The organism is Lysinibacillus sp. BF-4, from assembly GCF_000743635.1.
Classification (GTDB): domain Bacteria; phylum Bacillota; class Bacilli; order Bacillales_A; family Planococcaceae; genus Metalysinibacillus; species Metalysinibacillus saudimassiliensis.
This window is the reverse complement of sequence record NZ_JPUW01000001.1, coordinates 57672-288357: the sequence shown is the minus strand read 5'-3', so window position 1 is coordinate 288357 and position 230686 is coordinate 57672. Positions and strand designations below refer to the sequence as shown.

At 40.2% G+C, this 230686-nt stretch carries 235 protein-coding genes, 3 pseudogenes, 1 riboswitch and 3 other annotated features (2 of these 242 only partly in view); of the genes and pseudogenes, 32 read left to right on the top strand and 206 right to left on the bottom strand.

Translation table 11 applies throughout. The annotated features are described in order from the left end of the window. From ndk to CH76_RS01355, 22 genes are all read right to left on the bottom strand, one after another. Positions 1-63 carry the beginning of a nucleoside-diphosphate kinase gene (gene ndk / locus CH76_RS01455; RefSeq protein WP_036141833.1) on the bottom strand. The gene continues 354 nt to the left of window position 1, outside the view, so 63 of the gene's 417 nt are visible here — the first part of the coding sequence; its start codon is at positions 61-63; its stop codon lies beyond the left edge, outside the window. 88 nt (positions 64-151) lie between these two features. Next, positions 152-1129, bottom strand: a complete 978-nt coding sequence (gene hepT, locus CH76_RS01450; protein ID WP_036141830.1) for a heptaprenyl diphosphate synthase component II — start codon at positions 1127-1129, stop codon at positions 152-154. A gap of 19 nt (positions 1130-1148) precedes the next feature. Beyond that, complete coding sequence (locus CH76_RS01445) at positions 1149-1853, bottom strand: demethylmenaquinone methyltransferase (RefSeq protein WP_036141827.1); 705 nt, start codon at positions 1851-1853, stop codon at positions 1149-1151. Between the two features lie 5 nt (positions 1854-1858). After that, the gene (locus CH76_RS01440; protein ID WP_036141824.1) at positions 1859-2584 is read right to left on the bottom strand and encodes a heptaprenyl diphosphate synthase component 1; all 726 of its coding nucleotides are present in this window, start codon (positions 2582-2584) and stop codon (positions 1859-1861) included. A 33-nt stretch (positions 2585-2617) separates the two neighbouring features. Then, on the bottom strand, positions 2618-2839 hold the full coding sequence (gene mtrB / locus CH76_RS01435; RefSeq protein WP_036141821.1) for a trp RNA-binding attenuation protein MtrB: 222 nt from the start codon (positions 2837-2839) through the stop codon (positions 2618-2620). Positions 2840-2913: 74 nt separating this feature from the next. Continuing rightward, positions 2914-3483: a GTP cyclohydrolase I FolE gene (gene folE, locus CH76_RS01430; protein WP_036141819.1), complete on the bottom strand. Its 570-nt coding sequence runs from the start codon at positions 3481-3483 to the stop codon at positions 2914-2916. A gap of 212 nt (positions 3484-3695) precedes the next feature. Continuing rightward, the gene (locus CH76_RS01425) at positions 3696-3968 is read right to left on the bottom strand and encodes an HU family DNA-binding protein (RefSeq protein ID WP_036141816.1); all 273 of its coding nucleotides are present in this window, start codon (positions 3966-3968) and stop codon (positions 3696-3698) included. Positions 3969-4110: 142 nt separating this feature from the next. Then, positions 4111-4710, bottom strand: coding sequence for a hypothetical protein (locus CH76_RS01420; protein ID WP_369792344.1), 600 nt, complete (start codon positions 4708-4710; stop codon positions 4111-4113). Then, a complete protein-coding gene (locus tag CH76_RS14230) occupies positions 4710-4877 on the bottom strand; it encodes a hypothetical protein (RefSeq protein ID WP_369792343.1) in 168 nt (55 codons plus the stop codon). The genes CH76_RS01420 and CH76_RS14230 overlap by 1 nt, the downstream gene beginning before the upstream one ends. A 20-nt stretch (positions 4878-4897) precedes the next feature. Continuing rightward, positions 4898-5110: a DUF2768 domain-containing protein gene (locus CH76_RS01415; protein ID WP_081892589.1), complete on the bottom strand. Its 213-nt coding sequence runs from the start codon at positions 5108-5110 to the stop codon at positions 4898-4900. 102 nt (positions 5111-5212) lie between these two features. Beyond that, positions 5213-6232 carry an NAD(P)H-dependent glycerol-3-phosphate dehydrogenase gene (locus CH76_RS01410; protein WP_036141813.1) on the bottom strand — a complete coding sequence of 340 codons (1020 nt, stop codon included), beginning with the start codon at positions 6230-6232 and terminating at the stop codon, positions 5213-5215. Between the two features lie 19 nt (positions 6233-6251). Beyond that, positions 6252-7562 (bottom strand): ribosome biogenesis GTPase Der, encoded by a 1311-nt coding sequence (gene der / locus CH76_RS01405; protein ID WP_036141810.1) that lies wholly within the window; start codon positions 7560-7562, stop codon positions 6252-6254. Positions 7563-7730: 168 nt separating this feature from the next. Further along, complete coding sequence (rpsA, locus tag CH76_RS01400; RefSeq protein WP_036141807.1) at positions 7731-8870, bottom strand: 30S ribosomal protein S1; 1140 nt, start codon at positions 8868-8870, stop codon at positions 7731-7733. A gap of 94 nt (positions 8871-8964) precedes the next feature. After that, the gene (cmk, locus tag CH76_RS01395; RefSeq protein ID WP_036141804.1) at positions 8965-9636 is read right to left on the bottom strand and encodes a (d)CMP kinase; all 672 of its coding nucleotides are present in this window, start codon (positions 9634-9636) and stop codon (positions 8965-8967) included. A 72-nt stretch (positions 9637-9708) separates the two neighbouring features. Next, the gene (locus CH76_RS01390; protein ID WP_235190333.1) at positions 9709-10365 is read right to left on the bottom strand and encodes a flagellar brake protein; all 657 of its coding nucleotides are present in this window, start codon (positions 10363-10365) and stop codon (positions 9709-9711) included. Between the two features lie 54 nt (positions 10366-10419). Next, complete coding sequence (prsW, locus tag CH76_RS01385) at positions 10420-11094, bottom strand: glutamic-type intramembrane protease PrsW (RefSeq protein WP_036141800.1); 675 nt, start codon at positions 11092-11094, stop codon at positions 10420-10422. Positions 11095-11163: 69 nt separating this feature from the next. Further along, entirely contained in the window at positions 11164-12129 is a 966-nt protein-coding gene (locus CH76_RS01380; protein ID WP_036141796.1) for an asparaginase, read from the bottom strand. Between the two features lie 18 nt (positions 12130-12147). Next, positions 12148-13107 (bottom strand): YpdA family putative bacillithiol disulfide reductase, encoded by a 960-nt coding sequence (locus tag CH76_RS01375; RefSeq protein ID WP_036141793.1) that lies wholly within the window; start codon positions 13105-13107, stop codon positions 12148-12150. 32 nt (positions 13108-13139) lie between these two features. Next, on the bottom strand, positions 13140-13877 hold the full coding sequence (locus CH76_RS01370; RefSeq protein ID WP_036141790.1) for a metallophosphoesterase: 738 nt from the start codon (positions 13875-13877) through the stop codon (positions 13140-13142). Between the two features lie 69 nt (positions 13878-13946). Continuing rightward, a complete protein-coding gene (locus CH76_RS01365; protein ID WP_036141788.1) occupies positions 13947-14747 on the bottom strand; it encodes a LysM peptidoglycan-binding domain-containing protein in 801 nt (266 codons plus the stop codon). Between the two features lie 81 nt (positions 14748-14828). Then, complete coding sequence (locus tag CH76_RS01360; RefSeq protein WP_036141784.1) at positions 14829-16226, bottom strand: ATP-dependent DNA helicase RecQ; 1398 nt, start codon at positions 16224-16226, stop codon at positions 14829-14831. 2 nt (positions 16227-16228) lie between these two features. After that, positions 16229-17224, bottom strand: coding sequence for a helix-turn-helix domain-containing protein (locus CH76_RS01355; protein ID WP_036141781.1), 996 nt, complete (start codon positions 17222-17224; stop codon positions 16229-16231). A 100-nt stretch (positions 17225-17324) separates the two neighbouring features. Here CH76_RS01355 and CH76_RS01350 point away from each other — a divergent pair, with 100 nt between their 5' ends. Further along, on the top strand, positions 17325-17573 hold the full coding sequence (locus tag CH76_RS01350; RefSeq protein ID WP_036141778.1) for a ferredoxin: 249 nt from the start codon (positions 17325-17327) through the stop codon (positions 17571-17573). A 119-nt stretch (positions 17574-17692) separates the two neighbouring features. Continuing rightward, complete coding sequence (fabI, locus tag CH76_RS01345; RefSeq protein WP_036141776.1) at positions 17693-18463, top strand: enoyl-ACP reductase FabI; 771 nt, start codon at positions 17693-17695, stop codon at positions 18461-18463. 29 nt (positions 18464-18492) lie between these two features. Here the strand turns inward: fabI and CH76_RS01340 are convergent, their stop codons facing one another. From CH76_RS01340 to infC, 5 genes are all read right to left on the bottom strand, one after another. Beyond that, positions 18493-19842, bottom strand: coding sequence for a sodium-dependent transporter (locus tag CH76_RS01340; RefSeq protein ID WP_036141773.1), 1350 nt, complete (start codon positions 19840-19842; stop codon positions 18493-18495). A 44-nt stretch (positions 19843-19886) separates the two neighbouring features. Continuing rightward, positions 19887-20150 carry a DUF1294 domain-containing protein gene (locus CH76_RS01335; RefSeq protein ID WP_036141770.1) on the bottom strand — a complete coding sequence of 88 codons (264 nt, stop codon included), beginning with the start codon at positions 20148-20150 and terminating at the stop codon, positions 19887-19889. Positions 20151-20216: 66 nt separating this feature from the next. Beyond that, positions 20217-20576 carry a 50S ribosomal protein L20 gene (rplT, locus tag CH76_RS01330; protein ID WP_036141768.1) on the bottom strand — a complete coding sequence of 120 codons (360 nt, stop codon included), beginning with the start codon at positions 20574-20576 and terminating at the stop codon, positions 20217-20219. Positions 20577-20628: 52 nt separating this feature from the next. Next, the gene (gene rpmI / locus CH76_RS01325; RefSeq protein ID WP_036141765.1) at positions 20629-20829 is read right to left on the bottom strand and encodes a 50S ribosomal protein L35; all 201 of its coding nucleotides are present in this window, start codon (positions 20827-20829) and stop codon (positions 20629-20631) included. A gap of 29 nt (positions 20830-20858) precedes the next feature. Continuing rightward, positions 20859-21362 (bottom strand): translation initiation factor IF-3, encoded by a 504-nt coding sequence (gene infC / locus CH76_RS01320; protein WP_036141761.1) that lies wholly within the window; start codon positions 21360-21362, stop codon positions 20859-20861. Positions 21363-21450: 88 nt separating this feature from the next. Next, positions 21451-21601: a sequence feature (ribosomal protein L20 leader region), on the bottom strand. Between the two features lie 146 nt (positions 21602-21747). Here infC and CH76_RS01315 point away from each other — a divergent pair. Beyond that, positions 21748-23430 carry a methyl-accepting chemotaxis protein gene (locus tag CH76_RS01315; RefSeq protein ID WP_051910123.1) on the top strand — a complete coding sequence of 561 codons (1683 nt, stop codon included), beginning with the start codon at positions 21748-21750 and terminating at the stop codon, positions 23428-23430. 52 nt (positions 23431-23482) lie between these two features. On the opposite strand, the gene thrS is transcribed toward CH76_RS01315, so the two are convergent. The 13 genes from thrS to CH76_RS01250 all read right to left on the bottom strand — a co-directional run bounded on the left by thrS (position 23483) and on the right by CH76_RS01250 (position 39010). Next, a complete protein-coding gene (gene thrS / locus CH76_RS01310) occupies positions 23483-25417 on the bottom strand; it encodes a threonine--tRNA ligase (protein ID WP_036141757.1) in 1935 nt (644 codons plus the stop codon). Between the two features lie 312 nt (positions 25418-25729). Continuing rightward, positions 25730-26668, bottom strand: a complete 939-nt coding sequence (dnaI, locus tag CH76_RS01305) for a primosomal protein DnaI (protein WP_036141755.1) — start codon at positions 26666-26668, stop codon at positions 25730-25732. 14 nt (positions 26669-26682) lie between these two features. Further along, a complete protein-coding gene (locus CH76_RS13400) occupies positions 26683-29271 on the bottom strand; it encodes a DnaD domain protein (RefSeq protein WP_051910122.1) in 2589 nt (862 codons plus the stop codon). A gap of 14 nt (positions 29272-29285) precedes the next feature. Continuing rightward, entirely contained in the window at positions 29286-29756 is a 471-nt protein-coding gene (gene nrdR, locus CH76_RS01295; protein WP_036141752.1) for a transcriptional regulator NrdR, read from the bottom strand. Positions 29757-29884: 128 nt separating this feature from the next. Next, positions 29885-30475, bottom strand: coding sequence for an ECF transporter S component (locus tag CH76_RS01290; protein WP_036141750.1), 591 nt, complete (start codon positions 30473-30475; stop codon positions 29885-29887). 88 nt (positions 30476-30563) lie between these two features. Further along, positions 30564-30728: riboswitch (FMN riboswitch) on the bottom strand. A gap of 70 nt (positions 30729-30798) precedes the next feature. Further along, positions 30799-32574, bottom strand: a complete 1776-nt coding sequence (locus CH76_RS01285) for an ATP-binding protein (protein WP_036141747.1) — start codon at positions 32572-32574, stop codon at positions 30799-30801. Continuing rightward, positions 32567-33283, bottom strand: coding sequence for a response regulator transcription factor (locus tag CH76_RS01280; RefSeq protein WP_036141744.1), 717 nt, complete (start codon positions 33281-33283; stop codon positions 32567-32569). The genes CH76_RS01285 and CH76_RS01280 overlap by 8 nt, the downstream gene beginning before the upstream one ends. Positions 33284-33380: 97 nt before the next feature. Next, a complete protein-coding gene (gene ccsA, locus CH76_RS01275) occupies positions 33381-34574 on the bottom strand; it encodes a cytochrome c biogenesis protein CcsA (RefSeq protein ID WP_036141741.1) in 1194 nt (397 codons plus the stop codon). Further along, complete coding sequence (locus tag CH76_RS01270; RefSeq protein ID WP_036141740.1) at positions 34574-36235, bottom strand: cytochrome c biogenesis protein ResB; 1662 nt, start codon at positions 36233-36235, stop codon at positions 34574-34576. The genes ccsA and CH76_RS01270 overlap by 1 nt, the downstream gene beginning before the upstream one ends. 17 nt (positions 36236-36252) lie before the next feature. Continuing rightward, a complete protein-coding gene (resA, locus tag CH76_RS01265; protein ID WP_036141737.1) occupies positions 36253-36786 on the bottom strand; it encodes a thiol-disulfide oxidoreductase ResA in 534 nt (177 codons plus the stop codon). 101 nt (positions 36787-36887) lie between these two features. Beyond that, positions 36888-37619, bottom strand: a complete 732-nt coding sequence (locus CH76_RS01260) for a pseudouridine synthase (RefSeq protein ID WP_036141735.1) — start codon at positions 37617-37619, stop codon at positions 36888-36890. A gap of 64 nt (positions 37620-37683) precedes the next feature. Further along, positions 37684-38268, bottom strand: a complete 585-nt coding sequence (scpB, locus tag CH76_RS01255; RefSeq protein ID WP_036141732.1) for an SMC-Scp complex subunit ScpB — start codon at positions 38266-38268, stop codon at positions 37684-37686. Then, positions 38234-39010: a segregation/condensation protein A gene (locus tag CH76_RS01250; RefSeq protein ID WP_036141730.1), complete on the bottom strand. Its 777-nt coding sequence runs from the start codon at positions 39008-39010 to the stop codon at positions 38234-38236. Before CH76_RS01250 ends, scpB begins: the two co-directional genes overlap by 35 nt. A 68-nt stretch (positions 39011-39078) precedes the next feature. Between CH76_RS01250 and CH76_RS01245 the strand changes: the two genes are divergently transcribed. Further along, entirely contained in the window at positions 39079-39522 is a 444-nt protein-coding gene (locus CH76_RS01245) for a DUF309 domain-containing protein (RefSeq protein ID WP_036141728.1), read from the top strand. A gap of 23 nt (positions 39523-39545) precedes the next feature. Here the strand turns inward: CH76_RS01245 and CH76_RS01240 are convergent, their stop codons facing one another. From CH76_RS01240 to CH76_RS01210, 7 genes are all read right to left on the bottom strand, one after another. Further along, positions 39546-39908 carry a GNAT family N-acetyltransferase gene (locus CH76_RS01240; protein WP_036141726.1) on the bottom strand — a complete coding sequence of 121 codons (363 nt, stop codon included), beginning with the start codon at positions 39906-39908 and terminating at the stop codon, positions 39546-39548. A 154-nt stretch (positions 39909-40062) separates the two neighbouring features. Beyond that, positions 40063-41382 carry a diaminopimelate decarboxylase gene (gene lysA / locus CH76_RS01235; protein WP_036141723.1) on the bottom strand — a complete coding sequence of 440 codons (1320 nt, stop codon included), beginning with the start codon at positions 41380-41382 and terminating at the stop codon, positions 40063-40065. 124 nt (positions 41383-41506) lie between these two features. Next, positions 41507-42811, bottom strand: coding sequence for a pyrimidine-nucleoside phosphorylase (locus CH76_RS01230; protein WP_036141721.1), 1305 nt, complete (start codon positions 42809-42811; stop codon positions 41507-41509). Continuing rightward, complete coding sequence (deoB, locus tag CH76_RS01225) at positions 42808-43995, bottom strand: phosphopentomutase (protein WP_036141717.1); 1188 nt, start codon at positions 43993-43995, stop codon at positions 42808-42810. The genes CH76_RS01230 and deoB overlap by 4 nt, the downstream gene beginning before the upstream one ends. A gap of 79 nt (positions 43996-44074) precedes the next feature. Then, entirely contained in the window at positions 44075-44965 is an 891-nt protein-coding gene (gene xerD, locus CH76_RS01220; RefSeq protein WP_036141715.1) for a site-specific tyrosine recombinase XerD, read from the bottom strand. A gap of 79 nt (positions 44966-45044) precedes the next feature. After that, positions 45045-45497, bottom strand: coding sequence for a Fur family transcriptional regulator (locus CH76_RS01215; RefSeq protein ID WP_036141713.1), 453 nt, complete (start codon positions 45495-45497; stop codon positions 45045-45047). Positions 45498-45561: 64 nt separating this feature from the next. Beyond that, entirely contained in the window at positions 45562-46110 is a 549-nt protein-coding gene (locus tag CH76_RS01210) for an NUDIX domain-containing protein (RefSeq protein ID WP_036141711.1), read from the bottom strand. 82 nt (positions 46111-46192) lie between these two features. Here CH76_RS01210 and CH76_RS01205 point away from each other — a divergent pair, with 82 nt between their 5' ends. After that, positions 46193-47083 carry an aldo/keto reductase gene (locus tag CH76_RS01205; RefSeq protein WP_036141709.1) on the top strand — a complete coding sequence of 297 codons (891 nt, stop codon included), beginning with the start codon at positions 46193-46195 and terminating at the stop codon, positions 47081-47083. Further along, a complete protein-coding gene (locus tag CH76_RS01200; protein ID WP_036141706.1) occupies positions 47080-47541 on the top strand; it encodes a VanZ family protein in 462 nt (153 codons plus the stop codon). The genes CH76_RS01205 and CH76_RS01200 overlap by 4 nt, the downstream gene beginning before the upstream one ends. Positions 47542-47559: 18 nt before the next feature. Here the strand turns inward: CH76_RS01200 and CH76_RS01195 are convergent, their stop codons facing one another. Both CH76_RS01195 and CH76_RS01190 read right to left on the bottom strand, forming a co-directional pair. After that, positions 47560-47811 (bottom strand): YqkE family protein, encoded by a 252-nt coding sequence (locus CH76_RS01195; RefSeq protein ID WP_036141704.1) that lies wholly within the window; start codon positions 47809-47811, stop codon positions 47560-47562. A gap of 16 nt (positions 47812-47827) precedes the next feature. Next, positions 47828-49006 carry an acetyl-CoA C-acetyltransferase gene (locus CH76_RS01190; protein ID WP_036141702.1) on the bottom strand — a complete coding sequence of 393 codons (1179 nt, stop codon included), beginning with the start codon at positions 49004-49006 and terminating at the stop codon, positions 47828-47830. A 185-nt stretch (positions 49007-49191) separates the two neighbouring features. On the opposite strand from CH76_RS01190, the gene CH76_RS01185 reads away from it, so the two are divergent. Further along, positions 49192-50136 carry an alpha/beta hydrolase gene (locus CH76_RS01185; protein WP_036141700.1) on the top strand — a complete coding sequence of 315 codons (945 nt, stop codon included), beginning with the start codon at positions 49192-49194 and terminating at the stop codon, positions 50134-50136. 43 nt (positions 50137-50179) lie between these two features. Here CH76_RS01185 and CH76_RS01180 read toward each other — a convergent pair whose 3' ends face one another. Beyond that, positions 50180-50395, bottom strand: a complete 216-nt coding sequence (locus CH76_RS01180; protein WP_036141698.1) for a YneF family protein — start codon at positions 50393-50395, stop codon at positions 50180-50182. A gap of 236 nt (positions 50396-50631) precedes the next feature. Between CH76_RS01180 and CH76_RS01175 the strand changes: the two genes are divergently transcribed. The 6 genes from CH76_RS01175 (at position 50632) to CH76_RS01150 (ending at position 54380) form a co-directional block, all read left to right on the top strand. After that, positions 50632-50976 (top strand): hypothetical protein, encoded by a 345-nt coding sequence (locus CH76_RS01175; RefSeq protein WP_036141695.1) that lies wholly within the window; start codon positions 50632-50634, stop codon positions 50974-50976. Positions 50977-50991: 15 nt separating this feature from the next. Beyond that, on the top strand, positions 50992-51618 hold the full coding sequence (locus tag CH76_RS01170) for a PspA/IM30 family protein (protein WP_036141693.1): 627 nt from the start codon (positions 50992-50994) through the stop codon (positions 51616-51618). A 58-nt stretch (positions 51619-51676) separates the two neighbouring features. Further along, on the top strand, positions 51677-52342 hold the full coding sequence (liaF, locus tag CH76_RS01165) for a cell wall-active antibiotics response protein LiaF (protein WP_036141691.1): 666 nt from the start codon (positions 51677-51679) through the stop codon (positions 52340-52342). Next, the gene (locus CH76_RS01160; RefSeq protein WP_036141689.1) at positions 52339-53349 is read left to right on the top strand and encodes a sensor histidine kinase; all 1011 of its coding nucleotides are present in this window, start codon (positions 52339-52341) and stop codon (positions 53347-53349) included. Before liaF ends, CH76_RS01160 begins: the two co-directional genes overlap by 4 nt. Next, positions 53346-53972, top strand: coding sequence for a LuxR C-terminal-related transcriptional regulator (locus CH76_RS01155; RefSeq protein ID WP_036141687.1), 627 nt, complete (start codon positions 53346-53348; stop codon positions 53970-53972). Before CH76_RS01160 ends, CH76_RS01155 begins: the two co-directional genes overlap by 4 nt. A 105-nt stretch (positions 53973-54077) precedes the next feature. Next, a complete protein-coding gene (locus tag CH76_RS01150) occupies positions 54078-54380 on the top strand; it encodes a hypothetical protein (protein WP_036141686.1) in 303 nt (100 codons plus the stop codon). Here the strand turns inward: CH76_RS01150 and CH76_RS01145 are convergent. The 5 genes from CH76_RS01145 to CH76_RS01125 form a co-directional block, all read right to left on the bottom strand. Further along, on the bottom strand, positions 54373-54708 hold the full coding sequence (locus tag CH76_RS01145) for a helix-turn-helix domain-containing protein (RefSeq protein WP_036141684.1): 336 nt from the start codon (positions 54706-54708) through the stop codon (positions 54373-54375). The genes CH76_RS01150 and CH76_RS01145 overlap by 8 nt on opposite strands. A gap of 125 nt (positions 54709-54833) precedes the next feature. Then, positions 54834-56828 (bottom strand): transketolase, encoded by a 1995-nt coding sequence (gene tkt / locus CH76_RS01140; protein WP_036141682.1) that lies wholly within the window; start codon positions 56826-56828, stop codon positions 54834-54836. Between the two features lie 117 nt (positions 56829-56945). Continuing rightward, positions 56946-57179: a DUF896 domain-containing protein gene (locus CH76_RS01135; RefSeq protein WP_036141680.1), complete on the bottom strand. Its 234-nt coding sequence runs from the start codon at positions 57177-57179 to the stop codon at positions 56946-56948. 87 nt (positions 57180-57266) lie between these two features. Further along, positions 57267-57920, bottom strand: coding sequence for a recombinase family protein (locus CH76_RS01130; protein WP_036141677.1), 654 nt, complete (start codon positions 57918-57920; stop codon positions 57267-57269). Further along, positions 57920-58210, bottom strand: a complete 291-nt coding sequence (locus CH76_RS01125; RefSeq protein ID WP_036141675.1) for a hypothetical protein — start codon at positions 58208-58210, stop codon at positions 57920-57922. Before CH76_RS01125 ends, CH76_RS01130 begins: the two co-directional genes overlap by 1 nt. Positions 58211-58359: 149 nt before the next feature. Here CH76_RS01125 and lexA point away from each other — a divergent pair, with 149 nt between their 5' ends. Continuing rightward, positions 58360-58977 carry a transcriptional repressor LexA gene (gene lexA / locus CH76_RS01120; protein ID WP_036141673.1) on the top strand — a complete coding sequence of 206 codons (618 nt, stop codon included), beginning with the start codon at positions 58360-58362 and terminating at the stop codon, positions 58975-58977. Between the two features lie 33 nt (positions 58978-59010). On the opposite strand, the gene CH76_RS01115 is transcribed toward lexA, so the two are convergent. Further along, positions 59011-60264 (bottom strand): MFS transporter, encoded by a 1254-nt coding sequence (locus CH76_RS01115; RefSeq protein WP_036141671.1) that lies wholly within the window; start codon positions 60262-60264, stop codon positions 59011-59013. Positions 60265-60416: 152 nt separating this feature from the next. Between CH76_RS01115 and CH76_RS01110 the strand changes: the two genes are divergently transcribed. From CH76_RS01110 to trpA, 8 genes are all read left to right on the top strand, one after another. Next, entirely contained in the window at positions 60417-61388 is a 972-nt protein-coding gene (locus CH76_RS01110) for a ring-cleaving dioxygenase (protein WP_036141667.1), read from the top strand. An 85-nt stretch (positions 61389-61473) separates the two neighbouring features. Further along, positions 61474-61711: a binding site (T-box leader), on the top strand. 27 nt (positions 61712-61738) lie between these two features. Next, positions 61739-61951 (top strand) — a binding site (T-box leader). Between the two features lie 36 nt (positions 61952-61987). After that, positions 61988-63355: an anthranilate synthase component I gene (gene trpE / locus CH76_RS01105; RefSeq protein ID WP_036141664.1), complete on the top strand. Its 1368-nt coding sequence runs from the start codon at positions 61988-61990 to the stop codon at positions 63353-63355. Continuing rightward, the gene (trpD, locus tag CH76_RS14225) at positions 63352-64956 is read left to right on the top strand and encodes an anthranilate phosphoribosyltransferase (protein ID WP_036141661.1); all 1605 of its coding nucleotides are present in this window, start codon (positions 63352-63354) and stop codon (positions 64954-64956) included. Before trpE ends, trpD begins: the two co-directional genes overlap by 4 nt. After that, the gene (locus CH76_RS01095; protein WP_369792342.1) at positions 64953-65564 is read left to right on the top strand and encodes an indole-3-glycerol-phosphate synthase; all 612 of its coding nucleotides are present in this window, start codon (positions 64953-64955) and stop codon (positions 65562-65564) included. The genes trpD and CH76_RS01095 overlap by 4 nt, the downstream gene beginning before the upstream one ends. Next, positions 65552-65716: a hypothetical protein gene (locus CH76_RS14220; protein ID WP_369792341.1), complete on the top strand. Its 165-nt coding sequence runs from the start codon at positions 65552-65554 to the stop codon at positions 65714-65716. The genes CH76_RS01095 and CH76_RS14220 overlap by 13 nt, the downstream gene beginning before the upstream one ends. Beyond that, positions 65706-66272, top strand: coding sequence for a phosphoribosylanthranilate isomerase (locus CH76_RS01090; RefSeq protein ID WP_036141657.1), 567 nt, complete (start codon positions 65706-65708; stop codon positions 66270-66272). The genes CH76_RS14220 and CH76_RS01090 overlap by 11 nt, the downstream gene beginning before the upstream one ends. Beyond that, positions 66265-67458, top strand: coding sequence for a tryptophan synthase subunit beta (trpB, locus tag CH76_RS01085; protein ID WP_036141654.1), 1194 nt, complete (start codon positions 66265-66267; stop codon positions 67456-67458). The genes CH76_RS01090 and trpB overlap by 8 nt, the downstream gene beginning before the upstream one ends. Beyond that, the gene (trpA, locus tag CH76_RS01080; protein WP_051910121.1) at positions 67455-68162 is read left to right on the top strand and encodes a tryptophan synthase subunit alpha; all 708 of its coding nucleotides are present in this window, start codon (positions 67455-67457) and stop codon (positions 68160-68162) included. Before trpB ends, trpA begins: the two co-directional genes overlap by 4 nt. A gap of 42 nt (positions 68163-68204) precedes the next feature. On the opposite strand, the gene CH76_RS01075 is transcribed toward trpA, so the two are convergent. The 10 genes and pseudogenes from CH76_RS01075 to CH76_RS01030 form a co-directional block, all read right to left on the bottom strand. After that, on the bottom strand, positions 68205-68948 hold the full coding sequence (locus CH76_RS01075) for an A24 family peptidase (RefSeq protein WP_036141651.1): 744 nt from the start codon (positions 68946-68948) through the stop codon (positions 68205-68207). 39 nt (positions 68949-68987) lie between these two features. Beyond that, positions 68988-69656, bottom strand: a complete 669-nt coding sequence (locus CH76_RS01070) for a hypothetical protein (RefSeq protein ID WP_036141648.1) — start codon at positions 69654-69656, stop codon at positions 68988-68990. Continuing rightward, on the bottom strand, positions 69656-70246 hold the full coding sequence (locus CH76_RS01065) for a PilN domain-containing protein (protein ID WP_036141646.1): 591 nt from the start codon (positions 70244-70246) through the stop codon (positions 69656-69658). Before CH76_RS01065 ends, CH76_RS01070 begins: the two co-directional genes overlap by 1 nt. Beyond that, a complete protein-coding gene (gene pilM, locus CH76_RS01060) occupies positions 70243-71223 on the bottom strand; it encodes a type IV pilus biogenesis protein PilM (protein WP_036141641.1) in 981 nt (326 codons plus the stop codon). Before pilM ends, CH76_RS01065 begins: the two co-directional genes overlap by 4 nt. A 146-nt stretch (positions 71224-71369) precedes the next feature. Then, positions 71370-71861 carry a prepilin-type N-terminal cleavage/methylation domain-containing protein gene (locus tag CH76_RS01055; protein WP_036141638.1) on the bottom strand — a complete coding sequence of 164 codons (492 nt, stop codon included), beginning with the start codon at positions 71859-71861 and terminating at the stop codon, positions 71370-71372. Positions 71862-71898: 37 nt separating this feature from the next. Further along, positions 71899-72384 carry a prepilin-type N-terminal cleavage/methylation domain-containing protein gene (locus CH76_RS01050; RefSeq protein ID WP_081892587.1) on the bottom strand — a complete coding sequence of 162 codons (486 nt, stop codon included), beginning with the start codon at positions 72382-72384 and terminating at the stop codon, positions 71899-71901. Between the two features lie 53 nt (positions 72385-72437). Then, positions 72438-73641: pseudogene (locus CH76_RS01045) on the bottom strand (type II secretion system F family protein). Next, the gene (locus CH76_RS01040; protein ID WP_036141635.1) at positions 73638-74678 is read right to left on the bottom strand and encodes a type IV pilus twitching motility protein PilT; all 1041 of its coding nucleotides are present in this window, start codon (positions 74676-74678) and stop codon (positions 73638-73640) included. Before CH76_RS01040 ends, CH76_RS01045 begins: the two are co-directional and overlap by 4 nt. Positions 74679-74691: 13 nt before the next feature. Further along, positions 74692-76362 carry a GspE/PulE family protein gene (locus CH76_RS01035; protein WP_036141632.1) on the bottom strand — a complete coding sequence of 557 codons (1671 nt, stop codon included), beginning with the start codon at positions 76360-76362 and terminating at the stop codon, positions 74692-74694. Positions 76363-76374: 12 nt separating this feature from the next. Continuing rightward, the gene (locus CH76_RS01030) at positions 76375-77682 is read right to left on the bottom strand and encodes a G5 domain-containing protein (RefSeq protein ID WP_036141629.1); all 1308 of its coding nucleotides are present in this window, start codon (positions 77680-77682) and stop codon (positions 76375-76377) included. A 232-nt stretch (positions 77683-77914) separates the two neighbouring features. Here CH76_RS01030 and CH76_RS13390 point away from each other — a divergent pair, with 232 nt between their 5' ends. The 3 genes from CH76_RS13390 to CH76_RS01015 are packed head-to-tail and all read left to right on the top strand — an operon-like array spanning position 77915 to position 80632. Then, on the top strand, positions 77915-78346 hold the full coding sequence (locus CH76_RS13390; protein WP_081892586.1) for a prepilin-type N-terminal cleavage/methylation domain-containing protein: 432 nt from the start codon (positions 77915-77917) through the stop codon (positions 78344-78346). Next, positions 78336-78713 (top strand): prepilin-type N-terminal cleavage/methylation domain-containing protein, encoded by a 378-nt coding sequence (locus tag CH76_RS01020; protein WP_036141626.1) that lies wholly within the window; start codon positions 78336-78338, stop codon positions 78711-78713. Before CH76_RS13390 ends, CH76_RS01020 begins: the two co-directional genes overlap by 11 nt. Continuing rightward, complete coding sequence (locus tag CH76_RS01015; protein WP_036141623.1) at positions 78710-80632, top strand: PilX N-terminal domain-containing pilus assembly protein; 1923 nt, start codon at positions 78710-78712, stop codon at positions 80630-80632. The genes CH76_RS01020 and CH76_RS01015 overlap by 4 nt, the downstream gene beginning before the upstream one ends. 1 nt (position 80633) lies before the next feature. Here the strand turns inward: CH76_RS01015 and CH76_RS01010 are convergent, their stop codons facing one another. From CH76_RS01010 to CH76_RS00835, 36 genes and pseudogenes are all read right to left on the bottom strand, one after another. Next, complete coding sequence (locus CH76_RS01010) at positions 80634-81968, bottom strand: YdiU family protein (RefSeq protein WP_051910119.1); 1335 nt, start codon at positions 81966-81968, stop codon at positions 80634-80636. A gap of 47 nt (positions 81969-82015) precedes the next feature. After that, entirely contained in the window at positions 82016-83350 is a 1335-nt protein-coding gene (gene glnA, locus CH76_RS01005) for a type I glutamate--ammonia ligase (protein ID WP_036141620.1), read from the bottom strand. Positions 83351-83364: 14 nt separating this feature from the next. Further along, positions 83365-83731 (bottom strand): annotated as a pseudogene (locus CH76_RS01000) (MerR family transcriptional regulator). Positions 83732-83888: 157 nt separating this feature from the next. After that, the gene (locus tag CH76_RS00995) at positions 83889-85142 is read right to left on the bottom strand and encodes a methionine gamma-lyase family protein (RefSeq protein ID WP_036141616.1); all 1254 of its coding nucleotides are present in this window, start codon (positions 85140-85142) and stop codon (positions 83889-83891) included. Between the two features lie 79 nt (positions 85143-85221). Continuing rightward, positions 85222-85440: an RNA chaperone Hfq gene (gene hfq / locus CH76_RS00990; RefSeq protein ID WP_036141613.1), complete on the bottom strand. Its 219-nt coding sequence runs from the start codon at positions 85438-85440 to the stop codon at positions 85222-85224. 66 nt (positions 85441-85506) lie between these two features. Next, the gene (gene miaA / locus CH76_RS00985; RefSeq protein WP_036141610.1) at positions 85507-86406 is read right to left on the bottom strand and encodes a tRNA (adenosine(37)-N6)-dimethylallyltransferase MiaA; all 900 of its coding nucleotides are present in this window, start codon (positions 86404-86406) and stop codon (positions 85507-85509) included. Then, a complete protein-coding gene (locus CH76_RS00980) occupies positions 86399-87292 on the bottom strand; it encodes an alpha/beta fold hydrolase (RefSeq protein WP_369792340.1) in 894 nt (297 codons plus the stop codon). The genes miaA and CH76_RS00980 overlap by 8 nt, the downstream gene beginning before the upstream one ends. A gap of 12 nt (positions 87293-87304) precedes the next feature. Further along, entirely contained in the window at positions 87305-88939 is a 1635-nt protein-coding gene (locus CH76_RS00975) for a glycerol-3-phosphate dehydrogenase/oxidase (protein ID WP_369792348.1), read from the bottom strand. Between the two features lie 11 nt (positions 88940-88950). Further along, positions 88951-90441 (bottom strand): glycerol kinase GlpK, encoded by a 1491-nt coding sequence (glpK, locus tag CH76_RS00970; protein ID WP_036141601.1) that lies wholly within the window; start codon positions 90439-90441, stop codon positions 88951-88953. Between the two features lie 11 nt (positions 90442-90452). Next, positions 90453-92213 (bottom strand): DNA mismatch repair endonuclease MutL, encoded by a 1761-nt coding sequence (gene mutL, locus CH76_RS00965; RefSeq protein ID WP_036141598.1) that lies wholly within the window; start codon positions 92211-92213, stop codon positions 90453-90455. 10 nt (positions 92214-92223) lie between these two features. Continuing rightward, positions 92224-94761 (bottom strand): DNA mismatch repair protein MutS, encoded by a 2538-nt coding sequence (mutS, locus tag CH76_RS00960; protein ID WP_369792339.1) that lies wholly within the window; start codon positions 94759-94761, stop codon positions 92224-92226. A gap of 89 nt (positions 94762-94850) precedes the next feature. After that, positions 94851-95282, bottom strand: coding sequence for a RicAFT regulatory complex protein RicA family protein (locus CH76_RS00955; RefSeq protein WP_036141591.1), 432 nt, complete (start codon positions 95280-95282; stop codon positions 94851-94853). Positions 95283-95298: 16 nt separating this feature from the next. Beyond that, the gene (gene miaB / locus CH76_RS00950; protein ID WP_036141588.1) at positions 95299-96807 is read right to left on the bottom strand and encodes a tRNA (N6-isopentenyl adenosine(37)-C2)-methylthiotransferase MiaB; all 1509 of its coding nucleotides are present in this window, start codon (positions 96805-96807) and stop codon (positions 95299-95301) included. Between the two features lie 108 nt (positions 96808-96915). Further along, positions 96916-97260, bottom strand: a complete 345-nt coding sequence (locus tag CH76_RS00945) for a 2-oxoglutarate ferredoxin oxidoreductase subunit beta (protein WP_152553265.1) — start codon at positions 97258-97260, stop codon at positions 96916-96918. A 69-nt stretch (positions 97261-97329) separates the two neighbouring features. Beyond that, positions 97330-98196, bottom strand: coding sequence for a 2-oxoacid:ferredoxin oxidoreductase subunit beta (locus CH76_RS00940; protein ID WP_036141582.1), 867 nt, complete (start codon positions 98194-98196; stop codon positions 97330-97332). Continuing rightward, positions 98196-99935: a 2-oxoacid:acceptor oxidoreductase subunit alpha gene (locus tag CH76_RS00935; RefSeq protein ID WP_036141579.1), complete on the bottom strand. Its 1740-nt coding sequence runs from the start codon at positions 99933-99935 to the stop codon at positions 98196-98198. The genes CH76_RS00940 and CH76_RS00935 overlap by 1 nt, the downstream gene beginning before the upstream one ends. 205 nt (positions 99936-100140) lie before the next feature. After that, a complete protein-coding gene (locus tag CH76_RS00930; RefSeq protein WP_036141576.1) occupies positions 100141-100365 on the bottom strand; it encodes a hypothetical protein in 225 nt (74 codons plus the stop codon). A gap of 133 nt (positions 100366-100498) precedes the next feature. Beyond that, positions 100499-101296 carry a TIGR00282 family metallophosphoesterase gene (locus CH76_RS00925; RefSeq protein ID WP_036141573.1) on the bottom strand — a complete coding sequence of 266 codons (798 nt, stop codon included), beginning with the start codon at positions 101294-101296 and terminating at the stop codon, positions 100499-100501. A gap of 57 nt (positions 101297-101353) precedes the next feature. Continuing rightward, positions 101354-102922 carry a ribonuclease Y gene (gene rny, locus CH76_RS00920; protein ID WP_036141570.1) on the bottom strand — a complete coding sequence of 523 codons (1569 nt, stop codon included), beginning with the start codon at positions 102920-102922 and terminating at the stop codon, positions 101354-101356. A gap of 232 nt (positions 102923-103154) precedes the next feature. Beyond that, positions 103155-104201 (bottom strand): recombinase RecA, encoded by a 1047-nt coding sequence (gene recA, locus CH76_RS00915; RefSeq protein WP_036141568.1) that lies wholly within the window; start codon positions 104199-104201, stop codon positions 103155-103157. A 147-nt stretch (positions 104202-104348) separates the two neighbouring features. Further along, positions 104349-105605, bottom strand: coding sequence for a competence/damage-inducible protein A (locus tag CH76_RS00910; protein ID WP_036141566.1), 1257 nt, complete (start codon positions 105603-105605; stop codon positions 104349-104351). Positions 105606-105617: 12 nt separating this feature from the next. Continuing rightward, the gene (pgsA, locus tag CH76_RS00905) at positions 105618-106196 is read right to left on the bottom strand and encodes a CDP-diacylglycerol--glycerol-3-phosphate 3-phosphatidyltransferase (RefSeq protein WP_036141563.1); all 579 of its coding nucleotides are present in this window, start codon (positions 106194-106196) and stop codon (positions 105618-105620) included. A gap of 172 nt (positions 106197-106368) precedes the next feature. Further along, complete coding sequence (locus CH76_RS13385; protein ID WP_081892585.1) at positions 106369-107463, bottom strand: RodZ domain-containing protein; 1095 nt, start codon at positions 107461-107463, stop codon at positions 106369-106371. An 11-nt stretch (positions 107464-107474) separates the two neighbouring features. Next, positions 107475-108260: a YmfK family protein gene (locus tag CH76_RS00895; protein WP_036141560.1), complete on the bottom strand. Its 786-nt coding sequence runs from the start codon at positions 108258-108260 to the stop codon at positions 107475-107477. A gap of 89 nt (positions 108261-108349) precedes the next feature. Beyond that, the gene (gene ymfI, locus CH76_RS00890; RefSeq protein WP_036141558.1) at positions 108350-109078 is read right to left on the bottom strand and encodes an elongation factor P 5-aminopentanone reductase; all 729 of its coding nucleotides are present in this window, start codon (positions 109076-109078) and stop codon (positions 108350-108352) included. Further along, positions 109075-110373 (bottom strand): EF-P 5-aminopentanol modification-associated protein YfmH, encoded by a 1299-nt coding sequence (gene yfmH, locus CH76_RS00885; protein ID WP_036141555.1) that lies wholly within the window; start codon positions 110371-110373, stop codon positions 109075-109077. The genes ymfI and yfmH overlap by 4 nt, the downstream gene beginning before the upstream one ends. Continuing rightward, on the bottom strand, positions 110373-111638 hold the full coding sequence (gene yfmF, locus CH76_RS00880) for an EF-P 5-aminopentanol modification-associated protein YfmF (RefSeq protein ID WP_036141553.1): 1266 nt from the start codon (positions 111636-111638) through the stop codon (positions 110373-110375). The genes yfmH and yfmF overlap by 1 nt, the downstream gene beginning before the upstream one ends. 103 nt (positions 111639-111741) lie before the next feature. Further along, the gene (locus tag CH76_RS00875) at positions 111742-112704 is read right to left on the bottom strand and encodes an ABC transporter permease (protein ID WP_036141551.1); all 963 of its coding nucleotides are present in this window, start codon (positions 112702-112704) and stop codon (positions 111742-111744) included. A 1-nt stretch (position 112705) separates the two neighbouring features. After that, positions 112706-113752, bottom strand: a complete 1047-nt coding sequence (locus CH76_RS00870) for an ABC transporter permease (protein WP_036141550.1) — start codon at positions 113750-113752, stop codon at positions 112706-112708. After that, a complete protein-coding gene (locus tag CH76_RS00865) occupies positions 113752-115278 on the bottom strand; it encodes an ABC transporter ATP-binding protein (RefSeq protein WP_036141548.1) in 1527 nt (508 codons plus the stop codon). Before CH76_RS00865 ends, CH76_RS00870 begins: the two co-directional genes overlap by 1 nt. A 268-nt stretch (positions 115279-115546) precedes the next feature. Beyond that, positions 115547-116653 carry a BMP family protein gene (locus CH76_RS00860; RefSeq protein ID WP_036141546.1) on the bottom strand — a complete coding sequence of 369 codons (1107 nt, stop codon included), beginning with the start codon at positions 116651-116653 and terminating at the stop codon, positions 115547-115549. A gap of 39 nt (positions 116654-116692) precedes the next feature. Further along, positions 116693-117421 (bottom strand): GntR family transcriptional regulator, encoded by a 729-nt coding sequence (locus CH76_RS00855; protein ID WP_036141544.1) that lies wholly within the window; start codon positions 117419-117421, stop codon positions 116693-116695. Between the two features lie 497 nt (positions 117422-117918). Beyond that, positions 117919-120192, bottom strand: coding sequence for a DNA translocase FtsK (locus tag CH76_RS00850; protein WP_036141542.1), 2274 nt, complete (start codon positions 120190-120192; stop codon positions 117919-117921). A gap of 65 nt (positions 120193-120257) precedes the next feature. Beyond that, positions 120258-121925 (bottom strand): ribonuclease J, encoded by a 1668-nt coding sequence (locus tag CH76_RS00845; RefSeq protein ID WP_036141540.1) that lies wholly within the window; start codon positions 121923-121925, stop codon positions 120258-120260. 168 nt (positions 121926-122093) lie between these two features. Continuing rightward, the gene (gene dapA, locus CH76_RS00840; protein WP_036141537.1) at positions 122094-122987 is read right to left on the bottom strand and encodes a 4-hydroxy-tetrahydrodipicolinate synthase; all 894 of its coding nucleotides are present in this window, start codon (positions 122985-122987) and stop codon (positions 122094-122096) included. Positions 122988-123007: 20 nt separating this feature from the next. Continuing rightward, the gene (locus tag CH76_RS00835; protein ID WP_036141534.1) at positions 123008-124045 is read right to left on the bottom strand and encodes an aspartate-semialdehyde dehydrogenase; all 1038 of its coding nucleotides are present in this window, start codon (positions 124043-124045) and stop codon (positions 123008-123010) included. A 225-nt stretch (positions 124046-124270) separates the two neighbouring features. On the opposite strand from CH76_RS00835, the gene CH76_RS00830 reads away from it, so the two are divergent. The 4 genes from CH76_RS00830 to CH76_RS00815 are packed head-to-tail and all read left to right on the top strand — an operon-like array spanning position 124271 to position 126687. Further along, entirely contained in the window at positions 124271-124651 is a 381-nt protein-coding gene (locus tag CH76_RS00830) for a GntR family transcriptional regulator (RefSeq protein ID WP_036141532.1), read from the top strand. Beyond that, positions 124648-125493 (top strand): ATP-binding cassette domain-containing protein, encoded by an 846-nt coding sequence (locus tag CH76_RS00825; RefSeq protein WP_036141530.1) that lies wholly within the window; start codon positions 124648-124650, stop codon positions 125491-125493. Before CH76_RS00830 ends, CH76_RS00825 begins: the two co-directional genes overlap by 4 nt. Beyond that, entirely contained in the window at positions 125490-126107 is a 618-nt protein-coding gene (locus tag CH76_RS00820) for an ABC-2 transporter permease (RefSeq protein WP_036141528.1), read from the top strand. Before CH76_RS00825 ends, CH76_RS00820 begins: the two co-directional genes overlap by 4 nt. A 4-nt stretch (positions 126108-126111) precedes the next feature. After that, the gene (locus CH76_RS00815; RefSeq protein ID WP_036141525.1) at positions 126112-126687 is read left to right on the top strand and encodes a hypothetical protein; all 576 of its coding nucleotides are present in this window, start codon (positions 126112-126114) and stop codon (positions 126685-126687) included. Between the two features lie 35 nt (positions 126688-126722). Here the strand turns inward: CH76_RS00815 and CH76_RS00810 are convergent, their stop codons facing one another. The 70 genes and pseudogenes from CH76_RS00810 to CH76_RS00465 form a co-directional block, all read right to left on the bottom strand. Further along, positions 126723-128111, bottom strand: coding sequence for a methyl-accepting chemotaxis protein (locus CH76_RS00810; protein ID WP_152553264.1), 1389 nt, complete (start codon positions 128109-128111; stop codon positions 126723-126725). Positions 128112-128238: 127 nt separating this feature from the next. Next, entirely contained in the window at positions 128239-129459 is a 1221-nt protein-coding gene (locus CH76_RS00805) for a pitrilysin family protein (protein ID WP_036141519.1), read from the bottom strand. 60 nt (positions 129460-129519) lie between these two features. Further along, on the bottom strand, positions 129520-131631 hold the full coding sequence (gene pnp / locus CH76_RS00800; RefSeq protein WP_036141517.1) for a polyribonucleotide nucleotidyltransferase: 2112 nt from the start codon (positions 131629-131631) through the stop codon (positions 129520-129522). A 137-nt stretch (positions 131632-131768) separates the two neighbouring features. Then, positions 131769-132038, bottom strand: a complete 270-nt coding sequence (gene rpsO / locus CH76_RS00795; RefSeq protein WP_036141513.1) for a 30S ribosomal protein S15 — start codon at positions 132036-132038, stop codon at positions 131769-131771. Between the two features lie 136 nt (positions 132039-132174). Then, positions 132175-133112 (bottom strand): annotated as a pseudogene (locus tag CH76_RS00790) (bifunctional riboflavin kinase/FAD synthetase). Positions 133113-133131: 19 nt separating this feature from the next. Continuing rightward, the gene (truB, locus tag CH76_RS00785) at positions 133132-134040 is read right to left on the bottom strand and encodes a tRNA pseudouridine(55) synthase TruB (RefSeq protein WP_036141511.1); all 909 of its coding nucleotides are present in this window, start codon (positions 134038-134040) and stop codon (positions 133132-133134) included. A gap of 48 nt (positions 134041-134088) precedes the next feature. After that, positions 134089-134433 (bottom strand): 30S ribosome-binding factor RbfA, encoded by a 345-nt coding sequence (gene rbfA / locus CH76_RS00780; RefSeq protein WP_036141508.1) that lies wholly within the window; start codon positions 134431-134433, stop codon positions 134089-134091. 15 nt (positions 134434-134448) lie between these two features. After that, positions 134449-134727: a DUF503 domain-containing protein gene (locus CH76_RS00775; protein ID WP_036141505.1), complete on the bottom strand. Its 279-nt coding sequence runs from the start codon at positions 134725-134727 to the stop codon at positions 134449-134451. Then, a complete protein-coding gene (infB, locus tag CH76_RS00770) occupies positions 134727-137114 on the bottom strand; it encodes a translation initiation factor IF-2 (RefSeq protein ID WP_036141500.1) in 2388 nt (795 codons plus the stop codon). Before infB ends, CH76_RS00775 begins: the two co-directional genes overlap by 1 nt. A 14-nt stretch (positions 137115-137128) precedes the next feature. Further along, entirely contained in the window at positions 137129-137437 is a 309-nt protein-coding gene (locus tag CH76_RS00765; RefSeq protein WP_036141497.1) for a YlxQ family RNA-binding protein, read from the bottom strand. Further along, positions 137434-137718: an RNase P modulator RnpM gene (rnpM, locus tag CH76_RS00760; RefSeq protein WP_036141494.1), complete on the bottom strand. Its 285-nt coding sequence runs from the start codon at positions 137716-137718 to the stop codon at positions 137434-137436. Before rnpM ends, CH76_RS00765 begins: the two co-directional genes overlap by 4 nt. A gap of 26 nt (positions 137719-137744) precedes the next feature. Beyond that, positions 137745-138860, bottom strand: coding sequence for a transcription termination factor NusA (nusA, locus tag CH76_RS00755; RefSeq protein WP_036141491.1), 1116 nt, complete (start codon positions 138858-138860; stop codon positions 137745-137747). 25 nt (positions 138861-138885) lie between these two features. Further along, on the bottom strand, positions 138886-139362 hold the full coding sequence (rimP, locus tag CH76_RS00750; protein ID WP_036141489.1) for a ribosome maturation factor RimP: 477 nt from the start codon (positions 139360-139362) through the stop codon (positions 138886-138888). A 147-nt stretch (positions 139363-139509) separates the two neighbouring features. Further along, positions 139510-143823, bottom strand: coding sequence for a PolC-type DNA polymerase III (locus CH76_RS00745; protein ID WP_036141486.1), 4314 nt, complete (start codon positions 143821-143823; stop codon positions 139510-139512). A 53-nt stretch (positions 143824-143876) separates the two neighbouring features. Further along, positions 143877-145583, bottom strand: a complete 1707-nt coding sequence (locus tag CH76_RS00740; RefSeq protein WP_036141483.1) for a proline--tRNA ligase — start codon at positions 145581-145583, stop codon at positions 143877-143879. 25 nt (positions 145584-145608) lie between these two features. Next, entirely contained in the window at positions 145609-146883 is a 1275-nt protein-coding gene (gene rseP, locus CH76_RS00735; RefSeq protein WP_036141480.1) for an RIP metalloprotease RseP, read from the bottom strand. Between the two features lie 31 nt (positions 146884-146914). Continuing rightward, positions 146915-148060 carry a 1-deoxy-D-xylulose-5-phosphate reductoisomerase gene (dxr, locus tag CH76_RS00730; RefSeq protein WP_036141478.1) on the bottom strand — a complete coding sequence of 382 codons (1146 nt, stop codon included), beginning with the start codon at positions 148058-148060 and terminating at the stop codon, positions 146915-146917. A 16-nt stretch (positions 148061-148076) separates the two neighbouring features. Continuing rightward, positions 148077-148871 (bottom strand): phosphatidate cytidylyltransferase, encoded by a 795-nt coding sequence (locus tag CH76_RS00725; RefSeq protein WP_036141475.1) that lies wholly within the window; start codon positions 148869-148871, stop codon positions 148077-148079. After that, positions 148868-149659 carry an isoprenyl transferase gene (locus tag CH76_RS00720; RefSeq protein ID WP_036141472.1) on the bottom strand — a complete coding sequence of 264 codons (792 nt, stop codon included), beginning with the start codon at positions 149657-149659 and terminating at the stop codon, positions 148868-148870. The genes CH76_RS00725 and CH76_RS00720 overlap by 4 nt, the downstream gene beginning before the upstream one ends. A 132-nt stretch (positions 149660-149791) precedes the next feature. Further along, positions 149792-150349, bottom strand: coding sequence for a ribosome recycling factor (frr, locus tag CH76_RS00715; RefSeq protein WP_036141469.1), 558 nt, complete (start codon positions 150347-150349; stop codon positions 149792-149794). Beyond that, positions 150349-151074 carry a UMP kinase gene (pyrH, locus tag CH76_RS00710; RefSeq protein WP_036141466.1) on the bottom strand — a complete coding sequence of 242 codons (726 nt, stop codon included), beginning with the start codon at positions 151072-151074 and terminating at the stop codon, positions 150349-150351. The genes frr and pyrH overlap by 1 nt, the downstream gene beginning before the upstream one ends. A 163-nt stretch (positions 151075-151237) precedes the next feature. Next, entirely contained in the window at positions 151238-152122 is an 885-nt protein-coding gene (tsf, locus tag CH76_RS00705) for a translation elongation factor Ts (protein ID WP_036141463.1), read from the bottom strand. 97 nt (positions 152123-152219) lie between these two features. After that, the gene (gene rpsB, locus CH76_RS00700) at positions 152220-152936 is read right to left on the bottom strand and encodes a 30S ribosomal protein S2 (protein ID WP_036141460.1); all 717 of its coding nucleotides are present in this window, start codon (positions 152934-152936) and stop codon (positions 152220-152222) included. A gap of 155 nt (positions 152937-153091) precedes the next feature. Then, entirely contained in the window at positions 153092-153598 is a 507-nt protein-coding gene (locus CH76_RS00695) for a hypothetical protein (protein ID WP_036141457.1), read from the bottom strand. A gap of 9 nt (positions 153599-153607) precedes the next feature. Further along, positions 153608-153913 (bottom strand): hypothetical protein, encoded by a 306-nt coding sequence (locus CH76_RS00690; protein ID WP_036141455.1) that lies wholly within the window; start codon positions 153911-153913, stop codon positions 153608-153610. A 12-nt stretch (positions 153914-153925) separates the two neighbouring features. Further along, positions 153926-154693, bottom strand: a complete 768-nt coding sequence (locus tag CH76_RS00685; protein ID WP_036141452.1) for a FliA/WhiG family RNA polymerase sigma factor — start codon at positions 154691-154693, stop codon at positions 153926-153928. Between the two features lie 137 nt (positions 154694-154830). Next, on the bottom strand, positions 154831-155166 hold the full coding sequence (locus CH76_RS00680) for a hypothetical protein (protein WP_051910117.1): 336 nt from the start codon (positions 155164-155166) through the stop codon (positions 154831-154833). Next, positions 155163-155618 carry a chemotaxis protein CheD gene (locus CH76_RS00675; protein ID WP_051910148.1) on the bottom strand — a complete coding sequence of 152 codons (456 nt, stop codon included), beginning with the start codon at positions 155616-155618 and terminating at the stop codon, positions 155163-155165. Before CH76_RS00675 ends, CH76_RS00680 begins: the two co-directional genes overlap by 4 nt. Positions 155619-155662: 44 nt before the next feature. Beyond that, the gene (locus CH76_RS00670; protein ID WP_036141444.1) at positions 155663-156289 is read right to left on the bottom strand and encodes a chemotaxis protein CheC; all 627 of its coding nucleotides are present in this window, start codon (positions 156287-156289) and stop codon (positions 155663-155665) included. Positions 156290-156307: 18 nt separating this feature from the next. Next, positions 156308-156757, bottom strand: coding sequence for a chemotaxis protein CheW (locus CH76_RS00665; protein ID WP_036141441.1), 450 nt, complete (start codon positions 156755-156757; stop codon positions 156308-156310). A gap of 21 nt (positions 156758-156778) precedes the next feature. Further along, positions 156779-158803: a chemotaxis protein CheA gene (locus CH76_RS00660; RefSeq protein ID WP_036141438.1), complete on the bottom strand. Its 2025-nt coding sequence runs from the start codon at positions 158801-158803 to the stop codon at positions 156779-156781. Between the two features lie 15 nt (positions 158804-158818). Further along, a complete protein-coding gene (locus CH76_RS00655; protein ID WP_235190332.1) occupies positions 158819-159862 on the bottom strand; it encodes a chemotaxis response regulator protein-glutamate methylesterase in 1044 nt (347 codons plus the stop codon). A gap of 53 nt (positions 159863-159915) precedes the next feature. Then, the gene (locus CH76_RS00650; RefSeq protein WP_036141433.1) at positions 159916-160782 is read right to left on the bottom strand and encodes a MinD/ParA family protein; all 867 of its coding nucleotides are present in this window, start codon (positions 160780-160782) and stop codon (positions 159916-159918) included. Then, complete coding sequence (gene flhF / locus CH76_RS00645) at positions 160779-161888, bottom strand: flagellar biosynthesis protein FlhF (protein WP_036141430.1); 1110 nt, start codon at positions 161886-161888, stop codon at positions 160779-160781. Before flhF ends, CH76_RS00650 begins: the two co-directional genes overlap by 4 nt. After that, positions 161885-163918: a flagellar biosynthesis protein FlhA gene (gene flhA, locus CH76_RS00640; RefSeq protein WP_036141427.1), complete on the bottom strand. Its 2034-nt coding sequence runs from the start codon at positions 163916-163918 to the stop codon at positions 161885-161887. The genes flhF and flhA overlap by 4 nt, the downstream gene beginning before the upstream one ends. A 24-nt stretch (positions 163919-163942) precedes the next feature. Then, positions 163943-165025, bottom strand: a complete 1083-nt coding sequence (gene flhB / locus CH76_RS00635; protein WP_036141424.1) for a flagellar biosynthesis protein FlhB — start codon at positions 165023-165025, stop codon at positions 163943-163945. 1 nt (position 165026) lies between these two features. Continuing rightward, positions 165027-165806, bottom strand: a complete 780-nt coding sequence (gene fliR / locus CH76_RS00630; RefSeq protein ID WP_036141421.1) for a flagellar biosynthetic protein FliR — start codon at positions 165804-165806, stop codon at positions 165027-165029. 4 nt (positions 165807-165810) lie between these two features. Then, complete coding sequence (gene fliQ, locus CH76_RS00625; protein WP_036141418.1) at positions 165811-166080, bottom strand: flagellar biosynthesis protein FliQ; 270 nt, start codon at positions 166078-166080, stop codon at positions 165811-165813. 13 nt (positions 166081-166093) lie between these two features. Then, positions 166094-166765, bottom strand: coding sequence for a flagellar type III secretion system pore protein FliP (gene fliP, locus CH76_RS00620; RefSeq protein WP_051910116.1), 672 nt, complete (start codon positions 166763-166765; stop codon positions 166094-166096). Further along, positions 166762-167430 (bottom strand): flagellar biosynthetic protein FliO, encoded by a 669-nt coding sequence (locus tag CH76_RS00615; RefSeq protein WP_036141416.1) that lies wholly within the window; start codon positions 167428-167430, stop codon positions 166762-166764. Before CH76_RS00615 ends, fliP begins: the two co-directional genes overlap by 4 nt. Before the next feature lie 4 nt (positions 167431-167434). Then, on the bottom strand, positions 167435-167797 hold the full coding sequence (locus tag CH76_RS00610; RefSeq protein WP_036141413.1) for a response regulator: 363 nt from the start codon (positions 167795-167797) through the stop codon (positions 167435-167437). Between the two features lie 20 nt (positions 167798-167817). Next, complete coding sequence (fliY, locus tag CH76_RS00605) at positions 167818-169083, bottom strand: flagellar motor switch phosphatase FliY (protein WP_036141411.1); 1266 nt, start codon at positions 169081-169083, stop codon at positions 167818-167820. Next, complete coding sequence (gene fliM / locus CH76_RS00600; protein ID WP_036141408.1) at positions 169076-170071, bottom strand: flagellar motor switch protein FliM; 996 nt, start codon at positions 170069-170071, stop codon at positions 169076-169078. Before fliM ends, fliY begins: the two co-directional genes overlap by 8 nt. A 31-nt stretch (positions 170072-170102) precedes the next feature. Continuing rightward, a complete protein-coding gene (locus CH76_RS00595) occupies positions 170103-170546 on the bottom strand; it encodes a flagellar basal body-associated FliL family protein (protein WP_036141407.1) in 444 nt (147 codons plus the stop codon). Then, complete coding sequence (locus CH76_RS00590; protein WP_036141404.1) at positions 170533-170757, bottom strand: flagellar FlbD family protein; 225 nt, start codon at positions 170755-170757, stop codon at positions 170533-170535. Before CH76_RS00590 ends, CH76_RS00595 begins: the two co-directional genes overlap by 14 nt. Positions 170758-170834: 77 nt before the next feature. Beyond that, positions 170835-171797, bottom strand: a complete 963-nt coding sequence (gene flgG, locus CH76_RS00585; RefSeq protein WP_036141402.1) for a flagellar basal body rod protein FlgG — start codon at positions 171795-171797, stop codon at positions 170835-170837. A gap of 88 nt (positions 171798-171885) precedes the next feature. After that, complete coding sequence (locus CH76_RS00580) at positions 171886-172248, bottom strand: TIGR02530 family flagellar biosynthesis protein (RefSeq protein ID WP_036141399.1); 363 nt, start codon at positions 172246-172248, stop codon at positions 171886-171888. Between the two features lie 23 nt (positions 172249-172271). Further along, positions 172272-172976, bottom strand: a complete 705-nt coding sequence (gene flgD, locus CH76_RS00575; protein ID WP_081892584.1) for a flagellar hook assembly protein FlgD — start codon at positions 172974-172976, stop codon at positions 172272-172274. Between the two features lie 3 nt (positions 172977-172979). Beyond that, on the bottom strand, positions 172980-174167 hold the full coding sequence (locus tag CH76_RS00570) for a flagellar hook-length control protein FliK (protein WP_051910115.1): 1188 nt from the start codon (positions 174165-174167) through the stop codon (positions 172980-172982). Between the two features lie 18 nt (positions 174168-174185). Next, positions 174186-174773 (bottom strand): MotE family protein, encoded by a 588-nt coding sequence (locus CH76_RS00565; protein WP_036141397.1) that lies wholly within the window; start codon positions 174771-174773, stop codon positions 174186-174188. A gap of 4 nt (positions 174774-174777) precedes the next feature. Next, positions 174778-175221, bottom strand: a complete 444-nt coding sequence (fliJ, locus tag CH76_RS00560; protein WP_036141393.1) for a flagellar export protein FliJ — start codon at positions 175219-175221, stop codon at positions 174778-174780. Next, on the bottom strand, positions 175221-176546 hold the full coding sequence (fliI, locus tag CH76_RS00555; RefSeq protein ID WP_036141390.1) for a flagellar protein export ATPase FliI: 1326 nt from the start codon (positions 176544-176546) through the stop codon (positions 175221-175223). Before fliI ends, fliJ begins: the two co-directional genes overlap by 1 nt. A 5-nt stretch (positions 176547-176551) precedes the next feature. Then, the gene (gene fliH / locus CH76_RS00550) at positions 176552-177340 is read right to left on the bottom strand and encodes a flagellar assembly protein FliH (RefSeq protein WP_200877321.1); all 789 of its coding nucleotides are present in this window, start codon (positions 177338-177340) and stop codon (positions 176552-176554) included. Beyond that, the gene (gene fliG, locus CH76_RS00545) at positions 177324-178340 is read right to left on the bottom strand and encodes a flagellar motor switch protein FliG (protein WP_036141383.1); all 1017 of its coding nucleotides are present in this window, start codon (positions 178338-178340) and stop codon (positions 177324-177326) included. Before fliG ends, fliH begins: the two co-directional genes overlap by 17 nt. Before the next feature lie 16 nt (positions 178341-178356). Next, complete coding sequence (fliF, locus tag CH76_RS00540) at positions 178357-179946, bottom strand: flagellar basal-body MS-ring/collar protein FliF (RefSeq protein ID WP_036141380.1); 1590 nt, start codon at positions 179944-179946, stop codon at positions 178357-178359. Positions 179947-180006: 60 nt separating this feature from the next. Beyond that, a complete protein-coding gene (gene fliE, locus CH76_RS00535; protein WP_036141376.1) occupies positions 180007-180315 on the bottom strand; it encodes a flagellar hook-basal body complex protein FliE in 309 nt (102 codons plus the stop codon). A 17-nt stretch (positions 180316-180332) separates the two neighbouring features. Further along, positions 180333-180794 carry a flagellar basal body rod protein FlgC gene (gene flgC / locus CH76_RS00530; RefSeq protein ID WP_036141372.1) on the bottom strand — a complete coding sequence of 154 codons (462 nt, stop codon included), beginning with the start codon at positions 180792-180794 and terminating at the stop codon, positions 180333-180335. 2 nt (positions 180795-180796) lie between these two features. Then, positions 180797-181189 (bottom strand): flagellar basal body rod protein FlgB, encoded by a 393-nt coding sequence (gene flgB / locus CH76_RS00525; RefSeq protein ID WP_036141369.1) that lies wholly within the window; start codon positions 181187-181189, stop codon positions 180797-180799. Between the two features lie 387 nt (positions 181190-181576). After that, positions 181577-182356 carry a GTP-sensing pleiotropic transcriptional regulator CodY gene (codY, locus tag CH76_RS00520; protein ID WP_036141366.1) on the bottom strand — a complete coding sequence of 260 codons (780 nt, stop codon included), beginning with the start codon at positions 182354-182356 and terminating at the stop codon, positions 181577-181579. Between the two features lie 88 nt (positions 182357-182444). Next, a complete protein-coding gene (hslU, locus tag CH76_RS00515) occupies positions 182445-183839 on the bottom strand; it encodes an ATP-dependent protease ATPase subunit HslU (RefSeq protein ID WP_036141364.1) in 1395 nt (464 codons plus the stop codon). Between the two features lies 1 nt (position 183840). Next, the gene (hslV, locus tag CH76_RS00510) at positions 183841-184383 is read right to left on the bottom strand and encodes an ATP-dependent protease subunit HslV (protein ID WP_036141360.1); all 543 of its coding nucleotides are present in this window, start codon (positions 184381-184383) and stop codon (positions 183841-183843) included. 15 nt (positions 184384-184398) lie between these two features. Continuing rightward, positions 184399-185298, bottom strand: coding sequence for a tyrosine recombinase XerC (gene xerC / locus CH76_RS00505; RefSeq protein WP_200877315.1), 900 nt, complete (start codon positions 185296-185298; stop codon positions 184399-184401). A gap of 207 nt (positions 185299-185505) precedes the next feature. Then, complete coding sequence (gene trmFO, locus CH76_RS00500) at positions 185506-186816, bottom strand: FADH(2)-oxidizing methylenetetrahydrofolate--tRNA-(uracil(54)-C(5))-methyltransferase TrmFO (protein ID WP_036142196.1); 1311 nt, start codon at positions 186814-186816, stop codon at positions 185506-185508. Positions 186817-186835: 19 nt separating this feature from the next. Then, positions 186836-188920 carry a type I DNA topoisomerase gene (gene topA, locus CH76_RS00495; RefSeq protein WP_036141355.1) on the bottom strand — a complete coding sequence of 695 codons (2085 nt, stop codon included), beginning with the start codon at positions 188918-188920 and terminating at the stop codon, positions 186836-186838. Between the two features lie 81 nt (positions 188921-189001). Further along, the gene (dprA, locus tag CH76_RS00490) at positions 189002-189892 is read right to left on the bottom strand and encodes a DNA-processing protein DprA (RefSeq protein ID WP_036141353.1); all 891 of its coding nucleotides are present in this window, start codon (positions 189890-189892) and stop codon (positions 189002-189004) included. Positions 189893-189961: 69 nt separating this feature from the next. After that, positions 189962-190864 carry a succinate--CoA ligase subunit alpha gene (gene sucD, locus CH76_RS00485; RefSeq protein ID WP_036141350.1) on the bottom strand — a complete coding sequence of 301 codons (903 nt, stop codon included), beginning with the start codon at positions 190862-190864 and terminating at the stop codon, positions 189962-189964. Between the two features lie 18 nt (positions 190865-190882). After that, positions 190883-192043 (bottom strand): ADP-forming succinate--CoA ligase subunit beta, encoded by a 1161-nt coding sequence (gene sucC, locus CH76_RS00480; RefSeq protein WP_036141348.1) that lies wholly within the window; start codon positions 192041-192043, stop codon positions 190883-190885. Between the two features lie 200 nt (positions 192044-192243). Beyond that, positions 192244-192534 carry an EscU/YscU/HrcU family type III secretion system export apparatus switch protein gene (locus CH76_RS00475; RefSeq protein ID WP_036141346.1) on the bottom strand — a complete coding sequence of 97 codons (291 nt, stop codon included), beginning with the start codon at positions 192532-192534 and terminating at the stop codon, positions 192244-192246. After that, positions 192531-194378 carry a hypothetical protein gene (locus CH76_RS00470; protein ID WP_036141344.1) on the bottom strand — a complete coding sequence of 616 codons (1848 nt, stop codon included), beginning with the start codon at positions 194376-194378 and terminating at the stop codon, positions 192531-192533. Before CH76_RS00470 ends, CH76_RS00475 begins: the two co-directional genes overlap by 4 nt. Next, positions 194375-195154, bottom strand: a complete 780-nt coding sequence (locus tag CH76_RS00465) for a ribonuclease HII (RefSeq protein ID WP_036141342.1) — start codon at positions 195152-195154, stop codon at positions 194375-194377. The genes CH76_RS00470 and CH76_RS00465 overlap by 4 nt, the downstream gene beginning before the upstream one ends. Positions 195155-195257: 103 nt before the next feature. Here CH76_RS00465 and CH76_RS00460 point away from each other — a divergent pair, with 103 nt between their 5' ends. Further along, a complete protein-coding gene (locus tag CH76_RS00460) occupies positions 195258-195599 on the top strand; it encodes a hypothetical protein (protein WP_036141340.1) in 342 nt (113 codons plus the stop codon). Positions 195600-195622: 23 nt separating this feature from the next. On the opposite strand, the gene ylqF is transcribed toward CH76_RS00460, so the two are convergent. The 20 genes from ylqF to sdaAB form a co-directional block, all read right to left on the bottom strand. Continuing rightward, complete coding sequence (ylqF, locus tag CH76_RS00455) at positions 195623-196483, bottom strand: ribosome biogenesis GTPase YlqF (protein ID WP_036141338.1); 861 nt, start codon at positions 196481-196483, stop codon at positions 195623-195625. A gap of 51 nt (positions 196484-196534) precedes the next feature. After that, positions 196535-197080: a signal peptidase I gene (gene lepB / locus CH76_RS00450; protein WP_036141335.1), complete on the bottom strand. Its 546-nt coding sequence runs from the start codon at positions 197078-197080 to the stop codon at positions 196535-196537. Between the two features lie 100 nt (positions 197081-197180). Continuing rightward, the gene (gene rplS / locus CH76_RS00445) at positions 197181-197525 is read right to left on the bottom strand and encodes a 50S ribosomal protein L19 (protein WP_036141333.1); all 345 of its coding nucleotides are present in this window, start codon (positions 197523-197525) and stop codon (positions 197181-197183) included. Positions 197526-197652: 127 nt separating this feature from the next. Further along, the gene (gene trmD, locus CH76_RS00440) at positions 197653-198375 is read right to left on the bottom strand and encodes a tRNA (guanosine(37)-N1)-methyltransferase TrmD (protein ID WP_036141331.1); all 723 of its coding nucleotides are present in this window, start codon (positions 198373-198375) and stop codon (positions 197653-197655) included. Next, the gene (rimM, locus tag CH76_RS00435) at positions 198376-198891 is read right to left on the bottom strand and encodes a ribosome maturation factor RimM (protein WP_036141329.1); all 516 of its coding nucleotides are present in this window, start codon (positions 198889-198891) and stop codon (positions 198376-198378) included. Positions 198892-198948: 57 nt separating this feature from the next. Continuing rightward, positions 198949-199179, bottom strand: a complete 231-nt coding sequence (locus CH76_RS00430) for a KH domain-containing protein (RefSeq protein WP_036141327.1) — start codon at positions 199177-199179, stop codon at positions 198949-198951. Positions 199180-199194: 15 nt separating this feature from the next. Continuing rightward, positions 199195-199467 carry a 30S ribosomal protein S16 gene (gene rpsP / locus CH76_RS00425; protein WP_036141325.1) on the bottom strand — a complete coding sequence of 91 codons (273 nt, stop codon included), beginning with the start codon at positions 199465-199467 and terminating at the stop codon, positions 199195-199197. 94 nt (positions 199468-199561) lie between these two features. Beyond that, the gene (gene ffh, locus CH76_RS00420; protein ID WP_036141323.1) at positions 199562-200920 is read right to left on the bottom strand and encodes a signal recognition particle protein; all 1359 of its coding nucleotides are present in this window, start codon (positions 200918-200920) and stop codon (positions 199562-199564) included. A gap of 12 nt (positions 200921-200932) precedes the next feature. Further along, entirely contained in the window at positions 200933-201265 is a 333-nt protein-coding gene (locus CH76_RS00415) for a putative DNA-binding protein (RefSeq protein WP_036141321.1), read from the bottom strand. 74 nt (positions 201266-201339) lie between these two features. Further along, positions 201340-202578, bottom strand: a complete 1239-nt coding sequence (ftsY, locus tag CH76_RS00410) for a signal recognition particle-docking protein FtsY (protein WP_036141319.1) — start codon at positions 202576-202578, stop codon at positions 201340-201342. After that, positions 202578-206138, bottom strand: coding sequence for a chromosome segregation protein SMC (smc, locus tag CH76_RS00405; protein ID WP_036141317.1), 3561 nt, complete (start codon positions 206136-206138; stop codon positions 202578-202580). Before smc ends, ftsY begins: the two co-directional genes overlap by 1 nt. Further along, positions 206139-206897 (bottom strand): ribonuclease III, encoded by a 759-nt coding sequence (gene rnc, locus CH76_RS00400; RefSeq protein ID WP_036141315.1) that lies wholly within the window; start codon positions 206895-206897, stop codon positions 206139-206141. 166 nt (positions 206898-207063) lie between these two features. Then, positions 207064-207300 (bottom strand): acyl carrier protein, encoded by a 237-nt coding sequence (acpP, locus tag CH76_RS00395; RefSeq protein WP_036141313.1) that lies wholly within the window; start codon positions 207298-207300, stop codon positions 207064-207066. 58 nt (positions 207301-207358) lie between these two features. Then, positions 207359-208093, bottom strand: coding sequence for a 3-oxoacyl-[acyl-carrier-protein] reductase (gene fabG, locus CH76_RS00390; RefSeq protein WP_036141310.1), 735 nt, complete (start codon positions 208091-208093; stop codon positions 207359-207361). Beyond that, complete coding sequence (fabD, locus tag CH76_RS00385; RefSeq protein ID WP_036141308.1) at positions 208093-209034, bottom strand: ACP S-malonyltransferase; 942 nt, start codon at positions 209032-209034, stop codon at positions 208093-208095. Before fabD ends, fabG begins: the two co-directional genes overlap by 1 nt. 14 nt (positions 209035-209048) lie before the next feature. Then, positions 209049-210035 (bottom strand): phosphate acyltransferase PlsX, encoded by a 987-nt coding sequence (gene plsX, locus CH76_RS00380; RefSeq protein ID WP_036141306.1) that lies wholly within the window; start codon positions 210033-210035, stop codon positions 209049-209051. Beyond that, the gene (gene fapR / locus CH76_RS00375) at positions 210032-210604 is read right to left on the bottom strand and encodes a transcription factor FapR (protein ID WP_036141303.1); all 573 of its coding nucleotides are present in this window, start codon (positions 210602-210604) and stop codon (positions 210032-210034) included. Before fapR ends, plsX begins: the two co-directional genes overlap by 4 nt. 86 nt (positions 210605-210690) lie before the next feature. Then, positions 210691-212736 (bottom strand): ATP-dependent DNA helicase RecG, encoded by a 2046-nt coding sequence (gene recG, locus CH76_RS00370; RefSeq protein WP_081892583.1) that lies wholly within the window; start codon positions 212734-212736, stop codon positions 210691-210693. Then, positions 212729-213625: an L-serine ammonia-lyase, iron-sulfur-dependent, subunit alpha gene (sdaAA, locus tag CH76_RS00365; RefSeq protein WP_036141301.1), complete on the bottom strand. Its 897-nt coding sequence runs from the start codon at positions 213623-213625 to the stop codon at positions 212729-212731. The genes recG and sdaAA overlap by 8 nt, the downstream gene beginning before the upstream one ends. A gap of 12 nt (positions 213626-213637) precedes the next feature. Beyond that, entirely contained in the window at positions 213638-214300 is a 663-nt protein-coding gene (sdaAB, locus tag CH76_RS00360) for an L-serine ammonia-lyase, iron-sulfur-dependent subunit beta (protein ID WP_036141298.1), read from the bottom strand. Between the two features lie 130 nt (positions 214301-214430). On the opposite strand from sdaAB, the gene CH76_RS00355 reads away from it, so the two are divergent. Continuing rightward, positions 214431-214745: a DUF5713 family protein gene (locus CH76_RS00355; protein WP_036141284.1), complete on the top strand. Its 315-nt coding sequence runs from the start codon at positions 214431-214433 to the stop codon at positions 214743-214745. 38 nt (positions 214746-214783) lie between these two features. On the opposite strand, the gene CH76_RS00350 is transcribed toward CH76_RS00355, so the two are convergent. Both CH76_RS00350 and CH76_RS00345 read right to left on the bottom strand, forming a co-directional pair. Next, on the bottom strand, positions 214784-216421 hold the full coding sequence (locus tag CH76_RS00350; RefSeq protein ID WP_036141267.1) for a DAK2 domain-containing protein: 1638 nt from the start codon (positions 216419-216421) through the stop codon (positions 214784-214786). Between the two features lie 16 nt (positions 216422-216437). Next, positions 216438-216800, bottom strand: a complete 363-nt coding sequence (locus CH76_RS00345) for an Asp23/Gls24 family envelope stress response protein (protein ID WP_036141264.1) — start codon at positions 216798-216800, stop codon at positions 216438-216440. A gap of 248 nt (positions 216801-217048) precedes the next feature. Here CH76_RS00345 and rpmB point away from each other — a divergent pair, with 248 nt between their 5' ends. After that, a complete protein-coding gene (rpmB, locus tag CH76_RS00340; RefSeq protein ID WP_036141262.1) occupies positions 217049-217237 on the top strand; it encodes a 50S ribosomal protein L28 in 189 nt (62 codons plus the stop codon). A gap of 90 nt (positions 217238-217327) precedes the next feature. Here rpmB and CH76_RS00335 read toward each other — a convergent pair whose 3' ends face one another. The 12 genes from CH76_RS00335 to priA form a co-directional block, all read right to left on the bottom strand. Next, complete coding sequence (locus CH76_RS00335) at positions 217328-218863, bottom strand: AbgT family transporter (RefSeq protein ID WP_036141259.1); 1536 nt, start codon at positions 218861-218863, stop codon at positions 217328-217330. Between the two features lie 240 nt (positions 218864-219103). Then, the gene (locus CH76_RS00330; protein WP_036141255.1) at positions 219104-220243 is read right to left on the bottom strand and encodes an MFS transporter; all 1140 of its coding nucleotides are present in this window, start codon (positions 220241-220243) and stop codon (positions 219104-219106) included. 3 nt (positions 220244-220246) lie between these two features. Further along, positions 220247-220894, bottom strand: a complete 648-nt coding sequence (locus CH76_RS00325; RefSeq protein WP_036141252.1) for a thiamine diphosphokinase — start codon at positions 220892-220894, stop codon at positions 220247-220249. Further along, on the bottom strand, positions 220891-221556 hold the full coding sequence (rpe, locus tag CH76_RS00320) for a ribulose-phosphate 3-epimerase (protein WP_036141249.1): 666 nt from the start codon (positions 221554-221556) through the stop codon (positions 220891-220893). The genes CH76_RS00325 and rpe overlap by 4 nt, the downstream gene beginning before the upstream one ends. A gap of 1 nt (position 221557) precedes the next feature. Further along, entirely contained in the window at positions 221558-222442 is an 885-nt protein-coding gene (gene rsgA / locus CH76_RS00315) for a ribosome small subunit-dependent GTPase A (protein ID WP_036141245.1), read from the bottom strand. Between the two features lie 11 nt (positions 222443-222453). After that, on the bottom strand, positions 222454-224466 hold the full coding sequence (gene pknB, locus CH76_RS00310) for a Stk1 family PASTA domain-containing Ser/Thr kinase (RefSeq protein WP_036141242.1): 2013 nt from the start codon (positions 224464-224466) through the stop codon (positions 222454-222456). A 1-nt stretch (position 224467) separates the two neighbouring features. Continuing rightward, complete coding sequence (locus CH76_RS00305; protein WP_036141239.1) at positions 224468-225214, bottom strand: Stp1/IreP family PP2C-type Ser/Thr phosphatase; 747 nt, start codon at positions 225212-225214, stop codon at positions 224468-224470. Between the two features lie 4 nt (positions 225215-225218). Further along, complete coding sequence (rlmN, locus tag CH76_RS00300) at positions 225219-226364, bottom strand: 23S rRNA (adenine(2503)-C(2))-methyltransferase RlmN (protein ID WP_036141236.1); 1146 nt, start codon at positions 226362-226364, stop codon at positions 225219-225221. A gap of 30 nt (positions 226365-226394) precedes the next feature. Continuing rightward, positions 226395-227747, bottom strand: a complete 1353-nt coding sequence (rsmB, locus tag CH76_RS00295; protein WP_036141233.1) for a 16S rRNA (cytosine(967)-C(5))-methyltransferase RsmB — start codon at positions 227745-227747, stop codon at positions 226395-226397. Next, the gene (fmt, locus tag CH76_RS00290; protein WP_036141230.1) at positions 227744-228676 is read right to left on the bottom strand and encodes a methionyl-tRNA formyltransferase; all 933 of its coding nucleotides are present in this window, start codon (positions 228674-228676) and stop codon (positions 227744-227746) included. The genes rsmB and fmt overlap by 4 nt, the downstream gene beginning before the upstream one ends. Beyond that, positions 228673-229173: a peptide deformylase gene (gene def / locus CH76_RS00285; protein ID WP_036141227.1), complete on the bottom strand. Its 501-nt coding sequence runs from the start codon at positions 229171-229173 to the stop codon at positions 228673-228675. Before def ends, fmt begins: the two co-directional genes overlap by 4 nt. Positions 229174-229187: 14 nt before the next feature. Next, positions 229188-230686, bottom strand: the 3' portion of a protein-coding gene (gene priA, locus CH76_RS00280; protein WP_036141224.1) for a primosomal protein N'. The gene runs 877 nt beyond the window's last position; 1499 of the gene's 2376 nt are visible here — the last part of the coding sequence; the start codon falls outside the window, past its right edge; it ends in the stop codon at positions 229188-229190.

Below are 230686 nucleotides of genomic sequence, written 5' to 3'. Positions count from 1 at the left end.
GCCAACTAGTTGACGTTGAACGCCGTCTGGCTTAACCATTAAAAATGTTTTTTCGATTGCCATGTTGTATACAACTCCTTTAGTTTATCTCAGAAGGCTTACACCTACCGATAAATAGTATCAAACTATCGTCTATAGTTCAACATATATCTTAAAACTTGCGCTTGCCCATAAACAAAGCAATATCGCGCAGCTTCTTTTTTGTTGGATGTTTTGGTAATTGCTCGATTTCATTGAGTGCTTTTTGTAAGTATTTATCACTTACTTTTTTGGCTTCTGTAATAGCTGACGACTTACGTAGCAATGTTAATAACGCATGGCGGTCTTGCTCTGTTAACGTTTGCTGTGCTACTACTTTATCAATATATGGCTTAATCATTGGATCATTTTTTGCTAGCAATATAGGAAGTGTAATATTACCTTGCAATAAATCACTGCCTGCTGGCTTGCCTAGCTCCTCGTCCGTTGCCATAATATCTAAAATGTCGTCAATAATTTGAAAGCTCATGCCCACAAAATAACCAAAACGGCGTAAATGTCGCACATCCTTATCATTAACGCCTGCCGCTACTGCACCAAGCTCACAGCTTGATGAAATTAACAGCGCTGTCTTACGCTTAATGCGACGGAAATAATCCGTCAAGCTTTGGTCAAGTCTAAATTTATCTTCAATTTGAATAACTTCACCATTACAAATCTCTACCATCGTGTGTGCGAGAATTTGATGCACACGAGGATTTTGCAGCGTAGTGATATACGCCAAAGCGCGAGCGAAAATAAAGTCGCCAACATACATCGCCACTTTATTGTTCCACTGTGCCTTAACGGTTTGCCTTCCTCTTCTCATATCAGAGTCATCAATCACATCATCGTGAACAAGTGACGCCATATGTATTAGCTCAAGTGGCACGGCAACATTTTTAATTTCTGCTACATCATAGTCGCCAAATTTGGCACCAAGTAACACAAATATTGGACGTATGCGTTTGCCACCTGCTTGTAATAAATGGATAGAAGCATCGTTTAGCAAGTGTGAAGACGAGTTTAACGCTTGTTCTAACTCTTTTTCTATAACATCTAAGTCTGATTTTAAATCAGCGTAGAGTAACTTCAACTTCAACTTTTCCACGTAAAAAATCCTTCCTCCATTAGATTTTAGGTTTGTAACCAAAATGGCCCGCTGCTGCCCCGCCGCTATAAGGCTTAAACTCAATGCGCTCAAAACCTGTTGTGGCAAACATACGCGCTAGCTGGGTCATACCTGGGAAGTCATTGGCTGATTCTTGTAACCAAGAATACTCATCATAGCTTTTAGCAAATACTTTACCAAAGGCTGGCATAATATATTTAAAGTACACACGGAAAGCTTGACGATACACCGGTAACTCTGGCTGTGATGTTTCGAGACATACAACTAAGCCACCTGGCTTAACTACACGATACATTTCACTCAATACCTGCATATAATCTGGTACATTACGTAAGCCAAAACCAATTGTTACATAATCAAACGTATTATCCTCAAATGGTAATGCCATCGCATTGCCTTGCATAAGTGTAATTTGCGGGTAGCTCGCTACCTTTGTACGCCCCACACTCAACATATTTTCACTAAAATCAAGCCCTGTCACATCACCTGTTGGACCTGCTGCCTCAGCTAGAGCAATTGTCCAATCAGCTGTGCCACAGCACACGTCTAACACTTTTGCGCCTTTTGCTACTTGCATACGCTTCATAACGTCTTTGCGCCATAGTACGTGCATTTTAAAGCTAATTACGCTATTCATCGTGTCATAGCTACCTGAAATACTTTCAAATACCTCATGCACGCGTTGTTCTTTTGTTTTTGCCATTATCGTTATGCCTCACTTTTTTTCATACCCATTTGAAAAATGAGCTCTTTAACAGTCGGTTGTAAAAATTGTGCTTGGGTGACTTCCTGTTGCAGCGATTTTTCTAGGGTCGCGATTTGTTCAGCTATAATTGCTACTGCATTTTGTGGCTCATCTAGGCGCTTTGTCAGTAGCGATAATTGTTGTTGCTCGTCATATAGGCGTTGCAACAGCATCCCTTGCTCAGCGATCTTGCTGTAGTGGGCAAACTGCTCTGTAGCAAAGTAATGCGTTGTTAATACGCTCTCCATTTGCTGAAGCGCTGTTAGCCACTGTGCCTCCGTTAAATTGGCTTGCTCATAAGCCTTTGCCTTTTGCTCACAGCGAATAATAATTGCCTGTGATAACGATTGAATTAAGGCGATATCATGTGAGGCTGCTAATAATTGATAATAGCGTCCACTATAATAGTCGCCTGCTAATACGGTAAGTTGCTGCTCTTTCGAAATCGCTGCTTGCTCCTCGATTAAATCATGCGCTGCGAGTGCAGCATGCACAACTCCTAAAACAATTGCATTTCGTTCATGCTGCGTCGTCGCTTCGCCATTGAAAAATGGTAGTAGCGCAAAAAACATGCGCTTCTCATCAACAATCGGTTGCCCGGTAAACTGTTGTAAAGTTCTATGACGAACATGCTTAAAAACAGCTTCTTTAAATCGTTGTAATTCTTTTTGAGCGTCTGTTACATTCATAGCCCTTGCTCCATTTCACTATTTAATCAATCTCTATTTGCGAGACTCGCTTGTAATGATACCGTGTGCGGTGTGTATTGATGCTTTACCACGCACTTTCATTGCTGAAGTATGCTCAGTAAATTGTGCAATCATTACTTCACCTTTGTCTAGCTTTTCAGCATGGTGAAACTTTGTGTCTGTACCACGTGTTAAACCAATTAACTGAACGCCATCTTCCTCTGCTTCAATTACAATATAATCTGTTTGTGCCATCATTACACATCCTTTAGCCCTCGTATTGCTTAGGCAGATTTCTTTGTTCATCATATCACAATGTAACGTTTAGATTAAGACATTTGAATAAATGATACAACTTCACGACGTAGAACATCGTCCTGCTCATAAACACCACGTGCTACGGATGTAACCGTTTTAGCACCTGGCTTTTTAAGCCCGCGCATTGTCATACACATATGCTCAGCCTCAATAATAACATAGACACCTTTTGCACCGAGCGTTTCCATAATTACTTCTGCTACGGACGACGTAATGCGCTCCTGTAATTGTGGTCGACGTGCGATTGTTTCCACAGCGCGGCCTAATTTACTTAAACCTGCAACTACACCCTCCTGAGGAATGTATGCCACATGTGCCTTACCATAAAACGGTACAAGGTGATGCTCACACATCGAATAAAACGGAATATCTTTTACTAGCACAAGCTCTTCGTGATTTTCATGGAATACCGTTTGGAAATAGTCACGTGCATCTTCATGTAAGCCACTAAACATTTCTGCGTACATTTTAGCTACGCGCTTTGGTGTATCTAATAAGCCCTCGCGATTAACGTCTTCGCCTACAGCTTCTAATATCATTTTTACTGCTTCTTCAATTTTGGGTAAATCTACCTTTGACATAAAACTAATCCTCCCACATGTTAATACAGCATATTAACATCACTTTAATAATGCAATCCATTGTCCATTGTAGCACCCTTTGCATCGTTATTAAATGAAGCAAACTCGATTCTACATAATTTTATGTATAAAAAAAGTAGAGGCGACCCAAAATGTTATTTTAGGTCGCCTCTATGTAAAATACATTTTATTTTACAACTTTAGTTGATGCATCAGTTTACTGCATCTTTAAGCGCTTTACCTGGTTTGAAAGCAGGTACTTTGCTTGCAGCAATTTCAATCTCAGCACCTGTTTGTGGGTTACGACCTTTACGAGCCGCACGTTCACGTACTTCGAAGTTACCAAAACCGATTAATTGCACTTTATCACCCTTTGCAAGAGTGTTTTGAATTGTATTGAAGACAGCGTCTACTGCTGAAGCAGCATCTTTCTTAGAAAGTTCTGTAGCTTCTGCAACAGCGTTTACTAGTTCTGTTTTATTCACACCATTCACCTCCTCTCAAAGGATATGCATCTTTAGCATGTAAAAAGATTAACACATCGCAAACCGCGGTGCAACTGAATTCCTTACTACTTTACCCATTTTTTAAGCTTTTAATAGTATTTAGTTGATTTTTACCTAAAAATCACTCAGTTTCTGTGCTATCCTCTGTTACTTCACGCTCTTTCGCTTCTTCTTCCTGCTTTTTACCAAACATCATTACCGGTTCATTATTTTCGTCCACCGTATAAGGAATCGAGTATGCAGGAACAATTGGAGAACGGTCAATTAGTAAATCACGAATATCATCACCTGGTTTTACGTCAGGCTTCTCCTCGCGTAAAATCTCAGCTAAGTCTAGTGTATAATCCACATACAAATTACCGTCACCTGTCATAAAGATAGGTAATTGGTGATTGCTGTATGGGCTTTTAACCGTTAACGGCTCTTTAAAGCCTAGTGTTTTATAATCAATTGTATACGCCTTTGCATTAATTGGTTCGGCAATTGGCATATAACGATTTAATGAACGAATGCGGATTTCGCGAATACGCTCTGGCATGTTTAAATCTACTAGTTTTACTTCTGCCTTATTTTCAGGGTCCCAAATAATATATTGGTAAATGCCACCTTTTTCATAGGCATTGCCTGGAGGCTCTGGCATATATTTTGGCACAATGCGGTCAAAGTCCACGAGATATTTAATAAAAATATCCGTATCCATATCACGTGTTTTAATTGGCACTAGCCACCCGTATCATCTCTAAATTGATCTACTGCACGTTGCACCGACGCTAATTGATCAGCGTAAGGTACTTGGTTTTGCGCTTTTTGGCTATCAGGAAACATACAGCCTGACAGCATTAGTACGGCTAATACAAGTGTTAGCCCTACAGCATAATGCTTTTTCATTTTTCCACCTCTTTAATCTATTAAGCTGGCCATGTTGCAACAATCAAGACCATTAAAAATGAACCTAAACCAAATAAAACATACGCAATTAAGTTATTAATTGCACGTAAAAAACCATTTTTAATTTTATTACGACCTAAATAAATTAAGAGGATTGATACCATCATTAATCCTAAACAATAAAAAGACACCCACATAATATCAAGTGAGGGCATATGAGCTAACGGACCCAATGATACTAACCACCTTTCTGCTTTTAAGTTTTCTACAACAGTATACTACAATTTGCATAAAAAAGAGTATCCAATAAGCTAAGCTCGTTGGATACTCTGAACTCATTGTGGCATCATATCATCAATTTCACGTTTTTTCATACGCATCATCAATTGGTCAACCGCAACTTTAGGCGCTTGGTCTTCAAATAAGACTTGATATAACGCTGTGGTAATCGGCATCACAACCTCATACTTTTGCGCTAACTGATAGGCTGCTTGTGTGGTGCGCACACCCTCAACAACCATCCCCATTTGATCAAGCACTTCATTGAGTTTATAACCTTGACCAAGCATATTACCCGCGCGCCAGTTGCGTGAGTGCACGCTTGTACATGTCACAATTAAATCGCCCATGCCTGTTAAGCCTGAAAAGGTAAAGGGATTACCACCAAGCTTAACACCTAAACGTGTAATCTCCGCTAACCCACGCGTAATTAGTGCCGCCTTAGCATTATCACCATACTGCAAGCCATCTGTAATACCCGCAGCTAAAGCAATAACGTTTTTTAATGCGCCACCAATCTCTACACCAATCACATCGTCATTCGTGTAAACACGGAAATACTGGCTCATAAATAAGTCCTGTACTTTTTCAGCAGAAGTTAGATTGATACAAGCAACTGTAACAGTTGTTGGATGCTGTTTAACAACTTCTTCTGCATGGCTTGGCCCTGATAAAATGACTACATCATCCATAAATTGTGGTGCGATTGACTCCGCAATCATTTCAGATACACGCTTATGCGTATGCGGCTCAATACCTTTTGATACTGGAATAAATAATGTTGGCACAGCTAAATGTACAGAGAAATCTTCGCACACTTGACGAATTGCCTTTGTTGGTACAGCTACCACTACGATATTTGCATGTGCGCTTGCCTCTTGCAATGACGCTGTAGCGCGTAAATTTTGTGGTAATACCGTTTCTGGCAAATAACGTTCATTAGTGTGTCGTTCATTTACTTCAGCAGCCTGCTCCTCACGATGTGACCACAGTAAAACATCATGCCCGTTTTCTGCAAGCACAATCGCAAGTGCTGTCCCCCACGAGCCAGCACCGAGCACAGTTACCTTTTCCATTTATACTACCTCCCCTTAATTACGTACGCGCGCGTGTAATTAAATGAATCGGCGTACCCTCAAAGTCAAATGTCTCACGAATACGGTTTTCAATGAAGCGTTCGTAAGAGAAGTGCATTAACTCTGGTTCATTAACAAATACGATAAATGTTGGTGGCTTAACAGCCGCCTGCGTCGTGTAATACACGCGTAAACGTTTACCTTTATCTGATGGTGCTGGGTTACGAACTACCGCATCCTCAATCACCTCATTAAGAATTGACGACTGAATACGCATCGCATGGTTAGCACTTACGCGATTAATAATCGGCAAGATTTGGTGTACACGTTGCTTTGTATTTGCTGATACAAAAATAATCGGTGCATAGTCAAGGAATAAAAAGCTCTCACGAATTTCGTCCGTGAAATTTTTCATTGTTTTGTCATCTTTAACAATGGTATCCCATTTGTTAACAACAATAACAATTGCTTTACCCGCTTCATGCGCGTAACCTGCAATCTTTTTATCCTGTTCTTGAATGCCCTCTTCTGCGTTTAATACAACAAGTACAACGTCAGAGCGCTCAATGCCTCGTAATGCACGTAGTACAGAGTATTTTTCTGTTGACTCATATACTTTACCGCGTTTACGCATACCTGCTGTATCAATAATCACATAATCTTGACCATCATAAGAATACGGCGAGTCAATCGCATCGCGTGTTGTACCTGCGATATCACTTACAATAACGCGTTCTTGTCCTAAGAATGCATTAACTAGTGATGATTTCCCTACGTTTGGACGTCCAATAAGTGAAAATTTAATTACGTCATCACCGTAATCAACTTCGTCCTCTTTAGGGAAGTGCTCTGCTGCTGCATCTAATAAATCACCAATACCTAAACCATGCGAACCTGAAATTGGGAATGGCTCACCAAAACCTAATGTATAAAAATCATACAGCATATCACGCATATCTGGGTTATCAATTTTATTAACCGCTAGTACGATAGGTTTTTTTGTTTTGTATAAAATTTTAGCTACTTCTTCGTCTGCTACAGTGACACCTTCACGACCATTAGTCATAAAAATAATGACGTCTGCCTCGTCCATCGCAATTTCAGCCTGTTGGCGAATTTGCTCTAAAAACGGCTCGTCACTTAAGTCAATACCGCCTGTATCAATAATATTAAAATCGTGTGTTAACCATTCTGCCGAGCTATAAATACGGTCACGCGTTACGCCAGGTACGTCTTCTACAATCGACACACGCTCGCCAACGATACGGTTAAAAATCGTGGATTTCCCTACGTTAGGGCGTCCTACGATAGCCACTACTGGTTTCGTCATTTTCTTCAATCCTTCCAAACTCTACTATGCGTTTTATTATACATGAGAAATAATCAACTTTCATCTATGCGCTTTGAAAGCATAGCGTGTTAGCGCTGTTTTCGCAACGAAATATTTTATTTCAAACAAAAAAAGACAGAGACTTGTGTACGTCTCTGCCTCACATTTTTATTCGTTGCCGAAGTCTTTTAATTGGTCACCGATAACATCGCCGAATGAGAAGCCTGAGCTTTCTTCAGGTAACTCATAATCAAATACTTCTTCAGCGTCTTCATTTTCAAGCAGTGCTTTAATGCTAAGAGATAAACGATGTTCGTCCGCATTAACATCTAACACTTTCACTTGTACTTCGTCGCCTTCTTTAAGTGCCTCATGTGGCGTATTAATATGTTTATGTGCAATTTGTGAAATATGCACTAAACCTTCTACACCAGGGAACACTTCTACAAATGCACCAAATGATGTTAAGCGTTGTACTACACCATCTAATACAGCTCCCTTAGGCGCTTTATCTGCTAAAGCTGCCCATGGCCCAGGTAGTGTATCTTTAATAGATAGTGAAATACGGTTTTTCTCTGGGTCTACTGACAATACTTTAACTTGTACAGCTTGCCCTTCTTCAAGTGCTTCACGCACATCAGAAACATGCTCATGGGCAATTTGTGAAATATGCACTAAGCCATCAACGCCACCAATGTCCACAAAAGCACCGAAGTCTGCGATACGTTTAACTACACCATCGCGTACTTCACCTGCTGTAATTTCACCAATTACTTCTTGTTTTTTATGAGCTTTATCCACCTCTACTACAGCGCGGTGAGATAAAATTAAACGATTTTTTTCACGGTCTAGCTCAACAATTTTTACTGCTAAGCTTTTCCCTTTATAATCTTCAAAATCTTCCACAAAGAAATCTTCAACTAATGATGCTGGAATAAATCCACGAACGCCCAAGTCAACAACAAGACCACCCTTTACAACATCATTAATCACAACATCAAAAACGTCACCGTTCTCAAATTGTGTTGTTAATGTATCCCACGCTTGTAATGCGTCGACCTTACGTTTTGATAACACGAAGTTATCATCCTCTACTTTAGTGATCATTAACTCTAATGTATCACCTACTGCTACTGCATCAGAAGCTTCTTCGATGTGTAAGCTTGAAAGCTCACTAATAGGAACTACCCCGTCAAACGGAGCTCCCGGAATTGATACCGTTACCGATTTCGCATCCACCTGCTCTGTTACACCTTTTACAATATCACCTTCATTAAACGTCTGAACTTGTTTATTTTCCTCTGACATATGTAACCCTCCTTCGCATCCTTCATTACCTATCTTAGTAGAGTTTTCCCCTAAAAACAAAAATTAACCCCCATTTTGTAAGAAAATGTGGATTTTACACCATTTTGTTGTGTGCTAGCGTTAAAATTTCGTCTGCAGCCTCATCAATAGAAAGGTGAGTTGTATCCAAAAATAGCGCATCTGGTGCTTGAATTAGTGGTGATGCCTCGCGCTCGCTATCTTGACGATCACGCTCTGCAATCGCAACTTGTAATTCTTCAAGCGTTGAAGCAATACCACGCTGCTCATTATCGATAAAGCGGCGGCGTGCGCGCTCCTCAACAGTGGCTGACATATAAATTTTCAATTCGGCTTGAGGTAGTACATGTGTTGCAATATCTCTACCATCCATTACGACGCCACCCGCGCGCGCAAGTTCCTGCTGTAATTCCACCATCACTTCACGTACGCCTGCATGTGCTGCTACTTGCGATACATTAGCTGTTACCTCTGGTGTACGTACAACTTGTGTAACTTCTTTCCCATCAATAAAAATCAACTGTCCATCAGCTGATGGTTGCAAAGTAATTGCCATCGTTGTTGCAAGCGCCGTAAGTGCTGCACCATCTTCTAATGCTACGTTATTTTGCATAGCTTGATAGGTTACTGCACGATACATCGCGCCCGTATCAATATACGTAAACTGTAGTTTTTCGGCAACAATTTTCGCCACCGTACTTTTACCAGCACCTGCTGGTCCATCAATTGCAATTTGAATTTTCTTCATCCAACTTACCTACCTTCTTTTTTTCGTGAATATTGTATCATAGCAAAAAAAAAGTTGCCCCTAAAGGCAACTTTAAAATTCTACTTCCCGTTTTCGCTCCGCTAATTGACGCTCAAAACAAAAGCGCACAATATGTTGCTTGTCTAAGTCATCAGTATCTGTAAATTGTACAGAAGCAAGCGTCATCGGTTCTTTTTCAAAAATACGTACCACATTGGCATCTGTTGTCACATACGAGATATTACCATCCGCAAAGGGTAATACAATTGTCGCTTGGACCTCCATACCCTCGGTTAATGCTGTATCATTTCGTAATTTAACCGCCACACCACCTGCACTAATATCCTCGGTTACATATTGATGATGCTGCCCGTCAATCGTTAGTGCAATATCTACAGGTGTTTCTACACGTACATACTCACGACGCTGAATTTTATGTACGTCTGCAGGATTAGGTAGCGCTAAAATCATCATCGGAATATTGCCTACAACACGACGACCAATAATATCCGTATAAAAAGCATAAGAGTGCAGGTTATCAACTGAAAACGTTACTCTAAATTGCATACCATCCACTAAAAACGCGGTCTTCTTTGTCAACGTGTTAACAGGATAGTCAACAAAAATACCTTCTTCCTTTACCTCCGCTACCTTACAACGAAAACGCTCAACACGCTCGCTATGTGTAGGCTCTAAATAAAGTATCGTACCTGCCTTTAAGTCCATCATCGTCCACTGCTATACATTAGCAGCACCCTCCTCTTCCGCTTTGGATTATACTCATCACAGTTTATTTTGTTCATGCAAATGGCGCACAAGGTCTTGGTGAGCAAGCTTGACCTTACGTAAGCCAAACCACCATAAAAACAACATAAAGGGCACAATTAAATACATCCACTGACCTTTAAATGTTAAAATGCCGTTGTAAATAATATGTAATGCCATTGGCGCAAAAAGCGCAATAGCGAGCAGTTCCTTACTACGTTCATTACGCGAAATTTTGGCCTGACCAAAATAATACCCCATTACTACACCAAAAAGTGCATGGCTTGATACAGGAAGCAACGCACGTAAAAATGCGGTGTCCACACCAAAAGTAATAAGATAGAGTACATTTTCTACTGTAGCAAACCCTAAAGAAATACTTGCACCATATAAGATGCCGTCATAAGGATCGTCAAACTCCACATGGTTGTAAATCGCAATAAGCAACAAAAACCATTTAAAAAACTCTTCAATGGTGCTCGAAAATAAAACATCTTGTGCAAAACCATGAGCTACCACGCCCTCTTCTACAAAAACATACTGTAAAAAAAGGATTGGAAAGGTAATTAACACACCATAAATAAACGTATGAAAGAGCGTTCTTCTCGGTTCAGTAGCCATCTGATTGCGCAAATAGAAATAGCTAAATAAAGCTAAACTTGGTGCAATCGCCGCTGACAACAAGATGAACATAAGCACGCTCCTTTCAAAAAAAACATACGTTAAGTATACCATTTTTATTGCAAAAAAGATGATAAATTATCAATGCATAAATGTTGCATAATGCTGGTCGTGATTAGCTAACATAAGGCGTAACTTCATACATGCCTTCTTTGCATCAAAATCGCCACCCATAATAACACCATGTTGCTCTAAATTATTAGCACTACCATAATAATCATACGTTGGGAACACACGCCCCTCGTCTGTCGCTGTCGTAAGCACAATTTTAACGCCTTGTTGACATAGCTTTTGCACAGCATCCGTCATAGCAGGTGTAATTTGTCCACGCCCTGCACCTACTAGTACAATGCCTTTGACATCCGTTGTAGCAAGCAACTCTAAAATCGTTGCCCCTGCACCTAAATGTGCGTAAACAATCTCTACTTGTGGGTAACTTGGTTGAATCGCATAGTGCTCACGCTTTGTTGGCTTTTGGTAAATGATTACCTCATCATTATCAATAAAACCTAGCATGCCATAACCAATGGAACCAAAGCCGTTAATACTTGAGGAGTGAATTTTTTTCACATATTTAGCATGAACAATTTTTTCATTAAAAACTACACAAGTACCAATACCATCACTCGCATCGTCTGCTGCAACTAATAATGAGTTACGCAAGTTAGCATACACATCCGTGCCTGGGTCACTTGGCGATTTTTGCGAACCCGTTACGATAATTGGGCGCTTATCCATAATAGTAAGCTCTAAAAAGTAGGCAGTTTCTTCTAAGCTGTCCGTACCGTGCGTCACGACTATACCGCTTAACTTAGGGTCTTGTAGTAATTCAATAATTTTTTTATGCAATGTGTTGAGATGTTCAAAGGACATATGCATTGAGGGTACTTGAAATAAATCTACTAATACAATGTCAATCTCCTGTTCAAGCTGACACATCGCTAAAATTTCGTTACCATTTAATTTACCTGACTCTAGTTTATTGGCAGCATTGCGTGTACTCGCAATAGTACCTCCTGTTGTAACTAAGGCTACTTTCTTTTTCAATCTGCCCACTCCTCGCTGTTATTTCTTCATAATGGCATCCGCAATACAGCCACCATGGAATCTACCATTCTCGATAAAAATCTCATTGGCATTGTTTCCTGCCGCAATTACACCCGCAATAAATAAGCCTGAGACATTTGTTTCCATTGTCTCTGGATTAAATGTTGGGCGACCTGTTTCGTCATCCATCTCTACACCCATTGCCTTAATAAAACTGTGGTCAGGATGGTACCCTGTCATCGCAAATACAGTATCATTTTTAAGTTCTAGCTCTTTCCCGTCCACATTTAATTTAACGTAATTGTCATAAATCGCAACAACGTCTGTATTAAAGTGCATTGTAATTTCACCTGTGCGTGCTAAAGCTTCAAACTCTGGTAATACCCACGGCTTAATACTTGAAGAATAAGAAGAGCCACGATAAACAACGGTTACACGTGCGCGTGCTTTATTTAACTCTAACGCTGCATCAATAGCTGAGTTTTTACCACCAATAACTAATACATCTGTATCAAAAAATTCATGCGCTTCTTTAAAATAATGATGCACTTTTGGTAAATCTTCACCTGGTAATTGTAAATAGTTAGGGCTGTCGTAATAACCTGTCGCAATGACTACATAAGGCGTTTGATACATCGCCTTATCCGTTGTAACAGTAAACTGCTCACCCTCTTTTACTACGCTCGTAACGCGTTCAAAGCGATGAACATCAATGTCCTTCATTTTTACGACCTCACGATAATAAACAAGCGCCTGATTGCGTTTCGGCTTACGTCCTTCAATAATGAACGGTACATCCCCAATCGCTAATTTTTCGCTTGTACTAAAAAAGGTTTGATGCGTTGGATAATTGTAAATCGCATTTACTACATTGCCCTTTTCAATAACGATAGGACGCATCCCTTTTTCTTGTAGCGCAATAGCAGCAGCTAAGCCACATGGCCCTCCACCTACAATAATCGCATCTACTTTATTCATGCCTAACACTCCTTTTACTTTGTCAGCTTCTATTATACATCCTTCGTCGCATGTAACGTAATTATATGCGTTTGTGGTGCAGCGCCTAAGCGTAATGGTAACAGCGTAGTGCCGTAGCCATTGCTAATAAGTGTAGGCACACCCTGCACAATAGCATACGATCCATTAGGACGTACGCCTAGTGGTCCTAAACGTATTTGACCACCATGCCAATGCCCTGCGAGTAAAAAATTTACGGTATGCGCAGCTAGCACACGTGGAAACACTGCTGGATTATGGGATACAAAAATACGATAGGCATCCTCTGGCACATGTTGCAATGCCGCTTCAAAGCTGTACTTACGTGAGGAAGTATCTTCAATTGCACTTAGCCAAATATCTTTTGTTAATGGCACTGCGCTATTTTCCAATAGTGTTACATCATATTGTTTAAATATTGCACGCAGGTTCACTTCATTTAACTCACGGTCATTATTGCCCCACACAAAATATAACTTACCACACGTGCTAAGACGTCGAAGGTTTTCTTCTAGGCGTGCAAAAGAAGTACGCTTATCACAAAAATCTCCACCAATAATTACAGCATCCACTTTACCTACACGCATTAACATACGCTGGTTAATCTTTCGGTTATGTACATCCGAAATAAAATACAGCTTACAGTCTTTTGTGATAGGTGCATCAGCATGATGTATCTTAATTGTATTACGATGTGCTAGCGCAAGCATATAGCCCAACAATAACACCGCTATGCTAATTAAATATGTCATCATTTACCCTTCTTCTCATAAAAAAATTGCCGAAATAGCAATTAAGCTACATCGACAATTTACTAAATTTTATGGCAACGTAATTTGTTGACCAACTACAATATTGTTAGAACTTAAACCATTTGCTGCACGGATTTTTTGTAATGTTGCTTCATCCCCACTACCATAATAGTTTACGCCGATACGGTATAATGTTTCACCCGCTTGTACAGTATGTGTACCTGCTTGTGGCTGCTGTGGTTTTTGTTGTTGCTGCTGTTGTTGCTGTTGTGCTTTTTTTGCTTCCTCAGCTTGACGTGCTGCCTCTGCTTGACGGTTTGCTTCCGCTTGACGTGCTGCTTCAGCTTTTCGTGCTTCTTCAGCTTGACGCGCTGCCTCTGCCTGTCGGTTTGCTTCCGCTTGGCGTGCTTCTTCAGCTTTTTTTGCTTCTTCAGCTTTGTGCTGATCTTGCTCTTGCTGTGCTTTAGCTTGACGCTCTTCCTCAGCTTTTTTTGCTTCTTCAGCTTTCTTCTTAGCTAGCGCTGCTTTTTCTTCTTTAGCTTTTTTGTCTTCTTTGTCAGCATCTTTGTCTTTATCTTTACTTGCTGGCTCACCATCTTTTACTACTTCTACCTCATCGCCATCTTTAACCTCTGTTACTTTTTGTCCTGGCTCATAAAATAACCATACAAAAATAAGTATAGAAATTAAAATTAAGATAAATGTAATGGAAAGATACTCCATTAAGTGACGCTTTTTCTTTTCAGGTTTTTCATTTTTATCGCCACGGTATCGTTCAGTTCGTGACATTTTTTGTGGTACTTCTTCTTCTTCGCCATCAATTGTTTGGCGATGCTCTTCAAATTTATCTTTGTAATCATCTTTATCCATAATTCGACCCTCCAACTAAGATTACTATCATATATTATGACGAAAAACGCTGTGCTTGTAAATGTTTCTGTATGCACTGTATCATTTTAACAGCATTTGCTGTAAACGCAATGTCCAATGTGGGGTTTGCGCTGATAAATGCGTAATACGACGCAGTTCTTTAAAGCTAGCGTCTTGCAATCCGCAATTTGTACAACAGGCATCAACAACTTGAACGCTTTGCTCAAAATACTGTACTAAGGTTGCACGTAAACATGAAGACGTCTCCATATAATTTCGGGTTGCGTCAAAAGCGCGTCGTTTACTTAAATACAGCTCATCACGATAGTGAATAGCCTCATCACAACGATACATTGAATGCCAATAAGCGAGCAAACGCTGATCTAGCTCGCGCAGAGGTTGGTCAGCTCCTGCATAATATTGCTTAATCATTGGCTCACTTGGCAAGGTGTCCATTAAAAATTGCAACACATCATAATCTGTTTGCGTGCATAAAACAGTAGCTAGGGCATCCTGTCCATCGCGTGCTGCTCGCCCAATCTCTTGCATATAGCTTGATAAAGTAGGCGACATCGTTTCATGAATAATGTGACGAATATTTGTTTTATGTACGCCCATACCAAAAGCACTAGTAGCAATAATCCATTCGATATCATTTGCTAAAAACTGCTCTTGAATCAACTGTCTGTCTTCGTTACTAACGCCACCATGGTAGGCTGCTACAGTAATATGCCACTTACGAAGCACCTCTGCTAACTGTTCTGCACGCTTCCTTGAACTAGTATAAATAATACCTGGCCCAAGCGTGGTGCTAACATAGTCCTCAATCCAATTTACCTTTTCTTGCGCAGTTGTAAACCATTTTCGTTGTAAATGTATTTCTTTACGATCAATCGCTGCAATATACGTGCTCGCATGCTCCATTTGCAGTACATACTTTATATCGGCAATTACTGCAGGTGTTGCAGTAGCCGTTAGGGCAACAATTGGTGGGCGATTATAGTAATTTAGCCGCGTTTGAAGACGTAAATAATCCGGACGAAAATCATGCCCCCACTCAGAAATACAATGAGCCTCATCAATCACAATCAAACCAAGTGGCATAGCACGAAGTTTATTTGTCACCAATTCATTTTGTAACATCTCTGGTGAAGTGAAAATAAATTCGTAATGTGGTAATTGATTAAGTGCCTGCGTAAACTGTTCACGTGTTAAAAAGGAATTTAGTGCAATGACACGTTTAAAGCCCATTTTTTTCATTTGATTTACCTGATCCTGCATGAGAGATAATAGTGGCGAAATAATAAGCACAGGCGCTCCTTTTATCTTACCTGTTAATTGGTAGCATAAAGATTTTCCTGTACCTGTTGGTAACAGAGCCACAACATCCTTACCTTCAAGTAATTGCGTAATAACTTCTTCCTGCCCTTGACGAAAACTAGCATAGCCAAAGTAATGTTGTAGCGCTTGTTGTAACATCTCTATCCCTCCCTTGTGAGTGCTAAACGAATTTGAAAGTACGGCAAACCTGTCTGCTCATGCAATACTTTTAGGCGCTTTGTTTGCATCTGTCTAACGACTTGGTGTACACGTTGCAGTGTTGCACTGTCTATATAAGGCGTAACGTCAAAACTTGCCATATTGCGCGCGATTTCTACAATATGATCTTGAATGGTACTTGCTTTTAAGTGGCGATAATGACAAATTTGTTCAAAAGTGTATCCTTGCTCAAGTAAAACATTGGTTTTTGCTGCTGTTTCAGTTAATGCTTGCTCACTCACACACCCTTGACGCAATGCAAAAAGTAGTGGTGTATCTAGCGTATCCAACCAAATGTGAAGTGCTTCTATTAACAATAATTGCACGTCAAGTACTGTATGATTTGTTGCTAACGCCAGTTGTCTTAATGTTTGCGCTGGTTGCTCATAACCGCTTAGACGGTAACTAATCAGCATACGTTGGTCCTCTGTCATAATTGTTTGCTTAAGTGTAGTCACGATTTCTTGATAGAGCTTTGCACTTAACTCTCCTTGCTGATACGTAGCTTGCTGTAAAAATTGTCGAGTAAATTGTTGTATTGTAGTGTCACTCACAACAGGCGCAAACTTCATATCTTGCGCTTGATGCTGAGATAACGTTTGTACAGTCAATTGTAAACGTTTAAAAAAGATAGCCTCTAACCCTTGGTAGCGCCAGCCGTTAAAGTGATAGCTTACTAATGGCATTGGCTCAATACGATAAGATTTGTCATTACTTATCGTCAGTACACCTTCCTGCTCTAGTTGCAAAATTGCCTGCTCATACACCGCACGCTCTAACTGCGGCAGAATGCGATAAAAGTTATGCAAGTGGAATAAGGCAACATCTTCAAGTGTTTGAGATGATTTTTTTCCTTTTAATAAATGGTAAGGCGCTGCAATCGTACGCTCACCATTAAATATCACTAAAATTTGTCGAACTAATAGATGAAAATTCACAGCAAAATCCTCCGTTTCGATAGTTACTGTTGAAATGTATGCGGAACATCTTTAAAATGATAAGAGAACGATTAGCGGAAATGCAAAGGAGAGAATATAAATGACTAAGTACACGATTGTCGATAAAGATACATGTATCGCTTGTGGCGCTTGTGGTGCAGCTGCGCCTGATATTTATGACTATGATGATGAAGGTATTGCCTTCGTTATTTTAGATGATAACATGGGTACAGCTGGCGTACCAGAAGACCTGCTAGAAGATATGCAGGATGCTTTTGAAGGTTGCCCAACTGACTCAATCAAAGTTGCTGACGAAACATTTGACGGCGACTCATTAAAATTTGAATAGTCTTTACCTAAATGTCTGTGCCTACGCGCAGGCATTTTTTTATTGCATCTCATTTTTTTGCATGGTACTATAATTAGTAGTTGGTACTAATAACTGATAACACAAAGGAGTTGCTACATATGTTGCAATTAACAAATAAAAATATTGTCGTAATGGGTGTTGCAAATGACCGCAGTATTGCCTGGGGCATTGCAAAAAAATTATTTGACGCTGGCGCTAATGTCATCTTTACTTACCGTCAAGAACGTTCATTAAAAAAGCTTACACAATTACTTGAGAAGAATGACCAAAGCACATCATTAGTTGTACAGTGCGATGTAAATGACGACGCGAGTACAAAGCAAGCTTTCACTACCATTGGCGAAAAAGTCGGTGTCATTCATGGCGTTGTCCATTCAGTAGCTTTTGCAAACGGTGAGGACTTAAAAAATCGCTTTTTAGATACTTCTCGTGACGGCTATGCCTTCGCACAAGATACAAGCGCTTACTCATTAATCGCAGCTGCTAAGGCCGCTCACCCTTATATGACAGAGGGCGGATCAATTGTTACAATGTCTTATTTAGGCGCAGAGCGCGTACTAGACGGCTATAACGTAATGGGCGTAGCTAAAGCTGCACTAGAAGCTTCTATGCGTTATTTAGCTGCTGATATTGGTCAGGATAATATCCGTGTTAATGCTATCTCTGCAGGCGCGATTCGCACGCTTGCTGCTAAAGGTGTTCCATCATTTAATACAATTTTACACAAAATCGAAGAAACTGCGCCACTAAAACGTAATGTACAACAAGATGAAGTAGCAGATATGACGCTTGTGATGTTATCTCCACTGTCACGCGGTGTTACAGGCGAAACCATCTATGTTGATGGTGGCTATAATATTATGGGATAAAAAAAGCTGAGGCACGCCTCAGCTTTTTCTTATGCTATAAATTTTTCATAAATTGTATACAAAATAACAATACTAATCGCTACAGGCACTACATACGTCATCAATACACGGTACACCGTATAAAATAAAGGACTCACGTTACTCCCTTGTAACAATTCAGCTTTAACGCGTTCACGCTTCATCACATGAATGACAAAAATCGCAATTAGCAAGTTCCCAATTGGTAAAATAATATTAGACACTAAAAAATCTGTAGCATCAAAAATTGTCTTACCAAAAATCGTAACGTCACTTAACACACTTGATGTTAATGCTGAAGGAATCGCCGCAATAAATACGACAACACCTAAAATCATTGTCAGTTGCGCACGTGTTAGCCCAAACTTTTCAACAAGTGCTGCTACAATAATTTCATATAAGCTAAAAGATGACGTTAATGTAGCAAATAAAAACAGCACTAAAAATAAAGCTAAAAAGATTTCACCAAATGGCATTTGACCAAAGGCTGCTGGCAGTACAATAAATAACAACTCTGGTCCTGCTTTTGCCTCAAGCCCTGTCGCAAATACTACAGGAAAAATTGCTAAACCCGCAAGTAAGGATACTAAAATATTTAATGTTACTACTGAGCCTGCTGCCTGTGGTAAACTCACATCTTTTTTTAAGTATGAACTATACGTTACTAGGCACGACATACCTACTGCTAGCGCAAAAAAGGATTGCCCCAGTGCATATAACAATGACTCTCCTGTTGTCTTAGAAAAATCAGGATATAAAAAGAACTTTACGCCCTCCATCGCACCATCTAGTGTTAATGCACGCCCAACGAGTACAATAAATAACACAAAAAGCAACGGCATCATGATTTTATTCATTTTTTCGATACCATTTTGTACACCTAATGAAATAACGACTACATTAGCTAATGTAAATAGGGCTAAACCAAAAAGTGTTGTGCTTGGTGTACTCGTCACAGCACCAAAAATTTGGCCAGCATCAATACCATCACCAATTAACCCACCTGTTAACGCATAGCCTGTAAAGAGTGTAATCCAGCCGCCTACTACACTGTAAAAAGTGAGTAATAAAAAGCAACCAATAACGCCCATACGTCCTAACCATACCCAATTAGTAGCAGGTGCTAGCTTTTTATACGCCGTCACTGCCTCTGCCTGTGCATTACGTCCAATAATATATTCAGATAACAACATTGGTAAACCTATTAATAACGTAAACGCAACAAAAATTAAAAAGAATGCGCCCCCGCCACTTTGCGCCGTTACATAAGGCATCTTCCAAATAGCGCCTAGCCCAATAGCCGCGCCTGCTGAAGCCAAAATAAAACCTACTTTACTTGACCACTCATTTTTTTTACTCATCTCAACTCTCCTCAACTGCTTAACTTCTATTTACTTTACCAAATCTACGACCAAATTTGAACGACTAAAAATACTTGCACGGCTGCAAGTAATGGAAAGCCAAATGCAAATTTGTTTTTTCGTGTTTTATGACGAAATAAATACATGCCAAGTACACCACCAACAGCACCACCAAAAATCGCCAATGTAAATAGCGTTTTTTCTGCAATGCGCGATTTATGCTTTTTTGCCTGTGATTTATCATAACCCATGCAAATAACGAGTGATAATGACATCACCGCCATATACCCTAGTATAACCTCATGCACTTTACTCAACTCCTTAACAAAAAAGAGCCAACAAATTCGTATTGAATTTGTCGGCTCTTGTGTAAATTATTTTGCTACTGCTTGTTTAGCAGTTTCAGCTAGTTGAGCAAATGCTTGTGCATCTGTAACAGCTAAATCAGCAAGCATTTTACGGTTTACATCGATGTTAGCTAATTTTAAACCGTGCATTAAACGGCTATAAGAAAGACCATTCATGCGTGCAGCTGCGTTGATACGTGTAATCCATAATTTACGGAAGTCACGTTTTTTGTTGCGACGGTCACGGTATGAGTACATACCTGCCTTCATTACTGATTGGTTCGCAACTTTATATAATCTATGCTTCGAGCCGAAGTGACCTTTAGCTAATTTTAAAACCTTTTTACGACGCTTGCGCGTTACAATTCCGCCTTTTACGCGTGGCATACCAATTACCTCCTGCTAATTCATGTGAATGAATGTGTTTGTTTTGTTTTTATTACTTCATGTAAGTTAATAATGTACGGATACGTTTGAAATCGCCTGAAGAAACTACTTTACCTTTACGTAAGTGACGTTTTTGCTTAGTAGATTTGTTAGCGAATAAGTGAGAACCGTATGCACGGTCAAACTTTAATTTACCTGTACCTGTCTTTTTGAAACGTTTCGCCGCGCCGCGGTGAGTTTTCATTTTTGGCATTTGAAATTCCTCCTAAACTCAAGTGAAAATTATTTTTCGTTCTTAGGTTGCATAATTAAGAACATGCTTCGGCCTTCCATCTTCGGTTTTGTTTCAACCGTTGCGACTTCAGCACAAGCTTCTGCAAAGCGATCTAATACGCGTTGACCGATCTCTTTGTGCGTAATCGCACGACCTTTGAAGCGAATAGAAGCTTTGACTTTGTCTCCTTTTTCAAGGAACTTGATACCATTACGAAGTTTCGTTTGGAAATCGTGCTCATCAATTGTCGGGCTCAGACGAACCTCTTTCATATTGATAACCTTTTGATTTTTACGAATTTCGCGATCTTTTTTCTGTTGCTCAAACTTAAACTTACCATAGTCCATGATACGAGCGACTGGTGGCTTCGCTTGAGGGGCTACAAGGACAAGATCCAAGTTTACACGAGTAGCGATTTCTAACGCCTCGTTGCGTGACTTCACACCTAACTGATCACCATTATGATCGATTAAGCGGACTTCACGTGCGCGAATGCCTTCGTTTACATACATGTCTTTGCTAATAGTAATCCACCTCCAAGTGTTGTCGCGAATACATGAGTGGGCTTATATGCCCTGTTGAACGGTACACTTCTCGATGTCCATAAAAAAAGGACGGACATATAAGAAATGTCCGCCCGCTATATGTGCAAACGCAAAGTGTATGCGTTACAATTCAACGTGTCAAACCTGTAAACAACTCATACGAGCGTCTAACTCAGGTGAGAAGCGGGCAGCCTCTTCTTCAACCACAATCTGTATTCATTAACCTTAACTATATTATCATGCACATTTTAAACTGTCAATAACCTTTCCTTATTTTTTTATACCCCTCTAGGTCTTTACTATAGTATATTAAGTATAGTTCCTAATTTTATTATTGAAGGAGGAAAGGCTCATGACGATACGTCAAAAATTTATTGCTGTTGTAGCTGTACTTAATACGCTAACGATTATTGCGTGTGCTACGATTTTTTGGCAACTCAAAAATGTTGAACATCAATACGATACAACACTCAACGCTTCACTACCCTTACTTGAGTCACTGCGCTCATTAGAGGAGGACTTTTCATTACAAATGTCTGCTGTGCAAAATGTACTATTAGATGTCCCTGGTGCAGAAGCCAACTTTACGAAGGTAGAGGAACATAAGCAACAAACACTGAAGGATTTACAAAGCAAAGCAGATACAAATAGTGGACAAGCATTAATTACAGCTGTTATTAATGCGCACGCTGATTTTATGAAAGATGGCGAAACAACGATTGCTCTTTATACAAATAACCAAGCTACAGAAGCACTTACAATGTATGTTGATAAAGTAGCCAAGCATGATGCAGCAGTTAGCGAATCAACTAAGGAACTATCAGATGCGATTAGTTCATCCATTACCGATGTACGTAAACAAGCTGAAGATGTAGCCTCTCAAGCAGGCTATGTGGCATTAACAATTGCGGTCATATCCGTTATTTTAGGTATTTTAATCGGTATGTTTGTAACACGTATTATTGTTAAACCTATTCGTGCTTTACAACAAGAAGTGAGTATTGTAGCTACAGGTGACTTACGCTCACAAGATTTACCTGTTGCTAGTAAGGATGAAGTTGGGCAATTAACAGCCTCATTTAATCAAATGAAGCATATGTTAATCACCTTAACTACCTCTTTAGCTGATAACGCCAATCACTTAAGTGCTACAGCTGCTCAACTTTCTGCTTCAACAACAGAAGTTGCAAATACATCTGAACGCGTATCAACTGCAACGCGTGCCGTAACAGATAATATGATTGGCACATCACAAGCAGCAAATGATAGCTCCGTTGCGATGGACGAAACAGCTCAGGCGGTACAACGCATTGCCGAATCAACACAACTGTTGCAACAATCTGCTACAGACACAGCCGCTATTGCTCACTTAGGTGGCACAACTATCCGCTCGGCTGCAGAGCAGATGACGACGATTCATAGTTCAACGCAGTCAATGACAGCTATGATTGAACGCTTAATCGAACAATCTGAACAAATCGAAAAAATCACTGCAGTAATTGCAGATATTACAGACCAAACAAACCTACTTGCACTCAATGCTGCAATTGAAGCCGCACGTGCTGGTGAGCATGGTAAAGGCTTTGCTGTTGTAGCTGACGAAGTACGTAAACTGGCCGAGCAATCTAATGCCTCTGCCTCACAAATCAGCGCACTCACTACAGATATCCAATCCGAAACACGTAATGCTGGCAAAGCTATGCATGCTAACTTAACTACCGTTGAACAAGGTGTAACGATTATTAATGATGCAGGTAGCGCCTTTATAGACATCACAAGTGCAATTGATGCGATGCAAAATCAAGTAGAAGATATTTCAGCAGTTACTGAAGAAATATCTGCAGCTGCTGAGGAGGTTGCCGCTTCCGTTAATGAAATCGCAACAAATGCTAGTAATTTAGCAGAAGGCTCGTCCGCTTCACTTGAAATGATTGAGGGACAAAATGCTTCACTACAAGAAATGCAACAAGTTGCCGCGCAACTTAGCGACCGATCTGTTGAACTTCAACAATCCGTTGCCCAATTTAAAAACTAACAAAAATCCCTATAGCATAGACCTTTAATAGGTCACGCTATAGGGATATTTTTTATTTATTGTCTACGTCTTGAGCAATGATTGTTGCAAACTCATCAAATGATACGGTTTCAGAAGCTTTTGAACCATAGCGACGAATATTCACGCCACCTGCTTCAACCTCTTTATCACCAATCACAAGCATATACGGGATTTTTTGCATTTGTGCTTCACGGATTTTATAACCAAGTTTTTCTTCACGGTAATCCATTTCGACACGGTAGCCAAGTGCTGTTAGCTTTTGCTGTACATCTTTTGCATAATCAAAATGTGCTTCGTTTGATACAGGGATAACTTGTACTTGCACTGGTGATAACCATGTTGGTAATGCACCTTTGTACTCTTCAAGTAAGAAGGCTACAAAACGCTCCATTGTTGATACTACACCGCGGTGAATAACAACAGGACGGTGAGGTTTACCATCTTCACCAATGTATGATAAGTCAAAGCGCTCTGGTAATAAGAAGTCAAGTTGTACCGTTGATAGTGTTTCTTCCTTACCAATTGCTGTTTTTACTTGAATATCAATCTTAGGACCATAGAAAGCTGCTTCGCCCTCTGCCTCATAATATGCTAAGCCAACAGTATCTGCTGCTTCTTTAAGCATTGCTTGCGCCTTTTCCCACATCGCATCATCATCAAAATACTTCGTAGTATCTGCTGGGTCACGGTATGATAAACGGAAACGGAAATCCTCAATACCAAAGTCTTTATATACTGCACGTACTAACTCTAATGCATGTACTAACTCATCACGAATTTGGTCAGGGCGCACAAAGTTATGACCGTCATTTAATGTCATACCACGTACACGTTGTAAACCTGATACTGCACCACTCATTTCATAACGGTGCATGTTGCCAAGCTCTGCGATACGGATTGGTAAGTCACGGTATGAACGCATTTTTGATTTATATACCATCATATGGTGAGGGCAGTTCATTGGGCGCAGTACAAATGTTTCGTTATCGCGCTCCATTGCTGGGAACATATCGTCTTGGTAGTGATCCCAGTGACCTGAAGTTTCATATAACTCTTTAGAGCCAAGTACTGGCGTGTATACGTGTTGGTAGCCAAGTGACAACTCTTTGTCTACGATATAACGCTCAATTGTACGGCGGATTGTTGCACCATTTGGTAACCAAAGTGGTAAACCCATACCTACTGTTTGATTCGTTGTGAAGATTTCAAGTTCACGACCTAATTTACGGTGGTCACGTTCTTTTGCTTCTTCAAGCATTTGTAGGTGATGCTTTAAATCTTCCTTCTTGAAGAAAGCTGTACCATAAATACGCTGTAACATTTTATTATCTGAGTTACCGCGCCAGTAAGCGCCTGCTAGTGATAATAATTTAAACTCACGTAATTTCCCTGTTGATGGTACATGTACACCACGGCAAAGGTCAAAGAACTCACCTTGGTAGTAAATTGATACTTGCTCATCCTCTGGAATGGCTTCAAGTAGCTCTAATTTATATTCATCGCCTACTTCTGTATAAATCGCCTGTGCTTCTTTACGCGAAACATTTTTGCGCTCTACTGGGAAGTTTTCTGCAATAATTTTTTTCATTTCTTTTTCAATAGCAGGTAAATCTTCTGCTGTAATTGGTGTTGGTGAATCAATATCATAGTAGAAGCCATTTTCAATAACTGGCCCAATACCTAATTTTGCGTCAGGGTATAAACGTTTAACTGCTTGCGCTAAAACGTGCGCTGATGAGTGACGTAATACTTCTAAAGCTTCCTCATCATCCTGTGTAATAATAGCGATGTCGCCATCTTGCTCAAGTGGTGTAGATAAGTCAACAAGTGTTCCGTTCACTTTACCTGCATAAGCTTTTTTGCGAAGTCCTGGGCTAATTGAGCCTGCAATTTCGTCTGTTGTGATGCCTTTTTCAAATTCCTTTACTGCACCATCCGGAAAAGTTAATTTAATCATCTCTGCCATAAGTCGACACTCCTCATAATTTTGTACACAAAAAAGCCCCATCCCAAAAGGGACGAGGCTTGTGCTCGTGGTTCCACCCTTCTTCCTTCCGAACAAAGTTCAGACGAAGCTCCTACATCAGCTAACGTGCTGGGGACGGCAAGAGATTTAACCCTCTTGCTGCTCATAGGGAGTAAATAGTTACCGCGTACTTAGGAAGTTTACAGCCAAGCCTTCCCTCTCTGTTAAGTCGTTTGATAAAATCCATATCCTAGTCATTGCATTTACTATTTGAATAACGTCATTATACGCTCGTCTCATTATTTTTGCAAACTAATATTGTCTACGATTTGTACCATCCAGTTGAATGGGCACGGTTGTGGATTGAATGCGCTCCATAATACGCGCAGCTTTTACTGGCTCTTGGTGGTTTTGTACATACGTTAAATGGTCCGCTAGGCTTTTATAGTCAAAGTTTGACGTAACAAAAACGGGTAACCCCTCTGCCATACGGTAATGTAAAATCGCGCCTAATATTTCGTCTCGTGACCAACTCGTTAGTGATTCTGCGCCTAAGTCATCTAGCATTAATACAGGTGCTTTTTTAACAAAGTCCATTTTTTGTTGTAGTGTTTTATCATCAATCGCTTGCTTAATTTCACGTAAAAACTCAGGCACATAGACAAGCACCGAGCGCACTTGAATATTGGCAAGCTCATTTGCTACTGCGCCCAAAATAAAGGATTTGCCAACACCAAAACCGCCGTAAATATATAAGCCTTTTGACGGCATTTCTTTTGTTTCCTTAATTTGATTAATAAAGTTAGCAACAAAGCGTGCAATTTCTAAACGTGCACCTGTGTCCATTGCCATTGTAGAAAGCGAAGCCGTTAGCGTTTCACGCGGCATGTGTAAACTACTAATCATAGCCGCTACCGCACGTTCTTCTTCTTCCTTATATTTTTGAGGACAAGTGGCATACATAACATCGACAGCATTTGGTTGCATCGTAAGGCGTGGCACACAACCTACTACGGCATTTGTACACGCACGTACACTACCTGCATTACAGCAAGTATGCGCTTGATCGAGATACTCTAAAAATTTCGGTAGTGCATCCTCAATCATTTCGTCTGTCAAAGCCTGCTCATTAGCCTTAATAAAGGCCTGAATACGCTCATCACCTAGTACTCGCTCACGCACTGCATTATACCTCGCTTGAAATGAGGGCGTATTTACTTGAGATGCTAGTGTTTTTTTTATAGGTTCCATTACTTCTTCACCTTCTATTCTTTGCGACCAATGGACGCTAAAATGGATGCTCGTTCTTTGTCAAAGTCAACTGTAGATGAAGCTACTTGTGTTTGTGTTGGCTTCAGCCACTCTGGCACTTGCTCTACTTTGCCTGTAACACGACGACCATTATGCTGTCTTTCTTCATATGCTTTTTGTTGCTCCGCCACATGAGCGAGAGCTGCTTCTACTGTCATAATAGATTTAGCACGCCACTTGCTCGCAATTGTATTCACATAATTTTTAGGTAGCTGCCCTTCTTGCAATGTAAAGACATACTCTACCAATACATTAGCAACACCCATTGGCAAACCATATAATGTGACAAGTTCTTCAGCAACTTTAACATCATTAGCAAAAGGCTCTTGGTCATTAGCTAAGCGTTTAAGCATTTGATATGGTGTAACACTATCATAAGCATTTTCTGCTTGTGGTGCAGTTGTAATGGTTGGTGAATACGAGGGTTTTGGCTCTGTTTGTGCTAAAGCTTGCTCAACTGTGGTAACGCCATTTAGTTTCCAACGATTAGCAATAGCTTCGACATAAGCACGTGGTAATAACCCTTCCTTACGTTTAAAAACATATTCGACTAATACATTGGTCACGACAATAGGCAACTTATGTTGTAGCACTAAATCTTCACAGAGCTTACTATCCTTTGCAAGCGGCTCCTGTCCATTGTGTAACTCACAAAGAAATACATATGGCGTAATGGCATATCGTTCATAACCAGCCGCTTGTTCTTCACATACTAAAATGCGCGGACGATATTTTTTAGGTGCTTTATGCTGTGTAAGCATAGCCTTTGCCTCATCGACTGTATTTACTTGCTGTTGTCGCCATTCACTCGCAATAGTTTCTACTAAACGCTTAGGTAGCTTGCCATTCTCTTTTTGCAAAATATATTCGATTAATACATTTACTACACCTACTGGCATGCCATAAGTTAGCACTAGATTTTCAGCTAATGCTACCATCGAAGGAAATGGCTCTTGATTATTTAAACACGCCTTCATAAATGTATAAGGAATCATTGCTTCATAGGTTGTAGCAGTAGAAATAATATGCTCTCTTGTAACACGAGGGCGATAAGCTTCTTGTTGTGCCGTTGTTGCTTCAAGTGCTTGTTCTACTGTTGCAATACCTAGCTGTTGCCAATTACTAGCGATTGTCTCTACAAATTTTTGTGATACCTTACCATCCGTTTCATGCATCGCATATTCCATTAATACATTTACTACACCTACTGGCATACCATGCTTAGTTACAAGCCCCTCTGCCATCGCTAAAACAAAATCAAATGGCTCTTGCCCGTTATTTAAACGTTTTAAAAATGCATAAGGCGTAATACCATCGTAACCATTTGTTGAAGCTGGTTGCGTAACTTCCTTAACAGTTGGCTCTTTAATTTGTTTTTTGTAGTTACTGTATTTATGTTGCTCACTACGTGCTAATTGCATCGCTTGCTCTACAGTTTGAATATCCTTCCGACGCCAATGATCTGCAATAGACTCTACAAATTTTTTTGGTAATTTCATATCAGTAATCAACATGACATACTCTACTAGGACATTAACTACGCCCGTTGGTAACCCATAACGCATATACAAACTCTCAACAAGTTGCACCGCAGAGTCTGAAGGTGTTGCGCCTTTATGAAGACGACGCAAATTTTCAAGCGGGCTAGCTGTCGCTAAATAATGTAAATGTTTTTGTTGCTTACTCTGCCCTGTAGGCTCAACTACTGTCTTATCAAAAACAGGCGTAATTTGAGGCATTACTGTGGATACTGTTAATTTATAATAATCTGCGGCGGCTTTACGCAATTGCTTATCAGAAATCACTAAATCATCATCTAGTGCCATAATGACAACCTTTTGCATATCCAACGGTGAAAGCTGGTATAAAAAGGCCAGCTTTGCAATCATTTCACGCACCTCAGTCGTTAAAGCTGCAGCAGGCACTAAGTGCTCTTGTAATCCTGATTGAAGCAACGCAAAATCAAAATTTTGTTGCATAAAAGGATAGGTTTTACTTTCAGCCATAGCTACCGGCATTACTAAATCCGTAGGTACTGTACTATTAACGGGCGTAAAAACATCTGTAAATGTTCGTGTAACCTCTGTAAATTGATCACGACTTTTATGTTGCTCCATAAAGCGTGCACGCAAGTTACGATAATTACGCTCACCAATTTTACTGTATAACATCATCGACAATAAGGGGTCTGCAAAAAACACACCTGCTTCAAGCGGGCGTGCTAACTCATAAATAAAACTGCGTTCTTCACCACTACTTGTACGCCATGTGCGCACTAAGCCTATAGCTTCTAAAGCTAGGCGAGCCTTTAAAATTTCTTGTAGCCCCATATCTAACGTTTGCATTAAAAAATAGTGCATCGTTGGTGTTTGAGCTTGAAACTCACCCTCAGCCCAAAGTGTAAAATATAAACTTAACGCCTTACCGCCAACAATAGGTTGGTAAAAAAGAGTTAGTAGTTGGCGCTCTGTAACGGAAAGTTGTTGCGGTAGCTCAACAAAAAAAACATCATTTTGATGAAGCTCTTGTGGTAATAATGACACCAGGCTCACGCTCCTTACTTTTTAGCATTCGATTGGCGTTCAATAATCTCTCTAATCTCGTCAATAAATACATTAATATCTTTAAATTGGCGGTACACAGAAGCAAAGCGTACATATGCTACCTCGTCAATAGACGCAAGGTGATCCATAACCTTTTCGCCTACATCATCGGACTGTACTTCCCCATTACTCATTTGGCGCAAATCTTTTTCGATAGCAATTACTACCTCATCTAGCACCTCAAGGGCCACAGGACGTTTCTCACATGCGCGAATCATACCACGTAGTAATTTTTCGCGGCTAAACTCCTCACGTGAACCATCTTTCTTTACAACAATTAATGGTGTTTCTTCTATTTTTTCAAACGTTGTGAAGCGATAACTGCAAGACTCGCACTCTCTACGACGTCGAATTTCTTTATTATCATCAACTGGTCGCGTATCAACAACTCGCGTACCATTATATTGGCATGAAGGACATCTCATATTTTTATCTCCCGTAAGTTAATTTACTAGTTCTAAGTATAACAAACTTTTAAGCTCACAAAAAGGATAGGCTACATCAAACACAAAAGCAGCATCACGAGAAAGACGTGACACTGCTTTTTTGATAATTATTGGTAATGATACTGCTTTTGCTGCTGAATAATCCATTTATCCATTGCTTTATATAACAGCACCATAATAACTGTAATAATAATACCTTTAATAATATTAAACGGTAAAATACCTTTGATAATCATAACGTATAATGCATCACCAACGACTTGATCCATACCTAAAAAGTACGTATACATTGGTAAAAATACAGCATAATTTAAAAAGCTCATGCCGACAGCCATAACAAGTGTCCCTGCGATTAAGCCAGTAATTAGCCCTTTCACAGATTTAAAACGATTAAAAACCATATACACAGGCATAATGAATAATACCCCTGTAGTAAAGTTGGCAATATGCCCCACTGGCACACCTGTTTCAGTACCTGTAAATAACCAATCCAATACATTTTTAAATAGCTCTACTAAAATACCTGCTGCTGGTCCCATTGTAATGACTGCTAGTAATGCTGGCATATCACTAAAATCAACCTTTAAAAATGCGGGAAACGGTGGAATCGGAAAATTTAATAAATGTAGTAAAAAGCCAATACTACTCAACATCCCGATTGTTACGAAATACTTTGTGCGCTTGCGTTGCTTTTCCATGTTACTCTCTCCTCTTTGCTGATTACACCTCGCAAGAAGAAAGGTCCGACAAATGTGTGGCATAAAAAAGACATTACACATGTCGTACCTTCACCTTCTCCCATCCAGACTATACTGTCGGCCTTGGAGTTGCACCAAGTCAGCTACTCACAAAAATGAGTAGGTCGCGGGCTCGTATGCTTATAGGTTGCTGTCGAACAGCTACCGCATAATTACCGCCGGTCGGGAATTGCACCCTGCCCCGAAGATGAATCATATTTTTTAGTTGTTACACTACTATCATAGGCAATTTACAATGAATTGTAAAGTACTACTGCTTTTGTTTAACGTAAGGGTAAATAAAATGTAAAGGTTGTACCTTGTCCTTCTACACTATCCACCATAATATTACCCGAATGTGCCTTTACAATATTACGTGCAATCGCTAAACCTAATCCCGTACCACCTTTAGAACGGGTACGTGCCTTATCTGCCTTATAAAAGCGCTCAAACACGTAAGGCAAGTCTTCTTGTGGTATACCAACGCCTGAGTCTTGCACAAGTACTTTAACAAAGGTTTCCTCACGCTCAACTTTCACACTTACTGTACCATCTTCAAGTGTATGACGAATAGCGTTGTCAATTAAGTTTGTTAGTACCTGCTCAATGCGATCTTCATCTAACACTACCGTCTCATGCGGCTCAAATTCACTAGTAAATATTAAGTTAACGTGCTTTTCTTTTGCCACTTGCGCAAACTTTTGCGTAATACGTTCAAATACTGTATTAAGCGGATAGGTTTCTGTATTAAGCATCATATGTCCCGCTTCCATACGCGCTAAATCTAATAACTCAGATACTAGGCGACCCATTCGCTGTGACTCATCATAAATAATACGAATCATTTCATTGCGGTCTTCCTCAGTAGTAACGACTTCATCTAGTATCGCCTCAGAGTAGCCTTGTAACATAGCAATCGGCGTGCGTAGCTCATGTGATACATTCGCAATAAAATCAGAGCGCAACTTTTCTAAGCGGTGCTGCTCAGTCATATCACGAATAACGGCTACTGCGCCTCGTACAGAGTTACCACCGTACAACGGGCTTATCGTAATGCTGTAGTAAGCACCGTGCATTTCAATTTCTTCTTCTAATTTATCCTCAAACACTAATACATGATCTAGCATGTGATAAATTTCAGGTGGTAATGGCTCACTACTTTGGCTTCCTTTATTTACAAACCACATTTGCAATAACTTTTCCGCAGGTGGATTGCTCAGCAAAATGGTGCTGTCACTATTAAAGGTAATCACCGCATCTGTCATAGAAGTTAAAATATTAGAGACTTGCTCCTTCTCTTGATTAATAACCTCTAAATTATGCTTTAACTGACGCCCCATTTGGTTAAAGGCATTTGCTAGTTGTCCAATTTCATCATTTTGGCTCGCAACGACTTTATTATCAAACTTACCCTTTGATAGCTCAATTGCTGTTTCACGCATCTTGCGCAAAGGCAGTGTAATACGTGAAGATAGGAAAAAGGCAAAGAAGGTCGTTAATACAAAGGCGATAATAGCCGCTAATAGGACAATTTTTGTTGTCTCACGAGAAGTTTTATGTAAGGCCTCTGGGTTTTGGTACATAAAGACTGCCCCGTGCATCTCGCTCTCACCGTTTAATGGGAAAGCTAATACTAAATACGTATCCATTGCTTCTTGTTCAGAGTAGGATGGCATTAAGAGTTCTTTAACAATTGGCTCAGTTGTAGAATATACTTTGGCAAACGCCTTATTATCTAAAATCGTTTGTTCAATCTCTTTTTGGTTTTTGCCGTCTTGTAACGCCATTACAATATCGCGGCTCGTATTAGCCACCAAGGCATTCGTACCTTCTGGCAAAATATCTTCAAGCATGCTTTCGGTCTTACTATCCAGTTGCTCCTCGTCATAAAGGCTAGCAATGGTATGGGCTGTTTGTCGTAATGACGACTCAGCTTGTTGCACGTGATAGTTTTGTAAAAACTCAAGCATAAGTACGGTAAAAACAAACAGTACAAATGAAACGAGAAGCAAGATGGTTACCCACAGCTTCCCGACAACACTATTCCATATTCTATTCATTCACGACCTCAAATTTATAGCCGACGCCCCAAACCGTAACAATCATTTTAGCAGCATTTTCAGATACACGGTTTAGCTTCTCGCGCAGTCGTTTTACGTGCGTATCAACTGTACGTAAATCACCAAAGAAATCATAATGCCATACTTCTTTTAACAATTGCTCACGGTCAAATACCTTATCTGGTGATTTTGCTAAGAAGTATAATAGCTCATACTCTTTTGGTGTAAGGTTAACTTCTACTCCCTCCGCTGTGACACGGTGTGCATCATGGTCAATCATTAAATGCGGGAAGACAACTAAGTCTTTTGAAGTTGATGCGTTCGCTGCAGGTGCAAAGGCTTGTGAGCGTCGTAAAATAGCTTTCACACGCAACACAACCTCGCGCGGGCTAAATGGCTTTACGATGTAATCGTCAGCGCCAATTTCAAAGCCATGCACGCGGTTTGCCTCCTCGCCTTTTGCGGTAAGTAAAATAATGGGTGTCGTAGAACGCTCACGCAACTCCTCACATACTTGTAATCCATCTTTTTCTGGCATCATAATGTCGAGCAAAATACAGTGATAATCTTTTTCTAATGTCATGGCTAGTGCTTCCTCGCCATTCTCTGCTTCATCAATCTCGTAGCCTTCGCGCTCTAGGTACATTTTTAATAAGCGACGGATGCGATCTTCGTCATCTACTACAAGGATGGAAATATTGTCTGACATTGTGTTACCCCTTTCTACATTCATCTATATCTATTGTACAATTTACTTCACAAATTGAAAAGAGAAGCACATTTTTCGTCATGTGCTTCTCCAATCGTTACGCGTATGAGTGAAGTCCCGCGATGATTAAGTTAATAACAACTAAGTTGAAAATCATAATCGCAAAGCCGATTAATGCAAGCCATGCTGATTTACGACCTTCCCAACCTTTTGATAAACGAAGGTGAAGGAACGCAGCATAGAACAACCAAGTGATTAATGCCCATACTTCTTTTGGATCCCAGCCCCAATAGCGACCCCATGCCTCTTGCGCCCAAATCATAGCGAAGATTAAAGCACCAAGGGTGAAGACCGGGAAACCAATTAATACAGAACGGTAACCAATCTCGTCCATTAACTCTAAGTTAGCACGCTTAACAAACGGTTTAAGCATCTCACTTACACGTTTACGTGATAGTAAACGAATAAGTAAGTAAAGGATTGAACCTACTAATAGTGACCACGCTACCGTTGTTAATTTCTTAGCGTTAATAATAGGTGGTGTATCCATTAACGGCTTCATTTTACCTTCTGTTAAAGCCACAGATTCATTCATACCAAATAGCGCTGGTACGTCATACGTAATTTCACGTTGAATTTCGTCCTTATCCATATACGTAAACTGCGCTTCGTAGCCAATACCACGGAACACCAACGTTACTAATACGAAACCAATAACTACTACCACAAAGAACATTATTGCCTCTAATGCTGTGCGCTCTTTAGATGGTTTTGTTAAATCTACTACTTTTAATAAATACACAAGACCTGCTACAGCACTAATAGATAAAATAGATTGACCAAATGCTGCAGAGAGCACGTGGATTGTAAGCCAGTTACTTTGTAATGATGGTACAAGTGGGCTAACGTCTGTTGGGAACATTGCCGCATAACCAATAATTAATACAGCGATTGGTAAAGCAATTAAACCAAGTACAGTAGCACGGTACATAAAGTACATAATAATAAATGCCAGTACAATAAACATACCAAATGCTGTTGTAAACTCAAACATATTACTTACTGGCGCATGACCTGTATACATCCAACGTGTGATAAAGTAACCTAGGTTTGCGATAAAACCAATAATAGTAATGATAATCGCAATTTTCCCCCACTTATCTGCATGGCGAGCTGCCGCTTCCCTTTTATCATGTGAATTTTTTACTGCTCCACCGAAAAATAAAGTTGCAATTAAATAAGCAAGGAAAGCTACAAATAGTAAGTTACCACTAAGACTAATTAAACTCATTATGCTTCGTCACCTTCCTGTTTTTCTTCGGAATCATTTAAATCAAGCTGGTCAACGTAAGCTGGTAATTGCGCTGCTTGCGTGACAATATCAAGTTCTTTTTTCAAACCAAACCAGTTTTTATTAGTATGGGCCGCAAGAATAAGCTTGCCATCTTTTGTTGCCTGTACCCATAAACGACGGTGGTTCCAATAGGAGCCGATAGCTACACCAATCATAAAGATGATACCACCAACAGCAATAATTGGGATCGTACTATCCTTATGAATCGTTAAACCTGATGAGTTACGCGTTGTTGCTGAAGCAAACTTCATCATATTTTTGTTTTCACCTAATGGCTCCAATGTGTTACGAATCGCCACAAAGCTCGTTTCGCCTTCTGGCGTATCAGGTGTTGTCATTTTAAAGACAAACGCTGGATTATCAGGCACTGGTAAATTAGTTTGTGGTACACCATCTTTAAAGCCTGCAAAGTCCGGTGTATAATTTAAAATCTCAACACTTGAACCATTACCTAAATCATATTTCGCCTCTGGATTATCTAGTTGAACCGTCACTTGCCCATAAGACTCTTCTGTTTCTTTGTTAACTAAATCAAATGTCATCGTATACAGCTCATCTAAACGGTAATCCATTTGATAAAGCGAGTAGCCATCATATTGCAAAGGATGGTTAACACGAATCGAATATTCTTTTACTAACTCTAAATTGTCAGTATCTCCTGGTAATGCACCTTCTGGTTGCTTATATAATTTAGCGTTCGTTTGGAAGTTTTTCGCTACCACGTTAACACCTTGTCGTACTTGCTCACCCGATGGTCCATCTTTATCGTTTTCGTGCATTTCCAAAATAAACTTGTCATTTTCAAGGAAATAACCTGGCATACCCATAACTTCAATTGTTTCGCCTTCTCGAATCAACATCGACTCATCAACATATAAACCAGGTATAACGCGTAGTGATACACCTGTTAAAAATACAATTAAACCTACGTGATTAATATAGGGGCCGTATCGAGAAAAGCGATTTTTTTCAGCTAATAATGCATCCCCATCGCGACGAACCTTATATTTTAACGCTTTCATTTCTTTTTCTATCGTTGCTAATGTTTGCTCATTATCTTCGACTTCACCTTGTGCTACGATACGTTGGCGCTTCATAAAGCTCTCGTGTCGCTTTACACGTTGGTTCGTTAATGATTTATGCAGTGGGATACCACGGTCAATACTCGCTACGATAATCGAAATACCAAGCATTCCTACAAGTACTTGGAACCACCAAGAACTATATAAATCAGACAGCCCTAATGCATAATAAATTTTACCGATTGTGCCATACGTATTTTCATAGTATGCGCCCTTATCGCCAAGTGTACCTACATTGACATAAAACTCTTGCGGTAAAAATGTACCGACCGAAGCTGCAAGTAGCGTAATAATAATTAACGCAATCCCTACCTTAACGCTCGAGAAGAAATTCCAAATTTTGTCGACGATTGAACGATTATACGTTTTAGAACGAATGGCTTTACCGTCATAACGCATATCAACAACTTTGGTGTTCTTTTCTTCCTCTGTTAATGGTCTACCACATTTTTCGCAAAGCTTTGTACCATAAGGGTTAACATGTCCACAAGCACAAGTAATTTTTTCCTTCTCCATGTGACTGACACTCCTTATTATTGCGGCTTAATTGACTCCATCATTGCCCCAATTTGTTGCTCCGTTAATTCACCCGTTACGATTTTTGTTACTTTACCCTCAGGTGATACTAAAATAGTTGCGGGTAAACCTATGATGTTGTATGCATTTCGTACACCTTTTGTTTTATCAATTACCACAGGGAAGTCTAGCCCGTATTGATCAACAAATTTTTGTACTTCAAAATCTGATTGTGCAATGTTGATAGCTAAAATCTCAACACCTTGATCTTTGTACTGCGCATATTGACTATTCATATAAGGCATTTCTTTTTCACATGGTTTACACCATGTACCCCAGAAATTTAATAATACACCTTGTCCTTCATAATCAGATAGCACATGTTTATTACCTTCAAGGTCTACGAGCGAGAAGTTAGGTGCTTTATCACCAACTTGTAGCACGCTTGTTTTATCTTTAGTTGCTGTCGAATAAACAACATAGCCAATCGCTACAACTAAAAGTACTAAAATAATTGTGCGCGTTACTAAGCGTTTTTTCTTTTTATCCATGAAGTCAAAACCTCCCTAAAAAACGTAAATGCCATATCCATTATATCAAATGTTATGTTTATGCTCTGCTTTTAAACTTGAATGATTTATGACTCTTTTGCTTAGTCCAATTTGCCCGTTTCAGCTAAAACACGCAACTTCTTCACTTCATGTTTCGTCAATTGACGATATTCGCCCGGCGTCAAGTTACCTAAATCTAGGAACGCAAAACGCTCACGCTTCAGCTTAACAACTGGTGTACCAATTGCTTCAAACATACGACGCACTTGGCGATTGCGCCCCTCGTGAATGGTAATCTCACAAATAGCCTTGCCTGCCGCTTCATCTGTTGACATCATGCTAACTTTTGCTGGCGCTGTTTTACCATCTTCTAAACGAATACCACGTTGTAATTTTTTGAGCCCATCAATTGTTGGGATGCCTTTTACGCGTGCTACATATGTTTTATCAATTTTAAATTTAGGGTGTGTTAATTGATACGAAAATTCGCCATCATTTGTTAATAATAATAAGCCTGTTGTATCGTAATCTAAACGACCTACAGGGAAAATGCGTTGTTCTATATTTTTGAAGATATCGGTTACTGTTTTTCGATTTTTATCATCCGTTACAGCTGAAATCGTAGCACGCGGTTTATATAATAAGAAGTATACCTTCTGCTCCTTCTCGAGCTTTACACCGTTAACCTCTACTTTATCTGTGTCACTCACTTTAGTCCCTAATTCCTTCACAACTTGCCCATTAACCTTAACCTTACCTTCGACGATAAGTTGTTCTGCTTTACGACGTGATGCAATACCCGCGTAAGCAATTACTTTTTGTAATCTTTCCAATGTTCGTCCACCTCTTTTATTAGTCGTTGAAATTATGTCACACTTTCGGCATTCCGTATAGCTTTTAATTTTCGTCAAACGTTTGCTCAAACTTGGACATAAACAAGTCTGTTGCGTCATCGCTCACTTCTTCCTCTTCAGGTAAAGTAGGCAACTCTGTAATATCATTTAAAGCAAATTGATGTAAAAATTCTGTCGTTGTCCCGTATAAAATCGCTCGCCCCGCACCTTCATTACGCCCTACTTCTGTAACAAGCCCTTTTGCCGCTAGTGTATTTAGCGGTCGCTCACTCTTAACACCTCGGATAAACTCAATATCACTACGAGTTACGGGCTGCTTATAGGCAACAATAGCTAGCACCTCTAGCGCAGCCTGCGATAAACTTTGCAACGGTGGATCTTCAATAAGTTTTTCTACTACATTGGCGACTGACTGCTTCGTTACTAAACGATAAACACCTGCGGTTTGACGCAGCTCAATTGCACGCCCTTCTTGCTGGTAACTCGCCTGTAACTCAGCTAAAGCTGTTGCCATTTCTGTTGGTGTTGCCATTGTAAATTGCATGAGTTGCTTCTCACTCAAGCCATCCTCCCCAACAACAAATAATAATGCTTCAATTTTGGTAATCAAGTTCGGCTGTGTATTCATCTTGCCACTCCTCTTGCACTAAAATAACGGTTAGTTCTTCAAAGTTTTGTTGTTGTTCAATCCTAATCATCTGCTGACGCATTAATTCGAGCACAGATAAAAATGTGGCGATTAACGCACTCTTATTACCGACCTCAAATAAATCAGCAAAGCTTGCGCGCCCTTTAGCTCGTTTTAAATACGAAAACACAGAGCGCATTTGATCTTTAATTGCAATTTCTTGCCTTGCTACCCGCGTTGTTAAAGGTTGTTGCCATTTTTTTCGTTGTAACATTTTTTCGAAGGCAGCTAACATATCATACACGGTAACATCCATATCAAAAAATGCCAATTGCTCCTCCTTCATATACGCCGATAAATCAGCTGCAGGACGCACATATTGTGGAATCACGCTCGCACTCTGCTCCTCAAGTTGCTCAGCAATTTCTTTATAACGCTTATATTCAATAAGGCGCTGTACAAGCTCCTCACGTGGGTCGACTTCCTCTACCATATCATCCATACCTATATCATGGACAGGTAGTAACATGCGACTTTTAATTGCTAGCAATGTCGCTGCCATCACTAAATATTCACTTGCTTCGTCTAATTCTAGCACCTGCATAGCATGGATGTGCGCCATATACTGCGCAGTGATTTCTGCTACTGGAATATCATAGACATCAATTTCAAGGCGCTGAATCAAATGTAATAATAAATCGAGCGGGCCTGAAAAACCTTCTACACTTACTTCATAAGCCATTCATTAACCACCTTTAGTCAATTTCTTTTATACTTATCTCATCAAAGTATAAAGGAATGAGTTTTGTTATGCATCCACAACTACACCCCTTATTTATCGATTACTGTGCCCACTTTACCCTTGGCGATTTTTTTGAGTGTCATGAGGTTGCAGAAGAATACTGGAAAATGCTTGCGCCTGGCGATAAAGAGCATGCTCTTGTTGGCTATATTCAGCTCGCTGCAGCACTTTATCACGCGCGTCGTGGCAATACACGAGGCGCACAAAAATTAAGTACGAGTGCAAAGCGCATCCTAATGAATGCAGATGACGTCTTCTTTGCGTATGTTGATCGCGAGCAACTTCTCCGTCACAAGTTAGCTATGACTGATGAATTACAATCGCTTGTGACAGCACGTATAGCTGAGTTACCTAAGCTTGATGCGCATTTTATTATGCACAAGCATACTTTGCGTGACCGCTCTGAAGTTATTGCGGCACGCCAACCAAAAAAAGCGCTGCCTACGAAGTAATCGTTTACTCAGTAGGCAACACTTTATCTATTTTCCGCTATGCAGCCCATACATTTATCAAACAATGGCTGTATATCATCAATTGCACATACTTCTTTATAAATGCCTAAGGCTGTAAGCTCCTGCAAAATTTGTGTTGCAATGCCTTCACCGCGGTAAGATGGCACAACACAAATATGCTGTAAGGTTGCTACCTCACCATCAACAGTGACACCTACAATGCCCACATATTCTTCTTGTTGCTTCCACAAGTATAAATGTTGCGTCTCGTCTTTCGCATAGGCGTCAATCGTTTCTGTAAGTTTTTTTATATTTTTCTCACTTGGCATTAGCGATAACAAACCCATCGCTATTTTTTGCAACGATTTTTTATAACGAACTAACATAATTATTTTTCCCTCTTTTTCTACCTGTTGCTAATTATTTTGGTGGTGCTTGAATGTAACCGTTTGGCACGAGGAAGAACCAGTAAACTGCTACCCAAAGACAAACCACACCGAGTAATGCTAGTAATACTAAAATATTTTTCTTTCGCAATGATTATTCACCCTTTTTTAACGTTAACGCTTTATCATTGGCAATAATATGCGCATACGTTTCGCGCGCTACCACAAGCTGGTGCTGTCCGTTCTCTACAAATACGACAGCTGGACGAGCGACGCGATTATAATTGCTCGCCATAGCATAACCATAAGCGCCTGTGCAGAACATCGCAAGTATATCACCTGATTGCGCCTTTTGTAGTTGTGCGTCTTCAATTAATTTATCACCTGACTCACATAGCTTACCTGCTACTGTGTATGTCTCTGTTGCGGCTTCATTTGCTTTATTTGCAATAATAGCCTCGTACTTTGCATCATATAATGCTGGGCGAATATTATCGCTCATGCCACCGTCCACAGCAATATACTCGCGCACATTTGGTACAGTTTTATGTGAGCCAACTGTATATAACGATGTACCAGCATCCCCGACAAGCGAGCGACCTGGCTCAATCCAAATTTCCGGCATCGTTAATTTTACCTCATTTACTTTCTTCTGTACAACCTTAATCATATCTTCCACATACACTTGTGGTGCTAATGGCTGGTCTTCTGCTGTATAACGAATACCAAAGCCACCACCTAAATTAAGCACTGTACATGTAAAACCATACGCTTCTTTCCATGTTGCCATCTTGTCTACGAGCTTTTCACCTGCTACACCAAAAGCTACTGTATCAAAAATTTGCGAGCCAATATGACAATGCATGCCTAATAGTTTTAAGTAAGCATCTTCATAAGTTTGTAGGAAGGCCTCATCTGCCTGTCCGTTATTTAAGTCAAAGCCAAACTTTGAGTCGGCTTGACCCGTTGTAATAAAGTCGTGCGTATGCGCCTCTACACCTGGTGTCACGCGCAGTAAGATTGACATAGTTTGCTGACGGGCAGCCGCCATTGTTTTTAACATTTGAATTTCATAAAAATTATCTACTACAATACAGCCAATCTTTGCATCAAATGCCATCTCTAACTCAGCTAGTGATTTGTTGTTACCATGGAAATGGATTTTTTGCGCGTCAACACCTGCCTGTAAAGCTGTATATAACTCGCCCCCAGACACAACATCAATTGACATGCCCTCCTGTGCCGCTAGCTGATACATTGCAATGCTTGAAAACGCCTTAGATGCATAAGCTACCTGTGCAGGCACTCCTAACTTTTTAAAGGTTTCTACAAAGCCTTGTGCACGCTCACGAATTAATGCCACATCATACACAAATAATGGTGTACCATAAAGATTTGCTAATGTTATCGTATCCACTCCACCAATTTGTAAATGCCCTTGTGAATTCACTTCTTGTGTACCATATAAATGCATTATCTTCTCCTCTTTCCTTGTCAAAATAATCGAAAAATATCTATAAAAACATTACCACACTAAAGCAGTAAAGAAAAGATGCACACAAAAAACGCCCTCACACTACCTGTGAGAGCGTTGCTAGTTATTCTGTAATAATTGAATGGATTAATTTTGGAGCGGCTACAGCCTCATCTGATAAAATAATGTGGTCATATAGTTTTTGCTCAACGTCCGTAATATCTTCACGATTAGCATAAATGGTAACAAGTGACTCACCTGCATTTACATAATCGCCTACTTTTTTGTTTAATACAAGCCCAACTGCTAAATCAATTTCTGACTCTTTTGTAGCGCGTCCTGCACCCAGTAGCATAGCTGCTGTACCAATATCATCAGCTTCTAGTTTAGCCACATAGCCTGATGTTTTTGCCGCAAGCTCTGTCACAAACTTAGCTTGTGGTAATAAAGTTAAATCATCCACTACTGCTGCGTTACCGCCTTGTGCTGTAATAAAAGCACGTAGCACTTCAAGCGCAGAGCCATCTGCTACAACTGCTTCAAGTTGTGTGCGTGCCTCTGCTAATGTTTTAGCATGACCACCAAGCACTACCATTTGTGAGCCTAAAACATAGCATAGCTCTTGTAAATCTGCTGGGCCTTTGCCTTGTAATGTTTCAACAGCTTCTTTAATCTCTAAAGCATTACCAATCGCAAAGCCAAGTGGTTGACTCATATCCGAAATAATCGCCATTGTATTACGTCCAACACTATTACCGATTTTCACCATGGCATGAGCTAAGCGTTCAGCATCTTCTACTGTTTTCATGAAGGCACCATCGCCTGTCTTAACATCTAACACGATTGCATCTGCACCTGAAGCAATTTTTTTACTCATAATCGAACTTGCAATTAACGGAATACTGCTTACTGTGCCTGTTACATCACGTAACGCATAGATTTTTTTATCCGCAGGTGTTAAATTACCGCTTTGGCCGATAACTGCCATTTTAATTTCATTTACTTGCTTCGTAAAGTCTTCTGTTGACAATTCAACATGGAAGCCTTCAATTGCTTCTAATTTATCAATCGTACCGCCTGTATGACCTAAGCCACGTCCGCTCATTTTAGCAACAGGTACGCCAACAGCCGCTACCATTGCTGCTAGTGGTAACGTAGTTGTATCACCTACACCGCCTGTAGAGTGCTTATCAACTTTAATACCGTCAATAGCTGCTAAATTAATTTGGTCGCCTGATGCTACCATTGCCATTGTTAAATTAGCACGCTCTTCATCCGTCATATCTTCAAAGTAAATCGCCATTAATAAAGCACTTGCTTGGTAATCCGGAATCTCACCATTCGTATAGCCTTCAATAAAGAATGCAATTTCCTCTTTCGTTAATGCGTGACCGTCACGTTTTTTTTCAATAATATCTACAAATCTCATTTTGTCGCCTCCAGTAGTGGTAAAAAGCTTTTGCCGTATGTCGGCGCTTTAATATCAAAATTTTCTGCAATGGTTGCCGCAATATCCGCAAACGTTTCGTTTAAGGGCATTTCTGTCACTTGCGCGAATCTTGGTGAATAAACAAGCAATGGCACGTACTCACGTGTATGATCCGTCCCTGGGAAGGTAGGGTCATTGCCGTGGTCAGCCGTAATCATAAGCACATCATCTTCACCTAACGCATGTAAAATCTCTGGCAAGCGAGCGTCAAATTGCTCAAGCGCCTCACCATAGCCTTGCGGATCACGACGGTGGCCAAAGTTTGCATCAAAGTCTACAAGGTTTAAAAAACTCATGCCTGTAAAATCTTTGCGTACAACTTCTGCATACTTATCCATACCATCCATATTGTTTTTAGTACGAATTGCCTCTGTTACGCCTTCACCATTAAAGATGTCAGAAATTTTGCCAACTGCAATGACATCATAACCTGCATCTTTCATTTCGTTCATTGTTGTGCGCTCAAATGGTTTTAGGGCATAATCATGACGATTAGATGTGCGTGTAAAGTTACCTGGCTCTCCAACAAATGGGCGAGCAATTACGCGCCCTACTAAATAATCAGGTGCTAGTGTTAGTTCACGTGCAATCTCACAAATTTTATATAATTCTTCTAACGGGATAATGTCCTCATGAGCAGCAATCTGCATTACAGGGTCAGCCGATGTATAAACAATTAACGCACCCGTTGCCATATGCTCTTTGCCATAATCCTCAATCACTTTAGTGCCTGAGTAGGGTAAGTTACATAAGATTTTACGTCCTGTGCGACGCTCTAGCTCATCTAATAAACTTTGCGGAAAACCTTCTGGGTATACTTTAAATGGTTTATCAATATTTAAGCCCATCATTTCCCAGTGACCTGTCATTGTATCCTTACCAACCGAAGCTTCCTGCATCTTGCCATAAAAGGCTGTAGGTGCTTCAACCATGTCAACTTTATGTAGCGGCGCAATGTTACCTAAACCCATTTTTGTTAAGTTAGGAATGTGCATCCCGTCCATATGCTCAGCAATATGCCCTAATGTATGCGAACCTTCGTCCCCAAAGCTTTTAGCATCTGGTGCTTCACCAATACCTACTGAATCCATTACAATTACGTGCATTTTTTTAAATTTTGTCATAGTAATTACCTCCGTTTATTTTTTTATTTTACCAAACATTGCAGAAATAAGTAAGGTCAGACATCTGACTAAGTGAAAATTATGCGCGTGGATGAAATTGTTTATACACTTCTGAGAGGCGTACCTTACTCACGTGGGTATAAATTTGGGTTGTTGCAATGTCTGCATGCCCAAGCATTTCCTGCACAGCGCGCAAATCTGCCCCGTTCTCTACGAGGTGCGTTGCAAAGGAATGACGCAGTACATGTGGCGTCATCGTTTTTGTTAAGCCAGCATTTTGTGCGTGTTGCTTTAATAGTTTCCAACAACCTTGTCTTGTTAATCTCTTCCCTCTTTGGTTAATAAATAAAGCATCTGTAGCTGGATAATTTTTCAACAATTTTGGGCGCGCTTCGTTAATATACTGCTCATAAGCTTTTAGTGCCGTTTGACCAAGCGGTACAATACGCTCCTTATTTCCCTTACCAATAATACGTACAAAGCCCATAGACGCATGAATTTGCTCCATATTTAATGCAATCAATTCACTGACACGCATACCTGTGCCGTACAATAACTCCAGCATAGCTACATCTCGCACGCCTTGTGGCTTTACAGTATTAGGCGCAGCCAGTAATTTTTCGATTTCTTCAAGTGATAACACATCAGGTAATGTCTGCGTTACCTTTGGCATTTCGATATGATAGGTTGGGTCCTCCTCGGTAATACGCTCGCGCAATAAAAATTGGTGAAAGCCACGTATAGAGGATATGTGACGTGACGTAGTACGCGCAGATGTCGTTTGACGCAATTGCTGTAAATGCTTGGTAATATGTTCGCGTGTAATCCCTTGTAAATTTGTCACTTGCTGCGCCTTTAAAGAGCTTGCATACGCCTCTAAATCACGGCGGTAAGAAGCTAGCGTATTATCCGCTAATTGACGCTCTACACGTATAAAGTGTAAATAATCATTAATTTCATCTTGAAACATTTCGTCATCTCCTCGTAAAAAAAGCACTTTACAAACGACCGAGGTCATTTATAAAGTGCTTTTTGGCTTTTATGCCTGCTCATTCATTCGTTTCCTTATCATGACAGCGCCAGCAAATACCGTGGAATGTAAGACGGTGGTCTTTAATTTTAAAGTTCCAACGTTTTTCGACAACATTTTCGACATCCACTAATAAATCTTCTTGGATTTCGTCAACAGCACCACACTCAACACACACTAAATGGTGGTGGAAATGCGTTGCGCCCTCTTGTCGTAAATCATAACGTGAAACACCGTCGCCAAAGTTAATTTTATCGACAACCTTAAGCTCTGTTAATAGCTCAAGTGTGCGATAAACGGTTGCTAGGCCAATATCTGGTGCTTTTTCTTTTACAAGCAAAAAAACATCCTCTGCGCTCAGATGATCTTCTTCGTGCTCAAGCAACACAGCTACCGTCGCCTCTCGCTGCGGCGTCAATTTATAACTTGCACTATGCAATTGTTTTTTTATTCGATCGATGCGGCTTTCCATACGACGCCCTCCTAAACTTTTATCATTATACCAAAGCAATAAAAAGAAAAACAAGTTAAGTACATTATTTCATTAACTGTTGTAGTTTCCACCATTGAATTGCATACGCCGTTTTAGCATCCGCAATGTCTCCATTTTGGAGCATTGCAAAAACGTTATCAAGCGTTTCTTCTTGTAACTCCACAAACTCATCCTCATCAAGCGGCGCTTTTTGTAGCACAGCCTCCAACTCACTCGCATAATACACATGAATAATCTCATCCGCAAAGCCAGGTGATGTGGCAAAGGTTTGTACATGCTCCCAATGCTTTGCTTTATAGCCCGTTTCTTCCTCTAGCTCACGCTGTGCGGTATGTAATGGTAGTTCTCCAGCTTCCATTTTACCAGCAGGGATTTCTGTAGACATACGTTCAAGCGTCTTGCGGTATTGGTTAACAAGCACCATTTTTTGCTCAGGTGTAATCGCAATGACTGCAACGGCACCAGGGTGCTTAACTAATTCACGTTTTGCTTCCTTACCATTAGGTAGCGTAACATCATCTACTTGCAGTGAAATGATTTTACCTTGAAATATTTTTTTCGTACGAATTGTTTTTTCTTCAAAATTTGGCATTGAACTGCCCCCTCACTTGTTCTGGTACACTCTTTCATTGTACCATTAAGCTAACAAAAAACGATGTAGGAGTGAAATATTTATGCAAAAAAGAACACTAGGTACAAGCTCACTAACCATTTCCGAAATTGGACTTGGCTGTATGTCACTACCAAATGATTATACTGCTGCTAAACCCATTGTATTTGAAGCGCTATCACAAGGGATTACATATTTTGATACGGCTGATTTATACGATTTTGGTGCTAACGAAGAAATTGTTGGCAAATTAGTTAAAGGTGAGCGTCACAATCTCACAATCGCAACAAAAGTAGGTAACCGCTTTACTAAAGGTGAAGATGGCTGGCACTGGGATGCCTCACCCGCTTATATTGAACAAGCCGTGCAAGATAGCTTACGCCGATTAGGTACAGATTATATCGACCTTTACCAATTGCACGGTGGCACAATTGATGATGACTTTGAGGCCATTATTGAAGTATTTGAGCGCTTAAAAAAAGCAGGCACTATTCGAGCTTATGGTATTTCTTCGATTCGTCCTAATGTGATTGAACGTTTTTTACCGAGCGCTACTGCTGCAAGCATCATGATGCAATATAGCTTACTTGACCGACAGCCAGAAGAGTTTTTTGATTTCATTGAAGCACAAGGCACGTCCGTTGTCACGCGTGGCACATTGGCTAAAGGGCTTTTAACTAATGAATGGCAACAGCGTGCACAAGCTTATGGTAGCTATACTGAAGAAGAAATCCAGCTAACCTTACAGCAACTAAAAGAGATTTACGGAGACATCCATGCCCTTGCACTCGCCTTTAATTTGCAACACAGTGCCATCGCCTCTACAGTGATTGGTGCAAGTAAAAAAGCACAAATTACCGAAACCATACAAGCATATGAGCGTGCTCAGCACATCACTGACTTAACACAAGCTAACGCCTTAACACAGCTACAACGCTATAGCGCTCACCGATGAAAAAGTTTTACTTTATTGGCATACTACTAGTTGTGCTCGTTATTTTTTCTAGCATGACGGCTGAGCAACAATCACTGCAACACTTTTTACAAACAACACTCAGTACTAAACCATTTGAAGCGCAACTTAGCCAGCTTGCCATACCTTACTGGGATACCATCGTTAGTGTAGATGAGCGTGGCTACTTTGCCTTCGTCGAATTTTTGATTCGTAAAAGCGCGCATTTTTTAATGTTTGCAACGATCGCAGTAGCGCTACTGCAATTTCGTTTACACCCTATAATTGTGCTCGTTATTGCATTTGGCATTGCACTTGGCGACGAATTTAGACAAAGCTTTACGCCAGGGCGTACCATGACCATGCAAGATGTTTGGCTCGATAGCGCAGGCGCAGTCTTTGGTATTGTGTTGTGGCTGATTTACCGCAATTTAAGGCAACAAAAAGCAACTTCACGTTAAAATGAAGTTGCTTTTGTTTTAGAATTTAGAGCCCATATCGCCGTATTCGTCGAGTAGTTCCTCAAACGTTTTGTTTTTTTCACGTTCTTTACGCTCACGTCGCAGTTGTTCCTCGCGCTCGATTGCTTGTTGCTCCTCTTGCTTTGTTAAATCTTTTTTCATTTGTGCTAACTTTGCAAGCATATCGCCACCTAACTGGTCAGCGATAGTTACAGCATCATCTTGCTTTTTAACAGTGCCTGCAACTTTTTGTCCGCGTTTTTTTGCCATAGTAATTCACCTTCTTTTAGCGTGTAACGACCGTTGCAACGCCTTGCCCCCCACCAATACATAATGTGGCTAAGCCTTTTTTAGCATCCTGCTTTTGCATCTCATGGATAAGCGTCACTAAAATACGCGCACCACTTGCACCAATTGGATGTCCAAGTGCGATAGCGCCGCCGTTTACATTTAATTTATCATGGTCGAAATGAAGCGCTTTGTCAACTGCAATGGACTGTGCTGCAAATGCTTCGTTTGCTTCGATTACATCCATTTGGTCTAGCGCTGTGTTTGCTTTAGTTAATGCTTTTTTCACCGCTTCTACAGGTCCAATCCCCATAACCGCTGGATCCACACCTGCTGAAGCATTACCTGCAATTGTTACGAGTGGCGTTACACCGAGCTCATCTGCCTTTGCCTTAGACATAACAACAACTGCAGCCGCTCCATCATTAATACCTGACGCATTGCCTGCAGTAACAGAGCCGTCCCGTTTAAAAGCAGGTCGCAGTTTAGCAAGTGAGGCTTCAGTTGTTGTTGCCTTCACATACTCATCCTCAGCAAAAACAATAGGTTCGCCCTTGCGTTGAGGGATTTCAACCGCAATAATTTCGTCGGTAAACTTCCCTGCCGCAATGGCCTGCGCCGCGCGCTGTTGCGAACGTGCAGAAAAAGCATCTTGCTCCTCACGTGTGATGGCAAATTGGTCACATAAATTTTCTGCTGTTACTCCCATATGGTAATCATTAAAAGCACACCATAAGCCGTCGTTCACCATGCTATCCACGACTTTTTGATCGCCCATGCGATAGCCTTGACGCGCTTTTGGCATTAAATAAGGCGCTTGACTCATATTTTCAAAGCCACCCGCAACAATTATCGACGCATCCCCCGCCTTAATTGCCTGTGTAGCTAAATGGACTGCCTTTAAACCTGAGCCACATACTTTATTAATTGTCATTGCTGGTACAGTTTGTGGTAACCCTGCTTTAATCGACGCTTGTCGCGCTGGGTTTTGTCCAAGCCCTGCTTGTAACACATTGCCCATAATCACTTCATCTACTAGCGCGCCATCTATACCTACCTTGGCTAAAGCGCCCTCAATTACAATAGCACCTAACTGCGTAGCTGGTACATCTTTTAGTGACCCTTGAAATGAACCAATTGCTGTACGTACAGCACTTACAATTACTACCTCTGTCATGATAAATTGCCCCCTTTTCTCTCATGCCACCCTTTGTATTGACATGTACTTTCAGTTTACCAAATAGTGAAAAAATTTACTACGGCACACTTTTTCCTTATTGGGATAACAGTAATGCTTTTTACGTGCGTCATAGTTTTTCTTCTATTACAATTATGAGGAGTACTTACATAGGAGGCGTAACAATGACAAAGAAAAAGAAATGGCTCCTAGCATCTGCCGTCACAACTGCACTTGCTACTATTGCAACAACCGTATTTGGTATTAAACTATCTAACCGTTTAATGTACATTAAGAAAAAAGATGATGCCTTTATTTTGGAGCGTGAAACAATTGCTAAGCGCTTTGACGAGGCTTGGTATAATAAATATAAAGACACAGAACTAACAATAGAATCGCCAAATGGCTATACCATCAGCGGTGTCGTGTTAAAGCCATTAGCTACAAAAAACACCATGATTATTTGCCACGGGGTAACCGAAAATAAAATTAACTCCGTGCGCTTTGCTCGCCTTTTTGAAAAGCTCGGCTATAATTCTGTTATTTATGACCATCGACGCCATGGTAACTCAGGTGGTAAAACAACAAGCTTTGGCTATTACGAAAAAATGGACTTAGAAGCTGTAGTTAAATCTGTGCGCAAAGTCGTTGGTGACGATGCTGTAATTGGTGTACACGGTGAATCAATGGGTGCGGCAACTACTTTACTGTATGCAGGGCTTTTAGAAGATCAAGCAGACTTTTATATTGCCGACTGTGCCTTTTCAGACTTTGGCGCGCTCGTTAGCCGTATTGCACAAAAGGATTTAAAATTTTCGACGTCTATGCCGTTGCACTTAGCTAATTTCTTTTTACGCATGCGTGATGGCTACTCCTTACGAGATGTTGCACCGTTAACAGCTGTTAAATCTATTACTAAGCCTGTATTATTTATTCATAGCATCCCTGATTTATTTATCCCTCATGAGATGACTAAAGAAATGTACGAAGCCAAATCAGGGCCAAAAATGCTTAAACTTTTTGAAGAAGGTGGGCACGCAGACTCCTTCAATGAAAACCCCCGTGAATATTTACAAGTCGTTACTAAGTTTTTAGACGAGTATGTGCCTGCTTACAAAATCACAGAATAATAAAAGCATCCTTTACGAAATGCGTAAAGGATGCTTTTTAGTATTATTGGAATTTATTCATCTGTGACATCATTTGACGCACTTGTTTTTCAGACGGTTTACGTCCCATTTGCGCCATCATAACACGAATCATTTGTTCATTAATAGGTGGGTTCTCTTTTAAATATTTCATCATGTATTGACGGGCGAAATAGAAACCAAGCGCTGCCCCTGCGATTAATGCTACAACGATAAGTAAAATAGCAAGCCATAAAGCCATTATTGCCAAACCTCCTCTGCTACTTTCTTCCGAGATTTTATCTCCACACTGCATTATACAATAAATTAGGCACTGTTACTATATCCTAACCATAAATTAACCTAAACTTTGTCTTCTTTGCAAACGTCTTATAGCATCTCAGCCTCAAGACCTAGAGCAAAATCAACTCTGCGCCCGTTACGCACTTTTTATACGCTTGATAAGATAAGAGTAACAAATCGAAGGGAGCAACCATCATGAAAAAACTTTTACTTTTAAGCTTAGGCTTCATCGCCATCTTAGTTGCATTCGCATCAATCGGACCATTAGCTGTACTCGCATTATCACTTGCTATTGCAGGAGGCAGCATTTACTTATTTAACCGCACCACATCTTCACTACTTAAAATGTTCTATATTTTTGTAGGTGGCATTAGCGCCATTACAGCTGTGTCAAATTTACCGGCTTTACTTGGTTTAATCGCATTATATGGCGTGTACTACGTATATACATCACTTAAATCACAAAATCAAGCACCAGAAATTACACCAGTGGACCCTTTCGCAAGTTTTGAACGCGAATGGGCTAACTTAACAAAATAAAAGGAGCGAAACACAATGACAAACATTTTTAAACGATTTTTCACTACAGTAGAAGCAGAGGTTAACTTTGCATTAGATAAAAAGGAAAGTAAAAACCCAGCAGTTATGCTAACAAAATATTTACACGACGCCGAAAAGCAAGTAACCGCAACCGGTAAATTACTCGCTCGCCAAGCACAATTAAAATCAAAGCTTGAGCAGGAGCTTGCAACAGCTACTACAATGCTAACTAAACGTGAGGCACAGTTAAAACTAGCTGAGCAAAGTGACGAGCAAGACTTGATTGCCTTTGCTGCTCAAGAAGTGAGTATTTACCAAAATCGTAAGGCAACGTTAGAGGATAGCATTACCTTAACAGCAAGCCAGTATTTAGATATGGAACGTCGCTATGAGGAAATGAAACATAAAATTAAAGATATGCGTGTACGTCAGCTACAGCTAATGGGTAAAGAAAATGTCACACGCGCCAATCATACAATGAACAATATTTTACAAGGTAAGGCAGACAGCGCGCTACAAAACTTTGAGTCTGCAGAGCGTTACATTGATAACCTCGCTGTTGATATTACCGCAGGACAACAAGAGTCGATGTACGAATATCGTCTCGCAAAATTACAACAACAATCTGAAAAAGTGCTATAATTTCAAAAGTAGAGTTGCTCACCTCGAGCAGCTCGCTTTGTGATATAAGGAGGAAATTATGACGACTACAACCTTAAAATCAATACTGGCACTCTTTGGAGCTGCTGTGTTAATTGAGGTCATTACGCTTAATAATGGTGCTATTATTTTATTGATGATTACCGCGCTATTTTTATACGAAGGCATTAAGCGCCACCGTAATAGCCTGCTTGCTATCGGGCTTGTAGCACTTGGTATCACATTGTTTTCACTGATGACCCTACGTATTGCGGCTGTTATTATTGCACTGTATTATATTTATTTTTACTATAAAAAAGATACACATAAAAAAGCAATATTTAACGAAACTACTGATACTTCACGCGTTACAAGTAATCCGTTCTTTCAAACTGAAACAGACAGTGAAACCTACGCTTGGCGTGACATTAATATGCTACGTCTAGGCGGAAAAGTTGTCATTGATACAACGCAAACTGTTTTACCACGTGGTACGTCCGTGATTACGGTGCAACAACTCCTCGGCAATGTACAAATTATTTTGCCGCATGATGTACCTGTTCGCTTTGTATTTTCTACCTTTTACGGAGAGGCTAAGTTACCTATGGCCACAAAGCGATTAAAAAATAGCACATGGCATACTACGATTCCTGCAGAGCAAAATTTGCGTGAAATGGTCATCCATGTATCTGCATTAGTTGGAGACGTGGAGGTGATATACGCATGATGGCATTTTTCTCTCGTTGGTTTACTTTGCAATTTTTATTTATGACCGCTGTAGCTATCGCGCTGTTTATTGTACTAGGTGAACCTAACGAACGTAACTGGTCACCACTATGGGAACAACATTTTGAGGGAGCACCCATCCTTGTTTTTATTATGATTATTATTACTACAGCTGCCTTTTTAACTGCGCTTTGGATGACAATTACTATTTTACTACGCGACTCGCAAGCTTCTCGCTTATTAAAAAAGGCCAACAAGCATGAGCTTCAAGAAAAACAAATAAAACGGTCTCCTCGTTTGTTACGTAAATCTCTTCGTCAAACACAAACGTTAATTGAAACACAACGTAAAAGTTTACAAAAGCTATCAGAACAACGAACAGCAACAGTTGATGAAGTCACACAAGAACGTATTATTGCAGAGCGTCAACACTTAGCACGTGAGTTGCATGACTCTGTATCCCAACAATTATTTGCAGCCTCTATGCTATTATCTGCACTAACTGAACAGGAAGACATACCAGATAAAACGTTATTGCAAGTAGAGCATATTGTACAGCAAGCACAGCTTGAAATGCGTGCATTACTCTTACATCTCCGTCCAGTGGCACTTAAAAATAAAACATTGGCCCAAGGCTTAGAGGAGTTAATTGTCGAGTTACAACAAAAAGTGTACTTCCCTATTGATTATCATATTGAAGAAATTGCCCTATCACGCGCTGAAGAGGATCACTTGTTTCGTATTGCACAAGAGGCGCTATCTAACACCTTGCGCCATGCAAAAGCAACTGAACTTGAGCTCTCGTTTATTGAACGTAATAACACAGCTATTTTACGCATCCAAGACAATGGCGTTGGCTTTGATTTGGCACGTGATAAAACAACAAGCTACGGGCTACAAAACATCGCTGAACGCGCCGTTGAAATTGGCTGTATTTATAATATTGTTTCCGTGCCTGGTGAGGGCACAATGATTGAAGTAAAAACACAGTTAGGAGATCGTATATGATTCGTATTGTACATGCGGATGACCATGAGATGGTACGCATTGGGATATCTGCGTATTTAAACGCACAACCCGACATGGAAGTTATTGCAGAAGCTATTAATGGCAAAGAGGCTGTAGCGGTTGCATTATCACTTCGTCCTGACGTAATTATTATGGACAATGTGATGCCCGTTATGACCGGGCCTGAAGCAGCTGAACAAATTATACAAGCATGGCCTGAGGCTAAAATTATGATGCTAACGAGCTTTTTAGATGATGATAAGGTTTATCCTGCACTCGAAGCAGGCGCAGTCAGCTATTTGCTTAAAACAACAAATGCAAAACATATTGCCGAAGCTATTCGTAAAACCGTAACGGGTGAGTCTGTACTTGAGCCTGAGGTGACTACTAAGATGATGAAGCGCATGCGCGGCATCGAACAGCCGCTTCATGAGCAACTTACAGAGCGTGAGCGAGAGGTGCTGTCACTACTAGCTGATGGTAAAACCAATCAAGATATTGCTGATGAACTCTTTATTGCCCTTAAAACGGTAAAAACGCACGTTAGTAATATTTTAGCAAAGCTTGATGTACAGGACCGTACACAAGCTGTAGTATATGCATTTCAACATAAACTCAAATAATAAGCGAGACAAACTAGTGCTAGTTTGTCTCGCTTATTTTACTTAGCGGCAACCTTCCCTTTACTGTAACGTCCTATATACTAAACGAAAGGGGTTGTTTGTCGTATGGGATGGTTAAATATCGCAAGCTTACTACTAGGTTTAGTCGCTTGGTTTTTACCTATTATCTATTTATTACGTAAAAATAAAACTAACTGGGGACAGTTTGCCATTGTTAGCATGCTCGCATGTGCTATTGCACTCATTTGTCAAATTCGCTATACGCAATACCTTGTGGCGATTGAAGATTTCTCTGCATTAATGGACACCGCACAAGCTGTGACTGTTTCTGCTATAACGCTACTCAGCATTACAGTACTTCTTAATATCTTCACCTTTACACGCACTAAACGACATACCATTATATGACTAGCCCAATGATACTAATAATAAGCCCTGACAAAATAGCAACAATTGCAATAATCATACCTTTATTTTCTTGTGCAAAATGTAAAACAAGCTCTGTTGTTGTTTTAGGCAATATAAATGCCACAGGCTCCTCCGTTTGTTTGCCAGTCACTATATAATCTATCGTTACATCATAGAGTTGTGCTAAGGCAATCAATACCTCAATACTTGGCTCTGCATGTCCTAGCTCCCATTTCGAAATTGCCTGGCGCGTGATATGTATTTGTCCTGCAAGTTGCTCTTGTGACAAGCCTGCTTGCTCACGCAATATACGTAATCGTTCGTTCATAGATAGCCTACCTCCTCTTATACGTTAGTATAAAGCAAATGGCTAGTAGGATGTTGCTACATTTCGTTGCGCAAGCGCAACTACATAAAAAAGGGTCATCCAAAAATCGGATGACCCTTTTACTATTATAGCGCTTTTACTTTCGCTACTACGTTTTCAACTGTGAAACCGTATTTTTCCATAACTAATTCGCCTGGTGCTGACGCGCCAAATGTATCAATACCTAATACATCACCGTCAAGCCCTGTATATTTGTGCCAACCTAATGTTGCGCCCATTTCTACAGCTAAACGTTTTGTTACAGCTTTTGGTAATACGCTTTCTTTATACGCTGCGTCTTGCTTGTCAAAGTTATGTGTTGATGGCATCGAAACAACAGATACATCAATACCTTCAGTAGCAAGTACTTTTTGTGCCTCTACTGCAAGCGAAACTTCAGAGCCTGCTGCAATAATAATTGCATCTGGTGTTTCTTTTTGTGCTTTAGCTACTACATAACCACCGCGTGCTACACCTTCAGCAGCCGTGTCAGCAGTTGATGCTAGTACCGGTAAGTTTTGACGAGATAATACTAATACAGTCGGTGTATCTACTGCTACTACTGCTTGCTTCCATGCTTCTGCTGATTCATTAGCATCTGCTGGACGAATCACGTTTAAGTTTGGCATTGCACGTAGTGAAGCTAAGTGCTCGATTGGTTCATGTGTTGGACCATCTTCACCTACAGCAATTGAGTCATGTGTAAATACATATGTTACAGGAAGACCCATTAATGCTGATAGACGAATGGCTGGACGTACATAGTCAGAGAATACGAAGAATGTACTACCGTAAACGTTAACACCACCATGTAATGCCATACCATTAAGTGCAGCACCCATAGCAAATTCACGTACGCCAAACCAAATATTACGACCTGCATAGTTATCAGGACCGAAGTCGCCTTCGCCCTTCATCATTGTTTTATTAGAGCTAGCAAGGTCAGCACTACCACCAAAGAATGTTGGTAAGTTTTTAGCAAGTGCATTAATTACTTCACCAGAAGAAGAACGCGTTGCTACAGATTGACCCGCTTCATAAACAGGTACATCTTTAGCAAAGTCTGCTGGAAGATCGCCAGCCATTGCGTTTTCAAACTCTGCCGCAAGCTCTGGGTATTCTTCTTGGTATGCTTTAAATCCTGCATTCCAAGCTACTTCTTCCTCAGTACCTTGACGCATTGCTGCTTCTTTAAATGTGTCATACACTTCTTGTGGGATAGCAAATGGCTCATGCTCCCATTTATAAGCAGCTTTTGTTAAAGCGACTTCATTTGTACCAAGTGGTGCACCATGAGAGTCAGATTTACCTGATTTATTTGGTGAACCGAAGCCAATAACTGTTTTCACTTCGATTAATGTTGGTTTGCCATTTAATTCTTTGGCTTTTTCGATTTTAGATTCTAAATCTAATACATCATTTCCATCATCAACACGTAAGTAATTCCAGCCGTATGACTCAAAGCGTTTTTGGATGTTTTCTGAGAATGCCATACCAAGATCGCCATCTAAAGAAATATCATTACTATCATAAAGTACGATTAGTTTTTCTAATTGTAAGTGACCAGCTAATGAGATTGCCTCAGCTGCTACACCTTCCATTAAGTCGCCATCGCCACAAATTGCATACGTATAATGATCAACAATGTTGTGACCTGGTTTATTGTATTTTGCTGCTAAATGCGTCTCAGCCATTGCCATACCAACTGTCATCGCAATACCTTGACCTAATGGGCCTGTTGTTGCTTCAACACCAACCGTATGACCGTATTCTGGGTGACCTGGTGTTAATGAATCCCACTGGCGGAAATTTTTGATTTCTGACATTGGTAAGTCATAGCCACCAAGGTGTAATAAGCTGTATAAAAGCATAGAACCATGACCTGCAGATAATACAAAACGATCGCGGTTATACCAATTTGGATTTTGTGGATTGTGGCGTAGGTGTTTTGTCCATAGCGTATAAGCCATTGGAGCAGCCCCCATTGGTAATCCTGGGTGACCTGAGTTTGCTTTTTCGATTGCGTCAATTGACAATGTACGGATTGCATTAATTGCAAGTTGATCCGGAGTTTGCGTCATTTGTATGTGACATCCTTTCTCGTGCTAAGTAGTTTCATTTAATAGTGTAGACAACATCCCTATAGAAAACAATGCTTTTATCGGTTTTAAGCCATACTTTTTACAAATGTGACATACTTAATTCATTTTACGCTTTGCTTGAGCCTGCTTCACCTTTTCAGGTGTTACATCATTTCCCTGTTCATCCATAACTTTCACATTTTCAATTGTGCTACGCATTGATTTACGGAAAGTCTCCAAATACTCTTTACGTAACGCAGAGCGTTCCTTTGCTTCAGCTTCTGTTAGTGTACCCTCTTTTGATTTTTTCGATAACTCGTTAATACGGGCAATTTTTTCTTGTGATAACATATTCAATCACACCTTTCTTCTTTATAAAGGTATGAAAATTATGCGTGAAGTGCAAGTAATATCTTTTGAAACAAAAAGATGCCTACATTATGTAGACATCTCCTGTTCATACGCAAGGTAACGACGATTGACTGTTGCTTTACTAACATCGTAGCCCAAACCATTTAATGTAGTTGTAATTTCTTGAAAGGTTAGCCCTAACTCGCGCAACCGAACAATTTCTTCAATGGGTACATCAATGCGGGGTGCGCCTTCAATATTGCCACGGTTTTTAAGATTATCTTGCGGGCGATAGCCTTGCGCAACTGCACGTTGCATACCTCGTTTAATTTTGGCATTATGCAATTTACGCTGATATTCTTCTACAATCGCTAAAATCTCCAGTAGCATTGTATCCATATCATTTAAGGCAAGCGGACCAGCTTCGTTTAATGTTAAAACTTGCGCATCCATTTTTTGAATTAAATGAAGCACGGCGATACGCGCATTACCACGCGCTAAGCGTGTTTCGTCTTGAACAAACACGCACCTTACCTCATGCTCCTTCATAAAATCTAACATCTCTAGCAACCCATCACGCTCAACATCATAACCACTATGCTGATCTTGAAAACTCGCCGCAACTGTATACCCTTGTTGCTTAGCGAAAACTTCGAGCTCTTGTTGCTGACGTGCTAACGAACTTTGTTGAGTTTCTTTTGTTGTGCTGACACGACAATAAATTACGGCTGCATTTTTCATTATTGATCACTCGCTAACTGTCCTTTATTTTGAGCTATCGGAATTAACAATGTCTTTCCTGCAATTATTGTATCATCATGAATATTATTTTCTGTACGAACTACATCAACCCATTTTGTCATACTCATTGTCCCTTTATATTGCTCTGCTAATGTTACAAGATTATCACCTTGTTCGATTTTAATTTCGCCATAACTAATCGACTTAAATGACCATATTACATACATCACAACTAGTATAACTGACATCAAAAGTAAAAGTATCTCTTTTTTAATTTGTCTCTCACTCATAACTAACCGCTCCTTACCGAATATTTGTTCTCATAATAGTACGAACATTTGTTTTTGTCAACGTCTTTTACGAACTTACGTTTGATTGTTAGCTATCAAGCTGTTATACTTAACATAAATTATAGGAGAAAGTAAAGAGGTGATTTGTAATGACAGTAAAAATTTCTAAACGTCAGCAGCTAATTATGGATTTCATTAAAAGCGAGGTTCGCACGAAAGGCTATCCGCCATCAGTCCGTGAAATTGGTGAAGCTGTTGGACTAGCATCGAGTTCAACCGTTCATGGTCATTTAGAGCGTCTTGAAAAAAAGGGGCTTATACGTCGCGACCCTACTAAACCACGCGCGATCGAAATTTTAGAGCTTGATGATGGGATTACAAAGCAAGAGGTCATTCATGTACCGTTAATTGGTAAGGTTACGGCCGGTTCTCCTATCACAGCGATTGAAAATATTGATGAATATTTCCCGCTTCCTAATACATACGGGGACGAGCGCTCATTATTTATGCTAGAAATCGTAGGCAACTCTATGATTGAAGCTGGCATTCATAATGGTGATTATGTCATTGTACAAAAGCAAGTTACCGCTAATAATGGCGAAATTGTAGTGGCTATGACAGAAGATAATGAAGCTACAGTAAAACGTTTCTTTAAAGAAGATGGTCACTTCCGCTTACAGCCAGAAAATATAACAATGGCACCAATTATTTTAAACAATGTTTCCATATTAGGTCGTGTGGTTGGGTTATACCGCCGCGTTAACTAAAAAATGAGCAGCGAAAAATTCGCTGCTCATTTTTTACTTGAAACCTTTTTTTCGATATAAAATAAAACCAAAAGTTGCGAGTGCAATTAATGCACCTACATAAGATAATGTTGCATAACTCGTTTGCGACACAATTAAACCTGATAACATACCCCCTGCCGCACCTGACAGTGCAACAAAGACATCAATGCGCCCCTGGATTTTCGCCCGCTCTAATGGATGAATAGCATCCGTCAGCAAAGCCGTACCACTAATAAACCCAAAATTCCAACCAATACCAAGTAGAGCTAATGCTAGTGTTAGCCAAAACATAGATTCCACTGGTGCAACAGCTGCCATTACGCCTGCTGCAATTAAGGTTACTACAGCAGCAATTGCCATAGCATAGCGTCCAATCTTATCAACTAATACACCTGTCACTAAAGATGGCAAGTACATTGAGCCTACATGAATCCCAATCACTAAACCAATTTGTTGCAAGTCATGCCCATGATGCGACATGTGAATAGGCGTCATCGTCATAATCGCGACCATAACAACTTGAGATACAATCATAATAGTTGCGCCTAATACTACGCCTTCACGATTTGTTTCCTTTGCCACAATCTGCGCGGCTTCATTGGCTTTTTGCTCATTTGCGATAATTGCTTTTGCGACGAGATAAGGGTCTGGTCGTAACATCACAGCTAGTACTAAACCAGCTAACCCATAAGCGACTGCCGCTAAAATAAATGGTCCTGCTAACGTTGGTATGCCAATACCATCAGCTACATTACCCATTACCTGCACAAGATTTGGTCCTGCAACAGCACCAAAGGTCGTCGAAACCATTGCCATACTAATCGCGGTTGCTCGTTGCTTAGCTGTAGCTAAATCTGTACCTGCATAGCGCGCTTGTAAATTGGTTGCTGTACCACCACCGTATACTAATAGTGATACAAATAATAAGGGGATATTTGCTAAAATGGTAGCAAATATTACGCCAATTGCCCCCAAGCTTCCTAACCAAAACCCTGTTGCTAAGCCTAAACGACGGCTGTAGCGCTGTGAAAGTTGCCCAACTAATAATGCTGCCCCTGCAGATCCAAAAGTAAACAAAGCAGAAGGAAGACCCGCAAAACTATCCGTACCTAACATATCCTGGGCAATCAGCGCACCTACTGTAATACCTGCTGCAAGTCCAGCCCCGCCAAATACTTGCGATAATATAACAACCCAAAGTGTGCGTTTATATAATTTTTCACGCGCGGCTGTATCATGAACATAATGTTCAATTGATTGATTCAAACTGTCAACTCCTTCATAGTTATTTCACAACTCCTTTTGAGTATAGCGTATAAGCCCCCTGCCGTATTTATTTTTGCTTGTGAGCATTTATCTCGAATTCGAGATAAATATATAGTATACTCAATCTAACATAACTAAAGGAGGCATTTTTTATGCTAAAAGGTATCCATCACGTTACAGCAATGACAAGTAGCGCCGAAAAAATTTATGAGTTCTTTACACACACTTTAGGCATCCGCCTTGTCAAAAAAACAGTCAATCAAGATGACATCCGCACGTACCATTTATTTTTTGCAGATGATAAGGGCACAGCAGGAACAGATATGACATTTTTCGATTTTCCAAATAACCCACAAGGCACACATGGCACGAATGAATTACAACGTGCAGCCTTCCGCGTACCAACAGATGAGGCGCTTAACTACTGGGCAGACCGCTTCACACGTTTAAATGTTGTGCATGAAGGTATTAGCACACAATTTGGTAAAAAGGTAATTAATTTTTATGACTTTGACAATCAACATTACCAATTAATTTCAGATGAAGAAAACGAAGGTGTAGCATCTGGTACACCATGGCAACTTGGCCCTATCCCACTGCACTACGCAATTACAGGGCTTGGTCCAATTACTATTGCAGTGGCAAACATGGATTATTTCTCAAATATTTTACAAAATGTATTTGGCATGACACCTATTGCACAAGACAATGAAGCATACTTATTCACTATGGGTGAAGGTGGTAACGGTGCACAAGTTATCGCAATCCATGACCCTGTATCACCAGCAGGTCGTCAAGGCTACGGCGCGATTCATCACGTAGCTTTTCGCGTGGACAGCAAAGATGATTTAGCACAATGGCAACAACGTCTTGAATCATTTGGCTATACAACATCAGGACTTGTTGACCGCTTCTTCTTTGGTGCATTATATGTGCGCGCTACACGTCATTTATTATTTGAAATCTCAACAGATGGTCCTGGCTTTATGGGAGATGAGCCTTACGAAACACTTGGTGAAAAACTTTCGTTACCACCATTTTTGGAGGCACAACGCGAACACATCGAAAGCATTGTACGCCCAATCGACACCGTACGTAGTACAAAAACATTTATAAAAGAGTAAGAGCCGCATTTTTGCGGCTTTTATACTTTTTCTGAAAATTCCGTTGACAAATAAATAACGAGCCCTTATGATTAAGTCAATTACAAATTAAGCGTTGAAGAAGAAGAGTAACACGAACTTTCCATTTAAGAGAGTCAGCGGTTGGTGTAAGCTGATAATGAGAAAACGTGCGAATGGGCTTCTGAGCTTCTAGTCCGAAATTAATAGTAGGCGCTAGCGATTACACCTTATCGTTACACAAGGCAAACTGTTGATTGACAGTTTTGAGTGAGTCTTTTTTCTAGACTAATTAAGGTGGCACCACGGCATTCCCCGTCCTTTTGTAAACGAGGGATTTTTTTGTGTTTACATATAAATCGATGACAAAGAGAGTACGTATCGCAATGTGCGCATCAGCGAGCTGGGATAGTGAGAGCCAGTACGTTACAGCAATACCGAAGTGGACTTTGGAGAGACCTTTTGAACCTAAGTAGGAAGGTACGGCTCGCGCCCGTTAATGCGCACTAAGAGGAAGTGGCAACACTTCAACTAAAGGTGGTACCGCGGCTTATTCCGTCCTTTCGCATATTTGCGAAGGGGCGTTTTTTATTTTGAGGAGGATGACAATGGACTATAAACTACACACCATCAGTGGTGATACTACAACACCTATTGCGTTATTTAATAATTTGACTGGTCAAAAAGTATTATTTGAAAGTTCAGCAAAGCACGAAGAAAGTGGTCGCTACTCTTTTATAGCAGCTGCTCCGCTCTATACAGTAATTGGCGAAGATACAACTACACGTGTACAGCACCGGGATGGTAGCGTAACAGAATACGCGCAACATAGTATTGATTATATAAAAAATTTATTACCTAAATTAGAAGGCGACTATCCCTTCCCCTTTTTTGGTGGTGCTATTGGTTATATTGGTTACGAAACTATTTTTACTTATGAGGCAATTGGCAACAAGCTACCTGCCACACACGCGTTACCAGATACACATTTACTCATTTTTGATAATTTTATCGTCTTTGACCACAGAGAAGAAACCATTACCTTTGTGGCAGTAGCTCTAGAAGAACGCACCGAGACACAATTACAAGCAAGTATTGACCTATTAATGACACAAGCGCTCACAACGCAGCCGCTTCCTCATATAACTGAACCGTTAACATTTACACCAGCTATGGCACCTGCACAGTTTAAGCAGTTAGTGACAGAAGCTAAGCAAGCTATTGTAGCAGGCGAAGTATTTCAAGTAGTGCTGTCACAAAAATTTACTGCAGATTTTACAGGCGATGCCTTTAGCCTCTATCGTAAATTACGAACGGCTAACCCATCACCTTATATGTTTTATTTAGCCTTTGGTGACTACACTGTACTTGGTACATCACCCGAGAGCTTAGTCAAAGTAACAGGTGACACCGTTATTACTAACCCTATCGCAGGAACACGACCACGTGGTAAAACTGCGCGTGAAGATGAGGCTTTAGCGCGTGAACTGCTCGCTGATGACAAGGAACTTGCTGAGCATAAAATGTTAATTGATTTAAGCCGTAATGACGTCGGAAAAATTGCGAATATTGGGACAGTTGAAGTTTCACGCTACGCGCAAATCGAAAAATACCAACACGTTATGCATATTGTATCAGAGGTGCGCGGTCAACTATTACCACACTTGCATGCACTTGATGCACTTATGGCATGCCTCCCTGCAGGTACTGTATCAGGCGCACCTAAAGTACGAGCGATGCAACTTATTAATGAACTCGAAAGCGAGCGACGCGGAGTGTATGCAGGAGCCGTTGGTTATCTTTCAGTGACAGGCGCAATGGACTTTGCCTTAGCCATTCGTACGATGGTCATTGAGGGTGGCACAGCAAGCGTACAAGCAGGCGCTGGTATTGTCTATGACTCTGACGCTCAAAAGGAATATGAAGAAACATTACACAAAGCGAAGGCTTTACTGGAGGTAATCCAATGATTTTATTACTTGATCACTATGACTCTTTTACCTATAACCTCTATCAAGCAATGAGTGAATTAGGCAAAACAGTAAGAGTTGTACGCTATGACGAGATTTCTATTGCAGCCATTGAAGCAATGGAGCCAGAGGCCATTGTATTATCACCAGGCCCCGGTTCGCCGTATGATAAAACGCAATCGCTAGAAATCGTACGCGCATTGTACCACCGCTACCCTATGCTTGGTGTATGTCTAGGTCACCAAATTATTGCGGCTGCCTTTGGCGCAACTATTACAACAGCGCCGACCATTATGCATGGCAAAGCTTCTTTAATTCAGCATGATGGTACGGGTCCCTTTGGTGCTTTTGATAAAGCCATGCTGGCAATGCGCTATCACTCACTCGTCGTAGTAGAAAGCTCACTACATGACAAACTTAAAGTAAATGCACATGCGCTTGATGACGGTGCAGTAATGGGCATCGCACATACACAGTACCCCATTTATGGCGTACAGTTTCATCCTGAATCTATTGGTACACCTGAAGGTAAACAGTTACTCGCACAGTTTTTCCGCACATATCGTCAAACTACTACTTTACGCGAGCAATTACTGCGTTTAAGTATAGGTGAAAACCTAACAGCAGAGGCCATGCATGCTGTAATGGATACTATCCTACAAGGTGAGGCCTCCGAAAGTGAAATTGCCGCCTTATTAATGGCGCTAAAAATGAAAGGCGAAACAGCGGAAGAAATTACAGCACTCGTGAAAGCACTAACTGCACAAGCACTCCCTATCGAAACAACTGGGATTGTAATGGATAACTGTGGTACAGGTGGCGACGGCTCTCAAAGTTTTAACGTCAGCACTACGAGCGCTTTTGTGATTGCAGGTGCAGGCGTAAAGATTGCTAAAAATGGTAATCGCAGTGTATCCAGTCAAACAGGTAGTGCGGATGTGCTTGAGCACCTCGGCATACCACTAGACTTAACAGCACAAGAAACAAGCCAACTTTTAGCCACTGAGGGCATCGCTTTTATGTTTGCACCTCATATCCACCCTAAGCTCAAACATATTATGAAGGTCCGTCGCGATTTAAAAATCCCTACGATTTTTAACATCATTGGTCCTTTAACAAACCCCATTCCACTACAGGCACAAATAATGGGGGTATATCGCAAGGATATGCTACCACTGCTCGCTGATGTACTCCAACGACTAGGACGTAAACGTGCCATTGTTATTCATGGTGCTGGTGCTGTAGATGAGGCTTCTCTTGCGGGAACGAATGAATTAATTTTACTTGCAGATGGTGTACAAACGGCTATGACATTAAACCCTAAAGATTATGGTCTACAAGTTGCACCTCTCGAAGCGATTAAAGGCGGCGAAGCTATCGAAAATGCGGAAATCCTACTGCGTGTGCTACAAGGCGAACGTGGACCAAGGCGCGATACCGTACTACTTAATAGCGCACTAGCTATGCTAGCCTACGGTAATGTTGACACAATCGAGCAAGGTATTACACTTGCTCGCAAAAGTATTGATAGCGGACAAGCACTCGCTAAGTTACAAGCCATTCAACAATTTGCTAAACAACGAAAGGAGCTAGCTCAATGACAATTTTACAAAAAATTTTAGCGCAAAAAGCTAAGGAGGTTGCTGCCTTACCTGCTACCTTCCCTCCGCGTATAGCGCCACTGGTACCCTTTTATCCGCAGCAAGAGCAAACACTCTCGATTATTGCCGAAATTAAGCGAGCTTCCCCTTCAAAGGGTGTAATTAACGAGGCGGTTGATCCAGTCAAACAAGCCAAACTTTATGAACAAGCAGGTGCTATGGCCATTTCGGTATTAACGGACGAACTTTACTTTAAAGGTAGTATGGCAGATATGGCGGCTGTTAAGGCGGCTGTCACGATTAGTGTATTAAATAAAGATTTTATTATTAGCACCAAACAAATTGACCATGCCTACGCCTATGGTGCAGATATGATTTTACTTATTGTAGCTGCGCTTACAGATGATGCATTGCACAAACTGTATCAATATGCTCGGTCACTACAACTTGATGTGTTAGTCGAAACTCATAATGCAGAAGAATTTGCCCGTGCTCTTGCCCTTGGCGCGCGCATAATCGGCATCAACCATCGCAACCTGCATGACTTCACTATGGACTTAACTATTTCTGCTAGCTTACTAACAGACTTTAATAAATGCGGACGTTGATTATTGCAGAAAGTGGTATACGCAATCGCACAGATGCCGAGCGCCTTGCCACTGCAGGTGTTGATGGTTTATTAGTAGGCGAAACTTTAATGCGAAGCACTGACCCCGCTACTTGCATTCAACAGTTACAGGTGACACGTTATGCTCATTAAAATTTGTGGCATTACAGATTGTAGGAGTGCACAAGTAGTTGAACAGGCAGGTGCTGATTTTATTGGGCTGGTATTTGCACCAAGTAAGCGCCAAGTAACCCGTGCTACTGCACAGCAAATTGCCGCAGTTACGACATTGCCCCTCGTCGGTGTATTTGTAAATGAAGCAGTGGCTACTATTAATGAATTGGTCGCTAGTGTGCCGCTAGCTTATGTACAACTTCACGGCAATGAAACAGCGGCTATCGCACAGCAAATTCATGCACCTATTATTAAAGCATTTACAAAGGCTGAGCCTATTACGCCTTTTCCTGCTGTTTATACGTTAATTGACAATATACAGGCAGGTACTGGTACACCTTATGATTACCAACAAGTTGCCCTACAGTCCAATAGCTTTTTAGCAGGCGGGATTTCCCTAACAACAATTGATAGCGCACTCGCTTGTAAACCTTGTGGTATTGATGTATCAAGCGGTGTCGAAACAAATGGCCAAAAAGACGCAAAAAAAATACACGAACTAATTTCGTATGTGAGGAGCCAAACAAATGTATAACCAACCAAATGAACACGGCTATTACGGGGATTATGGCGGACGCTTTGTACCTGAGACCCTAATGCAAGCTGTTAAAGAACTAGAGCTAGCTTATGAAGCAAGTAAAGTAGATGAAGCTTTTCAAGCTCAAATCCGCTATTACCTACGCCAATACGTAGGGCGTGATAATCCACTCTACTTTGCTGAACAATTAACGAAACATTGCGGCGGCGCTAAAATTTATTTAAAGCGTGAGGATTTAAACCATACAGGCGCACATAAAATTAATAATACGATTGGACAAGTACTACTCGCTAAAAAAATGGGCAAGCATAAAGTCGTTGCCGAAACAGGTGCGGGTCAACACGGCGTGGCTACAGCAACCGTTTGCGCTTTACTCGGTATGGAATGCATTATTTTTATGGGCGCTGAGGATGTAAAGCGTCAGGAGTTAAATGTTTTTCGGATGGAATTGCTTGGTGCTAAAGTCGAAAGCGTTACACAAGGTAGTAAAACGCTGAAAGATGCAGTAAATGAAGCACTTCGCTACTGGGTAGCACATGTGGATGATACACATTATGTGATGGGCTCTGTATTAGGACCGCATCCCTTCCCTATGATTGTACGGGACTACCAAGCTGTTATTGGCAAGGAAACACGCGAACAAATTATGGCACAAGAAAATAAATTACCTGATACTATTATTGCTTGCATTGGCGGTGGCAGTAATGCGATGGGCATGTTTTATCCATTTATAGATGATGATGTTACACTTGTTGGCGTAGAAGCGGCAGGTAAAGGTGTGATGACGACACAACATGCAGCAGCCATTTATCAAGGGGATGTTGGCGTGTTACATGGCAGTAAAATGTATTTAATGCAAGATGAGCATGGGCAAGTGACAGAAGCACACTCGATTTCCGCTGGGCTTGATTACCCAGGTGTTGGGCCAGAGCACAGCCTACTGCATGATAGTAAGCGTGCGAATTATGTACAAATTACAGATCAAGAGGCATTACAAGCCTTTCAGTTATTATCACGTACAGAAGGGATTATCCCTGCACTGGAAAGCTCACACGCCATTGCCTATGCCACAAAGTTAGCACCAACTTTGCCAAAAGAACATATCATTGTCGTTTGTTTATCAGGTCGAGGGGATAAGGACGTGCACACGGTAAAACAAATTTTGCGAGGTGAACAACAATGAAGGCTCCTTATATTATGGCAGGGGATGGCGGTTTAGAGACGCTCCTACCAACGATTGAATTTTTACAACAAAACGGTGCAACAATGTTAGAGATTGGCATCCCCTTCTCTGACCCTGTAGCGGATGGCCCTGTCATTCAAGCGGCGGGCTTACGTGCACTGGCAAGTGGTGTGACATTAGCAGGTGTATTAGCAGAACTTGAACAACATAAAAATCGCATTGCTATACCGCTTGTTATTATGTGTTATGCCAATCCTATTACTCGTTTTGGTATTGAGCGTTTTGCACAGGCATGCGCTACTATTGGCATTAAAGGTGTTATTATCCCTGACGTGCCAATGGAAGAAGAAACACCTTTTGTACAAGCCCTGCGTCCGTTGGGCATTGCTTTTATCCGCTTCATTACCTTAACTAGTACTACTGAACGTATTAAGGAAACATTAGCAGATGCAGAAGGTTTTATTTATGCTGTAACTGTTAAAGGAACGACGGGTGAACGTGCAAGTTATGAACAAGACATTTTTAAATTACTACAACAAGTAAGCGCACAAAGCCCCGTGCCCGTCTATGCAGGCTTTGGCATTTCCACAAAAGAACATATTGCTAACTTTTTAGCGGTTTGCGATGGTGTCATTATTGGTAGCACCATTGTTCAAGCCCTTTACGAAAAACGCTATGACGACATTATTGCCTTACTGAAATAAAAAACTAAGCAGAAGCTACTAACCGCAGCTTCTGCTTAGTTTTTATAATAAATTTAAATACCATGCTATGATACGTTCCCCGTAAAAATAAAGCAATAGCGCTGCTAACGCAATTGAAGGACCAAAGGGTACAGGTGTTTTTCGCCCTTTCTTTGTGATCCGCAATACGATAATGCCAATGACTAAACCAATGGCAGAGGCAAAAGCTAACGTTAACAATGTCTTTAGTGTACCAAGTACAATACCAAGCACAAAAAATAACTTAATATCACCGCCGCCCATACCACCACGTGATAGTAACGCTACAATATAAAGCACACCAAAACCTATAACTGCACCTAGTAAACTATCCCACCAAGGAGTAAGTGGCGAAAAAATTCGTCCCACTACTAACAATGGTAAAAAGAACAGTAAAATTTTATTAGGAATGAGCATATAAGCGATGTCAGATACAGTAATACAAACTAACATCGAAATAAAGAGCAGTGCAACGAAAAATTCTGCCGTTATGCCAAAGTGCACATAAGCAAGCGCAAAAAGAATACCTGTAAGCAACTCCATAAAAGGATAAATAGGCGAAACTGTAGCTTGACAAGTACGGCATTTCCCTCGCAATAAAACATAAGATAGTACGGGTAGTAAGTCAATCGCTGTTAATCGACGTTCGCAGCTTGTACAGTGCGAAGGTGGACGCACAATGGATTGTTTTTTAGGGACACGCAAGCCAACCACATTAAAAAATGAACCAAAAACAAGACCAAAAATAAAAGCAATAACCGTATACATAATTCCCTCCTAAAAAAGCAGGTCGCACAGTGCGCCTGCTTACTCGTTATAAAAGAACGTTGTTAATTGTAAGGATGCCGATACTGTATAATCTACAACTTCTGCAAACTTCACTTCTTCGCCTGGTTGCGATAATTGTACAACATCAATTTTAATAATGCGCTCTAATCCCTCTACCTCACGTATAAACGTACGTAAAGTTTTATAGTCAGGTGTCAATAACTCTACTTGGTACGTAATAATTTGCAAACCTTCTGGCGCTTCAGCTAATGCCGCATTATACAATGGCTCCTCTTCTTCAACCGTTTCATTGGCTAACTGAGCCGCTAATTCTTCTTCGGTCGTTTCGGTTAACCCTAATTTCCGCTCAAGCATTGGTTCATCATACTCACTAAATGAAATATTTTCGATACGAGAACGTGTTAACATTTCGATGTCTTCTAAATCACGTAAAATATATTCTACGCCACGCTCTTTTGGTACTTGCTTTTGTAAGCGAGCTAATGTACCCGCATCTAAATCTTTAGCGTCAAAAGCTGCAATATCAGCCAATGCTGTATCACGAGTAGCCGTTAATGTTGTTATTGTGCTTTGCAAGCTGGCCACACGCTCAGTTTTAGGAAGCACAACATAATAATAAAGTGCACCTAGTAAAGCAATCGTTAATAAAGCCACTAAAATAACCGTATTCCGTTGAGAAGATGCCATTAGCTCGCACCTCCTTTACTATAAGCATAATCAATAATAGCTGTAATGGTTACCGTGTAGCGAGGGATAAAATCAAATTTATCACTTGGCTTCTCTTTATCTTTTTGCTCACCTAACTCAAAGGCATTGACGGATAAAATTTGGGCATCCATAAAATAAGAGCTCTTAACAAGACGCTCAATATAAAATGACACATCTCGCATCGTTTCTAAATCCACTGTAATCGCAACCGCTTCGTCTGTGAAGTTGTATTCACGCAAATACGTATTAGGTGGCAAGTGTTTTGTAACTTCATCCATTAACGGAGTAACCGCATAACTTTGCTCTTTCACAAAACCTACAACATCTTCTAGTGTACCTTTATGCGCTGCTTGTACAACTTCAAGTTCAGCTAACGCTTCGTCTACTTCTGCCTGCACGACTTTTTCTTGTGCTTCAAGCTCCGTCACTTTACTCGTTGCAGTAAAATACGCATAAATTAAATAAGATAAAATAAACAACGCAATAATGGCAATAATAAAATAAGGTAGTTTAGTTTTAACTTCGTCTTTATGCGTTAACTTAGGTAGTAAATTTATTTCTGGGGTCATTGCTTTACCCCCTTTAATGCAAGTCCTAATAATGTGGCATCACTATGCATAAACTGCGGGAAGTCTTTTGCTACTACCGCATCTGTAATAATCGTCAGCGGCGTAGATAAATTGGTTGCTAAAAATTGACCCACTTGATCTAATGTTGGATTATCGCCAAGCACAATAATTTCATCTACTTCCTTTTCCCCTTTATGAAGCGAAAATTTAAAGAAGTTCATTATGCGATCAATCTCTAACACTTGATCCGTGACAACCATACGATACGCTTGGTCATCATCGGTATGACTAAATGTCACGACCCCTTGTTCTTCACTCGGTTTCCACTGACCTAAATCAGTTTCAATCGTTTGATAGCGTAAAAACTCTACTGTGCCTGCTGAATAAATAGCAATAGATAATTCGTTAATTGACCAATCTGCAATTAAATACGTTTTCGTTTCTTCGATTTTAGCCGTATATGTTAAATATCGAATCGTACTTAAAGCACGCACATCGGCAACCTTAGGAACGAGGTGTAAATCTTGCATGATGCCAATAAGTTTCATAACTTCTTCTGATGGCGCAGCGAAAATAATAGCCTCATTATCTTCAGGGCGCGGATCATACACATCAATTAAAGGATTAGCAAAAGGCAGATGGATGGAATGTCCCAGTTCCATTTCCACGTAGCCCTTTAACTCACTCGATTTTAGTTCCTCAGGATGTGTAAATGTGCGTAAGAGCACGGATGTATCAGGCACAAAAAAAGAAATTGGCATCTTTTTAATGCCCCATTTTTTAAAGTTTTCTTTTAAAAACTCAAAAAGCGCCATCTCATCAATAATCATGGCGCTATCTATAACATGCTTGGGCACAACGGCTTCATGCTTTTGCCACTGGCTCACATCTGCACCTTTAACAACAATAATACGTAAAATATAATCTTTTATTTCCATTACAATATGTGCTATATTCTTTCGTTTTAGCGTAAACACTTTAACGCCACCACCTTTTCTTTCCTTGACATAACCGTCCAGTCCACTACCCGAAAATTTCGGGTAGTGTTGGGAAGGTTATTGCTTCTAAGTCCTTCACACTATAATCAGTTCACTAAAAAATGATTAATTATAGCTTTGTCCAATTATGGTGTTGAAGTAACAACTTTGGGAACAGTGATTGTATTTTTTCCATCTCTAGCCTCTTTTGCACTACGCTCATCTTTAGTGATATCTTGAATCGTTGTATTATCAAATTTTACTGTGACCTCACCACTATACGTTGCTGTTGCAGATAAGGTATTACCACCTGTTAGCTTTGTAACTTCCCCTTTCTCCCCATCTGCATTCCCGAATGTTCCTAAGTCCTCTAAATAACCAGCTGTGTTTAATGCTTCAATCGTGACTTTGTCACCATCTTTTACTGTTTTCTCTGTGAAATAAATATTGGCTGCGTTTAATACTGTAATTGCATCTGCCTTCGCCGCTTTGTAGCGTGAGTTTTCGATTACGTTACCGATCGCTGGTACTGCGATTGCCGCTACGATTGCTAAGATGACGATAACGGCTAATAGTTCAACTAATGTTAAACCTTTCTCATTTTTTACGAGCTTTTTATTCATAAATTTCTTTAACATAACTACGCCTCTTTTCTTTTAAATTACATCACCAAATTTATTTTTTAGGTACTGTGATTTCTTTCCCTGCATCTGTACCTCTAGCCTCTTTTGCACTACGTACATCTTCTGTAATTGTTTTAATAGTAGCACCCGTAAACGTTACAGTTACATCACTATACTTAGCAGATCCTGTAAACTTATTGCCACCATCCGTTACTTTTTCAACAATATTAGCTGTTGTATCACCTTCAGCTCCTACTGTAATTGTGCCAAAGTCTTCTAAATAACCTTGTTTTTTTAACGTAGCAACATTTACTGTTGTCTTATCACTCTTCTCTGTAAAGTAAATATTCGCTGCATTTAATACTGTAATTGCATCTGCTTTCGCCGCTTTGTAGCGTGAGTTTTCGATTACATTGCCGATAGCTGGCACTGCGATTGCCGCTACGATTGCTAAAATTACAATAACAGCTAATAGCTCAACTAATGTTAAACCTTTTTCGTTTTTTACGAGCTTTTTGTTCATAAGTTTTTTGAACATCATTAATTCCTCCTACGTGTTTTTTATTTAAACGCCAAAGCGCTAAATACAAGTTAAATGTTTTCGTACATTGTTAACATTGGTAGTAAGATTGCCGCAACTACCGTGCCTACGACAGCAGCTAGGAAAACAATCATCAGTGGCTCAATCAACGACTTTAATGTATCCACTGTGCGGTCAACCTCTTCTTCATAAAAATCAGCAACTTTTTCTAACATATAGTCTAGTGAGCCGGTTTGCTCACCAATCGCTGTCATTTGATGGACGAGTGGTGGAAACAACCAACTTTTAGCGAGCGGGTCTGATAATGTACCACCTTGCTGTAAACTAACTTTTGCTTCTCCCACTACTCTTGCCACAACAGGGTTGCCTACAATTTTTTCGACAATGGTGAGTGCCTGCAAAATAGGGACGGCACTGCTAAACAATGAAGAAAGTGTGCGGGTCATCCGTGCAATTACAGACTTTTGAAGCAATGGACCAAATATCGGAAGCTTTAAAATCATCACATTGACGTGATAATTCAATTTGGCATTAGTCATATAAAGCTGACGTAAACCAAGCATCGTACCTACCAAACCTAGAATAATAAGCCACCAATATTTTTGCAGGAAGTGGCTAATGGCAAGTACGGCTTTCGTAATCCATGGTAGTTCAATATCTAAATCTTCAAACATTGAAACAAAGGTAGGCACTACAAATATCATTAAAAAGAAAGACACAAGCAATGTAATAATAAGCAGTACAGCAGGGTAGGTTAGCGTTGACTGCACTTTCTTTTAGTAAGGAATATTGTTTTGCCATACTATCAGCAAGACGCTCTAATGTATCATCAATATTTCCTGACGCTTCACCTGCTCGCATCATATTAACGAAAATCGGTGGAAATACTTTCGGGTGACGGGCTGAAGCTTCTGAAAAAGCCACACCTTGCCGAATATCTTCTTCTACATCAATCAATGCTTTCTTTAAAGGCTTACTTGACGTTTGTTGTTGCAAAATATGTGTCGCATCTACGACCGTAATACCTGCTCGAATTAACGTAGCGTATTGGCGTAAGTAAATAATAAAATCTTTATGCTTTACTTTTTGACCGAAAGACAACTCATAATGCAAAATACTTTTTGATTCTTCGATAACCCTCGGGTTAATCCCTTGCGAACGTAGTTTGGCAATGGCTGCATTACGATTAGCTGCATCAATTGTGCCCTTCTTTTGTGCACCTGTTTTTGTGCGACCTTGATATCGAAAAATCACGAGTAGTCACTCTCATCCATATAAGGTCTTGCATCCTTCAACGAAATCGTACCTCTCGCAATTAAATTCTGCATCGACATATGAAGTGTATGCATGCCTAACGCTTTATTTGTTTGCATAACACTCGGAATTTGATGCACCTTTTCGTTACGAATCAGATTTGCGATTGATGGCAGTTGCACTAAAATTTCAGTTGCAGCAATACGCCCTTTCGTATCTTTACGCACAAATAAACGTTGCGAAATAATCCCTTGCAATACATTGGCTAATTGAATACGCACTTGTCCCTGTTGATGCGCAGGAAAAACATCAATGATACGATCAATTGTTGTTGCAGCACTACTCGTATGTAAGGTAGCAAATACTAAATGCCCCGTTTCAGCTGCCGTAATCGCTGTTGAAATTGTTTCTAAATCTCGCATCTCACCGACTAAAATAATATCAGGGTCTTGTCGTAGTGACGCTCTAAGCCCAGAGGCAAAGCTCTCTGTATCTACGCCCACTTCACGTTGATTAACGACTGATTTTTTATGCTTATGCATATACTCAATAGGATCTTCAAGCGTGATAATATGTTTAGCCTTCGTTTCATTAATATAATCAAGCATTGCCGCTAATGTTGTTGATTTACCTGAACCTGTTGGACCTGTAACTAAAATTAAGCCTTGAGGTTTATCAGCTAACTCATATAAAATTTGCGGCATATTTAATGCATCAATTGTTGGGATTTTTGCTGGAATTAAACGTGCAGCAATTGTCATTTCGTTACGTTGATGATACGCATTCACACGAAAACGACAAACTTCACCTAAGGAGTAGTTAAAGTCTGTTTCACCTTTGTCTACAAATTCTTGTTGCTTACCCATTGGTAAAATCGTCTCAACCATAGCCGCTACTTGTTGTGAAGTGAGTGTATCTTCTCCGTAAGGCGTTAACTTTCCATTAATACGATACGTTGGTGGGATGCCAACTGTCACATGCAAATCCGAAGCTCCCTCATCATACGCACGTTGCAATAATTGAATAATCTCTGTCATCTCACAAACTCCTTTACTCTATCGTCGCTACTCGCAATACTTCCTCCATTGTTGTAGCGCCTTCCAACACTTTATAAAAACCATCCACAGCTAATGTGGCATAGTTTTGTTGCTTCATTACATCCTGCATTTCATTATCGCCAGCATCTCGTAAAATTAATTCCTTCACGATACGATTGACAGGTAAAATTTCATGGATGGCTAAACGACCTCGATAACCTGTACTATTGCAAGCTGGGCAACCGCGCCCTCGTTTAGCGTAACGCTCACCTGTAATACCAGCTGCTTGTAGTAATTTTATTTCTCGTAACGACAATTCGTACGTTTCACTACAATCTCGACAAATACGGCGCACAAGACGTTGCGCTACAATGGCATTAATTGAAGAAGCGAGTAAAAATGGCTCTATCCCCATATCTCGTAAACGTGAAATCGACTCCACCGCATTATTCGTATGCAGTGTACTCAATACTAAATGCCCTGTTAGTGACGCACGCACTGCGATTTTTGCCGTTTCTAAATCTCGCACCTCACCAATCATTACAATATCAGGGTCTTGACGCAAAATAGAGCGTAGCCCTACCGCAAAAGATAGCCCAACTTCTTCTCTTACTTGAATTTGGTTCACCCCTGCTAATTGGTACTCTACAGGGTCTTCTACCGTAATAATATTAACGCCCTCATCATTTAACTCACTAAGCGCTGCATACAAAGTAGATGACTTACCAGAACCTGTTGGCCCTGTAATTAACACGATGCCATTGGGTTTAGCAATCATCGCTCTAAAAATCGCTTCATTTTCAGGCGAAAACCCTAACTGCGCTACATCATGAGCTGCACTACTTAAATCTAAAATACGCATAACGACTTTTTCACCGTAAACAGTAGGTAGCGTAGATAAACGCAAATCAATCGGCTTAAAGTTAACGGTTGTTTTAATGCGCCCATCTTGAGGTATGCGGTTTTCTGTAATATTTAAATTGCCCATAATTTTAACACGAGCTACTACTACACTTTGCATATGCTTTGGTAATGAACGCTCTGTGCGTAACACACCATCCACACGATAACGTACTCTAAACTCTGTTTCACTCGGATCAAAGTGAATATCACTCGCACGCTGTGCTACACCATTGGCAATAATTTTATTGACGAGGCGCACAATCGGTGAGTCCTCGTCTTCAATTTCGGTTTGAGCTTCTTCTTGCGTCATGCCAAGGTCTGTAATCGCCGCATCCATCGACTCTTGCAAGTCATAGTATTTGGTAATCGTACGGTATAAATCATCTTTAGCTGCAATACTCGTTTCAATCTGACAGCCTGTTGCCATACGCACTTCTTCAATCGCAAAATAATCCATTGGATCTGCCATCGCAATAAACAGCTTGTTTTTTTCTCGACGAATAGGCATAAGACTAGCACGCTTTGCTAACTCAGCAGGAATTAAATTTAATAACTCTGGATCAATCGCAAATTGATTTAAATTAATATGGGGTATACCTAATTGAAACTCCAATACCTCAATTAATTGTTGCTCTGTTAAAAAGTTTTCTTTTATTAAAAAGTCGCCTAACTTTTCATCTCGCTGTTTGGAGTCTAGCGCATACATTAACTGGTCATTTGTAATAACATTTGCTTCAACTAGTAAATCACCTAAACGCTTACGTCCTTGTATTTTCGCCATTACTGCATCTCCTTATTTTGTAGAATGAAAATTGCCGCCCTTGTCATAATAACCATCTTTTGTTACTTGTTGATCCCCACTGCCATCATCTTGGCTAGCATCTGGTGTACCATCCGATTTAAGCGGTGGGTTATCTTTAGTTGGTTGATTAGGTTGTGAAGTTTGCCCTGTTGCTTTAGGTGTTTCACTTGGTACTTCTTTTGGTTTTGTAGAGGTCATAACTATACGATTCGTAGGTGGGTAATAATCACGTGCCACTACTTCATCATATGCTTTATCATCCTTTACAATTTTACGTACCACTTCAATGCGAGTACCATTTGTCCCTTGATCGATTACTTTTTCTGTCCCAGCAGGTAGGGAGCGTGAGTAACGATATAAGGTTTTTGGTTTAATGGCTGCGTCTCGAACTGTCGTCAGCGTCACTTGAGCCTCTTGTACAGGCGCTTTAATCGCCAGCGTTAATTTATTACCGTTAACACTAGCTTTAAGCGTACTTGTTACAGCACCATCATTACTAAACAGCAAGTTCTTAAAGCCTGCCTTATCAATTGAAGCCTCGTAACCCGAGTCAATATAACTTGGTTTAGCCAATTGTGGATGGCGCTCAATAATAGTGTAATCCGTCTGCAACACAGCGTGATACACAGCTGTAGCAATAAAATCTAATGTTTCTTGATTAACTGTAAAAGCTTCTAACATAGCGCCTACGGACTGTACGTGTTGCGGCGCAATAGTTGTATCATTTAATTGCTCGGCAATTGCTACTAACTCCTCAACTGAACTTGGCGCAACTAATGTACTACTCGCTACTGTCACTGCTTCCTGTTTAGCACTAGGCACTAATACAGGCTCAATTACAACTTCATCTAATACTTGAGCTTGCGTCAGAATAGCCGCAAGTGTTGGCTCAGGATCCCACGAAGTATGCGCAGCTATTTTTTGTACCAATGCTTCTGTTGCTGTAACTTCTACCTTTACATGCACCGGTTTAATTTTTTGCCAAAATGTTTTTTTCTGTGATGCTTCATAGGTGCTAATTGTACTTGGTATATCAAAAATAAAATCATCTGCCGTTACTATAACTTCTTCCTCAGCATGTTTTACTTTTACAGGTGCTGCTAGCCATTCTTCAATCGCTTGTTCTAATGTTGTTATCATTTGCTGTTCATTTTGATTGCTTACATCAACTGTGCCGATTTGTTGCTGTGCGCCAGTAGAAGCCACAGCGGCATCATCTATAATAAATGCAGGTAATGTACTAATAAACACAATTATTAAGGTAAGGAATATAGTACCAAAGACTATTTTATTTTTCAAAAAACCACTCCTAAAGTACCATTATACGTATTATCATTTTCTTATGTAATTCTTTATAATCATTTAACGTATCTTCCCATACTTTAATCAATTTTTTGGTACTTTACAATACTTTTCACATGATTTTTGCAATTTTCTCTATTTTGATACATAATATTTACATATTTTTTCACATTTATTTGACACAAATGGTATATTGATTTTAATCATATTTAACACTACATAGGAAATGGTGATTACTTTGCTCAAAAACAACAAAGGCTTTTCACTTATAGAAGTGATTGCAGCACTACTGATTATTACTATTATTTTGCTGTCGTTCTTTTCACTCCTGATTCAAACCAAAAAGACAGAAGTGCGCTCTAATGAAACCGTAGTGGCTACATATATTGCACAAGCCGTAATGGAAGAAATTTATTACTTATCAACGACAATGGACTATGTCCAAAATAATAACACGATAAAAGATCTTAAAACTCAGCCAGCAGTATATTTTGAGGATGATGCACATAAAAACACCTTAATCACGAATTCTTTAAACCAAGGTTATCAACTTACGATTGAGTTTGGTAACGGTAAAGCGAGTGTGACAGTACATTACGACGGTCGAGAAAAAGCAAAGTTTGAAAACTATTTTATTTGGGGGAATCGAAATGCGAAATGAGCGAGGCATGACCTTAATTGAAGTAGTAGCTGTACTCGTAATTGTATCGCTGATTGCCGTAGCACTCATTAGCTTACAACGTGACAGTACAAAACAACTAAAAGACCAACAAAGTGCCAATCTACAACTACAACAAAACGCCGCCATATTAAAACGACTAACTAAAGAAGTGCGCAAAGATCCTGAAATTAAACAGGAAAAACTAGAAGAATTAAAAGATGAGTTAGGCTTAAGTCATCAAGACACATTAAAAATCAACGCAAAAAATCCACAGCGTGTCGATATTATTTTACGTCAACCTGATGGTACAACAATTGAAGCTATTGAAGCTTATGTATATAAACGGATAGGGGATGATTGGAAATGAGACAATTTAAAAATGAGCAAGGCTTTGCAATGGTGCTCGCCCTACTCACATTAGTATTAGTAACTGTTATTGGTACTGCCTTAATTATTGTATCAAGCAATGTGGCAAAAACAGCCGCTAGTGAACGAGACGACCAAGCAGCGTTTTACATTGCAGAAGCTGCGATAAACAAGGCTAATTTAGAATTTAACGAAGAAATACGTAAATACTACATGAAAGAAGTTGCTTTGCTAGAAGAATTCATACGTAAGTATAACAACTTACTTTCGGATAAAGCTAACAATCAAAATTTACTAAATACGTATAAAAAAGAAATTGAGTTACGAAAATCTCCTGATGCAATACTCAAAATCGTGCAAAATCAATTGAAATCTAATTATTTTAAAAATAGTAAACAAAAGGATTTTATTTTTTCTTCTGAAGCTTTAAATATTACTGCTACTATACCTGACGTTTTAGTAACATTACGAGAAGAAGGAAAAAAATACAAATTCATTTCTAAAGGGATTAACAACAATGCGAGCCGTAATGTACAACAAAGTGTCGAATTAGCTTTCAATAAATCAGTAGTAACGATACCTATTGATGATAGCAATATCGTTTCAACTCCCACTAAACATTGTTACGCTATCTATGCTCAAGATCAAATTAGTTTAGGTAATACATCAACTATAGGTAATGTGATATCGGGAGGAGATATTAATATAGTTAATGGAGGCGTAAATGTTAAGGGTAATATTTATGCAACTCAAAAGATCACAGCTCCCTCAGGACCTAAATCTGTATCTGGTAGCATTATTGCTAATGACATATCCCTCCTAGCAGATGGAAAACCTCACATTAGTGGTAGTGTTTTAGCAAAACATAGCTTTGTAGCTACTAAAACTTTTCGTATAGACAATGATATCATTGCGAATACCGCACAATTCCACGAGTCTTCAGGTAACCTCATTGTAGGGAGGGACTTAATAGTTGGAGACAGTTATGTCTTTTCACCATCTGGTTCTATTAAAGGAACTGCTTATATAAACAATTTAAAGAGTGTTTCCCTTCCTACAGATACAAATACGAAAAAACTCAGTGACTCTGAGTTTCAAAATTTTAAAAATGAGCGTTTCAAAGAAACTCTAGCAAAAACCAAACTACCTATATGTCTCAACTATCAACAAAAATTACCTGATGAAAATGAAATTTTCAAGACTCCAGAAAGTATAATTTTACCGAATATCACACATGAAAAATTTCAAGTTGCGCACAACGGGACTCTTTCAATAGTTGATTATAGAGTTAAAAGCTTTCAATTAAATGTTACTGATAATTATTTTATTAAAAGTTTGGTTTTCAGCAGTAACTTTGACCTAAAGCTTAATCTTGGTTCTAAAAATGAAGACAAAACTATAATAATTGACAATATCGAAGGACTAGCTAAATTTAATGTAAGTGGTACTGGTAATTTAACTCTTATTATAAATAATCTTGATAAGAATAAAGGCATCAATATAGTTAAAGATGCATCTGTAGGGAAAATCAGCGTAGTTTATAAAGGTACTAGTGATTTAATTTTCAACGGCAGTACCGTTTCAACAGCAGATTTCTATATAAAAAATGCAAAGATAGGCATACAGGCAGGTAGTACACTAATAGGCGATTTATATTCATACGGAGATAAATTAATATCTTTTAATGGTGGCTCCACTAGTGACACTACTCATATAATAGCGCCCAACGCCCCAATCAGTATTACTTCTGGAGCGAAAATCAAAGGGAGTATAACAGGTAAAGTCGTAACAACAGAAGGTGGGGCTGTAATCGATGGCTACAATAGCGATAATCTCACTGACACGTCCCCTATTCCTAACCCTCCTGCAAATATGACACTAGATTATTATCTAAAAGCCGATCCAATAGCAGAACAATAACTCACGTGCCACAATAGGTCACAAAGCCTCTACCCCGTTCATCGTCAGGTAGCTTGTACGCAAGCTGCTCGGCGCTGTAGGCGTAGGGGTTTTTTAGTTGAGTAAGCAATTGTTGCAAGCTTGTATCGTTCCCTATTAATTCCATATCAGTAATGGCACGCTCCACTAAATAATTGCGAGCAATAAATGCTGGGTTGGCTTGTTTCATTTTAACTAAACCTTCCTCAGTCACTTGCGATGCCCATGCTTTATACCACTGGGTCATGCGCTCTGTTGTGCATAGGCTCGCGTCTTGCAGTGTTAATGCACGGAATGTTTCGGTAAAATCACGTTGCTCAGCTTCCATAATATTAAGCAAGGCTTGGATGAAGGCAGCGTCCGCTTGTGGTAAGCCAATTTTTGCACGGAAAACGTCAAGCCACGCTGCTTCATACGTAGGCCCGTATGCATTAATTGCCTGTTGTGCAAGTGCTAGTGCTTGTTGTTCGTCTTCTGCAAATAATGGCAGTAAACATTCAACAAAACGTGCTAAGTTCCAGCCGATAATTTGTGGTTGGTTATGATAGCTATAGCGCCCATTAGTATCAATCGAACTAAACACAGCATCGTGTTGGTAAACATCTAAAAACGCACAAGGTCCGTAATCAATTGTCTCACCCGCAATGCTTGTATTATCTGTATTCATTACACCGTGCACAAAGCCCACACCTTGCCACTGGGCAACAAGTTTTGCCTGCGCTGTCATTACCGCATTAAAAAATTCGAGATAACTCGTAGCTTGCGGGTAATGCCTTTTTATCGCATAGTCAGCTAATGCCTGTACATCGGCTAACTCACCGTAATGCCTCGCAAATTGAAACGTGCCTACACGAATATGACTAGCTGCTGTGCGTACAACAGCCGCTCCTTGTTGTATCGTGTCACGTACAACTTCGCGACCTGTCGCGAGTACCGCCAAACTACGGGTTGTAGGGATTCCTAATCCGTGCATCGCTTCACTAATGATATATTCACGTAGCATCGGACCGAGCCCTGCTTGTCCATCGCCCCCACGCGAGTAAGGTGTACGCCCGCTCCCCTTTAATTGAACGTCTTGTCCCTCAGCCTCGCCGAGTACTATCGCACGCCCATCACCAAGCATTGTTAAATGACCAAACTGATGCCCCATATAACTCTGTGCAATTGTTTCTGTTGCAGGGTTAAAAAAATTTTGTGGTGCGATATTCAGTTGTTTGGCAAGCTGCTCATTCCAAATAATTGTTTTAGGTTCAATCGTCATTGGGCGTACGTACGAATAAAAAATTTGTGGTAACTGTGTATAGGTTGTTTCCTTCATTGCATTCCCTCCAATAAAAAAAGTTGCCGAAATCGGCAACTTTTATTTTAATACATTTTCATGTATTGGTCGCGTTCCCATTGGTGAACGGTTGTGCGATACATATCAAATTCAATTTCTTTTGCTTCTTTAAAGTTAGCATAAATGTGACGGCCTAGTGCTTCTTGTGCTACTTTATCATTTGATAATAATAGTAGAGCATCGTCTAGGTTACCTGGAAGGCTACCAATGCCGCTTTCTTCACGCTCTTCCTCTGTCATCACATAAATATTACGGTCAACCTCAGCTGGTGGTGTTAACTCGCTACGAATACCATCAAGTCCTGCTTCTAAAATAACTGCCATCGCTAAGTAGGGATTAGCTGTTGGGTCAACTGAACGCACTTCAATACGTGTTGATACACCGCGTGATGATGGGATACGTACTAACGGCGAACGGTTTTGACCTGACCAAGCAATGTAGCAAGGCGCTTCGTAACCAGGCACTAAACGTTTATAGGAGTTTACCGTTGGGTTTGTGATCGCTGTAAAGCCTTTAACATGCTTTAAGACACCCGCCATAAATTGCATCGCTGTTTGTGATAAACCCATTTCTGTTGATTCATCATAGAAGGCATTTTCCTTGCCTTTAAATAGTGATACGTTAAAGTGCATACCTGATCCTGCTTCACCAAATAATGGCTTTGGCATAAATGTAGCATGCAAGCCGTGCTTACGCGCAATTGTTTTTACAACTAACTTAAACGTTTGGATGTTGTCACATGCTGTGATTGCATCCGCATATTTAAAGTCAATTTCGTGTTGACCTGGCGCAACCTCGTGGTGAGATGCTTCGATTTCAAAGCCCATCTCCTCAAGTTCAAGTACAATATCACGACGGCAGTTTTCGCCTAAATCGGTTGGTGCTAAGTCAAAATAACCACCGTGGTCATTTACTTCTAACGTTGGCTCACCGCGTTCGTCTAATTTAAATAAGAAGAACTCTGGCTCTGGCCCAAGGTTAAAGTTAGTAAATCCTAAATCTTCCATCTTTTTAAGAATACGTTTTAAGTTATTACGTGGGTCACCCGCAAATGGCTCACCTTTCGCTGTATACACATCACAAATGAAACGTGCTACTTTACCTTTTTCAGCTGTCCAAGGGAATACTACAAAAGTATTTAAGTCAGGGTACAAATACATATCTGATTCTTCGATACGTACAAAGCCCTCGATAGATGAACCATCGAACATCATTTTATTATCTAACGCTTTATCCAATTGGCTTACTGGAATTTCTACGTTTTTAATTGTTCCTAAAATATCTGTAAATTGCAGGCGAATAAAGCTTACGTTTTTTTCTTCGATTAATTTTTTAATGTCTTCTCTTGTATACTTTGGCATAGTGTACCACTCTCCTAATAAAATCGTGACAAGTCCCCTCTGGTTGGGGCTGTCCGTCCTAATCTTTGCGCTCTTAGGCGCTCCTCACGCATCATGCGACGTAATTCTGCATCAGATTTATCCTGTTGTTGTTGTTTGGCACGCAGCTCAAACATTTTTTTTAACGCTCGCCATATTCATACTGTCCTCAACTAAATCTTTCACTTCAAATAGGACATCGACATCATTTAACGAAAACTTACGTTGATTGCCGCTGGTTCGAGCGGGTGTAATGAAGCCTTGCTCCTCGTAATAACGAATCTGCCTTGCGCTTAAATCCGTTAGCTCCATCACAACTCCAATTGACAATAACGGCATTGAACGGCGAATTTCACTTGGCAAATCCATCACTTCCTCTCACCACTATCCCTACTTTAAACGACCTCAAAACAAACGTCAAATCCATGTTAGCTTTCCTAACATCAAAAGCGAAAGGCAACGTTTAGCCTCGCAAACTTTAGAACACATGATAAGAACGCCATAAAAAAAGAAGTACGCATCAGCGTACTTCCTCGTTCATTTTTTGCACCGCACTACAAATAGCAAATTTAACGTGCTCATACGTTAAGCCACCTTGGATAAAGGCAGTGTAAGGCGGACGGATTGGACCATCGGCTGTTAGTTCAATCGATGAACCCTGTACAAATGTGCCTGCAGCCATAATCACATCATCCTCATAACCTGGCATATAAGCAGGTACAGGTGCATAATGCGCGTTAACAGGTGAATTTGTTTGGATTTCCTGACAAAAAGCAATCATTTGCTCAGCCGTTTGGAATGATACCGATTGAATTAAATCTGTACGCACAGCGCTATAATGTGGCGCTGTCGTCATACCTAAACGCTCTAGCATCGCTGATGTAAAAATAGCACCCTTTAATGCTTGGGCTACCGTATGTGGCGCCATAAAGAAACCTTGATAAAAATCGCCTAATGTATTTAAGCTAGCGCCTGCTTCTGCACCAAGACCTGGTGCTGTCATACGATGGGCACAGCGTTCAACAAGCGCTGCCTTACCTGCAATATAGCCGCCAATTTTCGCTAAGCCACCGCCTGGATTTTTAATTAATGAGCCTGCCATTAAATCAGCGCCTACCTCTGTCGGCTCCATTATTTCGACAAACTCACCGTAGCAATTGTCGACAAAAATAATAGCATGCGGTGCAATTTCGCGGATACGCTCACACATTTCTGCAATTTGCGCTACCGTAAACGAAGGACGTAATGCGTAGCCCTTTGAACGTTGAATACCAATCACCTTAGTTCGCGGCGTAATCGCTTGTGCTACAGCCTGCCAGTCAATGGCATCATCCTGCAAATCAATATGACGATAGCTAATACCAAAGTCTTTAAGTGAACCAATATCCTTGTCGCCACCATCTACAATCGAGTGTAGTGAATCATAAGGCTTCCCTGTAATATACATCAGTTCGTCGCCTGGACGTAGTACACCAAATAATGCGGTTGAAATTGCGTGTGTACCTGAAATGATTTGTTGGCGTACGATGCAAGCTTCTGCACCAAATACTGTGGCATAAATGCGCTCTAAATTATCGCGCCCCTCATCATCATAGCCATAGCCATTAGATGGATTAAAGTGATAATCACTTACTTGATGCTTACGAAAAGCCGCAAGCACTTTTTGTTGGTTAAAAAATGCGCGGTCATCGACTGCTGTATGATAGTCTTTCACTTGTTCTTCAATTTCTTTTGCAAGCGCTAAGGTTTGCGGTGTTAAATGCGATGTATACATTAAAATAACTCTCCTCTTTTTTCATTCCTTTCTATCATAACAAAAAAACCTAAAGCACGGTCGCTTTAGGTTTTGAAAACTATTCACTATACGAAATTGTTTCGCTTGGTAAAAAAGTCGAAATGGCATGCTTATAAATTAAGTGCTGATTGCCCTCCCCGTCTTGTAGTAGCACGGTGAAATTATCATACGATTTTAACGTACCTTTTAACTGAAAGCCATTTAATAAAAATACAGTGATAAAGGTTTCATTTTTACGCATTTGATTGAGCATTACCTCTTGTAAATTACTTGTCATGCTAATAGCCTCCTCTTTATCTGTAGTAGTATTCTTTACCACTGAGAGACTATCGCAAAACAAAAATCATAAATCTGTTAAAGGATTTATAAAGTGTATGTCCATTTTGTTGCGGAAATACGTTAATTGACGCTTGGCATAACGGCGTGAGTTTTGTTTTAACGCCTCAATCGCCTCATCAAAAGTTGCACGTCCATCAAAATACGTATAAAGCTCTTTATAGCCAATCGCTTGAATAGCTTGCACATCTCGCAAACCTGCGTCGTACAAATTGCGTACCTCTGCTTCAAGTCCAGCCGTTAACATGGTATCTACCCGCTGATTAATACGCTCATATAACAGCGCACGCGGTAGATCTAAGCCGATAATTGTTGCATCATATAAAGCCACGTCACCTTGTTGCTTCCCTACATCTGATTTTGTAGTGCCTTGTTGCAACATTTCTAACGCACGTATCACACGGCGTGTATTATTGGGATGAATCGTGGCTGCAGTTTGTGCATCTTGCTCAGCAAGTAAATTATGCATATGTTTGGGGCCATACTGTTCAAGTGCATCATACAACTCTTGACGTGCTGTCTCATCAATTTTTTGCTCAGTAAAACGAAAATCATATAGCGCAGCCTGTACATATAAACCCGTACCACCTACAATAATTGGCTTTTTACCACGGGCGGTAATTTCAGCAATTTTCTCGCGTGCGAGCTGTTGAAAATCCGCTACCGAAAAACTTTCAGTTGGCGCTAAAAAGCTTAATAGGTGATGAGGTACACCGTCCATTTCTGCTACTGTTATTTTTGCCGTACCAATATCTAACCCTTGGTACACTTGCATAGAGTCCCCATTAATAATTTCACCATCTAAAGCTTGCGCTAAGGCAATGCTTAATGCTGTTTTACCAGAGGCTGTCGGACCTACGATGGCAATAACCTCTTTATGTTTGCATTGTTCGATTAATTCATTCATGTTCTTGTAACCAACGTAGCATCACGTGATAAGTTGCGAGGTGATTGACCTCATTTAAAATCTCATGACGCTTTCCTTCCACAATATACGTACAGACGTTTTCCACGCCTGCCTTATTAAACTGTTCTGCTACCGCAAAGACACCTTTGGTCATTGCGCCAACAGGATCCTCACTACCGCTAATCATTAGTATTGGTAATGCTTTTGGTATATGCGCAATTTGGGAAGGTGTACTAACTAGCACAATCCCTTCCATAATATCTGCATAAAACTGTGTGGTCGCAATAAAGCCACATTGTTCATCTGCTATATATTGCTGTACGGCTTGTGGATTAGCACAAAGCCAATCGTAATCCGTTGCAGGCTTAGGCACTGTGCGATTAAAGCTACCAAAACTCAATTTATCAAGCAATGGATTTGGCTCGTCCTTTACAGCGCTCAGCGCAGGTACAATTTGCCCTGCCTTATGCAGTAGCGTACCTTCACCCGTACCAATTAAAATTACTGTTGCAACTTGATAACGTTGCACATAACGCCTTGCAATAAAAGAGCCCATACTATGACCAATCAATTGCACTTGCGGTAAGTCCTTACCTTTACGTACCGCTTCAATGACTTCATGCGCATCAATAACTACGCGATGAAAGCCCGCTTCAGCGCCAAAATAGCCATACTTACCATTACGCGCTGCGGTTTGCCCATGACCACGATGATCATGAAGGGTAACATAATAACCTTGTTGCTGTAAAAAGCGTGCAAACTTATCATAGCGTCCACTATGCTCTGCCATGCCATGTAAAATATGCACATGACCACGGCAAGTAGTTGCAGGCTCATAGCTACGTACAAATAGCTCATGACCATCGCTCATACGTATATATGTCAATTGCTCCACCCCTTACTGTGGGTATTTTGCTTCGTGTAATGCAATAATTAATTCCTCGGTAAATTGGCGACGTTGCTCCTCTGTATAGCCAATCTCACTCGCCATAATAGCAATTACCGCATCTTTATAGCGCTCAACTTGAGCAATATCAAAGTATAATAACCCCGTGCGGCGAATAAAGAAATCGCTCGGTGTATAGACCATTTCATGGTGAATGGCGTAAAGCAAGCGCGCATGTAAACAGCGTGGCAAATCGCCTTCACTTACTTGACGAAGGTAACCAAATACCTCATCTACATTTGTACCGTAAGTAGATACTAATCGTTTAGCACGCTCATAACTAATTCCTAATCCTTCGCCTTCTTTGGCCTTATTGCCAATATAGCCTTGGAAGTTTTTAGAGTTAATACCATTCGCACCCGATAGAGATAAATGCTTGGTAGCACATTTTTGCGCGTGTTTAAATTTATGAATGCCTACCACCTTATCTACAATATCCTCTGCCATTTGACGATAGCCTGTTAATTTACCACCAGCAATCGTCATTAACCCACTTTTGGCTACCCAAATTTCGTCCTTACGTGAAATCTCTGATGGGTCTTTGCCTTTTTCGTAAATTAACGGGCGTACACCAGCCCATGTTGACTCTACATCGGCATTTGTAACGTGTACTTCTGGGAACATAAAGTGAATGGTGTTCAATAAATAATCAACATCCTCTTTTGTGGCAATAGGATGGGTAGGGTCTTTATCATAAAATGTATCCGTTGTACCAACATAGGCTTTGCCATCACGTGGGATAGCAAATACCATACGTCCATCCGCTGTATCAAAATAAATAGCTTGGCGCAGTGGGAATACGGATTGATCAATTACAATGTGAACACCTTTTGTTAAGCGCAGTTGCTTGTTGTTAGAAACCTCATCACGCTTACGTACATCATCTACCCACGGTCCTGCCGCATTAATAACTTGCGTGGCATTAATATCAAAGGTTTCTCCTGTTAGTACATCTTGCACACTTGAGCCGACTACGCGATTTTTTTTGTCATATAAAAATGCTGTCGCTTTCGCATAGTTTAAGCATAGTGCTTGGTAGGCCACTGCTTTTTTCATAACTTCAATTGTTAAACGTGCATCGTCTGTGCGGTACTCAACATAATACCCACCGCCACGCATATCTTTTTCTTTTAACAATGGCTCTAGTTGTAGCGTCTGCTCTTTTGATAGCATAGTGCGTCGTTCTTCCTTTTTTACACGCGCTAAACGGTCATATACCTTTAGTGCAACTGAAGTTGCAAGCGGCCCATACGTACCTTTTTTATAAAGTGGCAATAGCATATGCTCAGGTGTTGTAATATGCACACCGTTTTCGTAAACAATCTCTCGCTCACGCCCTACTTCTGCCACCACGTCTACCTCTAGATTTTTTAAATAACGTAGCCCACCGTGAACAAGTTTAGTTGAGCGGCTTGACGTCCCTGCAGAAAAATCCTGCATTTCGACAAGCGCTACGGATAACCCACGAGATGCGGCATCTAGCGCAATACCAGCACCTGTAATACCGCCACCAATCACTAAGACATCAAAATGATAATTGCCCATCAATTGCTTTACTTTCGTACGTTCTTTATAGGAAAACATGATACTTCCTCCCTTTATTTAAACATCCGTGTGGCAGCTACAGCCTTTTGCCAGCCGTCATACAATGTTTGCATCGTTTGTACTTCCATTTGCGGCGAATAACATTTACCCTTTGACCAAAGTGTGCGAATTTCTTCTATATTTGCCCAGTATCCTGTAGCTAGCCCTGCTAAGTACGCAGCGCCAAGCGCCGTTGACTCATTTAATTTAGCGAGCTCTACATCAATTTGCAACATATCACTTTGGAACTGCATTAAAAATTGATTTTGCACAGCACCACCGTCTACACGCAGTAGTTCAATTGGGATACCTGCATCCTCCTCCATCGCGTGGAGCACGTCCTTTGTTTGGTAAGCTAGTGACTCTAACGTGGCACGAATAAAATGCTCCTTTGTAGTGCCGCGTGTAATACCAAACATCGCACCACGTGCATCGGTATCCCAGTAAGGTGTACCTAAACCTACAAATGCAGGTACAATATACACGCCATCTGTATCAGCTACCTTCTTAGCGTAAGTCTCGCTATCAGCAGCATGTTTAATCATACGTAGCCCATCGCGTAACCATTGCACTGCAGAGCCTGCCACAAAGACACTCCCCTCAAGTGCATAAGTTACCTCATCATCAATGCCCCAGGCAATTGTAGTTAATAGCCCATTAGCTGATGTCACAGCCTCATCTCCTGTATTAAAGAGCATAAAACAACCTGTGCCATACGTATTTTTAGCCATACCTTTATCAAAACAAGTTTGCCCAAATAAGGCCGCTTGTTGGTCACCTACCGCACCTGCAATAGGTACTGCCGCACCAAAAAATACAGTCGGGTCCGTTTTTACATATACTTCAGACGAGTTACGCACCTCTGGCAACATGCCCATCGGGATAGTTAGCAACTCACAAAGTGTCTCGTCCCATTGGCGCTCATTAATATTATAAAGCATTGTCCGTGAGGCATTCGAGTAATCTGTCACATGTGCTTTACCATTGGATAGCTTCCAAATTAGCCAGCTATCAATGGTACCAAATAATAAATCTCCTGCTTCAGCACGTTCACGTACGCCCTCCACATTATCTAATATCCACTTTACCTTTGTAGCCGAAAAATACGGATCTAAGCGCAAGCCCGTTTTTTGCTGAATTAAAGACTCATGTCCTGCTTCGCGTAGCTCATTAACAATATCTTGTGTTTGGCGTGACTGCCAAACAATTGCATTATAAACAGGTATACCCGTGTGCTTATCCCACACCACGGTTGTCTCGCGCTGATTGGTAATACCAATCGCATGAACTTGCTCAGGCTCTACCTTACTCTCTGTTAATAAGCTTGCAATTACAGCTAATACCGAACCCCAAATTTCGAGCGCGTTATGCTCTACCCAACCCGCATGCGGGAAGTGCTGTTTAAATTCACGCTGTACCACATGCACAATCTCGCCTTTTTTATTAAACAACATGGCACGCGAGCTCGTTGTACCTTGATCAATTGCTAAAACATACGTCTTCATCGTACTCCCCCTTACATAATACGCTTGAACATCTTCTCAACATCCGTTGTACTAAAGTGAATTAGCACAGGGCGCCCATGTGGACACGTAAATGGATGGTCTGCTTTCCGTAAATCTTCAAGTAACTGCTCCATCTGTTGCTGGGTTAAATGATGATTTGCTTTAATCGAACCTTTACAACTCATCATAATTGCCGCTTCTTCGCGTAGCTTTTTAATATCTACTTTTTTTGTTTGTAACACCTGTTCAATCAAGCCCTCAATTGTTTGGTTAGCCTCATCCTTTGGTAGCCAAGTTGGGTACTCTCTTACTACAAATGAGTTTTGCCCAAATGGCTCTAAAAATACACCTACCTGCTCAAGTACTGCTGTGTGCTCTTTTAAAATCGTAGCTTCATCTGCTGCATAGTGAAAAGTGAGTGGTAACAGTAATGATTGACGCTCACTTGCATTTACCTCGCCCACCTTATCACGAAAATACTCATATTTAATGCGCTCCTGTGCAGCATGCTGATCAATTAAATAAAAGCCATCCTCCATTTGAGCGACAATGTAAGTACCGTGGATTTGCCCCACTACCTCTAGTTGTGGCAACACCTCTTTAGGTGGTGGTGGCGCAAGGATTTCTTGTTCAATTACAGGTGGCTCTATAGGTGGGTGATATACCCACTCAATTTCTTCAGGCTCAACCTTAGGTGACGGCTCATATACTTTTTGCGGTTGCCATAACGATACTTGCTCACTTACTAGCTTTGGTGCTTTTTTTACTGGCTCTACATGCGGCACACGGCTCGCTTCCTGTAGCGCATGTCGTAACGTCGTTGTGATTAACGTGAGCAATTCCTTTTCTTTGCTTAAACGAATTTGGTGCTTAGCAGGATGCACGTTTACATCCGTTAACTGTGGGTCACTTTCAATATACAATGCCACAATAGGAAAACGATTAATGGGTAGGAAAGTATGATAGGCCTCAATAATCGCATGTTGCATCGTATAATGCTTTACCCATCTATGATTAACAAAAAACGACATATAATTTTTTGAAGCGCGGGTTAGCTCAGGCAATGTGGCATAACCTGAAATTTTATAATCATTGCTCTCACCAGCAAAGTGAATCATTTTGCGCGCATTGGCTACACCATAAATTGCCGCTAACACTTGTGGTATATCGCCACGTCCATTGGTACGTAATTGCTCATGATTATTATGCACAAGACGAAACGCAATTTGCGGGTTACTTAATGCTAAACGGTTGAGTAAGTCCATAATATGGCTTAGCTCTGTTTGAATGGTTTTCATATATTTTAAACGCGCTGGCGTATTATAAAAGAGCTGACTCACTGTCATTGTTGTACCTTGACGTGCCGCTGCTGGTTCATTAACAAGTAGCTTACCGCCTTCTAGCACAAGGCGAGTGCCCATTTCACCAGTAGAGGTAAGTAACTCAACCTTCGCCACAGAAGCAATAGAAGCAAGTGCCTCGCCTCTAAAACCTAACGTGCGAATACGGAATAAATCATGCTCATCATGAATTTTAGACGTTGCATGGCGCATAAAGCAGTGCTTAGCATCCTCTTGATCCATACCGCGTCCATTATCAATCACTTGGATAGATAATAAACCCGCTTCCTGTAAAAACACCTCAATGGATGTACTCCCAGCATCAATGGCGTTCTCGATTAACTCTTTAACAACTGAAGCTGGGCGTTCAACTACTTCCCCAGCTGCAATACGGTTAGAGAGCCATTCGTCCATAATTTGAATTGAGCCCATTCGTATCACCTCATTTTTTTAATTGTTGTTGTAGTGCATATAATAAATTCATTGCCTCCATTGGCGTTGAAGTAATTAAATTCGCTTGTTGTAACTGCTTAAGTACCTTTTGCTCAGCTGATGTTGGCTCATCCGCAAATAAACTAAGCTGTGCAACAGGTTCAGCTACCTGTTCAATAATTGGTGTGCTTACAGCAGGTTGCTCCTCAAAGCTCATAAGCAGTTCATTGGCACGTGTAATGATGGCATTTGGTAATTGCGCAAGCTCCGCTACATGAATACCGTAGGATTTATCTGCCGCACCGCGTTTTACTTTGTGTAAAAATACGACTTTACCATCTTGCTCAGCTGCAGTAACATGTACATTTTGTAATCTTGCTAATGCTTGATCTAGTGTTGTTAACTCATGGTAATGCGTAGAAAATAATGTATTTGCACCAATTTCATTATGAATATATTCCATCATCGCTTGTGCTAAAGCCATACCATCATACGTAGATGTCCCCCGGCCAATCTCATCAAATAATAGCAAACTGCGTGCTGTTGCGTTCGCAATCGCATGTTGTGACTCTAACATTTCGACCATAAAGGTTGATTGCCCCTGTGCTAAATCATCCGCAGCACCGATGCGTGTAAAAATTTGATCTACAATCGGTAACTTTGCCTCACTCGCAGGCACATAGCATCCCATTTGCGCCATTACCGTAATTAAAGCCACTTGACGCATATACGTACTTTTACCAGACATATTAGGTCCCGTAATTAACATCATATTTTCTTGCTCTGTTAACACACAGTCATTTGGTACATACGAATCCTTGTTAAGCATTTTTTCGACAACAGGGTGACGACCATCTTTAATAAGTAAGGCTTTGCCCTCATGGAAAGTTGGACGCACAAAACGATAATTATCCGAAACTTGAGCAAAACTCATAAGCACATCAAGCTCACTCAATACAGCAGCTAACTTTTGAAGACGCGGAATATATGCATTAAGTTTTTCGCGTAGCGCAACAAATAAATCATATTCTAGAGCGAGGCTTTCTTCCTCTGCATGTAAAATAAGTGCTTCTTTTTCTTTTAGTTCTTCTGTAATATAGCGCTCACAATTAGCGAGCGTTTGCTTACGCTCATAGCGCGTAAGATCAGCCAAATGAATATTAGATTTTGTAATCTCAATGTAATAACCAAAAATGCGATTATAACCGATTTTCAAATTTTTAATACCCGTTCGCTCACGCTCTTGTAACTCAAGCTGGGCTAACCAGTCCTTACCGTTACGCGAGGCATCACGTAGTTCATCCAAACGTGCATGATAGCCATCGCGAATCACATCGCCTTCCTTAATACTAATTGGCGGGTGGTCTGTAACGGCAGCTGCTAATAACTGCTCCACATCCACACAAGTATCAAGTTGCTCACCTAACGTGCGTAGACTATCATAACCAGCATTGATTAATTGGTCTTGAATAAACGGCACTTGACGCAATGAATCACGAAGTTGCGCGACATCACGCCCACCTACACTACCCATCGCCACACGCCCTGCCAAACGCTCTAAATCATACACTTGTTTAAGCATCGTTTGTAACTCCGCACGTACAAAAAAGCCGTCCAGTAAATCACTCACTATTTGCAAGCGGGCTTCAATTAAATGCTGTGTAGCTAATGGTTCATGTAGCCATTGCTTAAGCTTACGTGCTCCCATTGATGTTGCGGTGTCATCTAATAGCCACAGCAATGTTCCCTTTGTGTCGTTGCCACGTATGGATTGGATTAGCTCAAGGTTACGTTTAGATGAGGCGTCAATGCGTAAATGATTAGCTGTTTCTTCATAACGAAAATCTTGAATATGCGCAAGTGCACGCATTTGCGTACGCTCAATATAGCGTAATAATCTACCACAGCTTGTATGTAAAGCCTCTGGAATAAGCGGGTATGCTTGTTCTTTCACCTCATCCTCAACAGACAATGTAATACCAAGTTGTGTAGTTAGTGGTGACATAACAGGCGTTAAATGAGCAGGTACGATAACTTCTTTAATGCCATAAGATTGGAGCTGTAACACTAAAGCACGTGCCTCGCCTTCTACAGTTGACACAATTGCCTCACCAGTCGCCATATCTAAATAAGCATAGCTAAAACCTGTTGCTATTTCATCTGCTGCGGCAATAAAATGATTGCTCTTACCATCAACTGTTTTGCCCTCCGTAAGTGTCCCTGGTGTAATTAACTGCACTACTTCGCGGCGCACCACACCTTTTGCATGCTTAGGATCCTCAGTTTGCTCACAGATGGCTACTTTATGCCCTTTTTGTACTAGCGTTTCGATATAATTTTTAGCCGAGTGATGCGGCACACCACACATAGGGATGCGCTCTTTACTACCAGCATCACGGCTTGTTAAAGTAATCTCTAAAATTTGCGATGCTCGCGTTGCATCCGTAAAAAATAATTCATAAAAATCGCCTAAACGGAAAAATAAAAAGGCATCTTCATAATCAGCCTTCACAGATAAATATTGTTGAATCATTGGGGTATATGTCATTGTCATTTCTCTCCTGTTTAAAAATTACGTATGCTTATTATAACAAACAAAAAATGCGAATCGAACATATCGCTCGACTCGCATTTGTTTTATGAGCAGCTACCGCTCTTATTTTCTACGTAAGAACCTGTCTCGCCGCGCAGTACATCGCCGCCCGTTGATTCAACGATTTCGTTTGTTACATGGTTAGCAATTGTATTTGACACTAATTGCAATAACTCATTAACATCCATTTGCGTCATTTTAAATTGTTGCACTACTGGCACTTCATTAATTTCGTTTTCGATTTGCTCGATTTTACTTTCGATTACCTTAACGCCACGCTCTTTACCAAGGTGTTCAAAGTTAACAGCTTGCTTTTGAAGTGCTTTAAGGCTCTCGATTTTTTCGCGAACTTCTTGGTTTTCATTAATTTTAGCTTCAGCCGCTTTAAAAATTTCGACTTGCTCTGTATTGGCAATCATATGCGCGATCTCGCGTGCCTTAATAATTAAATCATCTTTAGTATATTGTTTTGTCATTGTTAGTTACCACCTTTTATTTAATAAACTCGCCTACTAGGGAGTGTGATTTTGCTTCAATAATTTTGACTGTTACTAATTTACCAACGCTATCCGCAGGCCCCTCGAAGTTAACAAGACGATTTTTGCGTGTATAGCCCGCTAATACATCATCGCGGCGTTTACTGCTTCCTTCAACTAATACTTCGACTTCTGTACCTACTAATTGTTCAAGCGCTTTCGCTGAGTACTCACGCACAACATCGTTTAAGCGATCAAGACGATCTTTCTTTACATCGTCTGGTACATTATCTTGCATTTTAGCGGCTGGCGTACCTTCACGCGCAGAATAAATGTACGTATAAGCCATTTCAAAGCCAACTTCGCGGTAAAGCGATAATGTTTCTTCAAATTGTTCTTCTGTTTCATTTGGGTAGCCTACAATAATATCAGTTGTTAAAGCCACATCTGGGATAGCTGTCTTAATTTTATCTACTAATTGTAAGAAATGCTCGCGCGTATATTTACGTGCCATAATTTTTAAAATGTCATTAGAGCCTGACTGTACAGGTAAATGAATATGTTCCACTAGGTTACCTTTTTGTGCAAGCACCTCAATTAAATAATCATCAAAATCACGTGGGTGACTTGTGGTAAAACGGATACGCGGAATATCAATCGTACTTAACTCTTTCATTAAGTCACCAAGACCATAGGTTACGTCGTCAAAGTCCTTGCCGTAAGCGTTAACATTTTGACCAAGTAACATAATCTCTTGATAGCCTTCTGCTGCTAAGCCTCGCACTTCTTGAATAATTTCAGCAGGACGACGACTACGCTCCTTACCTCTTGTATAAGGCACGATACAATACGTACAAAACTTATCGCAACCATACATAATATTTACCCAAGCTTTAATTGAGCCAAGGCGCTTTTTAGGTAGGTTTTCGATTACGTCGCCTTCTTTAGACCACACCTCAACAACCATTTCTTTTGATAAATAAGCCTCTTTTAAAATCGTTGGTAAGCGATGGATATTATGCGTACCAAAAACCATATCAACATGCTGGTATTGTTTTAAAATACGTTTCACTACATTTTCTTCTTGTGACATACAGCCACAAACACCAATGAGCATATCTGGATTTTTGCGCTTATATTTTAATAGGAAACCTAGCTCACCAAATACTTTATTTTCGGCACCTTCACGAATTGCGCATGTATTAAGCAGGACAATATCCGATTCTTCGATATTGTCGGTTGGCTCATAGCCAAGCGCCATAAAAATACCTGCCATAACCTCAGTATCATGCTCGTTCATTTGACAGCCGTACGTACGGATATAAAATTTGCGACCCACACCCATATTGGCAAACTGCTCGTCAATTTCAAAATCTTTGTGGTAGTTCACTTCTTCCTTACCACGTTTTTTTGCTTCTTTTAATGAGGGTGCTGTAAACACCTGCTCAAAATATTTACTGTAATCCTTTTCAGGTTGCTTGTCTGTTTTGATTTGCTGACTCGCTAATCGTTGTTCTTCATTCATTGCGTAATGAAACTCCTTTCGAGCTAAATTCGTCGCTGCGAATTCTCATTGTTCCATTATAGCGAATTGCACCATAGAAGGACAACCACAACAAAGTATTTCACTGATTTAACGGTATAAGAAGGTCACATACTCGTCACGCTCATTTTCCTTTAAGATAGTTAAAAAAGTTACCGCATATTGTACACAGCGCCACCAATCCAAACCGTAGCGTCTAGCAAATTGACGTGGTTGTAAATAAAATACGTCATAAAAAACCTCGCGTGGTGTTAGCTCTTGCTCGTATAAATGATGCAAATAGGCTAAAAACTCCGTATGATTTTTCACACGTAAAGAGCCTTCTACAATTAAGGCATCGATTTCGTCAGGTTGATCAAAATTACAGTTACGCGCAATATGTACTTGCAATTGCTTTTGTTGTTTAAGTTGCGTAAGCGATATGATTTCTGCCATTAACATCACCCCGTTCCATCGCATTGTATCACAAATAAAAAGGACCGCCCATTTGGACGGTCCTTGCATTTACATAAACTCTTTAACTAAGTCGTTAAATTTATCTTCACCAAGCGCCAAGTCCGCACCTGATAGGGCATCCTCTGAATAGCGATCTACTTTCTTTTGGTAAGATGGTGTTTCGGTATCTTGATAAATAATACCTGTAATCCAACCATCATGCTCCATTACCGTTTTCATTGCTTGCTCACGGTTGCTTGGGTCATAGTCTTCAATATCAGACAACTTTGTTAAATTTTCTTTAAACCATTCATACGTATTTACCTTGTTGTATGTTACGCATGGACTAAAGACGTTAATGAAGGCAAAGCCCTCATGTTTAATACCCGCTTCAATAATTGCTGTCAGCTCTTTAATATCTGTAGAGAAACTTTGTGCAACAAATGTAGCGCCTGTTGTTAAAGCTAGCTCTAATGGTTTAACTGCTGGCTCAATTGCACCTTCTGGCGTTGATTTTGTAACAAAACCTGCCTCTGAACGCGGTGAAGTTTGTCCCTTTGTTAAACCATAAATTTGGTTATCCATAATAATATATGTTAAATCTAAGTTACGACGTAATCCGTGCACAGTATGTCCCATACCAATCGCAAAGCCATCACCGTCACCACCAGAAGCAATAACATTTAAATTACGGTTTGCCATTTTTAAACCTTGCGCAATTGGTAATGCGCGACCATGAATACCATGGAAGCCGTAAGAATTAATATAACCTGAAATACGTCCTGAGCAACCAATACCTGAGATAACTGCTAGCTCATGCGGCTCAATACCAACATTTGCTGCTGCACGTTGAATTGCTGCCTGTACAGAAAAATCACCACATCCTGGACACCAGTTAGGCTTTACACTATTACGAAAATCTTTAAATGTTGCCATTACTTAAGCAGCTCCTTCACTTTAGTTTCGATTTCACCTGGTAAGAATGGTGTACCATCGTATTTATTAATTGTTGTAATTTTATTATGACCGCCCACATTCATTTTCATAATGTTAGCAAGCTGACCTGTAAAGTTATTTTCCACTACTACAACCTTTTTCGCTTTCGCCATTAATGCCTGCATTTCTTCTACAGGGAATGGGTGAATTAAACGAACTTGTGCGTGGTTAACTTTCATACCTTGATTCGTTAAACGCTCTAAAGCCTCATCAATCGCACCACGTGTTGAGTTAAAGCCTACAACTAAAACATCTGCATCTTCATGCTCTGTACGCGCATAGATGGGTTCTTTAAAGTTAATCGCATCTAATTTACGGAAACGTTTTTCCATTTGTGCCGCACGATTTGATGGTGCCTCTGAAGGCTTACCTGTTTCGTCATGCTCAACACCTGTCACATGGTGAATACCATGCTCAACACCTGGGATAACACGTGGTGATACGCCGTCTGTTGTTGTTTCGTAACGTTTAAAGTATGCCTTATCAATCTCAGGTGCTTCAACGCTATCTACTAACTTACCACGACGAATCTCTACCTTACTATAATCAAATGGCTCTACCGTTTGCTTGCCTAAAGCAAGTTGTAAATCCGTTAAAATAATAACAGGTAATTGCAGTTCTTCCGCAATGTTAAACGCTTGGATTGTATCATAAAATGCTTCTTCTGCTGTTGATGGTGCAATTACAACTTTCGGAATTTCACCGTGTGTACCATACAGCATAGCCATTAAATCGGATTGCTCTTGCTTCGTTGGTAAGCCCGTAGATGGACCACCACGCTGCGTATCTACAATAATAAGTGGTTGCTCTGTCATACCCGAAAGACCAATTGCCTCCATCATTAACGAGAGACCTGGACCTGCTGAAGCTGTAAACGAGCGTACGCCGCCGTAGTTAGCACCAATCGCCATTGTCGCTGCTGCAATTTCGTCTTCTGTTTGGATAACAGCGCCGCCAACCTCTGGTAATTTATCAATTAAATATTCCATAATTTCAGATGCTGGGGTAATAGGATAGGCTGCCATAAATCGCACACCTGCTGCTAATGCGCCAAGCGCTACAGCATCGTTACCAATCATAAACATACGGTGCTTACCATCTGCTTTTACTACTTCCCAGTCACCTACACGCTCACCTAACAATTCGTTCATTACCTCGTGCCCTTTAGCAATAGCTTCCATGTTCTTTTGAACAACGACCTCGCCTTTACGGCCAAAGATTTCGTTTACAACACTTTGGAATACCTCGTCCTCTAAATTAAGTAGTGAAGCTGTTGCACCAATCGCTACCATGTTTTTCATAAGCGATGTGCCAAGTTCAGTTGCAATTTCAGTAAATGGTACCGCAAAAAGTGGTGCCTTACAATCTTCTGGCTGGGCTGGGTTAAATTTTGCATCTGCCAAAATAATACCCTTCTCCGTTAGCTCATGATAGTTAACGTCAATCGTCTCTTGGTCGAATGCGACTAAAATATCTAAATCGTCTGTAATAGCACGAACCTCTGTTGCACGCACTGTAATTTTATTATTCGTGTGGCCACCTTTAATACGTGAAGAGAAATGACGGTAACCGTATAGGAAGTAACCTAAACGATTCATTGCCATTGAGAAGATTTCACCTGTACTCTCAATACCTTCACCTTGCTGCCCACCGACTTTCCATGAAAGCTGATGTAACAATATAAACAACTCCTTAGCTTATGTCTTATATACTTTTCCTACACAAGTTTACCATGAAGTAACACATCTCACTATTGTTATTGCCCCAAAAACAATAATTTCAGACCTTTGACCGACACCTTAAAAAAGGCAAATTTAAAAGCAACGCCACCTTTAGTTAAAGTGACGTTGCTTTAATGTGTAGTACAAGCTTGTATGTGGATTATCATTTTATAGTTTCCTCATATTTTTGATTTGGCTGTTTAAAGACAGCTAATAAAATAAATGATACCAATAATATTGAGATGAGCAGTGCAATCGTCATGTTAACTGCACTTACTGGGCCTAGCACTTTCGTGAGTAAAGCGTCAAAGCCTGGAATGCCCATCGTTCTTGGTAACAAAAATAAACCCACAAATAAACCTGCTGCTAAATATGTTAATTTTGTCATTCATGAACACCCCTTTGTTTTAATATCTTTCTATCATACCACAAGTTCACAAATTGTTCAAAAAGTGCGGTATTTTACTATAGAAAAAAGAGGCGAGTTACGATCTCGCCTCTTTAAATAGTTACCCTATTTATTATCCTTTAAACGGATAATCTTCATTAATATAAACACGCTCACAGCGTATGGCTTTTCCGCTCTTATCATCAACCTCTACAAAGAAGCCACTTAATTGCTCTCGACCTGATTTCGGTACTTCAAAACGTGTTGGCATATTCGTTTTAAATCGGTACAACACGCTATCTTTTTTCATACCTAAAATCTCATCATAAGGACCTGTCATACCTACATCAGTAATGTATGCCGTTCCGCCTGGATATACACGCGCATCTGCTGTTTGTACATGCGTATGCGTCCCTACAACTGCCGAAGCTCGTCCATCTAAATGCCAGCCCATTGCAATTTTTTCGCTTGTAGCCTCAGCATGAAAATCTACAAATACAAGTGGTGATGTTTGTTTAGCTTCTGCTACGAGCTCATCTACCATAGCAAATGGATCTTCATGCGGTGGTAAAAATACGCGTCCATGGAGGTTAATTACTGTTAATGTCACACCATTTTTAGTAATTTGAACTGTGCCCTTGCCTGGTGCATCCTCAGAAAAGTTAGCAGGTCGAATTAAATATTCGGCATCATCAATAAAGTTAAAAATATCACGGTTATCCCACGTATGGTTACCCATTGTAATCACATCAACGCCAACTTGTAATAAATCTTGATAAATACTTTCTGTAATGCCGCGTCCTGCAGCTGCATTTTCACCGTTTGCAATAACAACATCTACTTCATACTTGCGTCGTAAGCGAGGTAAATACTTTTCTACAGTATCTCGACCAATTGAACCTACAATATCACCAATAAATAAAATCTTCATTTTCTTCAATCCTTTACAAAAAAATCTCCTCTAACACGCGGTTAAAGGAGAATTTGTTTATTTTGCATATTCTACAGAACGCATTTCTCGAATTACTGTTACCTTAATATGACCTGGATAATCAAGTTCTTCTTCAATACGTTTACGAATATCTCTCGCTAAACGATGCGCAGATAAATCATCAATCTTATCAGGCTGAACGATAATACGAATTTCTCGCCCTGCTTGAATAGCAAATGATTTTTCAACGCCATCATAAGACTCTGAAATTTCTTCAAGTTTTTCCAGACGACGAATGTAGTTTTCAAGTGTTTCACTACGTGCACCTGGACGCGCTGCTGATAAAGCATCAGCTGCTGCTACAAGCACTGCAATAACAGATGTTGCTTCTGTATCACCGTGGTGAGATGCAATACTGTTAATCACTACAGGATGTTCCTTGTATTTTGTCGCAAGCTCAACGCCAATTTCTACGTGACTACCTTCTACTTCGTGATCAATCGCTTTACCGATGTCATGCAGTAAGCCCGCACGACGCGCAAGCACTGGGTCTTCGCCTAACTCTGAAGCCAGTAAGCCAGCTAATGTAGCTACTTCTACAGAGTGTTTTAATACGTTTTGACCATAGCTTGTACGGTATTTTAAACGACCTAAAATTTTAATTAAATCTGGATGTAGGTTATGAACACCGATATCGAACGTCGTTTGTTCACCAGTTTCACGAATATGCTCATCAATTTCACGGCGAGATTTCTCTACCATTTCTTCAATGCGCGCAGGGTGAATACGTCCGTCTTGCACTAATTTTTCAAGCGCTAAACGTGCTGTCTCACGACGAATTGGATCAAAACCAGAAAGAATTACAGCTTCAGGCGTATCATCAATGATTAAGTCAATGCCCGTAAGTGTTTCTAGTGTACGGATGTTACGACCCTCACGACCAATAATACGACCCTTCATTTCGTCATTAGGTAAATTAACAACGGATACTGTCGTTTCTGCTACATGGTCAGCTGCAAAGCGTTGTAGTGCAAGAGATAAAATCTCTCGTGCTTTTTTCTCAGATTCTTCTTTCGCACGTGTTTCCGCCTCTTTTGTCATAATCGAAATATCTGTCGAAAGTTCGTTTTCAACCTGTCCTAAAATGACATTCTTCGCCTCTTCACGTGTTAATGAAGAAATACGTTCAAGTTCAGCTTGTTGTTTAGCGACAAGCTCTTCCACTTTGCTTTCCATCTGTTCAATATGCTGTTGTCGATTGGCTAGAGTTGTTTCTCGTTTCTCTAAGCCGATTTCTCGTGTATTTAGAGCATCATCCTTGCGGTCAAGATTTTCTTCTTTTTGCAATAAACGGTTCTCTTGTTTTTGAAGATCTGAACGACGTTCACGAATGTCGTTTTCTGCCTCAACTCGAAATTGGTGAGTTTCATCTTTGGCTTCAAGTATTGCCTCTTTTTTGAGCGCCTCCGCTTCTCGTTGTGCTGTTTTATGAGCATCATCGATTATTGCTTGGGCCTGGTACTTTGCGCCATTGATTTTATCATTATTCACTTTTTTCATATAAAAATACATAACAACTGCACCAACCATGATGCCAAGCAAAGCGGAGATGATAGCTTCTGTCATACGAACACCTCCTCTTGCTAGTATGTTACTAAAATTTTCATTGGCTTTCACAAAAAAAACTACGTAAAACGTAGCTATTTATCACGCCAGTTTACATTATAATTTAGAAAATTATACATATTTAATTGTATAGTTACTACTAGGCTATGTCAAGGTTAGCACACCATTGAAAACACTTTAATTTTGCATAAAAAAAGCCTGCAGTGCATCAGGCACTGCAGGTCATGTATTATTATTCTTGGTCAATTAATGATTCGTCAGTTTTATCAGCTGTAGCTAATTCATAAGGAGCTGCCGCAATGCCATAAGCATCACGAATACGGCTTGAGATTTCATGTAAAATCTCAGGATGCTCTTTTAAGTATTGCTTAGCGTTTTCACGACCTTGACCTAAACGTTCCTCATCATAAGCATACCAAGAGCCACTTTTTTGAACGATGTCTAGTTCAACACCTAAATCAATAGCCTCGCCCTCTTTAGAAATACCCTCACCATACATAATATCAACTTCAGCTGTACGGAATGGTGGTGCTACTTTATTTTTAACTACCTTAACTTTTGTACGGTTACCAACCATGTCAGTCCCTTGCTTAATTGTTTCAGCACGACGTACTTCTAGACGTACCGAGCTATAAAATTTAAGCGCACGACCACCAGGTGTTGTTTCAGGGTTACCAAACATTACACCAATTTTTTCACGAATTTGGTTAATGAAAATAGCGATAGTTTTTGATTTATTGATTGAGCCTGATAATTTACGTAGAGCTTGTGACATTAAACGCGCTTGTAAACCAACGTGTGAGTCACCCATCTCGCCTTCAATTTCCGCTTTTGGTACTAATGCGGCTACAGAGTCAATAACTAAAATATCAATCGCACCACTGCGCACTAATGCTTCTGCGATTTCTAGCGCTTGCTCACCCGTATCTGGTTGAGATAATAATAATTGGTCAATATCTACACCTAGTGCACGAGCATAAACAGGGTCTAATGCATGCTCTGCATCGATAAACGCTGCACGTCCACCACCTGCTTGCACTTCTGCAATCGCATGTAACGCTACTGTTGTTTTACCCGAAGACTCTGGTCCGTAAATTTCGATAATACGACCTCGTGGGTAACCACCTACACCTAATGCTGCATCAAGTGCTAATGAGCCACTTGAAGATGTTGCGATTTCTAGGTCTGTCTTCTCGCCTAGCTTCATAATTGAACCTTTACCGAATTGCTTTTCAATCTGTTTTAACGCCATATCTAAGGCCGCTTGTCTTTCGTCCAAAATAATTCCTCCTCGTTACTAACTACATTTTTCATCTGTTTTCACTATACTTCTTTTTGAGATATTACGCAAGAAAAAAGCGAACGTTTATTCGTTTTATTTGCAAAATAAAAATTTGAGCAGTTTTCACCACTCAAATTTTAATTTTCACATTGCTACATCATAACCTAGTGCACGTAGCTCTCGAATAATATAATAATATGCAAATTTAGCTGTACGAATACGATTAGTATTGCGCATACCAGATAGCTGTAAATGATGCGTATATGTTTTATTTCCAATCGTAAAAGCAATCCAAACTGTTCCCACGGGCTGACCATCATGCGATGTTGGGCCTGCAGCTCCTGTTAAGCCTACACCAATTGACGTTCCCATACGACGTTGCGTTCCTTGTGCCATAGCAATTGCACATTCCTCGCTCACTACGCCATATGTAGCTATTAACTCCGGTGAAATACCGAGTTGTTTTACTTTAGCTTCAGCTGTGTATGTTACAAAGCCACCAACTAATACATCACTAACTCCCGTAATTTCAGCTAACTCTGCTTGAAATAGCCCTGCTGTTAAGCTTTCGGCTGCACTAATCGTTAGCTTATTAGCGCGTAAAATCTCAACAAGCTTTGAAGCTAACGAATCATCATTAACACCATATTGGTAGTGGCCTACACGCGCCTGTATTTTAGTTACCTCAGCGTTGATTAATTGCTCAGCTTCTTCTGTAGTAGTAGCTTTAGCTGTAATGCGTAGTGTTACCTCACCATCAGTTGCTAAAGGGGCAATTGTTGGGTTAGTTTGGGCATCAAGCAAGTCTTGTAAGGCATCTTCAAGTGCTGCCTCACCAATGCCATAAAAGCGCATGACGTGTGAAGTAATCACACTATCTTCATTTAAGAGCGCAGCAAGTTTTGGCTTTGCCTCATACTGAAACATTGGCTCAAGCTCTTTAGGTGGGCCTGGCAATAAAATATACGTATGACGGTCATGTGCCACTAACATCCCAGGAGCCATACCATGGTAGTTGGCTAGCACTTCACTACCTTCTAAAACTAATGCCTGTTTACGATTGTTAGCCGTCATCACCATATCGCGCTTTTCAAAGTAGCGCTCGATTTGTTCGAGCGCTGTTTCATCAAACACTAATGGTGCACCAATATGCTTAGCAATCGTTTCCTTTGTTAAATCATCTTTTGTTGGACCTAAGCCCCCCGAAAAAATAAGTAAGTCTGCACGGTTTTCTGCAATCTCAATAGCTTGCTTTAAGCGCGTTGGATTATCGCCAATCACAGTGTGATAAAAAACATTAATACCCAGCTCCGAAAGCTGGCTTGAAATATACGTGGCGTTCGTATTAGTAATTTGCCCAAGTAATAGTTCTGAGCCAACTGCTATAATCTCTGCATTCATTTTCGTCACTCCTTATTTTGAAGCTAATAATGCGTGGCGGTTTTTGTAGAAATAATCCCAACCTGACCACACAGTGAAAAATAGGGCAACGTACAACATAATCATCGTAAATGGAATATGCCACATTTCGAAAATTGCGTTGTGCAGTAAGCCGAAAATAATCGCTACGATTTGTGTAACCGTTTTGATTTTACCTAACTGATTAGCTGCTACTACTTCACCGCCACCTGCTAGTACAAGACGTAGCCCTGTTACTGCAAACTCTCGGCTAATAATAACAATAACGATCCATGCAGGCGCAATTTGCATTTCAACTAATAAAATAAACGCTGCCGAAACGAGTAGTTTGTCCGCTAATGGGTCTAAAAACTTACCAAAGGTAGTAACTAAATTATACTTGCGTGCATAGTAGCCATCCACCCAGTCAGTTGCTGAAGCAATCATAAAAATGAGACCACCAATAAAATGATTTACAGGTAAAGTTACACCTAAAAAGTCCATGTCGCCCATCCCAAAGTTAAACATCATAATGATAACAAAAATAGGGATTAGCAAAATTCGTGAAATTGTAATTCGATTTGGAATATTCATGTCAAAGCACCTTTCTTTTCATCTACAGGAAAAAGCCATCTTCCTACAAGACAGCTCTTTTTATTTACTATGTTATAATAACAGATTTTTCATGTGTATCGGTAGCTTTCGCCTTTTTTTCGTAAAATAACAATGAGCCACACCGTATTGCGGTGCAGCTCATTATGTTTTTTTACTGTAGGTTAAAGATTAGGCTTTGTGGATAGCCTTGACGTACATACTCAATTTTTTCACCATTTAACTCTACTTCTGTTGTGTTGATGTTACCAATGACGATATAAAGTGATTTTGACTCTACATTATCAAGCTTAATTTCTTCGCCCGCTGTATACACTTTACCCTCATTATCAAGTAACGTTGCACGTGTTGCTGAATCGCGTACCTCAATCCAAGCATCACCTGTAAATGCTAAGTCTAAGTTAAGCTGTTTTGGCCCTGTCACTGTAAATGTTGTAACATTACCACCTGAATTAGCGGCATCTTCTACAACAGTTTGTTCTGTTTTAGGTTCCTTCTTAGCTTTGTCCTTATCTTTCTTCTCTTTTTCTTTAGCTTTTTCGTTATCTTTAGCTTTATCTTTGTCAGCTTTTTTATCTTCCTCTGACTTTTTATCTTTTGCTACTTGTTCTTTTTCTGCTTGCTTATCTTTTTCTGCTTGCTCTTTTTCAGCTGCTGCTTGCTCGGCTTTTTCTTTCTCAGCCTTTTCTTTTTCAGCCGCTTCTTGCTTCGCTACTTCTTCGTTTTTCTTGCGTGTTTCTTCTTTTTCGCGTTCTTTTTCTGTATCAATTGGTTTTACTGGCTCTGCGTACTCTGTTTGTGAAGGATCTTCACTTGCATTTGGTATATCTGTTTTTGCTTTTTGCATGTAATACATCCAAACTACAATAATAATAATAACAAGTACAAATAACCCAACCATAATCTTAGGTAATGCTTCCATCGTTTGACGAGAAGGACTGCCACCAATGCCACCGCGTTTTTGGCGCTGCGCAGGAATCACTGTCGTTGACTCCATACTTGGTGTACTTGGCACTTCGTTTTTGTAGGTTTCTAATAATTCGTCTGGGTCTAATCCTACAGCCTCTGCATATTGACGAATAAATGCGCGTACATAAAAGGCACCCGGAATACTTTCATAATCGCCATTTTCGATTCCTACTAAATAGCGCTTTTGAATTTTGGTAATCTCTTGTAAATCACTTAATGTATAACCCTTTGCTTCTCTTGCTTCCTTGAGTCGCGTTCCGATTTCTGTCAACAAAAACACCTACTTTTTCCTTAAAAATTAAAACTATCAAATGCATTTCCACTACTAAACATGTCGTTTTTACGTAACATCTCAAATGTGATTTCCTCACCATCATGGTGACGCAGCTCAATAATATAATTAAAATCACTTAGTTTGTATTCACCCGCTTGAATTAACATATCTGGATGCTCAACAACTTTGGTGCCTGGCAAGCTCATAATTTCGCGCACAAGCTGTGCATGCCGCTCATCTGTAGAACGCGCCGTTACAACCCCATCTAAAATAAAAATATTATTGGGGCTAAACTCATCACCCATTAGCTGATTACGTACGGTTTGCTTAATCATTGTGGAGGATAAAAATACCCATTTTTTATTAGCACACACACTGGCTGCTACAACGGACTCGGTCTTTCCAACCCTTGGCATACCACGCACACCAATCAAACAATGACCCTCTCGCTTAAATAGCTCCGCTAAAAAGTCAACTAAAATCCCAAGTTCATCGCGTACAAATCGGAAGGTATTCTTTTCATCACTATCACGCGCAATATAATGCCCATGCCTTACAGCCAAGCGGTCGCGTAGTTTAGGTACTCTAAACTTAGTAAAGCTAATATGCTCCATCTCTGCCACAATCGAACGGAAACGCTCAATTGCGGTTTCATCTGAGCTAACTAGCATACCACGGTGCGTCTCATCTACACCATTTACTGAAATGATGTTAATGCGTAGCATACCGAGCAATGATGCAATGTCCCCTAGCAAGCCAGGACGATTCACTTGAATTTCATATTCAAAATACCAATCGCTCATCTGTTGTACCCCTTCCTCTCTTGTAACGTGAAATTTCCGTATTAGTTCCATAATAGCGGATTTTACCATTATTGAAAAGTTACAAAAGTTTAAATGTGCCAACCGCCATTCACACGAATGATTTGCCCTGTGACATAATCCGCTTGACCACTAATATAAAATCGTACCATTGCACCAATGTCTGCACAACTTGCCATATAGCCTAGTGGGATTGTATTAATAATTTCTTGCTTCTCCTCTTGTGCTAAATGCCCATTCATTGGTGTATCTACCATACCAGGTGCAATAACATTCACGCGCGTATGAGACATGGCTACCTCTTGTGCATAAGCACGCACAAAGCTATGTTGTGCACCTTTTACAGCCGAGTATACCGTCTCGCCAGCTGCGCCAATATCACCCCAAATTGAACCAATAAATGTGACATAGCTTACAGGATGCTGACGTAATTTAGCCGCAGTAAGCGCGACAAGGCGCATAGGGTTTTGGACATGCACATGCCAAAGTGCTTCCATATCAGCTACCTGTGTATCTTCAAGCAATGCATAATGCGCTTGACCACTAGCAAAAACAATTGCTTGTAGGCTAAATAATTGCTCAGCGAGTAGTAGTGCGCCTTCTGGCTCTAAAAAGTTTGCCTGCACTATAATAAACTCATTTGTAGGGTACTCAGCTTGTAGTTGATTAACTAATGCCAGACCCTTGTCTTTGTTACGATTGTAGTGCACATAGAGCGACCAGCCATCGCTTGCAAGCTCTTGGCAAATCGCACGACCAATCGCACCTGTTGCACCTACTACAAGGGCAAATTTTTTCACGCTTCATCACCTAATGGTTCAATAACAAATGACGTTTGCTGTGACTCACCTTGAATCGAGGCAAATGCCGCTTCAATATCAGCAATCGTAATCTCCTCAAGCATCGGTACAACGTCAAATAAATTCATATCGTTAAAAGCATAGCGTGTAAATTGGTTTGCAATAAACTCAATATAATTAAATTGACGTAGCATGGAACCAATATGCTTACGTTTTTCACGCGCTACATCCTTAGTATCTAATACAAGACTTTGCTCTAAACGTGCTAACTCTGCTTTTACCTCTGCAATAAAGCGCTCTGGCTCGCGTGTATCTGTACCGATTAACGCAAAACCATACCCCTGTTCTAGCATAAAGCCAGCATCATAAGTCTCATCTACTAGTCCTTCATCATATAAACGCTCGTAAAACGCTGATGTGCGGCCAAATAAAATTTCCATGGCAATATCCATAGCTAATTCATGTTTTAACATAGCTTTACCTTGCAGTGATACTTCGCGTGCTTTTAAACCCACATATACTTTCGGCTTTTGTACATCCATCTTAAGTGTACGATGCTTAATTGCTACATCTGTTGGCTCATCCTCAAAAAAGCGCTCAATTTGCTGTGGTGGTGCAAAGGTTTTGCTTGCTTGATTATCACGCACAAAGTCCATCATCTCCACAGGATTAACCGCACCAATAATAAATAACAACATATTAGATGGGTGGTAAAAAGTGTTATAACACGTATATAAATGTTCAGCTGTAATATCATCAATTGACGCTATAGTACCTGCAATATCAATCTTAACAGGGTATGTGTGGTACATATTTTCGATGGCTCCAAAGTATAAGCGCCAACCAGGCTGATCATCATACATCGTAATTTCTTGCCCAATGATACCCTTTTCTTTATTTACAGTTTCCTCTGTAAAATAAGGAGATTGTACAAAGTTGAGTAATGTCTCCGTATTTTTGTATAACTGATCTGTTGCTGAAAATAAATATGACGTGCGTGTAAATGAAGTGAAGGCATTAGCTGATGCACCTTGCTCACTAAATTTTTGGAACACATCCTCATCTTCTTTTTCAAACATTTTATGCTCTAAAAAGTGAGCAATACCATCTGGCACAGTAATAGGCTCATTTTTACCAAGTGGGGTAAATGTACGGTCTACTGAACCATACTTTGTTGTAAACGTTGCATATGTTTTCGAAAAGCCTTTTTTCGGTAAAATATAAACGTCTAGCCCATTCGCCATTTTTTCATAATATAATCGCTCGTCTAATTGTTCGAAGTGTAATTCTTCCATTACGCCTCCTCCTTTCCACTTAAGAAGTATGCCGCTTCAAGCTCGACTTGCTGTGCCATCTGCATAACATCCTCCTTCGTAACATCTTGCCACTTTTGTGACCATGCGGTTACGGTAAAGATTTCGTTTAAATCCTTATATTGATCGTATACTTCAATTTGTCCTCGTGCTGAATCTAACGCTTCACGTAATTGATTTTGTAACATAGCCTTTGTTTGCGTCATCTCACGCTCGCTAATATCTCCTGCTGCAATTGCGGCTAGCTGTGCTTTAATTAAATCAAACGCCTTTTCCTCATTAACAGCCTCAATACCTGATGTTACAAAAACTAGTCCATGATGAGAAGCATAAGAGCTTGATGCATAGTAGGCTAGGCTCTCCTTCTCACGTACATTCATAAATAATTTAGAGTGCGCATAGCCGCCAAAAATACCATTAAATACTTGCATCTTAGCAAAGTCTACATCACCAAAGCGTACTGGTGTCGAAAAACCAATATGCAGTTTGCCTTGCTTCATTGTTTGTTGTTCACGCACATAAGTTACCTCTTGTTTAGCAGGTGTTGTAGAGCGTGTTTCTGTCATAGCTTCACGTGCTGTAAATGGAAACGCCTGCTTCATTATTGCTGTTATAGCGGCAACTTCTACATCACCTACGATATAAATATCAATCGTATCTTCTTTTAGCATACGCTCATAAGCCGCAACTAATGTAGTGGGTGTAATCGCTTGCACATCAGCTACTGTACCATTTGCCGAAATCGATGCAACATGGTCAGGGCGCATAAGTTCCATTAAGCGCTTTTGTGCAAAGCGCGCCTTATCATCAAATACTGATTCAATTCGCTCTTGAATAATTTGTTTTTCGCGCGTTACTACTGACGGTTTAAACACACCATCTTGTAAATTAGGCTTAAATAATGCCGTTTGCATCATTTCAATCATTGGCGCTAATACCTTTTCGTGTGAAAGATAATGGTCGTTCACTACTTCAGCGTTCATATAAAGCGTATGAGCTGTACCTTTTTTAGCTGTATCAAAATACAAAACAGCACCGTACAATTCATCAAGCGCGCTACGATAAGCCGCTGTTGTTTGGTAAACTGCGTTACTATGTTGTAAAACATTTGTTAGCACTGTGCGTTCTGATGCACTTTGCTTTGTTAATTCATTTCGAAATTTAAAAGAAAAGCTAATCGTTTTAAATTGTGTCGTAGGGCGTACATACAACGTTACACCCTGTGCTAATTCGATTTTCTCAAACATTGAGAAACCCTCCATTTCTATAAAAAGCGCTACTCTCTACTATACATCTGAATGCACAAAAAAAGAAGGAAGAGCAACGTTTTTGTGCGCTTCCTTCTTGATTTTAACGTTTACCTTTAATATAAGGCTGACCATTTGCTTTTGGCGCTGTTGCTTTACCAATAAATCCTGCTAACGCGAGAATTGTTAAAACATACGGTAAGATTTGTAGGTATACGGCTGGTACTTCTTGAATATATGGAATGGTACTGCCGACAATGCTTAACGTTTGAGCTAAACCAAAGAATAGCGCTGCGCCCATTGCACCAACAGGATGCCATTTACCAAAAATCATAGCAGCTAATGCCATGAAACCTTGACCAACAATAGTTGAGTGAGAGAAATCATGTGTAATGGTTTGTGCATAAAACGCACCACCAAGACCCGCTAGCGCACCTGAAATAAGTACAGCGATATAACGCATACGATTTACTTTAACACCCATAGTATCTGCTGCCATTGGATGTTCCCCTACTGCACGCAAACGTAAACCAAATGGTGTTTTAAATAATACAAACCAAGCTACGCCTACTAACACAAAGGCTAAAATAGATGGCCCGTACACTTCATGGAAAAATAATCGACCAATGAAAGGGATATCCTCTAATACTGGGATACCAAAACGGCTAAAAGGTTGGTCAATAATATCCGTTTGACCACGGCCATCAAACATTAAACGTACAAGAAATAGTGAAGCAGATAAACCTAATAGGTTAATGGCTACCCCCGACACAACTTGGTCAGCTCGGAACGAAATAGCTGCTACTGCATGGATGATAGAAAATAACATACAAGCTACTAATGCCGCTAACATTGATAACCAAGGCGTCGCTGCACCAAACTCACTTGAATACGTTAAGTTAACGTAAATCCCCACAAAAGCACCGAAGACCATTAAACCTTCTAACCCAATATTTACAACACCTGAGCGCTCCGAGAACACGCCACCAATGGCTGTAAAAATTAAAGGCGTTGCATATAAAATAGCCGAAGGGACGATTATATATAACACATCAAGAAAACTCATGTTATTTCGCCTCCTTTTTCTTCATAAGCTTTTCAATACCTAAACGAATCACGTAGCCAGATGCTACAAATAATACAATTACTGCAATAATAATAGAGACAATTTCCTCTGGTACGCCTGCTGCATTTGGCATGTTAAGTGCACCGTATTTTAGTGAACCAAATAGTGAAGCACCAAAGACAATACCAAGTGGTGTATTTGCCCCAAGTAAAGCTACTGCGATACCATCAAAGCCGATACCTGTAAAGGCTGCCATTGAAGACATACGTCCAAAGGTACCGAGCGCCTCCATTGCACCACCAAGACCTGCAAACATACCTGAAATCGTCATAGCTAAAATAATATTTTTATTAACGCTCATACCCGCATATTGCGCGGCATTTTGGTTAAAACCAACAGCTTTTAGTTCATAACCCGTTGTTGTTTTTTCTAGCATAAACCACATTACAAATACCATTAGCATCGCTACAATAATACCGTAATGTAGGCTTGAGTAATCTGTAATATTCGTTAAAAACTCTGAACGCAATGATGCCGTCTCATGGATCTTAGGTGTTTTAAAACCACCATCTGATACGGATTTAATTAACGCATTCACGACATATAGAGCTGTGTAGTTTAACATAATCGTTACGATTACCTCATGAACATGGAACTTTGCCTTTAAGAAGCCCGCAATAAATGCCCAGAATCCGCCTGCAATAGCTGCTGCAAGTAGCGCTAACGGTAAGTGAATAACCATTGGTAACTCAAATGAATAACCTACCCAAGTTGCCGCAAACCAACCTACAATAAGTTGACCTTCTACACCAATATTAAATAGCCCTGTACGGAAAGCAAAGGCTACTGCCAGACCTGCTAAAATATACGGAGTAATTTGACGGATGGTATTACCAATGGAATATACATCACCAAAAATCCCTAGCCATAATGCCTTGTAACCCTCGATTGGGTCATAGCCTGATACCACCATAATGATAGCACCTACAATTAAACCTAAAATAATTGAAATAATAGGAACGAGAATATTAACTAAGCGATTTGACATTAGTTCGTCGCCCCCTTCTTACTATGACCTGCCATTAGCAAGCCTAACTCTTGTTCAGACGTTTGTTTTGGATTTAATTCATCCACAATCGTGCCGTCATAAATTACCGCAATTCGGTCAGATACATTCATGACCTCATCTAACTCAAATGAAATTAATAATACAGCTTTACCTTTATCACGTTGCTCAATCAAACGGGAGTGAATGAACTCAATTGCGCCCACATCTAGCCCACGCGTTGGTAATGCGGCAATTAATAAATCTGGGTTACGATCAATTTCGCGTCCAATAATCGCTTTTTGCTGGTTACCACCTGACAGTGCACGTGCTGGCGTATTTTCGCCGTTACCTGTACGCACATCATACTCTTCAATGATTTGATTAGCTTTTTTGGATACTTGCTTATAATCCATAATGCCTTTTGTAGAGATTGGTTTTTGGTAATACGTTTGCAATACAATGTTGTGACCAATGGTAAAGTCCAACACAAGCCCATGCTTATGGCGATCTTGTGGAATATGTCCAATGCCCGCCTCTGTAATTTTACGTGGCTTGAAGTTTGTTATTTTTTTACTATTAAGTGTAATTTCGCCTGACTTTACTTTAGCAAGACCTGTAATGGCTTCGATTAATTCCGTTTGACCATTACCATCAATACCAGCAATACCTACAATTTCGCCTGCGCGAACATTGAGATTTAAGCCCTTCACCTTATCAATATTTCGGTAATCACTCACTACTAAATCTTTAACATCTAAAATAACTTCACCAGGTGTAGCATCAGTTTTAACCGTTGTAAACTCAACTTGACGACCTACCATTAACTCGGCAAGTTCAGCTGGGCTTGTCTCAGCCGTAACGACCGTACCAATACCTTTACCTTTGCGGATAACTGTAACGCGATCCGATACTTCCATAATTTCTTTTAGCTTATGCGTAATTAAGACAATTGATTTACCTTCTGCAATAAGACGTTTCATAATTTGCATAAGCTCTGTAATCTCTTGTGGTGTTAACGAAGCTGTTGGTTCATCAAAAATTAAAATTTCAGCACCACGGTAAAGTGTCTTTAAAATTTCGACACGTTGTTGCATCCCTACCGTAATATCCTCAATTTTTGCATATGGATCAACATCTAGACCATATTTTTCAGATAATGCTTGAATTTCTTTTGCTGCTTGCTTCTTTTTGATGTAGCCAAATGTTGTCGGCTCTGACCCCAAAATAATATTTTCTGTAACTGTAAAATTTTCGACTAGCATGAAATGCTGATGCACCATACCAATCCCTAATCCATTTGCTACATTAGGGTCAGTAATTTTTACTGTCTTACCCTTTACACGAATTTCTCCGCCTTCTGGCTGATACAGACCGAAAAGAACGTTCATTAACGTTGACTTCCCTGCACCATTCTCACCCAGTAACGCGTGAATTTCGCCTTTTTTTAGTTGGAGAGTAATATTATCATTTGCTACAAAGCCTCCGAATTCCTTACGTATGCCGAGCATCTCAATAACATATTCCAAACCAATCACTCCCTTAGGCTATTTATATAAAGTTTTTTGATATTAATCTATAAAAATTAATACACGAAAACCACTAAAGTAGTAGGCGCTTCGGCTTCATTGTTTATTAACGTTATAGCCAAATCCTACCTTGTACACGCTTTCACCTCGCGCAAAAAAGGCCCCGCATTAGTCGACGCTTTAGATTAGCTTTCATGTAGTAATTTTATAACGAAAAACATCATAGCGCTCACATCACAATGAACGCTATGATGAATAGAATTACATATTATTTTTTATCTTTTGCTGTTACATCAGCAGGTACTTCGATTTCGCCGTTCGCAATTTTTTCTGCATATTCTGCGATAATTTTATCAATGTCTTCTGGAATCGCACCGCGTGAATCTGCTAATTTAACACCGTCTTCTTTAAGACCGTAAATTAACGTTTCGCCACCTGGGAATTCGCCCTCTTTACCTTGATTAGCTAAATCCACAACTGCTTTATCTACACTTTTTAGCATAGATGTTAGGGTAACGTTTGTTTTGTCATCAATTTTACCCTCTTCGTATTGGTCAGCATCTACGCCGATTACCCATACATCTGCATTAGGGTCTTTTTTCTTACGTTCTTTCGCTTCAGAGAATACACCATTACCTGTACCACCAGCTGCGTGGAAAATTACATCTACGCCTGAAGAATACATGCTATTTGCTGTTAGTTTACCTAAATCAGCTTTATCAAACGCACCTGTGTATTTGATTTGCACTTCGATATCAGGGTTAACAGCTTTAGCGCCTGCAACGTAACCTGCGTGGAAACGGTTGATTACAGGGATATCCATACCACCAACAAAGCCGATTTTACCTGATTTAGACATTTTAGCTGCTGCAACACCTGCAAGGAATGAACCCTCTTGTTCTTTGAAAAGAACATTTACTACGTTGTCGCCTTCTGCTTCAGCATCGATTTGTACGAAGTGTGACTCTGGGTTTTGTGCAGCAAGATCTGTTAATGCATCAGCCATAATGAAGCCTACACCGAAAATTAAATCGAAATCACGACGAACTAATTTATTTAAGTTAGGCTCGAAATCTGCCTCACCTTTAGATTGTAGGTAATCAAAACCGCCATCGCCTTTAGTTAGGCCGTTTGCTTTACCAAACTCTTGGATACCTTCCCAAGCTGATTGGTTAAATGATTTATCATCAATACCGCCAACGTCAGTTACCATTGCGATTGAGAAGTTATCATCCGCTGTTTCAGTTGTTTCTGCGCCTTTTGCTGGCTCGTCTTTACCTTTGTCCTCTTCTTTATCTTTAGCGCCACAAGCACCTAAGATTGCACCGGCTGCTACTACAGAAGTTAATGCTAAACCAAATTTACGTTTGTTCATTTGAATGAACCCCCTATTATTTTATAATTAGCAGAATCGTTACACGCGTTTTCGAACGACATGGAAGCTGAATTTATCAGCTCTAAAATAGTTTTTTGATAGCAACACTAGCTGGTCGTTCTCATCATAGTGATGCTGTTTTAGTACAAGCAATGCTGTTTCTGGCCCACACCGTAAAATTGGTGAGGCTTCTTCATGGTAACCTACTGGGTCAATATACGTTACAGCATAGGCTACACGTATTGCGCCTGATTGCTCAAGTGCTGAAAACAAAGAAGTTTCTTTATTTTCGACGAAGTCCTTTGGTAAATAGCTTGCTGGTAATTTATCAATACAATAAACTACAGGCTCATCATTTGCTGTACGTACACGCTCTAATGTGAGAAGCTGACTATCCTCTGCACAGCCAAAGCGCTCTATTTCCTGTTCAGTTGGCTCACTCTCCTCGGCACGAAGTAACATTGTGCCAGGCGTCATATTAACCGCTTCAATCATGGATGAAATACTCGATAGTTGTTCAATCCCGGAAGTGAAAAGTGGTTTAGGATTTACAAAAGTACCCACACCATGACGTCGCACAATAATATTATCCTCTTCGAGCAGACGGAGCGCTTCACGTAAAGTTGCGCGGCTTACGCCTAATGACTTTGAAAGCTCAAACTCTGACGGCAACTTTTCATTTTCTTTAAAAACCCCGGCATCAATATCTGATTTTAAACGATCAATAACTTGAAGATATAAATGTCGGTGGTCTGTTCGAATTGTCAATTCACTCACCACCTTTTAAAGTCAGACATCTGATGTACAACAATCCCACTAATCGTTCATAATATAACATTTTTAACATCTGAAATAAACGCTTTTACAAAAAAAATGATTTATTGTGACCACATTTCGGCTTTTTCTTGACCTTTACTGCCATTACTTCTGAGCTACCCCGCTAGGTATTTTTCCACTACTGCCTCAAAAAGTAAATTCATACAATGTAATCCGCTATATTTTAATTATATAAATATAATTATTAACGTTATAGCACACGACATACAACTACCTATTATTAGGTTAATCTACTGACATAAATTGCGTTTTTCACCATATAAAACGGATGAAAAACACTTCCATTTAATTTATATCGTTAAATAACTTGTACTTCACGTTCACATAGCTAGGCTTTATTCATTAATTTTAATTTACAAAAATTATTTCACCATTATTTCTTACATCACTTGTCCTACAACACTATTTTTAGGCAAGTCGCATTTGCATTAATCCACCAGCACTTCACGCCCACGACTACCACGGGGTGGCCCTACAACACCATGTTCCTCTAATTGGTCCATAATACGCGCTGCACGCGCATAGCCAATGCTAAAGCGACGTTGTAACATTGAAGTAGAAGCATTTTTAGACTCAATAACGAGTTGTACTGCTTGCTCATACAGTTCGTCTACATCCTCAGCTACTGCTTCCTCCTCATCTGTAGGGATCATTTTCTCTTCGTATTGTGCTTGTTGCTGACTAATGACATGATGCACAATACTTTCGACCTCTTGATCAGATAAAAATGCACCTTGAATACGTGTTGGCTTAGACGCGCCTGATGGTAAAAATAACATATCACCACGACCTAATAGACGCTCTGCACCCCCACCATCTAAAATTGTGCGTGAATCTACTGCAGATGATACAGCAAAGGCAATACGTGAAGGAATATTTGCTTTAATTACGCCTGTAATCACGTCTACAGATGGACGTTGTGTAGCAATAATTAAATGGATACCAGCCGCACGCGCCATTTGTGCCAAGCGCATAATCGCATCCTCAACTTCTTTAGAGGCAACCATCATTAAATCCGCAAGCTCATCTACGATTACTACAATAAATGGAATGCGTTGTAATGTGGGGCCGTCGTCCTCTGGCACATAACTATCTACATACTTATTATAGCCTTCCATATTACGCGTATTAGTATGAGCAAATAAATCATAACGACGCTCCATCTCATCCACTACCTTTTTTAAGGCTTGTGCGGCTTTACGCGCATCTGTGACAACAGGTGCTAATAAATGAGGGATACCATTGTAAATGTTTAACTCCACCATTTTAGGATCAATCATCATCATCTTAACCTCATGTGGAGCGGTACGCATTAAGATGGATGTAATAATACCGTTAATACATACGCTTTTACCACTACCTGTAGAGCCTGCCACAAGTAAGTGAGGCATTTTATTTAACTCTGCTGTAATCGCTGCTCCTGTAATGTCACGCCCTAATGCGACTAATAACTTTTTATCAAGGTTACTTTCTGTACCTTGCAAAACCTCTCTAAGTGTAACCATCGCCACATCTTTATTTGGTACCTCAATACCAATCGCAGACTTACCTGGAATAGGTGCTTCCATACGGATATCCTTTGCAGCTAATGCTAATGCTAAATCATCTTGCAAGCTTACAATTTTACTTACCTTGACTCCTGTTGCAGGTAGCACTTCATACTTAGTTACAGCTGGCCCTAAGTGTACTTCAGTTACCGTAGCTGAAACACCAAAGCTTGCGAGCGTTTGCTCTAGCTTTTTCGCATTTTCTTGAAGACTATCATAATCGCTACTTTGATCATGCTGTGCAGGCATTTGTAAAAGCTGCATAGAAGGTAGTACATAGTTTTCGTTTTCTGTTGTCATAGTAGGCAATACAATTTCTTCTGTCACAGCTACCTCAGGCTCAATGTTTTTCGTGAAGTCTGAGATAATTGGTGCACTTGTGTTTTTAGGTGCTTCGTCCTTTTTGGGTTGAGGCTCAGCCTCTTTAGGTACTGCTACAGGCTCTGTCTTACCGCGTTTTTTACGTGTGGACGTTGCCTCCTGCTGTACTTTTTCCTTTTTTGGTAAAGTCAAAAGGATATTTTTGGATTTTTCGATTAATAAAGGAATTAAGGCTTTACCTGTTAATACGAGTATACCAACAATAAGTAGTACCCACGCGATTAATTTAGCGCCTAATGTATCAAAAAGTACGTGGAGCACGCCAAATAATACCGCTCCGACCATACCTCCGCCTAACGCACCACTTCGCAGCACTACACCTTGCTTATCAATTAAAGCGCGCCATGTTTCTCGTATTACAGAGTCTGACAAAGCATTTGGCACATCAATAAATTGACTATAAAAAATGCTGTGACTCCAAATTAAAAAACTAGCTGTAATTAGGCCAATACCAAGTAAGGCTGGTGTTTTCCACTGCACACGCTGTTGCTTAACCATTAATAAAAATGCCATTACTAACAAGGCAATAGGTATCATTAAATTCATATTTCCGAGTAAAAATAAGCCAATCGTTTTAAAAAAGCGACCGACAATACCAAGTTCAAAAAAGCCAATAATTGCTGCCGTAATACAAATAAGACCTGCAATTTCATATGCAATTACCTGCCAAATTCCCTGCCACTTACTCGGTGTTGGTGTTGGCTTAGGTTTAGCAGGTGCTTTTTTTACAGGTTTTTTTGGCGCTGGCTTTTTAGGGCGACTTGCTTGTGCCACTGTATTCACTTCCTTTATTTAAAAAAGGACTTTCAGCCAAATGGCAGAAAATCCTTTTTCATTTATTAATATTCCATAATGATTGGGATAATCATTGGACGTCGTTTTGTTTTTTGGAATAAGTATGAGTTTAATGAATCACGAATTTCTTGCTTAATATTCGTCCATTCAAATGTTTCCTTACCTACATATTTATCAATAACATTACGTGCAATCTTCGCTGACTCTTCCATTAACTCTTCAGATTCGCGAACATACACAAAGCCACGTGATAAAATCTCTGGTCCTGATGCAATCGTTTTTTGACCGCGGTTTAGTGTAACAACTACAATGAAAATACCATCTTGTGATAATAGTTTACGGTCACGTAATACAATATTACCTACGTCTCCTACACCAATACCATCAATAAGAACATTGCCTGCTGGTACACGACCACTCATACGCATACGACCTGATTTATACTCCACAATATCCCCTTTATCAGCAATAAAGATATGGTTTTGTGGAATACCAACTTGATGGGCAAGCTTCGTATGACCAATTAGCATACGGTACTCACCTTGTACAGGCATAAAGTATTTTGGACGCATTAGGTTAAGCATTAATTTTAAATCTTCTTGGCTTGCGTGACTTGATACATGAACATTTTTACTTGCTGTCATAATTGTTGCGCCAGCTTTTGCAAGTAGGTTCATTGTGTTAGACATTTGTACTTCCATCGCTGGTGATGGTGTGAATGTAAATAGTACAGTGTCACCTTCAGTGATTTTAATATCGCGGTGATGTTTACGCACTAATTTTTCAAGTGCATCAAGTGGTTCACCTTGGTTACCTGTTACTAAGATAATAATTTCGTTGTTATCGTATTTTGCAATGTCGCCAACTGCAATCATTGTTTCTTCATCTGTTTTTAAATAGCCAAGCTGTAAACCAAGGTTTACTGAACGTTCTAGGCTCTTACCTACTAGCGCTACTTTACGTCCTGCTTTTTGTGCTTGTGTTAACACTTGCTGAATACGGCTAAAGTTTGAAGCATATACAGCAATTAAAATGCGTCCTTCAGCACCATGGAATGTTTTAGCTAATTGTGTTTCGATAACAAGCTCTGACGTTGTATGACCTGGTCGATCCGCTTCGACAGATTCAGACATTAATAAAAATACGCCTTCTTCGCCTACTTGCGCCATTTTGCCAAGGTCAGGTCGGAACTTGCCCTTTGCTGATTGGTCAAACTTAAAGTCGCCTGTATACACAATTGCACCCTCAGATGTATGGAACACAATCGCTAATGAATCTGGCACACTATGTGTTGTATGGAAGAACGTTACGTACGTTGAATTAAAATTCATACGGCTACGGTTTGTTACTTCAAAGAACTTCACTTGGTGCGGCGCTGGTAACTCTTTTAAGCGCTCTTTCACTAAAGCTAACGTTAATTTAGAACCATATACTGGTGCTTTAATTTTTTGAATGACATAGGCAATTGAACCAATTGCTGACTCATGTCCGTGTGTTAGGAAAATCCCTTTTACACGCTCTTTATTTTCTACTAAATACGTAATATCCGGAATAACGATGTCAATGCCTAGCATTTCGTCCTGCGGGAACATAAGCCCACTGTCACAAACAAAGATTTCGTCATCAATTTCTACTACGTACATTGCTTTACCGATTTCGCCTACGCCACCTAGTGGGATAACGCGAATCACTTCATTTTTCTTTTTTGTCACTTACTTTTCCTCCTAAAAAATATCCCGTACAGCAACCACTTATTTGTATTATACGGTTTCATTGCTAATTGCACAAACAAAATTACACGGTATGCGCTTTATTTTGCGCTTGCTTAAGCGAATTTACATAAAAAAGCTCCTCAGTAAAATTTACCGAGGAGTTATGCGTTAGTTAAAATTTTTAGCTTTAGCTTGGTACGTATCCCAAACATTATCAAAGTTCGCTTTTTCTTCGTCTGTCATCTCAACCATTGGTAGGCGTACATTTAATGTATCAAAGCCTAATTTTGTCATGGCATACTTTACAGGTGAAGGGTTAGGCTGTGCAAAAAGAGCACGAATTAATGGTAGCATCGCACGGTGAATATAAGCTGCATCCTCATGACGTGCCTCATCAAATGCTGTAAACATTTTTTGCATATCATTACCAATCACGTGCGCCGCTACAGAAATCACACCATTACCGCCTACAGCCCATAGTGGTAGCGCTAAACCATCATCACCACTATAAACGTAAAAATCATCTGCTACATGGTCGATGATTTCGGCCATTTGATCTAGGTTACCACTTGCTTCTTTAATGATTTGGATATTAGGAATTTTACTTAAAGCAATTGTTGTTTTTGCTTCAACATTAATACCTGTACGCCCTGGAATGTTATACAGCATAACAGGTAGCTTTGTTTCTTGCGCAATTACTTCAAAGTGTTTATAAATACCAAGTTGATTTGGCTTATTATAATACGGTGCTACAAGCATAATACCATCTGCACCATTCTTCTCAGCTGCATGCGTCATATCAATTGAGTACTTTGTTTCGTTATCGCCTGTACCTGCAAACACTGGTACACGCCCTGCTACCTTTTCTACTGTAAAACGAACAACCTCAAGCTTTTCTTCTGTAGTTAGCGTTGGGTTTTCTGCTGTTGTCCCACTCGCTACGATACAGTCCGTACCATTGTCAATTAAGTGATTAATAATGCGTTCTAGCTCCTCATAGTTAACAGCGCCATCATCTTTAAACGGTGTAATCATCGCCGTTGCAATTCGACCAATATTCATTACTCCCACACCCCTAATTTTTATAGTAAGTTATCTTCTAACATTGCCTCAGCAATTTGGATTGAGTTAAGTGCAGCACCTTTAAGTAAGTTATCTGCCACAATCCATAAGTGCCAACCACGTTTGTTGGACAAGTCTTGACGGATACGACCAACATACACAGGATCCTCGCCTTCTGCAAAAATTGGCATTGGATAGCCTTGCGCTGTAATATCATCCTGTAGTACTAAGCCTGGTGCTGTGCGTAGTGCTTCAAACACCTGCTCTTTTGTTGCTTCTTGCTCAAGCTCGATATAAACCGACTCTGAGTGACCAGTCACAACAGGTACACGCACGCAAGTTGCTGCCACATGCAAATCAGGCATGCTCATAATCTTTTTCGTTTCATTAATCATTTTCATTTCTTCTTTAGTAAAGCCGTTTTCTTCAAACACATCAATTTGCGGAATAACGTTGCGCGCGATTGGGAAATGCTTTTTATCACCCTTTACAGGTAATACGCTTGCCTCAACATCCTTGCCTTTCTCCCACTCACTGCTTTGCTGTTTAAGCTCGTTAATTGCCGCAATACCTGAGCCAGACACCGCTTGATACGTTGACACAATCACAGCTGTAAGGCCGTAAGTTGCGCGCAGTGGCTGTAATGCCGCTACCATTTGAATTGTTGAACAGTTTGGATTGGCAATAATACCATTATGCTCTTTTAATGCACCACGGTTTACCTCTGGCACCACAAGTGGCACATTAGTAGCCATACGGAAGTGGCTCGTATTATCAATCACTACGGCTCCGCGCTTTGCCGCTTCCTCTGCTAAGGCCTCAGATACTGAGCCACCTGCACTAAAGAATGCCACATCTACGCCTTCAAACGCTTCAGGTTTTGCTTCTTCAATCGTATGTGTTTCGCCATTAAACTCAATCGGTTTACCCGCTGAACGCGCTGACGCTAAAAATTTAATCGATTTTACTGGGAAGTTGCGTGATACTAAACGCTCCATAATTGTTGAGCCAACTGCTCCTGTAGCGCCTACAATCGCTACTGCTACTTGCTTTGTCATTATTCATCTCTCCTCAAAACTGTAGTACATAATGAGAGTTATTGTAACATATTTACACGCTTCACGGGCTGTTATTATTGAATTGTTTGAAAATTTGTTGCAATAGCGCGCTAAATTATTATTTTTAGAGCGTACAGCTGTATTTTAGGAAAGAACAAAAGGTAGTTGACACCTTCCCCTCCACTGTATATACTGTGCCTATACAGTTATAGGAGTGATGTACAGTTGAACATCCAACTTTCTAATACGGATGGCCGCCCTATTTATGAACAAGTGACCATTCAAATTAAACAAGCTATTTTAGCAAATGAACTAAAATCTGGAGATGCACTGCCTTCTATCCGTATGCTCGCTAAAGATTTAAAAATTAGCGTTATGACAACAAAGCGTGCTTATGCAGATTTAGAGCGTGATGGTTTTATCGAAACTTTTGCTGGTAAAGGCAGTTTTGTCGCAGCACGTAATACGACATTTATTAGGGAGGAGCATTTACGACAAATGGAGGAACACCTGCTCACTGCTATTGATTTAGCAAAACTAACTAATCTGACCAAAGACGATGTAATAGCATTGATTAACGAACTTTATGAGGAGGATGCAACATGAATGTAGTTGTATGCAACAAAGTTACACGCCTATTTGATACCTTTACACTTAGTTATGTTGACTTAGCGCTACCTGAAGGCGTTATTATGGGGCTCATTGGTGAAAACGGTGCAGGCAAAACCTCACTTATTAAATGCCTGTTAAATCTTTATCACCTTAATCACGGTGAAATCAAACTATTTGGGGAACCTCACAATATAAATGAAGCGGCACTGAAACAACGAATTGGCGTAGTATTTGATGACCTTCACTTGCCACCAAACTTTACAACTAAGCATGCCAATCAATTTTATAAATTAACATATACCAATTGGGACGAAACATATTTTTTTACGCTAGTAAAACAATTAAATTTACCCACCCAACAAAAAGTCAGTAAGTTTTCACGTGGTATGCGTATGAAGCTAGCGATTGCACTCGCTCTTGCAGCGCATCCTAAATTATTAATTTTAGATGAGCCAACGAGTGGGCTTGATCCTATTATGCGTGACGAAATACTTGATTTACTCGTGCAGTTTATGGACGAAGATGCTACACGTTCCATTTTATTTTCGAGTCATATTACAACGGATTTAGATAAAATTGCAGATATGATTACCTTTATCCATAAAGGACGCATACGTTTTACAATGATAAAGGATGATTTATTTTATAATCATGGACGATTTAGCGGTAGTGAGGAAGCCTTTTTAGCTATACCTGAGGATGCGGTGATTAGCTCCCGCAAAACATCAATAGGTGTAGAAGCATTAGTTTTACGAGACAAAGTGAATACAGCATTTGCGTTACATACACCTACTATTGAAGATATTATGTTGTTTTATGCCAGAGGTGACAAATGAGAGCTATTTTTTATCGTGACCTTGTATTTTTTAACGCACAAAAAGTAGCTTTGTTAGTTGGGCTACTCTTATTTACCTTTTGGAGTCTCTTTACACAACAAGGCGTTTTTACGTTAAGTTTGTTTATTGGCTTTGTTACGATACAAATCGTCGCTATTATCCAAGAAGATGTAGTTAGCGGCTATAACGAACTCGTTTATGCCACAATCGGCGCAAAACCTTATATTGTAAGTAAGTACATAGGCAGTGTAATTGCAGCTAGCAGTGCTACGCTCCTATTACTACCTATTCTTCTACTTGTTATCCTACTAACAAAGCAAAGCCTAAGCTTGCTCGTTTTTAGCCTTCTTTTAAGTTGGTGCTTCACATTTTTTATACTTAGCTTCGCCTTACCACTTTACTTATTTGTGTCGACTAATTTAAGTAAGGTTGTGTTTTTAACTCTCTTTGTCGCACCACTTTTACTAGTAGCAGTAACAAATATCAAACGTGAAATGTCAGCAGAACAAATTATGATTAAGCTACTTCCTTACTCAGCTACTATGATAGTTATTATGGTAGTGTTTTACAGTGTCTCACTACTATTTTCTTTGTATTATAGTAAAAGGAGTTGAATCCATGCGTGCGTTATTATATGAAGAACTCTCTATGAATCGCTGGCGCTATGCCGTACTGATTTTATTATTATGGGTAGTAGCACCTCACACACCTATGTTTTCAGTACAACCATTTGAGTTTGATCGATTTATTATTTGGATCGTTATACTCGCTCTCGCCGATTTTGGCGGTTGGTCGCCACAGTTTTTATATTACCAAGCGATGCCTATCAGTAAATTAAGTATTGTGCGCACTGCTTTTATAAAAGAGCTAATTTATACACTTATTTTCACGCTTCCTTTTGTTTGGATAATTGGTATCACGCATCTTGCTGCGTATCGTTACGAACTGTTGGCGATTTTTAGTATCATGCTTTTTGCTCGCAGTAGTCTGGCCTATTACCACGCAACATTTAAAAAGGTAACTACTTTAGATATTTCTGCATTTTCACTACAGGTAATTGCCTACTTCCTACTACTCCTTATTAGTATGAAATTAAGTATTTTGCTATTGCTAGGCAGTTTGGTCAAATTCATTTACTTTTACCACAAAGCAAATCAGCAAATTTATTATAACGAATTTCAATATTCAGCATAAAAAGAGCAAGGGCGCTAAAAAACGCCCTTGCTCTTTTATGTCGTACGCTGTAATGCTTGAAGACTCGTAAATACTTGTTCATTGCTATCAATCGCAACATCAAGTGTCGCTGTTACTTGTTGAATAGAAGCACTAGATTGCTCACTCACTGCCGCAAGCTCACCACTTGCTCTACCTATCGTTTGCACTGTTGCTTGAATATCTTGTACAAGCGTTGCACTCTCACTCGCTAACTGCATAAAAGTTTCGACAGCTGTACCAAGTGTGCCGAATGAAGTATGCGAGCGCTCTGTCATTTGGTAGCTCTTTTGCATACGTGCTGCGACATGACTCATACGCTCCTGCATACGATTATTTTGTTGTGCTAGTTCCTCAATTTGGTCTGTAATTTTTTCGGCTGACTGTGTTGTAATCTCTGACAACTTACGTATTTCACTTGCTACTACGGCAAACCCTTTACCATGATCACCCGCGCGCGCCGCTTCGATGGATGCATTAAGCGATAGTAAATTGGTTTGATCAGCAATTTCTTTAATCGTATCACTAAACTCTGTAGTGGCATTAAGCTTAGTAATTAACTCACTTAAGTTTTGTGCCATACCATCAATCTCCGTGCGGAAAGCAGAGATGGTTTCCATTAGCTCTGTACTTTCTTGCTCACCTTGTGTAGACAAAGTTGCCGCATCCGTTGCGCCACCTTCTAGTGTTTGGAGAGTTTCTGTTAATGTAGTAACTTTATCCGTAGTGGTATGTAATGCTTCATTAATGTCCTGCGTTTCGGTACTTTGCACAGTTACACCATCTGCAATCTCCTGAAACACAGCACTCATTTCACGTAAAGACGCTTGATTTTGTGAGCCATGTGCACTTACTTCTGCAATCTGTACGCGAATGGCTTCATTTAATTGCTCTAATGCAAGTTTTTGTTCATTTTGTGTTGCTACAAGACCTTGCATCTCTTGCTGAGACGTTTCGATTTGCTTCGTATAAAAAGCAGATACATACAGTAAACCGTATAAAATCACAGCTATAATTACGTAGTATAAAAGATATGTAAAAACATCATCACTTGCTACAATCACCGTATCCGTCTGCCCAAATAAAATATAAAGCAGCAAGCCAAAGCCATACACTAATGTACCCAGCGTCAGCGCACGGTTCATATATAATGTTGCCAGTAACGCTACATATAAAAGTCCAAGTACATTACTAATTGTTGGCATGGTAAATACACTAAATGTAGTTAATACAAGTGCTGTACCAACCGTTAAATATTGCAACTGAAAAATATAGCGCTTTGTATAATGAAAATATAGCGCAATGCCTGTCGAAATCGTAAGTAGTACCGTTACTATTATGGTTTGTAGCGGCGAACTTGCTGTAAAGGTGCTTAGCATAGTAAGCAAGGTAATAAATAAAATCACCTTGACTACAATGCCATTCTACGAATCATATCCTGTGTTTTAATAGAAGCCAATGTAACCAACCTCTTTCCTCATTGTTACATTTAGTATACTATTTATAAGCACATTTTACTATTTAATAAAAATTTTATCCCTTGTTTTTTACCATTTTTGCCACTGATGGTAATTGAGTAAGCATCGCTTTAGCTACTTCATTCACTTGTTCAGTTGTAATACCTTTGAGGCGTAATAATACTTCATCCACATCATAATGTGGCAAATGATTTAAATAAATCTCACCATTGCGCTGCATATGTGCCTCTGCACTTTCTAAGTTAAGGACAAAGCTACCTTGTAAATGCATTTTAGCACGCGCTACCTCGTCCTCTGTTACACCATTCGTAGCTATATCTTGGAGTACATCCTCAATAACACGCATTACTTCAGCTAATTGATGATGTTGCGTGGCACAATAAACAGTCCATACGCCACTATCATAATACGTTGAGCTATACGAATATATCGTATACGCTAACCCGCGTTCCTCACGCACTTGTTGAAATAGACGGGATGAGGTAATGCCGCCAATAATCGTATCTAATACCGTAAGACAGGCACTATTTTTCGCAGAGCGTGGTAAGGACGGGTAAGCAATCATTAACTGTGCCTGCTCCACATCTTTCGTTAACGTTAATGTTGTTGGTACCATGCGTGGTACTTCACTTGTTATACTTTTCGCTTGAGCAGTAAAAGTGCCAAATTTTTCTTCGATTAAGGCAATGAGCTTAGCACTACTATTACCTGCAATAGAGACAACGATATTTTCAGGTAAATAATGCGCAGCCATATACGCACGTATCATTTGCTTAGTAAAGGTCGCTAGTGTTTCCTTTGTTCCTAAAATTGGAGCTCCCATCGCCTGCTCAGGAAATAGCGCGCGCCAAAAGTGATCTGCTACAAACTCGTCAGGTGTATCATCATCCATCGCCATTTCTTCATAAATTACCTGCTTCTCTTTTTCAATCGCAACTTCATCAAAAGTCGAATTAAAAAACATATCAGCTAATACATCAATCGCTAGCTCTGCATGTTCATCAAGCACCGTAGCATGGTAGCACGTATTATCTCGTGCCGTAAAGGCGTTTAAATCTCCGCCTACAAGGTCAAAAATCTCCGCAATATCTTTAGCGCTGCGTGTTGCTGTACCTTTAAATAACATATGCTCAATAAAATGCGTGATCCCATTTTCAGCTGGTGTTTCATAGCGTGAGCCTGCGCGCACCCAAATACCAATGGCAACAGCTCGGGTTGTTGGCATGCGCTCTTCTACGATACGGACACCATTTTTACATCTATACTCTTTAACCAAATAAATCCTTCTTTCCTTACAAAAAAGGCGTTAGGCACGTGACCTAACACCTTGTTGTATTTATTTTTGTTCTTCGCGTTCTTTCTCTTCTTTAATGACAGCTTTACGTGATAAGTTAACGCGACCTTGGCGGTCAATTTCAATTACTTTCACCATTAGCTCGTCACCCATTTTTAATACGTCTTCTACTTCTTTCGTACGTTCCTCTTGGATTTCCGAAATGTGTAGTAAGCCATCTTTACCTGGGAAGATTTCGCAGAATGCACCGAATTTTTCGATACGCTTAACAGTTGCTAAGTAGTACTCGCCTGCTTTAGCTTCGCGTACGATATTTTCGATGATTTCTTTTGCACGTGCGTTCATTTCTTCATCAGAAGAAGCGATGTAAATTGTACCATCTTGTTCTGTATCAATTTTTACGCCAGTTTCTTCAATGATTTTATTGATTTGTTTACCACCTGGTCCAATAACATCACGGATTTTATCTGGGTTAATTTTAACAATAACAATTTTTGGTGCGTATTTAGAAAGCTTCTCGCGTGTTGCTGGTAATGTTGTAAGCATTGATTCTAAAATATGCATACGTCCAATTTTAGCTTGTGCTAGTGCTTCTTCTAAAATATTGCGTGATAGGCCATCAATTTTAATGTCCATTTGAAGTGCAGTAATACCTTTTTCAGTACCTGCTACTTTAAAGTCCATATCACCAAGGAAGTCTTCCATACCTTGGATGTCTGTTAAGATTGAATAGTTATCCGCTTGCTTGATAAGACCCATTGCGATACCTGCTACTGGCGCTTTAAGTGGTACACCTGCATCCATCATCGCTAATGTTGACGCACAAATTGATGCTTGTGAAGAAGAACCGTTTGATTCTAATACTTCAGATACACAGCGAATTGTGTATGGGAATGCATCTTCATCTGGAATAACAGCTACTAATGCGCGCTCACCTAATGCACCGTGACCAATTTCACGACGACCTGGCCCACGGATTGGACCTGTTTCACCAACAGAGAATTGTGGGAAGTTGTAATGGTGCATAAAGCGTTTTGATTCTTCTACGCCTAAGCCATCAATAATTTGTACGTCGCCTAATGCGCCTAATGTACAAATTGATAATGCCTGTGTTTGTCCACGCGTAAATAATGCCGAACCATGCGTACGGTCAAGTAATGTTGTTTCAGAAGCTAATGGACGGATTTCGTCTAGTTTACGACCATCTGGACGCACTTTATCTTCTGTAATTAAACGACGTACTTCTTCTTTTACCATTTTATCTAAAATGCCATGTACATGCTTCATTGTAGCGTCGTCTGCTTCTTCAGCTTCAAACACTTCAACTACACTTGCTTTTACAGCACTGATGTTTTGTTCACGCTCTTGCTTATCTACCGTTTGGATAGCTTTGTTCATGTCAGCTTCGCACATTTCTTTTACGCGCGCTGTAATAGCTTCATCAAGTTCGAATAATGTTACTTCGATTTTTTCTTTGCCTACTTCAGCAATGATTTGTTCTTGAATAGCAATTAGTTTTTGAATTTCACTATGACCAAACATGATAGCTTCTAACATTGTTTCTTCTGGTACTTCAAGCGCGCCAGCTTCAACCATGTTAATTGCATCTTTGTTACCTGCAACTGTTAAAGCAATTGTGCTTTCAGCCGTTTGCTCAGTTGTTGGGTTAATAATAAACTCATTATTTACATAACCAACCTGTACACCAGCGATTGGTGCTTCAAACGGAATGTCTGATACGCCAAGTGCTAATGAAGAACCTAGCATTGCTGCTACGTCTGCTGGGCAGTCAGGATCGTTTGACATTACGATAGAAATAACTTGTACTTCATTACGGAAACCATCTGGGAACATCGGGCGAATTGGGCGGTCAATTAAACGGCTTGTTAACACCGCATGCTCGGAAGGACGACCTTCACGCTTAATGAAACCTCCTGGAATTTTACCCGCTGCGTATAAACGCTCTTCGTAGTTAACTGTTAATGGGAAGAAATCTAATGGCTTTGGTGATTTTGACATTGTTGCTGTTGCTAACACTGCTGTTTCACCATAGCGTACTAATACAGCACCATTGGCTTGTTTCGCTAGTTGTCCTACCTCAATAGTAAGTGGACGACCAGCCCATTCGTAAGAATAGACTTTTTTCTCGTTCATTCAATGAACCCCTTTCTTTACTGCACACCTTTTTACAGATATGTATGTAGTTTATCAAAATTCATGCATCTATGCTGAAATATAATTCAAACCATAAAGAAAAAGCGGGATTACTCCCGCTTTTTTCAGTTCGTCGATTAGCGACGTAAACCTAAACGATTGATTAGTTCACGGTAACGTTGAACGTCATTTTCACGTAGGTAACGTAGTAAGTGACGACGACGACCTACCATTTTGAAAAGACCACGCTCAGAGTGGAAGTCTTTTTTATGTGTACGTAAGTGTCCGCTTAATGCGTTGATTTCTGCTGTTAATACAGCTACTTGTACTTCTGGTGAACCAGTGTCGCTTTCGTGAGTACGGAACTCAGCGATGATTTCGTTTTTACGTTCTTGTGTAATTGCCATGTTAGTTGGCCTCCTAATTATAAAGTATCCCCTGTAGCACAGTATACGTTGGAGAATCGTGATACCGAGCTGAGGTTAAGCACTATGTGCACTTATGAATACTATCATATTTTATATAGCGCCGCAAGCGTAAACCTTAGTTTTGAAAATAGCGAATCGTTGCTTCCTTATCATTAGCAATTTGCGCTTTTAAAGAAGCAATGCCATCAAATTTTTGTTCACTACGAATACGCTTATACCATGCGACTTGTACTTCTTCACCGTAAATATTTTTGTCAAAATCTAAAATATGCACCTCTACGGTTAAGTTTTTATTATTATCTTTAAATGTTGGCACATAGCCGACGTTGCATACGCCGTCATGCCACGCATCTTGCACTAAAATACGTACGGCATAAACCCCTGTTGCAGGGATAAATGAACCTCTGCTGTTTGTACATTAGCTGTCGGGAAACCAATTTGACGCCCACGCTTATCCCCTTGAATGACGATGCCATCCACAGTAAATGGTCGCCCTAATAGCGTAAGTGCAGCCTCCATATCGCCATCCTCTAATGTACGTCGGATGCGTGTTGAGCTTACTTTATCCTCAGCCACTGTGTGCTTGTCAACAACCGTCACCTCATAGTCACCGTTGCTAAGCGCAGCCATATCTGTCATTTTGCCTGCACCTTTGCAACCAAACGAAAAATCAAAGCCCGCTGTAACGTGGCGCACATTCATATCACGAATAAAGGTTTGTAAAAAATCCGCTGGTGAAAGTTTGGCAAAGTCTGAAGTAAATTGTACAAGAAATACTGTTTCGACACCAAGTGCCTCTAATAAGCGTAATTTTTCAGGCAGTAGTGTAATATAAAAAACATTTTCACTGCGTCCACCTAAAACGATAGAAGGATGAGGATCAAATGTCATCACTGCTGGCGTTAAGTTTTTTTCATTTGCGGTGGCAACTGCCTGTTTAATTACTGCTTGATGTCCTAAATGCACACCATCAAAAAAGCCCAGCGCTAATGAATAAGCCTCGGTTTTGCTTGTCATTAATTGATATGGATATTTTAAATGTACTACATTCATAAACTAAAAGCCTCCTAAATTAAACGGGAAACATTTTGTCTGGCTTCATTAAACCCTCTTTTGTTGGATGAGCATAATAAATCGCACGTGCCAACCCGTCTACTCCAAATACAATTTTATCATGTTTATTTAATAATGCGTGTTTTGGTAGCACTTGTCCATTTAAAATTTTAACGCGTTCTTCCTCGTCTGTCATTTCGATCAATGGATAGTCCGTTAATGCCCATTCTACAGGAAGTAGTGCTGTTTGTAATTGTGATTGCTCTTTTAATTGTTGTAAGTCACCTAACGTAAAGCACTGCTCTTTCGTAAACGTACCTGAGCAAGTGCGTACGAGCGACTGCATATGTGCAGGATAGCCAAGCTTCTCCCCGATTTGTACAGCGAGTGTACGGATATATGTCCCCTTACCACAACTTATACGTAACGGGAAGGTAACAACCTCACCTTCATAACTCACAGCTTCATCTAATAATGTTAGCTCATGGATACTCACAATGCGCGTTGGGCGCTCTACTTCAATCCCTTTACGTGCATACTCATACAAACGCTTACCATTAACCTTAACTGCCGAAAACATCGGAGGCGTTTGTTCAATATCTCCCGTTAATTGTTCTAGCACCTCAAGTAATGCTTCACGTGTAATAGTTTTATGACTACTATCCTCTGCAACTACTTCACCTTCTGCATCTTCAGTGGTCGTTGATGTACCAATCGCAATAACAGCCTCGTAAGTTTTACCGCTGTCTGTAATATATTCTGCAATACGTGTAGCTGTACCAACACAAATCGGTAATACACCCTCTACAGCAGGATCAAGTGTCCCTGTATGACCAACTTTTTTAGTTCCTAAAATTTTTCGTAGCTTAAAAACACAATCATGCGAAGTCATACCGCGCTCTTTCCATAATGGTAAAATCCCATTCATCTATTTTCCTCCTTAAAAAAAGGGTCTGCATCAGCAGACCCTTTTGTGTTAGTTATCTTCATGTAATTGACGTAGCAATGTATCGATACGATTACCATACTCAACAGAACTGTCAAACTCAAAGAAAATTTCTGGCGTACGGCGTAAACGAATTCGTTTACCAATTTCCGAACGAATAAAGCCAGATGCACGTACAAGTGCCTCTAATGTTTCTTCACGTTCGCGTTCATTGCCAAGTGAAGTAATATATACGGTAGCTTGCTGTAAATCGCCTGTTACCTCTACATCAGTTACAGTTACGAAGCCGACGCGTGGGTCTTTAATTTTTCTAGTAATTAATTCGCCAAGCTCTTTTTTCATTTGTTCGGCTACACGATTTGAACGTAATGTCATGGTTTCACCTCTTGACTAAACATAGTCGCGCCATACATTTAGTTCTTCCCACGCAGGGTTAGACGCGAGGTATTGTAGCGCCCGCATCATTTCGCGGTCCGCTGCCTCACGTGCTGACGCAACAGTTACAAGCGCCAGCCGCGTACGTTGCCACGTATCTTGATGGTCAATTTCTGCAACTGACACGTTAAACTTTTGCTTGGTGCGTGTAAGCATACGTTGTAATATAGCGCGTTTTTCCTTTAATGAATGTGCAGTAGGAATAAAATACTCGCATTCTGCATAAACAATCATTATCGTTTAATTTCTTCCATTACGAATGCTTCAATAACATCGCCTTCTTGAATGTCATTGTAGTTTTCGATTGTAATACCACATTCGTAGCCTTTAGCTACTTCTTTAACATCATCTTTGAAACGTTTTAGCGTATCAAGTTGACCTTCGTGGATTACTACGTTGTCACGGATAACACGCACGCCGCTTTCGCGAGTGATTTTACCCTCAGTAACGTAAGAACCTGCAATTGTACCAACTTTTGATACTTTAATTGTTTGACGAACCTCAGCTTGACCAATAATTTTTTCTTCAAATTCTGGGTCAAGTAAGCCTTTCATCGCTGATTCGATTTCTTCGATTACTTTATAAATTACGCGGTGTTGACGAATATCAACGCCTTCTTCAGCTGCTGCACGTTTTGCATTAACGTCCGGACGAACGTTAAAGCCGATTACGATAGCGTTTGATGCTGCTGCTAATGAAATATCTGATTCTGTAATAGCACCAGCACCCGTGTGGATGATGCGTACGTTTACGCCCTCAACTTCAATTTTCATTAGTGAAGCGGCCATCGCTTCTACTGTACCTTGTACATCAGCTTTAACGATTAAGTTAAGCTCTTTTACTTCGCCTTGACTCATTTGTTCAAATAAGTTATCAAGTGTAACGCGTTGTTTCTCTGTACGTTGTGCTTGGATAGCAGTAGTTGCACGAGATTCACCAACAGCACGTGCTGTTTTCTCATCTTTAAATACTACAAAACGGTCACCCGCTTGAGGCACTTCATTTAAGCCAGTAATTTCAACTGGTGTAGAAGGACCTGCTGATTTCACACGGCGGCCAAGGTCATTGACCATAGCACGAACACGTCCAAATGCATTACCAACTACAACTGGAGAACCTACTTCTAGCGTACCATCTTGTACTAGTAATGTCGCAACTGAACCACGACCTTTATCAAGTTGTGCCTCGATTACTGTACCAATAGCTAAGCGATCAGGATTAGCTTTAAGCTCGCCTACTTCAGCTACTAATAACACCATTTCTAGTAATGTATCAATGCCATCGCCTTTTAATGCTGAAATTGGTACAAAGATTGTATCTCCGCCCCAAGCCTCAGATACTAAGCCATGCTCAGTAAGCTCTTGCATTACACGGTCTGGATTAGCTGTTGGCTTATCCATTTTGTTAACTGCAACGATGATTGGTACTTCTGCTGCTTTAGCATGGTTAATTGCTTCAACTGTTTGTGGCATAACACCATCATCAGCTGCTACAACTAAAATTGTTAAGTCAGTTACCTTCGCACCACGTGCACGCATTGTTGTGAAAGCTGCGTGACCAGGTGTATCTAGGAATGTGATTTTTTTGTCGCCTTCTGTTACTTGGTAAGCACCGATATGTTGTGTAATACCGCCTGCCTCACCTGCAGTAACTTTTGTTTGACGAATTGAGTCAAGAAGTGTTGTTTTACCGTGGTCAACGTGACCCATGATTGTTACAACTGGTGGACGCTCTACATAGTCCTCTTCATTAACTTCTTGGTTTTCTTCTTCAAAGTATGTTTCTAGGTCGGTACGGTCGATACGAATTTCTTCTTCAACCTCAACACCGTAGTCTGCACAAATTAACTCAATTGCATCTTTATCAAGCTCTTGGTTAATTGTAGCCATAACACCTAAGCCAAATAACTTTTTGATGATTTCTGATGGCTCGCGGTAAATTTTCTTCGCAAGCTCTGCTACAGAAAGTGACTCATAAAATGTAATTTTTGCTGGTAATTCTTTTGGTGGCATTGGTGCTACTGGTTGACGTGGTGGACGACGTTTACCACCGTGGATACCTGGGCGTGGACGTTGGTTATAGCCACCGCGACGGTTACCACCTGGGCCATTATTTGGACGGTTTTGACCGCCACCTTGACCTGGACGATTGTTTGTTGTGCCTTGACCTGCTGGCTTATTGTTTGTGCGGTTTTGGCCGCCTTGACCTTGAGCTGCTGGCTTATTGTTTGGACGGTTTTGACCGCCTTGACCTTGAGCTGCTGGCTTATTGTTTGGACGGTTTTGACCGCCTTGACCTTGTGTTGCTGGTTTGTTATTTGGACGGTTTTGACCGCCGCCTTGACCTGCTGGTTTATTGTTTGGACGGTTTTGGCCGCCACCTTGACCTGCTGGTTTGTTGTTAGAACGGTTTTGACCGCCTTGATTATTGTTTGCCGGTTTACCCGAGCGCTGTGATGAATCTGATTTTTTAAATACTTTATCCAACTTATTAACTACCTCTTTTTCAAGTGTTGACATATGATTCGAAACGTTTTCATTTAATTTTGTTAGCTGTTCAATAACATCTTTACTCGACTTATTTACTTGCTTCGCATATTCATGAACTCTGATTTTGGTCATCTGCTCACCCCCGATTATTTTTCGTTGAGTAGACTAGACAATTTCTTAGCAAAACCTTTGTCCGTAATAGCAAGGGCTACTCGCGCTTCCTTGCCCGTCGCATGTCCTAAATCATAACGATCTCCAAAAACATGATACTCAACATTATAATACTTACATTTGTCGGTAATTTTCTTCATCGTATTAGCGGATGCGTCTTCAGCGATGATGACTAGCATTGCTGAAGAAGAGCGTACTTCCTTTACGACAAGTTCTTCACCTGAGATTATTTTTCTTGCGCGCGCGGCAAGACCTAAAAAATTTAATATCGCTTGTTTGTTCATAAAAGAGACTCCCTGCGGATCAATAAGCTAACCTCGTCATAAATTTCATCAGGAATTTTACTGCCTAGCTGATGTCCTAATGTATTTTTTTGTTTGGCTAGTTTAACGGCTTCCTCAGTTTTGCTAATGTAAGCACCACGCCCTGGCTTTTTGCCTGTAGCGTCAACACTTACTTCACCCTCTTTAGAACGAACGATACGTACCATGTCTTTTTTCGGCAACATCTCACCTGTTACTACACATTTGCGTAACGGCACTTTTCTTTGTTGCGACACCAGCATCACCCCCTTCACTTCATACGAATGTATTACTCTTCGCCGTATAAATCAACCGCAATGTTTTCTTCTGCCGGCTTTTCGTATTCAAATGATGTTTCTGTAGGATAAATACCTAGCTCACGTGCATCTGTTTCGCTCTTGATATCAATTTTCCAGCCTGTTAATTTAGCTGCTAGACGAGCATTTTGTCCACGCTTACCAATAGCTAGTGATAATTGATAGTCTGGTACAACTACTGTTGTTGATTTTTCTTCTTCATCCACTTGCACGTCTAATACTTGTGACGGGCTAAGTGCATTAGCTACAAATACTACTGGGTCTTCTGACCATTCAACAATATCAATTTTTTCGCCATTTAACTCATTAACGATAGCTTGTACACGGGCACCTTTAGCACCTACGCAAGAACCTACTGGGTCAATTTCGTCATCATGTGCAAAAACTGAAATTTTAGAGCGATCGCCTGCTTCACGAGCAATTGATTTAATCTCTACGATACCATCATAAATCTCTGGTACTTCTTGTTCAAATAAACGGCGTAATAAGCCTGGGTGTGTACGAGAAACAATGATTTGTGGACCGCGTGTTGTGCGCTCTACTTTTGTAATATACACTTTTACACGTTCGTGCGGTGTATACGTTTCGCCTTGCATTTGTTCGTTTTGTGGTAACGCCGCTTCTACTTTGTCAATTTCAACATAAATATTACGTGGGTCCATACGTGCTACAACGCCTGTTGCGATATCATCTTCGCGGTCAATGTACTCTTCATAAATTAAACCACGTTCAGCTTCACGCACACGTTGTGTTACGACTTGCTTAGCTGTTTGTGCTGCTACGCGACCAAATTCATCAGGTGTTACTTCTTGTTCAACAACATCTTCAAGTTGATAAGCAGCGTTTAACACTTGTGCATCTTCTAATGAGATTTCAAGGCGTGGGTCAAATACTTCCTCGACAACTTCCTTACGTGAGAATACACGCGCTAAACCGTCTGTAAAGTCTACGCGCACGTTTTGTGCTTGGTTAAAGTTGCGTTTATATGCAGTGATAAGCGCTGCTTCTAACGCTTCCATTAGCACCTCTTCAGAAATACCTTTTTCGTCTACTACTGCTTTTAACGCCTTCATTAATTCACTACTCATACTATTTTTTCACTCCTAAATGTACTTATGCCGAAAAGTCGATTGCAAGGCGAGCAAGCGCGATTTGTTCGGGTTCAATTGTTACTGTTAATTTACGTGTTTTGATTAATACGTTTAATGTTAGTGTACCTTCATCATACGCTGTCAGATAACCATAAAATTCTTTCATGTCTTTAATTTTTTCGTATGTTTTTACATAAATGTATTTGCCAACAGCTTTTTCAAAATCTGCTGGTTTTTTTAGTGGACGTTCAGCCCCTGGCGAAGATACTTCTAAGTAATAATTCGGTTCAATTGGGTCTTTTTCGTCAAGCACGACACTCAAACGTTCACTAACGAGCGCACATTGGTCAATATCAATACCGCCCGCAGGAGTATCTACGTAAACACGTAAAAAATATATACTTCCTTCTTTGACGAACTCAACATCGACTAGCTCTAGGTTTAGTTCAGTTGTAATTGGCTGTGCTAGCTCCTCTATAATTGTTGCGATTTGACTCATTGGTCACCCTCCTGACAATTTCATAATAAATGGACATAACAACACAAAAGAGCGGGATTGCCCCACTCTTTCGCTGCGAATGTATCAACAAATTATTACCTTAACATTACCATAAAGCACTACCTAATGCAAATTGGCGCGTTTTGCTTAGAAAAGTGATAGCTGGTTAGAATCCGGCATATCACCTAAGCTTCCAAGCTGGTCTAAATATTCGATAATCGTTTTAGATACACGTCCGCGTTGTTGCAAGTCCTCTTTTGATAAAAACTCGCCGTCCTTACGCGCCTCTACAATCATCTTAGCTACGTTAGTACCAAGACCAGGGATTGCATCAAATGGCGGAATTAATGTGTTACCTTCAATAATAAATTCACTTGCCTCAGAGCGATATAAATCAACTGTTTGGAAGCGCATGCCTCGCTCACACATTTCAAGCGCAAGCTCTAATACTGTAAGTAGGTTTTTTTCTTTAGTTGATGCCTCTAGTCCCTTGCCCTCAATCTCATCAATTTTAGCACGAATCATTTGTGGGCCTTGCACCATTGCTAGTAAATCAAAATCAGCAGCACGCACTGTAAAGTACGCAGCATAATACAATACAGGGAAATGCACTTTAAACCATGCAATTCGCACAGCCATTAATACATAGGCTGCGGCATGGGCTTTAGGGAACATGTATTTAATTTTTTTACATGAATCAATATACCAAGCAGGTACTTTATTCTTTTTCATTTCTTCTTCAAAGTCATCTGTTAACCCGCGACCTTTACGTACAAACTCCATAATGTTAAAGGCAAGTGAGGGCTCTAAACCTTGATAGATTAAATACACCATAATATCATCACGACAACCAATTACTTCGCTTAATACACAAGTACCTTCTTCAATTAATGTTTGTGCATTACCAAGCCATACGTCTGTACCATGAGATAGCCCTGAAATTTGCACAAGCTCTGAGAAGGTTGACGGCTTAGTACTTTCAAGCATTTGACGTACAAAACGCGTACCAAACTCTGGTATGCCAAGTGTCCCCGTCTTACAGTTAATTTGCTCTTCTGTTACACCAAGGCTTTCTGGTGAGCTAAAGATTTTCATTACCTCGGGATCATCTGTTGGGATTGTCTTTGGATCAATACCTGATAAATCCTGTAACATACGAATAACCGTCGGGTCATCATGCCCAAGTATATCAAGCTTTAAAATATTGTCATGGATAGAGTGGAAGTCAAAATGCGTTGTCTTCCATTCAGAGTCTTGCGCATCTGCTGGGAATTGCACAGGCGAGAAATCGTAAATATCCATATAATCAGGTACAACAATAATACCACCTGGGTGTTGGCCTGTTGTTCGCTTAACACCCGTACAACCTTGTACTAAACGATCAACCTCTGCTGCACGGTATTGCAAATTGCGGTCACTAGCATAGCCTTTGACATAACCATAAGCTGTTTTTTCGGCAACCGTACCAATCGTCCCTGCTCGGAATACATAATCCTCACCAAATAGCACTTTCGTGTAGTTATGCGCCTCGGGTTGATACTCCCCTGAAAAGTTCAAGTCAATATCTGGTACCTTATCCCCTTTAAAACCAAGGAATGTTTCGAAGGGAATATCCTGCCCATCTTTTTTGTAAGGCGTACCACACTTCTCACAGTCTTTATTAGGTAAATCATATCCTGAACTTACGCTACCATCTGTAAAGAAATAAGAGTGCTGACAGTTTGGACAAATATAATGCGGTGGTAGCGGGTTAACTTCGGTAATTTCCATAAAGGTCGCCACAAGTGACGAGCCAACAGAACCACGCGACCCTACTAAATAGCCATCCGCTAACGATTTTTTTACAAGCTTCGCTGAAATTAAATAAATTACACCAAAACCGTGCCCTAAAATCGACTTCAATTCTTTTTCGATGCGAGCTGTTACAATTTCGGGTAACGTATCACCATAAATCGAACGCGCCATGTCGTAGGTAAGCTTTGTTACCTCCTCATCAGACCCTTCAATTTTTGGTGTATATAAATCATCCTTAATCGGTTTAACATCTTCAATACTATCCGCTATTTTTTGCGAGTTAGTAATAACGACTGCCTCTGCATCTGCAGGCGGTAAAAAGTCAAATGCTTCAAGCATCTCATTCGTTGTGCGGAAATGTACTTGTGGTAACTTTTGACGATTGAGCATATTAGCGCCACCTTGAGAACCTACAAGAATTTGACGATACTTAGCATCTTCTTCATTTAAGTAATGCACATTACCTGTTGCTACAACAGGCTTATCTAGCTTTTTGCCAATACGTACAATTTTACGGATAATATCGTGTAAATTATCATAACTATGCACAATACCACCGTCTACTAATTGTGAGTAAACAGCAGGCGGGTGCACCTCTAGATAATCATAAAATTTCGCTGCATCTTCTGCTTCTTCAATCGAACGTTGCATCGCCGCTTCAAATACCTCACCTTTATCACAACCCGAGCCAATTAAAATACCTTCACGATATTTTTCAATCGTCGAGCGACGCAAACGTGGCACGCGGTAAAATGTTTCAGTATGAGCAATAGATACAAGCTTAAAGAGATTTTTCAGTCCAACTGCACTCGTTGCTAATAATGTACAGTGACTAGGGCGCGCACGTTTATACGCCTCACTACTCACGATATGCCCATTAAATTCGTCAAGGAAACGTACTTCTTTTTCCTTCATTGCATCATTTAATAAATGTAAAAATAAATGTACCGTAGCTTCCGTATCATAAATCGCACGGTGATGTTGTGTAAGCTCAATATTAAATCGTTTACACAGCGTATTTAAGCGGTGACTTTTTAACGTTGGGTAAAGCATACGTGATAACTCTAGCGTATCAATCGTAGGGTGCTTCGTTGTAGCGATATCATATTTGCGATAGGCCGCATATAAAAAGCCCATATCAAATGACGCATTATGCGCTACTGTTACGGCATCACCAATAAACGCATGAAATTCGCGAATCACATCCTCAACCTCTGGCGCATTTTGTACCATAGCATCCGTAATACCTGTTAACTCGGTTGTAATGGCGCTTAAAGGATGGTGCGGATTACAAAAGCGCTCAAAGCGACCGATTTCTTCGCCGTCACGAATTTTAATAGCTGCAAGCTCAATAATTGTATCGTAAGACGATGATAAACCTGTTGTCTCAACGTCAAACACTACGTAAGTATCTTCTTCTACATTACGATGTGCCTCGTTATATACAATTTGTACACCGTCGCCAACTAAATTAGCCTCTAACCCATAAATGACTTTAATGCCATTCTTTTTGCCTGCAGCATAAGCATCTGGAAAAGCTTGAACAACAGCATGGTCTGTAATAGCCACTGCCTTATGCCCCCACTTTGCCGCTTGCTCTACTAAACGACCTACAGGTGTTACTGCATCCATTTGGCTCATCTGTGTGTGCAAATGTAACTCTACACGCTTTTCAGGCGAGGTATCTTGGCGTTGCTCCTTTTGTACTTCCATAACAGCACGTGCCATAATCACAAGCTCGTGAGAATAATCATCCGTAATAGCAGGCCCCGCTACTTTTAACCATGTACCTTTTTTAATGCGCTCAAACATGGCATCTTCCTCAGGCCCATTCGTAAATTTTTTAACAAGGAAAGAGTTCGTGTAGTCTGTGATTTTCATTTGCAGAATTTTTTTGCCTGAACGTAACTCACGCAATTCAACATCAAACACTGCACCTTCTACTGTTACCCACTTTTCATCTTCTACAATTAAATCCATTGGTGTTGGCTCATCTTTAATTGGGCGCCCCACTTGAATTGGTCCAGTTGGTACATCTTCTTCACCATGTTGCTTACGTTCATCTAAATGCTGAGCAATGCGAGCTGATGCCTCGTCTTCAAGTGCTTGACGCTCTTGTTCTAACGCCTCGCGCTCCTGCTCAACAGCCTTAATATCAGACTCATCTTCACTAACTGCAAAATCAATTTTAAGTTGTGGGAAGCCACAAGCTGCAAAAGATTGGTTTAATAGCGGCTCGTATTTCTTCTGCAACATTAAACACTCTGCTTCCTCCCGACACGTTACAATCAGTTTGTTACCCTCTACTTGTGGTAACTGTAATTGCAAACGCTCTTTTAAAAATGGCGTAATGCCTTCTGTATTAGCTACAACACTTTGCCAGTATTGCTTAATATGCGCCTCTGTAAATGCTTGATTGAGTGCCGCTAATGACGTATGCACATTGGCAATATGCGAAAACGCCTCATGCATGCGCAGTTGCAGTAGTTCGTACATCGAATACGGGAGTATCGTAGGCAAAGTTATCGCAAAGCGCCACAGGCGTTGCCCTTTATGAATAGTTAAGCGTGTCAGCTCACCCTGTTCGAAAAATGGCATATACTCATCTTCCGTAAGTCGTAATTGCTGTAGTAAAATGAGCAATCGTTGTTGTGCTTCCTGATCCATTTTTTTACCTCCTGATAAAAAAGTGCCGACAAGAAATCTTGTCGGCATTTTGATTATTGTGCGCGGAAAAGTTCGTTTAGGTTATCAATTAACTCTTCTTTTTGCCACTCAAATGTTTCGCCAGTTTGACGAATTTTAACTTCTACAATACCTTCAGCTGCTTTTTTACCGATGGTTACACGTACTGGTAAACCAATAAGGTCTGAGTCCGCAAACTTAACGCCTGCGCGTTCATTACGGTCATCTAATAATACATCATAACGATACGATTTTAATAAACCATACATATCTTCAGCTAAACCAACTTGTGCTTCGTCCTTCATGTTAACTGGAATTAAATGCACATCATATGGTGTTAATTGTTTTGGCCATGTAAAACCATTATCATCTTGGAACTGCTCAGCAACAGCGGCTAAAATACGAGAAACCCCGATACCATAGCAACCCATAATAAGTGGTTGTGCTTTACCTTGTTCATTTAAAATCGTAGCGTTTAACTTCGCTGAGTACGTTGTACCTAGCTTAAAGATATGACCTACTTCGATACCTTCAGCAAATTTAATAACGCCTTGACCATCTGGTGATGGGTCACCTTCTTGGATCATACGAATATCTTCGTATGCATTAATCGCAAAGTCGCGTTCTGGATTAACATTGATATAATGGAAGCCATCTTCATTAGCACCTGCTACTGCATTGCGCATTGAACGAATCGCATTATCCGCAATAACTTTCATCTCTACTGGTAACTTGATTGGCCCAATTGAACCAACGCCACAACCTAATGCTGCACGGATTTCTTCTTCCTCTGCCATCTCAACTACTGTAGCGTTTAATACATTTTTCACTTTAATATCATTAATCTCATGGTCACCGCGTGCTAATACTACAACAAGCTCACCATCTACATTAAATACTAATGACTTAATTGTTTGGTTAGTTGGTACATCTAAAAACGTACTAACTTCCTCAATTGTTTTTTGATCTGGTGTTGCTACTTTATTTAGCTCTTTTGCTGCCTCATCTGACACAACGTCGGTTGTAACAACTTCAGCCATCTCTGTATTAGCCGCATAATCTGATGAGTCAGAGTAAGCAATTGTATCTTCACCAATTTCAGATAGCACCATAAATTCGTGTGTGCCACTACCACCAATTGAGCCTGCATCCGCAATAACTGCACGGAAGTTTAAGCCCAGGCGTGAGAAAATATTTGAATATGCTTGATACATATCTTGATACGTCTCATCTAAGCTCTCTGTTGAAGCATGGAATGAATACGCATCTTTCATAATAAATTCGCGACCACGTAATAAGCCGAAGCGTGGACGTTTTTCGTCACGGAATTTTGTTTGGATTTGGTACATTGTTAGTGGTAGTTTTTTATATGATTTAATTTCGTCGCGTACTAAATCTGTAATAACTTCTTCATGCGTTGGGCCTAATGCAAAGTCACGGTTATGACGGTCTTTAAAGCGCATTAACTCGGGACCGTAAGCTTGCCAGCGACCAGATTCTTGCCATAACTCTGCTGCTTGCATTGCTGGCATTAAAATTTCTACTGCGTTCGCATTATCTAGCTCTTCACGAATAATCGCCTCGATTTTAGCTAACACACGTGTTGCTAGTGGCAAGTATGAATATACGCCACTTGCGCTTTGGCGAATATAGCCTGCACGTAATAATTGTTTATGTGATTTTACTTCCGCATCCGCTGGTACTTCACGCAGCGTAGGAATATACGTTTTACTTTGTTTCATAGTTTACTCCATCCTTTACCATCAATTAAAAGAAAAATCGTTGTATGTCATTCCATGTTACCGCAATCATTAATAAAAGTAATAGCATAATACCAACAAAATGCACCATACCTTCTTTATTACGATCAACTGGTTTCCCTCGCACTGCTTCAATCGCAATAAATAATAAGCGACCACCATCAAGTGCTGGGATTGGTAGTAAGTTCATAATACCAAGGTTAATACTTAGCATACCAGCAAAGTTCATTAAAGATAAAATGCCGTAAGAGGCAACTTGGTCTGTAACTTGGTAAATCCCTACAGGGCCTGATAATGCATCAATACTAAATTGACCCGTTACAAGCTTACCTAGCATTGTAAAAATAAGTGTTGACCAATACCAAACTTGCTCGCCGCCTTGTTGGATTGATTTCACAACACCGCGCTCAAAGTCACCACCATACATTACACCAATAGCACCTTGCTCAATGCGCTCCTTGCCTTGCTCAAGTACACGTTTTTCTACAACAACAGGGATATCAAGCTCCTTGCCATCACGTTTTACGTGCATAGTAATTTCCTTATCTGGGCTCTCTTGAATAATGCCGACCATTTTGTCCCATGCATTAACTTTTGTACCATCAATTGCAGTAACAACATCGCCCTTTTCAAGCCCTGCGACTTGCGCGGAGCCATCCTCTATAATGTCCCCTAATACAGGTTCATTTTTTGATACACCACCAATAAAGGCTGCTACGACAAAAATAAAGAACGCTAAAATAAAGTTAAATAGCGGACCTGCAAAAATTGTAGCGAAGCGGTCAAATAACGATTTTGATTCAAACTGTCTATCAAACGGTGCAATGACATTCTCTTGCCCATTTTCAATGACAACTGCCTCACGCGAGACATTAAAACGTACAAAGTTTTCTTCCTCGTCGTAACCCTCAATCCATAATTCATGAACAAGGTCTGCTTTCTCTACTTCCATGAAAACAATGTCTGATAATTGTTTTTCACTTTGATTAAGCATGATTTTTGTTACAACGTCTTCTTTATTTAACGCAAGCGCCACACGATACCCTGGCACTAGCTCTACCGTATCTAAATCTGCCCCCGCATAGCGTACATAACCACCAAGCGGTAATAAACGAATTGTATATAGCGTTTCGCCACGCTGATTACCATAAATTTTTGGACCAAAGCCGATTGCAAATTCGCGTACTAAAATGCCAGCACGCTTTGCAAGCAAGAAGTGACCAAGCTCATGGAAAAATACGAGTGAGCCAAAAATTATGATAAATGCAATTGCTGTTTGCATACTATCCCACCTTCAAGTAATAAGTCTGTGCTTATTTTATCATGTCTGCTACTCGTTTTCTCGTTTCACTATCTACAGCTAAAATGGTTTCAAGATCTGGTTGCGCAATTGTGCTATGTTCATGCATAATACGCTCAATCATTTCATCAATAGCTAAAAATGAAATTTCGCCTCGTAAAAATGCCGCAACAGCCGCTTCATTGGCTGCATTCATAGCTGTTAAAATGGTACCACCTGTACGCCCTGCATCATAAGCAAGTTGTAAGGCTTTATAACGTTTAAAATTCATTTCTTCAAAATGTAGCTTACCAATCTCTGCTAAGTTAAGGCGTTTGCCTCCCTGTAGCGGGATACGATTAGGGTAAGTTAGCGCATATTGAATAGGTACACGCATATCTGGTGTGCCGAGTTGAGCAATAACACTTGTATCATCAAACTCTACCATAGAGTGAATAATACTTTCGCGGTGTAGCACCACATCAATATCATCATACGGCATATCAAATAATACATGAGCCTCGATTACTTCAAGCCCTTTATTCATCATTGTCGCTGAGTCAATCGTAATTTTAGCACCCATCGACCAGTTCGGGTGATTAAGCGCATCCTTAACTGTGACACCGATTAACTCGTCACGTGTTTTATCACGGAAACTACCCCCAGATGCTGTAATGATTAAACGCGAAATATTTTTCGGGTTTTCGCCATTCATCGCTTGGAATAATGCCGAATGTTCACTATCTACAGGTAAAATTGGTGCGTTATATTGCTTCGCTGCGGCCATAACAAGATGCCCTGCTGTTACTAGCGTTTCTTTATTGGCAATAGCGATAGTTTTGCTCATTTTAATCGCAGCAAGTGTTGATGCAAGCCCTACACTGCCTAATACAGCATTAACAAGCACGGTTGTATCAGGATGTGTTGCTACTTCAACTAAACCTTCAGCGCCATATGTAAATGTGCTAGTTGGAAACTCCTGCTGCAAAACTTGTGCATCTTTAGCGTCTTGCACAGAAACAAGTGCTGGCTTTAACTGTTTAATAATCTCTCTTGTTTTATCAATATTACGTCCTGCTGATAATGCTACTAATTGAAAGTCTTCAGGATTTGCTGTAATAATATCAATGGTTTGTAAACCAATCGAGCCTGTTGCTCCTAATAAACTAATCTTTTTCATGCCACTTATCCTTTCATTATCCTACAAATTGTAGGAAGTGCAGTAATGGTAAAACGAATAATAGACTGTCAAAACGATCTAAAATCCCACCATGACCTGGTAATAATGTGCCTGAATCTTTTACATCATAATGACGCTTAATCGCTGACTCTACAAGGTCACCCATTTGTCCAAAAATAGATGCAACTATGGTAACTGCGATTAACGCTAACCATGAGTCTGTAATCGGGTAAATCAACTGCATACCTACAGCAAAGATTACCGCAATCACAATCCCACCGACAAAACCTTCAATTGTTTTATTAGGCGAAATCTCTGGCCATAATTTATTTTTACCTAGTTTACGCCCTACAAAATATGCACCTGAATCTGTTGTCCATACAATCAACAAAGCGAACACAACAAACTCTAAGCCAATAAAACGTGTCTCGATAAAATAATGGAAGCCTAGCCCTACATAAAATACACTCGCAATAATAAAGCCCACATCATCAAAAGTAAATGTGTTTTTTATGATTACCGTATAAACTAATAATAAAATAAATGTAAAGAATAAAATCTCCATGGTGCCAAGCGTTGTAACTTCCTCGACCTTTACTGCCCACTCTGTTGGCAATAAAAGACCTGCTAACGCCACTAACCCTAACACACCTGGTACTGATAACAATGAAATATGCTTCATGCGTAGGATTTCAAAAAATCCTACTGCTGCCATTGCAAAAACTAATACAGCAAATGGCCACTTCCCATAAACGACAAACGGTATAAATAAAGCTGCCGCTATAATTGCCGTTATAATTCGTTGCTTCACTTTGTTTCTTCCCCTTTCAAACCTCCGTAGCGTCGATTGCGCTTTTGATAGCTCATCACTGCTTCTAAAAAGGCTACTTCATCGAAGTCGGGCCATAGCATATCCGTAAACCATAACTCTGTATAAGCGAGTTGCCATAGCATAAAGTTACTTAAACGTACCTCACCACTCGTGCGAATTAATAAGTCAGGCTCTGGTAAGTGCGCAGTCATCATATGTGCCGTTATACACGCTTCATCCACATCAGCTAACTCTAATTCGCCTGCCATAACACGTGCCATAACAGCCGTCATTGCCTTAACCATTTCATCACGACTACCATAGTTTAACGCAAAGTTTAAAATTAACCCCGTATTATGCTTTGTTGTTTCCATTGCTTCAAAAAGAGCTGCCTGTGTATGCTTCGGTAACACATCTGGGTCACCAATCATCTCTACTCGCACATTACGTTCAATTAGCTCTGGTAAAAAGGTATCCAAAAAGTCTACAGGTAAACGCATTAAAAAATCTACCTCATCCTTTGGCCTTTTCCAGTTTTCTGTAGAGAATGCATAAACCGTTAATGCCTTAACACCAATATCTGATGCACAACGTGTAATTTTTTTAACGGTTTTCATACCTTCTCGGTGACCTGCTACACGCGGTAACGCACGCTTTTTTGCCCAACGACCATTGCCGTCCATAATAATCGCAATATGAGAAGGAACTGCCTCGCGCATACACTGTTCTTTACGTTCTTCAATCGTTTGCGCCGTATTTGCTTTATTTCCTAAAAAGTTTTTAAACATGATAATTCCTCCACTACAATTAATCGGACGTTTACTACATAATCATATCAAAAATGGCATCAGTTTGCCTTGTTTATTTCAGTAAAAAAAGCGTCCTGCAAAATAGGACGCCTCTCGCTGTTAAAAGTTTAATTATACTTCTAAAATTTCTTGCTCTTTATCTTTTGCAACTTCATCAATTTTAGCAATATATGTGTCTGTTAATTTTTGTACATCTTCATTTAAACCATGTAGCTCATCTTCTGTAATCTCGCTAGCTTTTTCAGCTTTTTTAAGATCATCATTTGCATCACGACGTACATTACGTACAGCGATTTTTGCATTTTCAGCTTCTTTACCTACTAATTTAACAAGGTCCTTACGACGCTCTTCTGTTAAAGCAGGAATCATGATGCGGATTACCGAACCATCGTTTGTTGGTGTAATACCTAAATCAGAACGTAAAATCGCTTTTTCGATTTCACCTAAAACTGTTTTATCATAAGGCTGGATCACTAAAAGGCGTGCCTCTGGTACTGAAATCCCCGCCATTTGATTTAATGGTGTTGGTGCACCGTAGTACTCTACTGAAATGCGATCAAGTAATGATGCATTTGCGCGTCCTGCACGAATTGATGCTAGTTCACGTGAAAATGAAGAAATTGATTTTCCCATTTTATCTTTAGCTTCTGTTAAAATTGCGTTTGCCATTATGCATTCCTCCTAACAATTGTTCCGATTTTTTCGCCTTGTACGGCACGCTTAATATTGCCACTCTCTGTAATAGAGAATACGATAAGTGGGATATCATTGTCCATACATAGGGTTGATGCTGTTGAATCCATTACTTGCAATCCTTGTTGGATTACGTCTAAGTACGAGAGTGTGTCGTATTTAACGGCATCTGCATCTACTTTTGGATCCGCAGAATATACACCGTCAACATTATTTTTCGCCATTAAGATGGCATCTGCATCAATTTCTGCTGCACGTAAAGCTGCTGTTGTATCTGTAGAAAAGAATGGGTTACCTGTACCCGCTGCGAAGATTACTACGCGCTTTTTCTCTAAGTGACGTACTGCTTTGCGTCGAATATATGGCTCAGCTACCTGTGTCATAACGATTGATGATTGAACGCGTGTTTCAATACCTAATTTCTCTAAAGCATCTTGTAGTGCAAGAGAGTTCATTACTGTTGCTAGCATTCCCATATAATCAGCTGCTGCACGGTCCATGCCCATTTCGCTACCGATTTTACCACGCCAAATGTTACCGCCACCTACAACGACTGCAACTTCAACTCCTAGGTCTACTACTTCTTTAACTTCTTTTGCTACAGACTTAATTACTTCTGGTAATAAACCGAAGCCTGCGTCACCTGCTAACGCCTCACCGCTTAGTTTAATGACTACTCGTTTGTATTCTGGCACACTCATTACTTAAACCCTCCATCAGACATTTATTTCTCGTATGTAAGCACATACTTTCGTTTTTTTCCAAAAAACAGGGAACACGAAAGTAACTGTGTTCCCTTTATGAGTTGGTATTAAATTAGCTAAACGATATTCAACTGATACGCAAATATCGTTTCAGTCTAAATTAGTTACCTTTAACTTGGCTCATTACTTCTTCAGCGAAGTTATCTTCACGTTTTTCGATACCTTCACCAACAGCATAACGTACGAATGATACTAATTCGCCGCCTGCAGCTTTAACGAAGTCACGAACTTTTTGATCTGGGTTTTTAACGAAAGATTGGTCAAGTACACATACTTCTTCAAAGTATTTGCCAAGACGACCTTCAACCATTTTCGCAACGATGTTTTCTGGTTTGCCTTCTCCTAAAGCTTGCTCAGTTAGGATTTTGCGTTCGTGCTCTACTTCATCAGCAGACACTTCGTCACGTGAAATGTATTGTGGGTTTAATGCAGCGATGTGCATAGCTACGTCTTTAGCAACTGACTCATCAGTAGTGCCTTCAACTACTGTTAATACAGCAATTTTACCGCCCATGTGTAGGTAAGGACCGAATGCATCTGCATCAGTTTTTGTTTTAATTTCGAAACGACGTAATGTGATTTTTTCACCAATTGTCGCAACAGCTGTAGAAATTTGGTCTACAACTTTAACACCTTCAGCGTTAGTTAATTCTAAAGCTTCTTCAACTGAAGCTGGTTTAGCAGCAAGGATTTGCTCAGCAAGACCTGATACTAAAGCTTGGAATTTATCGTTTTTAGCTACGAAGTCAGTTTCAGCATTTACTTCTAAGATAATTGCTTCGTTACCTTGAACTAAAATGTAAGTTGTACCTTCTGCAGCTACACGGTCAGCTTTTTTAGAAGCTGAAGATAGACCTTTTTCACGTAAAAAGTCGATAGCAGCGTCGATGTTACCATCAGTTTCTACTAAAGCTTTTTTACAGTCCATCATACCTGCGCCTGTTTTTTCACGAAGTTCTTTTACTAATTGTGCAGTGATTGCCATGTTAATTTCCTCCTCAAAGTTGTGTTGCGTATATTATGTTTTAAAAAAAGGTGATAAGGGTTTTGAGCCACCTATCACCTTCACATAAACGTGAGAATTACTCAGCTGATTCTTCAGCTGGAGCTTCTTCTTCACCTTGTTTAGACTCGATTAATGCGTCAGCCATTTTACCAGTTAATAATTTAACTGCGCGGATAGCATCGTCGTTAGCAGGGATTACGTAGTCGATTTCATCTGGGTCACAGTTTGTATCAACAATACCTACTAAAGGAATGTTTAATTTGCGAGCTTCTGCTACTGCAATACGCTCTTTACGTGGGTCTACTACGAACATTACATCCGGTAAACCTTTCATATCACGGATACCGCCTAAGAATTTAACAAGACGTTCGTGTTCTTTTTTAAGTTGAACTACTTCTTTTTTAGGTAGTACTTCAAAAGTACCGTCCTCTTCCATTTTTTCGATTGCTTTCATACGAGCAACACGTTTTTGGATAGTTTCGAAGTTAGTTAAAGTACCACCTAACCAACGTTGGTTAATGTAGTAGTTACCAGAGCGCTCTGCTTCTTCTTTGATAGCTTCTTGTGCTTGTTTTTTCGTACCAACGAAAAGAACTTTACCACCATCAGCACCAACTTGGCGCATGAAGTCATAAGCTTCCTCTAATTTTTTAACTGTTTTTTGTAAGTCGATGATGTAGATACCGTTACGCTCAACGAAGATATATTTCTTCATTTTTGGGTTCCAACGGCGAGTTTGGTGACCGAAGTGTACACCAGCCTCAAGTAATTGTTTCATAGAAATTACTGACATGTTTGTTTCCTCCTAGTTTTGGTTAATTTCCTCCGCATTTATCAATTGTAACAAGCTACTCTAAATTTTAGAGCACCACTTACTACATCAAAATACGTGTGTATTGATAACACCATGTGATAATATACCACAGCTACCTAGTGTTCGCAACTATTTTATGCCCTAAACTTCAATAACAGCTCAATCTCTGTCTTGCCTTTTTGAAGCTGTTTAGCGATTGCTTCTGTTGATAATCCTTTAGCTGCTAATGCCACTGCTTGCTCCTCCACTGTCTGTGGCTTAGCAATAGGAGCTTTTACCTCTTGTTGTTGGTAAGCTTTGGCCGCCTTTGTTTTAGGCACAACCATACGCGGCTTCTCTTGTACTTTAGGTAACGTTACTTCTGTAGACTCTACAATATCTACCGTAGGCTTTTTCGTCTGCTTATGCACGACAGGTTGCGTTGGTGCCTTCGGTGTTTTTGTTAACTCCTCAATAAAGCGGTTGTTTTCTTCTTGCATCTGTATTAAATACGTACTAATTGTTGTGTCCATCTCACGCATTAAACGATTTTGTTTTTCTTCTAGTTGGTTAAAACGTGCTACTTTAAGTTGTAACAACACAATAAAGAAAAACATCAAAAGTTGCAAAATAAACAATATGACGATACTTGCAATAATCATACTAAACCCCTATCCACTAAAATCTACGAAATTCCCTTTGAATGGGTGGTGTGTATTTTTTTTCGCATCTTTTTGTTGCTGTTCTTTTTTTTGACGGTCCGCTTCATACTGCTGTCCGCCCTCGCCATCATCCTTAATTCCGTCCATCTCTTCAGAGGTATTCACAATCTTTTGCTGACGTTCAATTTCCTTCTTTAATGCTTCATTGGCATTCATTTGGTTGGCATGGTTTTGTTGCTGTGCTTGATCAAGCATTTTACCAGCATCAAATGTTTTAGGTATGGCAATTTGTAATTCTACACCTTTTAAGCTCATAGCCACCACTCCTTATAATTTCATCGCATCTTTCGTTAATAGCTCACGTAATTTAAATAATGCTTTAGAGTGAATTTGTGAAATACGTGACGTAGATAAGCCAAGCACCTTTCCAATTTCAGTTAAGGTCATCTCATCTGTATAAAATAAACTAACAACCAACTGCTCATTTTTATTGAGTTTTTCAATATGGTGTACCAGCTCACCTAGTAATTCGGTATGTACGATTTGTTGTTCTGGTGTACGAGTATGATCATCACGAATGACAAAAGCCTTACCTTCAAAGTCATCTAACTCTTGTTGCTCATTAATAGATAGTACATTCGCAAAATAATGCTCTTGTACGGTTTTATATACGTCTTCAACGGGCATATTCATTTCACGTGCAATTTCTTCAGGTGTGGCATGACGTTGTAATCGTTGTTCAAGCTGCTCAATATTAGCATCTAACTTCTTCGCCTTATCACGTGCTGAACGTGGTAGCCAATCTTCCTTACGTAGCCCATCAATAATTGCACCTCTTACGCGAAATGAGGCGTACGTATCAAACTTTAATTCGCGATTTGTATCAAATTTATTTAATGCATCAAATAAACCAAGCATTGCCAAACTTGTTAAATCATCGCGCGAAACACTCTTAGGAAGCCCAACGCTAATTCTTTGTACGTGATAGGATACTAGTGGCATATACCGCTTCACTAATAAATCTCCTGCTTGTGGATCTCGATTTCTGCCCCAACGTTGCCAAAGGATTTGTTCTTCGCGATTAGTTTGCGCCATATGATCCCGCCTTTCTAAAAATTCGTTTTATTTCTCATTGTAGCAAATTTCTCTTTAAAGTTCATGTCTCCATTACGAATTGCAAATAAAAAAGACTGCTTTTTGTACAAATTTATACAAAAAAGCAATCTTTATTTTTATGAAGCTATTTTATTTTCATCATCCATCATAGTTCGCACGGCTTTTGCGACCTCTTCTGGATTTTCTTCCGCAAACTCCTCAGCAGTTGCTGACGAAGGCATGCTAGCCTCTTCAGCTTCTTCTTCAAGTGCTTGTTCTTCCTCTGGTGTATATAATACGTAGGAAATTAAAAAGCGAATGATATATGTAACTAAAAATCCAATAACTGCTGCAATAAATGATTTAACAATAATCATTATTGGTGCTGTAGGACCCATGAAATTTAAAAAGAAGTATGTGGAAAATGCCAGTAGTGCTCCCCATAGATTATAAAATATAGATCCAAACATCATATCTCACTCACTCCCTGATTAACTGTGCGAATCATTAGCATCGCTGTGTCTGGATTAAACTCTATTGTGCGCCCACTGCTACCGCCTGTATCTTCAGCTACAATGCGCACACCATTTTTGCGGAGCGCTTGTTTTACCGCCTCAACATTACGTGGACCGATACGCATCGCATCCTGTTCAGACGAAAATTTAAACATTTGTGCACCGCCTGCAATTTTCGCTTTTAAACTAAACTTTTGTACCCCTTGCTTGGTTAATTCACCAATCATTGCATCTATACCTGTGTCTGCAAATTTAGCTACGTTGCTTGGTACTACCTTACCTAGCGTCGAGTCAGGCAACATAATATGAATTAACCCTGCAATTTTTTTTCGTTCATCATAAAGCACCACGCCCACACACGAACCTAAACCAGAGGTTCGAATGGTTTCGGGCGCTTTCGCCACATCCATTTGTGCAATCCCTACTTTAACTACCTTATTCGTGCTAAACACGCTTACGAAACCCCTAACGCATTAAATATTGCGGTAAATGAGGATGGCTCGGGCAATAAGAAAAAGTGCCCTTTCACTGATTCTGTTGGTTCGATACCTTCTTCTAAAATGGATGTGTTGATTACAATCACATGATCACTCACATGTGATAGCTCGATTAAGCCTGTGCTAATAATAGCACCAAACATATCTACACTTAACCCTGGTACAGTAGGGTAAATTTTTAAGCCTGTAAAATCCGAAAAAGCCGATAGATAAGAGCCTGATAAAATATTGCCCATCTCTTGCATAGCAGAGAGTCCAATTTCCGCCACTGGCATCTTACTAAAGCTAAACGCTTCGTCTTGAATTAAGCGTTGAATAAAACGGTCAGCCTGCTCGACAGGCAGTATAAAGAACATACTACCTTTTGCGTCCCCTTCAATGCGTAAGTAAATGCCTACTACTACATTTTCAGGACCTCCAACAAGCTCCATCATGTCATTAAAGGGTACCATTTCGACCTTTGGAACATGCATATCAATTTTTTTATTTAGCAACATCGATAGTGAAGTTGCAGCATGCGCAGCGCCAATATTACCAATTTCCTTTAATACATCTAAATGAAGTGATGTAATTTGCTTATCCATGGTATGCGTCACTGCCTCCTATTGTTGTAGCGTTACTAATACCTTCTCTAAATGAAGTAAAATTAGTAAGCGATTATCTAAGCGTGATACGCCTGAAATAAATTCTTCTTCCACCGTACCAACAACCTCTGGCTGCGGCTCAATGGATTTAGTATTAATGTCTAATACATCATTAGCAGAGTCTACAATAAAGCCAACCTCTGTATCTTTAATTGAAACAATAATAATACGTGTAGCATCTTGATTATCAGAAGCAGGTAAAGAAAATCGCTCGCGTAAATCAATAATAGGCGTTACAACACCACGTAAGTTAATAACACCTTTAACGTAGTTTGGTGTTTTTGGCACGCGTGTAATGTGCATTAAGCGCTCAATGCCTTGTACACGTGATACAGGGATAGCATATTCTTTATCCTCTAATTGAAATACAATAACTTTCATGCTCTCTTGCTCTGTAGCTGTTGACATAGTACGACACCTCTCAATCTATTATTTAATTAATGCGTTGCAATCTACAATTAATGCTACCTTACCATTACCTAAAATGGTTGCACCTGAAATCGCAAAAATATTTGTTAAGTAATCACCTAATGATTTTAAAACAATTTCTTGTTGTCCAATAAATGAATCTACCACAAGTCCTGCTAATTTCTCACCCTTACGCACAACAACAATCGAATGGAACTCGTCACTCGCTGGCGCTGTACGCGGCACTTCAAAGATTTCTTCAAGGAATACTAATGGTACAACTGTACCGCGGTAGTTAATTACCTTTTGATTATGCGCACTTAAAATCTCTTCTTTTTTGATGATAGCTGTTTCAATAATCGAAGAAAGTGGGATTGCATAAATCTCTTGCTCAATCTCAACTAACATAACCGAAATAATTGAAAGTGTTAATGGCAGTTGAATAGAGAAGATTGACCCTGAGTCTTGAATAGAATCAATAGAAATGTTACCACCTAATGACTCAATTGTTGTTTTTACAACGTCTAGCCCTACGCCACGACCTGATACATCGGAAATTTGATCAGCTGTTGAGAAGCCTGATGCTAAAATCAGTTCATTAATTTGTTTGTCGGTCATCGTCTCAGCTGTTTCTGGTGTAACTACACCTTTAGATAATGCTTTGGCAAGTACCTTTTCTTTATTAATTCCTGCTCCGTCATCCTCAATCTCAATGAAGACATGATTACCACTATGGTAAGCACGTAGTACAACTGTACCCTCAGCTGGTTTACCTTTAGCCATACGTGCCTCTGGGCTTTCAATACCATGGTCAACAGAGTTACGAATTAAGTGCACAAGTGGATCGCCAATTTCATCAATTACAGTACGATCGAGCTCGGTTTCCGCACCAATAATTTCAAGGTTGATTTTTTTATTTAATTCACGCGATAACTGACGAATCATTTTAGGGAAGCGGTTAAATACTGTTTCAACAGGTACCATGCGCATTGTTAAAATGATATTTTGTAGATCGCCCATAACGCGGCTCATACGCTCTACCGTTTCATTTAATTCATTATGATTAACCTCTGTCGAAATCGATTGCAGACGCCCTCGATCAATCACAAGCTCCTCAAATAAGTTCATTAAAATATCTAAGCGCTCGATGTTAACTCGGATTGTCTTATTACCCACAACAGCCGTTGTTTTTTGCGGCTTTTTAGCAGGCGTTTCTTCCTTCTTAGCAGGTGGCGGTACTACTACAGCAGGTGCTTCTACTACTGGTTCTGGTTCAGGCTCTTTAAATGAATCTGCAGTTAACACGGTAATATCAACCGCACCTACTTCGGATACATTCATAATTTTAGTTTGAAGGTCTTCCATAGCTGTTTGCGTTAAAAATGCAATATGGAAAGTGCTATCAAACTTTTCTTCTTCTAGTTCTTCAATAGAAGGCGATGTTTTAACAACCTCACCTTCCTTTTCAAGCACTTGGAATACCATAATAACGCGAGCTGCTTTTAGTAGGCAGTCATCACGCAACGTGATGCTAATTTCATAGGCCTTATAATCTTGTTCAAATGATTGAACAATAATAGTCTTCTCATAATCATCATAAGCTAGTGCTGTTGCTTCTACACTCTCAGTTGGTGTTGCTGGAGTTGCTGGCATTGTAACCACTTCTTCGCCTGACTCAATTTGCTTCAGTAAGGCTACCGTTGACTCTACATCTCGTTTACCATCGCCACCTGCAGCAATATCCATAACCATTTCTTCAAGGTGATCAACAGACTCAAAGACAACGTCTAATATTTCAGGTGTTACCTCGATTTTTTCATTACGAATCGCGTCTAACACATTTTCCATTTTATGCGTTAAGTTTGCTAAATCCTCAAAGCCCATTGTTGCCGACATACCTTTCAAGGTATGTGCCGAACGGAAAATTTCTCCTACGATTGCTAAATCTTCTGGGTTTTTTTCTAATACGAGTAGTTGCTCACTACACGATTGTAAATGCTCTTTACTTTCCTCAATAAACATCTCTAAATATTGATTGACATCCATACTAAAGCACCCCTTTTAAGGCAAATATTTCATGATTGTTTGTGCGATATCTTCAACAAAAACGACCTCATCAACGAGCTGCGTTTCCACCGCGGCTTTAGGCATACCATAAACGATACATGTTTCTGCTGACTCTGCTATTGCTATTGTATTACCTGTTTTTTTAAGTTCAATTAGTCCCTTAGAGCCATCTGCACCCATCCCCGTCATAATGACAGCAATTTTATCCAGCTCTTTATATTGACTCATTTCCTCATACATTACATCTACGGCTGGGCGATGCCCCGAACGTGCTGGTGTTTTATTATCCAGTCCTATGGCGTATGCTGTCCCTACCTTGTTAATACGTAGGTGATAACCACCTGGTGCAACATACGCATGCCCGTTTTGTAAAATATCGCCATGCTCTGCTTCCTTAACTGTAATCTCACTTAGCTGATTTAAGCGCTCAGCTAGTGATTTAGTAAAGCCTGCTGGCATATGTTGTACAATTACTACAGGAGCCTTCATATTTTTAGGCAATTTTGTAATAACATGTTGTAAAGCACGTGGTCCACCTGTAGACGTACCAATTAGTACAATTTTTTTACTCGCACTGCTAAAATTAGGTCGTTTAGGCTGGGCACGCTTTGGTGTGTCTATCACATGACCTGGTTGCACGCTACGTGTAACTTTAACGGATGAGTTAAATTTACTCTTTGGCACTTTTAATGCTTCTTCTACCGTTTTAACAAGCTGTTCCTTAATTTTATGCAAGTCCAAAGAAATAGTACCACTCGGTTTCGCTACAAAATCAAAAGCACCATGTTCCATAGCACTTAATGTACTTTCTGTGCCTTCTCTTGTCTTGCTCGATAACATAACAACAGGCATTGGACTGATTTTCATAATTTCTTTTAATGCATCAATACCATTCATTTCAGGCATCTCAACATCTAACGTAATAACATCTGGCTTTAGCTGCTGTACCTTCTTAATTGCATCCTTACCATTGCGTGCTGTACCCACTACTTCAATTGTAGGGTGATCAACAAAGAAATCACTTATTAGCTTTCTCATAAATGCCGAATCATCAACGATTAGCACTTTATTTTTCTTTGAGAGACTCAAAGCTAATCACGTCCTTTCGAAAAAATATTGCGTAATTTACGTAAAAATGTAGTAGGTTGTTGCGCCACTTCTATTTGTGGCTCTTCTAAAAAGCGTAGCACAATCAAGCGTAGTGCCTTAGTTACAGCGGCATTAGGGTAACTCACTGAAAATGGTACCTGTTCACGCACCGCCTGTCTGACGGCTAAATCTTCAGGCATTGTACCTAGTACCTGAATATCTTTTTCGAGGAAGCGTTGCATAGCTAGCTGCAAGCGTGAGGTCGTTTCCTCACCTTCCTGCTTGGACAGCACACGATTACAAATTAGGTAATACTGCTTAGCATCATCTTTCAGATGAATATACTTCATCATAGAATAGGCATCTGTAATAGCTGTGGGCTCTGCTGTTGTTATTACTATAACATCATCAATCGACATTAATAAGTCTAAAGACCAATTTGTGGCGCCTGCTCCCATATCAAACAGTAGGTAATCATAGTCTTTTAACAGTTCATCAAACGCTATAATTAAACGCTCAAACATGCTGTCAGTCCACTCTAGTACAGATGACATACCTGAGCCACCTGCAATATAGTCCATACCATAAGGTGCACTTAATACAACATCTTCTAATGAGCGTTCACCTTTAAGATAATCTCCGAGATTATAACTAGCACTCTCACCAATTAAAATATGAATATTTCCCATACCAATATCCATATCCATAATGACAACTTTTTTTTGCTGTTTTGCTAATTGTAGGGCAAAGTTCATACAAAAATTACTTTTTCCTACACCGCCCTTACCACTAACGATAGCCACAGCCTTACCCAACTGACCTTGCTGCTCCAATAACTTCATACGCAACGCCTCAGCTTGATCTCTCATATCGGCTCACCTTTAAATAATAAATGTAGTAATTTATCAATTGTTGCTTCTTCAATATCCTCAGGGACTTCTTGCCCATCTGTATAGTAAGCAAGACCTTTATTATATTTAAGCATTAAATTTATAATCGTGCCAATAGAATTTGTTTCATCAACCTTCGTAAAGATAAATTTTTCCACTGGAATATCTACAAATTGATCAATTACAGCAACCATATCGCTTTCTTTTGCTGTAGTCGTTAATACTAAAAATGACTCAGCATCTTCAGTAAAACCAATTAATTCTCGTAAATCCTCCACATATTTACCATCTTTGTAATTACGTCCCGCTGTATCAACAAACACTACATCAACATGTGACAAATTTGTGAGAGCATTTTGGTAGTCTTCCTCTGTGTAGGCAATTTCTACTGGCGCTTGCAATAAACCAGCGTATGTTTTTAATTGTTCGATTGCTGCAATACGATACGTATCCGTCGTAATAAAAGCAATTTTCTTTTTTTCTTGCAATACCGCACGTGCTGCCATCTTGGCAATCGTTGTAGTCTTACCCACACCTGTTGGTCCAATAACATGTACCTGTTTTTTTGTAAATGTTAAACCACCCATCGGTAAATGAGATAATGCCTGCCGAATCACATTTCCACTAATCTTCTCAAACTGCTCAACCGTTACATTTCCTTCATTTTCTAGATGCACAAAAAGCTCATCACGTATTGCTGTGATGAGCTCCTCGCCTAGCTCTTGGCGTCGTAGGTAACTAACAAATGGTTGTAGTTGCTCTGGCACAGCATCTTGTTGCTTAGTTTGCTGCTGAACCGTCTGCATCAATTTTTTTAAATCATCAATTTCCTTCTTAAGAGACTGTGATACATCGTCTTGCATCATAGCTGGTACTGTAGGCTGTACCGTTGCTTTAGGTGTTACTGGCTGTGTCATCTCGTCCACACCAGCAACTACCTCAAAACTTTTTTGTTTAATTAAGCCAAACATTTTCTTTTTTGTAATGACCTTCGTATTTAAAATTACAGCATCCTCGCCTAAATCTTCACGAATCTTCTTCATTGCTTCAGGCATTGAGGATACAATATATTTTTTCATTTTCAATTTACATTCACCACTCCAACACTTTGGATTTCTACAGCTGCATCTAATTCATTATAAGATAAAATAGGAACTTGTGGGAAATATCGTTCAGTTAATTGTCGCATATACATACGAATTGCTGGCGAACAAATAATAATCGCGTTTTGCTCCATAAAGGATACACGCTCTACTTCAGCGGCAACAGCCTCTAAAATTTGTTGTGAATCATTTGGGTCCATCGCTAAATAATTACCATGTTCCGTTTGTTGAATGCTATCAGCAATACGTTTTTCCACTGCTCCTGATACCGTAATAACTTTTAATGCCTCTTGATCCCCAACATATTGTGTGGTAATTTGTCTTGCTAATGCTTGTCTAACATACTCTGTTAATACATCTGTATCGCTTGTAAGCTTAGCGTAATCCGCTAATGTCTCGAAAATAATAGGTAAATTACGCACCGAAACATTTTCGCGTAATAAGCGCTCCAACACTTTTTGAATTTCGCCAATAGATAATGGTGTTGGTGTTAGCTCGTCTACAAGGATTGGGTATGTCTCGTGTAAATGATCGACCAGTTGCTTTGTTTCTTGACGACCTAATAATTCGTGTGCATTTGCACGAATAATTTCCGTTAAGTGTGTCGAAACAACACTTGGTGGGTCAACTACTGTATAACCAAACATTTCAGCATTTTCTTTCTCTTGCTCAGTAATCCATTTTGCTGGTAAGCCAAAGGATGGCTCAACTGTATCAATACCCTCAATAGCATCATCGTCACCAGGACTCATTGCTAAATAGTGATCAAGTAATAGCTCACCTTTTGCCATCTCATTCCCTTTGATTTTAATACGGTACTCATTTGGTTGTAATTGAATATTATCACGAATACGCACTACTGGAATGACAATACCCAACTCTAACGCCAGTTGGCGACGTATCATAACTACTCGGTCTAATAGGTCCCCACCCTGCGAAGCATCCACTAATGGGATTAAGCCATAACCAAACTCAAATTCAATTGGATCAACAGTCAAGAGATTAACCACATTCTCTGGACTCTTCATAACATCCGTAGCTTCCTCTTCTTCAATTTCAAGCATTTCTTCTGCGTCTTCAGGCTTCTTACGGTCCATCATATAAGCGCCTAAAATCAGTGAGCCGCCTACTGGAATCGTAATTAACATTGGAATTGGTGTGAATAAACCTAGTAATACAATTGTGCCCCCGGCAATATACATTAATTTAGCTTGAGCAAACAGTTGATCTGTAATATCTCCACCAAGACTACCTTTAGATGATGCACGTGTTACAACAATACCTGTCGCTGTAGATATTAAAAGAGCAGGAATCTGTGCAACAATCCCGTCACCCACTGTTAATTTAGAAAACTTCGTTGCTGCTTCTGCAAATTCTAAGTCCATTTGTACAACACCAATAATTAAACCAAATAGTAAGTTGATAATAACCATAACCATAGAGGCAATAGCATCACCCTTTACGAATTTTGTAGCACCATCCATCGCACCGTAAAAATCAGCTTCTCCTGAAACTTTTTCACGTCGCTCTCGTGCCTCACGCTCAGAAATAACACCTGCGTTTAAATCCGCATCAATACTCATTTGTTTACCTGGCATCGCATCTAATGTAAATCGTGCTGCTACCTCTGCTACACGCTCAGAACCTTTCGTAATAACAATAAACTGGATTAATACTAAAATTAAGAATACTACTAAACCTACTAAAATATTACCGCCTACTACGAAATCACCAAACGTATCAACAACTTGACCTGCATCACCGTTTGCTAAAATCGCACGAGTTGTAGATACACTCAACCCTAAGCGGAATAATGTTAATAGTAAAATGATTGAAGGGAAAATAGAAAAGTCTAACGCTTCTTTCATATTCATAGCCGTTAATAAAACCATTAATCCTAATGAAATGTTAATCACAATAAGAAAACTTAACATCCATGGAGGTAGAGGAATGATGAGCATTGCTATAATCATAATAACTGCAGCTAATACTCCTACATCGCGAAACTTCATTTTTTCCCCTCCTGCTTTAATCCTCTAAATTTTACGCTTAATGCGGTAAACATAAGCTAAAATTTCTGCTACCGCTTTAAAAAACTCATCTGGTACAGCATCACCAATTTCAACTTGGTCATACATAGCTCTAGCTAAAGGTCGATTTTCTACCATTACAATATCGTGCTCCTTAGCAATTAACTTAATTTTTTGAGCAACAAAATCTGTACCTTTAGCTACAACCTTTGGTGCATCCATCTCATCTTCATCATATTTCAATACTAGCGCATAGTGCGTGGGGTTAGTAATAACTACGTCTGCTGTCGGAATCTCGGACATCATACGACGCATAGCCATCTCACGCTGACGTTGTTTGATTTTGGATTTGATGAGTGGATCACCCTCACTATTTTTATATTCATCTTTAATATCTTGCTTAGACATTTTAAGGTTTTTTTCATAATCATATTTTTGATACGACCAATCCAAAACGGATAAACATAATAGCACTAATGAGGCCGCTATACCCATTGTACCTACTAATGTAGCTACTGTTACTAATGTCTCCTCAGGGCTTTTGAACGATAAGGCTAGTACTGCTTTAATATTTGTCCACACAATAATAGTAGTCACACTACCAATAAAAGCAATTTTTAAAACAGACTTTAATAGTTCAATAATAGCCTTAACTGAAAAAATACGTTTAAGCCCTTTAATAGGGTCCATCTTTTTTAAATCAAATTTCATCGACTCTGTCGTAAATAAAAATCCGAATTGTATGTAGTTACCTAGTAGTGCAGCAACCATTGCTACACCCATAATCGGTAAAATAATAATTGCTAACTCAAGTAGCATGCTTTTAAACAGTTGCATGGTTTCTTCTATAGTTAACTCTTGAATATGCATATTATGAAGAAAAGTTTGCTTAAAAAAAGATTGGATATTAGCTGTAAATGAACCCGCAAATGCCACTAAAAAAATAAAAACTAGCAGCATAACAATAGCACTCGTAATATCCTGACTTTTAATAACTTGACCTTTCTTCCTTGCATCTTGTCTTTTTTTAGGGGTTGCCTTTTCAGTTTTCTCACCTGCGAAAAACTGCAAATCTAAACGCAATAACATCCTAGCCACCACCTAATATAATCATTAAATCCCTCATCGCTACTATCATTATCGAAATTAGCTTAGATACAACTTCCATCATTACAGGTATCATAATCACAATAACAATAAAACTTACTGTAATTTTGATAGGAAAACCTACCACGAAAATATTAAGTTGCGGCACCGTTCTTGCTGTAATACCTAAAGCTAAATCGACTAAAAATAGGGTAGCTACTACAGGCGCTGCCATTTGGAAAGCAATCGCAAAGACTGCTGTAAACGTTGTTAACACAAAACTAATCAAACGCTCTTCGCCAAATGCTGGCCATAATTGATCCATCGGTAAAAATTGATAACTATAAAAAATACCATCCATAATTAAATGGTGTCCATTAACGGCTAGTAACAATAGTAATGCTAGCGAGTTGAAGAACTGTCCCACTAATGGGCTTTGTGCCCCAGTTTGAGGGTCAATGATATTAGCAATCGCAAACCCCATCTGAAAATCAATAAAGCTACCTGCAATTTGAATCGCCGACATAATCATAAAACCTAAGAGTCCGATAAATAAACCAACTACTGCTTCTTTTATAATTAAAAGTATGTATGTACCATCAACGATAAATGGTTCAATATCAGTCATAGTAAAATACATTAAAAACGCTAGGACAACCGCTAATGAAATCCTAACTTGTTGTGGAATCGTTCGGTAAGATAAAAAGGGTACAGTTACAAAGAATGCCGAAACCCTAACAATCATAAGTAGCAGCACCGTGAAATTAGGTAGTAATTCATTCATCTACTCACCCTATATAGCGAACTAAATTCTCAAAAATATCTTTAGCATATCCCGTTACTTGCGACAACATCCACGGTCCAAAGAACACCATACCCACAAGAACTGCTACAATTTTAGGTACAAATGCTAAGGTTTGCTCTTGAATCGATGTGGTTGCCTGAAATATACTTACTGCTAAACCTGTTATTAATGCAATCATAAGAAGCGGTCCGCTTGTAATTAGCACAACTGTAATCGCACGTTCTGCAACAGATATCACCATTTCGCCTGTCATAATGCTTCATCCCCTAAAAACTTTGTAATATTGATTTCATCACTAAATACCAACCATCGACTAATACAAATAATAAAATTTTAAATGGTAATGAAATCATTACCGGTGGTAACATCATCATACCCATCGACATTAGTGTACTCGCAACAATCATATCGATTACTAAAAACGGAATAAACACCATAAAGCCAATTTGGAAAGCCGTTTTAATTTCGCTTAACGCAAATGCTGGCACAAGCATTGTTAAAGGTATTTCTGCAACCGTTGCAGGTGGCTCTGTCATCCCGTTATAGCTCATAAATAACTCCAAATCCTTTTGCCTTGTATGCTCACTCATAAAGTCCTTAAATGGCACACTCGCCTTATCATAGGCTTCTTCTAATGCTATCTCTTCTGCAAATAGGGGCTGCAGTGCTTCTTTATTCACTTCATTAAAGGTCGGTGCCATAATGAAAAAAGTCAAAAATAATGCCAAGCCAATTATAACTTGGTTAGGCGGCATTTGTTGTGTAGCTAGTGCTGTACGCACAAAGCTAAGTATAATCACAATACGAGCAAATGAAGTCATTAAAATTAAAATGCTTGGTGCTAATGATAGTACCGTAAGTAGCAATAATAATTTTACAGAAGTGGAGACATCTGCGGGGTCAATGCCGTTACTAAATGCGGCTAACATGTATGTCATAAATCACCCTTCTCCTTTTCCTTCCATTTCTTCATTTCTGCACTACGTTCTTTCTCAATTTCTGAAATGCGTTGCTGTAATAAGTCATTAAATTCTGGCTGTTCTGTTGTGTCTTTTTTACGGAATTTCGAAAAAACTTCTTTTAATTTAATAGGTGCTGCCGCTAATACTTGTTTATCTTCATAAATTTTATACAAAGTATCAATATCCTGCTCATCTGTAATTTCTTTTAGCAATTGAACATCCTCACCTACACCAATAATGTAGATTTTTGAGCCAATTTGCAAAAGTTGTACCGACTTTTGTGCACCTACCGAGACGCCACCTAAATTTTGAACCATTTGGTTTTGCTGATAGTTTAAGTTTTTCTTATTTAAAAATTTCAGTACCGCATATAATAAAATTATGACAAATGCTAATGCTAAAATAATTTTAATAAATTCCCAAAAGGTATAACTAGGAACACCAGACACTTGAGCTTCATCCTCAAGTGCTGGTGTTTTTTTCAATACTGGTTCTTTTGCCTTATCAGGCGAAGTTTGACCAGTATTTCCCTCTATCATATCCTTCGCTGTAGGCATTTTTTCATCTGCCATAGCTGTCGGTATTATGACAACCATCATAAGCAACGCGAGTAACATTGTTCGCACAAAGTTAATTCGCATCGGCTTAACTCAACGCTTTTTGAATAGCTTCAATAACGCGGTCTGCTTGGAATGGCTTAACGATAAAGTCTTTAGCTCCAGCTTGAATCGCATCAATTACCATAGCTTGTTGTCCCATAGCTGAACACATAATAACAATTGCAGATGGGTGACTCGCTTTAATTTCTTTTAATGCTGCGATACCATCCATTTCAGGCATTGTAATATCCATTGTAACTAAATCCGGCTTTAATTCATTGTACTTCTCAACAGCTTGCATACCGTCTGCTGCTTCTCCTACTACCTCAAAACCATTTTTAGACAAGATGTCTTTGATCATCATGCGCATGAATGCTGCATCGTCAACAATTAGAATCCTTTTTGACATAATTATTTCCTCCAAATCATTTATCGTAAGTGATTAATTCGTTCTGCTTGACTTAATACATCTGTAATTCGAACACCAAAGTTCTCATCAATAACTACTACTTCCCCTGTAGCAATTAAACGACTATTGACTAAAATATCTACTGGTTCACCAGCTAATTTATCTAACTCAATAATCGATCCACCAGATAGTTCTAAAATCTCTTTTACAGAACGCTTCGTACGTCCTAACTCTACCGTAACTTGTAGTGGGATATCAAGCAACATATTTAGATTTCTATTTTCATTTTGACCTAAATTTGTTGATTCAAATGATGCAAATTGTGCAGGCTGTACATTAACAGGTGGTGCTTGTTGCATTTGTGGTTGCTGTTGATACATTGGCTGCTGGTATTGCTGTTGCATTGGATCATACATTGGTTGCTGATATTGTTGTTGCATTGGTGGTGCTTGTTGCATTTGCGGTTGCTGTTGTGGCACCGCTTGTTGCTGTTGTGGTGCAACTGGCGCAACAGGTTCTTTCTCAAGTGATGGTGCTGGCGTTGGTGCAACTGGTTCGGGTGTTGGTACAACCTCTTCCTCTTCTGCACCGCCATTTAATAATGAATCAACAATATTTTTACTAAAACGTAAAGGTAATAACTGCATAATATTAGAATCAATAAGTGTTCCTATACGTAGGCGGAAAGACACCTTAACAAGTAAGTCATCTTCTGGAATATTTTCCTCGCCCTCTTTTTTAGTAATATTCATTAAATCAATTGAAGGCGGTGAAATATCAACTTTTTTATTAAAAATAGCTGACATGGATGTAGCAGCTGAACCCATCATTTGATTCATAGCTTCTTGCACTGCGCTTAATTGAATTTCGCCAAGCTCTTCATTCGGGTTTAAACCATCGCCACCAAGCATTAAATCAGCAATAATTGCTGCATCTGATTGCTTAATCACAAGTAAGTTCATACCTAGCAGACCAATTGTATACTCAACTTGAACGGCTACATAAGGATGAGGAAACTCCTCCTCTAGTTTATTACGGTTTATCATGGATATGCTAGGTGTTGTAATATCAACTTTTTGTCCTAACAATGAAGATAGTGCTGTAGCTGAACTACCAAATGAAATATTACCAATCTCGCCAAGTGCGTCTTGCTCCATCTCATTTAAATAATCCTCTACACGAACTTCGTCATCAGCAGTAGCTTCATTTACAGGCTCTTTATCTGCTAAAGACTCCCCTCGTAATAGCGCATCAATTTCTTCTTGCGATATCATTTCATCACTCATCTTCGTCTCCCCCTTTCACTGGTTCAATAATCTGCACAGCTAATTTCTTATTTACCTTACCAGGCTGCACTGTAAATTTAGGTAAGTTGCCTACTTTTAATACAAGTGGACTATCAATTTGTTTATCTAACTGCAATACATCACCGTACTGCATCATTAAGAAGTCTTGAATTGTAATATCAGCTGTCCCTAGCTCAACGCTTACTGGTAACTCTGAACGCTTAACATTAGTTTCTAATGCTTTAATTTGCTCTGGTGACATTTCTTTTGTATTTGCTTGCATCCAATAACGTGCTGAAAGATTTGGCACAATTGGCTCTAACACAACATGCGGAATACAAATATTAATCATACCACTAGTTTCACCAATCACTGTATTCAAGGAAATTACAACTACTGTTTCATTTGGTGAAATCATCTGTAAAAACTGTGGATTTACTTCTAGTTCTACTAACATTGGGTCTATCTCTGCAATACTTTCCCATGCTTCTCGTAAATTATCAAAGGAACGTTCAAAGAGGTTTGTCATAATTTTTGTTTCAATCTCAGTTAAATTATCAACATTACTATGACTCTCCCCCATCCCTCCCATCATACGATCTAGCATAGAATAGGCAATGTTCGGATTAATTTCCATCAAAATGTTACCGTCAAGAGGCGGCACTTCAAACACATTAATTAGTGTCATATTTGGAATTGAGCGAACAAACTCTTCAAACGGTATTTGGTCAACTGATGCTACAGTAATCTGCACATATGTACGTAACTGCGCTGAGAAAAATGTTGTAATGAGTCGCGCAAAGTTTTCATGCACACGTGTTAAGCTACGAATTTGGTCTTTCGAAAAGCGTAATGCTCGTTTAAAATCGTATACTTTAACACGTTTCTCCTCATCCTCTTTTTTAATATCATCAGCTGTCATTTCACCCGTAGATATTGCGGAGAGCAACGCATCAATTTCCGATTGGGATAATACATCTCCCGCCATTTGCCCACCTCCAATTTAACTCAATAATTTATTAACTAATAATACATGAAGTAATCGATACTTCATTAATTTCACCTACACGCATAAGCTCATTTAACTGCGTTTTCAGTGTGTTTTCAAGCATTAATTTTCCCTCTTTACCTTCTAAATCCTTAGAAGACATTTCAGAGAGTTCTTTAATTAAAATATTTTTCGTTTGGAAATCACGTTGTGTTAGCTCTGCTGCCGCTTCTTCGCTTGTTGTTTGAATCTTTAATGTTAAGCGCACAAACTTTTTATCAGATAAATTCGTAGTGATTTCTTCTACATCCACTGATGCTAATAAAATATCTTCAATAGATGGTTCAATCCTTGTTTCTTTCTTTTCTTTGTCGTCACCACCGCGCATCATTAACGCTACAGTAATTACAACACCGATTAAAATAACTACTACTAGCGCAATTATTACAATCGTCATCGTCTTATTTTTCTTCATCATCTTCACCTCGTAGGTGCGGGTTTGATAATATTTGTATATTTAAATAAAAGGCTCTAACCTTTTCTCGCACCTCTTCTTCAGATTCTTTTACTAATACTGTCGATCCTGTCGTAAGTCGAATTGTCGTATCTGGAAATGATTCGACAGTTTCTATGTATAACGCATTAATTGTGAACGTTTTACCACTTAATCGTGTTACTTCGATCATTGAATTAGGGCCGGTCCATTTGAAGAGCCGGCCCGACCCTCCTTCACAATAAATTACTCCATCTATTTACTATCGTTTTAGTTAACAAGCTCTTGTAAAATCTCATCTGATGTTGTAATAATACGCGTATTGGCTTGGAAACCACGTTGCGCTACAATCATCTCTGTAAATTCTTCTGATAAGTCAACATTGGACATTTCAAGGAAACCTGATTGTACAGTACCCATACCTGCTACCGTAGCTGTTTGTGCATAGGCATTACCTGAGTTAGCCGTTGGCTGGTAATAGTTACCTCCAACTTTATTTAAACCACCAGGGTTAGGGAATTTTGACATAATTAATTGTCCTGCAAATTGTAGCTTACCATTTAAATCGACATATGTTACTTTACCATCTTGTCCAATTGACATAGATTCAGCGGTTGTAGGAATACGAATTGGTCCAATATCGCCTTCACCTGGTGCTAGGTTCTGATCCTCGTCAAATAAGTTTGCACCTTCATCACCCGAAACGTTGGGCGCGTCTTCTGATAAAATACCATCGTCTTCTTTCTCAAACACTAAAGATTCAGCTCTTACACCTACTAGATACTTACCGTCAGCATTTACTAAGTAACCGTCGTTATCCATATAAAAGTTACCTGCACGCGTATACAATATACTTGTAAATGCAGGATCTGCTGTGGTAATTGCACCTGTGTCATCACGTGCTTCACCGTTAGCATCAGCTACCATAAAGAAACCGTCGCCTTCAATCCCTAAGTCAAGTACGTTACCCGTAGATTGCATTGAACCTCCACCGTGCATCGTATCAATCGCTGCCATTTGTGCTCCTAAACCTACTTGTTTGGGGTTAACACCACCACGTGTGGCCGTTGCGCCAGAAGCACCTGATTGTGTTTGTGAAATTAAGTCCTTGAAGATAACGCGACTTTTTTTGAAACCGTGTGTGTTAACGTTAGCGATATTATTACCAATAACGTCTAACTTTGTTTGGAAATTTCGTAAACCCGAAATCCCTGAATACATGGAACGTAACATAATGTATTGTTCTCCCTTCGATTGTCGTCGCACTTGCGTCTATCAGTCAGCAAATGCTAAGGCTTCCTTAGCTTAAGAAGGTCCAGCCCTATAGCACAATTGTGCCGTCAATATTCGTGAAAATTTGTTCTCTTGCTTCCATGCGATCCATCGCTGTAATTACTGTGCTATTTTTTGCACTAATAATTAATGCCGCTTGTTCCATCAAAACGAGTGGGTTTTTAACCCCTTTTAAACTAGCTTCTTGCACCTTGTCTGACACATTATGCCACTCATTTGCAGTAATGTTAATTTGACGTTCTTGCAAGCGCTCTGAAGCATGTTTGCTCAACTTCAATTGCTTTGTACTCGCTTGCTCTAAATGAGCTGAAAACGAAGTCTTTGCAGTTTTATGAGCTGTTTTTGGTGGTAATGGTATCGTAGGTTGCAAAGGCACACGTTGTACTACCATATGTCGCAACTGCTTCACCAACCTTATTCACTAATTACAGTAAATTGATCTGCTGTAACCTTCTTATCATTATCTAAGACATATGTCATCTTGCCATCTTTATTTGATACAGAAATAACACGCGCTTCAACTTCTGTTTCGTCTTCTTTATAAGTTACCTTCTTGCCTATTAAAGCACTCGCTTGGACAAGTGGTGACTCATTGTTACTTACTGCACCATTACCTAATACACCTGAGATATTACCAGAACCAATCGTTTTACCATCAGCCAGTGTAAAAATAGCCTCACCATCTTTAAACTGTACAGACTGAATGATACCATTGCCTTCTTTGACTATGAAGTTACCTTCTTTATCCTTCTCTTCAGATAGCTCATGCCATTTCACATCTTTACCAATGAAGTTGGTATATTCCATTAACTGTGATTGCTGTTGAGATAGCAGTAGTGACTCCATTGCTTTAGTCATATTTTGCATTTGCTCTAATGAAGAAAACTGAGCCATTTGCGCAATAAACTCACGGTCATCCATTGGGTTAGTAGGGTCTTGATTTTGCAATTGAGTAATCAGTAACTTTAGAAACGCATCTTTACCTAGCATTGAATTGCCTGTTTCTTTTACAGGTGCTTTATAATTTTTTAAATATAAATCATCCGTAATTTTGCCTGACTCTAATGGCTTTGTACGTGAAACATTATTGCCGTTATGACCTACTGTTGTAACTGGCATTCATTATACCTCCTCGTTTTCTAAAAACTCCTCAAAGCTTTGTTGCTCTTTAGTATCTTTTTTGTCCTCTTGTTGTTCTTCTTGTTGACGCTTAAAAAATTGATTAAAGAAACCTTGCTGCTCACGGTTATTACGATCCGTATCTTGTAAGGTTTGACCAACATCAATACGCTCTACCTGTAAACCTTGTTGTACAAAGGCTTGTTTCAGTTGATGTAATTGATTGTCAATCATTTCACGCCCAGATGCTGTAGAAGCTAGCATACGTGCTGTTAACATACCATTTTGTTGCACTAATTCGATACGTAATGTCCCTAAATTTTCTGGGTATAATTTAATCATTAAGCGTGTAATACCTTGGTTTTGCGAAATTTGCGCCTTATTAATAATGGCTTGCATTTCCTTTAGTAGCGCCTCGGATTGTGCAGGTTGTGCCTGCGGCAAGGTTACTTGAAATGTGTTAGGTCGTGTTTGCACCGTATTTGTAGTTACAGCCTCTTGCCCAGTCGGCTTAATCTCTGATTTAGTTTGTGCTAATAAATGTTCAAATGGCAAGACTGGCTTAACCTCTGTTTCAGTTGGCTTAGTCATTGTAGTAACGAGTGACTGTAATAAGTTCGTTAACGGCTGAACTTTAGCCTCCTGCATACTAGTCAAGTCCACTTCTTTAGTAGCCACTTGTACAAACTTTAATAACTCTAAAAATTTATTGGCTTCTTTTGGGGTTACATCATGCTCACCCTGTAGCATAGTAGAAAGCTGTGCTTGAACATTGGTATCATTTGCCGCTAATAGCGTTAATAAATCCCAAGCATCACGTGCTTCTACTTCTTCACCCGTTAAAGCTTGAACAATTTGTTGTAATTGCTCCTCTTCCATGCCAAGTGCTCCTAGCAAGGCTGGCAAATCTTGCAGTAAATCCTCTACTGCTACAAGTTGTTCATCAATTAGTAGTAGCCCATCAACTTGCTCAATACCTAATAAATCAAGCAATTCTTTTAGTGAGGTTGTCTCTAAAACTGCTGGCACTTCATCTTGTATTGTCTCGTTAACTTGTTGATTTGCTACTGGATTTTGATTAATGGCTTTATTAAACATAGTGCCAAAAGAGTCATTTTTAGTTGCTGCCTTCGGAATTTCTAGTGCATCAGGTTTTTTCACCTGCACCATTTGCATAAGTTGGACATTCACTTGATTTTTTCACCTCCTTTACTGCTTAGCTAATAGCTCAGTATATTTCGCAGCTTGCTCAGGTGTCATCTTCTCAAATATTTTAGCAAGTGTATCTGTTTTTAATCCTGCTAAAATACGTAAGGCTTCAGCATCACTTAATTTAACAATTGCTGGTGCAGCAGCCTTGGCTGACATTTTTTCATAAGTAGCTACAATTTCACTGTGCTCACTCTTAGTATCGTCTTTTTCGCGCTTAACTTTCTCTAATTCAAAAGTTATTTTCTCTTGTTCAGCTAAAAGTTTTTCATTAGACTCTTCAGCTGTTTTTAATTGGGCTTGAATTTCAGCGATTTGCGCTTCTTTTTCAGCAATGACGCCTTGTAACTCTAATACTTTTTCGTCATTATTAACTGCCTGCTCTTTTGTTTTTTCCTTTTGTGAAGTTACAAAGGGGATGTCCATATCTTTTAAGTTAAAGACATTAACATTTAGTAACTGTGTCACCACTAACAACACAGCTATAATAAAAGTTAAAGGTACAATGAAAAACAAAAATAACTTTTTAAAGAAGCCACTCTTCTTTTTTGGTTCAAGCTCAGGTGTTGACTGTTGTTCTTTAGCCATAGTGTCACCTATTTCCCTTTTTGTTATACGTTTGTAAAGAAACTTCATCTAAAAAATTCATTTCAATGCGACTTTGTTCTTCCTTAAAGCGTTCGTGATCTTTTTCGCGCATTTTTTCGAACTTACGCACTTCAAGGTTTTTCTCTAGCAATTTTTCTTCATACCATTGCATTTTGGCACGCGCTTGTATTACTTTTTGTTGCGCATCTGCAATCGTTTTTTCGAGACTATCAATAAAACGTGCGTAATGATGCACCTCATCAATAGATGCGCCAATCTTTAAACGCTCTTGTTGATAATCAATTAGGTCTTCTTTTTTCTTTAGTAAGTCGTATAGCTTAGTAGCCACATCTTCAAATGCTTTAGTCGCATCTTTATAGGCCATTTCCGTTTCGTTTTTTTCCTGCTCACGAATCGTTAATATTTGTTGAAAACGATAGTTGTACATTAGCGACCACCATTAGCAGATAAATTAATAAGTTCATTAACACTATCCTCTAATGAAATCTTATCCATAAATCCTTGTTTTAAATAGGAGGTAATAAGTGGTTCATAATGAATAGCCTCATCAATATCATGTGATGTACCGCGTTTATACGCACCAATATTAATTAAGTCCTCTGATTTATCGTAAGTGTAATACAAGTTACGTAGTCTCTCGGCTGCTGCACGATGTTCTGGTGTAGCGATATGGTTCATTAATCGGCTGACACTCTTTAGCACATTAATGGCAGGGTACTGCCCTTTATTGGCTAATGTTCGGTCTAACACAATATGCCCATCTAAAATACCACGCACTGTATCTGCAATTGGCTCATTCATATCATCACCATCAACTAATACAGTATAAAACGCTGTAATTGTACCTTGTAAATTTGTTCCTGTCCGCTCAAGTAGCTTTGGCAAAATAGCAAATACTGAAGGTGTATAACCACGCGTAGCTGGTGGCTCACCAACGGCTAACCCAACTTCACGTTGCGCCATAGCAACACGTGTTACAGAGTCCATCATTAGCATGACATTTAAACCTTGGTCTCGAAAATACTCAGCGATTGCTGTAGCTGTAAATGCACCCTTGATACGCATTAAAGCGGGCTGATCAGAGGTTGCTGCAACAACAATCGAACGGCTCAAGCCTTCTGGGCCTAAATCACGCTCAATAAACTCACGTACCTCACGTCCACGCTCACCAATTAAAGCAATGACATTTAAGTCAGCTTTTGTATTACGTGCAATCATACCAAGCAAGGTACTTTTACCAACACCAGAGCCTGCAAAAATACCAATACGTTGACCACTACCTACTGTTAACATACCGTCTATTGCTTTAACGCCTACTTCTAAACGTTCATCAATAGGAGGTCGTGTTAATGGGTTAGGAGGGTCCTGTTCTGTCGGTACGGTAGGTAATCCACTTGGTAACAGTGTGCCATCAATAGGGTTACCCATCGAATCTAGCACTTTACCAATAAGTTCTGAACCAACTTTAATCTCTAATGGCGCACGTGTACCCTCCACTAAACAGCCTGTGGAAATTTCACGAAGTGAAGTATAAGGCATGAGTACTACTATCTCATCTTTAAAACCTACAACCTCCGCTAAAATAATCTGGTCCCCGTCGCGCACAGTAGGTACATGAATTTTACACACATCACCAATGGAGCTTTCTGGTCCTTGTGACTCAATCATTAAGCCTACAACACGTGTTACCCGACCGTATTTCTTGAAGGTTGGTAATGTAGTAATTTGCTCTAATAAATCAGCAGCTTTCATTGCCCTCACTCCTTACGATTTAGTAACTCAAATAGCTTACTACGCAACTCACTTAATTGCTCATCAATCGTCACCACGATACGTCCATGGTTTGTCTCGATGTAACATTCCGTATCTCCTAACTCCTCAATAACAAATAACAACAATGGTACGTCTGGAGGGAATATCTCTGCTAATTCATCGCGCTTTGCTGTTAGCACTTCATAATATGTAGGTGCTACGTAAATTTTAATTTCTTTCATTTCACGTGCCTCTTTTAGCGCACGTTCCACGACAGGTACAAAAAGTTCCTTGTTGTGCTCAAGACTTGTACCAATAATATGTTCCGCAGCTTGCATAGCTAGTGCTAAAATCACTTGTTCTTGAGAAGCAAGGTAAGCCTGTGCATTTTCTGCTGCTTGTTGCACAATATAGTTAGCTTGCTCAAGGTCTGCATGCAGCGCTGCCTCTGCTTTTTGTGCGCCTTCTTCATACCCTTGTGCAAAGCCCTCTTCATACGCTTGATTTACATGCTGTGGACGCTCGTCCTCCCAAGCCTGTCGCAATTGCTCAACTTCATCAAGCAATTGCGTACGTTCTTCGGTAAAGGCTTGTTGCTCGGCATCTAGCGTCGCACGTGCCTCTGCTAATAATGTATCTCGCTCACGGTGCACATCAGCTACCGTCAGTGTTACGCCCTCTCCCATTTCAGGTAAGGCTTCTTCTTCAAATATACGTTGAATCTTGATTTCTCGAACGTCTTCCTCTTTTGGCTGAACATGAAAAGAACGAATAATCCTAGACAATGACGTCATCGCCTCCACCGCGTGCAATGATAATCTCACCCGCGTCTTCTAAGCGTCGGATTGTACCAACGATACGTGTTTGCGCCTCTTCAACATCTCGCAGTCGTACAGGTCCCATAATCTCCATTTCTTCTCTAAATGTTTCTGCCATACGCTGTGACATATTGCTGAATAAAATATCTTTAACTTCCTCACTTGATACTTTAAGTGACAATAGTAAGTCTTCATTTTCGCAATCACGAATCACACGCTGAATTGAACGGTTGTCGAGTGTAACGATATCTTCGAATACAAACATACGCTTTTTAATTTCTTCAGCAAGTTCTGGATCTTGAATTTCAAGCGCATCGAGAATGGTTTTTTCGGTTTGACGATCTACACCATTTAATACTTCTACTACTGCATCTACGCCACCTGTTTCCGTGTAATCTTGCGTAACAGTTGATGAGAGCTTACGTTCAAGAACCGATTCGATTTCACTGATAACTTCTGGCGATGTTGAGTCCATTAATGCAATACGTTTAGCAATATCTGCTTGTACTTCTTGTGGAAGTGAAGACAAAATAACACCCGCTTGCTCTGGCTCTAAATAAGACAAAATTAATGCAATCGTTTGAGGATGCTCATTTTGTATAAAGTTAAAAATTTGTGATGGATCAGCACGTCGTGCGAAGTCAAATGGACGCACTTGTAATGACGATGTTAAACGATTAATAATCGTTTGTGCTTGTTCCTCACCAAGTGCTTTTTCAAGCACTGTTTTGGCATAGCCAATACCACCTTGCGATATATAGTCTTGCGCAAGAGCAATATTATGAAACTCTTCTATAATTTCTTCTTTTACACCTGGTTCAACACGCTTAACACTAGAGATTTCTAATGTTAAGCGCTCAATTTCTTCTTCGTCCAGGTGTTTATATACAGCGGCAGACACTTCAGGTCCCATTGAAATCAAAAGGAGCGCTGCTTTTTGTCTACCTGTTAATTCTTTATCTTTAGTCTTAGACACAAAGGAAACCTCCTAGTTACTCGTCTGCAATCCAGCTTCGCAGTAATTTCGCAAAGTCTTCAGGTTTTTCTTTCGCCATTTTTTCAAGTTGTTTACGGCGTAATGTTGCTTCTGTTTCCACTTCTTCACTTAAATCATCTACAACAAGATCCTCTTGTTCTTCAAGGATTAGCTCTTCTTCTTCCTGTTGTGCTTTTTTACGTGATCGTAAAATGAAGAATACAAGTAATAAAATAACAGCTAGTAAAATACCGCCTACTACCCAAGCCCACCAAGGAATAATTGGCTTCTCGTTTTCAGCAAACTCTACTTTACCTTGCATTTCTTGCACGGTTAATGTCACTTTGTCTTGAAGTGCTTCCTCTGTTAGTTCCCCAGCTGCTGCCTTATCTAAAGACGTACGCACAACAGTTGCTAAAATCGCTTCGATGTCATCACGTACTTGAGGCTCTAATGAATTAGCATCATCAGGTGTTGGTGGCTCTACAATTACTTGAATGCCTAGGTCACGAATACGGTAAGGCGCTTGCTCGATATCGCGACGAATGCGATTAACATCATTGTTAATCGTCTCTTCAATACGCTCATACTCACCGTCACCAAAAGCACCTTCTTGGTAATTGGTAAAGTTATCTGTTGGTTGACCTGCTTCAGGCGTACCTGTTGCATTAGCACCTGTTCCCGTATAGTTTTCTGTAATACGTTGAACACTTACTTTTAGGCCTTCCATATTTTCTTCATCCACAGGCTCAACATATTCACCTGTTTCATTTACTTTATTAAAGTCAATATCTGAAGTAACAACAACTGCTACTTTTTCTGGTCCCATTAACGTACCCAACATCGCATGCACGCGATTTTGTAAATCTGTTTCGATTTTTTTCTTTGTATCTAGCTGTGTTGCGATTAAATCACCACCACCTGCTTTAGGTGTAATCGAAAAATCCTCTAAGTACTGGTTAGTAATACGAATATTTTCAGGCTTTAAATTAGGTACACTTTTTTCTACAATGCGGTACATTGTAGCAATTTGCTCATCAGAAAACTGTTGTCCAGGCGCTGTATTTAACGTAATAGCAGCCTGTGCCTCGTTACTTTCTAATGCAGGCTTAACAAAAACATCTTGCTTTGGCAAGCTCAGCATTACATTGGCACCCTTGACACCATCAAATACCATTAATAAATTACGCAACTCATTTTGCGTAGCTGCTAATTTTTTTACTTGGAACTCATTATCTGTAACACCAAAGCCTGTATTACCAATCGAGTCATAGCTAATTAGCCCTGTTTGCGGGTAACCCTCTGCTGCTAATTGTACTAATAATTGATCCACCTGTTCTTGTGGCACAAGAATAGATGTGCCGCCAGCGCCAATCTCATATGGTGTAGCCTGTGCATCTAGGGCTTCCTTAATACCACCGATTTCTGCTGTAGATAGATCTTTATAAAGCGGTACGAAATTTGTTCTTGTAGCGTAAAAGGTAATGATGGCGGCTAATAAAATCACACTAACTACCCCGCCGATCATAACACCCTTTTGCCGCTTACTACGACTTTGCCAAAAGGCTTTCGCGTCGTCTTTTATTTTAGTTAGTCGTTCATCCATTACGAATCCTCCGGTTATAGTGAATGCTCCAACATTGAATAACTCGCGATAACCGTGTAATTAGACACTCATACGCATTATTTCTTGGTAGGCTTCTATCACTTTATTACGAACTTCAATTGTTGCATTTAATGTTACACTCGCTTTTTGCGACGCTATCATTACGTCATGTAACTCTACGTTGCCACCATTGATTAATTTACTAGTCATTTTATCTGATGTTATTTGTTGATCATTTACTTTGGCGATAGCATCTTTTAATGATGCCGCAAAGTTTTGTTGAGCCGCTTCGGGCGTAGTATGTAGTGTAGGCTTAGTAGGCTGCGTTATTGCAGATGGTGCCATTATTGATACCGCATTTATTGGCATATGTACTCACTCTCCTTTTACTTTCCGATTTCTAATGCTTTAGATAACATATTTTTATTGGCATTAAATACTGTAACATTTGCCTCATACGAACGTGTGGCAGACATTAAATCAACCATCTCTTTTAATGGATCCACATTCGTCATTTGCACATAGCCGTCTGCATTAGCATCAGGGTGAGTTGGATTATAAAGTAATTTAAACGGTGTTTCAGTATCTTCTTTAATACGAGAGACCTTTACACCATTACCTTCTGCCCCTTTAATTTGCTTGCCCATTGCCCCATTTAAAAATGTAGAAAACTTTCCTTCTGCAGAAGACATTGTCACAGTTTTTCTGCGATATGGCTCCCATTCGCCATTAACTTGTTTAGCTCTTGTTGTATCCACATTAGCCATATTGGAAGAAATAACATCCATTCTAAGGCGCTGTGCTGTTAAGGCTGAGGCAGTTGTGTTCATGCCATGGAAAATCGTCATCTTTACTTACCTCCCTTAATTACCGTATTCAATGTCCGAAATTTACCATTTAAGCGTTCAATTAATGCATTGTTGTAAATTACGTTTTCAGCTAGCTCTGCTTGTTGCTTGTCCATATCAACACCATTACCATTGGCACGATAGCGTAGGTTAGTATAGCTATACACACCTGGCGTGCTTTTATTAAAAGTAAAGTCGAAATGACGCGCATCCGTACGATTGGCATGCATAACAGCTTGCTGTTGTTGCGCTAGCATACGCTTAAAGCTAACATCTTTTGCCTTGTAATTTGGCGTATCCACGTTAGCAATATTTTGAGCAATTACCTTTTGCTTAGTCGAAGCGTACGTTAAACCGCTTTCTAGCGAACGTATTGTGCCTCCAAATAAATTCATACTTTCACCTCAATCATCACTATTACAGTTTCCAGTCGATTATACACAGTATACTCTAATTGTAATTAAGTTATGCGGTAGTGTCTATTAGTCATTTTTCTTATCATTTAGGTTTTTATGACTACTTTTAGGTGTTTTTCCTTATATACAACTGAATTTTTACCTTTACTATGATTATAAATATACGAGGTTTCTTTCAATAATCTCACTTTTACCGCCATTCTCCACAATTATGTATTTTTACTCATAGCCTTACTTCCCAACATAATGAGACTAAAGTTTTATTTTAGGTAAATTGATTATTTTATTCATAATTTCGTCAAAAACACAGGTTTTTACGAAAAAATAGATTCCATACAACTGTATGGAATCTACATTTTAGTGAAATTACTTCATTTTCACTTCTGCAAGTGCAGCAAGGAATTTATCATTAAGCACTTTAATATACGTACCCTTCATACCTAGTGAACGCGACTCAATTACACCAGCGCTCTCTAATTTACGTAAAGCATTAACGATTACTGAGCGAGTAATACCTACACGGTCAGCGATTTTAGAGGCAACAAGCAAGCCTTCTGTACCATCTAGTTCTTCGAAAATATGGTCAATTGCTTCTAGTTCACTGAATGATAATGAGTTAATTGCCATTTGTACAACAGCTTTACTACGCGCTTCTTCTTCGATTTCTTCCGCTTTTTCACGTAAGATTTCCATGCCTACTACAGTAGCACCGTACTCAGCTAAGATTAAATCTTCGTCGTCAAATTTTTCGAATAGGCGTGCTAAAATTAATGTACCTAGACGCTCGCCCCCACCAATGATAGGAACGATTGTTGTTAAACCATTTGCAAATAATTCACGGTTTTCAATTGGGAATGCAGAGTGCACATTATCAATATCTAAGTTTGAAGACGTCTCTGTAATATTGAATAGGTTTTGTGTGTATTGTTCAGGGAATTGACGTTCCTCAAACATTTTTTTCATACGTTCGTTTTCAATTTGGTGATGAATTGAAATGCCAAGTAGTTTACCTCTACGGCTTACGATATAAACGTTACTGTCAATTGTATCACCTAGTATATCTGCCATTTCTTTAAAATTAACTGGCTTACCTGCCGATGCTTGTAACATTGAGTTAATTGTACGTGTTTTTGCTAATAAATCCATTTGTATATTTCCTCCTAAATTAGTAATTCGCTATTTTCTTAATATTCTAAAGGTTTTTTCAAATAAGCGAAACTAATTCCTCTTAAAATTATAAAATAAATTGAGATAAATCTTTATTTCCAACGATTTCACCGAGTTTTTCGTCTACATAAACTGGTGTGATTTCAATATGTGCTGGTGCAATCTCCGAAGCCTCAAAAGAAACTTCTTCTAGTAAACGCTCTAAAATAGTGTGTAAACGGCGTGCACCAATATTATCTGTCTCTTGGTTTACTTCCATAGCAATTTCTGCAATGCGTTCAACAGCCGCGTCAGTAAACTCTATTGTTACGCCCTCTGTTGCTAGCAGCGCTTTATATTGTGTTGTTAAAGATTGATCTGGTTCTTGTAAAATACGAACAAAATCTTCCTTCGTTAATTTATCCAGCTCTACACGAATTGGTAAACGCCCTTGTAATTCAGGAATTAAATCAGATGGCTTTGACATATGGAAAGCACCTGCACCAATAAATAGCATATAATCTGTTTTTACGGGACCGTACTTCGTTGTGATTGTTGAGCCTTCAATGATTGGTAAAATATCACGTTGTACACCTTCTCGCGACACATCTGCTGATGAGCCACCATTTGAGCGACTTGCAATTTTATCAATCTCATCAATGAAAATAATACCGCTTTGTTCAGCACGCGTTACAGCTTCTTGTGTTAGTTCATCGCTATCAATAAGCTTTGCTGCCTCTTCCTGCGTTAACACACGGCGTGCATCACGTACTTTAAGACGACGCTTTTTCGTTTGCTTAGGCATTAATCCTGACAGCATGTCTTGCATACCTGGATTGTTGTTCATGCCAGCACCCTGTAAAGCATCAAACATCGCCATATTTTGTTCTTCTACTTTAATTGTAACCATTTCTTCTTCTAACTTACCTGCTTGCAAATCAATAGCTAGCTGTGCGCGTTTTGAACGAATTACAGTATCATCACCGTCTTCTTCGTCTGCTTGCTCAGTTTGCCCACCAAATAGCATCTCAAATGGATTTTGTGTAGGTTGTTTGCGCTTCTGAGTAGGTGCAAGTAGTTTGACCAGTCGTTCATTAGCTAACTGCTCAGCTTGCTCTTGAACGCCTTGCATAAGCTCTTCCTTAACTAAACGATGTGAAGCTTCTACTAAGTCACGTACCATTGACTCAACATCACGACCTACATAACCTACCTCAGTAAACTTTGTCGCCTCGACCTTGATAAAGGGTGCATTTGTTAACTTAGCAATACGGCGAGCAATCTCTGTTTTACCCACACCTGTAGGTCCAATCATTAAAATGTTTTTAGGTACAACTTCCGCTTGTAATGCCTCAGAAAGTTGCGTACGACGATAGCGGTTGCGTAGCGCAATAGCTACAGCACGTTTAGCATCGTTTTGACCTACAATGTGACGACTTAATTGCTCAGTAATCTGTCTTGGAGTTAAATTATTTTTCGCCATTTTATAACGCCTCCACAATAATTTGATGGTTCGTAAACACGCAAATATCAGCCGCTGTCGTAAGTGCCGCCTCTGCAATTTCTTTCGCTGTAAGATTGTCGCCAGCGTACTTTTTCAATGCACGACCTGCTGATAAAGCATAGTTACCACCTGAGCCAATTGCTAAAATTCCATCATCCGGCTCAATAACCTCACCCGTACCTGATACTAATAATAAAGTTGATTCGTCCATTACAAGCAACATCGCTTCAAGCTGTCGCAACATTTTATCGCCACGCCATTGCTTCGCTACTTCTACAGACGCACGCTGTAAATTACCGTTATATTCATTAAGTTTAGCCTCAAACATTTCAAATAAAGTAAATGCATCTGCTACAGAGCCTGCGAAGCCCGCAAGCACCTTGCCGTTAAACAGACGTCTGACCTTACGAGCGGTATGCTTCATAACTACCGCGTTCCCTAATGTCACTTGTCCATCGCCAGCCATGGCACATTTACCATTATGATGAATGGCAAAAATCGTAGTTGCATGAATTTGTCCCATCATGATACCTCCAATTTACGCTCTTGGATGAGCGTTCATATATGTTTTACGTAAATGCTCTGTTGTAACATGCGTATAGATTTGCGTGGAGGATAAACTACTGTGCCCAAGTAATTCTTGAACGGTTCGTAAATCTGCACCGTTGTTAACGAGGTGCGTCGCAAATGTATGACGCAACATATGAGGATGAATTTTACTATGCAGAGCTGCTCGCTTCATAATATCCGTTAAAATATAGCGCACGCCCCTGTCTGTAATAGGTGCACCGCGCATATTTACGAAGACTTGTTGATGCGCTGTATTTTTCATTAAGCGCACGCGTCCTTGTGTAGTATAACGCTCAAGAGCATTTGCAGCATATTGTCCAAAGGGTACTATACGTTGCTTACGTCCTTTGCCCATCACACGAATAATACTGTAAGTGAAATCAATATCCTGTAGAGTTAGCGCTGTTAGTTCACTAACACGAATCCCTGTAGCATACAATAGCTCAAGCATTGCTAAGTCTCGCTGTTCCTTAGGAGTGTTACCTTGCACCGCTTCAAATAGCTGTGCTAGCTCTTGTTCATAAAAAAATTGCGGCAAGCGCTGTTGTTTTTTAGGATGATATAACAGGTGAAACGCACTGTCATCAATGGCGTATGTTTTATTTAAAAACCGAAAAAACGAACGTATTGCTGAAATGCGACGCGACACTGTCGTACGCGCTAACTGTTTATCATAAAGCTGTGTAACATATAGCCTTGCAACAGGATACGTAACATCTGTCAATTGTGTGACAGCTTCAGTTTGTAGGAAAACAAAGAAGTCCTGCAAGTCTGCCTGGTACTCCGAAATGGTGTGTGGAGAGAAGTTTTTTTCGACCGTAATATATAAAACAAATTGCTCCATTGCTTGCTCCGTTGAAATCTTCACAACAAATTTCACCACCACAAATTGTTTTATTGCCACATCTTTTGAAACACACAAGGAAACTCTATACCTATTGGGCAAATTGTGCAAGTAAAAAGATAATTTCGTCAATCTTTAATTGAAATTGCGTATAAATTATGTCCAAAGTTTAGCCAACCACAAGAAAAGCTACGTAATCTATAGCGATTACGTAGCCCCCTTTATATTCATTTAAATCGTTGTTGACGCTTTAAAGTTTTTTAGTGCTTCAAGTGCGCGTGTAGCATGTAGCTCAGCGCGCTCTGGTTTTGAACGACGACCTGGTGGTAAATCTGGGAAGATGCCAAAGTTCACGTTCATTGGTTGGAAGTTTTTCGCTTGCGCCTCTGTAATATAACGCGCCATGCTACCTAGTGCTGTTTCACTTGGGAAAACAATCAGCTCCTCACCTTTTACCAGTCGAGCTGCGTTAATGCCTGCAACAAGTCCACTCCCAGCGGACTCCACATAACCTTCAACACCTGTCATTTGACCTGCTAGGAAGATGTGTTTATGCTCACGCATTTGGTAGGTCTTCTCTAAAACCTCTGGTGAGTTAACAAATGTATTACGATGCATTACACCATAACGTACAATCTCTACATTTTCAAGACCCGGAATCATTTGTACGATTTCTTTTTGTGGTCCCCATTTTAAATGTGTTTGGAAACCAACGATGTTATATAGCGTACCTGCTGCATCATCTTGACGTAACTGCACAACAGCATATGGACGCTTGCCTGTTTTTGGATCCTCAAGACCTACTGGTTTCATAGGACCAAATAACATTGTTTTTTCGCCACGTGTTGCCATTACTTCAATTGGCATACAGCCTTCAAAGTAAATCTCTTTTTCGAACTCTTTCAGTGGGACAACCTCTGCCGCAATTAACGCGTCGCGGAATGCCATAAACTCTTCTTTATTCATTGGGCAGTTAAGGTAAGCCGCTTCACCTTTATCATAACGCGATTTTAAATAGACTTTGTCCATATCAATGCTGTCTTTTTCGATGATTGGTGCTGCTGCATCGTAAAAATACAAATAATCTTGACCTGTTAATGCTTGGATTTCTTTTGCTAAAGCCTCTGATGTTAAAGGGCCTGTCGCAATAATCGTCACACCCTCAGGGATTGATGTAACTTCTTCGTTAATTACCTCAACAAGTGGGTGGTTTTTAACTGCTTCTGTTACGTAGCCCGCAAACTCATGTCGGTCAACTGCTAAAGCGCCACCTGCAGGTACTGCACACTTATCTGCAGCTTGCATAATTACTGAGCTCATACCACGCATTTCTTCTTTCAATACACCTACTGCATTCGTTAAACCGTTTGCACGTAGGGAGTTAGAGCACACAAGCTCTGCGAATTTATCCGTATGATGCGCTGGCGTTTGTTTTACAGGGCGCATTTCGTACAGGCGAACCTGTACCCCACGCTCTGCTAATTGCCATGCTGCCTCTGAGCCTGCTAAACCTGCCCCAATTACATTTACTACTTGTGTCATTTTCTCTACCGCGCTTTCTTTATTGTACGGGTGCTTCTTCGTAGTCACACTCATCATTCGTACATTTAATTTGAATACCTTTTTTCAATTTCTTCTCAACTAACAACGACTCACACTTTGGACATGGTCGTGCAATTGGTTTATCCCAAGAGACAAACTCACACTCTGGGTATTGATTACAGCCATAGAAAATACGGCGGGTTTTACTTTTACGCTCAACGATTTCACCAGTCTCGCAATCTGGGCACTTCACACCAATAAGCTTTACAATCGCTTTTGTATTGCGGCATTCTGGGAAGTTAGAACACGCCATAAACTTGCCATAGCGCCCAAGTTTATAAACCATTGGCGAGCCACATTTCTCGCAGTCTTCACCAGCTGGCTCATCCTTAATAACAACTTTCTCCATCTCTGCATCCGCATGCTGAACGTGTTTTTCGAAGTCTTGATAAAACGCATCAATAACATCTACCCACTTGCGATTACCTTCCTCAACTTCATCAAGGTCACGCTCCATTTGAGCAGTAAACTCAATGTTTAAAATATCAGGGAAGAACTCTAATACTAATTGGTGCACAATCTCACCAAGTTCGGTTGGGATGAAACGCTTTGCATCTAGTGTCACATAGCCACGTCGTTGAATAGTATCAAGTGTTGGCGCATAAGTTGATGGGCGACCTATACCTAACTCTTCCATCGTTTTTACTAAACGTGCTTCTGAGAAGCGTGGTGGTGGTTGTGTAAAGTGTTGCTTTGGCTCAATTTCTGTTGCCTTTACAACATCACCCTCTGCCATATCAGGTAAATACGTTGATTTTTCTTCTTTTTGGTCATCAGAACCTTCAATATATACTTTCATGAAACCTGGGAATTTAACCTGTGATCCATTTGCACGGAACACCACGTCACCTTGCTGTAAATCTACAGATACTGTATCTAATACAGCGGGTGCCATTTGGCTCGCAATAAAGCGCTCCCAAATTAAGCGATATAAACGTAGTTGATCACGACTTAGCACCGTTTTTAATGTTTCTGGTGCACGCATTGTACTCGTTGGACGAATCGCCTCATGCGCATCTTGTGAGTTAGTAGCTTTTTTTGTTTGACGCTCTGTTGTCGCAATAAACTCTTCACCGTATTTGTCATTAATATAGGCTACTGCTTCTGTCTTCGCTGTTTCAGATACACGCGTTGAGTCTGTACGCATATAGGTGATTAAACCAACAATGCCTTCTTTTTTACCAAGGTCAATACCTTCATAAAGCTGTTGTGCTAGCATCATTGTTTTTTTAGCACGGAAGTTTAACTTACGCGCTGCCTCTTGTTGTAAAGAAGACGTTGTAAATGATGGCGCTGCATTACGTTTACGTTCTTTCTTCGTTACACTTTGAACAGTAAAGTCGTCACCTTTTAATTGTTTAAGAATAGCCTGTACTTGTGCCTCATTCGTTAGCTTAACCTTTTCTTCGGCTGTACCATAGTACAATGCGTCAAATGATTTTGCCCCTTTTGCGAATGCCGCATCAATTGTCCAGTACTCTTCAGGAATGAATTGTTTGATTTCATTTTCACGGTCAATAATTAAACGTAAAGCTACTGACTGTACGCGTCCAGCAGACAATCCCTTTTTAACTTTTTTCCATAAAATCGGACTAATATTGTAGCCAACAAGACGATCAAGCATACGACGCGCTTGTTGAGCATCAACTAAATCCATATTAATTGGTCGAGGATGCTTAAATGATTCTAAAATGGCATCTTTAGTGATTTCGTTAAATACCACACGACAATCTGACTCAATATCAATATTAAGCGCTGTCGCTAAGTGCCAAGCAATCGCTTCCCCTTCTCTGTCGGGGTCAGCCGCGAGATAAATTTTCTTAGCTTTTTTGGCCGCTGTTTTTAATTCTTGTAAAACAGGCCCTTTACCACGAATGGTAATATATTTTGGCGTGTAGTTGTTTTCAGTGTCAATGCCCATTTGGCTTCGTGGTAAGTCACGCACATGCCCTACCGACGCTTTTACTTTATACTTTTTACCTAAATAACGTTCAATTGTTTTTGCTTTTGCGGGTGATTCCACAATTACTAAATAATCTGCCATTTATTTTTCCCCCTTAGTTAGAGGCTTACTATTACTGCTTTTTTAAGTTCACCTGTTGCAAAATGTATAACACATTTCATTTTATTGCAACTCATTTTCTATTTTTCCTTGTAATGCTTCGATAATTTGTTGGCTGTTTAACAGCGGTATTGCACCTTCCATTAACAAGAAATTTGTACCCGTAGAAAGCGGAGAGTCAATAGGTCCAGGCACTACAAAAACATCCTTCCCTTCATCTAAAGCAAACTCTGTTGTAATTAGCGTGCCACTTTTTTTGGCAGCTTCTGTTACAACTAACGCTTGCGATAGTCCGCTAACTATTCGATTACGCATAGGAAAATGGTGGCGTGCAGGTTTCACATAAGGCGCATACTCGGTAAGTAGTAAGTGCTGTTCAATTAGTTGTTGCGCTAATTGTTCATTGTGCCTCGGGTACATATGATAAAACCCACTCCCCAAAACTGCAATGGTTTGCCCTCCAAATTGCATAGTTAAACGATGCGCTATTGTATCTGCACCCAATGCTAACCCACTAATAATAGTAATTTTTTGCGCACATAACTCAGGTAAAATTTGCTGTAATACGCGACTTGTATAAGAACTAGCTTTCCTTGAACCAATAACAGCAATTGCAGGATTTTTTAGCAACTCTACATTACCTTTAGCATACAAAACAGCTGGTGCGTCATAAATCGAAAGTAACGATTTCGGGTAATTTTCGTCATAAAAAGGAATGGGGACAATCGCATTTTCTGCATAATAGCTTTGCATATCAACTTTATAAAGCTGTTTAAATTGCGTTAGGATGGCGCTTGCGCGTTGCGGGGTAATCCGTAGGGTTTGGGTAAGTTGGTTAACTTGAAGCGTGTCTAGGCGCTCTAATTGATTAGCTTGTATAAGCGCCGCTACAGCCTTAGCTGTTAGTGGTGTAATGTAATGAAGTGCAAGCAAGGCTTGCGTAGTTTTATCCATAATACTTCCTCCTCTAGAAAGTACCGTAAAACAAAAGAAAAGGCACAGCACATGGCTGTACCTTTTATATTAATGGGTTTTACACTTTTCGTATAGCCCTTTTTCTTTTAACACTTTAATTAGCGTTTCGCCAATAACTGATGGTGTTTCAGCAACTTCAATTCCCGCAGCGTTCATCGCTTTGATTTTTTCTTTCGCTGTACCTTTACCACCTGCAATAATAGCACCAGCATGTCCCATACGTTTACCAGGAGGTGCTGTTTGTCCGCCAATAAATCCTACAACTGGCTTAGTCATGTTTGCTTTAATCCACTCAGCTGCTTCTTCCTCTGCTGTACCACCGATTTCACCAATCATTACTACTGCATACGTATCTTCATCTTCATTAAATGCTTGTAGTGCATCAATAAAGTTTGTACCGTTTACAGGGTCACCACCGATACCAACTGCAGTCGTTTGGCCGATGCCTTCTTGTGTTAATTGATGTACAGCCTCATACGTTAATGTACCCGAACGAGAGATAACACCAACATGACCTTTTGTATGAATATAGCCTGGCATAATACCAATTTTACACTCATCTGCCGTAATAACTCCTGGGCAGTTAGGTCCTACTAGGCGTGTCTTCTTATCTTCCATATAACGCTTTACCTTTACCATATCTAGTACTGGGATATGCTCTGTGATACAAATTGTCATATCAAGCTCTGCATCCACAGCCTCTAAAATTGCATCTGCTGCAAATGGTGCTGGTACATAAATTACAGATACCGTAGCGCCTGTTGCTTTAACGGCATCTTCAACTGTATTGAATACTGGAACGCCCTCAATTTCAAGACCGCCCTTACCTGGTGTTACACCCGCTACAATTTTCGTGCCATAATCAATCATTTGGCGCGTATGGAATAGCGCTGTTTCACCCGTAATACCTTGTACAATTACTTTTGTGTCTTTATTAATAAAAACAGCCATCCTAAGAATCCCCCTTAATTACCCTACTAATTTGACGATCTTTTGCGCGCCATCTGCCATTGAATCTGCCGCTACAATGTTTAAGCCTGATTCATTTAGCATTTTTTTACCGATTTCTACGTTCGTACCTTCAAGGCGAACGACTAGTGGTACTTCTAAGCCGATTTCTTTGGCTGCTGTTACAACACCTGCCGCAATAATATCGCACTTCATAATACCGCCAAAGATGTTAACGAAAATCCCCTTAACGTTTTCATCTGATAAAATAATTTTAAATGCTTCTGTTACTTTTTCAGCTGTAGCACCGCCCCCAACGTCTAGGAAGTTTGCCGGTGTTCCGCCGTAATAGCTAATTGTATCCATTGTTGCCATAGCTAGCCCTGCGCCATTTACCATACAGCCAATATTGCCGTGTAGTGAAATATAGCTTAGGTCATGTTTAGATGCCTCTACTTCTTTTGGATCTTCCTCGTTGAAGTCACGTAACTCTACGATATTTTTATGACGATATAAAGCGTTATCATCAAAGTTAAACTTCGCATCTAACGCAATTACTTCGCCGTCTCCTGTAATCGCTAGTGGGTTGACTTCAACTGTCGAAGCATCCGTATCAACAAATGCGTCGTATAAACGCATCATTAGTTTTGCTGCGCTACCTACAAGTTTTGTAGGGATATTCATATTGAAAGCCATGCGTCGCGCTTGGAATGCTGTTAAACCTAATACAGGGTCAACAACTTCATGGAAAATCTTTTCTGGTGTTGCTGCTGCAACCTCCTCAATATCCATACCGCCCTCTTCAGAGCCCATTAATGTTACTCGTGATGTAGCACGGTCCACGACTAAGCTTAAATAATATTCCTTTTGAATATCAGAACCTTGTTCGATATATAGGCGCTTAACCTCTTTACCCTCAGGTCCCGTTTGATGCGTTACTAAAATTTTACCTAGTAATTCCTTTGCATAAGAACGAACTTCCTCAAGCGTTTTTGCGATTTTAACGCCGCCTGCTTTACCGCGTCCACCTGCGTGGATTTGTGCCTTCACTACAGTTACGTCAGCGTTTAATTCTTTAGCTACCTTCACCGCTTCATCAGGTGAAAAGGCAACGTTACCTTTTGGTACGGCTACACCGTACTTGCGCAAAATTTCTTTCGCTTGATATTCATGGATATTCATATTCCATCCTCCCATCAGACAATTGCATGATTCTACTCACAACTTCTATTCTATACAAAGATTCTGATAATGTCTATAATCCTCTTTTATGTTTATTTTACAATCTTTTATGCACAAATATCATCGAATAAGTAATTTGATAATTCTGATAAGTAGCAAATAATGTTCTTTTAGGATGATATTTTCTTTTATAGTACAGATTATTCTCGGCGCGTTAATTTATGCTCCTTATCTACACGGTAAATAAAGGCAAAGACCTCGGCTACAGCTTGGTACAGCTCTTCAGGTATAGATTCATTTAGATCGAGTTGCCCTAAAAGTTCGACAAGACTTGGATCCTCGTGGACGGGAATGCTATGCTCTGCGGCTTTAGCTAAAATATTATCCGCAATTTTTCCTTTCCCCTTTGCAACAACCTTAGGACCTGCACTCTCTCCTGGGACGTAAGTTAAGGCAATAGCTTCTTTACGCTTATGATTTTCTGTACTCATACGAGATAGTCAACTCCTGTCGTTGGTGATTGTGGCTGTTTTAGTACACGCTTTTTAGGTGCGTTTTGCTCCTCAAAAGTTTTAACTGTTACGGCAGATAATTGATAATCTTTTTTCGCTAAGCCTTCTTTTAATAGCGCTTGGAACGGTATAGTAAGCGATTTTAACACAGGATTGTCATTAAATAAGTTCACTGTTACGACACGATTTTGCACTTGCATATCAATCATCGTCTCTTGTAGAGAGTCCATTTGTAAATAAAATAAAATTCGTGCAAATGCTGCGTCAATTTTCCCATCTTCCTTCATACGCCCACTCCATTGCAAAGTTGCATCTGTACGCTTACCAAAAAACTCTAGCGGCACTTGCATAGTTAACTGTTGCTGTGGTCCATTCTCTCCAGATAATAATTGCATACCGTTCATACGAGATAATAACATTTCGCTCGCTTGGCGCATTTCAGGTGATACAGGTTGCTCTAGCATCGCTTGTAATTGGGGCTTAATCATTTGAGCAATCGCTTGTGTGTCTGCCGCTCTTTGAGTAAGCATGGCCTCATAACTCACGCCTAGCCCACGCATTACATGCTTCATGGCATGTTCCATAGCTTTACTATCTACTGCGGCTGCTACTTGTGCCTCGGCTGTGGTCATTAGATTTTGCACAATAGGTGCCTGCGGCTTTGCGAGTTGCTCCGTGAGTTGCTGTAGCAGTTGTGCTTGCTGAGGCGCTGTAAGACCTGGACGTAGCAAAGATAGGAGTTGCTCTTTTGCTCCTTGGTCTTGCCCAAAAATTTGTTGTTCCGCATTAGCACTAAAGGCACGCAATAATTGGTGTTGCAACTCTTTGCCAAAGGATTGAATGGTTTGTGGTGTGGCTGGCAATTGTTGAAATCGTTCTACTAACTGCGTTAAAGCTTGTTTATTTTCTGTAGTTAAGCTCGACTGAGTCGCTACCCATGCCTTAACATCATTAGCTACTGCCTGTGCTGTGCTAGGCGTTGCTTGCATTACCTGTTGTACGATTGTAGAAGGCTGACCTTGCTGTGTATTTGGTGCAATATTTTGCATTGTAGCATTTGGTTGTACAGCTCCTGCCTGCTTCAGCACCTGTAGCGCTTGTAATTTATCCGCTACAGAGGATGCTGGGTTTTGCAAAGTTTGCACTAACTTAGCTAACATCACACCTCCTGTTTCTGCACCAAAAGGTTTAGCTAATTGATTGATTTGTGAAAGCAATGATTGACGCAAATCAGCCGGTAGACCAGTGTCTGTCTGTAGTAGGTTTGCTACTTGTTGTAACGCACTTGTCATCCCACTCGTTTTTTGCCCATTCATTAACGCTTGAAATACTTCGTTAGTAAAAGGCATTTTCAACTCTACCATTTTCGTTAATGCCGTTAATGCCTGTTGCTTATCAGCCCCATCTAAATTTTTTATCCACGCTTCAGCTTGTACAAGTTGCTCTTTAGAAATAGGCACTTGTTCCTTCATAAAATGTGCCATAACCTTTTGCATGTCTGCCGTTTTTGGCACATTCATAGTATCGAGTAGCTGATTCATTTGCTGGCTTTGCGACATTTGCGGTCCCATCGGTCCTGTTACTACTTTAAGCTCTGTTTGCGGTGTAGTGCCTGTCACTTGAAAGAAGTGTGCGTCACCAGCTTTAAGTGGCACTTCAAGCTTAGCTATCATTTTATGTCCACCAATTTGTACTTCTGCCATTTGATCAGGAAATAGTTGTTTAATTGTGCCATGAAATACTTGTCCTTGTCGAAGCGCTAGAGGTTGTTGCTGTGCTTGGATTGCTTGATTGCCCCCTACCGCTTGAAATGACATATTCATTTTAGCCAACCTCCTTGTACCATTGATTTAATTGGTTCAAATGACGTGCGATGCTCTGCCGTTACACCATGCTTAGCTAACGCCTCTAAATGCTGTGGTGTACCATAACCTGCATGTTGTTCAAAACCATAGGCTGGGTATTTTTCGGCTAATTCGTCCATATAAGCATCACGTGCAGTCTTAGCTAAAATAGAAGCTGCTGCGATGCTCAAACTTTTAGCATCGCCCTTAATGATATTTTCTTGTGGAAGGGCAATCGCAACCGTCATCGCATCTAACAATACCCCATCAGGCTGCACAGTTAGTAAACCTACACTACGTGCCATAGAACGCTTTGTCGCCTCATAAATATTAATTTTATCAATCACCTGTACAGGTTGAAAATGAATAGCATATGCCACAGCATTCGCTTTAATGACAGCAGCATAATTTGCTCGTTGTTCTTTTGTTAATTGTTTAGAGTCGTTGATGCCTTCAAATGCACTACAATCTGTCGGTAATACTACTGCAGCTGTTACGACAGGACCTGCAAGTGGCCCGCGCCCCGCCTCATCTACACCTGCTAGAACTGCACCGTATTTTGCACGGTAACTATCATCAAAAGCTACTCGCTCTAAATGTGCCTGATGTGCCTCTTGTATTTTTGTTAAGCGACTATAAAATTGCTTTAATGCCTTTTGTACGCCTGCACGCTCATCAGTAGCTAGCTCCGTTATCCACGCTTGCTCTGTTGTCGCTTCTTTTAATGCTTGTGTAATTTCTTTTACTGTTTTCATAATTACGCCCCTCAATCTTTATTCGTATGCCTATTATCGGTTATTTTATCGTTTTCTAAAAGAAAAACCTCTCTAATCCGATACATTACTTGAGGTGAGAGGAATGGAAATTGCACAAATCGCCAATCGCATCGTCAATGACGCTATCGCTGAACAACGCAAACATTACGAACAAGCGCAAAAGCCACAAGACGACGGTCCCAAAATCACAGTATTTGAGGATGGCTTTGAACGTGTGTATCTAGTAAAACCAAATGGTGTACGCGTGCTATTGTCACAAAAACTAATCTTTTGGCTACGTGTAGAACAAGAAAGTAAAAAGCACGACGACAAGGAACGATTAACCAATGGCGAAATTAAGCAAATGCATAGCGAACGTAGCAAAACGCTAATGCAACAGTTAAATGCACATGCCCCTGTTTTTTTCGCACATAAAAAGGACTAGCCGCGATTAGCTAGTCCTTTTTGTTATTCTTGGATCATTTCGTCAACAAAATCAAATGTTAAACGACCAAAATTTAAACCACGTACATCACGAACAACAATCTCCGCAACTTGGTCATAGTCAATCTCTCCGCCTTGTCCAAATACGCGGCGTAACTTGCCGATATGGTCAAATGTATCGACTAAATCTTCATGCAGTACACTAAAGCCGTAACGATCTTGCAAACGGTTTGGGTAGCGCTCAGCTAAAAACTTAAGCCCATATACTGCAACGTCTTCTAAATTAGTTACCGTATCCTTAATCGCTCCTGTAAGTGCAAGCTTATAACCAATTTCTTGGTCTTCAAACTTCGGCCATAAAATCCCTGGTGTATCAAGTAGCTCAATGTCTTTGCCTACTTTAATCCATTGCTGTGCTTTTGTAACACCTGGCATATTACCTGTCTTCGCTAAATTCTTTTTCGCTAAACGGTTAATTAAAGTCGATTTACCAACGTTCGGAATCCCAACAATCATCGCACGGATAGCACGTGGCTTCATGCCTTTTTGGCGCATACGTTCAAATTTTTCAGCCAAGATTTCTTGTGCAGCTTTTGTTACTTTTTGTAGCCCTTTACCTTCTAATGAGTTAATAGCTACTGCTCGTTGGCCTGTACCTTCAAAATGAGCTACCCACTTCTGTGTCTCATGCTCATCTGCCATGTCAGCCTTATTTAAAATGATGAGACGTGGCTTTTGATGAATAATGCTATCTAACATAGGGTTGCGTGAAGAAAGCGGTAGACGCGCGTCTACAAGCTCAAACATAATATCAACTAATTTTAATTTTTCCGTTACTTGGCGGCGGGCTTTCGCCATATGCCCTGGAAACCATTGTATTGTCATCTATTCTTCTATCCTTTCTCATAAAAAAAGGAAGCTACACGCTTCCCGTTTTTATTTTACCTTACCAATTTGTTTAAATGGCCAAAAGACGATGCTTGTTTGACCGATTACTTTTTCGTTAGCTACGGGCCCGATATGGCGGCTATCCGTACTACCTCGGCGGTTATCACCCATTACAAAAATTTGGTCATCTGGTACACGCTCAATAATAAAGTCCTCAGTTAATGTACCATCGAGTAGCATAGCTTTCTTTTCGTCTAAGTATGGCTCGTCAAGTGGCTCGTCATTAATGTATAGCTGATCATCACGGTACTCCACTTTGTCACCAGGTAAACCAATAATACGTTTAATATAGTTTTTACCAGCTGGTGCATGGAACACTACGATTTCAAAGCGATCTGGCCCACCAATGGTATAACCAATTTTATTGACGATCATACGGTCACGGTCTTGCAGTGTTGGCGTCATCGACTCTCCGTCCACCACAATCGGTGTGAATAAAAAATACTTCACAAGCGCTGCTACTGCAAATGCAATCAGCAATGCTTTCGTCCATTCCCAAAATTCATTCTTTGGGGCTACTTCTTTTTCAGCCATTTATGCCACTCCTTTACTACTCTACATTGTAGTAGAATTATAATATCTATGACAAGCAAAAAGAAAAGGAGTTCGCACGCGAACTCCTTTTTCGTGTTGATTATCGAATTTCTTTAATACGTGCTGCTTTACCACGTAATTTACGTAGGTAGTAAAGTTTAGCGCGACGTACTTTACCGCGACGAGTAACTTCTAATTGAGCGATTTTTGGTGTGTGTACAGGGAATGTACGTTCAACACCTACACCGTAAGAAATTTTACGAACTGTGAAAGTTTCGCTAATTCCGCCACCGCGACGTTTGATTACAACACCTTCGTACATTTGGATACGTTCACGAGTACCCTCTACTACTTTAACGTGTACTTTGACTGTGTCACCAGCACGGAAAGTAGGTAGGTCTGTGCGAAGTTGTTCTTTAGTGATTTCTGTAATAATGTTTGTCATTATTTTCTCTCCTTATAACAGACGCTCTTACAATACTGAATTGCAGCGGAACATCGTAATCCGGCACTTCTACAAAGAAGTACAAAATGAATAATACCACAAATTTGTCAGCTTAACAAGCGCAATGTTATTTTTTTAATGTTGCTAAGTAAGCGCGTTGTTCTGCTGTAAGTGGATAGTTTTCTAGTAAATCGGGACGGCGTAAAAACGTACGTTTTAGCGATTGCTGTTCACGCCATTTCTCAATATTTGCATGGTGACCTGATAATAAAATGTCAGGCACCTTCATGCCACGAAAGTCTGCAGGACGCGTATAGTGAGGGTGCTCAAGCAACCCAGTAGAGAACGAATCATTGACATGAGACGCCTCCTGTCCTAACACACCTGGTAGCAAACGTACGACACTATCAACAATTGTCATAGCGCCAATTTCGCCGCCTGTTAGCACATAGTCGCCAATTGAAATTTCGTCCGTAACTAAATATTCACGGATACGCTCATCATAACCTTCATAATGCCCGCATAGTAAAATCAATTCTTCTTCTTGCGCAAACTCCTCAGCCTTCTTTTGCGTGTAGCGCTCTCCTTGTGGGCATAGCAGCACAACGCGTGGCTTACGTCCCTCTGAGAGCTTCTCTACCGCCTCAAACATTGGCTCAGGCTTTAATACCATACCTGCACTACCACCATAAGGGTAATCATCTACCTGACGATGCTTATCATATGCAAACTCACGAATATCTGTGACATCTAATGTTACGGCACCTTTTTCCTGCGCTTTTTTTAGAATCGAAGAACCAAACACACCCGTAAACATATCTGGAAACAAACTAAGCACATGAATATTCATTTATAAAAGTCCTTCCATTACATGAATTGTAATTTTTTTATCCTCAATATTAATATCTTGTACGATGTCCTCAATGTATGGGATGTAATGCTCTTTTTTAGCGCCCTTAACTACCCAAACATCATTCGCACCTGTTTGCAAAATATCTTTAATTTCACCGATTACTTCGCCGTCTTCTGCGACAACGGTACATCCGATGATTTCATGGAAGTAAAATTCGTTTTCTTCTAACACGTCTTCTTCCATTTGGTCTTTCGTAATTTTTAATAGACCTTCTTTAAATGGCACGACATCATTCATATTATGCATGCCTTCAAATGTTAATAAAATAAAGTTTTTGTGACGACGTACCGATGCAATCGTTACCCACGTTGGTTTTTTATCGTCCTTTTTAAATGCACCTAGACGATTACCTACATAAAAACGCTCATCTTCAAAATCTGTCGTTGATAAAATACGAACCTCACCGCGCACACCATGTGTATTTACAATGCGCCCTACATTAAACCATTCCATGTATTCACCTCTTTTTATAAATAAAAAGAGAGGAACTTTTGCAAGCTCCTCCCTTTTCTAATCCACTATGTCGACGTAAGTCTTCTTATGGTGACTGCCTGCTGCTGAATAAACAATTGTACGAATTGCCTTTGCAACGCGCCCCTGCTTGCCTATGACTTTCCCTCGATCCTCTGGATGAACAAAAAGTTTATAAACAACCCGATTATCTGATTCGTCCGCAGTAATGCGTACTTGCTCAGGGAAATCGACTAACGGTAAAACGATTGTTTCAATCAGCTGCTTCAAAGACGTCACCTCCGATTATTTGCTGAATTTTTGGTTATGGAATTTTTCCATGATGCCTTCATCTGAGAACAGGTTACGAACTGTATCAGATGGTTTTGCACCGTTAGCTAACCATTTAAGAGCTTTCTCTTCATCGATTTTAAGTGTAGCTGGTTGAGTAAGTGGGTTGTAAGTACCTACTGTTTCGATTTGACGACCGTCGCGTGGCGCGCGAGCGTCTGCTACTACGATACGATAGAAAGGAGATTTTTTAGCTCCCATACGTTTTAAACGAATTTTAACTGCCATTTTCTTTGCACCTCCGAATAAGTTTCACACAAGATAGTATATTATCAATGTTTGGTTTGTTTGTAAAGTGTTTTTTCTTAACACACTACTTTTTTTACTTAAATAACGAATCTAGACCAGGCATTTTCATCTTTTTCTTACCTTTACCAGAAGCCATGCCCGTCATTTGTTTCATCATCTTTTTCATTTCCTCAAACTGCTTTAACAGGCGATTAATTTCTTGGATTGGTCGACCTGAACCGCGCGAGATACGCTTTTTACGGCTTGAGTTAATGATATCAGGGTTTGTTTTCTCTGCAGGTGTCATCGAGTAAATAATCGCCTCTAGGTGCGCCATTTGCTTGTCATCTACCTTAGCATTCTCCAAACCTTTGATTTTGTTTGCCCCAGGAATCATTTTTAAAATTTCATCGAGAGGGCCCATCTTCTTAACTTGTTGCAGTTGTTCGATAAAGTCATCAAATGTAAAACTTTGCGTTTTAAATTTTTCTTCTAGCTCTTTGGCCTTATCTTCATCAACTTGTGCTTGCGCTTTTTCAATTAATGAAAGCATATCACCCATACCTAAAATACGAGATGCCATGCGTTCAGGATGGAATGGCTCTAAAGCGTCCATCTTTTCGCCCATACCAACAAATTTAATTGGCTTTTGTGTTACAGAACGAATCGATAACGCCGCACCACCGCGCGTGTCACCATCAAGCTTCGTTAATACAACGCCTGTAATGCCCAGTGCATCATTGAAACTATTTGCTACATTGACTGCATCTTGACCTGTCATTGCATCAACAACTAAAAAGATTTCGTCAGGCTCTTTAATCGCACGAATGTCTTTTAACTCTTGCATTAACGTTTCGTCAATATGTAAACGACCCGCCGTATCAATAATCACAACATCATAGTGCTCTTCTTTTGCCTGTTCGATTGCCTTTTCAGCAATTTCTACGGGTGATACGTCCGTGCCCATCGAAAACACTGGTAAAGATAGTTGCTTACCTAATGTCTCAAGCTGTTGAACAGCTGCTGGACGATAGACGTCGGCAGCTACAAGTAATGGTTTACGATTGTATTTTTTACGTAACACATTAGCTAGCTTACCCGTAGTTGTTGTTTTACCTGCCCCTTGCAAACCAACCATCATAATAACGGTTGGTGGTTTAGGGTTAAATTTAATTGGGCTTTGTTCGCCGCCCATTAAAGTTGTAAGCTCGTCTTGTACAATTTTAATAACTTGTTGACCAGGTGTTAGGCTCTTCATAACGTCTGCGCCTACTGCACGTTCGCTGACAGCCTTAACAAATTGCTTTACAACTTGTAAGTTAACATCGGCCTCAATTAAAGCAAAGCGTACCTCACGCATCATCGCTTTAACGTCTTGCTCTGTTACCTTACCTTTACCTTTGATTTTTTGGATCGTTTCCTGGAGTCGTTCCGATAATCCTTCAAACGCCACTTAAGTCGCCTCCTAATCCCATTCCTTTAACTGTTCGACGAGCTGTTTTTGCTCCTCGTTATTACCGTTTTGTTCGATACTCGTTAGTAAATGCTGCAAAATATGCTTACGCTTTTCGAATTTTTCAAATAGGCAAAGCTTTTCTTCGTAGCCTTCAAGCATTTTTTCTGTACGTTTTATATTATCATATACAGCTTGTCGTGATACACCGTATGAATCCGCGATTTCGCCAAGTGAATGGTCATCCAAATAGTACAGCTCCATATAGCTACGCTGTTTATCCGTTAACAATGCTTGATAAAAATCGAAAAGAAAATTCATGCGCGTTGTTTTTTCAAGTAGCATCACATTTCTCTCCTGTCGTTAATCTACTGTATCATATCGAACGACACGCTTTGCTGTCAAGGTAATCTACTTGATTATGCCTCGTCTTCGCTATTTTCTAGTTCGCGCTCTAAACCTTCCGCAAATAAGCCATATACATAACGCTCTGCATCAAATGGCTGTAAATCATCCATCTTCTCACCAAGCCCTACAAATTTCACAGGAATATGGAGCTTATTACGAATTGCTAATACAATACCGCCTTTAGCTGTGCCATCAAGTTTTGTTAATACAATACCCGTAACATCCGTTACTTCTTTAAATGTTTGCGCCTGTACAAGCGCGTTTTGACCTGTTGTTGCGTCTAATGCTAATAATACCTCATGTGGCGCATTAGGCACTTCTCGCGAAATAACACGATGTACTTTTTCAAGCTCATTCATTAAATTAACTTTATTTTGTAGGCGTCCTGCTGTATCGCAGATTAATACATCCACATTGCGTTTTTTAGCCGCTTGGATTGCGTCAAACATTACAGCAGCTGGATCTGAGCCTTCTGATTGTTTAACAACCTCACAACCAACGCGGTCTCCCCATACTTGTAACTGGTCAATTGCACCAGCACGGAAAGTATCACCTGCAGCTAACATAACGGTTTTACCTTCTTTTTGTAGACGGTGCGCGAGTTTACCAATAGTTGTTGTTTTACCTACACCATTTACACCAACAAATAAAATAACCGTTAACTCACCTTTAGGTTGAATGTTTAATTCAATAGAATCTGCTTCACCTTGTTCATAAATCTCAACAAGTTTTTCTGAAATAATAGCTTGGATACCCTCAGTATCTTTAATATTTTGACGTTGTACTTCGAAACGTAATTTGTCCATTAACTCCATTACGGTTTCAAAACCAACATCCGCCTGTAATAACACATCCTCTAATTCCTCAAAGAAGTCTTCATCCACTTTACGGTAACGCGCTACAAGGTCATTTACTTTTGAAGTAAACGTGTCGCGTGTTTTCGCTAATCCCGCTTTGAATTTTGCTGTAATTGACCATGCTGATGGCTTTTGCTCTGTCTCTTCAGCTTCTTCTTCCTCTACCTCTTCTTCGACAGGTTGCTCCTCTGCTACCTCCTCAATTGGTGGTGCAGCTATAGGCTCCTCTGCAAGTGTTGCCTCCATTACTTCGACCGTTTCCTCAATATCCTCTGGTGACGGTTCTGGCAAGGTAGTAGCTTCTTCCTCTGCTTGCTCTGCAAGTAGTTCGTCCTTCTTTTCTTCTTCGGGATTGCCCATTAATTTATCTTTCAAGCGCTTAAAAAAACTCATTATTGTCGCTCCTCTTCATCTTGTTCTAATTTCACAGACACAAGTTTAGATACGCCCGACTCCTGCATTGTAATACCATACAGAACATCAGCACCTTCCATTGTGCCTTTACGGTGTGTAATCACAATAAATTGTGTATCACCACTAAGTTTACGCAGGTACTCTGCATAACGCGTTACATTGGCTTCATCTAGCGCAGCCTCAACTTCATCGAGCACACAAAATGGCACAGGTCGCGTTTTTAAAATAGCAAATAATAGTGCAATAGCAACTAGCGCACGTTCCCCACCCGAAAGTAGTGAAAGACTTTGCAATTTTTTACCTGGTGGCTGGGCAACAATCTCAATACCTGTTTCTAGTAAATTGGTTGGATCAATTAATACCAAATCAGCATTACCACCACCAAATAACTCACGAAATGCACTATGGAAATGTGTTCGGATTTCTTCAAAGGTTGTTTTAAAGCGCACTGTCATTTCACTATCCATTTCGCAAATGGCTTCATTCAATGTTTGTTGCGCCTCTACTAAATCATTACGTTGTTCCTGTAAGAAAGTATAACGCTCCATCACCTGTTCATATTCTGCAATAGCATCTACATTAACAGTGCCAAGTTCTTCAATCGATTGTTTTAATAATTTGACACGACGTCGTGCCTGCTCAATATCAATTGTTAACTTCGGTACATCTTGCTGTGAGCGTAAATCCCACTCATATTGCTCCCATAGCTGCTCTTCAATATACGTAATGCGACTATGCGCACGCTCAATTTTTAGCGCAATATCATGAAGTTGCTCAACATAACCTTGATGTTGCATGCGCAATTGTTGTAGCGTTACTTCCTTATCCTGCAACGTCACACGATTTGTTGCACGTGCTTCTCGTAATGTTTGCAAGCGTTGTTCGTTTTCCTGCTTCGCTGTTTGCCACGCAGTAATTTTTTGTGTTAGTACCTCAGGTGAATCTTGCTCACCTTGCTCTTTAGTAAACCAAGTAATGTCTTCAGCAATGGATGCTAACTCCGCTTTTGCTTGTTCAAGTGCTAGCTCATAGCCTGCAATGGCTTCGCCTGCTTGAGCTCGTTTTTCCTTGCTAACTGCAAGCTTTGGACGTAGATCATCTAGTTGAGCACGTAATGTATCACGCTCAAGCTCACTTTTCTCTTTGAGATTCGTTAAGCTTTGTACCTGCTCATCAATTTGCGTCAGTTCTTGTGTTAATGCGGTTACACGTGCTGTTGCTTGCTCATACTGTGCTGTTAGCTGAGCAATTTGCTCTGTAGCATCTGTACGCTCTGTCGCTACTACTGACACACGTGCTTCTAGATGTTTTTTATCATTTTCTAGTGCTGTTACCTGCGCTGCACTTGCATGAGCTTGTTGTTGCGTGCTCTCTATGTCTTCACGTAATTGTACAAGCTGTTGTTGCTGTGTTTGCAACATTACCTTACCTTGCTGTACATCAGCTTCAGCTGTCGTAATTTGAGCATTAATTTGCGTCAGCTTGCTCGCTAAATCATCTAACTCTAATTTACGTGAAAACACATTAGATTGACGCTGTGCGGCACCACCTGTTAAAGAACCACCCGCATTTACAACATCCCCTTCAAGCGTCACTACGCGGTAACGGAAGCCTGCTAAACGAGCAATTGCTGTTGCACCTTGCAAATCCTGCGCCACAATTACACTACCTAGTAAGTTATCTACAATAGCCTCATACTGTTGGTCTGCACTAACAAGCGCGGACGCAGTATTAATAAAGGCTGGATGACTTGCTACTTCTTGTAAGATGTGACTTTGGATAAGGCGTGGCTTAATAACGGTACGTGGTAAAAATGTCGCACGTCCTTCTTTTTTACGTTTTAAATATTGAATTGCATACTGGGCAGCTTTTTCATCCGTAGTAATAATATGCTGACTTGAAGCACCTAATGCTGTTTCGATAGCCTGTGTATATTGCTTTGGCACATGTAATAGCTCCGCTACTGCACCGTCAATACCTTGCAATTGATTGCTCGCTCTTGCTTGTAATACCGCACGTACACCTTGATAGAAGCCAGAAAAATCCGCTGCTAACTCTTCAAGTGTATCTTTGCGCGCTTTTAAACGATGCTGATGCTGATACGCCTCATAAAGCATCGCTTGTTTTTTCTCAAACGCATTTTTTTGTTTATCCACTTGTTGTGTTTGTTGCTTTAACTGCTGACGCAAATGCCCTAATTTATCATGTAACGTGGCATTGCGTTGTGTAAGCTCACTAAACTGTTGCTGTAATGTGCGCAATTGCTCACTCGCCTCATCATTTTGAGTGCTCACACGTGATGTCATTGCTTGTTGACGTGCCATTTGTTGCTCAATATGCTTCATATCATTTTTGACAGTAACCTGCTCATTCATGAGGTCAATGTAGCGATTGCGTTGTTGCTCAATCTCTTTATCAATCTCTTTAGCAGAGCGCTGTAGTACATGTTCATATTGCTTCACTTGTTGTTCTTGTTCTTTTACTTGTGTTTGTAGCGTGGCAAAGTGCGTGCGCTCCTGTTGTTGTTTTTCTGTTAATGCATTAATTTTGGTAGCTTGGTGTGCTTTTGCCGCTTCAAGTTGTGCTAAACGTTGCGCCTTATTTTGCGCCTTTTCCGCACTAACAGCTTGATAGCCTGTTAAACGCTCCACCTCTGTACTTGCCTCTAATAAGCTCGCATTTGTGGCCTCGTATTGTTGATCAAGCGTTTGACGCTCACTCATTAGCGTTTGCACAAGTACCTCTAACTCCGCTACCTGCTTAGCAAAGTGTTGCTCTTGTTCTTTATATTGTTGCTCTGTTGCTTGGTGCGCCTGCATCGCTGTTAACTGCGCTGTCGCATCTGCTACCATTACGGCAATATCATAATCTCGGACATCTGCCGTCATTTGTAAATAATCCCGTGCCTTAGAAGCTTGTTGCTCTAAGGGGGCTAAACGGTCGCTTAGCTCGTGTAAAATATCTAACACTCGCAAAAGATTTTCGTCCGCTTCAAATAATTTATGCTCTGCCTTCTTTTTTCGTAGCTTATATTTTAAAACCCCCGCAGCCTCTTCAAAGATGGCGCGACGGTCTTGGGGACGGCTATTTAAAATTTCATCTACTCGCCCTTGCGAAATAATCGAAAAGGCTTCTTTTCCTAAACCTGAATCCATAAATAAGTCGGTAATATCTTTTAAACGACAAGCTTGATTATTAAGTAAATACTCGCTTTCGCCTGAACGATGAACACGACGCGTTACACTCACCTCGTTATAAGGCAATTTAACACGCTCATCACTATTATCTAAAACGAGGGTTACCTCTGCGACATTAACCGCACGGTGTGCATCACTACCAGAGAAAATAATATCCTCCATTTTTGCACCACGCAGCGATTTAGCTGACTGCTCACCGAGCACCCAGCGTATCGCATCTGTAACATTACTTTTACCACTACCGTTAGGACCTACAACCGCTGTTAATCCAGGTACAAAATCAATACTCGTACGCTTAGCAAATGATTTAAAACCGACCATGTCTAAGCGCTTTAAATACATTTAAGCCTCTCCTTGCTGTTCTTTAATCACAACCATGGCACATTGTGCTGCTTGTTGCTCGGCTTCTTTTTTCGATTTACCTCGTCCGACACCTAGCTCCTGTCCATTTAACAGGACACTTGATACAAACGTACGATTATGCGCTGGTCCACGCTCATCAATAATCTCATAATTTAACAAACCACTGCTAGATTGTTGTACCATCTCTTGAAGCTGACTTTTAAAGTCCATCGCATGCGAAAATGCACCGACATCCACCTTAGGAAAGACGACACGTGCTAAAAACTGCACAACTGTATCTAAATCTTGATCTAAATATAATGCACCGATGAATGCTTCAAATACGTCTGCAAGTAACGCAGGACGCTCACGACCACCTGTTAGCTCCTCACCTTTACCGAGCAATACATAATGACCGAAATTTAATTCATTGGCGAAAATAACTAATGAAGGTTCACATACAATTGAAGCACGTAACTTCGTTAATTCTCCCTCGCTCATAGCAGGGTATTTTTCAAATAAATATTTTGATACGGATAGCTCTAACACCGCATCTCCTAAAAATTCTAGACGTTCGTTATCTGTAAATAATTTACGTCGATGCTCATTCACATAAGACGAATGTGTAAAAGCTTGGTATAGTAAAGCTTTATTTTGAAACGAGATGCTTAACTTCTCTTGCAATACATCAAATTGCGCGCGCGCTTTCTCTGGGATGACACCTGGCTTCTGTGCCGTACCTCTTCTTTTATTTATCATACACATTCTACCTTTCTGCTCAGTTTCTAACGTTAAGTGTACCTTTTCTAAGGTAATTGTGCAAAAGTATTTCGCCTTTTTACAACTTGGTTAACGCATCACTTTTTCATACAAAAGAGGCACGCTCGATCGAACGCGTCGATGCGAGGTGCCTCGTAAGACTTTATTAGCCTAATTTGCTTTCGATGTATGTTACCGCAGAACCTACTGTTGTAATTTTTTCTGCATCCTCGTCAGAGATTTCCATCTCAAACTCGTCCTCAAGTTCCATTACTAGTTCTACTACGTCTAAAGAGTCAGCACCTAAATCTTCACGGAATGAAGCCTCTGGTGTTACTTTGTTCTCTTCAACGTCTAAACGGTCAACGATTACTTTTGTTACGCGCTCTAATACTGTAGTCAAATCAGTCACCTCCCCTCAAATGAGTATAATAAATTTTACACAATTTTAACAGCTTACATTACATTACCATGCCACCATCAATATGCAAGGTTTGACCTGTCATATAATTAGCACCTTCTGATGCTAAAAATGCTACTACGTTAGCGACGTCTTCTGGCTGTCCAAGTTTCGCCAGCGGGATTTGTGTTAACATCGCATCCTTAACATCTTGTGGTAACTCCTCTGTCATATCAGTTGCAATAAAGCCAGGGGCTACAGCGTTCACTAAAATATTACGTGCCGCAAGCTCTTTTGCTGTCGTTTTTGTTAAACCGATAACACCTGCTTTAGCTGCTACGTAATTTGCCTGACCTGCATTACCTGCAACACCTACAATCGAAGCAACATTAATAATACGTCCTGCGCGTTGTTTCATCATTTGGCGTGCTACAGCTTTTGTACATAAAAATACGCCTTTTAGGTTCGTATCCATTACGCTATCCCACTCGTCTTCCTTCATACGCATTAACAAATTATCGCGTGTAATACCTGCATTGTTAACTAAAATATCAATTGAACCGAAAGCATCCATTGCAGCACCCATTAAAGCTTTTACTTCATCTGCATCTGCCACGTTAGCTTGCACAGCAATTGCCTGTTGTCCAAGCGCTTTTATTTCTGCTACAACTTCCTCAGCTTTTGCTTGTGAGCCACTATAGTTAACGACAACATTGGCGCCGTCTTGTGCTAACTTTAATGCAATCGCACGACCAATACCGCGTGATGCACCTGTTACTACTGCTGTTTTTGTCATTATGCCCACTCCTTTGCCGCTTCTACTACTGCTTGTAAACTCGCTTCATCATACACGCAGTATGTTGTTACAGAACGGTCTACTTTTTTCACTAAACCTGATAATACTTTTCCAGGCCCGCACTCAATAAAAGTATCAACACCCAAATCAAGCATTTTACGTACACTTTCTTCCCAGCGTACAGGGCTATAAACTTGCGCGACAAGCTCTTGTTGCACATCACTCACCGCTACAACATCTGCTGTCACATTACCAATCAGCGGCACAGCTCCTTCTGTTAATGGCAATTGTGCAAGTACCGCATCTAGTTTTTCTGCTGCTGGTGTCATTAACGACGAGTGGAAAGGTCCACTCACTACTAATGGAATCGCACGCTTTGCGCCTTCCTCTTTAGCTAAAACACAAGCCTTATCCACACCAGCTTTAGTACCAGAAATCACAATTTGTCCTGGGCAATTTAAGTTAGCAAGTTGCACTGTATTACCTTGTTTAGTAATGCGCTCTGTCACACTTGTTAACTTGTCAGCATCCATACCTAAAATGGCTGCCATTGCTCCCTCACCTGCTGGTACGGCTTCTTCCATAAATAAGCCGCGCTTATGTACAGCAACAACCGCATCTGTAAATTGCATAACACCTGACGCAACAAGTGCGCTATATTCTCCTAATGAGTGCCCTGCAACATAGTGAGGTGCAATACCAGCTTGCTTTAAGCGCTCTGCTACCATAACACCTGTTGTTAGTAATGCAGGCTGTGCATTATACGTTAATGTTAGCTCTTCTTGAGGTCCTTCAAGCATTAACTTAGCTAAATCATAATTTAGCGCCGTGTTTGCTGCCTCATAAATTGCTTTACTATCTTCATGCTCCGCTACAAATTGCTGCCCCATCCCGACAGTTTGTGAGCCTTGCCCCGGAAAAATAAATGCGATTGTTGCCATTATAAAAAACCCCTTTAGTTTGATTTTGCAATCGTTTGTTGAATTGTAGATGTTACATCATACTCCACCATTTCTTTAGCTTGACGTAACGCGCTAAAAATTGCTTTTGCGTTTGACGAGCCATGCGCTTTAATAACAGGTGCTTTTAAACCAAATAGCGCTGCACCACCATACTCGGTATAATCCATTTTAGTTTTAATACCGCGTAAGCCGTCCTTGGCTAACACAGCACCTAACTTAGCTTTAGTAGAAGACGTGAAGGCTTCTTTTAGCATCGTAAACATAGTTACAGCTGTACCCTCAACAGACTTTAACACCATATTGCCAGTAAAGCCGTCTGTAACAACCACATCTGCTACACCGTTTAATAACTCACGTGACTCCACATTGCCCTCAAAGTTAAGTGCTTCTTGTTGAATCAACGGAAATGCTGCCTTAGTTAGCTCATTGCCTTTTTGTTCCTCTGTACCAATATTTAATAGCCCAACGCGTGGTGTAGCTAGTTTACGCACCTTTTGTGCATAGACATTGCCCATCACTGCATACTGCGCTAAATGCTCTGGTTTTGGGTCAGCATTTGCACCTAAATCTAGCATTAAAAAGCCCTTACCATCAATTGTAGGAAGCGTTGTCGCTAATGCAGGTCGTGCAATACCATCAATACGCCCTACTTGAAATAGCCCACCTGCCATTAATGCACCCGTATTCCCCGCTGACAAGCAAGCCTCCGCTTGCCCTTCTTTTACAGCTTGTAAAATACGCGCCATTGAAGAATCTTTTTTACGGCGTACAGCACGTGCCGCGTCATCCGTTGCCTCAACAACCTCCGAACACTCTACAATTTGGATTCGTTCATGTGTCTTTAAATATGGTTGCATCACTTGTTGCTGTCCATATAAATGAATGGTTAACTCAGGAAACGCCTCTAGTGCTTGGTATACACCCTCAATTACGGCTTGTGGTGCATTATCTCCACCCATGCCATCTACTGCAATAATCATTGATTTTCACCTCTTGTACGATACATTTCAAATTCGCCTTTAAAGACATTTTTATTGTCCACAGTGGATGTCACCGTTACATAGGTGCGATTTTTTTCGCTATCCTGTCTTGTGACCACTGCTTTAGTTATTACGCGGTCGCCTGCACGCACAGGTTTTGTGAAAATAATTTCAGCGCGTACGGTTAATGCCAGTTCATCATCAATTACAGCCACAGCTAATGAGTTAGCTTGCGCAAATAAATGATGTCCTCGTGCAATGCCATTACGCTGAAATACGTGCTCCTCGCCCACATCAAAAATAGATAACGCTCGTTTATCAAGCTCAATATCGATAATTTCGCCGATTACTTCGTCAAGTGGTAAAGACTTCACTTCATTCTCATATGTTTTTGCAGCGACATCTTTAATACGTTCACGTAATTCGGGTATTGCTAACTCCATTCGATCTAAACGAATCGTCTGCACACTCACATCAAAATGTGCGGCTAACTGCTCGTCTGTAATGAATGGATTGTCAGTAATCGTTTCTACTAACAATTGCTGACGTTCTTTCTTTGGTTTTCTCACGTCAACTGCCACCTTCTTTTATCAGATATTAGCACTTGGTACTAACATCAGTATAATAATTCATAAATTAGATTGCAAGCGATTTTTTAATCGAAGCGCTCACCATCTGCTACTCCACTAGTTTTTAGCATATGTTGTAGCCCCTCATACATTGGATCATGCCAAAAGTTTGGCTCATGCAAAAGTGCAACCGCATCTTGTCTTGCTACATCTAAAATACGATAGTCTTGAATAAGATCTGCCATTTTAAATTCTGGCAAACCACTTTGTTTACGCCCAAAGAAATCCCCTGGGCCACGTAACTCTAAATCTTTTTCAGCTAATACAAAGCCATTATTAGTCTCTGTCATAGCCGTCATACGTTCCTTACCTTCATCCGTTTTAGGGTCAGCCAACAAAACACAATAGGATTGATGTTCACCACGTCCCACACGCCCACGTAATTGATGGAGTTGCGCTAAACCAAAGCGCTCAGCATCTGTAATCATCATAAACGTTGCATTAGGTACGTTAACCCCAACTTCCACTACCGTTGTAGAAACTAATACATGGATGCGCCCCTCAGAAAAATCACGCATCACGCGCTCCTTATCATCCGCATGCAATCTACCATGCATTAAGCCCACCGTAAACTTGCCATCATAAACTGTCGTTAGTTGCTCATATAACTCTACGGCGTTTTGTACATCCAACTTGTCCGATTCCTCAATTAATGGACAAATGGCATACGCTTGACGCCCAGCTTGCAATTCACGCTCCAGTCGTTCAAAAATAGATGGCAGCTGCTCTGGTCGTAGCCAGTGTGTTTCAATCACTTTGCGTCCTGCTGGCATTTCATCAATTGACGACACGTCCATTTCGCCAAATGCTGTAATGGCTAAAGTACGAGGTATCGGTGTGGCTGTCATAAACAACACATCAGGGTTTTCGCCCTTATCGCGCAATACCCTACGCTGTGCTACACCAAAACGGTGCTGCTCATCTGTAATCACCAGCCCAAGATTAGTAAATTGCACATCAGGCTGAATGAGCGCATGTGTACCAATAATAATATCTATGTCACCACTCGCCAAATGTGCGAGTATTTCGCGTCGCGCCTTCGTCTTTGTCGAACCTGACAATAGCGCTAAGCGTACACCAAAAGGTGCTAACCACTCAGCAAGCGATGCGCCGTGCTGTTCAGCTAAAATTTCAGTTGGGGCCATAAGTGCACCTTGATAACCAGCCGTAACAGCCGCATATAAGGCTAGCGCTGCTACTACCGTTTTACCTGAACCAACATCTCCTTGTAGTAAGCGGTTCATACGACGCATCGATTTAATATCTCGAAATATTTCATTTACTACGCGCTTTTGTGCATTCGTTAGCTCATAAGGTAGGCTCGCAATAAAAGCTTTTACCTTAGCTAAGTCATAGGCAATAGCTGTGCCTGCCTCCTGCTCTAAACGCAACTGGCGTAATGCCTGCATACGAAGTTGAAAATGTAATAGCTCCTCATAAGCAAAGCGACGTCGTGCCTGCATAGCATGTGCCGCGCTCGTTGGAAAATGTACAGCATACAAAGCATCTACAATCGGTAGTAATCGATACTTTTCACGTAATGTGTTAGGTAAGCTATCAACAATCTCATCCTTATACGTTTCGAGCGCTGTTTGAATAAAGGTCGCAAATCGTTTTTTAGTAACCTTGCCGCGCAGTGCGTATACAGGCTCAAAATCAAGTTGCTCGGTCTTTGGACCAAAATCAATTTTAGTTGCACTAATACTTTGGCGACCTTTATCCCACTTACCTGTAATCGTAACAATGTCACCAACATGTAATTTGTTTTTTAAATAGGCTTGGTTAAAAAACACAGCCTTCACTAAATAACGACCCGCTAAAATTTGCACCTGTAAGCGATTTTTTCGCCCAGTATAAAAAACGGTAGGCTCACTCTCAACGCGCGCTTCTACCGTTACTTTTTCATTATGTGGTGTTTCAGCTAAATCTTTTAAACGTACATCCTCATGCCTTGCAGGAAAGGTGAAAAGTAAATCCTCAATTGTCTCGATACCGAGCGTGTTAAGGTTTTCTGCCGTTTCCTTGCCGACACCTTTTATGACGGTTATGGATTGTTGAATGCCTTCACTCACCTTGCGTAACAGCTCCTCCAAATATTTTTGCAGCTAATGCGCGACCTGTTGGTGTTGCCGCTAGCCCTCCGCGAGCCGTTTCTTTTAAATTTGGACTCATAGACTGCCCAATACGGAACATAGCACCAATAACCTCGTCACAAGGAATACGGCTTGTAATGCCTGCTAGTGCCATATCAGCGGCTACAATTGCATTAGCTGCCCCCATTGCATTACGTTTAACACATGGCACTTCGACTAAACCTGCCACAGGGTCACATACTAAGCCTAGCATGTTTTTCATAGTAATCGCAAAGCCTTCTGCACATTGTTGTGGCGTACCGCCTGCCATTTCAACAACACCTGCTGCTGCCATTGCTGCTGCAGAGCCAACCTCAGCTTGACAACCGCCCTCAGCTCCTGAAATCGAGGCATTATTAGCTACAACAAAGCCAAAAGCACCCGTAGTAAATAAATAATCAATCATTTGATCTTCTGTAGGTTGTAATTTTTGTTTAACAGCAAATAGCACACCTGGCACTACGCCTGCTGAGCCTGCTGTTGGTGTAGCACAAATTGTGCCCATTGCTGCGTTTACCTCATTCGTTGCTACTGCCTTACTCACTGCATCAAGCAACATATCTCCCGCTAAACCTTTACCGCTAGCGATATACTTTTGCATGAGTACGGCATCGCCTCCTGTTAAACCTGTTACAGATTGCACGCCTTTTAACCCACGCTCAACTGCAGCCTCCATCACAGCGAGGTTATTTTTCATTTGGGCACGAATATCATCAATTGAACGCCCAATAATCGTTGCCTCTTGCTCTTGCATTAATGCTGCGATACTTTTTTGTTCAAGCTCGGCGCGTTCTACAAGCTCTCTAACGTTGTGAAATAATACATCCATCTCTAGCGCCTCCTACGTATTAATTTTTGATACTTTATTAATATTTGGAATTAAGGATATTTGCTGTAGCACTTTATCCTCAATATTTTGGTCAACTTCAATTACCATCAGTGCCGTTAACCCTCGTTCAATACGTGATACTTCCATATGACCAATATTTACGCTATGCATAGCTAAACAGTTAGCCACATTCGCAATGCAACCCGCACGGTCATCATGCACAACTAAAATAGCTGGCATGCCGCCTGTTAAGCGTAGCTTAAAGCCGTTCACTTCACTTACCTCAATTTTACCGCCGCCAATGGAAATCCCAACAACAGACATTTCGCCCTCGTCGTCTTCCATCACAATACGCGCCGTATTAGGGTGCTCTGTATGTGCCGTCTCAGGAATAAACTCAAACGCTAATCCCTGCGCCTCTGCATCAGCAAACGATGTTTTAATGCGCTCATCATATGTGTCATAGTCAAGTAGACCACCAATAATAGCAACGTCTGTGCCATGCCCCTTATACGTTTCGGCAAACGAGCCAAACAAATGGATGGCTACGCGCTTTGGTTGACGACCAAATAAATCACGTGCCACCCGACCAATACGTGCGGCGCCTGCTGTATGCGATGATGACGGACCAATCATAACAGGCCCAATAATATCAAACACGGATGTAAATTTCATCTTGCACCCTCCTTCATTTACGTTGCCATTATTTTATCACGAAACAAATAAAATAAGAACTTTTGTGCATATTGTCGAAATTTTGCGGTTATGGTACAAATAATAGACAGGTTATAGAGGAGGTTAGCTTATGAAGGAAGAACTTTATTTAGTAGATATGTATCGTGATGATTACTACCCCAATTTTTTGGTGGATCGCATTAAAAACTATTTGCAAACAGCTGAGCAAGTAATGCAACATCACAGCGAGGATTTAGTACGTGTACAACAAGCCCTTGATGTGGCTGTTAGTAGTATCAACGATTTGGCTGAGACATTTTACGCGCATAATAGTGAAATTGAAACGGTGGCACGTGAGGACATTGCGGAGACTGTAATGACGATGCTTGATCACTATACAATTACACTAGACATTGAGGAAGCATTGCGTGAGCGTGATTGGTAAAAAAAGAAGCGGTGACATGACGTCACCGCTTCTTACTATTATTCTACTGAAATGATGAATGGGTACAGTGCCTGTTTACCGTTAAACAGCTCTACCTCAACATCTTCATTTAATGATTCAATAAACGTTGCTAACTCAGCAGCTTGTTGCTCTGTTGCGTCCTCACCGAAAATAATCGTTACAATTTCTGAATCCTCATCCACAAGCTGCGTTGCTACAGTTTGTGCCGCCTCTGCCATTGTTTTCGTTGAAGCAATAATTTTACCTTCCGCTAATGCCATAAAGTCATTCTTATGGATTTCGACACCGTCAATTGATGTATCGCGCACTGCAAAAGTAACTTGACCTGTTTTCACATCTGCAAAAGCCTCTGTCATCGTTGCTTGGTTGTCTTCAACACTTGCCTCTGGGTTAAACGCTAAAATTGCCGCCATCCCTTGAGGAATTGTTTTAGTTGTGACAACTGCCGCTTCAATATCAAGTAACTCTACTGCCTGCTCTGCTGCCATAACAATATTTTTATTGTTTGGTAAAATTAGCACGCGCTCTGCGTTAATTTCTTTTACCGCTTTTACAATGTCCTCTGTTGAAGGGTTCATTGTTTGACCGCCCTCAATAACATAAGAAGCGCCTATGCTGCGTAATAACGTAGCTACACCCTCACCCATCGCAATTGTTACAATCGCATAGGGATGTGTTTCTTTCTTCGTAGCGGGTTGCTCCTCGTTAACAATTGCTGAGTGTTGCTCACGCATATTATCAACTTTAATTTTAATAAGGCTACCGTATTTTTGACCAATTGTCATAACGTTACCTGGTGTTTCGGTATGCACATGCACTTTAGCTACCTCATCATCTGAAATAACTAATAATGAATCACCAAGCTCTGCTAATGCATTACGGAAATCATCTTCGTTAAACGGCTCTTTATCGTCCTCAAAGCGCACCATAATTTCTGTACAATAACCAAAGACAATATCATCTGTGCTCATAAAATCTTGTACACGGTGATGCTCTGCACTAATTAAATCATTTAATGTTGCATCGTTTTTCTCTGGTAATGCCTCACCTTTAAGTGATGCTAAAAAGCCCTCATACACAAATAAAAGACCTTGACCACCACTATCAACCACACCAACCTCTTTTAATACAGGTAATAAATCTGGTGTGCTATCTAACGCAATTTTAGCCTCTTTTGTGAAGCCTTCCATTAACGCAATAATATCTGTCTCTGTTTCAGCAAGTTGCATACCCTTTTCAGCTGCGACACGTGCTACTGTTAGGATTGTGCCTTCTACCGGCTTCATTACAGCTTTATATGCTGTATCTACGCCTGCTTGGAAAGCTTGTGCAAATTGTTTTGCATCGATTTTTTCTAGTGATTCAATTGATTTACCAAATCCACGGAACAATTGCGATAAAATAACGCCCGAGTTACCACGCGCGCCCATTAACAATCCCTTAGATAAGGCTTGTGCTGTTTTACCGATATGCTCACTTGCCTGCGTCTCGGTTTCTTTTGCTCCTGAGGTCATTGATAAATTCATGTTAGTACCTGTATCACCGTCTGGCACAGGGAACACGTTTAAAGAATCTACGTAGTTTGCATTTTGATATAAATGATGCGCTCCCATTTGCACCATTTCGGCAAACTTTACTCCGTCTAAAAACTGCATTAGTAAAAGTTCCTCCTTATACGTTCATAACACGCACGCCTTGCACATAAATGTTTACTGCTTTTACGTCCATGCCTAATGTTTTATTTACTGTGTATTTTACTTTAGATTGTACTTGATAAGCTACTTCAGAAATTTTTGTGCCGTAGCTCACGATAATATACATGTCAATATGTAAGCCATCTTCTTGCGGGCGTACAATAACACCTTTTGCAAAATTCTCTTTTCGTAAAATATCTGTTAAGCCATCTCTAATTTGATGCTTAGATGCCATCCCTACGATACCGTAACATTCAATTGCTGCGCCTCCTACGATTTGCGCGGCAACATCGTTCGAAATATCAATTTGGCCAAATTCGCTTTTAAGTTCGATTGACATAACAATGCCTCCTTGACTCATTTTCACTAAAATCTATTGTACCATTTTCATTTTGCTTTAAGCAATATAACACGTCACACCATTATTCGCGATAGTTTGCTGTCACAATTTTATGGTGTAAAGGCTTTTTTCTTGAAAGGTTGTGTAAAATGTCTTGCACTGATTTTAACTGTATGTTAAATTATTATGGTATGTGAAATATCGAACTGAAAACTTTTCAGCATTTGACAGTAAGGAGGGAACACAACATGCCAAAACAATGTGTCATTACTGGACGTCGCGCGCGTACTGGTAACAACCGTTCGCACGCTCTTAACGCTAACAAACGTACTTGGGGTGCCAACCTTCAAAAAGTTCGTATCTTAGTTGACGGTAAACCGAAACGTGTATGGGTTTCTGCTCGTGCATTAAAATCAGGTAAAGTAGAGCGCGTTTAATAAACGCTTATAAAAAAGACGTAGCGATTAATCGCTGCGTCTTTTTTCGTTGTACAAAAAAATGAGCTGCTTATATGCAGCTCATTTTTATTATGGCGTATAGTAAATCGGCGCGCCTGGTCCTAAATCAATACCTAGAAGCATCCAAATAATTAATGTAATTGTCCAGAATAATAGGAAGAACATTGAATACGGGAACATAACCGAGATTAATGTACCAATCCCCATCTTCTTATCATACTTCTGAGCAAAGGCAATAACCATCGCAAAATACGTCATTAACGGCGAAATAATATTGGTTGATGAGTCAGCAACACGGTAAGCCATTTGTGTAAGCTCTGGCGAATAACCAAGTCGCATCATAATTGGCACAAAAACAGGTGCCATGATTGCCCACTTAGCTGAAGCACTACCAATAAATAAGTTAATAAATGCCGCAATTAAAATAAAGAGAATAAGTAACGGGATACCCGTTAAGCTAATACTTTGTAAAAATTCTGCGCCGTAAACACCAAGTACTAAACCTAAGTTTGATGTTGTAAAGTACGCTACAAATTGTGCGATAACAAATGATAGTACAATAAACATACCCATTGAAGACATCGTATCTGCCATCATTTTAGCTACATCTTTATCACTACGAATCGTTTTTGTAACCATACCATAAACAATACCTGGGACAAGGAATAAAATCGCTAAGATTGGCACTAATCCATCTTTCATAAATGGTGACTTAACAATTGGCATCTCACCTTCTACACCACGTAACGGTGCACCTGGTAGTAACACAAGTAATGCAAACAGTACTGATGCAACAAGTGCGGCTACAAATGCCCATACAATACCTTTAATTTCTGCACGTGTTAGTTTATCCATTGTTTCCGTATGTTTACCTTGATACTCACCTAAACGAGGTTCTACGATACGTTCTGTTACCCAAGCACCTACGAATGTTAAAACAAGTACAGATGCTGCAATGAAGTAATAGTTCATTGCAATCGTCATATTTGCTGCGTAAGCTGGGTCAATGATCTCAGCTGACATAATCGTAAACTCACCAAGTAATGCATCAGTACCAGATAATAATAAGTTGGCACTAAAACCACCTGATACCCCAGCAAATGCCGCAGTTAAACCAGCGATTGGGTGACGCCCTAAAGCTAGGAATAAAATCGCACCTAGTGGTGGCAATACAACATAACCTGCATCTGAAGCTACAGATGACATAATCCCTGCAAATACTAAACCTAATGTAATGAAACGTTTTGGCACTGACATGACAAAGCCACGTAAAATTGCGCTAATTAAGCCTGAACCTTCAGCTACACCAATACCAAGCATTGTTACAAGTACAACACCTAATGGCTTAAAGCCTGTAAAGTTTGGTACTAAATTTGTAAAGATATAATGAATACCCTCGCCATTTAGTAAGTTAACAACCTCAACATTTTCTCCTGGTTTACCTGGGTGCTCAACTGAAATGCCCAGCCAAGATACCACTGCTGATAAAACTAACACACCAACTGCTAATAAAAAGAATAGTGTGACAGGGTGAGGTAAACGGTTACCCGTCTTCTCAATTACATTGAGGAATTTCTGGAAAAACCCCTTTTTCTCTGCCTCCATGAATGGCCTCCTTAAAATACTTCAACACATTGTCGAATTTTATCATCATCCAATATAGCATGATATTTCACCTATCGTAATAACATTATCTATTCCAAAAATGCTTATTATTCGTAATTTTTGCGCTTTATCTCATAATTTTGTATGTTTTTACCTTTTTACAACCTAAAAATTTTCAGTTAACCCATTAAACTTATAAAAAAACGCTTTCTCAGCTATAGTTTGAGAAAGCGAAATTTTTTATTTAAATTCAAATTTTCTGTATAAAATTAAACCGAATAGTGTGCTAATGAATGAAATACTAGCAAGCACAAAGTAAAAAGTTTGCCCACTTACAGCGTCATAAAGCACGCCTCCCGCGTATGAGGCTATAATGCCCGACAGACCAAAGAACAATAAAGCTAAAATGGTTTGCCCGGTTGCACGCCACTCTACTGGTACAATGCGATACAAATATTGAATAGCTGCTGTGTAAAAAATCGGGAAAGTTAGCATTTGTAACACCTGAACAAACGCTAATATTTGTGGATCTGTAACAAAGGCTGATACAAAAAAACGTACAAAAAAGAAAAATGCAGCAAAGGTAATTGTCAATAGCTCCTTGCCTTTACGTAACCACCAAAAGCTTAAGGCAAAAACTATAATCTCACTGCCTGCCGCAAAGAAAAATGCCTGACCAACTTGCTCTGTAGAGCCACCTAATGCACGGATGTGTACGCCTAAAAAAGTATCATTCATACGTGCTGGCACTGAACTCATAAAGACAAGTAGTAAAAAGAGTACTGTCTTTTTATCCTTAAAAAAGGTAGTAAGTGCACCTAGTGTTACTGGTGATGAGGACGCTGCTACATTGGGCATTGTTGTCATAATGGCAATACCTAACACACCAAGTACCACAAAAAATATGGCAATACTACTCATGCCAAACCAATTCATAACATAACCTGCCGCAAGTGAGGCTAAAGCATAACCAAGCGCTCCGTATGTACGAATGGCACCGTAACTAATTTTTGCACGCTCTGCAATAGTGAAATTTAAACTCTCTGTTAGGGGGTCTATAGCCATTAAAAAGAAATAAACGCCCATGGAAAATGCCACCAACATACCAAATTGCTCAGCTGTAAATAATAAATAACCTAGGATTGTCGCAAGCGTTAGTAATACAAGCAATACGTTACGCATCGCTTTTGTTTTATCACTAATCATGCCCCAAAGTGGTTGCGTAACAATCGTCACAAAACCACCTGTTCCGACGATAAAACCAATTTGCTTAGTAGTTAACCCCTGCTCGCTTAAAAATACAGGTAAAAATGGAATGAACAACGCTAACATACCGAAGTAAACAAGGTTGAATCCTTTTAATCGTTGATGTGCTTGCATCGCTTAATCCTCACTCATAATCATCATAATTGTATTTTCTTCAAAAGAAATCGTTGCCGCTTCACCTATAAACTCATTACTTGTAAATAAACCACATGTTAGTGGCATTGGCTCATTTGTTGTCTCGTATTTTAGGCCACGGATTGTCACACTGCTCACATCACCACCATACGCAAAAAATGAAACATAAGCGAGGGCACTCTTATTCAGCTTTGTAGTGCCTGGCAATAAGAAACGGATGTGGTTACGTCTACTGGCAATTTGCCATGTGATATGTGGATAATCTTGTTGTAACTCATAAATTTTACGCAACACTGCTTCGTAATGATCTAACCGCCCTCCTGTCACGCCTGTCACAATGACCTCAGTTGGCGTTAAGGCAAGCGCCCGTTGTAAAGCTAGATTGGTATCCGTATCATCCTTCTCTGCAGGATAGCGCTCAATCTCAGCGTTTGTTTGCTGTAATTGTTGCCACTCCTCAGCTGTAACAGAATCAAAATCACCAATCATAATCGCTGGTGTGATGCCCTGCGCTATGCAATAAAGAGAACCTCGGTCTGCGCCGATGACCACAGTCTCTTTATTGACATAAGAAAGGAGGTCACACAGTTCTTCAACTGGACCTCCTGCACAAATTATAACACGCGTCATGCTAACGCAAGCTCTCCAGCTTTGCGAATGGCTTGTAAAGCTTCGGCGCGGTCTTCCTTATTGTAAATGGCTGAGCCTGCTACAAATACAGTAGCTCCTGCTTCTGCACAAGGAATGATTGTTTCTTCGTTAATGCCCCCATCAATTTCAATTTCAATTGATAGCTGACGTTCTTTAATAATTTTTGAGAGTGCGGCTACTTTAGGCACAACAGAATGAATAAATTTCTGTCCACCAAAACCAGGGTTAACCGTCATAAATAGCACCATATCAATATCCTCTAGCACATGCTGAATTGACTCGATTGGTGTATGTGGATTTAATACCACGCCTGGCTTAACACCAAATGAACGGATTAATTGAATCGTACGGTGTAAATGCGGGCATGCCTCTACATGCACCGTAATATACGCTGCGCCTGCTTTAGCAAACTGCTCAATATATTGGTCTGGGTTTTCAATCATTAAATGTACATCCAGTGGTAAGTCCGTATGTGGGCGAATCGCATCCATAGCGATTGAACCAAATGAAATATTTGGTACAAAGTGACCGTCCATTACGTCAACGTGAATTAAATCAGCGCCTGCGCGTTCAACGTCCTTTACCTCTTCAACTAATTTACCAAAATCGGCTGCTAAAATAGATGGTGCAATTTTAATCATGTTAGTACCTCGGCTTTCTATCCATAATTTCTTGTAAAATTTGTTCGTAATGCTTAAAGCGGTAATCTGCAATGTCGCCTGCTTCAACAGCGGCCTTAACGGCACACTTTGGCTCTTGCTTATGCAAACAACCTCTAAACTTACAATGCTCCGCATACTTAGCTAAATCCGGGAAGCACTGCGTGAGCTCCTCACGCTCAATTGTATCAAAATCAAATGAGCTAAAGCCAGGTGTATCTGCTAATAATCCACCTGCTACCTCAATTAATTCTACATGACGTGTCGTATGCTTACCGCGCCCTAAGCTATGTGAGATTTCGCCTGTTTTTAATTGGAGTTGTGGCAATAATGTATTGAGTAATGTTGATTTACCTACACCTGATTGCCCTGCTAATACCGTTGTTTTACCAACCAATATTGGCGTTAACTTTTCCATTAAGGTTGGCTCATCAATATATGCTGTGACTACTTTATATCCAATATCCTCATAAGCTTGTACATACGCTGCGATTTGCTCACGCTCTGACGCTGTTAGCAAATCCATTTTAGTTAAGCAAATAATAGGTTCAACATGATACGACTCTAAAACTACTAAAAAACGGTCTAATAACCCTGTATTAAAATCTGGTTCTTTTACAGAGAATACGAGTAATGCTTGGTCAACATTAGCAATAGGTGGTCGTACTAATTCATTTTGACGTGGTAGAATGGCTTCAATAGCGCCATCTGACCCCGCTGTTTCATTGCTATACTCTACAAAATCACCGACTAAAGGTGACTCACCGCGGTTACGAAATATCCCGCGTCCTCGACACTGCACTAATTGCTCACCATCAAATACATAGTAGTAGCCGCTTAATGCTTTACGGATTTGTCCTTCTGCCATTAAAACCCTCCTTAAATATCGTCGTACGCGATTGTTTCTTCGGCAATGACTTTGCCTTCGCTAATAATACGGAAGCTGGCTTTTTGCCCTTGCTCGACTTCCATACGCACTCGGTATTTTGTTGGTGCATTAATTTCGAGTGTTTCGAGTGGGTCTGCCATTGTATGCCCTTTATCTTGTACATAAATTAATACTTTACGCTTTGGCTGTGGCACTTTTGGCTTGTCTTCCTTATCAGCCTCATCCTCACCTTCAACGTCTTCTTGCTCTTGTGGCTCTTCTACTTCATAAGGGATATCTACCGTTTGAATATAGGTTTTTGTAGGTTTTGCAGCTGGACCTTTAGAAAGCGTTACACTAATTGTTGATCCTTTAGCTAAGCTTGAGCCACTTTGTGGTGATTGTCGAATTACATTACCCTTTTGCACACTGTCAGAGTGTTCTTCTCCACCTATGTGGATTTTCAAGCCAGAAGACTGCGCATAATTTTCGAGTGCAGCATTATTATAGCCAGTTAAATCTGCTACTGTAATGCTATCCTGCCCTTTGCTAACGGTTAATACAAGATCTGTATCTTTAATCGTAACTTCTTTACCAGGCATTGGGTCCTGCGTAATAATAACACCTGCTACAACCGTATCATCGTATTCTTCTTCAATACGTACGCTCTTAAAGTTTTCTTTATCAATACTTTTCTTTAATTGCTCATACTTGCGCCCTGTATAATCTGGCATTTCAGTTAATGCCTCGCCCTTACTAATAATCAAATCAATATCTGCATTCTTCATCCGAAGTGTGCCTGATTTTGGTGATGTCTCAATAATTTTGCCTTCCTCGATGTCACTATCATGACGCTCTACAGTATCACCTACTAAAAAGCCTGCCTCCTCAATCATTTTCGTGGCATCATCCACACTTAAACCTGTCACATCTGGTACAGGTGACTTTTTAGGTTGAAAGGTATCAGAAAATAATAACGCTGCAATTAATGGCACAGCAACAGCTATAAATAAACCAATAATAATAAAGCGCCAACGCTTACGATTATGTGATGGCTCCTCATCTTTTACAGGTGGTGTTGCATCAAGCTCTACTGTTTTGCTCAAGTCTGTCGTTTTATTTAAAGGAACGTCCTTAATGACAGGCATAGCTTTTGTCTCGTCGTCATCAATTGCGACACGAAATGGCGCTTCGTTTTCACGAGCAGGCGATAATACTGTTGTTAAATCCTCATGCATAGCTTCAACAGAAGCATAGCGATTAAAAGGATCTTTCGCTGTCGCACGTAGTACTACGTTTTCTAAACTTTGCGGGATGCTTGCATCTATCGCACGTACAGAAGGTGTTTCGCTTTGTAAATGCATTAAGGCAATAGATACTGCAGATTCTCCTGAAAAGGGTAACTCCCCTGTCAACAGCTCATATAGTACGATACCTAACGCATAAATATCAGACTTATGGGTAGCACCACTACCTCGTGCCTGTTCTGGTGATAAATAATGCACAGTGCCTAATACAGAGTTTGTTTGCGTTAAGGCAGTTGCTGATAGCGTCATTGCAATCCCAAAGTCTGTTATTTTGACATCGCCATTTTCGTCCATCAAAATGTTTTGAGGTTTAATATCACGATGTATAATTTCATTGTCATGTGCATGTGCAATAGCTGATGTTAATTGCTTCATAATATAAACTGAGCGCGCGGGAGAAATTGGTGCGTACTCTTGGATATACTGCTTTAACGTTTTGCCCTTTACATACTCCATTACAATATAATGCAGGTTGCCCTCGTCTCCAACATCGTATACATCAACAATATTGGGGTGCGTTAAGCTCGTTGCTGACAGTGCCTCTCGTTGGAAGCGGCGCTGTAGTTCGTCTTGGTCAGAAAAATCATAGCGCATTACCTTAATGGCAACATCGCGGTTTAAAATAATGTCATGTGCTAAATACACATTCGACATCCCGCCACCGCCAATCATTTTAATGATTTTATAGCGGTCATTAATTCGTTTACCTTCTAACATATCAGCCCTCCCCTTCCTTCATTAGAAGCACGAGGGAAATGTTATCCTCGCCACCGCTTTCATTAGCAAGCTGTACTAATTGCTTACCTTTATCCTCAAGCGAAATCGCAGCAAAAATAACAGCGCCCATTGCACGCATCGTTACCTTATTACTTAGTCCGTCTGAACAAACAAGCACATAAGAGTGCTTTGTTAATGTAATTTCATAAATATCTGGCTCTACACGAATATCCGTGCCTAGCGCTTTTAATATGACATTTTTCTTTGGGTGGTTTTTCGCTTCTTCTACACTAATCTCGCCGCTCTCCACAAGTGCATTTACATACGAATGGTCCTTCGTAATTTGCTTTACCTTGTTATCATAAAAATGATAGACACGGCTATCGCCAACATGCGCAATTAAGCAATGTAAGTCATCAATCAGCACTAAAATAAGCGTTGTACCCATGCCGCTACAATCAGGATTATTGCTTGCATAACGGTATAACGTCTTATTTAATTTTTTTACAGTTTCGAGTAGCCATTCTTTCTTTTTATCACTCGTTGCAAAGCTTTTGGGTTTTGCTTGTAAAAATAACTCACGCGCTTCTTCTGCTGCCATTTGGCTGGCCACATCACCTGCATTATGACCGCCCATACCGTCAGCAACTAGCGCCATCTGAAGACCATCCTCACGTGTTACAAATGCGGCACGGTCTTCGTTAATTGAACGCTTGCGTCCAATATCACTTTCGACTGTGTATTTCACGTTGTCACCTCGTCTCTTCTTCTCGCTCTTTCGCACGTAATTGTCCGCACGCAGCATCAATATCAGAACCTTGCTCTCTACGAATGGTTACGTTGATACCATTGTTCTTTAATGTTTTTTCGAAAGCAAAAATTTTGCTGCGAGATGTACGAATATAATCACGTTCTGGTACGTAGTTTACAGGAATTAAGTTAACATGACATTTAATCCCTTTTATTAACGCTGCTAACTCTTCTGCTACCTCTACAGAATCATTTTCACCAGACATTAAACCATACTCAAAACTAACGCGTCGACCAGTTTTTTTCGTATAGTAACGAACAGCTTCCATAAGTTCGTCTAACTTATAAGCACGTGCAATAGGCATTAATTTTTGACGTGCCTCTTGATTTGGTGCGTGTAGCGATACCGCAAAGTTAATTTGTAATTGCTCGTCCGCAAACTGATAAATTTTAGGCACAATCCCTGATGTTGATACTGTAATATGACGCGCACCAATATTTAACCCTTTATCATGATTGACTACTTTTAAGAAGTTCATCATCGCATCATAATTATCAAACGGCTCACCAATACCCATAATTACGATATGTGATACACGCTCGCCTAATTCATCTAATGATTGTTGTACTTTTACAACTTGCTCTACAATTTCACCTGCTAATAGGTGACGCTTTAATCCACCAAGCGTTGATGCACAGAATGTACATCCAATACGGCAACCCACCTGTGTTGTTACACATACCGAGTTACCATACTCATGGCGCATTAATACGGTTTCGATAGCATAGCCATCTTGCAATTCAAATAAAAACTTAATCGTACCATCTTTAGATTCTTGCTGGATGATAGTTTTTAATGTAGTTAGCACAAAATTGGCTTCCAATTTATCACGTAAGCCTTTTGATAGGTTAGACATATCTTCAAATGTTTTCACGCGTTTAATGTATAACCATTCAAAAATTTGTGCTGCACGAAACGCTTTTTCCCCGTTAGCTTTTAACCAGTCTTGTAATTGCTCTGGTTGGAATGAGTAAATTGATTCTTTTAAGTTTGGCTTTTCCTTTTTAGTGCGTGCTGGTTTTTCTGCAATATCTTCAACTAAATCATCAATACGTTCATTTAATTCACTTAATGTTTTTTCTTCCATTATAAACCTCTTCTTTAATTCAAATTTTCACTAGGCTTGTTTACGAAATGCTGCTACGAAGAAGCCATCACTTCCAAAATCTTGCGGGAATACTTGTAACATACCGTCTTGTTGCTTAGCATCAAGTGCAGCAGGTAGATTTTGTAATGGTGTAGATTGCATCTTCTTCACATCTTGTAAAAATTGTGCAACCGTACCTTCATTCTCCGTTTTATCTACAGTACATGTACTATAAATTAATAGACCGCCTGGCTTTAGTAAGCGAGTTGCTGCTTTTAATAAGCTCAACTGAATTGCCTGTAGGCTCTCAAGATCTTCTTCTCGCTTTGTATATTTAATATCTGGTTTACGGCGCATTACGCCTAAACCACTACAAGGTGCATCTACAAGTACCGCGTCAAATGACTCCAACGCTAAATACTCAGGTGCCTTACGTCCATCAAGTGGTGCTGTGTCTACACTCTCTAAACCAAGACGCGCTGTATTTTGGTCAATCAGCTCTAATTTATGTGGATGTAAATCTAAAGCTAAAATAGAACCTTCATCGTTCATTTTTTCAGCTAAATGTGTTGTTTTACCACCAGGTGCTGCACACATATCTAATACGCGCCAATCTGGTTGTGGATTCATAACAGTTGCTGGGAGCATAGAGCTCTCATCCTGAATTGTCATTAAACCATCAGCAAATGCTTTTGTACGCGCTGCTTGTCCACCAGTAATGTGTAAGCATTCAGCAAGTAAAGTACTTTGCTCTACTTTAATACCTTCTGCCGTTAAACTAGCTACTACCTCTGCTACTGTTGCTTTGGTTGTATTAACACGTACTGTTTGCACAGGAGGCACGTTGTTTTCTTCAAGCATAGCTTGTGTTGTTGCCATACCATATGCTTCTACCCAGCGCTGTACTAACCAATCAGGGTGACTTGTTGCAATCGCTAAGCGTTCAATTGGATCAGTAATTTCGTCCGTTGAACGTACACCTTGACGTAAAATCGAACGTAAAATACCATTCACTGTTGAGGCAATCCCTTTATGTCCACGACGCTTCGCAATTTCTACTGCTTCGTTAACAGCCGCATGCGGAGGAATACGTGTTAGGTAGTGCATTTGATAAAGTGATAGGCGCAGTAACCAGCGTACCCAGTGATCAATCTTGCCACGGATAAATGGTGCTAAATAATAATCTAATGTCATTTTATGTTGCAATGTGCCGTATGTCATCTCTGTCAGTAACGCACGGTCCTTTGGCTCGATTTTATGACGTTTAATTGTTTCATGTAAAAGTAAGTTACTATACGCTTGATTTTTATCTACCGCAAGTAAAATTGATAATGACGCATCACGTACATTACCGTCCCAAATTACTACACTTTTTTTGCTCATTCGAAGCGGTCCCCAATCTGTAATTTCGCGCCAACACCATTAAGGTAATCCTCTGCTGACATACGCTTTTTGCCCGAAGGCTGTAAATCATAAACGGCTACACTGCCCTCAGTAGCTGCGATTTCAAAATAATCTTTATGAATCGCGACAACCTCACCTGGTGTACCGCTTGTTGTTGCAGGCTGTGCCCACCAAATCTTAATCGTAGCACCATCTAATGTAGTATAAGCTGTCGGCCAAGGATGAAGCCCACGCACTTGGTTATACACCTCAGTTGCTGTTTTTGACCAGTCAATACGTTCTTGCTCGCGTGAAATATTGCTAGCAAATGTCACTTGGGTTTCGTCTTGTACGATGCGTTCATTTGTCCCTGCAATAATGCTTGGTAATGTAGCTTGTAATAAGTCACGACCTACAATAGATAGCTTATCAAACATAGCGCCCGTGTGATCATCCGCCTCAATAGCAATCGCTTGCTGCGCAATAATATCACCTGCATCTAGTTTCTCTGCCATATACATAATCGTTACGCCTGTTTCCTTCTCTCCATCAATAATTGCTTGATGAATCGGTGCGCCACCACGATATTTTGGTAATAGCGAGGCATGCACATTAATACAGCCTAAACGCGGAGTATCTAATAACGCCTTCGGTAAAATCTGGCCAAATGCTGCCGTTACGACTAAGTCAGCTTGTAAATCAATAATTTGTTGTAGCTCTGCTGAGCCGCGTAATTTTTCGGGCTGGATAACAGGTAAGCCTAAAGCAACTGCCTCTGCCTTAACGGGTGGAGGTGTTAGCACACGCTTGCGCCCTACAGGACGATCCGGCTGTGTAACAACGGCTTTAATATCATAGCCCTGCTCATGAAGCATACGTAAAATCGGCGCCGAAAAAGCTGGCGTACCCATAAATACGATGGAAATCATGCTTCTTCCTCCATTTCCTCATACATCGCTTCGATTTCTTCATCCGAATAAACGCGTGTAATTTTATCATTAAATAACACGCCATCTAAATGGTCAATTTCGTGCAAAATTGCGCGTGCATCAAAGCCACCCGCTTCTAGCTCATAAATTTGTCCTTCGCGGTCTGCCGCTTCGATACGTACATATGTCGGGCGCTCCACATCACCAAATAAGCCTGGGAAGCTTAAGCAACCTTCCATGCCAACTTCTGCACCGTCTGTTTCGAGTACAGTTGGGTTAATCATCTCTAAAATATCACGTTCGTCACCAATTTCAACAATTGCTACACGAAGACCTACATCAATTTGTGGTGCGGCAATGCCAACACCATCATACTCAACCATTGTGTCATATAAATCATCAAGTAATGCGATGAGTTTTTCATCAATTACTGTTACTTCTTCAGTTTTTGTTGTAAGCACAGTTGCTGGGTGCTTTACTACTTCTTTAATTGTCATTATTAGCCTCTTTTCTATATCATTGACGGGTCTAAATCTACCGTCAACTGTACGCCTTGTTTTTGCCAGTCTGCTCGGTACATGGCAATTAAACGATGTAATACAGGAATTAAATTTGGTTCAATTTTATATTTTATCAAACATTGGTAACGATATCTATTTTGCACACGACTAATCGCAGATGCAGTCGGCCCAATAATCCGAATACGCGGTAATTGCTCACGTAACCAATTGGTCGCAAGTTGTGCATAATGCCCTGCCTGCAGTACATCCTCGTGAGATACTTGCACCAGTGCAATATAAAAATACGGTGGGTAACCAGCGCGTCTGCGGTGTGTCATTTCTTGCTCATAAAAAGGTAAATAATCCTGCTGTTGAGCTAACTCAATAGCATAATGCGTTGGGGTATACGTTTGTACGACTACGCGCCCTTCTTTATCATGACGGCCTGCACGCCCACTTACTTGAGTTAACAACTGAAACGTTTTTTCAGATGCGCGAAAATCAGGTAAATGTAGTGATGTATCTGCACTCAATACACCTACTACCGTAATATTAGGAAAATCTAGCCCTTTCGCAATCATTTGTGTGCCCAGCAAAATATCGGCCTCACCACAACCAAACGCACTTAAAATTTCTTCGTGTGCGCCTTTTTTACGCGTTGTATCGACATCCATACGTAAAACGCGTGCTGTAGGGAAATGCTTTTGCAGTTCTTCCTCTACTTTTTGTGTCCCTGTACCAAAATACCGTATGCGCTCACTTGCGCATTGCGGGCAAGTTGTAGGAACCGCCTCCTCATAGCCACAATAATGACAGCGCAATCGCTCTTGACTACGATGATAAGTTAATGAAATATCGCAGTTTTGGCATTGCACTACTGTACCACAATCTCGGCACATCACAAATGATGAATAGCCTCGGCGATTTAAAAACAATACAATTTGCTCTTTCCGGGCTAAGCTCGCTGTCATTTCAGTAAGTAAGCTACGTGAGAACATGGACCGATTACCACTACGCAACTCATCCCGCATATCAACAACCTCAACTGCAGGCAGACTTTGTTGCATAGCACGCTCACTCAATGTTAACAAAGTGTAAACGCCCTTCACTGCACGTGCATAAGATTCAAGAGCAGGTGTCGCACTACCTAATATCACAGGGCATTGATGCATGTGACTACGCCAAATGGCTACATCTCGCGTATGGTAACGCGGTGTATCTTCCTGTTTATAGCTCGCTTCATGCTCTTCGTCTAAAATAATAATGCCGAGATTAGTAAATGGCGCAAATATCGCTGAGCGCGCACCTACAACTACCTGTACCTCTTGTTGCTGTATTTTACGCCACTCATCAAATTTTTCGCCACTAGAAAGCCCACTATGCATCACGGCTACACGGTCACCAAAGCGGCCACGAAAACGCTCTGTCATTTGCGGTGTTAATGCAATTTCTGGTACTAGCATAATAGCTTGTTGCCCCTCGGCTAGTACTTGGTCGATTTTTTGTAAAT

Bases quoted from the DNA above. Each gene is read 5' to 3' on its own strand.
- CH76_RS01445 (WP_036141827.1), bottom strand. From the start codon at position 1,853: ATGGCAAAAACAAAAGAACAACGCGTGCATGAGGTATTTGAAAGTATT.
- CH76_RS01440 (WP_036141824.1), bottom strand. From the start codon at position 2,584: ATGAATGTAACAGACGCTCAAAAAGAATTACAACGATTTAAAGAAGCT.
- mtrB (WP_036141821.1), bottom strand. From the start codon at position 2,839: ATGGCACAAACAGATTATATTGTAATTGAAGCAGAGGAAGATGGCGTT.
- folE (WP_036141819.1), bottom strand. From the start codon at position 3,483: ATGTCAAAGGTAGATTTACCCAAAATTGAAGAAGCAGTAAAAATGATA.
- CH76_RS14230 (WP_369792343.1), bottom strand. From the start codon at position 4,877: ATGAAAAAGCATTATGCTGTAGGGCTAACACTTGTATTAGCCGTACTA.
- CH76_RS01410 (WP_036141813.1), bottom strand. From the start codon at position 6,232: ATGGAAAAGGTAACTGTGCTCGGTGCTGGCTCGTGGGGGACAGCACTT.
- der (WP_036141810.1), bottom strand. From the start codon at position 7,562: ATGACGAAACCAGTAGTGGCTATCGTAGGACGCCCTAACGTAGGGAAA.
- rpsA (WP_036141807.1), bottom strand. From the start codon at position 8,870: ATGTCAGAGGAAAATAAACAAGTTCAGACGTTTAATGAAGGTGATATT.
- cmk (WP_036141804.1), bottom strand. From the start codon at position 9,636: ATGAAGAAAATTCAAATTGCAATTGATGGACCAGCAGGTGCTGGTAAA.
- CH76_RS01390 (WP_235190333.1), bottom strand. From the start codon at position 10,365: ATGATGGACTTAAAGGCAGGTACGATACTTTATTTAGAGCCTACACAT.
- prsW (WP_036141800.1), bottom strand. From the start codon at position 11,094: ATGTTCATCTTGTTGTCAGCGGCGATTGCACCAAGTTTAGCTTTATTT.
- CH76_RS01375 (WP_036141793.1), bottom strand. From the start codon at position 13,107: ATGAATAAAGTAGATGCGATTATTGTAGGTGGAGGGCCATGTGGCTTA.
- CH76_RS01370 (WP_036141790.1), bottom strand. From the start codon at position 13,877: ATGACATATTTAATTAGCATAGCGGTGTTATTGTTGGGCTATATGCTT.
- CH76_RS01365 (WP_036141788.1), bottom strand. From the start codon at position 14,747: ATGGATAAAGATGATTACAAAGATAAATTTGAAGAGCATCGCCAAACA.
- CH76_RS01360 (WP_036141784.1), bottom strand. From the start codon at position 16,226: ATGTTACAACAAGCGCTACAACATTACTTTGGCTATGCTAGTTTTCGT.
- CH76_RS01350 (WP_036141778.1), top strand. From the start codon at position 17,325: ATGACTAAGTACACGATTGTCGATAAAGATACATGTATCGCTTGTGGC.
- fabI (WP_036141776.1), top strand. From the start codon at position 17,693: ATGTTGCAATTAACAAATAAAAATATTGTCGTAATGGGTGTTGCAAAT.
- CH76_RS01340 (WP_036141773.1), bottom strand. From the start codon at position 19,842: ATGAGTAAAAAAAATGAGTGGTCAAGTAAAGTAGGTTTTATTTTGGCT.
- rplT (WP_036141768.1), bottom strand. From the start codon at position 20,576: ATGCCACGCGTAAAAGGCGGAATTGTAACGCGCAAGCGTCGTAAAAAG.
- rpmI (WP_036141765.1), bottom strand. From the start codon at position 20,829: ATGCCAAAAATGAAAACTCACCGCGGCGCGGCGAAACGTTTCAAAAAG.
- infC (WP_036141761.1), bottom strand. From the start codon at position 21,362: ATGTATGTAAACGAAGGCATTCGCGCACGTGAAGTCCGCTTAATCGAT.
- CH76_RS01315 (WP_051910123.1), top strand. From the start codon at position 21,748: ATGACGATACGTCAAAAATTTATTGCTGTTGTAGCTGTACTTAATACG.
- thrS (WP_036141757.1), bottom strand. From the start codon at position 25,417: ATGGCAGAGATGATTAAATTAACTTTTCCGGATGGTGCAGTAAAGGAA.
- dnaI (WP_036141755.1), bottom strand. From the start codon at position 26,668: ATGGAACCTATAAAAAAAACACTAGCATCTCAAGTAAATACGCCCTCA.
- nrdR (WP_036141752.1), bottom strand. From the start codon at position 29,756: ATGAGATGTCCTTCATGCCAATATAATGGTACGCGAGTTGTTGATACG.
- CH76_RS01290 (WP_036141750.1), bottom strand. From the start codon at position 30,475: ATGGAAAAGCAACGCAAGCGCACAAAGTATTTCGTAACAATCGGGATG.
- CH76_RS01285 (WP_036141747.1), bottom strand. From the start codon at position 32,574: ATGAATAGAATATGGAATAGTGTTGTCGGGAAGCTGTGGGTAACCATC.
- CH76_RS01280 (WP_036141744.1), bottom strand. From the start codon at position 33,283: ATGTCAGACAATATTTCCATCCTTGTAGTAGATGACGAAGATCGCATC.
- ccsA (WP_036141741.1), bottom strand. From the start codon at position 34,574: ATGAGTTTAATTAGTCTTAGTGGTAACTTACTATTTGTAGCTTTCCTT.
- CH76_RS01270 (WP_036141740.1), bottom strand. From the start codon at position 36,235: ATGGAGAAGGAAAAAATTACTTGTGCTTGTGGACATGTTAACCCTTAT.
- resA (WP_036141737.1), bottom strand. From the start codon at position 36,786: ATGGATAAAAAGAAAAAACGCTTAGTAACGCGCACAATTATTTTAGTA.
- scpB (WP_036141732.1), bottom strand. From the start codon at position 38,268: ATGAATACACAGCCGAACTTGATTACCAAAATTGAAGCATTATTATTT.
- CH76_RS01250 (WP_036141730.1), bottom strand. From the start codon at position 39,010: ATGGCTTATGAAGTAAGTGTAGAAGGTTTTTCAGGCCCGCTCGATTTA.
- CH76_RS01245 (WP_036141728.1), top strand. From the start codon at position 39,079: ATGCATCCACAACTACACCCCTTATTTATCGATTACTGTGCCCACTTT.
- CH76_RS01240 (WP_036141726.1), bottom strand. From the start codon at position 39,908: ATGTTAGTTCGTTATAAAAAATCGTTGCAAAAAATAGCGATGGGTTTG.
- lysA (WP_036141723.1), bottom strand. From the start codon at position 41,382: ATGCATTTATATGGTACACAAGAAGTGAATTCACAAGGGCATTTACAA.
- CH76_RS01230 (WP_036141721.1), bottom strand. From the start codon at position 42,811: ATGAGATTTGTAGATATTATTGAAAAAAAACGTGACGGTCACGCATTA.
- deoB (WP_036141717.1), bottom strand. From the start codon at position 43,995: ATGACAAAATTTAAAAAAATGCACGTAATTGTAATGGATTCAGTAGGT.
- xerD (WP_036141715.1), bottom strand. From the start codon at position 44,965: ATGTTTCAAGATGAAATTAATGATTATTTACACTTTATACGTGTAGAG.
- CH76_RS01215 (WP_036141713.1), bottom strand. From the start codon at position 45,497: ATGGAAAGCCGCATCGATCGAATAAAAAAACAATTGCATAGTGCAAGT.
- CH76_RS01210 (WP_036141711.1), bottom strand. From the start codon at position 46,110: ATGCCAAATTTTGAAGAAAAAACAATTCGTACGAAAAAAATATTTCAA.
- CH76_RS01205 (WP_036141709.1), top strand. From the start codon at position 46,193: ATGCAAAAAAGAACACTAGGTACAAGCTCACTAACCATTTCCGAAATT.
- CH76_RS01200 (WP_036141706.1), top strand. From the start codon at position 47,080: ATGAAAAAGTTTTACTTTATTGGCATACTACTAGTTGTGCTCGTTATT.
- CH76_RS01195 (WP_036141704.1), bottom strand. From the start codon at position 47,811: ATGGCAAAAAAACGCGGACAAAAAGTTGCAGGCACTGTTAAAAAGCAA.
- CH76_RS01190 (WP_036141702.1), bottom strand. From the start codon at position 49,006: ATGACAGAGGTAGTAATTGTAAGTGCTGTACGTACAGCAATTGGTTCA.
- CH76_RS01185 (WP_036141700.1), top strand. From the start codon at position 49,192: ATGACAAAGAAAAAGAAATGGCTCCTAGCATCTGCCGTCACAACTGCA.
- CH76_RS01180 (WP_036141698.1), bottom strand. From the start codon at position 50,395: ATGGCTTTATGGCTTGCTATTTTACTTATCGTTGTAGCATTAATCGCA.
- CH76_RS01175 (WP_036141695.1), top strand. From the start codon at position 50,632: ATGAAAAAACTTTTACTTTTAAGCTTAGGCTTCATCGCCATCTTAGTT.
- CH76_RS01170 (WP_036141693.1), top strand. From the start codon at position 50,992: ATGACAAACATTTTTAAACGATTTTTCACTACAGTAGAAGCAGAGGTT.
- liaF (WP_036141691.1), top strand. From the start codon at position 51,677: ATGACGACTACAACCTTAAAATCAATACTGGCACTCTTTGGAGCTGCT.
- CH76_RS01160 (WP_036141689.1), top strand. From the start codon at position 52,339: ATGATGGCATTTTTCTCTCGTTGGTTTACTTTGCAATTTTTATTTATG.
- CH76_RS01155 (WP_036141687.1), top strand. From the start codon at position 53,346: ATGATTCGTATTGTACATGCGGATGACCATGAGATGGTACGCATTGGG.
- CH76_RS01150 (WP_036141686.1), top strand. From the start codon at position 54,078: ATGGGATGGTTAAATATCGCAAGCTTACTACTAGGTTTAGTCGCTTGG.
- CH76_RS01145 (WP_036141684.1), bottom strand. From the start codon at position 54,708: ATGAACGAACGATTACGTATATTGCGTGAGCAAGCAGGCTTGTCACAA.
- tkt (WP_036141682.1), bottom strand. From the start codon at position 56,828: ATGACGCAAACTCCGGATCAACTTGCAATTAATGCAATCCGTACATTG.
- CH76_RS01135 (WP_036141680.1), bottom strand. From the start codon at position 57,179: ATGTTATCACAAGAAAAAATTGCCCGTATTAACGAGTTATCGAAAAAA.
- CH76_RS01130 (WP_036141677.1), bottom strand. From the start codon at position 57,920: ATGAAAAATGCAGCCGTAATTTATTGTCGTGTCAGCACAACAAAAGAA.
- CH76_RS01125 (WP_036141675.1), bottom strand. From the start codon at position 58,210: ATGAGTGAGAGACAAATTAAAAAAGAGATACTTTTACTTTTGATGTCA.
- lexA (WP_036141673.1), top strand. From the start codon at position 58,360: ATGACAGTAAAAATTTCTAAACGTCAGCAGCTAATTATGGATTTCATT.
- CH76_RS01110 (WP_036141667.1), top strand. From the start codon at position 60,417: ATGCTAAAAGGTATCCATCACGTTACAGCAATGACAAGTAGCGCCGAA.
- trpE (WP_036141664.1), top strand. From the start codon at position 61,988: ATGACAATGGACTATAAACTACACACCATCAGTGGTGATACTACAACA.
- trpD (WP_036141661.1), top strand. From the start codon at position 63,352: ATGATTTTATTACTTGATCACTATGACTCTTTTACCTATAACCTCTAT.
- CH76_RS01095 (WP_369792342.1), top strand. From the start codon at position 64,953: ATGACAATTTTACAAAAAATTTTAGCGCAAAAAGCTAAGGAGGTTGCT.
- CH76_RS14220 (WP_369792341.1), top strand. From the start codon at position 65,552: ATGCGGACGTTGATTATTGCAGAAAGTGGTATACGCAATCGCACAGAT.
- CH76_RS01090 (WP_036141657.1), top strand. From the start codon at position 65,706: ATGCTCATTAAAATTTGTGGCATTACAGATTGTAGGAGTGCACAAGTA.
- trpB (WP_036141654.1), top strand. From the start codon at position 66,265: ATGTATAACCAACCAAATGAACACGGCTATTACGGGGATTATGGCGGA.
- trpA (WP_051910121.1), top strand. From the start codon at position 67,455: ATGAAGGCTCCTTATATTATGGCAGGGGATGGCGGTTTAGAGACGCTC.
- CH76_RS01075 (WP_036141651.1), bottom strand. From the start codon at position 68,948: ATGTATACGGTTATTGCTTTTATTTTTGGTCTTGTTTTTGGTTCATTT.
- CH76_RS01070 (WP_036141648.1), bottom strand. From the start codon at position 69,656: ATGGCATCTTCTCAACGGAATACGGTTATTTTAGTGGCTTTATTAACG.
- CH76_RS01065 (WP_036141646.1), bottom strand. From the start codon at position 70,246: ATGACCCCAGAAATAAATTTACTACCTAAGTTAACGCATAAAGACGAA.
- CH76_RS01055 (WP_036141638.1), bottom strand. From the start codon at position 71,861: ATGTTAAAGAAATTTATGAATAAAAAGCTCGTAAAAAATGAGAAAGGT.
- CH76_RS01050 (WP_081892587.1), bottom strand. From the start codon at position 72,384: ATGTTCAAAAAACTTATGAACAAAAAGCTCGTAAAAAACGAAAAAGGT.
- CH76_RS01040 (WP_036141635.1), bottom strand. From the start codon at position 74,678: ATGACAGAGATTATTCAATTATTGCAACGTGCGTATGATGAGGGAGCT.
- CH76_RS01035 (WP_036141632.1), bottom strand. From the start codon at position 76,362: ATGGCGAAAATACAAGGACGTAAGCGTTTAGGTGATTTACTAGTTGAA.
- CH76_RS01020 (WP_036141626.1), top strand. From the start codon at position 78,336: ATGCGAAATGAGCGAGGCATGACCTTAATTGAAGTAGTAGCTGTACTC.
- CH76_RS01015 (WP_036141623.1), top strand. From the start codon at position 78,710: ATGAGACAATTTAAAAATGAGCAAGGCTTTGCAATGGTGCTCGCCCTA.
- CH76_RS01010 (WP_051910119.1), bottom strand. From the start codon at position 81,968: ATGAAGGAAACAACCTATACACAGTTACCACAAATTTTTTATTCGTAC.
- glnA (WP_036141620.1), bottom strand. From the start codon at position 83,350: ATGCCAAAGTATACAAGAGAAGACATTAAAAAATTAATCGAAGAAAAA.
- CH76_RS00995 (WP_036141616.1), bottom strand. From the start codon at position 85,142: ATGTATACATCGCATTTAACACCGCAAACCTTAGCGCTTGCAAAAGAA.
- hfq (WP_036141613.1), bottom strand. From the start codon at position 85,440: ATGACAAGTAATTTACAAGAGGTAATGCTCAATCAAATGCGTAAAAAT.
- miaA (WP_036141610.1), bottom strand. From the start codon at position 86,406: ATGAATGAATTAATCGAACAATGCAAACATAAAGAGGTTATTGCCATC.
- glpK (WP_036141601.1), bottom strand. From the start codon at position 90,441: ATGAAGACGTATGTTTTAGCAATTGATCAAGGTACAACGAGCTCGCGT.
- mutL (WP_036141598.1), bottom strand. From the start codon at position 92,213: ATGGGCTCAATTCAAATTATGGACGAATGGCTCTCTAACCGTATTGCA.
- mutS (WP_369792339.1), bottom strand. From the start codon at position 94,761: ATGACATATACCCCAATGATTCAACAATATTTATCTGTGAAGGCTGAT.
- CH76_RS00955 (WP_036141591.1), bottom strand. From the start codon at position 95,282: ATGACAAAACAATATACTAAAGATGATTTAATTATTAAGGCACGCGAG.
- miaB (WP_036141588.1), bottom strand. From the start codon at position 96,807: ATGAATGAAGAACAACGATTAGCGAGTCAGCAAATCAAAACAGACAAG.
- CH76_RS00945 (WP_152553265.1), bottom strand. From the start codon at position 97,260: ATGGCAGAAATCATATCGCTTACGCAACTTAAACAACAAAAGCAATTG.
- CH76_RS00940 (WP_036141582.1), bottom strand. From the start codon at position 98,196: ATGGCAACATTTAAAGATTTTCGTAATAGTGTAAAGCCTAACTGGTGT.
- CH76_RS00930 (WP_036141576.1), bottom strand. From the start codon at position 100,365: ATGACAAAATTAACATATTTAGCAGCAGGTTTATTTGTGGGTTTATTT.
- CH76_RS00925 (WP_036141573.1), bottom strand. From the start codon at position 101,296: ATGAAGATTTTATTTATTGGTGATATTGTAGGTTCAATTGGTCGAGAT.
- rny (WP_036141570.1), bottom strand. From the start codon at position 102,922: ATGACAGAAGCTATCATCTCCGCTTTGCTTGGCATCATGGTTGGTGCA.
- CH76_RS00910 (WP_036141566.1), bottom strand. From the start codon at position 105,605: ATGAATGCAGAGATTATAGCAGTTGGCTCAGAACTATTACTTGGGCAA.
- pgsA (WP_036141563.1), bottom strand. From the start codon at position 106,196: ATGAATATTCCAAATCGAATTACAATTTCACGAATTTTGCTAATCCCT.
- CH76_RS00895 (WP_036141560.1), bottom strand. From the start codon at position 108,260: ATGAGCGATTGGTATTTTGAATATGAAATTCAAGTGAATCGTCCTGGC.
- yfmH (WP_036141555.1), bottom strand. From the start codon at position 110,373: ATGGAAGAATTACACTTCGAACAATTAGACGAGCGATTATATTATGAA.
- yfmF (WP_036141553.1), bottom strand. From the start codon at position 111,638: ATGTTTGAGAAAATCGAATTAGCACAGGGTGTAACGTTGTATGTACGC.
- CH76_RS00875 (WP_036141551.1), bottom strand. From the start codon at position 112,704: ATGAGTTTTCTTGATGTGTTATATATAATCGTCCCTTCGGCTATTTTA.
- CH76_RS00870 (WP_036141550.1), bottom strand. From the start codon at position 113,752: ATGTCAAATCGCTTAGTTAATATTCTCGTTCCTATTATTTCAATTATT.
- CH76_RS00860 (WP_036141546.1), bottom strand. From the start codon at position 116,653: ATGAACAAACGTAAATTTGGTTTAGCATTAACTTCTGTAGTAGCAGCC.
- dapA (WP_036141537.1), bottom strand. From the start codon at position 122,987: ATGAATATTGGTCGAATTGCAACGGCGATGATTACACCGTTTAAAGAT.
- CH76_RS00835 (WP_036141534.1), bottom strand. From the start codon at position 124,045: ATGACAAAGCAAGTAGCAGTAGCGATTGTAGGCGCTACAGGAGCAGTT.
- CH76_RS00825 (WP_036141530.1), top strand. From the start codon at position 124,648: ATGAATGTAGTTGTATGCAACAAAGTTACACGCCTATTTGATACCTTT.
- CH76_RS00820 (WP_036141528.1), top strand. From the start codon at position 125,490: ATGAGAGCTATTTTTTATCGTGACCTTGTATTTTTTAACGCACAAAAA.
- CH76_RS00815 (WP_036141525.1), top strand. From the start codon at position 126,112: ATGCGTGCGTTATTATATGAAGAACTCTCTATGAATCGCTGGCGCTAT.
- pnp (WP_036141517.1), bottom strand. From the start codon at position 131,631: ATGAACGAGAAAAAAGTCTATTCTTACGAATGGGCTGGTCGTCCACTT.
- rpsO (WP_036141513.1), bottom strand. From the start codon at position 132,038: ATGGCAATTACACAAGAACGTAAAAACGAAATCATCGCTGAGTTCCGT.
- truB (WP_036141511.1), bottom strand. From the start codon at position 134,040: ATGAATGGGATTTTACCATTATGGAAAGAGCGCGGTATGACTTCGCAT.
- rbfA (WP_036141508.1), bottom strand. From the start codon at position 134,433: ATGACATTACGTTCAAATCGTGTAGCCGAACAAATGAAAAAAGAGCTT.
- CH76_RS00775 (WP_036141505.1), bottom strand. From the start codon at position 134,727: ATGATTGTTTATGCAGAATGCGAGTATTTTATTCCTACTGCACATTCA.
- infB (WP_036141500.1), bottom strand. From the start codon at position 137,114: ATGACCAAAATCAGAGTTCATGAATATGCGAAGCAAGTAAATAAGTCG.
- CH76_RS00765 (WP_036141497.1), bottom strand. From the start codon at position 137,437: ATGAACAAACAAGCGATATTAAATTTTTTAGGTCTTGCCGCGCGCGCA.
- rnpM (WP_036141494.1), bottom strand. From the start codon at position 137,718: ATGCTGGTGTCGCAACAAAGAAAAGTGCCGTTACGCAAATGTGTAGTA.
- nusA (WP_036141491.1), bottom strand. From the start codon at position 138,860: ATGAGTAGTGAATTAATGAAGGCGTTAAAAGCAGTAGTAGACGAAAAA.
- rimP (WP_036141489.1), bottom strand. From the start codon at position 139,362: ATGAGTCAAATCGCAACAATTATAGAGGAGCTAGCACAGCCAATTACA.
- CH76_RS00745 (WP_036141486.1), bottom strand. From the start codon at position 143,823: ATGGATCAGGAAGCACAACAACGATTGCTCATTTTACTACAGCAATTA.
- CH76_RS00740 (WP_036141483.1), bottom strand. From the start codon at position 145,583: ATGAAACAAAGTAAAACGTATATTCCTACGCTGCGTGAAGTACCAGCG.
- rseP (WP_036141480.1), bottom strand. From the start codon at position 146,883: ATGCAAACAGCAATTGCATTTATCATAATTTTTGGCTCACTCGTATTT.
- dxr (WP_036141478.1), bottom strand. From the start codon at position 148,060: ATGAAAAAGATTAGTTTATTAGGAGCAACAGGCTCGATTGGTTTACAA.
- CH76_RS00720 (WP_036141472.1), bottom strand. From the start codon at position 149,659: ATGTTTAAAAACTTTTTAGGAAATAAAGCAAATACGGCGCAAACGATT.
- frr (WP_036141469.1), bottom strand. From the start codon at position 150,349: ATGGCAAACGCAATTTTAACAGAAGCTAAAGATAAAATGGGAAAATCA.
- pyrH (WP_036141466.1), bottom strand. From the start codon at position 151,074: ATGAGTGTGCCAGAATACAAACGAGTAGTCATTAAACTAAGCGGTGAG.
- tsf (WP_036141463.1), bottom strand. From the start codon at position 152,122: ATGGCAATCACTGCACAATTAGTAAAAGAACTTCGTGAAAAAACAGGC.
- rpsB (WP_036141460.1), bottom strand. From the start codon at position 152,936: ATGTCAGTAATTTCTATGAAACAATTACTTGAGGCTGGTGTACACTTC.
- CH76_RS00695 (WP_036141457.1), bottom strand. From the start codon at position 153,598: ATGATTATTGCAAGTATCGTCATATTGTTTATTTTGCAACTTTTGATG.
- CH76_RS00690 (WP_036141455.1), bottom strand. From the start codon at position 153,913: ATGAGCTTAAAAGGTGTAGAATTACAAATTGCCATACCTAAAACATTT.
- CH76_RS00685 (WP_036141452.1), bottom strand. From the start codon at position 154,693: ATGGCGCAAACTAATCGCGAAGAACAAATCCTTTGGCAACGTTGGGGC.
- CH76_RS00680 (WP_051910117.1), bottom strand. From the start codon at position 155,166: ATGATGTTTGGATCTATATTTTATAATCTATGGGGAGCACTACTGGCA.
- CH76_RS00675 (WP_051910148.1), bottom strand. From the start codon at position 155,618: ATGGATGTGGCGAAAGCGCCCGAAACCATTCGAACCTCTGGTTTAGGT.
- CH76_RS00670 (WP_036141444.1), bottom strand. From the start codon at position 156,289: ATGGATAAGCAAATTACATCACTTCATTTAGATGTATTAAAGGAAATT.
- CH76_RS00665 (WP_036141441.1), bottom strand. From the start codon at position 156,757: ATGTCAACAGCTACAGAGCAAGAGAGCATGAAAGTTATTGTATTTCAA.
- CH76_RS00660 (WP_036141438.1), bottom strand. From the start codon at position 158,803: ATGGATGTCAATCAATATTTAGAGATGTTTATTGAGGAAAGTAAAGAG.
- CH76_RS00655 (WP_235190332.1), bottom strand. From the start codon at position 159,862: ATGAGAAAGCTAATAAGTGATTTCTTTGTTGATCACCCTACAATTGAA.
- CH76_RS00650 (WP_036141433.1), bottom strand. From the start codon at position 160,782: ATGAGAGATCAAGCTGAGGCGTTGCGTATGAAGTTATTGGAGCAGCAA.
- flhA (WP_036141427.1), bottom strand. From the start codon at position 163,918: ATGAAGTTTCGCGATGTAGGAGTATTAGCTGCAGTTATTATGATTATA.
- flhB (WP_036141424.1), bottom strand. From the start codon at position 165,025: ATGTTATTGCGTTTAGATTTGCAGTTTTTCGCAGGTGAGAAAACTGAA.
- fliR (WP_036141421.1), bottom strand. From the start codon at position 165,806: ATGAATGAATTACTACCTAATTTCACGGTGCTGCTACTTATGATTGTT.
- fliQ (WP_036141418.1), bottom strand. From the start codon at position 166,080: ATGACAGGCGAAATGGTGATATCTGTTGCAGAACGTGCGATTACAGTT.
- fliP (WP_051910116.1), bottom strand. From the start codon at position 166,765: ATGACATACATGTTAGCCGCATTTAGTAACGGCATTGACCCCGCAGAT.
- CH76_RS00615 (WP_036141416.1), bottom strand. From the start codon at position 167,430: ATGCGAATTAACTTTGTGCGAACAATGTTACTCGCGTTGCTTATGATG.
- CH76_RS00610 (WP_036141413.1), bottom strand. From the start codon at position 167,797: ATGTCAAAAAGGATTCTAATTGTTGACGATGCAGCATTCATGCGCATG.
- fliY (WP_036141411.1), bottom strand. From the start codon at position 169,083: ATGAGTGATGAAATGATATCGCAAGAAGAAATTGATGCGCTATTACGA.
- fliM (WP_036141408.1), bottom strand. From the start codon at position 170,071: ATGGCGGGAGATGTATTATCCCAATCGGAAATTGATGCGTTGCTCTCC.
- CH76_RS00595 (WP_036141407.1), bottom strand. From the start codon at position 170,546: ATGAAGAAAAATAAGACGATGACGATTGTAATAATTGCGCTAGTAGTA.
- CH76_RS00590 (WP_036141404.1), bottom strand. From the start codon at position 170,757: ATGATCGAAGTAACACGATTAAGTGGTAAAACGTTCACAATTAATGCG.
- flgG (WP_036141402.1), bottom strand. From the start codon at position 171,797: ATGTTACGTTCCATGTATTCAGGGATTTCGGGTTTACGAAATTTCCAA.
- CH76_RS00580 (WP_036141399.1), bottom strand. From the start codon at position 172,248: ATGGTAGTACAACGTGTGCCTTTGCAACCTACGATACCATTACCACCA.
- flgD (WP_081892584.1), bottom strand. From the start codon at position 172,976: ATGCCAGTTACAACAGTAGGTCATAACGGCAATAATGTTTCACGTACA.
- CH76_RS00565 (WP_036141397.1), bottom strand. From the start codon at position 174,773: ATGGCTAAAGAACAACAGTCAACACCTGAGCTTGAACCAAAAAAGAAG.
- fliJ (WP_036141393.1), bottom strand. From the start codon at position 175,221: ATGTACAACTATCGTTTTCAACAAATATTAACGATTCGTGAGCAGGAA.
- fliI (WP_036141390.1), bottom strand. From the start codon at position 176,546: ATGAAAGCTGCTGATTTATTAGAGCAAATTACTACATTACCAACCTTC.
- fliH (WP_200877321.1), bottom strand. From the start codon at position 177,340: ATGACGTCATTGTCTAGGATTATTCGTTCTTTTCATGTTCAGCCAAAA.
- fliF (WP_036141380.1), bottom strand. From the start codon at position 179,946: ATGGATGAACGACTAACTAAAATAAAAGACGACGCGAAAGCCTTTTGG.
- fliE (WP_036141376.1), bottom strand. From the start codon at position 180,315: ATGCCAATAAATGCGGTATCAATAATGGCACCATCTGCAATAACGCAG.
- flgC (WP_036141372.1), bottom strand. From the start codon at position 180,794: ATGACGATTTTCCATGGCATGAACACAACTGCCTCAGCCTTAACAGCA.
- flgB (WP_036141369.1), bottom strand. From the start codon at position 181,189: ATGAATTTATTTGGAGGCACAATACGTTCGCTAGAAAGCGGTTTAACG.
- codY (WP_036141366.1), bottom strand. From the start codon at position 182,356: ATGGATTTATTAGCAAAAACACGTACAATTAACTCAATGTTACAAGCA.
- hslU (WP_036141364.1), bottom strand. From the start codon at position 183,839: ATGGCGAAAAATAATTTAACTCCAAGACAGATTACTGAGCAATTAAGT.
- hslV (WP_036141360.1), bottom strand. From the start codon at position 184,383: ATGGGACAAATTCATGCAACTACGATTTTTGCCATTCATCATAATGGT.
- trmFO (WP_036142196.1), bottom strand. From the start codon at position 186,816: ATGACACAAGTAGTAAATGTAATTGGGGCAGGTTTAGCAGGCTCAGAG.
- topA (WP_036141355.1), bottom strand. From the start codon at position 188,920: ATGGCAGATTATTTAGTAATTGTGGAATCACCCGCAAAAGCAAAAACA.
- dprA (WP_036141353.1), bottom strand. From the start codon at position 189,892: ATGGATAAAACTACGCAAGCCTTGCTTGCACTTCATTACATTACACCA.
- sucD (WP_036141350.1), bottom strand. From the start codon at position 190,864: ATGGCTGTTTTTATTAATAAAGACACAAAAGTAATTGTACAAGGTATT.
- sucC (WP_036141348.1), bottom strand. From the start codon at position 192,043: ATGAATATCCATGAATATCAAGCGAAAGAAATTTTGCGCAAGTACGGT.
- CH76_RS00475 (WP_036141346.1), bottom strand. From the start codon at position 192,534: ATGAGTACAGAAAATCATAAGCGTAAAGAAGCTATTGCCTTAACTTAC.
- CH76_RS00470 (WP_036141344.1), bottom strand. From the start codon at position 194,378: ATGAATATGTCATTTCAAGCGGTAGGGGGCAATCAAGCAATCCAAGCA.
- CH76_RS00465 (WP_036141342.1), bottom strand. From the start codon at position 195,154: ATGAAAACAGTAAAAGAAATTACACAAGCATTAAAAGAAGCGACAACA.
- CH76_RS00460 (WP_036141340.1), top strand. From the start codon at position 195,258: ATGGAAATTGCACAAATCGCCAATCGCATCGTCAATGACGCTATCGCT.
- ylqF (WP_036141338.1), bottom strand. From the start codon at position 196,483: ATGACAATACAATGGTTTCCAGGGCATATGGCGAAAGCCCGCCGCCAA.
- lepB (WP_036141335.1), bottom strand. From the start codon at position 197,080: ATGGCTGAAAAAGAAGTAGCCCCAAAGAATGAATTTTGGGAATGGACG.
- rplS (WP_036141333.1), bottom strand. From the start codon at position 197,525: ATGACAAACATTATTACAGAAATCACTAAAGAACAACTTCGCACAGAC.
- trmD (WP_036141331.1), bottom strand. From the start codon at position 198,375: ATGAATATTCATGTGCTTAGTTTGTTTCCAGATATGTTTACGGGTGTG.
- rimM (WP_036141329.1), bottom strand. From the start codon at position 198,891: ATGGAATGGTTTAATGTAGGGCGCATTGTAAATACACATGGTGTGCGC.
- rpsP (WP_036141325.1), bottom strand. From the start codon at position 199,467: ATGGCAGTTAAAATTCGTTTAAAACGTATGGGAGCTAAAAAATCTCCT.
- CH76_RS00415 (WP_036141321.1), bottom strand. From the start codon at position 201,265: ATGCTACTTGAAAAAACAACGCGCATGAATTTTCTTTTCGATTTTTAT.
- ftsY (WP_036141319.1), bottom strand. From the start codon at position 202,578: ATGAGTTTTTTTAAGCGCTTGAAAGATAAATTAATGGGCAATCCCGAA.
- smc (WP_036141317.1), bottom strand. From the start codon at position 206,138: ATGTATTTAAAGCGCTTAGACATGGTCGGTTTTAAATCATTTGCTAAG.
- rnc (WP_036141315.1), bottom strand. From the start codon at position 206,897: ATGATAAATAAAAGAAGAGGTACGGCACAGAAGCCAGGTGTCATCCCA.
- fabG (WP_036141310.1), bottom strand. From the start codon at position 208,093: ATGACAAAAACAGCAGTAGTAACAGGTGCATCACGCGGTATTGGTCGT.
- fabD (WP_036141308.1), bottom strand. From the start codon at position 209,034: ATGGCAACAATCGCATTTATTTTTCCGGGGCAAGGCTCACAAACTGTC.
- plsX (WP_036141306.1), bottom strand. From the start codon at position 210,035: ATGATTATTGCAGTAGATGGCATGGGTGGAGATAATGCACCACAAGCC.
- sdaAA (WP_036141301.1), bottom strand. From the start codon at position 213,625: ATGGATGTATTATTTCACAACGTTAGAGAGCTTGTAGAACGCGCCGAG.
- sdaAB (WP_036141298.1), bottom strand. From the start codon at position 214,300: ATGAAATTTACATCCGTGTTTGATATTATTGGGCCTGTTATGATTGGT.
- CH76_RS00355 (WP_036141284.1), top strand. From the start codon at position 214,431: ATGAAGGAAGAACTTTATTTAGTAGATATGTATCGTGATGATTACTAC.
- CH76_RS00350 (WP_036141267.1), bottom strand. From the start codon at position 216,421: ATGCAGTTTTTAGACGGAGTAAAGTTTGCCGAAATGGTGCAAATGGGA.
- CH76_RS00345 (WP_036141264.1), bottom strand. From the start codon at position 216,800: ATGTCAATCGAACTTAAAAGCGAATTTGGCCAAATTGATATTTCGAAC.
- rpmB (WP_036141262.1), top strand. From the start codon at position 217,049: ATGCCAAAACAATGTGTCATTACTGGACGTCGCGCGCGTACTGGTAAC.
- CH76_RS00335 (WP_036141259.1), bottom strand. From the start codon at position 218,863: ATGGAGGCAGAGAAAAAGGGGTTTTTCCAGAAATTCCTCAATGTAATT.
- CH76_RS00330 (WP_036141255.1), bottom strand. From the start codon at position 220,243: ATGCAAGCACATCAACGATTAAAAGGATTCAACCTTGTTTACTTCGGT.
- CH76_RS00325 (WP_036141252.1), bottom strand. From the start codon at position 220,894: ATGACGCGTGTTATAATTTGTGCAGGAGGTCCAGTTGAAGAACTGTGT.
- rpe (WP_036141249.1), bottom strand. From the start codon at position 221,556: ATGATTAAAATTGCACCATCTATTTTAGCAGCCGATTTTGGTAAATTA.
- rsgA (WP_036141245.1), bottom strand. From the start codon at position 222,442: ATGGCAGAAGGACAAATCCGTAAAGCATTAAGCGGCTACTACTATGTA.
- pknB (WP_036141242.1), bottom strand. From the start codon at position 224,466: ATGTTAGAAGGTAAACGAATTAATGACCGCTATAAAATCATTAAAATG.
- rlmN (WP_036141236.1), bottom strand. From the start codon at position 226,364: ATGGAAGAAAAAACATTAAGTGAATTAAATGAACGTATTGATGATTTA.
- rsmB (WP_036141233.1), bottom strand. From the start codon at position 227,747: ATGAGCAAAAAAAGTGTAGTAATTTGGGACGGTAATGTACGTGATGCG.
- fmt (WP_036141230.1), bottom strand. From the start codon at position 228,676: ATGATTTCCATCGTATTTATGGGTACGCCAGCTTTTTCGGCGCCGATT.
- def (WP_036141227.1), bottom strand. From the start codon at position 229,173: ATGACAATTAAAGAAGTAGTAAAGCACCCAGCAACTGTGCTTACAACA.